227 protein-coding genes, 1 tRNA gene and 3 pseudogenes (2 of these 231 only partly in view) are annotated in these 223,209 nt (G+C 63.8%); 111 read left to right on the plus strand and 120 right to left on the minus strand.

Features of this window, described 5'->3' with window-relative positions:
* From IPF76_RS20705 to ubiM, 3 genes are all read left to right on the plus strand, one after another.
* Nucleotides 1–244 carry the 3' portion of a hypothetical protein gene (locus IPF76_RS20705; RefSeq protein WP_366499053.1) on the plus strand. Its footprint begins 215 nt before the window's first position, so only the last 244 of its 459 coding nucleotides appear in the window; its start codon lies beyond the left edge, outside the window; its stop codon occupies nt 242–244.
* A gap of 20 nt (nt 245–264) precedes the next feature.
* Nucleotides 265–1,095: a hypothetical protein gene (locus IPF76_RS20710; protein ID WP_366499055.1), complete on the plus strand. Its 831-nt coding sequence runs from the start codon at nt 265–267 to the stop codon at nt 1,093–1,095.
* Nucleotides 1,096–1,360: 265 nt separating this feature from the next.
* A complete protein-coding gene (ubiM, locus tag IPF76_RS03850) occupies nt 1,361–2,581 on the plus strand; it encodes a 5-demethoxyubiquinol-8 5-hydroxylase UbiM (RefSeq protein ID WP_293839863.1) in 1,221 nt (406 codons plus the stop codon).
* A gap of 234 nt (nt 2,582–2,815) precedes the next feature.
* On the opposite strand, the gene IPF76_RS03855 is transcribed toward ubiM, so the two are convergent.
* Nucleotides 2,816–3,124, minus strand: a complete 309-nt coding sequence (locus tag IPF76_RS03855) for an Rrf2 family transcriptional regulator (protein ID WP_293839866.1) — start codon at nt 3,122–3,124, stop codon at nt 2,816–2,818.
* Nucleotides 3,125–3,201: 77 nt separating this feature from the next.
* On the opposite strand from IPF76_RS03855, the gene IPF76_RS03860 reads away from it, so the two are divergent.
* From IPF76_RS03860 to IPF76_RS03870, 3 genes are read left to right on the plus strand one after another with little or no spacing between them, the layout of a single operon-like run.
* Nucleotides 3,202–3,684 (plus strand): group III truncated hemoglobin, encoded by a 483-nt coding sequence (locus tag IPF76_RS03860; protein WP_293839916.1) that lies wholly within the window; start codon nt 3,202–3,204, stop codon nt 3,682–3,684.
* The gene (locus IPF76_RS03865) at nt 3,677–4,135 is read left to right on the plus strand and encodes a hypothetical protein (RefSeq protein ID WP_293839919.1); all 459 of its coding nucleotides are present in this window, start codon (nt 3,677–3,679) and stop codon (nt 4,133–4,135) included. The genes IPF76_RS03860 and IPF76_RS03865 overlap by 8 nt, the downstream gene beginning before the upstream one ends.
* A gap of 2 nt (nt 4,136–4,137) precedes the next feature.
* Nucleotides 4,138–4,416 carry a DUF1971 domain-containing protein gene (locus IPF76_RS03870; RefSeq protein ID WP_293839922.1) on the plus strand — a complete coding sequence of 93 codons (279 nt, stop codon included), beginning with the start codon at nt 4,138–4,140 and terminating at the stop codon, nt 4,414–4,416.
* Between the two features lie 50 nt (nt 4,417–4,466).
* Here the strand turns inward: IPF76_RS03870 and IPF76_RS03875 are convergent, their stop codons facing one another.
* From IPF76_RS03875 to IPF76_RS03890, 4 genes are all read right to left on the minus strand, one after another.
* The gene (locus tag IPF76_RS03875; protein WP_293839924.1) at nt 4,467–5,084 is read right to left on the minus strand and encodes a carbonic anhydrase; all 618 of its coding nucleotides are present in this window, start codon (nt 5,082–5,084) and stop codon (nt 4,467–4,469) included.
* A 4-nt stretch (nt 5,085–5,088) separates the two neighbouring features.
* Nucleotides 5,089–5,814 carry an NnrS family protein gene (locus IPF76_RS03880; protein ID WP_293841908.1) on the minus strand — a complete coding sequence of 242 codons (726 nt, stop codon included), beginning with the start codon at nt 5,812–5,814 and terminating at the stop codon, nt 5,089–5,091.
* Nucleotides 5,815–5,951: 137 nt separating this feature from the next.
* The gene (locus IPF76_RS03885; RefSeq protein WP_293839926.1) at nt 5,952–6,299 is read right to left on the minus strand and encodes an NnrS family protein; all 348 of its coding nucleotides are present in this window, start codon (nt 6,297–6,299) and stop codon (nt 5,952–5,954) included.
* On the minus strand, nt 6,296–6,709 hold the full coding sequence (locus tag IPF76_RS03890) for a hypothetical protein (protein ID WP_366499059.1): 414 nt from the start codon (nt 6,707–6,709) through the stop codon (nt 6,296–6,298). The genes IPF76_RS03885 and IPF76_RS03890 overlap by 4 nt, the downstream gene beginning before the upstream one ends.
* Nucleotides 6,710–6,800: 91 nt before the next feature.
* Between IPF76_RS03890 and IPF76_RS03895 the strand changes: the two genes are divergently transcribed.
* The gene (locus IPF76_RS03895; protein ID WP_293839928.1) at nt 6,801–8,063 is read left to right on the plus strand and encodes a hypothetical protein; all 1,263 of its coding nucleotides are present in this window, start codon (nt 6,801–6,803) and stop codon (nt 8,061–8,063) included.
* Here IPF76_RS03895 and IPF76_RS03900 read toward each other — a convergent pair.
* Nucleotides 8,060–8,755, minus strand: a complete 696-nt coding sequence (locus IPF76_RS03900; protein WP_293839931.1) for a helix-turn-helix domain-containing protein — start codon at nt 8,753–8,755, stop codon at nt 8,060–8,062. The two genes, IPF76_RS03895 and IPF76_RS03900, sit on opposite strands and share 4 nt — an antisense overlap.
* Nucleotides 8,756–8,973: 218 nt before the next feature.
* On the opposite strand from IPF76_RS03900, the gene IPF76_RS03905 reads away from it, so the two are divergent.
* Genes IPF76_RS03905 through IPF76_RS03960 form a run of 12 tightly spaced genes read left to right on the plus strand, consistent with a single transcriptional unit; the run spans nt 8,974 to nt 23,409 of the window.
* The gene (locus IPF76_RS03905; RefSeq protein ID WP_293839933.1) at nt 8,974–11,721 is read left to right on the plus strand and encodes an MFS transporter; all 2,748 of its coding nucleotides are present in this window, start codon (nt 8,974–8,976) and stop codon (nt 11,719–11,721) included.
* Nucleotides 11,718–15,455, plus strand: a complete 3,738-nt coding sequence (locus IPF76_RS03910) for a nitrate reductase subunit alpha (RefSeq protein ID WP_293839936.1) — start codon at nt 11,718–11,720, stop codon at nt 15,453–15,455. The genes IPF76_RS03905 and IPF76_RS03910 overlap by 4 nt, the downstream gene beginning before the upstream one ends.
* On the plus strand, nt 15,452–16,978 hold the full coding sequence (gene narH, locus IPF76_RS03915) for a nitrate reductase subunit beta (RefSeq protein ID WP_293839939.1): 1,527 nt from the start codon (nt 15,452–15,454) through the stop codon (nt 16,976–16,978). The genes IPF76_RS03910 and narH overlap by 4 nt, the downstream gene beginning before the upstream one ends.
* Nucleotides 16,978–17,664 (plus strand): nitrate reductase molybdenum cofactor assembly chaperone, encoded by a 687-nt coding sequence (gene narJ / locus IPF76_RS03920; protein ID WP_293839941.1) that lies wholly within the window; start codon nt 16,978–16,980, stop codon nt 17,662–17,664. Before narH ends, narJ begins: the two co-directional genes overlap by 1 nt.
* Before the next feature lie 2 nt (nt 17,665–17,666).
* Nucleotides 17,667–18,422 (plus strand): respiratory nitrate reductase subunit gamma, encoded by a 756-nt coding sequence (gene narI / locus IPF76_RS03925; RefSeq protein ID WP_293839944.1) that lies wholly within the window; start codon nt 17,667–17,669, stop codon nt 18,420–18,422.
* Nucleotides 18,415–19,227, plus strand: a complete 813-nt coding sequence (locus IPF76_RS03930; RefSeq protein ID WP_293839946.1) for a peptidylprolyl isomerase — start codon at nt 18,415–18,417, stop codon at nt 19,225–19,227. Before narI ends, IPF76_RS03930 begins: the two co-directional genes overlap by 8 nt.
* Complete coding sequence (gene moaA / locus IPF76_RS03935) at nt 19,224–20,240, plus strand: GTP 3',8-cyclase MoaA (RefSeq protein WP_293839949.1); 1,017 nt, start codon at nt 19,224–19,226, stop codon at nt 20,238–20,240. The genes IPF76_RS03930 and moaA overlap by 4 nt, the downstream gene beginning before the upstream one ends.
* Before the next feature lie 3 nt (nt 20,241–20,243).
* Nucleotides 20,244–20,504: a MoaD/ThiS family protein gene (locus IPF76_RS03940; protein ID WP_293839952.1), complete on the plus strand. Its 261-nt coding sequence runs from the start codon at nt 20,244–20,246 to the stop codon at nt 20,502–20,504.
* 14 nt (nt 20,505–20,518) lie between these two features.
* On the plus strand, nt 20,519–20,989 hold the full coding sequence (locus IPF76_RS03945) for a molybdenum cofactor biosynthesis protein MoaE (RefSeq protein ID WP_293839954.1): 471 nt from the start codon (nt 20,519–20,521) through the stop codon (nt 20,987–20,989).
* Entirely contained in the window at nt 20,976–21,512 is a 537-nt protein-coding gene (gene moaB, locus IPF76_RS03950) for a molybdenum cofactor biosynthesis protein B (protein ID WP_293839956.1), read from the plus strand. The genes IPF76_RS03945 and moaB overlap by 14 nt, the downstream gene beginning before the upstream one ends.
* Nucleotides 21,464–22,693: a molybdopterin molybdotransferase MoeA gene (locus IPF76_RS03955; RefSeq protein WP_293839958.1), complete on the plus strand. Its 1,230-nt coding sequence runs from the start codon at nt 21,464–21,466 to the stop codon at nt 22,691–22,693. Before moaB ends, IPF76_RS03955 begins: the two co-directional genes overlap by 49 nt.
* 44 nt (nt 22,694–22,737) lie before the next feature.
* On the plus strand, nt 22,738–23,409 hold the full coding sequence (locus IPF76_RS03960) for an NnrU family protein (protein WP_293839961.1): 672 nt from the start codon (nt 22,738–22,740) through the stop codon (nt 23,407–23,409).
* Here IPF76_RS03960 and IPF76_RS03965 read toward each other — a convergent pair.
* The 5 genes from IPF76_RS03965 to IPF76_RS03985 form a co-directional block, all read right to left on the minus strand.
* Nucleotides 23,390–23,989 carry a molybdenum cofactor guanylyltransferase gene (locus IPF76_RS03965; RefSeq protein WP_366499293.1) on the minus strand — a complete coding sequence of 200 codons (600 nt, stop codon included), beginning with the start codon at nt 23,987–23,989 and terminating at the stop codon, nt 23,390–23,392. The two genes, IPF76_RS03960 and IPF76_RS03965, sit on opposite strands and share 20 nt — an antisense overlap.
* Entirely contained in the window at nt 23,986–24,579 is a 594-nt protein-coding gene (gene pdxH, locus IPF76_RS03970; RefSeq protein WP_293839963.1) for a pyridoxamine 5'-phosphate oxidase, read from the minus strand. Before pdxH ends, IPF76_RS03965 begins: the two co-directional genes overlap by 4 nt.
* Nucleotides 24,576–25,838 (minus strand): acyl-CoA dehydrogenase family protein, encoded by a 1,263-nt coding sequence (locus IPF76_RS03975; RefSeq protein WP_293839966.1) that lies wholly within the window; start codon nt 25,836–25,838, stop codon nt 24,576–24,578. Before IPF76_RS03975 ends, pdxH begins: the two co-directional genes overlap by 4 nt.
* 4 nt (nt 25,839–25,842) lie before the next feature.
* Entirely contained in the window at nt 25,843–26,901 is a 1,059-nt protein-coding gene (locus IPF76_RS03980; protein WP_293839969.1) for a ferritin-like domain-containing protein, read from the minus strand.
* 75 nt (nt 26,902–26,976) lie between these two features.
* On the minus strand, nt 26,977–27,297 hold the full coding sequence (locus IPF76_RS03985) for a 2Fe-2S iron-sulfur cluster-binding protein (protein WP_293839972.1): 321 nt from the start codon (nt 27,295–27,297) through the stop codon (nt 26,977–26,979).
* Between the two features lie 132 nt (nt 27,298–27,429).
* Here IPF76_RS03985 and IPF76_RS03990 point away from each other — a divergent pair, with 132 nt between their 5' ends.
* Nucleotides 27,430–28,176 carry a helix-turn-helix domain-containing protein gene (locus tag IPF76_RS03990; RefSeq protein ID WP_293839975.1) on the plus strand — a complete coding sequence of 249 codons (747 nt, stop codon included), beginning with the start codon at nt 27,430–27,432 and terminating at the stop codon, nt 28,174–28,176.
* Between the two features lie 82 nt (nt 28,177–28,258).
* Here IPF76_RS03990 and IPF76_RS03995 read toward each other — a convergent pair whose 3' ends face one another.
* Together IPF76_RS03995 and IPF76_RS04000 are read right to left on the minus strand one after the other, a co-directional pair.
* Nucleotides 28,259–29,518 (minus strand): site-specific integrase, encoded by a 1,260-nt coding sequence (locus IPF76_RS03995; RefSeq protein WP_293839977.1) that lies wholly within the window; start codon nt 29,516–29,518, stop codon nt 28,259–28,261.
* A 1,044-nt stretch (nt 29,519–30,562) separates the two neighbouring features.
* Nucleotides 30,563–31,117: a DUF983 domain-containing protein gene (locus tag IPF76_RS04000; protein WP_366499066.1), complete on the minus strand. Its 555-nt coding sequence runs from the start codon at nt 31,115–31,117 to the stop codon at nt 30,563–30,565.
* 282 nt (nt 31,118–31,399) lie between these two features.
* On the opposite strand from IPF76_RS04000, the gene IPF76_RS04005 reads away from it, so the two are divergent.
* Nucleotides 31,400–31,729 carry a helix-turn-helix transcriptional regulator gene (locus IPF76_RS04005; protein ID WP_293839980.1) on the plus strand — a complete coding sequence of 110 codons (330 nt, stop codon included), beginning with the start codon at nt 31,400–31,402 and terminating at the stop codon, nt 31,727–31,729.
* A gap of 6 nt (nt 31,730–31,735) precedes the next feature.
* Nucleotides 31,736–33,397, plus strand: coding sequence for a SulP family inorganic anion transporter (locus IPF76_RS04010; RefSeq protein WP_293839983.1), 1,662 nt, complete (start codon nt 31,736–31,738; stop codon nt 33,395–33,397).
* Nucleotides 33,398–33,673: 276 nt separating this feature from the next.
* Here IPF76_RS04010 and IPF76_RS04015 read toward each other — a convergent pair whose 3' ends face one another.
* Nucleotides 33,674–34,450 (minus strand): transglutaminase family protein, encoded by a 777-nt coding sequence (locus IPF76_RS04015; protein ID WP_293839986.1) that lies wholly within the window; start codon nt 34,448–34,450, stop codon nt 33,674–33,676.
* 131 nt (nt 34,451–34,581) lie between these two features.
* Here IPF76_RS04015 and IPF76_RS04020 point away from each other — a divergent pair, with 131 nt between their 5' ends.
* Nucleotides 34,582–35,832, plus strand: coding sequence for a TCR/Tet family MFS transporter (locus IPF76_RS04020; RefSeq protein WP_293839990.1), 1,251 nt, complete (start codon nt 34,582–34,584; stop codon nt 35,830–35,832).
* Here the strand turns inward: IPF76_RS04020 and IPF76_RS04025 are convergent.
* Complete coding sequence (locus IPF76_RS04025) at nt 35,805–36,566, minus strand: molybdopterin-binding protein (RefSeq protein WP_293839993.1); 762 nt, start codon at nt 36,564–36,566, stop codon at nt 35,805–35,807. The two genes, IPF76_RS04020 and IPF76_RS04025, sit on opposite strands and share 28 nt — an antisense overlap.
* A gap of 104 nt (nt 36,567–36,670) precedes the next feature.
* Between IPF76_RS04025 and IPF76_RS04030 the strand changes: the two genes are divergently transcribed.
* Nucleotides 36,671–37,312, plus strand: coding sequence for a glutathione S-transferase family protein (locus IPF76_RS04030; protein WP_293839997.1), 642 nt, complete (start codon nt 36,671–36,673; stop codon nt 37,310–37,312).
* Here IPF76_RS04030 and IPF76_RS04035 read toward each other — a convergent pair.
* Both IPF76_RS04035 and IPF76_RS04040 read right to left on the minus strand, forming a co-directional pair.
* Entirely contained in the window at nt 37,309–38,205 is an 897-nt protein-coding gene (locus IPF76_RS04035) for a DUF2785 domain-containing protein (RefSeq protein WP_293839999.1), read from the minus strand. The two genes, IPF76_RS04030 and IPF76_RS04035, sit on opposite strands and share 4 nt — an antisense overlap.
* Before the next feature lie 79 nt (nt 38,206–38,284).
* Nucleotides 38,285–39,016, minus strand: a complete 732-nt coding sequence (locus tag IPF76_RS04040; RefSeq protein ID WP_293840002.1) for a Bax inhibitor-1/YccA family protein — start codon at nt 39,014–39,016, stop codon at nt 38,285–38,287.
* 139 nt (nt 39,017–39,155) lie between these two features.
* Here IPF76_RS04040 and thpR point away from each other — a divergent pair, with 139 nt between their 5' ends.
* Nucleotides 39,156–39,767, plus strand: a complete 612-nt coding sequence (gene thpR / locus IPF76_RS04045; RefSeq protein WP_293840004.1) for an RNA 2',3'-cyclic phosphodiesterase — start codon at nt 39,156–39,158, stop codon at nt 39,765–39,767.
* Here the strand turns inward: thpR and IPF76_RS04050 are convergent.
* A complete protein-coding gene (locus IPF76_RS04050; RefSeq protein WP_293841914.1) occupies nt 39,680–40,174 on the minus strand; it encodes a low molecular weight protein-tyrosine-phosphatase in 495 nt (164 codons plus the stop codon). The genes thpR and IPF76_RS04050 overlap by 88 nt on opposite strands.
* A gap of 109 nt (nt 40,175–40,283) precedes the next feature.
* Between IPF76_RS04050 and IPF76_RS04055 the strand changes: the two genes are divergently transcribed.
* A complete protein-coding gene (locus tag IPF76_RS04055; protein ID WP_293840006.1) occupies nt 40,284–41,879 on the plus strand; it encodes an MFS transporter in 1,596 nt (531 codons plus the stop codon).
* An 11-nt stretch (nt 41,880–41,890) separates the two neighbouring features.
* Here the strand turns inward: IPF76_RS04055 and IPF76_RS04060 are convergent, their stop codons facing one another.
* The 5 genes from IPF76_RS04060 to IPF76_RS04080 all read right to left on the minus strand — a co-directional run bounded on the left by IPF76_RS04060 (nt 41,891) and on the right by IPF76_RS04080 (nt 45,448).
* On the minus strand, nt 41,891–42,463 hold the full coding sequence (locus tag IPF76_RS04060; protein ID WP_293840008.1) for a superoxide dismutase family protein: 573 nt from the start codon (nt 42,461–42,463) through the stop codon (nt 41,891–41,893).
* Between the two features lie 355 nt (nt 42,464–42,818).
* On the minus strand, nt 42,819–43,244 hold the full coding sequence (locus IPF76_RS04065; protein WP_293840010.1) for a biopolymer transporter ExbD: 426 nt from the start codon (nt 43,242–43,244) through the stop codon (nt 42,819–42,821).
* A 35-nt stretch (nt 43,245–43,279) separates the two neighbouring features.
* Complete coding sequence (locus tag IPF76_RS04070) at nt 43,280–43,801, minus strand: biopolymer transporter ExbD (RefSeq protein WP_293840012.1); 522 nt, start codon at nt 43,799–43,801, stop codon at nt 43,280–43,282.
* A 123-nt stretch (nt 43,802–43,924) separates the two neighbouring features.
* Nucleotides 43,925–44,731: a MotA/TolQ/ExbB proton channel family protein gene (locus IPF76_RS04075; RefSeq protein ID WP_293840014.1), complete on the minus strand. Its 807-nt coding sequence runs from the start codon at nt 44,729–44,731 to the stop codon at nt 43,925–43,927.
* A 63-nt stretch (nt 44,732–44,794) separates the two neighbouring features.
* A complete protein-coding gene (locus IPF76_RS04080) occupies nt 44,795–45,448 on the minus strand; it encodes an energy transducer TonB (RefSeq protein ID WP_293840017.1) in 654 nt (217 codons plus the stop codon).
* Between the two features lie 248 nt (nt 45,449–45,696).
* Here IPF76_RS04080 and IPF76_RS04085 point away from each other — a divergent pair, with 248 nt between their 5' ends.
* From IPF76_RS04085 to IPF76_RS04095, 3 genes are all read left to right on the plus strand, one after another.
* Complete coding sequence (locus tag IPF76_RS04085; protein ID WP_293840020.1) at nt 45,697–46,596, plus strand: hypothetical protein; 900 nt, start codon at nt 45,697–45,699, stop codon at nt 46,594–46,596.
* Nucleotides 46,597–46,713: 117 nt separating this feature from the next.
* The gene (locus IPF76_RS04090; RefSeq protein WP_293840023.1) at nt 46,714–48,033 is read left to right on the plus strand and encodes a homoserine dehydrogenase; all 1,320 of its coding nucleotides are present in this window, start codon (nt 46,714–46,716) and stop codon (nt 48,031–48,033) included.
* A 58-nt stretch (nt 48,034–48,091) separates the two neighbouring features.
* Complete coding sequence (locus IPF76_RS04095; protein ID WP_293840026.1) at nt 48,092–48,934, plus strand: hypothetical protein; 843 nt, start codon at nt 48,092–48,094, stop codon at nt 48,932–48,934.
* Here IPF76_RS04095 and IPF76_RS04100 read toward each other — a convergent pair.
* A complete protein-coding gene (locus tag IPF76_RS04100) occupies nt 48,931–49,302 on the minus strand; it encodes a hypothetical protein (protein WP_293840029.1) in 372 nt (123 codons plus the stop codon). The two genes, IPF76_RS04095 and IPF76_RS04100, sit on opposite strands and share 4 nt — an antisense overlap.
* 154 nt (nt 49,303–49,456) lie before the next feature.
* Between IPF76_RS04100 and glpX the strand changes: the two genes are divergently transcribed.
* Nucleotides 49,457–50,428, plus strand: coding sequence for a class II fructose-bisphosphatase (gene glpX / locus IPF76_RS04105; RefSeq protein WP_293840031.1), 972 nt, complete (start codon nt 49,457–49,459; stop codon nt 50,426–50,428).
* A 52-nt stretch (nt 50,429–50,480) separates the two neighbouring features.
* Here glpX and IPF76_RS04110 read toward each other — a convergent pair whose 3' ends face one another.
* Together IPF76_RS04110 and IPF76_RS04115 are read right to left on the minus strand one after the other, a co-directional pair.
* On the minus strand, nt 50,481–52,106 hold the full coding sequence (locus IPF76_RS04110) for an NAD(P)/FAD-dependent oxidoreductase (RefSeq protein ID WP_293841916.1): 1,626 nt from the start codon (nt 52,104–52,106) through the stop codon (nt 50,481–50,483).
* A 234-nt stretch (nt 52,107–52,340) separates the two neighbouring features.
* Nucleotides 52,341–52,826: an NAD(P)H-dependent oxidoreductase gene (locus tag IPF76_RS04115; RefSeq protein WP_293840034.1), complete on the minus strand. Its 486-nt coding sequence runs from the start codon at nt 52,824–52,826 to the stop codon at nt 52,341–52,343.
* A gap of 65 nt (nt 52,827–52,891) precedes the next feature.
* On the opposite strand from IPF76_RS04115, the gene IPF76_RS04120 reads away from it, so the two are divergent.
* From IPF76_RS04120 to IPF76_RS04140, 5 genes are all read left to right on the plus strand, one after another.
* Nucleotides 52,892–54,853 carry an alkyl sulfatase dimerization domain-containing protein gene (locus tag IPF76_RS04120; RefSeq protein ID WP_293840037.1) on the plus strand — a complete coding sequence of 654 codons (1,962 nt, stop codon included), beginning with the start codon at nt 52,892–52,894 and terminating at the stop codon, nt 54,851–54,853.
* A gap of 25 nt (nt 54,854–54,878) precedes the next feature.
* Nucleotides 54,879–55,406 (plus strand): PH domain-containing protein, encoded by a 528-nt coding sequence (locus IPF76_RS04125; protein WP_293840040.1) that lies wholly within the window; start codon nt 54,879–54,881, stop codon nt 55,404–55,406.
* Nucleotides 55,403–56,914 (plus strand): PH domain-containing protein, encoded by a 1,512-nt coding sequence (locus tag IPF76_RS04130; protein ID WP_293840043.1) that lies wholly within the window; start codon nt 55,403–55,405, stop codon nt 56,912–56,914. The genes IPF76_RS04125 and IPF76_RS04130 overlap by 4 nt, the downstream gene beginning before the upstream one ends.
* A complete protein-coding gene (gene recJ / locus IPF76_RS04135; RefSeq protein WP_293840045.1) occupies nt 56,911–58,680 on the plus strand; it encodes a single-stranded-DNA-specific exonuclease RecJ in 1,770 nt (589 codons plus the stop codon). Before IPF76_RS04130 ends, recJ begins: the two co-directional genes overlap by 4 nt.
* A 92-nt stretch (nt 58,681–58,772) precedes the next feature.
* A tRNA-Glu gene (locus tag IPF76_RS04140) sits at nt 58,773–58,848 on the plus strand.
* A 561-nt stretch (nt 58,849–59,409) separates the two neighbouring features.
* Here the strand turns inward: IPF76_RS04140 and IPF76_RS04150 are convergent.
* From IPF76_RS04150 to IPF76_RS04165, 4 genes and pseudogenes are all read right to left on the minus strand, one after another.
* Nucleotides 59,410–61,223: pseudogene (locus IPF76_RS04150) on the minus strand (DUF885 domain-containing protein).
* Nucleotides 61,224–61,668: 445 nt separating this feature from the next.
* On the minus strand, nt 61,669–63,234 hold the full coding sequence (locus IPF76_RS04155; protein WP_293840050.1) for an NAD(P)/FAD-dependent oxidoreductase: 1,566 nt from the start codon (nt 63,232–63,234) through the stop codon (nt 61,669–61,671).
* Nucleotides 63,235–63,636: 402 nt separating this feature from the next.
* A complete protein-coding gene (locus tag IPF76_RS04160) occupies nt 63,637–64,689 on the minus strand; it encodes an ACP S-malonyltransferase (RefSeq protein WP_293840054.1) in 1,053 nt (350 codons plus the stop codon).
* Entirely contained in the window at nt 64,686–66,989 is a 2,304-nt protein-coding gene (locus IPF76_RS04165; RefSeq protein WP_293840056.1) for an alpha-ketoacid dehydrogenase subunit alpha/beta, read from the minus strand. Before IPF76_RS04165 ends, IPF76_RS04160 begins: the two co-directional genes overlap by 4 nt.
* A 77-nt stretch (nt 66,990–67,066) precedes the next feature.
* On the opposite strand from IPF76_RS04165, the gene IPF76_RS04170 reads away from it, so the two are divergent.
* The 8 genes from IPF76_RS04170 (at nt 67,067) to IPF76_RS04205 (ending at nt 74,477) form a co-directional block, all read left to right on the plus strand.
* Nucleotides 67,067–67,771 carry a DUF4129 domain-containing protein gene (locus tag IPF76_RS04170; protein WP_293840057.1) on the plus strand — a complete coding sequence of 235 codons (705 nt, stop codon included), beginning with the start codon at nt 67,067–67,069 and terminating at the stop codon, nt 67,769–67,771.
* Entirely contained in the window at nt 67,768–68,997 is a 1,230-nt protein-coding gene (locus IPF76_RS04175; protein ID WP_293840059.1) for a DUF4350 domain-containing protein, read from the plus strand. The genes IPF76_RS04170 and IPF76_RS04175 overlap by 4 nt, the downstream gene beginning before the upstream one ends.
* Nucleotides 68,987–69,952 carry a MoxR family ATPase gene (locus IPF76_RS04180; RefSeq protein ID WP_293840061.1) on the plus strand — a complete coding sequence of 322 codons (966 nt, stop codon included), beginning with the start codon at nt 68,987–68,989 and terminating at the stop codon, nt 69,950–69,952. Before IPF76_RS04175 ends, IPF76_RS04180 begins: the two co-directional genes overlap by 11 nt.
* 127 nt (nt 69,953–70,079) lie before the next feature.
* Nucleotides 70,080–71,396, plus strand: a complete 1,317-nt coding sequence (locus IPF76_RS04185; RefSeq protein ID WP_293840063.1) for a DUF58 domain-containing protein — start codon at nt 70,080–70,082, stop codon at nt 71,394–71,396.
* Nucleotides 71,393–72,430 carry a stage II sporulation protein M gene (locus IPF76_RS04190; RefSeq protein WP_293840065.1) on the plus strand — a complete coding sequence of 346 codons (1,038 nt, stop codon included), beginning with the start codon at nt 71,393–71,395 and terminating at the stop codon, nt 72,428–72,430. The genes IPF76_RS04185 and IPF76_RS04190 overlap by 4 nt, the downstream gene beginning before the upstream one ends.
* Nucleotides 72,427–73,302 carry an RDD family protein gene (locus tag IPF76_RS04195; RefSeq protein ID WP_293840067.1) on the plus strand — a complete coding sequence of 292 codons (876 nt, stop codon included), beginning with the start codon at nt 72,427–72,429 and terminating at the stop codon, nt 73,300–73,302. Before IPF76_RS04190 ends, IPF76_RS04195 begins: the two co-directional genes overlap by 4 nt.
* Nucleotides 73,289–73,975, plus strand: a complete 687-nt coding sequence (locus tag IPF76_RS04200; RefSeq protein WP_293840070.1) for a nitroreductase — start codon at nt 73,289–73,291, stop codon at nt 73,973–73,975. Before IPF76_RS04195 ends, IPF76_RS04200 begins: the two co-directional genes overlap by 14 nt.
* A gap of 1 nt (nt 73,976) precedes the next feature.
* Nucleotides 73,977–74,477: a hypothetical protein gene (locus tag IPF76_RS04205; protein WP_293840072.1), complete on the plus strand. Its 501-nt coding sequence runs from the start codon at nt 73,977–73,979 to the stop codon at nt 74,475–74,477.
* Nucleotides 74,478–74,623: 146 nt separating this feature from the next.
* Here IPF76_RS04205 and IPF76_RS04210 read toward each other — a convergent pair whose 3' ends face one another.
* The gene (locus tag IPF76_RS04210; RefSeq protein WP_293840075.1) at nt 74,624–75,058 is read right to left on the minus strand and encodes a hypothetical protein; all 435 of its coding nucleotides are present in this window, start codon (nt 75,056–75,058) and stop codon (nt 74,624–74,626) included.
* A gap of 128 nt (nt 75,059–75,186) precedes the next feature.
* On the opposite strand from IPF76_RS04210, the gene gyrB reads away from it, so the two are divergent.
* On the plus strand, nt 75,187–77,742 hold the full coding sequence (gene gyrB, locus IPF76_RS04215) for a DNA topoisomerase (ATP-hydrolyzing) subunit B (RefSeq protein ID WP_293841918.1): 2,556 nt from the start codon (nt 75,187–75,189) through the stop codon (nt 77,740–77,742).
* Nucleotides 77,743–77,873: 131 nt separating this feature from the next.
* On the plus strand, nt 77,874–78,305 hold the full coding sequence (locus IPF76_RS04220) for a septal ring lytic transglycosylase RlpA family protein (RefSeq protein ID WP_293840078.1): 432 nt from the start codon (nt 77,874–77,876) through the stop codon (nt 78,303–78,305).
* 3 nt (nt 78,306–78,308) lie between these two features.
* Here the strand turns inward: IPF76_RS04220 and IPF76_RS04225 are convergent, their stop codons facing one another.
* Complete coding sequence (locus tag IPF76_RS04225; RefSeq protein WP_293841920.1) at nt 78,309–79,202, minus strand: glutaminase; 894 nt, start codon at nt 79,200–79,202, stop codon at nt 78,309–78,311.
* A gap of 135 nt (nt 79,203–79,337) precedes the next feature.
* Between IPF76_RS04225 and IPF76_RS04230 the strand changes: the two genes are divergently transcribed.
* From IPF76_RS04230 to IPF76_RS04265, 8 genes are all read left to right on the plus strand, one after another.
* Entirely contained in the window at nt 79,338–79,811 is a 474-nt protein-coding gene (locus IPF76_RS04230) for a VOC family protein (RefSeq protein ID WP_293840080.1), read from the plus strand.
* Complete coding sequence (locus tag IPF76_RS04235) at nt 79,808–80,134, plus strand: metalloregulator ArsR/SmtB family transcription factor (protein ID WP_293840083.1); 327 nt, start codon at nt 79,808–79,810, stop codon at nt 80,132–80,134. Before IPF76_RS04230 ends, IPF76_RS04235 begins: the two co-directional genes overlap by 4 nt.
* Nucleotides 80,135–80,144: 10 nt before the next feature.
* On the plus strand, nt 80,145–80,612 hold the full coding sequence (locus IPF76_RS04240; protein ID WP_293840087.1) for an SRPBCC domain-containing protein: 468 nt from the start codon (nt 80,145–80,147) through the stop codon (nt 80,610–80,612).
* Between the two features lie 58 nt (nt 80,613–80,670).
* Nucleotides 80,671–83,079, plus strand: a complete 2,409-nt coding sequence (locus tag IPF76_RS04245) for a ligase-associated DNA damage response DEXH box helicase (RefSeq protein WP_293840091.1) — start codon at nt 80,671–80,673, stop codon at nt 83,077–83,079.
* Nucleotides 83,080–83,170: 91 nt separating this feature from the next.
* Entirely contained in the window at nt 83,171–84,223 is a 1,053-nt protein-coding gene (locus tag IPF76_RS04250; protein WP_293840093.1) for a retroviral-like aspartic protease family protein, read from the plus strand.
* Nucleotides 84,224–84,263: 40 nt separating this feature from the next.
* Nucleotides 84,264–84,980 carry a ligase-associated DNA damage response endonuclease PdeM gene (gene pdeM, locus IPF76_RS04255; RefSeq protein ID WP_293840096.1) on the plus strand — a complete coding sequence of 239 codons (717 nt, stop codon included), beginning with the start codon at nt 84,264–84,266 and terminating at the stop codon, nt 84,978–84,980.
* 159 nt (nt 84,981–85,139) lie between these two features.
* Nucleotides 85,140–87,962 (plus strand): TonB-dependent receptor, encoded by a 2,823-nt coding sequence (locus IPF76_RS04260; protein WP_293840099.1) that lies wholly within the window; start codon nt 85,140–85,142, stop codon nt 87,960–87,962.
* Nucleotides 87,963–88,214: 252 nt separating this feature from the next.
* Complete coding sequence (locus tag IPF76_RS04265; RefSeq protein WP_293840102.1) at nt 88,215–91,022, plus strand: TonB-dependent receptor; 2,808 nt, start codon at nt 88,215–88,217, stop codon at nt 91,020–91,022.
* A gap of 224 nt (nt 91,023–91,246) precedes the next feature.
* On the opposite strand, the gene holA is transcribed toward IPF76_RS04265, so the two are convergent.
* From holA to IPF76_RS04285, 4 genes are all read right to left on the minus strand, one after another.
* Complete coding sequence (gene holA / locus IPF76_RS04270) at nt 91,247–92,278, minus strand: DNA polymerase III subunit delta (RefSeq protein WP_293840104.1); 1,032 nt, start codon at nt 92,276–92,278, stop codon at nt 91,247–91,249.
* A gap of 6 nt (nt 92,279–92,284) precedes the next feature.
* A complete protein-coding gene (gene lptE, locus IPF76_RS04275; RefSeq protein WP_293840106.1) occupies nt 92,285–92,839 on the minus strand; it encodes an LPS assembly lipoprotein LptE in 555 nt (184 codons plus the stop codon).
* A 131-nt stretch (nt 92,840–92,970) separates the two neighbouring features.
* The gene (gene leuS, locus IPF76_RS04280) at nt 92,971–95,520 is read right to left on the minus strand and encodes a leucine--tRNA ligase (protein WP_293840108.1); all 2,550 of its coding nucleotides are present in this window, start codon (nt 95,518–95,520) and stop codon (nt 92,971–92,973) included.
* 51 nt (nt 95,521–95,571) lie between these two features.
* Nucleotides 95,572–96,033, minus strand: a complete 462-nt coding sequence (locus IPF76_RS04285; protein WP_293840110.1) for a DUF3576 domain-containing protein — start codon at nt 96,031–96,033, stop codon at nt 95,572–95,574.
* 281 nt (nt 96,034–96,314) lie between these two features.
* Here IPF76_RS04285 and IPF76_RS04290 point away from each other — a divergent pair, with 281 nt between their 5' ends.
* A complete protein-coding gene (locus IPF76_RS04290) occupies nt 96,315–97,028 on the plus strand; it encodes a hypothetical protein (protein ID WP_293840112.1) in 714 nt (237 codons plus the stop codon).
* Here the strand turns inward: IPF76_RS04290 and IPF76_RS04295 are convergent.
* On the minus strand, nt 97,001–97,618 hold the full coding sequence (locus tag IPF76_RS04295) for a thiamine phosphate synthase (RefSeq protein WP_293840114.1): 618 nt from the start codon (nt 97,616–97,618) through the stop codon (nt 97,001–97,003). The genes IPF76_RS04290 and IPF76_RS04295 overlap by 28 nt on opposite strands.
* 56 nt (nt 97,619–97,674) lie before the next feature.
* Here IPF76_RS04295 and IPF76_RS04300 point away from each other — a divergent pair, with 56 nt between their 5' ends.
* Complete coding sequence (locus IPF76_RS04300; protein WP_293840117.1) at nt 97,675–98,337, plus strand: YggS family pyridoxal phosphate-dependent enzyme; 663 nt, start codon at nt 97,675–97,677, stop codon at nt 98,335–98,337.
* Between the two features lie 60 nt (nt 98,338–98,397).
* Here the strand turns inward: IPF76_RS04300 and IPF76_RS04305 are convergent, their stop codons facing one another.
* On the minus strand, nt 98,398–98,910 hold the full coding sequence (locus tag IPF76_RS04305; RefSeq protein ID WP_293840119.1) for a DUF4402 domain-containing protein: 513 nt from the start codon (nt 98,908–98,910) through the stop codon (nt 98,398–98,400).
* An 86-nt stretch (nt 98,911–98,996) separates the two neighbouring features.
* Here IPF76_RS04305 and IPF76_RS04310 point away from each other — a divergent pair, with 86 nt between their 5' ends.
* The 5 genes from IPF76_RS04310 to IPF76_RS04330 all read left to right on the plus strand — a co-directional run bounded on the left by IPF76_RS04310 (nt 98,997) and on the right by IPF76_RS04330 (nt 104,631).
* Nucleotides 98,997–100,079, plus strand: a complete 1,083-nt coding sequence (locus IPF76_RS04310) for a type III polyketide synthase (protein ID WP_293840121.1) — start codon at nt 98,997–98,999, stop codon at nt 100,077–100,079.
* Entirely contained in the window at nt 100,076–100,789 is a 714-nt protein-coding gene (locus tag IPF76_RS04315) for a methyltransferase domain-containing protein (RefSeq protein WP_293840123.1), read from the plus strand. The genes IPF76_RS04310 and IPF76_RS04315 overlap by 4 nt, the downstream gene beginning before the upstream one ends.
* Complete coding sequence (locus IPF76_RS04320; protein ID WP_293840126.1) at nt 100,786–101,883, plus strand: FAD-dependent monooxygenase; 1,098 nt, start codon at nt 100,786–100,788, stop codon at nt 101,881–101,883. Before IPF76_RS04315 ends, IPF76_RS04320 begins: the two co-directional genes overlap by 4 nt.
* Before the next feature lie 94 nt (nt 101,884–101,977).
* Nucleotides 101,978–102,385, plus strand: coding sequence for a peptide-methionine (R)-S-oxide reductase MsrB (gene msrB / locus IPF76_RS04325; protein WP_293840128.1), 408 nt, complete (start codon nt 101,978–101,980; stop codon nt 102,383–102,385).
* A gap of 176 nt (nt 102,386–102,561) precedes the next feature.
* Nucleotides 102,562–104,631 (plus strand): PBP1A family penicillin-binding protein, encoded by a 2,070-nt coding sequence (locus IPF76_RS04330; RefSeq protein WP_293840130.1) that lies wholly within the window; start codon nt 102,562–102,564, stop codon nt 104,629–104,631.
* A 3-nt stretch (nt 104,632–104,634) separates the two neighbouring features.
* Here IPF76_RS04330 and IPF76_RS04335 read toward each other — a convergent pair whose 3' ends face one another.
* The 3 genes from IPF76_RS04335 to IPF76_RS04345 are packed head-to-tail and all read right to left on the minus strand — an operon-like array spanning nt 104,635 to nt 106,434.
* Nucleotides 104,635–105,366: a M48 family metallopeptidase gene (locus IPF76_RS04335; RefSeq protein ID WP_293840133.1), complete on the minus strand. Its 732-nt coding sequence runs from the start codon at nt 105,364–105,366 to the stop codon at nt 104,635–104,637.
* On the minus strand, nt 105,347–105,793 hold the full coding sequence (locus IPF76_RS04340; protein ID WP_293840135.1) for a YcgN family cysteine cluster protein: 447 nt from the start codon (nt 105,791–105,793) through the stop codon (nt 105,347–105,349). The genes IPF76_RS04335 and IPF76_RS04340 overlap by 20 nt, the downstream gene beginning before the upstream one ends.
* A complete protein-coding gene (locus tag IPF76_RS04345; protein ID WP_293840138.1) occupies nt 105,790–106,434 on the minus strand; it encodes an SCO family protein in 645 nt (214 codons plus the stop codon). The genes IPF76_RS04340 and IPF76_RS04345 overlap by 4 nt, the downstream gene beginning before the upstream one ends.
* Nucleotides 106,435–106,520: 86 nt before the next feature.
* On the opposite strand from IPF76_RS04345, the gene IPF76_RS04350 reads away from it, so the two are divergent.
* From IPF76_RS04350 to IPF76_RS04365, 4 genes are read left to right on the plus strand one after another with little or no spacing between them, the layout of a single operon-like run.
* Complete coding sequence (locus tag IPF76_RS04350; protein WP_293840140.1) at nt 106,521–107,141, plus strand: ankyrin repeat domain-containing protein; 621 nt, start codon at nt 106,521–106,523, stop codon at nt 107,139–107,141.
* Between the two features lie 57 nt (nt 107,142–107,198).
* Nucleotides 107,199–108,476 carry a 3,4-dihydroxy-2-butanone-4-phosphate synthase gene (ribB, locus tag IPF76_RS04355; protein ID WP_293840143.1) on the plus strand — a complete coding sequence of 426 codons (1,278 nt, stop codon included), beginning with the start codon at nt 107,199–107,201 and terminating at the stop codon, nt 108,474–108,476.
* Nucleotides 108,476–108,901 carry a 6,7-dimethyl-8-ribityllumazine synthase gene (ribH, locus tag IPF76_RS04360; RefSeq protein ID WP_293840145.1) on the plus strand — a complete coding sequence of 142 codons (426 nt, stop codon included), beginning with the start codon at nt 108,476–108,478 and terminating at the stop codon, nt 108,899–108,901. The genes ribB and ribH overlap by 1 nt, the downstream gene beginning before the upstream one ends.
* A complete protein-coding gene (locus IPF76_RS04365; RefSeq protein WP_293840147.1) occupies nt 108,894–109,544 on the plus strand; it encodes a hypothetical protein in 651 nt (216 codons plus the stop codon). The genes ribH and IPF76_RS04365 overlap by 8 nt, the downstream gene beginning before the upstream one ends.
* Before the next feature lie 111 nt (nt 109,545–109,655).
* On the opposite strand, the gene IPF76_RS04370 is transcribed toward IPF76_RS04365, so the two are convergent.
* Nucleotides 109,656–110,741: an alkene reductase gene (locus IPF76_RS04370; RefSeq protein WP_293840149.1), complete on the minus strand. Its 1,086-nt coding sequence runs from the start codon at nt 110,739–110,741 to the stop codon at nt 109,656–109,658.
* Nucleotides 110,742–110,854: 113 nt separating this feature from the next.
* Here IPF76_RS04370 and IPF76_RS04375 point away from each other — a divergent pair, with 113 nt between their 5' ends.
* The 6 genes from IPF76_RS04375 (at nt 110,855) to IPF76_RS04400 (ending at nt 115,794) form a co-directional block, all read left to right on the plus strand.
* A complete protein-coding gene (locus IPF76_RS04375; protein ID WP_293840151.1) occupies nt 110,855–111,766 on the plus strand; it encodes a DMT family transporter in 912 nt (303 codons plus the stop codon).
* Nucleotides 111,767–111,771: 5 nt separating this feature from the next.
* Nucleotides 111,772–112,437 carry a COQ9 family protein gene (locus IPF76_RS04380; protein ID WP_293840153.1) on the plus strand — a complete coding sequence of 222 codons (666 nt, stop codon included), beginning with the start codon at nt 111,772–111,774 and terminating at the stop codon, nt 112,435–112,437.
* 50 nt (nt 112,438–112,487) lie between these two features.
* A complete protein-coding gene (locus IPF76_RS04385) occupies nt 112,488–112,739 on the plus strand; it encodes a FeoA family protein (protein WP_293840155.1) in 252 nt (83 codons plus the stop codon).
* Nucleotides 112,736–114,607, plus strand: coding sequence for a ferrous iron transporter B (locus IPF76_RS04390; protein WP_293840158.1), 1,872 nt, complete (start codon nt 112,736–112,738; stop codon nt 114,605–114,607). Before IPF76_RS04385 ends, IPF76_RS04390 begins: the two co-directional genes overlap by 4 nt.
* Before the next feature lie 31 nt (nt 114,608–114,638).
* A complete protein-coding gene (ssb, locus tag IPF76_RS04395; RefSeq protein WP_293840160.1) occupies nt 114,639–115,181 on the plus strand; it encodes a single-stranded DNA-binding protein in 543 nt (180 codons plus the stop codon).
* A gap of 127 nt (nt 115,182–115,308) precedes the next feature.
* Entirely contained in the window at nt 115,309–115,794 is a 486-nt protein-coding gene (locus IPF76_RS04400) for an MmcB family DNA repair protein (protein WP_293840162.1), read from the plus strand.
* Nucleotides 115,795–115,806: 12 nt separating this feature from the next.
* Here the strand turns inward: IPF76_RS04400 and IPF76_RS04405 are convergent, their stop codons facing one another.
* From IPF76_RS04405 to IPF76_RS04425, 5 genes are all read right to left on the minus strand, one after another.
* Complete coding sequence (locus IPF76_RS04405; protein ID WP_293840164.1) at nt 115,807–116,421, minus strand: riboflavin synthase; 615 nt, start codon at nt 116,419–116,421, stop codon at nt 115,807–115,809.
* Between the two features lie 9 nt (nt 116,422–116,430).
* The gene (gene ribD / locus IPF76_RS04410; RefSeq protein ID WP_293840166.1) at nt 116,431–117,405 is read right to left on the minus strand and encodes a bifunctional diaminohydroxyphosphoribosylaminopyrimidine deaminase/5-amino-6-(5-phosphoribosylamino)uracil reductase RibD; all 975 of its coding nucleotides are present in this window, start codon (nt 117,403–117,405) and stop codon (nt 116,431–116,433) included.
* A 4-nt stretch (nt 117,406–117,409) separates the two neighbouring features.
* Nucleotides 117,410–117,871, minus strand: a complete 462-nt coding sequence (locus tag IPF76_RS04415) for a hypothetical protein (protein ID WP_293840169.1) — start codon at nt 117,869–117,871, stop codon at nt 117,410–117,412.
* Nucleotides 117,872–118,141: 270 nt separating this feature from the next.
* Nucleotides 118,142–118,603 (minus strand): thioesterase family protein, encoded by a 462-nt coding sequence (locus IPF76_RS04420; RefSeq protein ID WP_293840171.1) that lies wholly within the window; start codon nt 118,601–118,603, stop codon nt 118,142–118,144.
* A gap of 7 nt (nt 118,604–118,610) precedes the next feature.
* Nucleotides 118,611–120,437 (minus strand): aminopeptidase P family protein, encoded by a 1,827-nt coding sequence (locus IPF76_RS04425; protein ID WP_293840173.1) that lies wholly within the window; start codon nt 120,435–120,437, stop codon nt 118,611–118,613.
* A gap of 68 nt (nt 120,438–120,505) precedes the next feature.
* Here IPF76_RS04425 and IPF76_RS04430 point away from each other — a divergent pair, with 68 nt between their 5' ends.
* Nucleotides 120,506–122,668 (plus strand): S9 family peptidase, encoded by a 2,163-nt coding sequence (locus IPF76_RS04430; protein WP_293840175.1) that lies wholly within the window; start codon nt 120,506–120,508, stop codon nt 122,666–122,668.
* A gap of 46 nt (nt 122,669–122,714) precedes the next feature.
* Here IPF76_RS04430 and IPF76_RS04435 read toward each other — a convergent pair whose 3' ends face one another.
* From IPF76_RS04435 to IPF76_RS04465, 7 genes are all read right to left on the minus strand, one after another.
* On the minus strand, nt 122,715–123,056 hold the full coding sequence (locus tag IPF76_RS04435; protein WP_293840177.1) for a hypothetical protein: 342 nt from the start codon (nt 123,054–123,056) through the stop codon (nt 122,715–122,717).
* Nucleotides 123,053–123,667 (minus strand): HAD family phosphatase, encoded by a 615-nt coding sequence (locus IPF76_RS04440; RefSeq protein ID WP_293840180.1) that lies wholly within the window; start codon nt 123,665–123,667, stop codon nt 123,053–123,055. Before IPF76_RS04440 ends, IPF76_RS04435 begins: the two co-directional genes overlap by 4 nt.
* Before the next feature lie 97 nt (nt 123,668–123,764).
* The gene (gene ykgO, locus IPF76_RS04445; RefSeq protein WP_003046794.1) at nt 123,765–123,890 is read right to left on the minus strand and encodes a type B 50S ribosomal protein L36; all 126 of its coding nucleotides are present in this window, start codon (nt 123,888–123,890) and stop codon (nt 123,765–123,767) included.
* 196 nt (nt 123,891–124,086) lie between these two features.
* Nucleotides 124,087–125,556: an RNA polymerase factor sigma-54 gene (gene rpoN, locus IPF76_RS04450; protein WP_293840182.1), complete on the minus strand. Its 1,470-nt coding sequence runs from the start codon at nt 125,554–125,556 to the stop codon at nt 124,087–124,089.
* 14 nt (nt 125,557–125,570) lie between these two features.
* Nucleotides 125,571–126,389: an LPS export ABC transporter ATP-binding protein gene (gene lptB, locus IPF76_RS04455; RefSeq protein ID WP_293840184.1), complete on the minus strand. Its 819-nt coding sequence runs from the start codon at nt 126,387–126,389 to the stop codon at nt 125,571–125,573.
* A 98-nt stretch (nt 126,390–126,487) separates the two neighbouring features.
* Nucleotides 126,488–127,870 carry a phosphoglucomutase/phosphomannomutase PgmG gene (gene pgmG, locus IPF76_RS04460; protein WP_293840186.1) on the minus strand — a complete coding sequence of 461 codons (1,383 nt, stop codon included), beginning with the start codon at nt 127,868–127,870 and terminating at the stop codon, nt 126,488–126,490.
* Nucleotides 127,871–127,896: 26 nt separating this feature from the next.
* The gene (locus IPF76_RS04465; protein ID WP_293840188.1) at nt 127,897–128,718 is read right to left on the minus strand and encodes a division plane positioning ATPase MipZ; all 822 of its coding nucleotides are present in this window, start codon (nt 128,716–128,718) and stop codon (nt 127,897–127,899) included.
* Between the two features lie 87 nt (nt 128,719–128,805).
* Between IPF76_RS04465 and panC the strand changes: the two genes are divergently transcribed.
* A complete protein-coding gene (panC, locus tag IPF76_RS04470) occupies nt 128,806–129,645 on the plus strand; it encodes a pantoate--beta-alanine ligase (protein WP_293840191.1) in 840 nt (279 codons plus the stop codon).
* A gap of 139 nt (nt 129,646–129,784) precedes the next feature.
* Complete coding sequence (locus tag IPF76_RS04475; protein WP_293840194.1) at nt 129,785–130,099, plus strand: hypothetical protein; 315 nt, start codon at nt 129,785–129,787, stop codon at nt 130,097–130,099.
* 104 nt (nt 130,100–130,203) lie between these two features.
* Here IPF76_RS04475 and IPF76_RS04480 read toward each other — a convergent pair whose 3' ends face one another.
* The 4 genes and pseudogenes from IPF76_RS04480 to IPF76_RS04495 all read right to left on the minus strand — a co-directional run bounded on the left by IPF76_RS04480 (nt 130,204) and on the right by IPF76_RS04495 (nt 132,603).
* A complete protein-coding gene (locus IPF76_RS04480; protein ID WP_293840197.1) occupies nt 130,204–131,352 on the minus strand; it encodes a GNAT family N-acetyltransferase in 1,149 nt (382 codons plus the stop codon).
* An 8-nt stretch (nt 131,353–131,360) separates the two neighbouring features.
* A complete protein-coding gene (locus IPF76_RS04485) occupies nt 131,361–131,825 on the minus strand; it encodes a RidA family protein (protein ID WP_293840199.1) in 465 nt (154 codons plus the stop codon).
* Nucleotides 131,826–131,837: 12 nt separating this feature from the next.
* Nucleotides 131,838–132,328: pseudogene (locus IPF76_RS04490) on the minus strand (HAD family hydrolase).
* Nucleotides 132,325–132,603 (minus strand): DUF3572 family protein, encoded by a 279-nt coding sequence (locus IPF76_RS04495; protein WP_293840201.1) that lies wholly within the window; start codon nt 132,601–132,603, stop codon nt 132,325–132,327. The pseudogene IPF76_RS04490 and the gene IPF76_RS04495 overlap by 4 nt, the downstream one beginning before the upstream one ends.
* An 89-nt stretch (nt 132,604–132,692) precedes the next feature.
* Here IPF76_RS04495 and IPF76_RS04500 point away from each other — a divergent pair, with 89 nt between their 5' ends.
* Nucleotides 132,693–133,055 (plus strand): response regulator, encoded by a 363-nt coding sequence (locus IPF76_RS04500; RefSeq protein WP_293840204.1) that lies wholly within the window; start codon nt 132,693–132,695, stop codon nt 133,053–133,055.
* 302 nt (nt 133,056–133,357) lie between these two features.
* Here the strand turns inward: IPF76_RS04500 and rpmG are convergent, their stop codons facing one another.
* The 6 genes from rpmG to IPF76_RS04530 form a co-directional block, all read right to left on the minus strand.
* Nucleotides 133,358–133,525, minus strand: coding sequence for a 50S ribosomal protein L33 (rpmG, locus tag IPF76_RS04505; RefSeq protein ID WP_058818055.1), 168 nt, complete (start codon nt 133,523–133,525; stop codon nt 133,358–133,360).
* Between the two features lie 213 nt (nt 133,526–133,738).
* Complete coding sequence (locus IPF76_RS04510; RefSeq protein WP_293840205.1) at nt 133,739–134,473, minus strand: energy transducer TonB; 735 nt, start codon at nt 134,471–134,473, stop codon at nt 133,739–133,741.
* 149 nt (nt 134,474–134,622) lie between these two features.
* Nucleotides 134,623–135,933, minus strand: coding sequence for a glutamate--tRNA ligase (locus IPF76_RS04515; RefSeq protein ID WP_293840207.1), 1,311 nt, complete (start codon nt 135,931–135,933; stop codon nt 134,623–134,625).
* A gap of 52 nt (nt 135,934–135,985) precedes the next feature.
* Nucleotides 135,986–136,405: a DoxX family protein gene (locus IPF76_RS04520; RefSeq protein ID WP_293840209.1), complete on the minus strand. Its 420-nt coding sequence runs from the start codon at nt 136,403–136,405 to the stop codon at nt 135,986–135,988.
* A gap of 100 nt (nt 136,406–136,505) precedes the next feature.
* On the minus strand, nt 136,506–138,173 hold the full coding sequence (locus IPF76_RS04525; RefSeq protein WP_293840212.1) for an NAD+ synthase: 1,668 nt from the start codon (nt 138,171–138,173) through the stop codon (nt 136,506–136,508).
* Nucleotides 138,174–138,212: 39 nt separating this feature from the next.
* Nucleotides 138,213–138,713, minus strand: a complete 501-nt coding sequence (locus tag IPF76_RS04530; protein WP_293840214.1) for a DUF2306 domain-containing protein — start codon at nt 138,711–138,713, stop codon at nt 138,213–138,215.
* 145 nt (nt 138,714–138,858) lie between these two features.
* Between IPF76_RS04530 and IPF76_RS04535 the strand changes: the two genes are divergently transcribed.
* Nucleotides 138,859–139,641, plus strand: a complete 783-nt coding sequence (locus IPF76_RS04535; RefSeq protein ID WP_293840217.1) for a LytTR family DNA-binding domain-containing protein — start codon at nt 138,859–138,861, stop codon at nt 139,639–139,641.
* Between the two features lie 73 nt (nt 139,642–139,714).
* Nucleotides 139,715–140,650 (plus strand): ribose-phosphate pyrophosphokinase, encoded by a 936-nt coding sequence (locus tag IPF76_RS04540; RefSeq protein WP_137752330.1) that lies wholly within the window; start codon nt 139,715–139,717, stop codon nt 140,648–140,650.
* A gap of 4 nt (nt 140,651–140,654) precedes the next feature.
* Here the strand turns inward: IPF76_RS04540 and IPF76_RS04545 are convergent, their stop codons facing one another.
* Complete coding sequence (locus tag IPF76_RS04545) at nt 140,655–141,197, minus strand: TetR/AcrR family transcriptional regulator (RefSeq protein WP_293840222.1); 543 nt, start codon at nt 141,195–141,197, stop codon at nt 140,655–140,657.
* Nucleotides 141,198–141,313: 116 nt separating this feature from the next.
* Between IPF76_RS04545 and hisN the strand changes: the two genes are divergently transcribed.
* A complete protein-coding gene (hisN, locus tag IPF76_RS04550) occupies nt 141,314–142,096 on the plus strand; it encodes a histidinol-phosphatase (RefSeq protein ID WP_293840225.1) in 783 nt (260 codons plus the stop codon).
* A gap of 18 nt (nt 142,097–142,114) precedes the next feature.
* Here hisN and IPF76_RS04555 read toward each other — a convergent pair whose 3' ends face one another.
* Nucleotides 142,115–144,325 (minus strand): AsmA family protein, encoded by a 2,211-nt coding sequence (locus IPF76_RS04555; protein ID WP_293840228.1) that lies wholly within the window; start codon nt 144,323–144,325, stop codon nt 142,115–142,117.
* A 159-nt stretch (nt 144,326–144,484) separates the two neighbouring features.
* On the opposite strand from IPF76_RS04555, the gene rpmI reads away from it, so the two are divergent.
* Nucleotides 144,485–144,688, plus strand: coding sequence for a 50S ribosomal protein L35 (gene rpmI, locus IPF76_RS04560; RefSeq protein WP_088439780.1), 204 nt, complete (start codon nt 144,485–144,487; stop codon nt 144,686–144,688).
* 13 nt (nt 144,689–144,701) lie between these two features.
* Nucleotides 144,702–145,067, plus strand: coding sequence for a 50S ribosomal protein L20 (gene rplT / locus IPF76_RS04565; protein ID WP_293840231.1), 366 nt, complete (start codon nt 144,702–144,704; stop codon nt 145,065–145,067).
* A gap of 63 nt (nt 145,068–145,130) precedes the next feature.
* Here the strand turns inward: rplT and IPF76_RS04570 are convergent, their stop codons facing one another.
* The gene (locus tag IPF76_RS04570) at nt 145,131–145,487 is read right to left on the minus strand and encodes a VOC family protein (protein WP_293840234.1); all 357 of its coding nucleotides are present in this window, start codon (nt 145,485–145,487) and stop codon (nt 145,131–145,133) included.
* A gap of 102 nt (nt 145,488–145,589) precedes the next feature.
* Between IPF76_RS04570 and IPF76_RS04575 the strand changes: the two genes are divergently transcribed.
* The 4 genes from IPF76_RS04575 to pheT all read left to right on the plus strand — a co-directional run bounded on the left by IPF76_RS04575 (nt 145,590) and on the right by pheT (nt 150,950).
* Nucleotides 145,590–146,180, plus strand: a complete 591-nt coding sequence (locus IPF76_RS04575; protein ID WP_293840238.1) for a TetR/AcrR family transcriptional regulator — start codon at nt 145,590–145,592, stop codon at nt 146,178–146,180.
* 306 nt (nt 146,181–146,486) lie between these two features.
* On the plus strand, nt 146,487–147,389 hold the full coding sequence (locus IPF76_RS04580) for a helix-turn-helix domain-containing protein (RefSeq protein WP_293840240.1): 903 nt from the start codon (nt 146,487–146,489) through the stop codon (nt 147,387–147,389).
* Nucleotides 147,390–147,468: 79 nt separating this feature from the next.
* The gene (gene pheS, locus IPF76_RS04585; RefSeq protein WP_293840242.1) at nt 147,469–148,566 is read left to right on the plus strand and encodes a phenylalanine--tRNA ligase subunit alpha; all 1,098 of its coding nucleotides are present in this window, start codon (nt 147,469–147,471) and stop codon (nt 148,564–148,566) included.
* Entirely contained in the window at nt 148,563–150,950 is a 2,388-nt protein-coding gene (gene pheT, locus IPF76_RS04590) for a phenylalanine--tRNA ligase subunit beta (protein ID WP_293840245.1), read from the plus strand. The genes pheS and pheT overlap by 4 nt, the downstream gene beginning before the upstream one ends.
* A 100-nt stretch (nt 150,951–151,050) precedes the next feature.
* On the opposite strand, the gene IPF76_RS04595 is transcribed toward pheT, so the two are convergent.
* Nucleotides 151,051–151,830 carry an SDR family oxidoreductase gene (locus IPF76_RS04595; RefSeq protein WP_293840248.1) on the minus strand — a complete coding sequence of 260 codons (780 nt, stop codon included), beginning with the start codon at nt 151,828–151,830 and terminating at the stop codon, nt 151,051–151,053.
* Entirely contained in the window at nt 151,827–152,150 is a 324-nt protein-coding gene (locus IPF76_RS04600) for a nuclear transport factor 2 family protein (protein WP_293840251.1), read from the minus strand. Before IPF76_RS04600 ends, IPF76_RS04595 begins: the two co-directional genes overlap by 4 nt.
* Nucleotides 152,151–152,248: 98 nt before the next feature.
* Here IPF76_RS04600 and IPF76_RS04605 point away from each other — a divergent pair, with 98 nt between their 5' ends.
* Nucleotides 152,249–153,148, plus strand: a complete 900-nt coding sequence (locus IPF76_RS04605; protein WP_293840253.1) for a LysR substrate-binding domain-containing protein — start codon at nt 152,249–152,251, stop codon at nt 153,146–153,148.
* Here the strand turns inward: IPF76_RS04605 and IPF76_RS04610 are convergent.
* Together IPF76_RS04610 and mutS are read right to left on the minus strand one after the other, a co-directional pair.
* A pseudogene (locus IPF76_RS04610) lies at nt 153,145–155,902 on the minus strand ([protein-PII] uridylyltransferase). The gene IPF76_RS04605 and the pseudogene IPF76_RS04610 sit on opposite strands and share 4 nt — an antisense overlap.
* The gene (gene mutS / locus IPF76_RS04615) at nt 155,899–158,562 is read right to left on the minus strand and encodes a DNA mismatch repair protein MutS (RefSeq protein ID WP_293840256.1); all 2,664 of its coding nucleotides are present in this window, start codon (nt 158,560–158,562) and stop codon (nt 155,899–155,901) included. The pseudogene IPF76_RS04610 and the gene mutS overlap by 4 nt, the downstream one beginning before the upstream one ends.
* A 324-nt stretch (nt 158,563–158,886) precedes the next feature.
* Between mutS and IPF76_RS04620 the strand changes: the two genes are divergently transcribed.
* On the plus strand, nt 158,887–161,151 hold the full coding sequence (locus tag IPF76_RS04620; RefSeq protein ID WP_293841922.1) for an NADP-dependent malic enzyme: 2,265 nt from the start codon (nt 158,887–158,889) through the stop codon (nt 161,149–161,151).
* A gap of 237 nt (nt 161,152–161,388) precedes the next feature.
* Here the strand turns inward: IPF76_RS04620 and bamE are convergent, their stop codons facing one another.
* Nucleotides 161,389–161,865, minus strand: a complete 477-nt coding sequence (gene bamE / locus IPF76_RS04625; protein ID WP_293840258.1) for an outer membrane protein assembly factor BamE — start codon at nt 161,863–161,865, stop codon at nt 161,389–161,391.
* A 192-nt stretch (nt 161,866–162,057) separates the two neighbouring features.
* Between bamE and IPF76_RS04630 the strand changes: the two genes are divergently transcribed.
* Nucleotides 162,058–162,588 (plus strand): ubiquinol-cytochrome C chaperone family protein, encoded by a 531-nt coding sequence (locus tag IPF76_RS04630; RefSeq protein ID WP_293840261.1) that lies wholly within the window; start codon nt 162,058–162,060, stop codon nt 162,586–162,588.
* Nucleotides 162,585–163,115 (plus strand): DUF177 domain-containing protein, encoded by a 531-nt coding sequence (locus IPF76_RS04635; RefSeq protein ID WP_293840263.1) that lies wholly within the window; start codon nt 162,585–162,587, stop codon nt 163,113–163,115. Before IPF76_RS04630 ends, IPF76_RS04635 begins: the two co-directional genes overlap by 4 nt.
* On the opposite strand, the gene IPF76_RS04640 is transcribed toward IPF76_RS04635, so the two are convergent.
* From IPF76_RS04640 to rpsL, 28 genes are all read right to left on the minus strand, one after another.
* Entirely contained in the window at nt 163,112–163,813 is a 702-nt protein-coding gene (locus IPF76_RS04640; protein ID WP_293840266.1) for a hypothetical protein, read from the minus strand. The two genes, IPF76_RS04635 and IPF76_RS04640, sit on opposite strands and share 4 nt — an antisense overlap.
* A gap of 128 nt (nt 163,814–163,941) precedes the next feature.
* Nucleotides 163,942–164,601 (minus strand): adenylate kinase, encoded by a 660-nt coding sequence (locus tag IPF76_RS04645; RefSeq protein WP_293840268.1) that lies wholly within the window; start codon nt 164,599–164,601, stop codon nt 163,942–163,944.
* 62 nt (nt 164,602–164,663) lie between these two features.
* Complete coding sequence (secY, locus tag IPF76_RS04650) at nt 164,664–166,037, minus strand: preprotein translocase subunit SecY (protein ID WP_293840271.1); 1,374 nt, start codon at nt 166,035–166,037, stop codon at nt 164,664–164,666.
* A 140-nt stretch (nt 166,038–166,177) separates the two neighbouring features.
* Nucleotides 166,178–166,705, minus strand: a complete 528-nt coding sequence (gene rplO / locus IPF76_RS04655; RefSeq protein ID WP_293840273.1) for a 50S ribosomal protein L15 — start codon at nt 166,703–166,705, stop codon at nt 166,178–166,180.
* A gap of 57 nt (nt 166,706–166,762) precedes the next feature.
* Complete coding sequence (gene rpmD, locus IPF76_RS04660) at nt 166,763–166,948, minus strand: 50S ribosomal protein L30 (RefSeq protein WP_293701256.1); 186 nt, start codon at nt 166,946–166,948, stop codon at nt 166,763–166,765.
* A gap of 4 nt (nt 166,949–166,952) precedes the next feature.
* Complete coding sequence (gene rpsE / locus IPF76_RS04665; protein WP_293840275.1) at nt 166,953–167,663, minus strand: 30S ribosomal protein S5; 711 nt, start codon at nt 167,661–167,663, stop codon at nt 166,953–166,955.
* A 2-nt stretch (nt 167,664–167,665) separates the two neighbouring features.
* Nucleotides 167,666–168,019 carry a 50S ribosomal protein L18 gene (gene rplR, locus IPF76_RS04670; RefSeq protein WP_088439820.1) on the minus strand — a complete coding sequence of 118 codons (354 nt, stop codon included), beginning with the start codon at nt 168,017–168,019 and terminating at the stop codon, nt 167,666–167,668.
* 3 nt (nt 168,020–168,022) lie between these two features.
* Nucleotides 168,023–168,556, minus strand: coding sequence for a 50S ribosomal protein L6 (gene rplF, locus IPF76_RS04675; RefSeq protein WP_293840277.1), 534 nt, complete (start codon nt 168,554–168,556; stop codon nt 168,023–168,025).
* Entirely contained in the window at nt 168,556–168,960 is a 405-nt protein-coding gene (gene rpsH, locus IPF76_RS04680) for a 30S ribosomal protein S8 (RefSeq protein WP_167920387.1), read from the minus strand. The genes rplF and rpsH overlap by 1 nt, the downstream gene beginning before the upstream one ends.
* Nucleotides 168,961–168,972: 12 nt before the next feature.
* Nucleotides 168,973–169,278 carry a 30S ribosomal protein S14 gene (gene rpsN / locus IPF76_RS04685; RefSeq protein ID WP_293840283.1) on the minus strand — a complete coding sequence of 102 codons (306 nt, stop codon included), beginning with the start codon at nt 169,276–169,278 and terminating at the stop codon, nt 168,973–168,975.
* A 51-nt stretch (nt 169,279–169,329) separates the two neighbouring features.
* A complete protein-coding gene (gene rplE / locus IPF76_RS04690; RefSeq protein ID WP_293840286.1) occupies nt 169,330–169,908 on the minus strand; it encodes a 50S ribosomal protein L5 in 579 nt (192 codons plus the stop codon).
* The gene (gene rplX, locus IPF76_RS04695) at nt 169,901–170,221 is read right to left on the minus strand and encodes a 50S ribosomal protein L24 (RefSeq protein ID WP_088439827.1); all 321 of its coding nucleotides are present in this window, start codon (nt 170,219–170,221) and stop codon (nt 169,901–169,903) included. Before rplX ends, rplE begins: the two co-directional genes overlap by 8 nt.
* A gap of 2 nt (nt 170,222–170,223) precedes the next feature.
* Nucleotides 170,224–170,592, minus strand: coding sequence for a 50S ribosomal protein L14 (gene rplN / locus IPF76_RS04700; protein WP_088439828.1), 369 nt, complete (start codon nt 170,590–170,592; stop codon nt 170,224–170,226).
* Between the two features lie 59 nt (nt 170,593–170,651).
* Nucleotides 170,652–170,945, minus strand: coding sequence for a 30S ribosomal protein S17 (gene rpsQ / locus IPF76_RS04705; protein ID WP_293840289.1), 294 nt, complete (start codon nt 170,943–170,945; stop codon nt 170,652–170,654).
* 11 nt (nt 170,946–170,956) lie between these two features.
* Nucleotides 170,957–171,160 (minus strand): 50S ribosomal protein L29, encoded by a 204-nt coding sequence (gene rpmC / locus IPF76_RS04710; protein WP_039578281.1) that lies wholly within the window; start codon nt 171,158–171,160, stop codon nt 170,957–170,959.
* 5 nt (nt 171,161–171,165) lie between these two features.
* Nucleotides 171,166–171,597 (minus strand): 50S ribosomal protein L16, encoded by a 432-nt coding sequence (gene rplP, locus IPF76_RS04715; RefSeq protein ID WP_293840292.1) that lies wholly within the window; start codon nt 171,595–171,597, stop codon nt 171,166–171,168.
* An 11-nt stretch (nt 171,598–171,608) separates the two neighbouring features.
* Nucleotides 171,609–172,316, minus strand: coding sequence for a 30S ribosomal protein S3 (gene rpsC / locus IPF76_RS04720; RefSeq protein ID WP_120217696.1), 708 nt, complete (start codon nt 172,314–172,316; stop codon nt 171,609–171,611).
* 1 nt (nt 172,317) lies between these two features.
* A complete protein-coding gene (rplV, locus tag IPF76_RS04725; protein ID WP_088439838.1) occupies nt 172,318–172,698 on the minus strand; it encodes a 50S ribosomal protein L22 in 381 nt (126 codons plus the stop codon).
* Entirely contained in the window at nt 172,698–172,973 is a 276-nt protein-coding gene (rpsS, locus tag IPF76_RS04730) for a 30S ribosomal protein S19 (protein WP_039578279.1), read from the minus strand. Before rpsS ends, rplV begins: the two co-directional genes overlap by 1 nt.
* Nucleotides 172,974–172,976: 3 nt before the next feature.
* Entirely contained in the window at nt 172,977–173,828 is an 852-nt protein-coding gene (gene rplB, locus IPF76_RS04735) for a 50S ribosomal protein L2 (protein ID WP_293840297.1), read from the minus strand.
* Between the two features lie 21 nt (nt 173,829–173,849).
* On the minus strand, nt 173,850–174,158 hold the full coding sequence (locus tag IPF76_RS04740; protein WP_293840300.1) for a 50S ribosomal protein L23: 309 nt from the start codon (nt 174,156–174,158) through the stop codon (nt 173,850–173,852).
* A complete protein-coding gene (gene rplD / locus IPF76_RS04745; protein WP_088439844.1) occupies nt 174,151–174,777 on the minus strand; it encodes a 50S ribosomal protein L4 in 627 nt (208 codons plus the stop codon). The genes IPF76_RS04740 and rplD overlap by 8 nt, the downstream gene beginning before the upstream one ends.
* A gap of 2 nt (nt 174,778–174,779) precedes the next feature.
* The gene (rplC, locus tag IPF76_RS04750) at nt 174,780–175,556 is read right to left on the minus strand and encodes a 50S ribosomal protein L3 (protein ID WP_293840302.1); all 777 of its coding nucleotides are present in this window, start codon (nt 175,554–175,556) and stop codon (nt 174,780–174,782) included.
* Nucleotides 175,557–175,854: 298 nt separating this feature from the next.
* The gene (rpsJ, locus tag IPF76_RS04755; protein ID WP_011543089.1) at nt 175,855–176,166 is read right to left on the minus strand and encodes a 30S ribosomal protein S10; all 312 of its coding nucleotides are present in this window, start codon (nt 176,164–176,166) and stop codon (nt 175,855–175,857) included.
* Between the two features lie 148 nt (nt 176,167–176,314).
* The gene (tuf, locus tag IPF76_RS04760) at nt 176,315–177,505 is read right to left on the minus strand and encodes an elongation factor Tu (RefSeq protein WP_293840305.1); all 1,191 of its coding nucleotides are present in this window, start codon (nt 177,503–177,505) and stop codon (nt 176,315–176,317) included.
* 162 nt (nt 177,506–177,667) lie between these two features.
* The gene (fusA, locus tag IPF76_RS04765; RefSeq protein ID WP_293840307.1) at nt 177,668–179,740 is read right to left on the minus strand and encodes an elongation factor G; all 2,073 of its coding nucleotides are present in this window, start codon (nt 179,738–179,740) and stop codon (nt 177,668–177,670) included.
* Between the two features lie 93 nt (nt 179,741–179,833).
* Nucleotides 179,834–180,304 (minus strand): 30S ribosomal protein S7, encoded by a 471-nt coding sequence (gene rpsG / locus IPF76_RS04770; protein WP_088439847.1) that lies wholly within the window; start codon nt 180,302–180,304, stop codon nt 179,834–179,836.
* A 71-nt stretch (nt 180,305–180,375) separates the two neighbouring features.
* The gene (gene rpsL, locus IPF76_RS04775; protein ID WP_037515637.1) at nt 180,376–180,747 is read right to left on the minus strand and encodes a 30S ribosomal protein S12; all 372 of its coding nucleotides are present in this window, start codon (nt 180,745–180,747) and stop codon (nt 180,376–180,378) included.
* Nucleotides 180,748–181,054: 307 nt separating this feature from the next.
* On the opposite strand from rpsL, the gene IPF76_RS04780 reads away from it, so the two are divergent.
* Nucleotides 181,055–181,558: a DNA-deoxyinosine glycosylase gene (locus tag IPF76_RS04780; protein WP_293840311.1), complete on the plus strand. Its 504-nt coding sequence runs from the start codon at nt 181,055–181,057 to the stop codon at nt 181,556–181,558.
* 38 nt (nt 181,559–181,596) lie between these two features.
* Here IPF76_RS04780 and IPF76_RS04785 read toward each other — a convergent pair whose 3' ends face one another.
* Nucleotides 181,597–182,898, minus strand: a complete 1,302-nt coding sequence (locus IPF76_RS04785) for an amidohydrolase family protein (RefSeq protein ID WP_293840314.1) — start codon at nt 182,896–182,898, stop codon at nt 181,597–181,599.
* Nucleotides 182,899–182,940: 42 nt separating this feature from the next.
* Nucleotides 182,941–185,274 carry a S8 family peptidase gene (locus tag IPF76_RS04790; RefSeq protein WP_293840317.1) on the minus strand — a complete coding sequence of 778 codons (2,334 nt, stop codon included), beginning with the start codon at nt 185,272–185,274 and terminating at the stop codon, nt 182,941–182,943.
* A gap of 252 nt (nt 185,275–185,526) precedes the next feature.
* Here IPF76_RS04790 and IPF76_RS04795 point away from each other — a divergent pair, with 252 nt between their 5' ends.
* From IPF76_RS04795 to IPF76_RS04805, 3 genes are all read left to right on the plus strand, one after another.
* The gene (locus IPF76_RS04795) at nt 185,527–186,204 is read left to right on the plus strand and encodes a pyrimidine 5'-nucleotidase (RefSeq protein WP_293841924.1); all 678 of its coding nucleotides are present in this window, start codon (nt 185,527–185,529) and stop codon (nt 186,202–186,204) included.
* Entirely contained in the window at nt 186,201–187,043 is an 843-nt protein-coding gene (gene dapD, locus IPF76_RS04800) for a 2,3,4,5-tetrahydropyridine-2,6-dicarboxylate N-succinyltransferase (RefSeq protein ID WP_293840320.1), read from the plus strand. Before IPF76_RS04795 ends, dapD begins: the two co-directional genes overlap by 4 nt.
* A gap of 159 nt (nt 187,044–187,202) precedes the next feature.
* Complete coding sequence (locus IPF76_RS04805; RefSeq protein ID WP_293840322.1) at nt 187,203–189,308, plus strand: TonB-dependent receptor; 2,106 nt, start codon at nt 187,203–187,205, stop codon at nt 189,306–189,308.
* A 92-nt stretch (nt 189,309–189,400) separates the two neighbouring features.
* Here the strand turns inward: IPF76_RS04805 and gpmA are convergent, their stop codons facing one another.
* On the minus strand, nt 189,401–190,087 hold the full coding sequence (gene gpmA, locus IPF76_RS04810; RefSeq protein ID WP_293840324.1) for a 2,3-diphosphoglycerate-dependent phosphoglycerate mutase: 687 nt from the start codon (nt 190,085–190,087) through the stop codon (nt 189,401–189,403).
* Between the two features lie 188 nt (nt 190,088–190,275).
* Here gpmA and IPF76_RS04815 point away from each other — a divergent pair, with 188 nt between their 5' ends.
* Nucleotides 190,276–190,737, plus strand: a complete 462-nt coding sequence (locus IPF76_RS04815; RefSeq protein ID WP_293840326.1) for an Hsp20 family protein — start codon at nt 190,276–190,278, stop codon at nt 190,735–190,737.
* 71 nt (nt 190,738–190,808) lie between these two features.
* Here IPF76_RS04815 and IPF76_RS04820 read toward each other — a convergent pair whose 3' ends face one another.
* From IPF76_RS04820 to IPF76_RS04875, 12 genes are all read right to left on the minus strand, one after another.
* Nucleotides 190,809–191,273, minus strand: a complete 465-nt coding sequence (locus IPF76_RS04820; protein WP_293840329.1) for a GNAT family N-acetyltransferase — start codon at nt 191,271–191,273, stop codon at nt 190,809–190,811.
* Nucleotides 191,273–192,382, minus strand: coding sequence for a M14-type cytosolic carboxypeptidase (locus tag IPF76_RS04825; RefSeq protein WP_293840331.1), 1,110 nt, complete (start codon nt 192,380–192,382; stop codon nt 191,273–191,275). The genes IPF76_RS04820 and IPF76_RS04825 overlap by 1 nt, the downstream gene beginning before the upstream one ends.
* Entirely contained in the window at nt 192,379–192,990 is a 612-nt protein-coding gene (locus tag IPF76_RS04830; RefSeq protein ID WP_293840333.1) for a DUF4136 domain-containing protein, read from the minus strand. Before IPF76_RS04830 ends, IPF76_RS04825 begins: the two co-directional genes overlap by 4 nt.
* Before the next feature lie 190 nt (nt 192,991–193,180).
* Nucleotides 193,181–193,807 (minus strand): cell wall hydrolase, encoded by a 627-nt coding sequence (locus IPF76_RS04835; protein WP_293840335.1) that lies wholly within the window; start codon nt 193,805–193,807, stop codon nt 193,181–193,183.
* 236 nt (nt 193,808–194,043) lie between these two features.
* A complete protein-coding gene (locus IPF76_RS04840) occupies nt 194,044–194,382 on the minus strand; it encodes a DUF1491 family protein (protein ID WP_293840338.1) in 339 nt (112 codons plus the stop codon).
* A 21-nt stretch (nt 194,383–194,403) separates the two neighbouring features.
* Nucleotides 194,404–194,868, minus strand: coding sequence for a PTS sugar transporter subunit IIA (locus IPF76_RS04845; protein ID WP_293840340.1), 465 nt, complete (start codon nt 194,866–194,868; stop codon nt 194,404–194,406).
* A gap of 161 nt (nt 194,869–195,029) precedes the next feature.
* Nucleotides 195,030–195,602, minus strand: coding sequence for a ribosome-associated translation inhibitor RaiA (gene raiA / locus IPF76_RS04850; RefSeq protein ID WP_293840343.1), 573 nt, complete (start codon nt 195,600–195,602; stop codon nt 195,030–195,032).
* Nucleotides 195,603–195,649: 47 nt separating this feature from the next.
* Complete coding sequence (gene dnaQ / locus IPF76_RS04855) at nt 195,650–196,351, minus strand: DNA polymerase III subunit epsilon (protein WP_293840346.1); 702 nt, start codon at nt 196,349–196,351, stop codon at nt 195,650–195,652.
* 19 nt (nt 196,352–196,370) lie between these two features.
* Complete coding sequence (gene coaE, locus IPF76_RS04860) at nt 196,371–196,994, minus strand: dephospho-CoA kinase (RefSeq protein WP_293840349.1); 624 nt, start codon at nt 196,992–196,994, stop codon at nt 196,371–196,373.
* Nucleotides 196,991–197,806, minus strand: a complete 816-nt coding sequence (gene aroE / locus IPF76_RS04865) for a shikimate dehydrogenase (RefSeq protein WP_293840351.1) — start codon at nt 197,804–197,806, stop codon at nt 196,991–196,993. The genes coaE and aroE overlap by 4 nt, the downstream gene beginning before the upstream one ends.
* A gap of 10 nt (nt 197,807–197,816) precedes the next feature.
* A complete protein-coding gene (locus IPF76_RS04870) occupies nt 197,817–198,413 on the minus strand; it encodes a Maf family protein (protein WP_293840354.1) in 597 nt (198 codons plus the stop codon).
* Nucleotides 198,410–199,222 carry a pyruvate, water dikinase regulatory protein gene (locus IPF76_RS04875; RefSeq protein WP_293840356.1) on the minus strand — a complete coding sequence of 271 codons (813 nt, stop codon included), beginning with the start codon at nt 199,220–199,222 and terminating at the stop codon, nt 198,410–198,412. Before IPF76_RS04875 ends, IPF76_RS04870 begins: the two co-directional genes overlap by 4 nt.
* Nucleotides 199,223–199,572: 350 nt before the next feature.
* Here IPF76_RS04875 and hemE point away from each other — a divergent pair, with 350 nt between their 5' ends.
* From hemE to IPF76_RS04910, 7 genes are all read left to right on the plus strand, one after another.
* Nucleotides 199,573–200,601 (plus strand): uroporphyrinogen decarboxylase, encoded by a 1,029-nt coding sequence (gene hemE, locus IPF76_RS04880; protein WP_293840358.1) that lies wholly within the window; start codon nt 199,573–199,575, stop codon nt 200,599–200,601.
* A 1-nt stretch (nt 200,602) separates the two neighbouring features.
* The gene (locus IPF76_RS04885; RefSeq protein WP_293840360.1) at nt 200,603–201,052 is read left to right on the plus strand and encodes a CopD family protein; all 450 of its coding nucleotides are present in this window, start codon (nt 200,603–200,605) and stop codon (nt 201,050–201,052) included.
* A gap of 194 nt (nt 201,053–201,246) precedes the next feature.
* Entirely contained in the window at nt 201,247–202,500 is a 1,254-nt protein-coding gene (gene rho, locus IPF76_RS04890; protein WP_293840363.1) for a transcription termination factor Rho, read from the plus strand.
* 16 nt (nt 202,501–202,516) lie between these two features.
* Nucleotides 202,517–202,807, plus strand: coding sequence for an antibiotic biosynthesis monooxygenase (locus IPF76_RS04895; RefSeq protein WP_293840366.1), 291 nt, complete (start codon nt 202,517–202,519; stop codon nt 202,805–202,807).
* Entirely contained in the window at nt 202,804–203,529 is a 726-nt protein-coding gene (locus IPF76_RS04900; RefSeq protein ID WP_293840368.1) for a TerC family protein, read from the plus strand. Before IPF76_RS04895 ends, IPF76_RS04900 begins: the two co-directional genes overlap by 4 nt.
* 32 nt (nt 203,530–203,561) lie before the next feature.
* Nucleotides 203,562–203,999 (plus strand): hypothetical protein, encoded by a 438-nt coding sequence (locus tag IPF76_RS04905; RefSeq protein WP_293840371.1) that lies wholly within the window; start codon nt 203,562–203,564, stop codon nt 203,997–203,999.
* A 44-nt stretch (nt 204,000–204,043) separates the two neighbouring features.
* Nucleotides 204,044–204,445 carry a DUF1489 family protein gene (locus IPF76_RS04910; RefSeq protein WP_293840374.1) on the plus strand — a complete coding sequence of 134 codons (402 nt, stop codon included), beginning with the start codon at nt 204,044–204,046 and terminating at the stop codon, nt 204,443–204,445.
* A gap of 14 nt (nt 204,446–204,459) precedes the next feature.
* On the opposite strand, the gene IPF76_RS04915 is transcribed toward IPF76_RS04910, so the two are convergent.
* Both IPF76_RS04915 and IPF76_RS04920 read right to left on the minus strand, forming a co-directional pair.
* On the minus strand, nt 204,460–204,855 hold the full coding sequence (locus IPF76_RS04915) for a nuclear transport factor 2 family protein (RefSeq protein WP_293840377.1): 396 nt from the start codon (nt 204,853–204,855) through the stop codon (nt 204,460–204,462).
* Complete coding sequence (locus IPF76_RS04920; protein WP_293840380.1) at nt 204,852–205,550, minus strand: dienelactone hydrolase family protein; 699 nt, start codon at nt 205,548–205,550, stop codon at nt 204,852–204,854. Before IPF76_RS04920 ends, IPF76_RS04915 begins: the two co-directional genes overlap by 4 nt.
* 106 nt (nt 205,551–205,656) lie before the next feature.
* On the opposite strand from IPF76_RS04920, the gene IPF76_RS04925 reads away from it, so the two are divergent.
* The 9 genes from IPF76_RS04925 (at nt 205,657) to IPF76_RS04965 (ending at nt 216,588) form a co-directional block, all read left to right on the plus strand.
* Nucleotides 205,657–205,950: a DUF6489 family protein gene (locus tag IPF76_RS04925; RefSeq protein ID WP_293840383.1), complete on the plus strand. Its 294-nt coding sequence runs from the start codon at nt 205,657–205,659 to the stop codon at nt 205,948–205,950.
* Nucleotides 205,951–205,973: 23 nt separating this feature from the next.
* Nucleotides 205,974–207,278, plus strand: a complete 1,305-nt coding sequence (gene mnmE / locus IPF76_RS04930) for a tRNA uridine-5-carboxymethylaminomethyl(34) synthesis GTPase MnmE (protein ID WP_293841927.1) — start codon at nt 205,974–205,976, stop codon at nt 207,276–207,278.
* 75 nt (nt 207,279–207,353) lie between these two features.
* A complete protein-coding gene (mnmG, locus tag IPF76_RS04935; RefSeq protein WP_293840385.1) occupies nt 207,354–209,216 on the plus strand; it encodes a tRNA uridine-5-carboxymethylaminomethyl(34) synthesis enzyme MnmG in 1,863 nt (620 codons plus the stop codon).
* Between the two features lie 311 nt (nt 209,217–209,527).
* Nucleotides 209,528–210,190: a 16S rRNA (guanine(527)-N(7))-methyltransferase RsmG gene (rsmG, locus tag IPF76_RS04940; RefSeq protein ID WP_293840388.1), complete on the plus strand. Its 663-nt coding sequence runs from the start codon at nt 209,528–209,530 to the stop codon at nt 210,188–210,190.
* Nucleotides 210,187–210,969 carry an AAA family ATPase gene (locus tag IPF76_RS04945; RefSeq protein ID WP_293840391.1) on the plus strand — a complete coding sequence of 261 codons (783 nt, stop codon included), beginning with the start codon at nt 210,187–210,189 and terminating at the stop codon, nt 210,967–210,969. The genes rsmG and IPF76_RS04945 overlap by 4 nt, the downstream gene beginning before the upstream one ends.
* Nucleotides 210,970–211,932 (plus strand): ParB/RepB/Spo0J family partition protein, encoded by a 963-nt coding sequence (locus tag IPF76_RS04950; protein ID WP_293840393.1) that lies wholly within the window; start codon nt 210,970–210,972, stop codon nt 211,930–211,932.
* Between the two features lie 329 nt (nt 211,933–212,261).
* On the plus strand, nt 212,262–212,759 hold the full coding sequence (locus tag IPF76_RS04955) for a DUF4402 domain-containing protein (RefSeq protein ID WP_293840396.1): 498 nt from the start codon (nt 212,262–212,264) through the stop codon (nt 212,757–212,759).
* A 196-nt stretch (nt 212,760–212,955) separates the two neighbouring features.
* Entirely contained in the window at nt 212,956–213,786 is an 831-nt protein-coding gene (locus IPF76_RS04960) for a molecular chaperone (protein WP_293840399.1), read from the plus strand.
* Between the two features lie 30 nt (nt 213,787–213,816).
* The gene (locus IPF76_RS04965) at nt 213,817–216,588 is read left to right on the plus strand and encodes a carboxypeptidase-like regulatory domain-containing protein (RefSeq protein WP_293840403.1); all 2,772 of its coding nucleotides are present in this window, start codon (nt 213,817–213,819) and stop codon (nt 216,586–216,588) included.
* 417 nt (nt 216,589–217,005) lie between these two features.
* On the opposite strand, the gene IPF76_RS04970 is transcribed toward IPF76_RS04965, so the two are convergent.
* Entirely contained in the window at nt 217,006–217,995 is a 990-nt protein-coding gene (locus tag IPF76_RS04970; RefSeq protein WP_293840406.1) for a patatin-like phospholipase family protein, read from the minus strand.
* 136 nt (nt 217,996–218,131) lie between these two features.
* Here IPF76_RS04970 and IPF76_RS04975 point away from each other — a divergent pair, with 136 nt between their 5' ends.
* From IPF76_RS04975 to IPF76_RS04985, 3 genes are read left to right on the plus strand one after another with little or no spacing between them, the layout of a single operon-like run.
* A complete protein-coding gene (locus IPF76_RS04975) occupies nt 218,132–219,670 on the plus strand; it encodes an NAD(P)/FAD-dependent oxidoreductase (RefSeq protein WP_293840409.1) in 1,539 nt (512 codons plus the stop codon).
* Between the two features lie 25 nt (nt 219,671–219,695).
* Nucleotides 219,696–220,127 (plus strand): GtrA family protein, encoded by a 432-nt coding sequence (locus IPF76_RS04980; RefSeq protein ID WP_293840412.1) that lies wholly within the window; start codon nt 219,696–219,698, stop codon nt 220,125–220,127.
* Nucleotides 220,124–222,004, plus strand: coding sequence for a hypothetical protein (locus IPF76_RS04985; RefSeq protein ID WP_293840415.1), 1,881 nt, complete (start codon nt 220,124–220,126; stop codon nt 222,002–222,004). Before IPF76_RS04980 ends, IPF76_RS04985 begins: the two co-directional genes overlap by 4 nt.
* Before the next feature lie 10 nt (nt 222,005–222,014).
* Here the strand turns inward: IPF76_RS04985 and msrB (IPF76_RS04990) are convergent, their stop codons facing one another.
* Together msrB (IPF76_RS04990) and IPF76_RS04995 are read right to left on the minus strand one after the other, a co-directional pair.
* Nucleotides 222,015–222,500: a peptide-methionine (R)-S-oxide reductase MsrB gene (msrB, locus tag IPF76_RS04990; RefSeq protein WP_293840418.1), complete on the minus strand. Its 486-nt coding sequence runs from the start codon at nt 222,498–222,500 to the stop codon at nt 222,015–222,017.
* A gap of 73 nt (nt 222,501–222,573) precedes the next feature.
* Nucleotides 222,574–223,209 carry the 3' portion of a cytochrome P450 gene (locus IPF76_RS04995; RefSeq protein ID WP_293840421.1) on the minus strand. The gene runs 621 nt beyond the window's last position, so only the last 636 of its 1,257 coding nucleotides appear in the window; its start codon lies off the right edge, out of view; it ends in the stop codon at nt 222,574–222,576.

Genomic DNA, 223,209 nt, shown 5'->3' on the forward strand with positions numbered 1-223,209 from the left:
GACCCAGAGACTAACCGCCTATCTGGAAGCGCTCGAAAACGAATTCGCGTTGATCGGACAATTGCTCGGTGGCCGCGGGAAGGTGCGCCGCATCGCCTTTGGCGGCGGCAGCCCGAACGCCATCACGACGGTAGATTTTGTCCGCCTTCTCGACCGGATCACAACGATATTCGTTGCCGGATCGCCGGAAATCTCGGTGGAACTTGATCCGCGCGGCTTACCCCTGAATGGGCATTGGCGTTAGCTGCATCAAATGTCAGCAGAGTGAGCCTCGGTGTTCAGACTTTTGCGCCGCATGTTCAGGAGGCCATAGGCCGAATCCAGCCGCTCGCTGATATCGAGAAATCCGTATCCGCCTTGCGCCTGCGCGGCATAAATTCGATCAATTTTGATCTGATGTATGGCCTGCCCAAGCAATCGTTGCAGGATCTCGATGATACGCTAAGCCAGGCAATAGAACTTCGGCCCAGCCGGGTCTCGTTGTTCGGCTATGCCCATATGCCCGACCTGATACCGCGGCAGAGACAGATCGATGGCGACAATCTGCCCGATCCAGAATTGCGTTTCGAACAAAGCGAGCTCGGCTATCAGCGATTGACCGAAGCCGGCTATGTCGCGATCGGTTTCGATCATTTCGCCTTGCCTGCAGACTCGCTGGCAATTGCCGCGACCGAAGGCCGGGTCCATCGCAACTTTCAGGGCTTTACCGATGACCCTAACGAGTTTTTGCTCGGCTTTGGCGCCAGCGCGATCAGCAGCTTGCCCGGACTATTGGTGCAGAATGAAAAAAATGTCGGGCGATACCGGTCCATGGTCTCGTCAGACAAGGTCGCGGCTGTCCGCGGCGTGACGCGCGACGAAGAAACAAAGAAACGGGGTGCGATAATCTCGTCTCTTCTGTGTCAGGGACAGGTTGATGCCGAGACTGCCAGTGTGCTGCCGGATGCCAATATCCTCGACAATTTTGAAGAAAAGGGCCTGGTCCGGCAGCGCGAGGGCAAGTTGGTAATTACAGATGCGGGACGGCCTTATGCGCGGCATATTGCGTGTCTCTTCGATCAGTTTCGTGCCCGGCAGGAAACAGTTGCAGCGTAGGAAGGCATTACATCTCTGCCTCCAAAGACAGAGAAGAAGAATGTCTCGACACTCTATCGCATCAGTTACATGAAGGGTGCCGGACGCTGTAGAGCCTATTCGGGCGGGCCCTTGGGCCTTCCTCCCGATACATCAGGAGCAAGAGCAATAGAATGCGCCGCCACCAACACATTAGCCACAAGAGCGCAGCCATCGACATGACATTGATCAAAGCGACGCAGGCTTTCCGGAGCTATCTCCGCCGTAGATTGATCGGAGATTTAGGGTGGAAAAACGAGTTGTTATTGTGGGTTCGGGCCCGGCTGGGCTTTGTCTGGCACGGGCCTTGTCGCCATCCGGAGCGAAGATTGCCCTGATCGATTCACAAGAAGCCGATTCGCTGGAAAATCCGGGCTTTGATGGACGTGAGATCGCGCTGACACAGCGGTCGGTCGCGGTCATGAAAGAGCTTGGCGTCTGGGACAGAATCGGCGCGGACAAGGTTTTCGCACTCAGCGAGGCGCGCGTGTTTGACGGCAAATCGCCCTTTCCGCTGCGTTATGGATCGAATCGTGAGGATGATCGGCTCGGTTGCCTCGTGTCCAATTGCGATATTCGCAAGGCGGCCTTCGAAGCTGCAAGCGAGTGTGAGAATGTGGAGCTGGTTGCCGGCACCTCGGTCGTTTCGCTCGATATTGGCGACCGGATGGCGAACGTCTCGCTGTCCGATGGACGAGAGTTGTCAGCGCCACTCCTCATCGCGGCGGATAGCCGGTTTTCCTTTGTGCGTAATCAGCTCGGCATCGGCGCGGAAATGAATCGTCTCGGCAAGGCGATGCTGGTGGGGCGTGTTCGGATCGACACACCGCATGACGACGTCGCGACTGAATGGTTCGATCACGGCCAGACACTGGCCTTGCTTCCGCTCGGCGCGGGCATGGCATCGGCGGTGCTCACGGTTTCTGAAGGGGATGCTACCAGGATCTTGGCGCTCGATCCCGATGCCCTGGGGCAGGAACTGCATCGCCGGTATCGCGGCAGGTTCGGGACTATGGAACCGATCGGACCTATGCATGCCTATCCGCTGACAACTGCCTTTGCGCGTCGATTTGTCTGCCATCGAGCAGCTCTGGTTGGCGATGCGGCGGTGGGGATGCATCCGGTCACGGCACATGGCTTCAACCTGGGGATTGCGAGCGTGCGTCACCTGACAGATGAGATCTTGCCGCTTTTGGAACGCGGCGCAGATCCAGCAAACTCTGCGGCGCTCAGGCGATACGAGAGGCGGCATCGCCGTGAAAGTCTTCCGATCTATCTGGCGACAAATTCGATCGTTGGGCTCTACACGGATGATCGCCTGATCGCGCGCGCCGCGCGCCGCTTCGGCCTCAGAGTTGCGCAGACTCCTCCTGCGCAAAAAATCGTGAATCGCATCCTGATGCGCCCGCAGGCAAAAGCGCCCCGCTTGCGGTTGCCTGGGATCGGAGGGCGGTTGCGAATGGGCTAGGGTCAGGACCGATAAATTCCGCAGAGCGTGGCTTGTGGCAATTGGCCCAGTTGCGAGGAAAGCTTGCTCGCTGTCCGCGATGGTCTGCCAAAGAGTTCATGTCTGGCGTCACGATTCTTCTGGGATCAGTTCCTTGAGAAAGCGCGGCTTTGACCCCGTGATTTGCGCAAGACTAAATTGATCGAGATGAGCCAGAAAGGCCTCCAGTGCCCCGGCCAATGCAGGCTTCAACCCTCAGACCCGTTCCACCACGCAAGTCTCCCTGCCGCCCATGCAGGCGACAAATCCTGTGGTGTTTTCCAAACTGCGCACCACGTGGCCAATATTTATATCTGACGGCGCGCGTGCCAGACGCACTCCGCCACCGCGTCCGCGCTGCGTTTCGATAAAACCTGCGGCGGCAAGGTCTTGTGCCACCTTGGCGAGGTGGTTGCGAGAGATATCATAATACTCCGCAAGCCAGTCGATCGAAACGACCTCCTCTTTTGCCGCAAGCGCCATCAGCATGCGTAAGGCGTAATCGGTTCGGAGATTCATCTGCATAAAAAAGGTATATCAGATATTGCTTTTGGCACCAAGGGTCTTTAATAGGCATATTATATACTTCTTTAAGAGATTCTATGATGCCTGCGGTTACCGAAAGATCACGCCAGGAAGTGCACGCTGCAAGAACTGCAAAACGCGCGCATGCAGAAGCGCAGGGCGTCGACGAACAATTCATCTCGCTTATGGTCGAACGTTTCTATGCCAGCATCCGCCAGGACAATCTGCTTGGCCCGATCTTCGCGGAGCGCATTTCCGATTGGCCTGCGCACATGGAGCGGATGAAGACATTCTGGCGCTCCATCCTGTTCAACAGCGGGGAGTTTTCAGGCAACCCGATGGCCAAGCACATGGCCATTCCGGGGCTTGAAGACACGCATTTCGTGCGCTGGCTCGAACTCTTCTACGGCACCTTGAAAGACCTCGGTCCCCAGCCTGAAGGCGCAGCCCTGGTTGCCCAAAGGGCGCGTGCCATCGCCGATAGTCTCCTTACCGGAATTTCCATCCGGCGAGACGGCATCTCCGGATCCAAAGCAGGAAGGAATCTCCCCCATGTTTGAACACCAATTGATAGTGGCTGATCGCGCCACTGACTTCGAGGCTGAAGTCTATGCCTTGGAACAGACCCTGCAGCCTTTGGCCGCCGCCCCCGTTCCACCGCGAAACCCGGGGTTCCAGTTTCCTCGGCGTGTATGGCTCGCCATGTTCGCGTGTTATGCGATCTTCTTCCTTGCCATTGCCGCAGCCACAGGCGGAAGCGGACATGCACGCTTCGCCATCATCATCTCGGTCCTTTATGCCGCCGTCTATTTCGGAGTGGCGAGGATCGGTGCGCGACAGGCCGGACCAGAGGACATTTCGCCGCTCGATCAGGGCAAGATGCTCGATACTTTTACCGGTTTGATGGACAAGAGAGCCGTATATGGGCAGGTCCTGATTGTGCCGCTCGCTGTCGCCCTGTTTGGCATGGCGATACTGGTCATCACACTTTCGATCGGGATCGGCAGTTAGGTATGCGGAACGTTTTGCCGGATGGTGTTGAGAAGTATGCCGAATCACCCCTCTTCAGCGAAGAGACGGTTCCCGAAAAACTCACCTCGGAACATGATCTGAAAGCCGGGGTCTGGGGCAAATTGTGCGTAATCGACGGGAGCCTCGAATATCACCTTCCGGGTGAAGCGCACCGGAGCCAACTTCTCAAAGCAGGTGAACACGCCGTCATCGAACCGCAGCAGGTGCATTTCGTCAAACCGGTCCGAAACGTCCAGTTCAGGGTTGAATTCTATCGCTGAACCAGGATGCACCCGGTGGCACATTCACGTACACCGCCGCGGATGCGCTTTCAGTCAATAGGGTCGAGAAAGTCCACCTTGCCACTGTCGAGATGATAGAAGGCTCCGACGACTTTGAGCTTCCCTGTTCGCTGGGGCTCTAGCAGAGCGGGCGACGCTTCGTCCCGCAATTCGCGAACAACGCGTCGGACATTGCTGATCGCTGCAGCGTCGACGATGTGATCGGCCCACGGATCCGTTTCAAGCACGGCGGGGAGCAGCGACTGAAGGACCTTGGAGATATTGCCGGTAAAACTCGCCTTGCCCCGCGCCAGCGAAACGGCTGCATTGAGAGCACCGCAAGCCTCGTGACCCATGACGACGATCAAGGGGACTTGCAGATTCGTCACGGCGAATTCCAGACTGCCAAGCGCGGTCGTGCAAAGGGTATTGCCAGCATTGCGAATAATGAACAGCTCACCTAGGCCGCGCTCGAACAACAGTTCCGGCGGCACCCGCGAATCCGAACAGCTCAGATAGGCGGCAAATGGTCGCTGCGCCGCTGCCAACTCAAGCCGGCGCATACGGTCCATCGTGGGCTCGTAGGTTGTATCGTCGAGAAACCGCCGATTGCCTTCCTTCAGAAGTTCCAGCGCTTCGTCGGGGTTCAGTTGGGGCGCGTCATCCATCTGCTTAGCCTGCCTTTCCATCGCTTCGCGGTGACAGGTAAATGCCCATATTGCGCAGCAGCCATGGCAGCATCCCGAGACAGAGCGCGCCCACCGATACCAGCAACGCTTCGGCCAATTCCAGTTGGAGTGCAGCCCACAACCGGGCGATAGCGGCTGCCTGAACCGCACCGAAAGCGAGCCACGCGAGAGCTGTCATCGAGAGGGGCCGGCCTGAATGCCCCTGTGTTACGCGGGTCACCATTGCGACAAGTAAACTTCCCGCAAATCCGATCATCAATGCGTGATCCGGGCCGCGACCCAATGCCAAGGTTGCGGTATCCAGCATGGCAAGCGTGAAGCCCATTGGCGCCCAGGCGAACCCCCAGATCAACACAATCAGAAGTCCTGGTGCGCTTGCCCGCGGCCACCACTTCCACAGCATGGCACCGGTTAGAGCCGCGAGTGCGCCGTTCGCCGAAATCGCCAGCCAGCCAATGTTGAGGAGCTCGCCTGCCAAGCGAGCCAGTAGTGAAATCCAAAGGGCAGCGATGAGCCAGTCAGGTCGCCAGCGGGCATAGCCCTCAACCACATTGCCGGCGAAAAACGGGACCATCCGGTGGGCCACCGTCAGGAATATCGGGAGCAGGAATCCGCCGATTCCGATGCGGTTGGCATAAACCAGATAATCCGAAGAACTGCCGCCGATAAATGCGATTGTCGTAAACAGACCGGCAAGGCCTAGCGTCAGACCGGCAAGTGCAGACCATGCGTGTCAACAGGGAGGCTTCCCTGCTTTCATCCCACGCCACAACACGCCAACCAAGCCCAGCAATGCGTTGGTCCAACCAACGGCAAGCAAAGCGAAACCCGGCAAAAGTAAAGAGGTCAAGCCCAGTGCCAAGGCGACAAGGACGAGCACAGCACCAACAAGAAGCAGGACACCGACAGAGGCAATTGGCGCAACGCAAGATCGGGGAGACCGATCCAGCGCGGGAACACCGTGAGCAGAAACCCGAAGATGAAAGGGGCAAGGCCGAGATAGATCATGGCCGGACCGTGCAGCAGGGTGGGCGGCAGATCAGTGGTCGGGATGCCGGATAGCCCTGCGTGCAGCTGCGCCAATTGCACCAGCCACCAGATTAGCAGTCCGCCGAAGGCCAACGAGCCGGTAAGAAGGGCAGGCGGCGCGGCGCTGCCAAAAGGATCAACGGATTCACGAAAGGGCCTTCTCAAATAAGTCCGTGAGCGCCAGCCATTGCGCCCAAAGTGGTTGCCAACGCAAACACCGACAGTATACGGTGCACGATCACCATCGTCCGGAAATCCCGCTCGGGTGTTGTTGAATTGGCCATCCGGCGGTGGAGGAAGAGCGGCTCGGCCACAAACAGCATCAGGAAGAACACCAGCCATAAAGCGAGCATCGCGGACATCCACCAGTAGGCGGGCTCAGCAAACCGCCACCACATGTCACCGCGCCAAGTCATCCAGAATCCAGATGCACCGGCCAGCAGAACCCAGACTTTGGCCTGAACGGAAAAGCCCTGCTCGATCTTGTGAAAGGCATGGAGCCGGTCTGCGGCGCTTCGGCTCTCGCTATCGCGGGCATGACCACAAAGGTCACGGACCAGACACCGCCGATCCAACCGACAATCGAGACGACATGGAGCACGCGGGCCAAAGTGAAATCATCGATCATCATATATCGCTCCATGGGTGAATTGCGCGTCTGCGACTTTGACAAGGATCAAATACTTTGGCTGGCAGCCTCCTATTTGGGCGATCATGAAAACCAAAATCCTCTCGCTCGCCGCCAGCTCGCTGGCCATTCTCGCGCCAGTAACCGCAATGGCACAATCAGGCGATGACCTACCCTTCGATCCCTATCTCGACCTGAGATACCGGCTGGAAGTCGTCGATCAGGAAAACCTGCCAGAAGATGCGACCGCTTCGACGCTTAGAATCAGGGGCGGGGTCGAGACCGACGAATGGAACGGGCTAAGTGCGCTGGTTGAAGGCGAGGCGGTCGTCAGGATTGGTGCCGATGACTTCAACGACACTGTCAACGGATTGACCGAGTTCCCGGTCGTGGCGGATCCATCCGATGTGCTGCTCAATCGTGCGTTAGTGCGTTGGCGGCCCCACGAATCGGTCGAGGCCGTCGTTGGGCGTCAGAAGGTAAATTTCGACAATCAGCGCTGGATCGGTTCAGTTGACTGGCGTCAGAACGACCAGACCTTCGATTTGGCGCAGATCACGGTCAAGCCGATTGAAGGAGCTAGGGTCGATTATTTCCATGCCTGGCGGGTGAATCGCATTTTCGGGCCGGATTCGCCGCAAGGCATCTGGCGGGACAACGACATCCACAACATCCATGCGAGCTATGCCATTCCGTCGATCGGCACAGTGTCTGCCTATGGCTATTTCCTCGACATGCCTGACGCGCCTGCCGCCAGTTCGCAAACGCTGGGGGTGCGCCTGACGGGAACGCAGCCGCTGAGCGGCGAGGCCACGCTCCTCTATGCGGCAGAATATGCGAACCAGCGCGATCTCGGACTCAATCCGGCCGATTTCTCGCTCGATTATCTTCTGATCGAACCCGGAATCTCGGTAAGTGGCTTCACTGCCAAAGCAGGGTTCGAGCGGCTTGAAGGCAATGGCGCCGTGGCCCTGCAAACCCCGCTTGCCACGCTCCACGCCTTTAACGGTTGGGCGGACAAGTTTCTGGCTACGCCGCCGGGAGGCCTGCGCGACTTCTATGGGGATATCAGCTACCGCTTCGGCGAGGGCTCTGGTCTGAACGGATTGACGCTGCGCGGTATCGTGCATGATTTCGGCGCGACTGCGACCGATCAGGCTTATGGTCGCGAGCTGAACCTGCTTGCGGTCTATCCAATCAGGAGCAACATCACGCTGCTTGCCAAATTTGCGCACTATGACGCAGATGGTTTCTCGGTCGATACCACCAAGGGCTGGCTTCAGCTGCAGGTTACTTTCTAGCGAGGGTCGTTTGGCACAGGGTCGGGCCGAGCGAACCGGGACAGGCGCTCACGGTCTTCGATTGTAACTTTCGCTCCATCGAGCGCCACACCGTGGCTCTTGAGCGTGCCGAAGGCGCGCGAAAGGTTTTCCGGAGTCATACCGAGTAGCGATGCAAGCAGGCGCTTTTCGCCAATAAGCTCGAATTGATCGCGATCGCCACGACGGTTGCTGTATTCCAGCAGGCAGTTGCCCAGCCGTTCGGCTGACTGGCGCACTTTCATGTCGGTGAGTGCACGGACAAGGTCGCGATATCCCAATGCGAGCTCGTGCATTGCCGCGTGCATCAAGGCGCTATCCTGCCGGATTGCTTCGCGCAATTGCGCGGCCGGGACCAGCAGAATTCGCGAAGACGCAAGCGTTCTTGCGGACATCAGATACGGCATATCCGTCACCGCAGCGGCGAGAATGTAGCTTGAGACTGGCTCGACAATACGCATCGTGGTGTCGCGCCCCGCCCCTTGGACGAACAGCTCTACCAGCCCGTCGACAAGCACGTGCAGAAAATCGGCATGCTGCCCCGCTTCGAATAGTGTGAGTTGCGGAGGAAAGACCTGCAGATACGATCCGGCAAGCACCAGGTCGCGCTGCTTCTCGGCCATGTCGCGGAATAGCGGAAGCCGGGCGATTTCAGGCTTCTCGCCGATTCTCATAAATGCCGGAGCTCCAGTGTATCGAGCTAGGATTACTAGCGCCCCGCTTGATGTTTATCAAGGAGTGGCTTGATCTCTTCTGAAGCCTGGCAGCGCACTTGTCATGCGAAGGCAATTTTCCCGCTCCTGCAATCTGCAATTTGATCGCTGTCAAAGAGCAAGAGCTCTTTGGCTCGGCAGTGAAGCTCCGTCACGCATTCTTGATGAGGCATCATTCCATGTCGGCCCAGGCAATTGCGACCAGCAGCGAACAGAACCTTGCTCTCGGTCTCAGCACATTCGCATTCACCATCTGCTTTGCCGTCTGGACGATCTTCGCGATCGCCGGGATCGAGATCAAGGCCGAGCTTGGCCTGAGCGATACGCAGTTCGGCCTGCTGGTCGGCACCCCGATCCTGACCGGGTCGCTCAGCCGTCTGTTGTTGGGCGTCTGGACCGATCAGCATGGCGGACGGATCGTGTTTCCGCTCACCATGCTGGCCTCGGCGTTGTCGACTTTCCTGCTTTCCTATGCCGACAGCTATCTGATGATGTTGCTGGCGGCACTGGGGCTGGGCCTTGCCGGTGGCGGCTTCGCAGTTGGCGTCGCCTATGTCTCCAAATTCTATCCCCTCGAAAAACAGGGCTCTGCGCTCGGCTTTTTCGGCATGGGCAATGTTGGCGCCGCGGTCACGAAATTCCTCGCCCCTTGGGTCATGGTCGCAATCGGCTGGCAGGGCGTCGCCCAGGTCTGGGCGGGTGCGCTCGCCCTGGTCGCGGTGCTGTTCTATATCTTTGCAAAGGATGATCCCGAATTCGCCGCACGAAAGGTCAGCGGCGTCAAAGCCAGGACTCTGATCGAACAGCTCGAGCCGCTGCGCAACGAGCAGGTCTGGCGCTTCTCGGTCTATTACTTCTTCGTATTCGGGGCCTTTGTGGCCCTGGCGCTGTGGCTGCCAAATTACATGGTTGGCCTGTACGGGATCGACGTGAAGCTGGCTGGTATGCTGGCGGCGACTTTCTCGCTCTCGGCCAGCGTGTTCCGCGCCTATGGCGGCGTGCTGTCGGACAAATATGGCGCGCGCAAGATTATGTATGCGACCTTTGGCGTGTCGCTGATCTGCCTGTTCATGCTGTCCTATCCGGCAACCGATTATGTGATCCACGGGATCGAAGGCGACATCGTCTTCTCGACTTCGATGAGCCTGGTGCCGTTCGTGATTACCGTGTTCGTGCTCGGCTTCTTCATGTCGCTGGGCAAGGCGGCGGTCTACAAGCATATTCCGGTCTATTATCCGCACCATGTCGGTTCGGTCGGCGGTCTCGTCGGGCTGGTCGGCGGTTTGGGCGGCTTCGTCCTGCCGATCGTGTTCGGCGCGGTCAGTGATCTTACCGGTATCTGGACCAGCTGTTTCATGGTGCTGTTCGCACTGGTTGCCGTGGCGCTGGCTTGGATGCACATCGCTATTCGCCAGATGGAACAGAAGGCCAGCGGCATGGATACCCGTTCGCTGCCCGAATTCCCCGAAATGGCGGAATTGCACGATGAGGAGAAACACGCAGCGGCCACGCCGAGCAAGGTCCTCGTCGAGTGGAAACCGGAGGACCCGGATTTCTGGCAGCGGACCGGGGAGAAGATTGCCAAGCGCAATCTCTATATCTCGATCCCGGCACTGCTGCTGGCTTTCTCGGTGTGGATGGTTTGGTCGATGGTGGTCGCGAAGCTGCCGTCCATTGGCTTCAACTACACCACCGACCAACTGTTCTGGCTGGCCGCTTTGCCGGGCCTGTCGGGTGCAACGCTGCGGATCTTCTACAGCTTCGTAGTGCCGATCTTCGGCGGACGGCTGTGGACCACCATGTCCACCGCATCGCTGCTGATCCCGGCTTTTGGCATCGGCTATGCCGTCCAGAATCCGGATACGCCTTACATCATCTTCTTGGTGCTGGCGCTGCTGTGCGGCTTTGGTGGCGGCAACTTCGCCTCCTCGATGTCGAACATCAGCTTCTTCTTCCCCAAGGCGCAGAAAGGCAACGCACTGGCGCTCAATGCCGGGCTGGGAAATCTCGGCGTCTCGGTGATGCAGTTCCTCGTCCCTATCGTCATCGTGGCCGGAGTGTTCGGTGCGCTGGGCGGCGAGCCGCAGCAGACTGCCGAAGGCGGCGAGCTGTGGTTGCAGAACGCGGGCTTCATCTGGGTGCCGTTCATCATGATCTCAACCCTGCTTGCATGGTTCGGGATGAATGACATTGCTGATGCGAAGGCGAGTTTTGCCGAGCAGTCGGTAATCTTCCAGCGCAAGCACAACTGGCTGATGTGCTGGCTTTACACCGGTACCTTCGGCAGCTTCATCGGATTTTCCGCCGGTCTGCCGTTGCTCGCCAAACAGCAATTCCCCGATATTGACGTGCTGCAATTCGTCTTCCTCGGACCATTGGTCGGCGCGCTCAGCCGTGCGGCCACAGGCTGGGTATCGGACAAGTGGGGCGGCGCACGGGTCACCTTCTGGGTGTTCGTGATGATGATGCTCGGCGTGGTGGGCGTGATGTACTTCCTTCAGGCTGCCAGCTGGTGGGGCTTCCTGGGCATGTTCATCTTCATGTTCTTCATGACGGGTGTCGGCAATGCCTCGACCTTCCAGATGATCCCCAACATCATGCGGACCGAAGTGCCCCGGCTGATGCCCGAGCTTTCGGGTGAGGCCAGCTTGCGCCAGTCGGAGAAGGAATCCGCCGCCATCGTCGGTTTCACCTCGGCCATCGCAGCCTACGGCGCATTCTTCATCCCCAAGAGCTTTGGCAGCGCCATCGCAGCGACTGGCTCTCCTATGCCAGCGCTGTGGGGCTTCCTGATCTTCTACGCCAGCTGCGCGGTGCTGACCTGGTGGGCCTACACCCGCCGCGGCGGCCTGCTGCACGATATCGAACGCAGGGCTGCACCGGCCCCAACTCCATCAACCGCCTCGCTCAAAGGAGCAACAGCATGAGCAAGCTTCTCGACCGCCTGACCTTCTTCAACCAGAAGAAAGTCGCCTTTTCCGAGGGTCACGGCGTGACCACCAATGAAAATCGCGATTGGGAAGACAGCTATCGCAAGCGCTGGCAGCACGACAAGATCGTGCGCTCCACCCACGGGGTGAACTGCACCGGATCGTGCAGCTGGAAGATCTACGTCAAGGGCGGCATCATCACCTGGGAAACCCAGCAGACCGACTACCCGCGCACGCGGCCCGATCTGCCCAACCATGAACCGCGCGGCTGTCCGCGCGGGGCCAGCTACAGCTGGTATATTTATTCGGCCCAGCGGCTAAAGTATCCGATGGTTCGCTCGCGCCTGCTCAAACTGTGGCGCGAAGCGCGCGTAGTGCGCACGCCGGTCGCCGCTTGGGCTTCGATTGTCGAGGATCCCGCCAAGCGGAAGAGCTACACCGCGATCCGCGGCCATGGCGGGTTCGTTCGCTCGACTTGGGACGAGGTGAACGAGATCATCGCCGCCGCCAACGCCTATACTGCCAAGACTTATGGCCCCGACCGGGTGATCGGCTTCAGCCCGATCCCGGCGATGTCGATGGTCAGCTATGCGGCGGGATCGCGCTATCTATCGCTGCTCGGCGGTACCTGCATGTCGTTCTACGACTGGTATTGCGATCTTCCGCCGTCCAGCCCGCAGACCTGGGGCGAGCAGACCGACGTTCCCGAAAGCGCGGACTGGTACAATTCCGGCTTCCTGATGATGTGGGGATCGAACGTGCCGCAAACGCGTACGCCAGACGCTCACTTCATGACCGAAGCGCGCTATCGAGGCACCAAAGTGGCCGTGGTCAGCCCCGACTATGCCGAAGCGACCAAGTTTGCTGACCTGTGGCTCAATCCCAAGCAGGGCACCGACGCCGCACTGGCGATGGCGATGGGCCATGTGATCTTGCGCGAATATCATCTCGACAGGCAGGCGGAGTATTTCGAGGACTATTGCCGCAAATATTCAGACATGCCGATGCTGGTGCGGCTGGTCGAGAAAGACGGCGCCTATGTGCCGGAAAACCTGCTGCGCGCCGCTGATTTCCTCGACGGCCTCAGCGAAGAAAACAATCCCGACTGGAAGACGGTCGCCATCGACGACAATACTGACGAAGTGGTAGCGCCCAACGGCTCGGCCGGCTTCCGTTGGGGCGAAGAAGGCAAGTGGAACCTTGAAGAGAAAGACGGACGCGGAAACGACACCGTCTTGCGGCTGACCAACATCCTCGAAGGCAATCACGACGAGGTAATCGAAGTTTCCTTCCCTTATTTTGGCAACCGTGAACACGATCACTTCGAAGGGACCGATCACCCGAGTGTGCTCAACCGGCGGGTGCCTGTGCGCCAGCTTCAGTTGAAGGATGGCAAGGCCTTCGTCGCCACCGTGTTCGACCTGTTCTGCGCCAATTACGGCCTCGATCGGGGTCTGGGCGGGGAGCATGTCGCTCGCGATTATGGCGAGATGGTCCCTTACACCCCGGCATGGGCGGAGAAGATCACCGGCGTGCCGGCTGACCATATTATCACGATAGCGCGCGAGTTCGCGGGCAATGCCGAGACGACGGGCGGCAAGTCGATGGTTATCCTCGGAGCCGGGATCAACCACTGGTACCACATGGACATGACGTATCGCGGCATAATCAACCTGTTGGTGATGTGCGGTTGTGTCGGCCAGTCTGGCGGCGGCTGGTCGCATTATGTCGGGCAAGAAAAACTTCGCCCGCAAACCGGTTGGGCCCCTTTGGCCTTTGCGCTCGACTGGAATCGCCCACCGCGCCACATGAATTCGACCAGCTTCTTCTACGCCCATACCGATCAGTGGCGCTATGAAACGCTGGATGTAGAAGAAATCCTTTCACCCACCGCGCCCGAAGGCGATTGGGATGCCAGCCTGATCGACTACAATGTTCGGGCTGAGCGGATGGGCTGGTTACCATCCGCTCCGCAGCTCAAGACCAACCCGCTGGAAGTGGGCAAGGCGGTCAAGGCTTCGGGCAAGGAAGCGAAAGACTATGTCGCCGATGCGCTGAAATCGGGCGAGCTGGAAATGTCCTGCTTCGATCCGGACGATCCGGCCAACTGGCCGCGAAATATGTTCGTATGGCGTTCAAATCTGCTTGGGTCCTCGGGCAAAGGCCACGAATATTTCCTCAAGCATCTGCTCGGCACCGCACACGGCGTGCAGGGCAAGGATTTGGGCGAAACCGGCGCGCAAAAGCCCAAGGACGTGAAGTGGCACGACGAAGCGCCCAAGGGTAAGCTCGATCTGCTGGTGACGCTCGATTTCCGCATGTCGACCACCTGCGTCTATTCGGACATCGTTCTGCCGACGGCGAGCTGGTACGAGAAGGACGATCTCAACACGTCCGATATGCACCCGTTCATTCACCCGCTGTCGGCGGCGGTCGATCCGGTGTGGGAATCGCGCAGCGACTGGGACATTTACAAGGGGATCGCCAAGAAGTTCTCCGAAGTGGCCCCCGAAGTGCTCGGCGTCGAGCAGGACGTGGTGATGACCCCGATCCAGCACGACAGCCCGAACGAAATCGCGCAGCCCTATGACGTCGCTGACTGGGGCAAGGGCGAAGTGGAGCCAATCCCCGGACAGACCATGGCCAATATCGCGGTGGTCGAGCGGGATTATCCGAACCTCTACAAACGCTTCACCGCGCTCGGGCCCTTGATGGACAAGCTCGGCAATGGCGGCAAGGGCATCGGCTGGAACACCGAGCATGAGGTGGAGAACCTGCGCAATCTCAATGGCCGCGTCCTCGAAGAGGGTCCGACCAAGGGTATGCCGCAAATTGAAAGCGCGATCGACGCAGCCGAGGTTATCCTGATGCTCGCGCCTGAGACCAATGGCGAGGTCGCGGTCAAAGCGTGGGGCGATCTGGGCAAGAAAACGGGCCGCGATCACAAGCATCTCGCCTTGCCCAAGGAAGAGGAGAAAATCCGCTTCCGCGACATTCAGGCGCAGCCGAGGAAGATCATTTCCTCGCCCACCTGGTCGGGGATCGAGAGTGAGCATGTCTGCTACAATGCTGGCTACACCAACGTCCATGAACTGATCCCGTGGCGCACGCTGACCGGCCGTCAGCAGCTCTACCAGGATCACAAGTGGATGCGCGCCTTTGGCGAAGGCTTCTGTGTCTATCGCCCGCCGATTGATACCAAGGCGGTGAAACCAATGCTCGATGAGGCGAAGGGCGCGCCGCACGTGATCCTCAACTTCATCACACCGCACCAGAAATGGGGCATCCACTCGACCTATACCGACAATCTGCTGATGCTGACGCTGTCGCGCGGCGGGCCGATTGTTTGGATGAGTGAGGTGGACGCGGCAAAGGCCGGGCTGGTCGACAATGACTGGGTGGAGGCGTTCAATTCCAACGGTGCGCTCGTCGCCCGCGTCGTCGTCTCGCAGCGCATGAAGGAAGGCACGCTGTTCATGTATCATGCGCAGGAAAAGCTGACCAATATGCCCGGCTCTCCGCTGACCGGGCAGCGCGGGGGCATTCACAACTCGGTGACCCGCGCGGTGCTGAAGCCAACCCACATGATCGGCGGCTATGTCCAGCTTGCCTACGGGTTCAACTATTACGGAACCGTTGGTTCAAACCGCGACGAATATGTCATCGTCCGCAAACTATCGAAGGTCGATTGGCTCGAAGAAGCCCTGCCTGAAGGGGAGACCGTAGCATGAAAATCCGCGCACAAATCGGCAAGGTTCTGAACCTCGACAAATGCATCGGCTGCCACACTTGCTCGGTGACGTGCAAGAACGTGTGGACCAGCCGTGAAGGTATGGAATACGCTTGGTTCAACAATGTCGAGACCAAGCCCGGCATCGGCTATCCTAAGGACTGGGAGAACCAAAAACGCTGGAATGGCGGCTGGGAGCGTACTCCGGGTGGTTCGATCCGGCCCAAGATGGGCGGCAAATGGCGGCTGCTGGCGAAAATTTTCGCCAATCCCGACCTGCCTGAAATCGACGACTACTACGAACCCTTCACCTTTGATTACGACCATTTGCAAAAGGCGGGCGAAAGCAAGGCCTTTCCCACCGCGCGCGCCCGCAGCCTGATCAGCGGCAAGCGGATGGAGAAGATCGAATGGGGTCCGAACTGGGAAGAAATTCTTGGCGGTGAATTCTCCAAACGTTCGGAGGATTACAATTTCGAAGGGGTCCAGAAGGAGATCTACGGCCAGTTCGAAAACACCTTCATGATGTATCTGCCAAGGCTGTGCGAGCACTGCCTCAACCCCACTTGTGTCGCCGCCTGCCCGTCTGGCGCGATCTACAAGCGCGAGGAGGACGGCATTGTCCTGATCGATCAGGAAGCGTGCCGTGGCTGGCGCATGTGCGTGTCGGGCTGCCCCTACAAGAAGATCTATTACAACTGGAAAACCGGCAAATCGGAAAAGTGCATTTTTTGCTATCCGCGTATCGAAGCCGGGCAGCCGACGGTGTGCAGTGAAACCTGCGTTGGCCGTATCCGCTATCTGGGCGTTATGCTCTATGATGCTGATCGCATCGAGGAAGCGGCCAGCGCCGAGAATGTCGAGGATCTGTATCAGGCGCAGCTCGATATCTTCCTTGATCCCAATGATCCCGAAGTGATCGAGCAGGCCCGTAAAGACGGCGTGCCGGAAAACTGGCTGGAGGCCGCACGGCATTCGCCGGTGTGGAAAATGGCGATGGAATGGAAGGTCGCCTTCCCGCTTCACCCGGAATATCGGACCTTGCCGATGGTATGGTACGTGCCGCCGCTTTCGCCGATCAGCGCAGCAGCGAATGCCGGGCAGATTTCGGTCAACAACAACATGCCCGATATCCGCTCGCTTCGCATTCCGCTCAAATACCTCGCCAACCTGCTGACTGCGGGGGACGAGGAGCCGATTGCTGTCTGCCTTGAACGCATGCTCGCCATGCGCGGCTACATGCGCTCAAAATCGATCGAGGGCGTGCAGAACGAAACCATCGCCACCGATGTCGGCCTCACTGGCGCGCAGATCGAGGAAATGTACAAGGTCATGGCGCTGGCGGATTACGAAGATCGTTTCGTCATCCCCACCGGCCACCGCGAGGATGCCGAAGACATGTTCGAAGAACGCGGTTCCTGCGGCTTCTCCTTCGGCAATGGCTGTTCGGGCGGATCGACCAAGGCCAATCTGTTCGACACCCACTCTCGCAAGAAACTCCAGACTCCATCGGAGGTGTTCTGATGCAATCGCTTCACCTGATATCATTGCTGCTGCAATATCCGACCAAGGACTTGCAATCGGTCGCAGGCGAAATCCGCCAGCGGCTGGAGGGCGACAAAGCGCTTCCCACTGCTGACGTCGCTGCGCTTTCTCCCTTGCTCAAGCGTCTCGCCACCAGCGACATTTACGACGCGCAGGAAGCCTATGTTGAACTGTTCGACCGGGGCCGGGCGCACAGCCTGCATTTGTTCGAGCATGTCCATGGTGAAAGCCGCGACCGGGGGCAGGCAATGGTCGATCTGCGCCAGCGCTATCTTGCTGCCGGGCTGGAACCCAGTGGCAACGAGCTGCCCGATTATCTCCCGCTTTTCCTCGATTATTGCTCCACTCTGCCGGAGCAGGCGGCGCGCGAGGCTCTGGCCGAACCGGGCGTGGTGATGGTGGCGATTGCGGCCCGTCTGGCCGAGCGGGAATCCGATTATGCGCCGGTGTTTGAATTGTTGTGCGCCATCGCAGGCGTCGAGATGGACGAAGAGGCCAAGAACGCCATCCCTCCAGCCGATGACCCGCGGGATCTCGAAGAACTTGATGCCCAATGGGAAGAGGAGGAGATCCGTTTCGGAGCCGAAGCTGCCCCGGACCCCAACGCCGCGTGCCCTATCGCTGCAAGCCAGCTTGCCGCGATGCGGGGCGAGAAAGGAGCCTGATCATGATTGACGCACCTCTACCCAGTGAAGCAGGGCATGAAGCCCTTGCCACGATCCCCATCGATCTGTGGATCAACACTTTCCTGTTCGGCGCGCTCCCTTACATCGCGCTGGCCGTGATGATTATTGGCAGCATTTTCCGCTATGAAAGGGAGCCTTACACCTGGCGCAGCGGATCAAGCCAGTTGCTCCGGCGCAAGCAGTTGATGTGGGGCTCCGTCCTGTTCCACATCGGCATCTTGTTCCTGTTTATGGGCCATTTTGTCGGTCTGCTTACTCCGCACAGCGTCTACAGTCTGGTGATTACGGCGGAAGCGAAGCAGATGGTTGCCATTGTGGCAGGATCGATTGCGGGTTTGATTTGCTTTGTCGGGCTGGTGCTACTGATGCATCGCCGGTTCTTCGATCCGCGCATTCGCCGCCAGTCGCCATTTGCGGATAACGCCATATTGGGGATCCTGTTTGTGCAGCTATTATTGGGGCTGGCAACCGTGCCCTTCTCGCTCGCGCATAGCGATGCCGAAGTGATGCTGCGCCTGTCGGCCTGGGCGCAGGGAATATTCACTTTTGAACCGGGAGTTGGCCGCTATGTGGCAGGCCTTGATTGGCCCTATCAGGCACACCTCGTGCTCGGCATGCTGATCTTTTTGCTGCTGCCCTTTACCCGACTGGTTCACATCTTCTCGGCTCCGGTCCGCTATCTGTGGCGCGGCGGCTATCAGATCGTCCGTTCACGCAAGGATTTGAGCCATGGATGATGTGATGGAACGCGCGCCGGTCATCGTCGGCGGGGTAGAAATTGCCGAATCCGCGATTGCGGCAGAAGTGCAGAACCATCCCGCTCCCGATGCCGAGGCGGCATGGAACGCGGCGGCAGAAGCTTTGGCTATTCGGCAATTACTGTTGGCTGAGGCAGATCGTCTGGAGATAGATCCCGGAGAGCGCTGTGATGCGGAAGGTCGTCGTCTTGCGGATGACGACGCCCGGATTGATGCCCTGCTGAGCCAGGAAGTCGCTGTCCCGGTTGCAAACGAAGGGGAAGCAAGGCGGTTCTACGATCAGCATCGCGAGCGCTTTGCCAGCGAACCGCTGGTCGAGGCGGAGCATATTCTGTTTTCTGCCAGCCCGGACGATGAATTCAATTACAGTCTGGCCGTCGGTGATGCCCGCATGGCGATCCGCGAGTTGGAGAAGGACCCCGCCTGCTTTGCCGAGTTGGCCAAGGCGAAATCAGCTTGCCCGTCCAAGGAACAGGGCGGCAATCTGGGTCAGATCGGGAAGGGGCAAACCGTGGCCGAATTCGAACGGGCGCTGTTCGCCCTGTCCGAGGGCGAATTGTGCCGTAATCCGGTGAAATCGCCATTCGGCGTTCATGTCATCCGTGCAGGGCGCAGGGTGGAAGGGCGGCAATTGCCGTTCGAAATGGTCGAGGCGTCGATCCGCGAATATCTGGAAGAAGCCAGCTACCGCAAGGCAATGGCGCAATATCTCTCGATCCTCGGTAGCCAGACCAGCATCGAAGGTGTGGAGCTGCCGATTGCGGACGGGCCGCTCGTTCAGTGAGCGACAATCGCCGCCCCGATGTCTTGCCGCTCGTCGCTCCCTTGCAGGACGGGATCGGGCGACGGTTCGAATATCTGCGCCTGTCGCTGACCGATGTGTGCAACTTCCGCTGCACCTACTGCCTTCCCGATGGCTACAAGAAGCCCTGCAACAAGCCGGCTGAACTGTCTGTCGAGGAGATCCGCAGGGCAGCAAGCGGCTTTGCCGAGCTTGGCCTGTGGAAAGTGCGTCTGACCGGGGGCGAGCCGACCTTGCGTCGTGATTTTGAGGAAGTGGCACGCGCTGTGTCAGAGGTGCCCGGCATTCGCCGTGTCGCGATGACCACCAATGGCTATCGGCTGGCTGAGAGGGCGCAAGTGTGGCGGGACTGCGGGATAAGTGCGCTCAATATAAGCGTGGATTCGCTTGATCCCGCAAAGTTTGCGCAGATCACCGGACACGACCGGCTGGAAGAGGTGTTGCGCGGGGTCGAGGCCGCTCAAGCAGCGGGTTTTGAAAGTATAAAACTCAACGCTGTTCTTATGCGCGGCGTAAATGATGACGAGCTGGCTGCAATGGTCGATTTTGTCGCTACACGCGATCTCTCCCTGCGCTTCATCGAAGTCATGCGCACCAATGACAATGCTGCGTTTTTCGGTGCGCGGCATGTTGCCGGACAGACGGTGATTAACCGGCTGGAAGCGGACGGATGGCAACGTGTTCCACGTCAGCCCGGAGCAGGGCCGGCGGTCGAGCTGGGTCATCCAGAGGCCAAGGGACGCATCGGGATTATCGCGCCGTATTCGAAGGACTTCTGCGCCAGTTGCAACCGCCTGCGTCTCTCATCCGACGGAAAGCTGCATCTGTGCCTGTTTGGCGATGGAGGCATGGATATTCGGCCGCTGCTACAAAGCGAGGACAGCGCTGCGTTGACGGACCGCATTCGCGCGCTTGTCGGTACAAAGGCACCTGCGCATCGCCTGCATGAAGGCAACAGCGGCGCCACTCCGCATTTGGCATCCATTGGAGGTTGAGACATGGCTGTTGAGACCACTCGTGTCGAATTATGCGGTCGTCTGGCCGATGCCTGCGGCCCGTTCGTTGACCTGACGCTCCCTGTCGAGGGTTTGCCAGTCCCGGAACTGATATCCATTCTGCGCGAGCGTTTTCCGGCGCTTCAAGATGGGCTGTCAAAGGGACGGATCAGGGCTTGCATCAACGAAACCATTGTTCCGAATGAAGCAATCATTCGGCCGGGTGATACTGTCGCTCTCTTCCCCCCGGTCTCTGGCGGATGAGCTGCCAAGTGGAATTGACCGAAGCCGGGTTTGATCCGGCTGCACGGCTTGCGACCTTCTCAGCCTCGCTAGGGGATGAGGGCGCCGTCGTCAGTTTCACCGGCCGTGCCCGTGGCAAGGCCAAAGATGGCAATGCGGTCGGCGCGCTCGTTCTGGAGACCTATCGCGGGGTCACTTTGGCATCCATGCAAGCGATTGCAGGCGATGCACACGAACGGTTCGCGATCACGCACAGCCATGTGGTTCACCGAGCAGGACGGATATTACCGGGTGAAGCCATCGTCTTTGTCGCGACCGCCTCACCGCACCGGCGGGCGGCATTCGAAGCGGCGGATTATCTGATGGACCGGCTCAAGACAGAAGCCGTGTTCTGGAAGCGCGAAGAGCATGGAGATGGGGCTTCCTGGATCGAGCCAACTGCTCAGGATCAAAAGGACACAGTCCGCTGGCTGCAAAGTGAAGGTGAGGAAAATGCCCGGAATTGACGAAAGCCTGAAATTCTATCCGCTCGGCATCGCGGTTCTTACCATTTCCGACACGCGCACTTTGGAAACGGACACATCTGGCGCGCTGCTCGCAGAACGGCTGCAATCCGCAGGCCACAATCTGGTGGATCGGGATATCGTGAAGGACGAGATTGATGACATCCGCGAGCAGTTGAATGCGTGGCTCGCTAACCCGTCAATCGAGATCATTCTAACCACTGGAGGCACGGGATTTTCACCGCGCGACAACACGCCAGAGGCGGTCAAACCCTTGCTTAAGCGGGAGATGGACGGGTTCTCGGTCGCGTTCCATCAGAAGAGCCTGCAAAGCGTGGGTGTCGCCACGATGCAATCGCGCGCATTCGCCGGACAGGCGGGCGATGCCTTCATCTTCTGCGTACCCGGCTCAACAGGCGCTTGCCGCGATGCATGGGACGGCTTGCTTGAGCTGGAATTCGACAGCCGTCACAAACCATGCTCGATTGCAGGTGCCTTGCCGCGCTTGCGGGACGTGTGCGCTTGATTTCTTTTGATCAAGCATTGGCCTTGGTCGAAGCCTCGGTAGCGTCGCTACCAGGGGAAGACGTGCCGCTGGCTGAGGCCGCTGGGCGAGTGCTTGCTGCACCCGTCTTCGCTCGGCGAGAGGCTCCGTTTTCTGATGTCGCTGCTATGGATGGCTATGCGGTGCATGATGGCTCGACCAAAGCAGGCATGCCAATCTTGGTTTTGGGCGAAAGCCGAGCAGGCGCTGGCTTCTCGGGAGCAGTCCAGCCGGGTCAAGCGATACGCATATTTACGGGCGCTCCCATGCCCAATGGCGCGGACCGCGTCATTATGCAGGAATACGCCACACGAGAGCAGGATACGGTGATCTTCGCCGAAGGCTATGGGCCGGGCTGGCACGTACGCGCCGCTGGTAGTGATTTTTCGGCTGGCGATCTCTTGCTGGATGTCGGAACACGGCTTGGCCCGCGCACAATTGTCACTGCCGCAGCGGCTGATCAGGCGATGCTTAAAGTCTCCGCGCAGCCCAAAGTGGCCATTATTGGCACCGGCGATGAACTCGCACCTCCGGGCGAGGCGCATTTGCGCGCCGACGCAATACCTGAGAGTGTAACCTACGGTATCGCCGCATTGGCACAGCAGGCCGGTGCGCGCGTGGTCGCAAGGATGATCGGGGAGGACAGCCTGCCAGCACTCGAACGACTGGCCGGAGAAATGCTGGACCAGGCCGATGTGGTGATCGTGACCGGCGGCGCATCCGTTGGCGAGCGCGACTTTGCCAAGCCGATGTTCGTATCTCACGGGCTGGAGTTGCTGTTTTCCAAAGTCGCCATGAAGCCAGGCAAACCTGTCTGGTTAGGCGAGGCAAAGGGGAAATGGGTTCTGGGCCTGCCGGGCAATCCGACCTCGGCCATGGTGACTGCGCGCCAATTCCTGCGCGCGCTTTTGGCGGGGCTCCAAGGTCAGAGCATCGCTCAGGTTTTGCAGTGGCGGACGTTGCCGCTCGCTTGCCAACTGCCAGCAACCGGCGGCCGCGAAACATTCGTCAGGGCAAGATGGGACGCCGATGGGTTGCGCCCGCTGGGCAATCAGGACAGCGGGGTGCAGTTGGCGTTGGCGCAGGCTGACTGGTTGATCCGAAGCTTGCCCAATTCGCCCGCTCTTGACGCAGGTGGAATGGTCACCGCGCTGGAGTTTTGAAATTGGCACTGCGCAATCCGCCGTATGCGAAAGTGACCTGAACGATGGACTGGATCGAGTTTTCTCTGGCGCTGATCGTGTTCTTCCCGTCGCACGGCACACTGATACGCCCGCCGATCAAGCCATGGTTGGTCAAACTGATTGGGACGGGAGGGTTCACCTTTGGCTATTCGGTGCTCTCAATTGGGGTTTTGGCATGGTTGATCTCGGCTGCGGGACGTGCGCCATTCGTATCGCTATGGTATTGGCAGCCTTGGCATAATCACGTTGTTTTGACGATCATGCTGGTCGTGTGTCTGATCTTTGCGCTGGCCATCGGGCGCCCCAATCCCTTTTCCTTCGGTGGATCGAAAAATGCCGCATTCGATCCGGACCGACCTGGAATTGTCGGTGTGATGCGGCATCCCTTGCTTGCCGCGCTCGCATTGTGGGCGCTGGCTCATGTCTTTGCGAACGGCGACCTTGCCCACCTGATCATGTTTGGCACCTTTGCCGTTTTTGCGATGACTGGCGGTAGTATTATCGACCGACGCAAGAAACGGACGATGGATGCCGATTGGGACGAACTTCGGCGGCGAGTGAAACAGAGCGGGTATTCCAAAGCTTTGGTATCGTTGTTGCACGAGCCATTTAGGCTACTCGCTGGAGTAGCCGGATATGCCGCCCTGATTTTCGCCCACCCATACTTGTTCGGGGTTAGTCCGATCGCGGGCTAAGCTGGCGCTCCGCCTTAGCGAGGGCAGCGGGGTCATTGATATTGGCGAAGGGATCGGGGTCGCATTCATCACCCCAATCGACGCGGGTGACACCAACCGCATCGGCAAAGCGCCAGAGCGATTGACCTCCGCCGTCAATGTAATTCGCCAAGGTTGCGCAATCCACGCGCCAAAGTGCGGCCATTGGATGATCGCGGCCATGACTAACCGGCATGGCGCAACCGTTTGTGGCAATCTCTCGAGCCAGCCGGTTCGCGAGGTCCCCAGGGAGGAAGGGCTGGTCGCAACCGATAAGCATGACGGAGTCGCGGGCTTTCTGCTCGGCATATCGGAATGCGTTGTCCAGCGCGCTGATGGGGCCGATGCCTTCGATCCGGTCGATCAACAGCGGGATCGGAAGCTCGGCAATCTGATCCTTGTCCCGCACCGCGATGGCAACATCATCGGAATGATCCATCGCCCATGTAAGAGCGTGATCAAGAAGTGTTCGATCCGCCAGAAGCTGCCTCGGCTTGTTGCCTCCCATCCGGGTTGCTTGGCCCCCGGCGGCGATCACGATGGTTGGTCTGGTCTTTGTCACGGATAAAGCAGGTAGCGCCGCCAATCGCTGCTGTCTGCCTTTTCGAAAACGATCCGGTCGTGAAGCCGGTATTCTGCGTTGGTCCAGAACTCCATCCGGTCCGGGACAATCCGAAATCCGGACCAGAATGGCGGGCGATTGACCTTACCCACGGCGAATGAGGCGGTATACCGGGCCACCCGGGCCAGCAGCTTTGCCCGGCTCTCAAGTCTGGTGGACTGTTTCGATGCCCATGCACCAACCCTGCTGGCGAGGGGGCGTGAGGCGAAATAGGCGTCGGCTTCGTTATCACCGACCCGTGCGGCCACCCCTTCGACACGGATCTGTTTGCCAAGCGGTTCCCAGTAAAAACACAGCGCCGCGTTTGGATTGCCGGCAAGCTCCGTCGCTTTTCGACTGCCCAGATTGGTATAGATTACGAAGCCTTGTGCGTCATAATCCTTGAGCAGAACCATGCGGCTCGATGGCCTGCCTTCGCCCGTTGAGGTCGCGAGATTGACCGCGCTTGCATCCGCAATCCCAGAGTGCGCGCGTGCTTCGGAATACCAAGCGGCAAACAGTTCAAAGGGGTCGCTGCCCGAGCCGGTCATTGAGCCGGTTTGCTCCTCCACTCTGCCATGCGTTCGCCGAATTTGCCGAATTCCATGCGTGCGATGGTGCGCAGATGGACTTCATCGGGGCCATCGGCAATCCGCAGGGCCCGCATTCCGGCATAGACTTCGGCGAGGCCAAAATCATCGGACAATCCGCCCGCACCATGCGCTTGCATCGCGTGATCGAGCACCCTTAGCGCAGTGCGCGGAGCCGCCACCTTGATCATGGCGATTTCCTGCCGTGCGGTCTTGTTGCCAGCCTTGTCCATCATGTCCGCTGCCTTCAGGCACAAAAGGCGGGTCATCTCGATGTCCATTCGGGCCTCGCCCAACCGCTGTTCCCAGACCGACTGATCTGCCAGTCGCTTGCCGAAGGCGACCCGCGACATCAGTCGCTCAGCCATCTTCTCGATCGCGCGTTCCGCCGCGCCGACGGCGCGCATGCAATGGTGAATCCGGCCCGGACCCAGCCTGCCTTGGGCGATCTCGAAGCCGCGCCCCTCGCCAAGGATCAGGTTCGACACCGGCACCCGCACATCGCGCAGCACAATCTCGGCATGGCCGTGCGGCGCCCCATCATAGCCGAACACCGGCAGCATTCTGACAATCTCGACGCCCGGCGCATCGAGCGGAACCAGAATCTGCGACTGCTGCTGATGCGCGGCGGCTTCAGTATCGGTCTTGCCCATCAGGATCGTGATCTTGCAACGCGGATCGCCTGCGCCCGAAGACCACCATTTGCGGCCATTGATGACATATTCATCGCCGTCGCGGCGGATCGAGGTCTGGATATTGGTCGCGTCGGATGATGCAACATCGGGTTCGGTCATCAGGAAGGCAGAGCGGATTTCGCCATCCATCAGCGGCCTGAGCCATTGGGCCTTTTGCTCACCGGTCCCATAGCGGTGCAGCACCTCCATATTGCCCGTATCGGGAGCGGAACAATTGAACGCTTCGGACGCGAAACTGACCCGGCCCATCTCCTCAGCGCATAGAGCGTATTCTAGGTTTGTGAGTCCAGCACCACGATAATCATCCGTGTCGTGCTCGGACGGTGGCAGGAACAGGTTCCACAAGCCTTCGGAATAGGCTCGCGCTTTCAGCTCTTCGATGATCGCAGGGACTTGCCACCGGTCGCTGCCGGTCTTCTTCATATGCGCGCCATACGCATCTTCGGCTGGATAGACGTGGTCCTGCATAAAAGCGCGCACGCGGTCACGCCATTCCAGCTGTCTTTCAGAAAGGGTGAAATCCATCTCTTTACGCTGCGACCGGATGGCCGCCTTCCATCGCATGAAGGATGCGCGGATCTTCCGATATGGGGATGCCCGCCTCCTCGTATCGGGCGCGAACTCTTTGCGTGAGCAAGCCCACCCTGGCCAAGGCTGGCAGCATCAGATGTTCCAGGGAGTGGATCTGACCCGGTGGCAGTTGCCGTGTAATGCCAAGCTGTTCGGCCTCGCGCAGCCCGGCGAAAAAGTCGTCCGCGTCGATTTCGCAGTTTTCCAGGACCAGCATAAAGCCGGGATCAACCCGGCTGGCGATGGTTCCGGCGGTCCCGGCAAAGGCAAGGATGCGAACCGCCTCAAAAGCAAAGTCGGCGAGGTCCTCCACTTCGTCTTCGGGTAGCCCTGCAATAACTGGAGCAAGATAGGCATGGCCAAAGGAGACATGGCGGGATTCATCGCGCATGACGTTGAAGGTCAATTGCTTGAGCAATTCGCACTGCGTTGAGCGATACATGTTGTTGAACGCGCCGAGCGCCAGCCCTTCGACGATCATGTTCATTCCGATCATGATCTTCTCGTAGCGATCGGCCTTTAGAGTGGCATCGATCAGCTGCTTGAGCCAGCCAGACATCGGGTAAACCATCGCCACTTTGTCGCAATACTTGGCGAACACCTCGACATGGCGGGCCTCGTCCATGGTCTGCGTTGCGGCATAAAGCTTGGCAGTGGCATTGGGCACCGAATGAGTGATGCAAGCCGCCGTCATCAACGCGCCCTGCTCACCATGCAAAAACTGCGACAGCATCTGGGCGGTCGAGTGGGCGGTAAAGCGTTCCTGCTGCGACTTCGACAGCTTCTTGAAGAACGGCATCCGGTGATAGATATCCTGCTCGTCATTCATCATCGGGCGCGAAGGATCGATGGTCAGATCCCACGGCAACCGTTCATCGCTGTTCCACTGGTCCTGCTTGGCGCGGCGATACAGATCCTCGATCTTGTCGCCCGACATCAGGTAATCGAACGTCCAGGCGATTTCGAGTGGGCTGCGATAGATGTCATCGGGGGTCTGGTCCCCGAGCCAGCTCGGCATACTGTGGCTCATGTTATCCTGTACGGTTACCATCACACTTTCCCATCTGTATCGTCCTCGGTAAGGAGCAATCGTTCAATACTGGCGGGCAGGAAGCCTCACCCGGATCCCGTCCATTTGTTCGGTTATCGGTATTTGACATGCCAGCCTGCTGCGCTCGGTCACATCGTACGCGAAATCGAGCGTCGCACGTTCAAGCTCGTGCATCTCAGGCAGCAATACCGCGTCCTTCTCATCGACATAACAATGGCAGGTCCCGCAGGCGCAAAAGCCACCGCAGTCTCCTTCAATGCCAGGGACGCTGTTCATCGCGGCGGCCTCCATCAGGCTGATGCCGAGACTGGCAGTAACTTTGTGGACTGCGCCATTGTGCGCAACATAAGAAATCTGAACCATGGATCGAGTCGCTCCGCTCGTTACTGACACTGGTGTAAGCAAAGGCGCGCGGGGCGACATTGATTTGGGTCAAAGACCCGGCGGTGCAGCGCGAAGTATGTGGGAGGCGACAAACGTTTCATGAGAGGTGCCATGCCGAAACTCGGCTCTTGTAATGTATTTCTGCGTGCTACCTTCGGGATTGACCCCGGAGCAGAAATCGGCCGACAACTCGGCGAACTAGCAACGCAGGTGCAAGTGATGCGAGGACAAGAAGTCCAAACCGATCCCGCCGATACTACCCTTGTTTTTCTCGCGAGTGGAGCGACCAAGTTGGGCGCACAGGCATCACGCGAACGCCATCAAATTGTTGCCTTCCATTTCGGCGGCGACATTTTCACTGTTCCGGCGGTGAGCATGCATCGATACATGTTGATCGGACTGTGCGAAAGTACGCTCACAACCTTTCCTGCACGCCAATTTTATGACCGGGCTGCGAGCAATCCATGGATCATGCGCGCACTGCTTGAGCGCTCACAGACGGCCCTGTTCCGGTGCCGCGACAAGGCGGTCAATCTGGGCCAAAAGTCCGCAGGCGAGCGGGTTGCAGGCTTTCTTCTGGCGATGTGGGAGCGGCTCGACGCGTCTGAGGGTCCCAGTCCCATGATCGATCTACCCATGTCGAGAGGAGATATAGGCGAAAGCCTCGGGCTGAAGATCGAAACCGTCAGTCGACAGTTCACCAAGTTGCGAGAGGCTGGGATAATTGACACGCATGGTCGATCAGGGGTGTCGTTGCTTGACCTGCCAAGGCTCGCCGAACAGGCCGGGTATTATGATCGAAATACCGTTCCCCCCCGCCCAGAATGGGTTGAGCGAAAACCTGAGCTCGTTCCTTGAATTTGTGGGTAGGTATTTGCGACAAGTCTGGCGCCTAGCAGCGCACATCAACAACATGCATTCGGCTGACTGACCTCGATCACTACGCGGCAATGTCGAGAATTGCCAAATCGGTTCCATCGAGCAGATTGGCGATCTTGTCCGACACCCGGTCGACTGCGAGCCGCAGCGCTTCGTCCAGGTGAACGTAGTTCTGGGTCGATCCGCGCGCCCCGTGCCCTAGCAGCGCTTTGATGGTCAGTTCCGAGAAGCTCATGTCTCCGGCCACGCTGCCGAAGGTGTGGCGCAGCACATGCGGTGTGACACTCTCGATTCCGGCAATCGTGCAGAGTGCGCGGAGTACTTCGGGAACGCCCGAGAACGGCCGGTCGACGAAGTCAGAGGCAAAGAAGAGCGGCAGCGCCCGTTTCTCTGGGGCGGACACGAGAACAGCGATTGCGGCCTTGCCAATCGGGCGGATCTGGCCGTCCGTCTTTGTATCGGGGAAATGCACATAACCCTTTTCTGAATGCAGCCAACTTCGCTGCATTCCGATGACTTCGGAGATCCTGTAGCCTGTAAGCAGGAGCACCCTGATTGCTGCAAGCCCGGTCGGGTTTTCGCCATTGCGTTCGGCAATCGTGAATGCCTTGCCGAGCGCTCGGATTTCTGCGGCGGTCAATCGCCGGGTACGCGGCTTGCCGGCAATTTTGCGGACTCCGGCAGCGGGATTGTTCTCGGCGATATCGTATCGCATCGCATGGGCCAGCAGCGCGTGAAGAGTAGAAACGGCTCGGCCCGCGACCCCTGGGCCACCGGTTGTCCGCCCACCGCGCCCTCCATTTTCCTTTGGTTTGGCGGTTCGTCCCTCCACGATATCCATCTGCATCTTTTCGATGTCCGACATGCGGAGCGAGCGGACCTGTCGATTGCCGATCAGCGGCTTGATGTGGGTTTCGATGCGGCTGCGATCCATAGCGAGTGTCGATACCTTGATCGGCCGATGCTTGCGGCCAAGCAGTTTCCCGGACTCGGCGTTTTCCAGATACCAGTCACACACTTCGCGGATGGTGATTGCGGCGCGCGACTTTGCGCGTTCTTCTGCCGGATCGTCGCCCCCGGCCACCGCGCCAAGTTTCATGATCGCCTGCTTGCGCGCATGTTCGACGGTGAGGACACCATAGCGTCCAAGAACGATTCGCCTGCTGCGCCCTTCGTCATTGCGATACTGGAGAACGAAGACCTTCAAGCCCGATGGCATCGCCCGGACACCGAAGCCTCGAAGTTCGTCATCCCAGAGAAATGCCTGTCCCTTGGCGGGGATTGCCATGCTGTCGACGCTCCGCTTTGTGAGCTTGCCCATACCGTTCGTCCTTTCGGACAATTTGCTTACACAAGCAGTTCCGGTTGGCAATGTAAGCACATTGTAAGCAAGCGAATAGAAAAACTGGCGTAGCGACGGACGGGTCTGGCGTAGGCTTCGTCCTAAAAAACTGCCATATTACAGTATGATATAGGACTTTAGCGTTATCTGGCGTAGTAACGGCGAAGCGGCTCAGACATTTTGCCAAGGTTGGGGTCGAGGGTTCGAATCCCTTCGCCCGCTCCAGTCTTCCGATGGTCTATACCGGAAGCAAAGAATTTTCGTTACCGAGAAGGCTGCGTTTCGGGAGACAGGCGGGCGCTCGAAGCCCCTTGGCTCCGTAATTCGTCGCATCAAAACCGGGCTTCCGGTGGCTCGTGGCGTGCTTTCGGCATGGCGATTCTTCTCCATCGCCTGCAAATCCCGCTGCACTGCGGCGCGCTTCTGCGGCAGCGGCAGCGAACATGCCATTCAATGCAGGCCCTGGCACTTCGCAGGTTTACCGCGATACAATGCATAGGTTCACCCGAATGACCAAGCGCCTCACCTTTCCGCTGAGGCATTGATATTCAGAGCCCTATTCGGCGCGACAGCTTCCGCCCGGATGGGCACGCACGCGTTCGGCCTGCAGCGGCGATAGCCGCGATCCTGACGCTCACCGCTCAACGTGCCCGAAATATGAGTCGGTCGGTGGCCAGGGTCGTACGCTTGGATCAGGGCTGTTCGCGCCGCGGCGACCGCGCGGCAAGATTGCGAAGCAACAGATTTCGGCGCCTTGGACGCGCGCTGTGGCGAGAGTGAGGCTGCTCAGCCGCAACCTGCTAGTCGACCGGCTGGCGTTCTGCCCTGACCAAGGTTCGCACGTCGCGGTTTTCGAATTGCAAGGCGTACCGGCTCTTTTCTCGCCACACTTCGGCGGCAAATATCAACTGATTTCGAGCTTGAGGCAGGGAGCATTTTTCGGCTTCACGCGCACACATGTCAGCCCGGGCTGCAAAAACGTCGCTATTGCGCACCACGAAATTTCCTTCGCTAATGGGAGTTTCAACTTGCGCGCCGCTCTTCAACGGTGTGCCGCTGTTCGGATTTGGTCGCTGAATCGCCCGCGTCTTGGAAAGGCTCGGGCTGAGCGAACCCATGCATACCCAACCACCACTGCATCGCGATGATCGCGCCCTTGGCGGGTTGGAGAAGCGCGATCATCGTGCCCGCCGCCAGCGTGAGGACGAGCGCCATCAGGAGCCAGGTCGGAACGTCCACATGATTGACGAGCGCGATGATCACCGGCGCCAACAAATGCCCAGTCACCAGAATGGACAGATAGGCCGGAAAATCGTCCGCTTGTTGCGGCGTCCAATCCTGCGAACATATCGAGCAACGATCGGCCGGTTTCAGGTAGCGCGCGAAAAGCGCGGTCTGGCCGCAACTCGGACAGCGATTCAAGGCGCCCCTCAAGGCTGCCTCGAAGCCGCTGCGAGGATGATTGGACTGGGCACTGGCATCGGCGTCGCCTCCGTCATGGAGATGGTCGCTGACGGGCGGGGTCGCGGGCCGCTGGCTCCGCGGCTCGTCAAAAGGACCAATGAAGCAGTCAGGCACTTATGCGGCTCCTTGTCAAAGCAGCGCAGTGTGTCGCTACATGGCTCATGATGTTGGCACGGTTCCGAGAACGCTCGTGCCGGCCAGGCGGTGTCGCACGGCGGTGGAAATTTGGTCGCAAGGCCGGCGGCGGCACGGCCATATCGGATTGCAACGATCCCTCGCTCGGGCCCGGATTGTCGTCGCTCGTCGAGTCGCCGCTCAACAAGGTATAATCACATATACATGATCATGATGAAGTGTTAATACTGATATTTGATAACTGATATATCAGGAGTTCATATGATCACGTCTCAACAAATGCGGGCTGCACGGGCACTGCTGGGGATTGATCAACGGCAGCTCGCTGAGCTGGCGGGCCTGTCGATGCCGACGATCCAGCGAATGGAGGCATCCGGCGGTCAAGTGCGGGGGGTCGTCGATACTCTCGTCAAGGTTATTCGCGCGCTCGAAAGCAATGGCATCGAGTTGATCGGCGAGAATGCGCCGAGCGAGGCTGTGGGTCGCGGGGTTCGTCTTCGTGATACAAGCAGCGGCAAATCGGCAGGTCGTGCCAACTCGATCCTGTTCGATCGCGCCGACGGGACGCGCTTTGACGAACAGCGAATTTGACGCACGATGCGGTCCTTCACGCCCAAGCTGATTAGCACGCTGCGCGAAGGCTATGACGCGAGAATGTTTCGCGCAGACGTGCTGGCCGGGCTGACAGTCGCGATTGTTGCCCTGCCGCTGGCGATGGCGCTCGGTATTGCCAGCGGCGCATCGCCGGACAAGGGATTGGTTACTGCGGTCATTGCCGGATTTCTGATTTCCGCGCTCGGTGGATCGCGTACCCAGGTTGGCGGCCCGACGGGCGCCTTCGTCGTTGTCATCTTCAATGTCATTGCGCAGCACGGATACGACGGACTGCTCATCGCAACATCGATGGCAGGTGTCATCCTGTTCGTCGCGGGCATTGCCCGCCTCGGGCAAATGATCAAATTCATTCCGCACCCGGTCGTGACGGGCTTTACCGCAGGCATCGCGGTCATCATCGCCTCGAGCCAAGTGAAGGATTTTCTCGGCCTTTCGTTGACATCCGTTCCCGCCGATTTTCTCCCCAAGTGGCAAGCCTATTTCGGTGCCTTGCCAACGGCGCAGTTCACAACCGTTTGCGTTGGATTCGGCGCATTGGTGACGATCGTCATCTTGCGCCGATTGACGCCGCGTCTGCCGGGATTTCTGATCGCCGTGCTGCTGTCATCGGTCGCCGTGGCGGTCCTCAATCTCCCCGTCGATACCGTCGGATCGCGGTTTCCCGAAATGCCTTCGGGACTTCCCATGCCCGCCTTGCCCCAATTCACTCTGGCCAAGATCCAGGAGCTGCTGCCGGCTGCATTCACCATTGCCTTCCTTGCCGGGATAGAGGCATTGCTGTCCGCGGTCGTCGCGGACGGGATGACGGGCACGCGGCACCGTTCCAATCAGGAATTGGTCGGGCAAGGCATCGCGAATTTCGCCTCGTCCCTGTTCGGCGGCTTGCCGGCGACGGGTGCGATCGCCCGTACCGCAACCAATATCAAAGCTGGCGCAAAGACCCCGGTTGCCGGCATATCGCACGCAGTTTTCCTGTTGCTCTTCATCCTGTTTGCCACCGACCTGATGGCCTATGTGCCGATGGCGGCTCTTGCCGCCATCCTGTTCATGGTCGCGTGGGGCATGAGCGAGTATGAGCGGTTCATAGCCTTGCTCTCAATGCCCAACAGCGACCGAGGAATATTGCTGCTGACCTTCGGATTGACGGTATTCGTCGATCTGACGGTCGCCATCGGCGTGGGGGTAACGGTTGCATCCTTGCTCTTCATGGCCCGAATGAGCGAAACCGTCCAAATCGAGAACGGCAAAGAATTGTCTGGCGCGCCAGACTTCGATGGCGAGGATTTACGCCAGCGTGATGCGTTACCCGATGGTGTCGAGGTCTTCCAGATTTCGGGTCCGTTCTTCTTCGGAGTTGCAGGCGAATTGCTCGACGCTTTGCGGCGTTTGGGTCAAACACCAAAGATACTCATTTTGCGTATGCTCGATGTTCCTTTACTCGATGCAAGCGGCGTTGCGGGCGTCGACGCGTTTGTGGTCCAGGCCCGACGCGCAGGAGCGCAGATCATCTTCTCAAGCGTCAGGCCGCAGCCGATGGAGATGCTCCGTCGCGGCAAACTCGATGAAGCTGGCACTGGTTTGCATTTTGTGGAAAGTTTTGATGACGCTATCCGCAAAGCCGAGATGCTCATTGGTGACGCGTGAAAGCCGTTACGGCTTTCCCTGGGGTTACGGGTGAAAGCGAACGCCTTGCATCGCAAACGGTGATGGTCGGTCTTTCAAGCTCTCGATCTGACAGTTGTCCGGCCGTTCCCAGCCACTATTTTCCAAAAGCCGCAACCACTCTATGTCCCTGCTTTCGGTAGAGGTCATCGGCGCACTTCGGGCGCTATGTTCGCGTCTCGCGTTCCCGCTGCAAATCCCAAAGCATTGCCGACCTCGCGCAGCGGGGATTGGCATGGCCATGGCGCACCGGAAGCCCTATACCGCTTGCACTGTCACTCGCTGGTTCAGCATCTCGATCTCGCCATAAGCGGTCAGGAAGCTGATGTCGGCGGCGTCGCGGCCTACCGCGATCTTGGCCATTTCACCCGCTTTCGCCATCCCAGTCGCGTCGACCAGATGCCAGGCACCGCCCAGGAACACTTCGGCCACCGCGTGAAAATCCTGCGGTTCGACACCCAGCGCATAGACGCTGACGATGCGCGCCGGGATCGCCGCGGCGCGCGCCAGGCTGACCATCACATGGGCATAGTCGCGGCAGACTCCCTGCCGTTCGACAAAACTGTCGAGCGCGCCCGTTTCGGCGTCGCTCGACCCCGATACATAGGTGAAATGCGTCTCGATCCAGTCGCGCATCCTGCCGATCTTGGCGCCGCCTTCGACATCGCCGAACTCGTCCTGAACGAAGTGGATGAATTTGTTCGCGGGGCAATAGCGCGATTCGTTGAGATATTGGACCGTCTCGCCAGGCAGCTGGTGCATCGGCACCTTACCCAGCGTCCGGTAGTCGGTGAGGTCGCGCTGGATTTCGACCATCGTGCGATAGCGGACATTCAACTCGCCGCCGCGGCGCAGCCAGATCCGGTCGCCGATCATGTCCTGCGCGGGGACGCGCGCAAAATATTCGCAATTGCCGACGTCGAGCACAGCATCGAGGATTAGCTGTTCGGGGATCGCCGCCGCTTCGATATGGAGCATCAGGTCGACCGGATCGCCGAGGCGATAGTCGAGGGCGGCGGTGATTGCGAGTTTCATCGGCTGCTAACGCTCCAAAGCGGGATCGGTGCCGCTAGGGCGAGAAAAACCGCGGCACAACCGAAAAGCATTGGCGCGATTCGGCGGCGCCGCGCTATGAGCCGCCAACCCTTTCACCGACGGGGCATTTTGTGACCGCATCGCGTACCATTCCCTTCATCGTCGCGACGATCTTTATCGACGCGGTCGGCTTCGGCATCATCATGCCGGTGCTGCCGCAGCTGGTGATGGAAGTCGGGCGAATCGATCTGCCGCACGCGATTGAGGTTGGCGCATGGATCGGGCTGGTGATGGCGGTCGCAACCTTCCTTGCTTCGCCGGTGCTCGGCAATCTGTCCGACCGGTTCGGGCGGCGGCGGGTGCTGTTGCTGTCGCTCGCGGGGCTGACGATCGATTATGCGCTGCTCACCATCGTCGGCACCCTGCCGTGGCTGTTCATCGCGCGCGCGCTGTCGGGGGTGTTCGGCGGCAGCTATGCCGCGGCGCAGGCGGCGATCGCCGACATCACCAAGCCCGAAGAACGCGCGCGCAATTTCGGCTTTGTCGGCGCGGCGTTCGGGGTCGGCTTTGTCGCTGGCCCCGCGATCGGTGGTTTTCTGGGTGAGATTGGCCCGCGCGCGCCGTTCGTCGCCGCCGCGATCCTCGCGGCCGCCAACATGCTCTATGGTGTGTTCATTTTTCCTGAAACGCTGTCGGCCGAGCGCCGCCGCGCCTTCGACTGGCGCCGCGCCAATCCGCTGGGCGCGCTGCAGACGATGCGCGGCCTGCCCGGCATGAGCGGGGTCGCAAGCGTGCTGACGCTGTGGCAGATCGCCAGCCTAGTCTATCCGATGACGTGGAGCTTTTACTGCATCGCGCAGCTCGGCTGGACCCCGGGAATGATCGGCGCCAGCCTGGCCGCGGTCGGGGTGATGATCGCGCTGGGCCAGGCCTTTGTGGTGGGACCGATCGTCGCGCGCTTTGGCGAGCGCGACGCGGCGACCATCGGCATAGCGATCGCGGTGGCCAACTATGTCGGCTTTGCCTTTGTCACGTCGACCTGGGGCGCGTTCCTCCTGCTCCTCCCGATCGCCGTGCAAGCGCCGGTGCAGCCGTCGCTAAACGCGCTGATGTCGCGGCGTGCCACCACCGATACGCAGGGCGAGGTGCAAGGGATTTCAGCGATGGCGATGGGGCTGGGCCAGCTGGTCGCGCCGATCCTGCTGACCGGCACCATGGCCTATTTCACCGCGGCCAAGGCGCCGGTGCATTTTCCGGGCGCCGCCTTCATCGTGTCGGCATGCTTCGGTCTGCTCGCGATTCTGATGCTGCGCCGCTTGCCGCGGGTGACGCGGACCAGCGGCGACGCGCCAGATCAGATGCCGCCGTCGGTCACCGCATAGCCCGCAGTCTCAAGCCCAGCCGTGAGCATCGCGACGCAGGCGGCGACATCGGCGGCCGACGTCGATCGGACGACAAAATTGGCGCCGACCTTACCGTCGCGGAAAAAGGGATAGCTGCCGATCACCACGCCCGGATGGTTCTTTTCACCCTGGCGCAACAGGTCGGCGACTTCGCTTTCGGGCGACCAGGCGCCGATCGTGCGCGCGACCAGCGGCGCGCCGCCTTCGAGCTGGCCGGTCAGCGCGTCGAGCATGCCCGCAGTGATATGCGGCACCCCCGCCATGACGAACAGCGTGCCGATGCGAATACCCGGGGCGCCCGACATGCGGTTGGGGATCAGTTCGGCGCCGTCGGGGGTGCGCGCCATGCGCAGCCGCGCCTCGGTCAGTTCGATGCCGCGCCCACCGTAATAGCGTTCAAGGATCGCGCGCGCCTCCGGGTGGATGATGACCCCGACGCCCAGCGCCTTGGCCACCGCATCGACGGTGATGTCGTCATGGGTCGGGCCGATGCCGCCAGTGGTGAACACATAATCATAGCGCGCGCGCACTGCGTTCAGCGCATCGACGATCTCATCCTCGACATCGGGGACGACGCGCACTTCGCGCAAGCGGATGCCCTGGGCATCGAGCCAGGTCGCGATCTGCGCGATATTCTTGTCCTGGGTGCGGCCCGAGAGAATCTCGTCGCCGATCACCAGCACGGCGGCTGTCCAGATGCGTTCGTCGCTCATCGCTTTGCCTTAGCCGGACGCCGTGACAAAACAAGTCCGGTGGACCGTCATCTCTGTTCTTGTTATGTTCAGTTCGACTCGCAAATGCATAAGGGAGAAGCGGCATGGCCGACGATCTGATTTTCTATACCAACCCAATGTCACGCGGACAGATTGTTCGCTGGATGCTCGAAGAGGTCGGCGCCCCCTACGAGCCACGCATCCTCGACTATGGCACGACAATGAAGGACACTGCCTATCTGGCGGTCAATCCGATGGGCAAGGTTCCGGCGATCGTCCACGACGGCAAGGTCGTGACCGAATGTGCGGCGATCTGCGCCTATCTGGCCGATGCCTTCCCCGCCGCCGGTCTGGCGCCCGACCCCGCCGATCGCGCCGATTATTATCGCTGGCTGTTTTTCACCGCGGGGCCGGTCGAACAGGCGATTACCGCCAAACATTTGGGCGTCGAGCCCGACGCCGACCAGCAGCGGTCGGCAGGCTTTGGCTCGCTACCGGCGGCGCTCGACGCGCTCGAAAGCGCAGTAGCGGGCAAGACGTTCGTCGCCGGCGACCGCTTCAGCGCCGCCGACGTCTATGTCGGCAGCCAGATCGACTGGGGCTTGCAGTTCGGCACGATCGCGTCACGCCCGGCGTTCGAGGCCTATGTGACGCCGCTGCGCGAGCGCGCGGCCTACAAGCGTGCGAAGGCCACCGACAATGCGCTGATTGCCGAGATGCAGGCGGCGGGGAGTACCTCTGTCTAGGGCAGCGCCTTGAGCAGTCCCGCGGCGAGCGGGGCGAGGCGGCGGACCTGCGGATCCTGCGATTCGCTGGCGGCGACATAGACCGCGTCGCCGAAGGCGCTGCTGTTATGCACAGCCGCCAGGCCCTCGGCGCTGGCGTAAGGCGCTTTCCAGCGGGGGGCATCGCCAGGATGCAGCCTCTGAAACCAAGCCGCCCACGCCGCATCGTCGATGTCGGGACGTTTCGCCAGAAACAGCAGCGGTCGCGCCAACCGCCGCGCTTCGCCATGGATATAAGCGTGCGACCCCATTGGCGCGACCTGCGCGGCGATGGCGCCGAGCAGCACGTCGGCGTCGGCGCGTGTAAGGCGCGGGTTGAGCGCAAGCTGCATCAGCAGGTCGGCGCCATGGGCGACGCCGTGCCTCCAGCCCTCGCCCACGACAAAGCCGCGATAGTCTGTCATGCCGCGCAGATAACTCGCGCCTGTCTCGGCGAGATTGTGCAGCTCGAGATCCGTCAAGAAAGGCTCGACCCGGTCGGCGCGTGCGACTTCGGACAGCGCAAGCGCTGCAAAAGGGCGGCGAAAACCTGGCTTGTCGTCGGGCTCGGTGATGATCGCCGTCAGCTGTTCGGCGGCATGACGCAGGCCCTCCGGCTTCAGATGCTTGCCGCGCAGTCCCTGCGTCCATAGCGTCAATGCGAAATCGTCGCGTACCGCGGGATCAGGGTCGCCCAGGCATGCGATCAGCGCGTCGATTACGGCATCGTCCGCTGCGGTAAAATAGCGCCCGGCAAAGGCTTTGAGATCGCCATCGGCGGACCGCTCGACCACGCAGCCTGCGCTGGCCTGTGCCGCCGCCGGCATCGCGGTCAGTAGTACCGCGGCCCCAAACGCACCCCACGTCCGCGTCATCGCCCCCTCCCCGTCAAAAAAGAAAGAGCCCGGCGAATCGCTCCGCCGGGCTCCCTTGTTTCGTTCGATGTCCGTCCGCTTATTCGCGGCTGCCCAGCAGATTGAGCAGGAAGGTGAACATGTTGACGAAGTCGAGGTAGAGCGTCAGCGCGCCCATCACCACCGACTTGCCGACAAAGTCGGTTCCGCGGACATAGAAATACATGCTCTTGATCTTCTGCGTGTCATAGGCCGTGAGACCGGCGAAGATCAGCACACCGATGACGCTGATCGCCATCGCCATCGCGCCAGACTGGAACACGAACGCGTTGAGCAGCATCGCAACGATCAGGCCGACAACGCCCATGATCAGGAAGGTGCCGAAGCCCGACAGATCCTTCTTGGTCGTGTACCCATAGAGGCTAAGGCCCAGAAACGCCGCCGCAGTCGCAAAGAAGGTCTGCGCGATCGACGTGCTGGTAAAGGCCAGGAAGATCGTCGACATCGACAGGCCCATCACAGCGGCATAGACCCAGAACAGGACTTGCGCGGCTGTCGTCGACAGCTTGTTGATGCCAAAGCTGAGCACCAGCACGAACGCCAGCGGCGCCAGCATCACCACCCACATCAGGGGGGTGCCGACCATGGACGCGGTAAAGCCTGACTGAAACGCCAGCATCGCGACGATGCCGGTCAGCAGCACGCCCGAACCCATATAATTGTAAACCGACAGCATGTACGACCGCAGGCCGGCATCGACGGCCTGGTCCATTGCATTCGCGCCGGCCCCAAAACCGGAAGCCGCCATATTGGGGTCGTTCCAATTCGCCATTGTCATTACTCCATCACCGGCCAGCCCATACCGGCCGTGTTTGCCAATATCGTGATTTTCTCACCGGCTTTCAAGCGAAACCGGAAATCGTGCGTCTTTCGTTGGTTACGCGGCGCGGACGCCTTATGCGGGACAAGCCATGTCGACCCACCGCCTCTTTGTCGCGCTGCGCCCGCCGCGCCCCGTTCGTGACCTACTGGGTACTGCGATGCACGGCATTTCGGCGGCGCGCTGGCAGGACGACGACCAGCTGCACCTGACCCTGCGCTTTATCGGCGAAGTCGACCGGCATCGCGCCGAAGATATTGCCGCAGCGCTCGGAGCGATCCATGCTCCGGCGATCAGCGCGCGGATCGCGGGGGTCGGGCTGTTCGACCGCCGCGGTGCGCCGCATATGGTGTGGGCGGGGGTCGAGCCGCTGGCGCCGCTCGCGGCGCTGAAGCGCAAGGTCGATCAATCGCTCGCGCGCATCGGAATTGAGGCCGAAACGCGCGCCTTCATGCCGCATATCACGCTGGCGCGGCTTAACCGATCGGCGGGGCCGGTGGCGCCCTTCTTGACGTTGCACGGCGATCTGGCGAGTTCAGCCTTCGTCTTCGATCACGTCATCCTGTACGAAAGCGAGATGGGGCACGGCGGGTCGCGCTATCATTCGGTGGCGCGCTATCCGCTCGCCGTTTCGGCGACGAGCGCCGCGGCGACCGCGCTGACATCGTCCCACGTCGCGGCGAAACCGCCCTCGTCGCCATAATAGGGGTCCGCGACGCTGGCGCCCTGCCGTCCCGGCACCAGATCGAGCATCAGCCGCACCCGCGCCGTCGCATCGGCCGGCGCCAGTGCACGCGCCTCGCGCAGGTTTTCACCATCGGCAGCGAGGATGAGGTCGAAGCGGTAGAAATCCTCGGGCGCCAACTGCCGGCCGCGCAGGTCGCCGATGTCGACGCCTCGGCGCCGCGCCTCGGCCTGCGCGCGGGGGTCGGGCGGATGGCCGATGTGCCAGTCGCCGGTCCCCGCCGAATCGAGCATGGCCACGATACCGGCATCGGCAAATGCGACGCGCGCCGCGCCTTCGGCGAGCGGGGAGCGACAGATATTGCCGAGGCAGAGAAACAGGATCGCGGGTTTCGCAATGTCACGATCGTTACGCATGTCACTCATGTCACTCATGTCTTGATCCCAAAGTTGAACCGACTTTCAACTTGCGTCGTTCCTCGGCTCTGCTAGCCACGAGCGATAACAGATAATGGGTCAGGGAGAAGGGTGCCAGATGGCCGAAACTGTCAGCCAAACCACCACAGCCGCAGTGCCGGAATTTCTCGAACCAAAGGCGACCGGCTATAGCTGGTATGTGCTGTCGGTGCTGGTGGTCGTCTATATCCTCAATTTCATCGACCGGCAGATCATGAGTATTCTCGCGGTCGACATCAAGGCCGACCTGGGGCTGACCGACGCCGATATGGGGTTTCTCGGCGGCGCCGCCTTTGCCGTCTTTTACGCGCTGTTCGGCATCCCGCTGGGACGGCTGGCCGATAATTGGAGCCGCGTGAAGCTGCTGTCGATCGGCCTCGCTCTGTGGTCGACGATGACCGCCTTGTCCGGGTTTGCGCGCGACCAGATGACGCTGACCTTTGCCCGCATGGGCGTCGGCGTCGGCGAAGCGACCGCGAGTCCGACCGCCTATTCGTTGATTTCGGACTATTTTCCCAAAAAGCAGCGCGCGACCGCACTCGCCATCTATTCGTCGGGGCTCTACCTCGGCGGCGGGGTCTCGCTGTTCATCGGGGCTTTGATCGTCAAGGCGTGGAACGGAGCTTATCCGGGGGGTGGCCCGCTCGGGCTCGTCGGCTGGCAGGCAGCGTTCCTGGCGGTTGGCGTTCCCGGTCTTCTCGTCGCGCTGTGGGTGGCGACGTTGCGCGAGCCGGCGCGTGGCGCAATGGACGGCGTGGCGAGTCCCAGTTCGGCTGCACCATTCCGTCAGTTTGCGCAGGATCTGTCGACAATCGTTCCGCCGTTCACGCTGATCGGCGCCTGGCAGCGCGGCCCCGCGGCATTGGCGATCAACATCGGCTTTGCCGCCGCAATCGCCGCCTTCGCTTGGTGGATGATCGAATTGACCGGCAATTTCCCGCAATGGTCGGCGGTCGCCCTGGGCTATTATGCCGTATTCTCATGGGCCTGCACGCTGCGCGCACGCGATACCGCGACTTTTCGGCTGATTTGGGGTACCCCGGCCTTTATCTGTACGACATTGGGTTATGGCTTGGTCTCGCTCGCCGCCTATGCGCTTGCCTTCTGGTCGGCGCCCTATGCCGAAATCGTGCTCGGGCTGCCGAAGCAGGAGCTGGCGTTCTGGCTGGGCGCCAACGGCGCGATCAGCGGTTTTGTTGGCGTGATCCTTGGCGGGCGGATCGCCGATGTCTTGCGCGCAAAGAATCCGGCAGGCCGGATCCTGATGATCATCTTTGGCGTTGTCGCACCGATCGTACCAATCTGGATCGGCTACACGACGGACAATACGACCCTGTTTTATGTCATGAACTTCCTGGCCGGCATGTTTGGCGCGACCGCACTCGGCGCCGCCGCGGCGACGACGCAGGATCTGGTGCTGCCACGGATGCGCGGGACCGCGACCGCCGCCTTCTTCCTTGGCACCACCCTGGTCGGCCTGTCGTTCGGCCCGTATATGGTGGGGCAGATTTCAGACCTCGCCGGGACGATTGTCGACGGTCAGCCGGTCGGCGATCTGCGGACCGGCATCCTGTCGCTGATCGGGGTTGCGCCGATCGCGCTGATCCTGTTGCTATATGCCTATCGCGCGGTGCCGCAGGCCGAGGCAACGCTCGTCGAGCGCGCCACCGCTTAACCCCGCGTGGCTTACCCCGCGGGCGCGGGCCTGATCACGCCGCACGCAATGCGGTCGCCGCTGTTGCCGCTGGGATCGGTTTTCATGTCATCGGGACCGGCATGGATGACGAACGCGGCGCCATCGGCATCGAGCATCGCGCCGTCACCCATCAGGCGGGTGCCGACCAGTCGCAGCGTCGCGCGGCCGATCGTGTCGGGTTCGACGACCAGATTGGGCAGATCGCCATGATGCGCGCCCATCGGGTTTTCGCGGCCGTGCTGCGCGCCGGTCGGGTTCCAGTGCGGCCCGGCGGTGGTGAATTTGGGGGCATCGCACTGGCCGACGGCATGAACGTGCATGCCATAGGTGCCGGCAGCGAAACCGCGTGCGACGAGTTCGAGCCGCAAACCGCTGCCATCCTTGAAGACATCGACGCGGCCGCGGTCGGCGCCGCGCGCGTCAACCAGGTCGGCGTAAGCATCGGGAACCGGCAGCTTGGATGTCGGCGTCTTGCCCATATTGGCGCACCCCGCCAGCGCCAGCGCGCCGATCAGCGCGGCGGCCGGAATCGACCAGGTTTTTGCATATCGTGGCTTGATCATTATCTGCTCCCCGAGTGGCGGTTCGGACTTAGAACGCCGCAGCGACGTTCGCGATCCCTTCGCACGAGAAGATGCCCGTATTCGGGGCGAGTTCCAAGCTTGTATGTCGGCTTGGGGCTGGATTTGAGACGTTCCCCTCCCTTCCAGGGGGGGATTAGCAGTGGCGCGAGCGATCGCGAGCCGAGGCAGAGCGCCGCCTTCGGCGGCCACCCACCCCCGACCCCTCCCGGAAAGGGAGGGGAGAAGCGATGTCAGCTTCTGCTCGCGAGCGGCCATCTGCGCGCTCCGAAAAGAAAAGGGCCGCGAATTGCTCCGCGGCCCCATCTGTACTCTGCCGGACGGCTTCGATCAAAGATCAGAAGACGCGAGCATATTGTTCATTTCCGACGAAGCCCAGTTTGCCGACGCCGCTCCGCTTGATCACCGCCATGACGTTGTCGACGACGATATAACGCGAATAGGGGTCGGGCTGGACCTGCAATTCGGGTTCGACCGGCAATGCCTTGGTCTGTTCCAGATACTGCGCCAGCTGGGCCAGGTCGATCGGCGTTCCGTTCCAGGTGATCGTCCCCGCGGGATCGATCATCACCTTGTTCTTTTCGGGGTCGACATTGCTCTGACTGTCGGTCGGAATCGGCAAGTCGATCTTCACCGCGTGGGTCTGGACGGGGATGGTGATAATGAACATGATGAGGAGCACGAGCATGACGTCGATAAGCGGCGTCGTGTTCATGTCCATCATCGGTTCGTTTTCGTCCCGATCTCCAACTGCCATGGACATGCGATTATTCCTTCATTCCTAAACGTCGGACGCCCTTACAGACGGCCCACCGTGCCCGAACCAGGAGCCGGTTCGGAAATGAACCCGATCTTCTGGAAGCCGGCATATTGCATCGTATAGATCACCCCGCCGATGCACTGGTACGGCGTATTGACGTCGCCGCGGATATGCACTTCGGGGAAATTTTCTTCGGTGATATTCTCGACGCCGCCAATATCGGCGATCAGGTCTTCGAGCTTTTTCTGCCCACGTTCGAGAAGCTGCTTCGAATCGACCGGGGTCTGCCCCCAATAAACTTCGCACGCCGTGCTTTCTGGATTGGGTTCACCGTCGCCGTCGGTATCGGCCGAGCGGATCGAAAGCAGCACATTCTCAGGCTTGGTCGTCGTCACCTCGAACGCCACGTCGGGCAGCTTGAGGTTCACCGTCTCCAGCACCACGGGAACCGTAATGAGGAAGATGATGAGCAACACAAGCATGATATCCACGAGCGGAGTCGTGTTGATCTCGGACATCGGGGCCTCTTCGCCCCCCTTGTCGCCTACACTCATCGACATAGGATCAGTATCCTGTCACAAAATTTCTGTCACGGACATCGGGTCGGCGCGCCACCGGCGTATCGCCCTGTCCAGCGGCCCCCGCCTGCCGCCACTGGCGACAGGCGGGATCCATGAGGCCGATCAGGCCTTTTTCGGTGCCGCGGCCGGGGCAGCCGCCTTGGCGTTCTGAATCGCCGGCTTCACCTGACCGTTCGACATGATCGAGCCGAGTACGTCGTTCGAGAAGGTCGACAGACGGCGAGCGATCGACTTGTTGCGGCTCTGGAGCCAGTTGAACGCAAGCACCGCAGGAACCGCCACGATCAGACCAATGGCGGTCATGATCAACGCTTCGCCGACCGGACCGGCAACGGTATCGATCGAGGCCTGGCCCGACGCGCCGATCTTCACCAGCGCGCGCAGAATACCGATAACGGTACCGAACAGGCCGACGAACGGTGCGGTCGAACCCACGGTCGCAAGGAAAGCGAGGCCGCTATTCAGCTTCGAGTTGATGTGGTTCTGCGACCGCTCGAGCGTACCGTGCATCCAGTCATGCGCTTCGACGGGATCGGTCAGCTTGTTATGCTCTTCATTGGCGCGCAGGCCGTCTTCGACGACCTGACGATAGGCGCTGTTCTTTTCCAGCTTTGCGGCACCATCGGCGAGCGTCGGCGCACGCCAGAAATTGGCATCGACGGCCTTGCCCTGGTTCATCACCTTGTTCTGTTCGAACAGCTTGGTGAACAGGATGTAAAGCGTGCCGACGAACATGATCAGCAGTACCAGGAAAGTGACCTGCGACACGACGCCGCCTTCGCACAATGCGGGTACGAGACCATAAGGGCTCGCGCCTTCTTCTTTGACGCACATCGCAGCGGGCATGAGGCTCAGCCCTGCATCGTGTGCCGGCGCCGCAGCAGCGGCATTTGCGATCAGATTAAACATATTGGATATTCCCTCTCAAGAAATTCGATTAAATTCGAAAACGGACGAGCCGCGCGCCAGAGTTCAGCGCGGGATCTGCCACCGGATACCATTGCTGTAGCTGCCCCCCGTGGGGTTGCCCGCACGATCCTTGCCCGGATTGAACCGGCCGCGGCGCGTGATGAGCTTGCACGTTTCGGCATCGAGGTCAGGGTGGCCGCTCGACGACGTCACGTCGCACGACGTGATGCGACCATCGGCGCCATAGGTGACGCGAAAACCGGTGGTGCCTTCACGCTCTTCGCGCATGGCGCGCGCCGGATAATCGTCGTTGGTCGCCCAACGACCCGGGTTACCGCGCGGCGTACCGGCAGCGCTGAGGTCAGGCGTCGGCGGCGCCGGCGGTGCCGGCGGCACGTACACGGGCGCGGGAGGACGCGGCGGCGCGACGGGCACCGACTGGATCGTGTTCGTCGATACCGGCGGCGGAATGGGCGACGGCGGCGTCACGACCGGCGGCGGCGGCGGCAGCTTGTTGTCCGGTGGCGGCGGCGGCGGCGGCTCTTCCGGTGGCGGCGGCTCTTCCACGTCCACCACGTCCAATTTTTCGGCGAGTTTCTTGACGATGCTAATATTCAAGCCGTTAACCAGGCCGTAGCCCAGAACTGCCGTAAGCAAACCAACCAAGACAATCGCCACTACCCTATTTTTAGGGTCGACATTATCACCATAAGCCATTCAGGGACGACGCTCCTTGCTAGATCATCCTGACACCAATTCCCTGCCGACGGGTTCGGTTGCCAAATGCCCGGATGATTTCCGATGCGTTCCACAGACCCGGCGGCGCTACGTTCGGCTTATTATGTTCTTGCCGGACGCTTCGACGCCCGTCCTATCGCGGTGGCGGCAAGTTCGCAAACCCTTTATCAGCGGTTAATGTGGCTTGCCCCATGACGGGGAGCAACTCGCTGCCACCGATGTCAACAATGATGGAAAGTCAATCGATCATGCATGCGTATCTGTCGGCGGCGATCGCCGGACTTTTGGCCTTGAGCCCCGGATTTTCTAGCGTTTCTGCGATGCAAACCCCGGCGACGGGAGCGGCGTCAAGCCCGTACAGCTATGCCGATATCGCCGATCTGGCGACCGCCGCGCCGATGGCGCTGCACGCGCGGATCCACAGCATCGTGGCGCTCAAACCCGCGCAGGCACCGGGCGTCGCGGCAGGGCATAGCCGATTCTATGTCGAGGTCGACGTGGTCAGCCTGATTCGCGGATCGGGGCCGCTGGCATCGCGCGTTTCCTATCTCGTTGACCTGCCGCTGGGTGCCAATGGCAAGCCGCAGAAGCTGAAAAAGAAGCAGCCGGTCCTGCTCTTTGCCCGCCCCGTCGCGGGCGCCGCAGCGGGCAGCAGCAGCACCGGCAGCGTCCGACTGGTCGCTCCCGATGCGCAATTGTTGTGGGACGCAGCGACCGAGGCGCGGTTGCGGGCGATCCTGACCGAAGTTGTCAAACCGGGCGCGCCGCCGGCGATCACCGGCATCGCCAACGGGTTTCACGTCCCCGGCACTTTGCCCGGCGAGGGCGAGACGCAATTGTTTCTGAACACCAGCACCGGCGAGCCGGTGTCGCTGACCATCTTGACCGCCACCGACGGCTCGCGGCGCTGGGCCGCCGCCTTCGGCGAGATCGTCGACGGATCAGCGGCGGTTCCCGCCCGCAATACGCTCGCCTGGTACCGACTCGCCTGCGGACTGCCGCGCCAGCTGCCGCTGAGCAAGCTGGCGGGAACCGCGCCCGAGGATCGCCGCAAGGCGGCGTCGGACTATGGCGTCGTGCTCGGCGCGCTCGGCGAATGTACGCGCACCCGCAAGCCGCCTGCCTAGAATGAGTAAACTTCCGCTTCGGTGTACCATAGGCGCATCGGGCTTGTTTCCATCGGCAAAGGCGATAGGGCGCTGACAATCGGCGGGCGGTCGCTCGCACTTTTGACGGAGTCCTGCATGCCGCCTCATCCTGCCCCGACCGCTCTCCGCCCGCCGCTGCGCGTGGCGCTCGCCGGAATCGGGGTTGTCGGCGGCGGCGTCGTCCGGCTGCTCGAGACCAACCGCGAGCTGATCGCGCGCCGCGCCGGGCGTGCGATCGAGATCGTCGCGGTGTCGGCGCGCGACCGGCACAAGGATCGCGGCATCGACCTGTCGCCCTATCGTTGGGAAGACGATATGGACGCGCTGGTCGCCGCGGCCGACGTCGATGTCGTCGTCGAGATGATCGGCGGCGCCGACGGATCGGCGCTGACGCTCGCGCGCCATACGCTGGGCGCGGGCAAGGCGCTGGTCACCGCGAACAAGGCGATGATCGCGCATCACGGGCTGGATCTCGCGCGCCTCGCCGAGGAAAAGGACACCCCGCTGAAATATGAAGCCGCGGTCGCGGGCGGCATCCCGGTGATCAAGGCGATCCGCGAGGGCGCGTCGGCGAACGAGATCGCACGCGTTTACGGCATCCTGAATGGCACATGCAATTATATCCTGACACAGATGGAGCGGAACGGCGCAAGTTTCGCCGATGCGCTCGCGGCGGCGCAGGCCGAGGGTTATGCCGAGGCCGACCCGAGTTTCGACGTCGACGGCATCGACGCTGCGCACAAGCTGTCGATCCTCGCCGCGCTGTGTTTCGGCACCCGGCTCGACATCGCGGCGGTGGCGGCCGACGGCATCCGCGGCCTGATCGCCGCCGACATTCGCGAGGCCGAGGCGCTGGGACATCGCGTTCGCCTGATCGGCATGGCCGAACGCAACGGCGCGGGTCTGTACCAGCATGTCCAGCCGTGCCTGGTCCCCGCGGACCATCCGCTCGCCTATGTCCCCGGGGCGCTCAACGCCGTGGTCGCCGAGGGCAATTTTGTCGGTCGGCTATTCTTTGAGGGCGCAGGCGCGGGCGCGGGACCGACGGCGTCGGCGATCGTCGCCGACATCATCGACATCGCGCGCGACGAATATGGCCCCGCCTTTGCGATGCCGGTCGATTCGCTCGACGCCGCGCCGGTCGCCGACGCCGGCGCGCGGGTCGGCAAACATTATGTCCGCCTGATCGTCGAGGACCGCATTGGCGTGCTCGCCGAAATCGCGACCGCGATGCGCGACGCGGGGGTGTCGATCGAAAGCTTTATCCAGCGCGGCACCGATGAAGAAGTCGGTGTGGTCATCGTGCTCGTCACCCATGAAGGGCCAGCGCGCGCGATCCATGCGGCGCTGACGATCCTGGCGGGGTCCGACCATGTCGTTGGGACGCCGATGCTCATGCCGATCCTGGCGCTGTAACGCGGCTTGAAATTGCTGCGCGCTTTGTTACCCCGGTGACGGGGAAGCAGGGGGCGTCATGGATATCGAGATAAGGAACGGGCTCGCCGAAGCGCGGGCGCTGGCGGTCGAACACTCGGGGGCGCTGACAGCTTATGTCGCGCTGGGCGTCGTGGTGCCGTACCTTTTGTTGTCGAGCGAGCCGATTTTTGACCTGCGCACCGTGATCGCCCTGATCGCCAGCCCCTATAGCTCGCATATCAGCGGGTCGATCGCCGGCCCCCTGTACCTGCTCGGCATCGTGGTGGTGATCGCCGCGGGGGCGATGCTCGCGGCGTGGAACGCGATCCTGCCCGAGATGCGCGAAGGCTATGTTTCCGAGATCATGTACGGAATGGTCGCGGGTGTCGCCTTTCTGATCGGCAACATCATCGTCTATTTCGGTCTCGGCCTGCTCGCCACCCTGCCCCTCTTTCTATTCGCGCAGAATATGCTGCTGGGCGGGGGCGGCCCGGCGTTTGCGATCGCCATCGAATCCTATCGCATCTTGCTGTCACTGTTGGCGACCTGGCTCGGCGCGCGGCTGTGCCTGACCGGGGCGATCATGGGCGCGAACGGCAAGCTCGAACCCTTTTCGGCCTTTGCCGAATCGTGGCGGCTGACCGGCGCGGCGCAATGGCGGTTGTTCGCCTTTTATTTTCTGTTTGGCCTGATCGTCGCCGCCGCGTTCGGCGGGCTGGTCCTGCTGCATGCGGCGGTGATCTGGGACAATGCCCAAGCCCCCGGATCGTGGCTGGAGACGGCCATGAGCTTTGGCTGGATACTGCTGTTCGCGCTCTATTTCCTCGGCCAGATCCTGATCCCCGCCGGACTTTATCGCGCCAGCGAACCGGAGACCACCGCCAGCGAGGTCTTCGCCTAATCCTCGGGTTCAGGTGGCGGCGGCTGGCCCGTCTCGGGATCGGTCGCGCGCTTCGCCATTTCATAAAGCGCATTATATTCGGGGCCGGGCGCATAACGACCGCCGATCGACACCCAATTATAGGGCAGCGTGTCGAGGCTCATCGCCTTCGCTTCGGCGCGCGGCAACTTGGGCGGCGCTTCGCGGCCTTCCTGCGCAATCGCGCGCAATTCGGGGGTCAGTCGGTGCCGTTCGGTATCGGTGCCGCACACGTTGATCGACCCGTCGTCGGCGGGTTTGCAGCGGCGGATCGGGTCGACCAGCTCCTTGGCATTGGCCGCCGCGGTTTCGGCATTGCGCGGCGGCGGCGGGGCGGGCGGACCCTGCACCTGCGCCTGTCCTGTCACAGCGATGACGCATGATAGCAGGGCAGCGGCTCCGAATCGGGCGAAGCGTCCTCGACAAGCAGTGCGACCGGCCATATGGCGCGCACCATGCCCGACCGGGGCGGCAAGGCAAGACCAAAGACGGAGATCAGCGGACATGACGACCAGCGGCAGCAACCTCGACCGGGTGCTCGTACTCGAAATGGTGCGCGTCACCGAAGCGGCGGCGATCGCCGCGGCCAAGCTGATCGGGCGCGGCGACGAAAAAGCTGCCGATGCCGCCGCGGTCGAAGCGATGCGCACCGCGTTCAACACGCTGTACATGGACGGCACCATCGTCATCGGCGAAGGCGAGCGCGACGAAGCGCCGATGCTGTATATCGGCGAAAAGGTCGGCAGCGCGCCGGGCAAGGGTCCGAAGATCGACATAGCGGTCGACCCGCTGGAAGGCACGACGATCACGGCCAAGGCTGGTCCCAATGCGCTCGCGGTGCTGGCGATCGCCGAAGAAGGCTGCCTGCTCAACGCCCCCGACGTCTATATGGACAAGCTGGCGGTCGGCCCGGGATATTCACCGAACATCGTCAATTTTGACAACAGTATCCGCCAGAATGTCGAGGCCGTTGCCAAGGAAAAGGGCTGCGGCGCCGCCGACGTCATGGTTTGCGTGCTCGACCGCCCGCGTCACGAAGCAATGATCGCCGAACTGCGCAGCCTGGGCTGCGGCGTCGCACTGATCCCCGACGGCGACGTCGCCGGCGTGATCGCAACGACCAACCCCGACACCAACGTCGACATCTATATGGGCAGCGGCGGCGCGCCCGAGGGCGTGCTGGCGGCCGCGGCGCTGCGCTGCGTCGGCGGTCAGTTCAAGGGCCGCCTGCTGTTCCGCAACGACGACGAGCGCAGGCGCGCCGCCAAATGGGGGGTCGAAGATCTCGACCGCGTTTACGACCTGGAAGACCTGGCCAAGGGCGACGTCATCTTTGCCGCCACCGGGGTCACCGACGGGTCGCTGCTGCGGGGCGTCAAGCATCGCCGCGATGGGGTGATGACCACCGAAACGGTGGTCATGCGCGCGTCGTCGGGCACGGTGCGCTGGGTGCGCGGCGAACATCGGACCGCTTAAGGCAGACGTCGCGCGCCGACTGAGGGTATCTTCGGGTTGATCAGAGTCAGCGTTACGGCTTCAAGCCGGCAACAAGGCTCCGCGCGACTGCCTCGGCGACCTTGATGCCATCGACCGCCGCCGAAAGGATGCCCCCGGCATAACCCGCGCCCTCGCCAGCGGGGAACAGTCCGGTGGTATTCAGGCTCTGAAAATCCTCGCCGCGGGTAAAGCGCACCGGCGACGACGTGCGGGTTTCGACCCCCGTCATCACCACATCGGGATGGTCGTATCCCTTGATCTGCCGCCCGAAGACCGGGATCGCCTCGCGCATCGCCTCGACCGCGAAGTCGGGCAGGCAGGCCGCAAGGTCGGTCGGGGTCACGCCGGGGCGGTACGACGGCACGACACTGCCCAGCGCGGTTGACGGACGCCCCGCGAGGAAATCGCCGACGCGCTGCGCGGGCGCCTTGTAGTTAGAACCGCCCGCGACAAAGGCGAGCGATTCCCAGTGCCGCTGCAAGGCGAGCCCCGCGAGCGGATCGCCGGGATAGTCGCGTTCGGGATCGATCGCGACGACGAATCCCGAATTGGCGTTGCGCTCGTTGCGCGAATATTGGCTCATGCCATTGGTCGCGACTCGCCCCTCTTCAGACGTCGCGGCGACGACGGTGCCGCCGGGACACATGCAAAAGCTGTAGACGGTGCGGCCATTCTTGCAGTGGTGCGAGATATGATATTCGGCGGCGCCGAGGATCGGGTTGCCCGCATCGGCGCCGAAGCGCGACGTGTCGATCCACGATTGCGGATGCTCGATCCGGACGCCGATCGAAAAGGGCTTCGCCTCGACATGCACCCCCGCCGCGTGGAGCATCGCAAAGGTGTCGCGCGCGCTGTGGCCCACCGCCAGCACGACGCGGTCGGCCTCAATATACTCACCATTGGAAAGGTGCAGCCCCTGGACGCGGCGCTCGCCCGCCCCATCGGTATCAATCTCGATCCCGTCGACCTTGTGCTGCCAGCGATATTCGCCGCCCAGCCCCTCGATCGTCTCGCGCAGGCTTTCGACCATCGTCACCAACCGGAAGGTGCCGATATGCGGGTGCGCCTCGGTCAATATCTCGGGCGGCGCGCCCGCCTTGACGAATTCGGTCAGCACCTTGCGATCAAGGTGCCGCGGGTCCTTGATCCGGCTGTAGAGCTTGCCGTCGGAAAAGGTGCCCGCGCCGCCCTCGCCGAACTGGACGTTCGATTCGGGGTGGAGCACCCCGCGCCGCCACAGATCCCATGTGTCCTTCGTGCGCTCGCGCACGACCTTGCCGCGGTCGAGGATGATCGGGCGGAACCCCATCTGCGCCAGGATCAGCCCGACAAACAGCCCGCACGGTCCCGCGCCGACGACCACCGGCCGCTTGACGCCCTTTGGCGCCTGCGTGATGAGTTTATAGCTGGTGTTCGGGGTCTGCTGGACATTGCGATCCTTGCGAAAGCGCGCGAGCACCCCGCCCTCGTCCTTCACATTGACGTCGACCGAATAGACGAGCTGGATATTGGTCTTGTCGCGCGCATCATGCGCGCGCCGTGCGACGACGTGGCGCACCAGTTCGCGTGGAGTGATGCGCAGCCGCTTGCAGATCGCGGCAGGCAGTTCCTCCTGCGCATGGTGCAGCGGCAATGTGAGTTCGGTCAGGCGAAGCATCGGGTGCCTGTAGCGGGCAATGGTCGCCGCGCCAACGGCGCGCGTTCGGTGCCAGATCATCCCATCCGACCATATTGGTTTAGCGAAATGCACCGGATGCTGGGTCGCGTTAACAGGCAATATTCTGTCGCCGTTGATGCTGAGCTTGTCGAAGCACCGTCCGTCTACTTGCGGCGCCCAACGAAGGGACAGCCCTTCGTTGGGCGGGGCGAACGGATTTGGGAAAAGCCTGTTTCAGAAAATCCCGGCTACAATTCCCTCGGCCAGCGCCGCACCGAGATCGCGCGCTTCGGTGAGGCGGGCAGCGGAAATCGTCTTGGGCGCGAGGATCGCTTCGGCGCTCTGTGCGGCGGTGTTCACGATCACGCCTTGCGCGACCCGTTTCAGCCGCCAGCCGGTCGCGATACGGTCGAGCTGGCGCTGAGCACCCTCACCGTCTGAACCGGCGCAGATAATCGTCGCATAGGGGCGGCCTTCCAGCCGGCCGAGGCAGGGGTAATAGCAGCGGTCGAACATCTCTTTCATCGCGCCCGAAAGCGCGGCCAGATTTTCGGGCGCGACGAAGAGATAGCCCGCCGCGGCCTGCAGCGCGTCGGGCGTGACGTCGGCTGCAGCGACAAGCTTCGCCGTCCCCGCCCCTTCGGCCGCAGCACGCGCAAGCGCTTCGCTGCCACCGGTGCGGCTGTGCCAGGCGATCAGCAGGGGCGGTGCGTCGGTCATGCGCCGATGCTTGCCAAGCACCGGCACGCGGCGCAAGCTGTCCCGAACTATGGGGGAGAGATGAAATGCGCCGACTGACTGCCCTGCTGCTTGCCAGCACCCTGTCCTTCGCCGCGGTGGCGCAAGACGCCGCGAGCACGGCGACGCGCACCGCGCAAGCCGAGATCGCGGGGCGCCTGCCGCTCAGCGACCCGCGAGACGAGGCCAATGTGATGCGCGGCAAGCTCGCCGAAATCCCCGGTGGGGTGATCCAGACCGCCGATGGCAAGATTGTGTGGGACCGGCGACCCTACGCGTTTCTGAGCAAGGCCGAAGCCCCCGACACGGTGAACCCGTCGCTGTGGCGGCAGGCGCGGCTGGACGCGGTGCACGGGCTGTTCGAGGTCGTGCCGGGTAAGATCTGGCAGGTCCGCGGTTACGATATTTCGGTGATGACGATCATTCGCGGCAAGAGCGGATGGATCTTAGTCGATCCGCTCTTGTCCGAGGAAGCGGCGGCGGCGAGCTGGAAATTGTTCGCCGATACTATCGAGGCCAAAGCAGGCAAGCTGCCGATCAAGGCGGTGATATTTTCGCACAGCCACAGCGATCATTTCGGCGGGGTCGGCGGCATCGTGACCCCCGAACAGGTCAAGGCGCAGAAGATCCGCATCATCGCGCCGCATGGTTTTTCGGAAGAAGCGACGTCGGAGAATGTGCTCGCTGGCGGGGCGATGGGGCGGCGCGCGCTCTATATGTTCGGTGCGATCCTGCCGCCGGGAGTGACGGGGCAGGTTGACACCGGTCTGGGGCCCAAGCTGTCGTCGGGGACCGTCGGCTATATGGAGCCGACCGAGATCGTGAGCGAAAAGGGCGGGACGCTGATGATCGACGGGCTGGCGTTCGACTTCCTCGACGCGGGCAGCACCGAGGCGCCGTCGGAGTTCGTCTTCTACATTGCGGCCTACAAGGCTTTGCACACGACCGAGGTCGTCACGCACACGCTGCACAATGTGCTGACGCTGCGCGGGGCGCAGGTGCGCGATGCGCTGCACTGGTCGAAGGTGATCGACGCGATGCTGCTGAAATGGGGCGGCACGGCGGAGGTCGCGATGGCGTCGCACCATTGGCCGACATGGGGCGCGGGCGAGGTGTCGTCGCTGCTGGCGAACCAGCGCGATGCCTATCGCTATGTCCACGACCGCACGCTGTTCCTGGCGAACCGCGGTGCGACGCTGCACGAGCTCGCCGACCAGACGCCCGAGGCGCCAGTTCAGGGCCGCGATTTTTCGACGCGCGGTTATTATGGCACGTTGAACCACGACATGAAGGCGGTGTATCAGCGTTATTTCGGCTGGTGGGACGGCAATCCGGCGAATTTCAACCCGCTGCCGCCCGAACAATCGGCGCCCAAATATGTCGCGCTGGCGGGCGGGGCGGACAAGTTGCTGGCGGCGGGCAAGGCGGCGATCGCAGCGGGCGATTATCGCTGGGCGGCCGAGCTTTTGAACAAGCTGGTGTTTGCCGAGCCGGGCAATCAGGCGGCGCGCGCGGCGCTGGCCTCGGCGTACGACCAGATGGGCTATCAGGCCGAGTCGGGGGCGTGGCGGAACTATTATCTGGCCGCTGCGGCGAGCCTGCGCGGCAATGCCGTCGAGGCGTCGATGGGGAACGGACAGAGCCGCAGCTTCGTCAGCGCGATCCCGACCGCGGTGTTTTTCGACGCGCTCGCGACGCGCTTCGACGCCGCGAAGGGGAGCGCGGTCAAGGGGATTTTCCAGTTCGTGCTGCCCGACAGCAAGGAGACGGTGGCGGTGGTCGTCGGCGGCGGGGTCGAATTCCCGCGCTATGGCGTCACCGAAGCCGCGCCGACCGCGACGGTGACGATCGATCGCAAGATTCTCGACGAGGCGATGATGGGGCGGGCGCAGTTTCCGGCGCTGATCCAGTCGGGGGCGATCAGGATCGACGGCGACCGAATGGCGTTCCTGTCGTGGTTCGCGCTTCACCCGCCCGCCGACCCGCGCTTCAATGTGGTTGTGCCTTGAGGGCCCGAACGACTAACGGAGGAATATGACCGACACGCCCGCGCGCCCGACCGATCCCTTCGACCCCGAAGCGCTTAACGCCGCCGAAGGGCTCGACCCGATCGATCCCGCCTACGCGCAGGTGCTGCGCGTTGCGACGGCGCTCAACCTGATCCCGCTGGCGATCGGAGCGAGTGTGTTCGATTACCTGCTGATTCGCCATGTCGAAGGGCCTTATGGGCTGATCACCGCGGCGGCATGGCTGATCGCGACGGTCGTGATCATAAGCTTTCCGTCGCGGCGCGTGTCGCGCTGGGGGTACAAGATCGGCGAAGGGCAGCTGCGCGTCGCGCGCGGTTGGCTGTTTCGTACCGACACGATCGTCCCGTTCGTGCGTGTCCAGCATATCGACGTCGGGCAAGGGCCGGTCGAGCGCTGGTTCGGGTTGTCGCACCTGATTGTTCACACGTCGGGGACGCATAACAGCACGGTGACGCTGCCCGGACTGCCCGCTGACCTCGCCGCCGCGATGCGCGAGACGATCCGGCGGCATATCCAGACCGATTTCGCATGAGCGACGATGCCGCGATTCCCGCCATTGAGGGGGAGCCAGATTGGCAGCGGCTGCATCCCGCGACGCTGGCGCTCGCCATCGTCAAGCTGGGACCGCGCAGCCTGAATTTCCTGCCCGCGGTCGCGGCGCTCGGCTTTACGGGCAACTGGGTCTATATCGTCCCCGCGATCCTTGCCTTCCTGCTCTTTTCGCTCGTCGCCGCCTGGCTGCACTGGTTGCGCTTTCGTTTTCTGGTCGGCGACGACGAGATCGTCATCGAAAGCGGGGTGTTGTCGCGCCAGCATCGCACGATCCCGTTCGACCGCATCCAGGACGTCAGCATCGAACAGGGGCTGGTGTCGCGCGCGCTGGGGATCGCCAAGGTCGGGTTCGAAACCGGCGCCGGCGGCAAGGAGAATGACGCAGACCTCGACGCCATCGCGCTCGACAGCGCGCAGGCGCTACGCACGACGATCCGCGCGCATCGCAGCGGCGAGGCGGCGCCGGTCGCGGCCGATCCGTCCGACACGGCGCCCGTCACCGCGGACCGCCTGCTCTTTGCGATGACGCCGCGGCAGTTGCTGACCGCAGGATTGTTCAACTTTTCGCTTGCCGCGCTCGCGGTCGTCGGCGCCGGTATGCAGTTTTTCGACGGGCTGCTGCCGTTCAAATTCAACGTCTTCAACCCGATGGACTGGGTCGATGTCGCCGAAGATTATGGACTCGACCAATGGCTACTGGCGCATCGCTGGATTGCGGGGGTCGGCGCGGCGCTATCGCTGCTGCTGATCGGTTTCGCGAGCGGCGTCGCGACGATGTTTTTCGCCAATTGGGATTTCCGCCTGACCCGCGAGCCGCGCACGCTGCGCCGCACTCGCGGCCTGACGACGCGCACCGATGTCGCGGTGCCGGTGAAGCGCGTGCAGGCGGCGATCCTCGTCACCGGTTGGTTTCGGCAGCGCTTCGGCTGGCACGAACTGCGCCTGCAGAGCCTGGCGAGCGACGGCGGAAAGGAACGCGACCATCAGGTCGTCCCCTTCGCAAAGCTGGCCGCGATCGACCCCGTGCTGGCCGAGGTCGTGATCCGGCGCCCCGATGCCGGCCAATCGTGGCAGCACAGCCACCGCATCGTCGCATTGGGGCCGATCATCGGCGCTGGGTGCGCGCTGATCGGCGGCGGCGTTGCGCTGTATCTTGGTAATGACGTCGGCTGGCTCGCGCTTGTCGCGGCGCCCCTGATTGCGCTGATCGCCTTCTGGGCGGCCCGATATCATCGCTGGGCCGATCTTGACGAGCAGATCGCGATCCGCCGGGGTTGGTGGAAACCCAAGATGACGCTGCTGCCGCATGCGTCGGTGCAGAGCGTCGACCTCAAAAGCGATTTCATCCTCCGCCCGCTCGGTCTCGCGACGCTGGTCTTCGGGGTTCCCGGGGGCAGTTCGCTCGCGGCCCACGAGATCCCCGCGATCCCCATCGCGACCGCACGCGATCTGCGCGACCGCATTCTGACCGCGCGAGCGCGCGCATGAGCGACGCCGCGCTCGGTATCGCCCGCTCGATCCTCGGCCAGCCCTGGCATTGGCGGCGCGCCAGCGCCGACATGACCGCCGAAAATCTGGCCCCTGACGATCTGGTCACCCAATTGCTGCTCGCGCGCGGGGTGACGCGGGGCGATCTCGACCGACAGCGCACCCCGACCCTGCGCGGCTTCATGCCCGACCCGTCGCTGTTTCGCGACATGGAGGCCGCCGCGGCGCGGCTCGCCGATGCGGTCGAGGGCGGTGAGGCGGTGACGATCTTTGGCGATTATGACGTCGACGGCGCCACCTCGGCCGCCCTGCTCGTGCGGCTGCTGCGCGGGCTCGGGCTGCCCGCCGGCGCCTATATTCCCGACCGCTTGATGGAGGGTTATGGCCCCTCGGGCGCGGCGCTGGTCAAGATCGGCGAGGCCGGGTCGAAGCTGATCGTCACCGTCGATTGCGGCGCGCAGGCGTTTGAAGCGATCGCCGAGGCCAATGCGGCGGGGGTCGAGGTGATCGTCGTCGATCATCACCAATGCGCGACGACGCTGCCCGCGGCCTTTGCGCTGGTGAACCCCAACCGGCTCGACGAAGCGCCCGACGCCGCGATCCACGGCAATCTCGCCGCGGTCGGCGTCGCCTTCCTGCTCGGCGCGGCGCTGCTCCGCACATTGCGCACGCGCGGCTTTTTCGCGACGCGCGACGAGCCCGCGCTGATCGACCTGCTCGACCTTGTCGCGCTCGGTACCGTCGCCGACGTTGCGCGGCTGACCGGGTTCAACCGCGCGCTGGTGACGCAGGGACTGAAGGTGATGGCGCGGCGCGGCAACACTGGTCTCGCGGCGCTGATGGATGCCGCGCGGCTGACCAAGCCGCCGACCGCGAGCGACATGGGCTTTGCGCTCGGCCCCAGGATCAACGCCGGCGGGCGCGTCGGCAAATCCGACCTCGGTGTTCGCTTGCTGACGACATCGGACCCGCAGGAAGCCGCCGACATCTCGCAGGAACTCAACCGGCTCAACGAGGAACGCCGCGCGATTGAGGCGGTCGTTCTCGACGAAGCGATGACCGCGAGCACCGCCTGCGGCAATGCGCCGGTCGCGATTGTCGCCGGACAGGGTTGGCACCCCGGGGTGATCGGCATCGTCGCCGGGCGGCTGAAAGAGCGCCTGCACCGCCCCGCAATCGTCATCGCAGTGGATGAGGCGGGCATCGGCAAGGGGTCGGGCCGCTCGATCAGCGGCGTCGATCTGGGCGCCGCGATCCTTGCGGCAAAGGAAAGCGGTCTCCTCGTCGCCGGCGGCGGCCATGCGATGGCGGCCGGGCTGACCGTGGAAGCTGGCAAGGTCGATGCGCTCGGCGCCTTCCTCAACGACCGCCTCGCCGCCGACGTCGAACGCGCGAGCGGCGACAAGGCATTGTTGATCGACGCGGTGCTGGCGCCGCGCGGAATTTCGCCGCTCTGGTGCGACGCAATCGAGAGCGCCGGACCCTATGGCGCCGGCTGGCCCGCGCCGCGCGTCGCGACGGGGCCGGTACGGATCGTCGAAGCGGGGATCGTCGGCACCGACCATGTCCGGCTGATCGTGGCGGGCGACGATGGCGGGCGGTTCAAGGCGATCGCCTTTCGCAGCGCCGAAACCGAGCTCGGTCAGACGCTGCTCCACGCCCGCGGGGCACGCAAATTATGGCTCGCGGGGCGCGCCAAACGCGACGACTGGGGCAGCCGCCCCGCGGCCGAACTCCACCTTGAGGACGCGGCCTGGGCCGATTGACCGCATGCCGCGCAATATTTTTGCGCGAGCGCAGCGCCAGCGCGCTTGACCGTATGGATATGCGAGTCTAATGCGCCGCTTCACCGAATGACGGCCCCTTCGTCTAGCGGTCTAGGACGTCGCCCTCTCACGGCGAAAACACGGGTTCGATTCCCGTAGGGGTCACCAAATCGCCTGAGAGGCGCAGAAGCCTCGGTTTTCTTTTCCATAATGATTGGGGTCGGTCCACCAAGTGCGTACACAAGGGACGAACCATCATGAAACCGAAGGGCCTCTGGCGCGATACTCGCAGCGGTATCGACTATCTTTGTCGTCGCATCCCGCGGCCTTGCAAAGCGTTTCGCTTGCAGCGAGTTCTAGAAGGTTAGCCTCGGCACCTCCGATCCGCGTAAGGTGATCTGTCCCCTTCTGAGTGGTCCAAGATTGATGATATTTTGGGTAGCAAAGGAGAGATTGAATGCCGAGCTAGAAGCCTCGCCAGCTTCCTTTCCCCGGGCTTCAGGTTGACGCGCTGAAACCCAGCCAGCCGTTGCTGCCCTCCCATGGGGCTTGCCGTCATAAGAGCTGCGCAATCGTTGCCCCTTGGCGCCCGCCAGTGTCGCGGACAGTGAAGCTGGCGGTAAGGTCCTTGATCGCACTGAGAATAGCTCAGCCTGCCGGTCATATGTGAACGGCGCTGTCGAATAATCCGAGAAACTCCCATTGGAGCGACCCGCGCTCGTCGCGTCCTCACCGCTGCCTTGCCGCTATATAGCTAATGACCTGCTCCTCGAGAATGTCGAGCGGCAGCGCGCCTTCGCTCAGCACCGCTTCGTGAAAATCGCGAATATCGAAGCGCGGGCCAAGCTCACGCTCGGCACGCTTTCGCAGTTCGGCGATCTTGAGTTGGCCGACCATGTAGCTCGTCGCCTGACCCGGCCAGTTGAAATAGCGATCAACCTCGCGCGCGATATCGGTGTCCGACACCGAGCTGTTCGCCTTGAAGTAAGCGATCGCCTGTTCGCGCGTCCAGCGCTTCGAATGGATGCCCGTGTCGAGCACCAGACGGATCGCGCGCCAAACCTGCAGCGAGAGCATGCCGAAGCGGTCATATGGGGTCTTGTAGACCCCCATCTCGTTCGCGAGCCGCTCCGAATAGAGACCCCATCCCTCCATATAGGCGCCATAGCCGCCGAACTTGCGGAACTTGGGAATGCCGGCCAGTTCCTGCTGACGCGCGATCTGGAAATGGTGGCCCGGCGCGCCTTCGTGCGCGGCGATCGCGGCGACCTGCACCTTTGCGTCTGGTTCATGTCGATTAGGTTCACATAATAGATGCCGGGGCGGGACCCGTCCGCCGAAGGCGGATTGTAGAACGCAGTCGACGCGGTTCCTTCGCGCCATTTTTCGACCGCACGCACGTCAAGCGCTGCCTGGGGCAGCACCCGAAAATAACGTGGCGCAGCGGCCATCGCCGACGCGATCACCGCGCGTGCATCGGCGAGATAGGTTTCGCGGCCGGCCTCGGTGTTCGGATATTTGAATTGCGGATCGGTACGGATATGATCGAAGAATTGTTCGAGCGTGCCCGTAAAACCGACCTCGCGCTTGATCGCCTCCATCTCCTGCCGGATCGCCGCAACCTGCGCGAGCCCGAGGTTGTGGATCTGATCGGCGGTGAGGCTGGTGGTGGTCGAACTCTTTAGCCGGTCGGCGTAATAGGCCACGCCATCGGGGAGGCTCCACGCTCCGAAATTGCCTTTTGATTGCGGCTCGATTTCGTCGATCGCGGCGATCAGCGCGCGATAGCCCTGCCGGAACGGCCCGGTGAGCGCAGCGCTCGCATCTGCCAAAAGCTTTGTCTTGGCGGCCGCGGGTGCATCGAGCGCACCCACTTTTTTACGGAAGTCGGCCATCAGCGTCGAATCGGCGGCGCTGTCGAACGGCGCGCCCGCAATGACTTTAAGCGCGTCGGCGCGCGCCGGCGCGAAATTGACCTTGTTGGGAATGATCCCCGCCGCCGCCTGATCGCGCATCGTTGCCGCAACTTCGCGCATGACGCGGTCGGTGTCGCGCAGGCGGGCGATATAGGCCTCTGCATCGGCCACATTGTCGATCTTGTGATTGTTGATCAGAAGCACCGGGATCGCACCCGCGGGGCTGCCATTGGTCGAGACCGGGAAACGCAGCTTGCGGAAACGCGACGATGCGCGGCCGCGTTCGACTTCATATTCGAACAGGCGGTAGCTGACGCGCGCGCTTCCGCCGAGCAGTTGGGGCTTGAACCGAGCGCGCATGTCCTTGAGCTGACGCTCGGCCAACTCCTGCTCGCGCACCGACGCGGCGTCGGTGTAGTCGTCGAGTTTCTCGTAATTGGTCTTGAGCCCGAGTTGGGTCTGCGACTCGGGGCTCAGGCCAAGTCGCTCTTCGAAAGCCCGATCGAGAAACTGAAGCAGCGCCAGATCCTGTGCCACAGCTTGCGGGGCGGCCTGTGCAAAGGCGGGCGCGGTAATGGGAGCGAAGGGCAGGACGGGGAGCAGCACAAGGGCGACAGCAAAGCGCATTACATTCTCCTATCGAATGATGGGGCTTGTTGCCCGACGCCTCGCCTAAAGCAATGATGTTTCATAGGCATGCCCTTCGCGTCCACAGGACTTCCGCAGGACTTCTTGAGGCGGATTTGAACGTCAAAGGACGGATTTGGAAGCCGTAGGCCGGCTTGAACCCGCCTCAGCTCCTGAGCGGCAATCGAACGCGGCATTGGGAAAAGTTCACGCGCCCGTCCCTTGTTGATCAAGATCAAAGTATCTCGGACGCCGATCGATAATATAAAAGTGCAGGCGGCGGTGATCGCGCCTGTGCCGCGGTCAGATGCGACCCATTGCTGCGGGTTTAGATCACCTCCCCCCCGACTGCCCTGTCAGCGCAAGCTGGCGGGGCGTTTTGTTTCAGGAATCGCTCGGCTGCGCTACCGGCCGAAACCGTCTCGCCAACAGCAGACGCTCAAGCCTATTCGGCGGCAATTTCATCGCTTTGTTCGGCTATAACCGCGCGCTCATCGTCGTAGAGGAACTCAGCACCCCTGAGATCGATATCCGGGAATGCATCCTTTTCGGCCCAATAATCCTGATTATGGCGCCATTCGGGCCGGTCACCGCGGCGCGGCATGGCATCGATGCCGCGCATCAAATAGCCCGGATTGAAGTTTTCGGACTCGATCCAGGGCAGGATCGCCATGTCCTTGTCCTCCGGCCTTAGCGCAACTTCGACCTTTTTCGCCCCGATATCGTCCATATGGTTCAACAGGTTACAGACAAAATCGCCCATCATGTCGACGCGCAGCGTCCAGCTGGCGCGAAAGTAACCCATGACCCACACAAGATTGGGGACACCAGTCATCATCATGCCGCGGTAGGTGACGGTCCTTGCCCAGTCGATCGGGGCGCCGTCGACTTCGAAGGGGATTCCGCCCATGACCGAGAGGTTAAAGCCCGTGGCGGCGACGATGAGATCGGCCTCGATCACCTCCCCGCTGGCCGTACGGACGCCATGTTCGGTGAATCGGTCAATCGTGTCGGTTACCACGGTCAACTTGCCCTGCGTGGCAGCGCGAAAGATGTCGCCTTCGGGACAGAATGCGAGCCGCTGCTGCCACGGGCGATATTTTGGCGTAAAGTGCGGCTCGAACTGAAAGTCGGGATCGCCCGAAAAAGCCCGGATCAATGCCTTTAGTTCCTCGAAAACCGCGTCGGGTTCGGCGATGCAGCGGCGCGTCATCAGATCCTGGTCGTGCATGATCTGTGCCCGCACGACGCGGTGGATCGTCGGTTCGTCGATGCCGACCTCGCGGAGCCGGTCGGCAAGGTCATTCTTGTTTTCCGAACAATAGAAGTAGGTCGGCGAGCGCTGGAGAAGCGTTACGTGCGCCGCTTGTTCCGCAAAGGCGGGAACGACGGTCGCCGCAGTCGCGCCCGAACCGATGACGAGGATGCGCTTGCCCGCAAAATCGGTCGCGGGATCCCACAATTGCGCGTGGACGAACTGACCCTGATAATCCGACAACCCCGGCCAGTCCGGAATGTACGGCTTTTCATGGTCGTAATAGCCTTGGCACATCCACAGGAAATTGGCGGTGAAGGTGACGACCTGACCGTCTGGCTTGCGGACCGCCTCGACGGTCCAGCAATTGTCGATGCTCGACCAACGACACCCGATGATACGGTGTCCATAACGGATATGCGGGGCGATGCCATTCTCCTCGATCACCTCCCCCATATATCGGAGAATTTCAGCGGCACTGGCAATCGGCGCGCCGACCCATGGTTTGAAGCGATAGCCGAAGGTGTAGAGATCCGAGTCCGATCGGACACCGGGATATTTATGCGTCTCCCAAGTGCCGCCAAACGTCTCCTTCATTTCAAGGATCGCGTAGCTCTTGGCCGGACATTGCTGCTGGAGGTGAAAAGCCGAGCCGATCCCCGAAATTCCGGCGCCCACGATGAGCACATCAACATGCGTGCGCTTTGCGCCGCCGGTCGCGGTGGCCGGTCGAACTGCAGGTGTCGTGGTAGCCATATCGCCTCCGCCTTTTGCCCCTGCAAAAAGGGAAGCACTATTCGCGGCTACGAGCATTGATTTCGATCAATGAGCCAAGGGCCGAATCGGTCAAATCCTGCAGCGACGCCGAATGGTTTCAATCGTCGGTTTATCAGGTCCCGACCCAGCGTGTTGCCCGATCTGCGCGGCACAGTTCATCGTCGAACAGGCGCGCGCTGTACCGGTCAATCCCTTCCGTTTCGGTGCATGATCGCGGCGCCGCGCGGCCACCGTTGCTGTATCCTGCCAATGAGGACCGTGAACGGTGTACAGCCCTTAAGTGGGTCCCCACGGGCATGCCGTTCATTGGCGACGGGTCAACCCCACCTGACCCCGCGCAACCGACAGGATTGGCAGAGGCTTTTCCTTCCTCTGCTGGTTCTATTCGGTTCCAGTCACGATCCGCCGTTGTTCCGCGCGGCCCATCGCGAGCAGGACCGGATCGACCGCCTGCCGTGCGGCAAAGTCGGCCTTGCTGGCAATCCCCTGCCAGCCGACGCCGATCAGCGACTGCGCGATCGCGCCGCCCAGCGTGTCGCCAGGGCCGGGCAGGATGACGACGTCGGGGGCATATTCCTTGACCGCGACCTGCACCGAGCACGCGAAGTCATAGGGTGCGAGGATCTGGTGGCCGAAGCTGTAATCCCAGATGGCCGCAGGGTCGCTGGCGAAGCGGCGCCAGATATGGCCGCGGCCATCCACCATCGGAATCGCCGGGGCGCCGAACAGCGCGGGAGGCAATTCGGCTTTTGCCTTGTCCGAGCTGCCGACCATCAGCGGGGTGTGGAACGGGCCGTGGCCGGCGAGGCGGAGCGGATCGCGTCCAGGGGTCGGCGGCGCCTCGGCGAGCAGCGCGGCGAGGCCTGCCTCATTGCCCGCGAACACGATCATCCCGGCAAGGTCGATCGACAGCGCGAGGGCGTGGTCGGGGCGCGCGGCGATGGCGGGGGCGAGCCTTAGCAGCGTCTCGCGAAGGCTGGGAACGGGGCGCCAATCCTCGTCGACGACCTGCAGCAATATCTGTCCGCCGGGACCGTGGGCCTGGCTGTTGAGGCCCATCGCATTGCTGATACGGAAACCGTCCTCGACCGACACCGCCCCGCCCAATGCCAGCGCGCTGTACCAGCCCATCGAATTGCCCGCGACCGCTACGATGTCATATCGCTCGCGGTCGATGCTGAGGAAATCAAGCGCGGTTGCCGAGTAGATCAGCGGCGCCGCGACATCGCCGCGCATGTGCGTTGCGACGCTGAAGCGGTCGGCGCCGTCGAGCTCGGTCACCGTCGGCTGGCCGCGGTCGCGGCGCTGGGCGTCGAAACTGGCGATCAGCTCGGCGAAGCGCGTGCCGTGGATCCGGGCGATGCTGCCGAGCTCGCCCTTGCCATAGGTGCCGCGGCCGGGGGCGACGACGAGTGCGGTCTTGCGCGCGCTCATGCGAGCAGCTCCTTCGCAGCAGCGTAGATCGAATCGCGGCTTGGCAGGGTCAGCGTCGCCGCGCGGCCCAATGGGATGAAGCTGTCGTCGGCGGCAATGCGCGCGATTTTCTTGCCCGGGGTGTGCTCGACAAACAGCGCCATCAGTGCTTCGCTCTGCGATCCGGTGATGCGGCATTCGTCGACGATCAGGATGCGCTGGGCATCGCCGACGGCCGCGACGAGCTTTTCTTCGTCGACCGGACCGAGCCAGCGCAGGTCGATCACGCGCGCCTTGACGCCGTCGGCAGCAAGCAGCCTTTCAGCCTGGCGCGACAGGTAATAGCCATTGCCATAGGTGACGATCGCAAGGTCGGTGCCGTCGCCATGAACGCCGACGTCACCGAAACGGATCGGTGCGCCGTTACCGGGCGCTTCATAGACGCTGGTCCACAGACCATCGCCGTCTTCGTGAAGGTCGCGCGTCATGTAGAGCGCGATCGGTTCGACAAAGACGACGACGCGCTGCTCCTCGCGCGCCAGCCGGACGCATTCGCGCAGCATTGCGACGGCGTCGCGCCCGTTCGACGGCACCGCAAGGATCACCCCCGGGATGTCGCGGAATACCGCGAGGCTATTGTCGTTGTGGAAATGGCCGCCGAAACCTTTTTGGTATCCGAGCCCCGCGATGCGCAGCACCATCGGGTTGGTATATTGCCCGTCCGAGAAGAAGCTCAAGGTCGCCGCCTCGCCGCGGATCTGGTCCTCGGCATTGTGGACATAGGCAAGAAACTGGATTTCTGGCATCGGCAGGAAGCCGTTGTGCGCCATGCCGATCGCGAGGCCGAGGATCGCCTGTTCGTCGAGGAGGGTGTTGACGACACGCGCCGACCCGAAACGCTGGTGGAGCTTCGCGGTGACATTATAGACGCCGCCCTTCGGCCCGACATCCTCGCCAGCAACGACAATCTCCTGGTGCGCGAGCATCAGGTCGGCGAGCGCCCAGCTCAAGAGCCGCGCCATATGCTGCGGCTTGTCCATCGCGCCCGCGTCGCTGCCGAACATGGCCTTGCGGTCCTCAGCCGACGGGGTGTTGGCGCGGGCGACGTCGCGTTTGGGCGGGACGATGCTCTGCATCACATGCGCAGACGTGGTGATCTTGGGGCGCAGGATGGCCGCTTCGGCCTGCCGCGCCAGCGTGGTGCCGATGTCGTCATAGGCATCGGCGATTTCAGCAGGGGTCATCCAGCCCTGCTGCGCCATCAGCGCCGCGCCGGCGAGCAGCGGGTCGCGCGCCTCGTCGGCCTCGATCAGCGCCTTGGGCAGATAGGCGCCCTGCACGTCGGACCCGGCGTGACCATAGAGCCGGACCGTTGCCATGTGGAGGAACACCGGCTTGCGATACCGCCGCGCATAGTCGGCGGCTTCGCACGCGCCGGCATAGGCCGACACAAGATCGCTGCCGTCGCACCGGATATAGTGCAGCCCGGCGCGGTGGCGGAACTGCGCCTCGATCCAGCCGGTCGGGGTACGCGTCGAAATGCCGATGCCATTGTCTTCACACAGAAAGATGAGCGGCATCGGCGAGCCCTGAAACGCCGCCCAGCCCGCCGTGTTGAACGCGCCCTGCGCGGTCGAATGGTTCGCCGAGGCATCGCCGAAACTGGTCAGCACGATGGCATCGTCGGGGAGCGGCAACCCGGCCATGCCGAGGCGGCGCGCGATGCCGATCGAAAAGGCCGCGCCGACCGCTTTCGGCAGATGCGAGGCGATCGTCGAGGTTTGCGGCGGAATATTGAGCGGCCTCGATCCAATGACCTTGTGCCTGCCTCCCGAAATCGGGTCTTCACTTGACGCCGCAAAGCTCAGCAGCATGTCCCATGTCGGCGTCTGCCCCGGGACCTGCCGCGCACGGTGGAGCTGGAACGCGTTCGAGCGATAATGGAGGAACGCCATGTCGGTGACGCGCAGCGCCGCGGCGACCGCGGCGTTGCCCTCGTGCCCCGACGATCCGATCGTATAGAAGCCCTCACCGCGCGCCTGCAGATGGCGCGACAGCCGGTCCATCTGGCGGCTGGTCAGCTGCGACAGGAAAATATCGGTGGCATCGGCGCGCGATAGGCCTGCCGTCGTCGGATCGGGCGCGTCGGCGCGGCCCGGCAAGCGGCCGGCCGCCAGCGCGGCGAGGAATTTTTCATGTACTGCCTGCGCCGCGTCCACCGACAACCTCCCGTTCGGCCCCGCCTGTTCTGGCAGCTGGTTACGCGCGCAACCATCGGACCCATGCGCCAGCGCGCTATAACGGGGCAGTCCGGTACGCAAGCATCTCTTGCCTTGGCGCGCCGCCTCGCGCTACGCCTTGACGCGATGACGATGCAGGGCGGAACAGTCTTTTGGGCATGATGTCGCTGTGGATCGCCCAGGCGTCAGCGGCCGCCGCCGCGCCTAGCGCTGGCGGCGGCTGGCTGATCGATCCAGAACTTGTCGATCCCGCCTTTAGCCAGACGATCGCAGGCGGCGAAATCCAGACAGTTTTCCCGCCGCCACCGCCGCCACCGCCGCCGACGCCCGAATGGCTCAGATCGCTGTTCGACATGATCAGCAGCTTTTTCCAATGGAGCGCGCCCGCCGCCAGGCCGTTGCTATGGATCGGCGTCGCGCTGCTCACGCTGTTCCTGCTCTATCATTTTGTCCCTGCCTTTGCTCGCTGGGTGGACAATCTGCCGTTCTGGCGCAAAACGCGCGAAGACGATGGCGCCGATGAGATCGGTCTGGCCGAAGCCGGTGCGGCGCGCGCGCTGCTGAGCGAAGCCGATGCGCTCGCGGCCGAGGGCCGCTTTGCCGAGGCGGTCCACCTGCTGCTCTATCGCAGTGTCGCGGATATTGAAGGTCGCCGTCCCGGACTGGTCAAGCCTGCGTTGACCTCGCGCGACCTCGCCGAGGCACGCGACTTGCCGGGGGTCGCGCGCGATGCTTTCAGCCGCATCGCCCGCGCGGTCGAGATCAGCCTGTTCGGCGGGCGGTCGCTTGATGCGGGCGCCTGGCAACAATGCCGCAGCGCCTATGCCGAGCTTACGGTGCCGAAGAATTGGGCGCGCGCATGAGTGAGCGGGCGAGCAGCGACGGCGGTTTCAACCCGCGACTGATCGCGGGTGTCGTGGTGATCGGGGTGGTCGCGTTCATTGCGCTGTGGGCCTTGATCGCACTCGGCCCGCAGCTGAGCAGCGGCAACGACGGCGGCGGCCATGCGCTGTCGAAGGCGGCGCCGGGCTATGCCGGGATCGTCGATCTGCTCGAACGCAGCGACGCCGCAGTTGACCTCCGCCGCCGCGAAGAAGCGCCCGCGCTCGCAGATCCCGAACTTTTGTTCCTGACCCCCGGCCATACGACCAAAGCCGATGATCTCGCTCGCCTGATCAGCGAACAGCGCGGCGGGGCCGTGCTAATCATATTGCCGAAATGGCGGACCGGACGCCACCCGTCGAAAGCGGGCTGGGCGGGAGACGGCTTCGCCTCTGCACCGTCGCCCAAGATGCTGCCGCCCGCCGCCGGGACCATCGACAAGATCGGCAGCGAGCCCAACGCGCGCGGCGCGCAGGCCAAGGGTTATGTTGGCGGCTATCCGATTGCGCTGACGCTGCCGAACCTGCGCACGCAGGTGGTCAACGCCCCCGATCTGGAAACGCTGATCGCCTTTCCGCACGGCGGCGCAGTGCTGGCGAAGCAGCCCGATGCGCCGATTTATATCCTGTCCGATCCCGACTTCGTCAACAATCTGGCGTTTTCAAGCCGCGATCGCGCCCGCGCGGCGGCGATGCTGGTCGATGCGGTGGCCGAAGATGCCGGGGCGTATAGCGTCGCTTTCGACGTGACGCTGAATGGTTTTGGCAGCCAGCGCTCGCTGCTGCGCTTCGCCTTTGTGCCGCCGTTTATCGGTATCACCTTGTGCCTGATCGCCGCCGGGCTGCTCGCGCTGTGGCAGGCGTGGATGCGCTTCGGTCCGGCACTGAAACCAGCGCGCGCGATTGCGGTGTCGAAGGCGGCGCTGATCGCCAACAGCGCCGACCTGATCAAGCAGGCGCGGCGCGAGCTCGACGGTGCCGAGGCCTATGTCCGCAGCCAGCGCAGCGCCATTGCGCGGCGGCTGCACGCCCCGACCGGGCTTGACGACGGCGCGACCGACCGCTGGATCGACAAGCATCTGCACGGTGGCGGCGAGCTGTTTTCGGCGCTCGCGCGGCGGCTGCCGCTCGCGCGCAACACCCATGAGTTTTTGGCAGACGCGCAGGCGCTGCACGACATCAGGAAGGATTTACTGCGTGACAGCTAACCCCATCGAAAGCGTCCAGGCGCTCGGCGCCGCGATCGAGGCCGAAGTCGCCAAGGTCGTGTTCGGGCAGGGGCCACTTACCCGTATGGTGACGATCGCACTGCTCGCGGGCGGCCATGTGCTGCTCGAAGGCCCGCCGGGGACCGCCAAGACGCTGCTCGCGCAGGCCTTTGCGCGCGCCACCGGCCTCGCTTTCGGGCGCATCCAGTTCACTCCCGACCTGATGCCCGGCGACATTTTAGGGTCGAACCTGTTCAACTTCCAGACGTCGAGCTTCACCCTGACCAAGGGACCGATCTTTACCGAGCTGCTGCTCGCCGACGAAATCAACCGCACCCCGCCCAAGACGCAAGCGGCGCTGCTCGAAGCAATGCAGGAACGCCGCGTGACGATCAATGGCGAGGCGCATGTCATGAGCCCACGCTTCACCGTGCTCGCGACGCAGAATCCGATCGAACAGCAGGGCGTCTATCCACTGCCCGAAGCGCAGCTCGACCGCTTCCTGTTCAAGCTGGTGGTCGATTATCCCGCCGCCGATGAGGAGCGGCGGATCGTCGCCGACCATGGCGGGCGCTTCAAGAGCCCCGCGGTTGGCGATTTCGGTGTGACCGAGGTCGCGAATGCCACGACGATCGACGCGGCGATTGACACGATCGCCACGGTCCGCCTCGCCGAAGAGATCGTCGATTACATCGTCCGCCTCGTCCGCGCGACGCGCGAGAGCGCCGACCTGGAGTGCGGAGCCAGCCCACGCGCCGCGACGCTGCTGGCGCGCGCCGCCTGCGCTGCGGCGGCGCTCGACGGGCGCGATTATGTAATTCCCGACGATATCCAGCGCCTCGCGTCGGGCGTGCTGCGCCACCGCGTCATCCTTTCGGCGGCGGCCGAGATCGAGGGGCGCAGCGTCGAACAGGTCGTCGCCGCGCTGCTCGACCGCGAGGAAGTGCCGCGGTGATCGAGGACGGCTATCGTTCCCATGACCTCGTCATTGCGAGTGCAGCGAAGCAATCCAGGACGGCTTGCTACGCTCTGGAGGGCTTCGCTGCGATCGCAATGAAGCATCAAATATCGGAAAGTTGGATATGATCTACCCGACCCGCCGGGCGATCTACCTGCTGCTCCTCGGCGCCCCAATGGCGCTTGGGCTGGGGCTTGTCCGGCCCGAGCTGTGGCTGGTCGCGCCCGGGTGGATCGGCGTGATCTTCGCGTGCCTGATTCTCGACACCATCGCCGGCGCCAGTCCGCGCCAGCTGAGCCTTGACGCCCGCTTTCCGCATCAGGTTGGGGTCGGTGACCCCTTCGACCTCGCGCTTGCAGCGACGGGTGCTGCGGTACCGCCGCGCGCTGAACTCGCGCTCGCGCTCGACGAGCGGTTCGTTGAGGGCGGGCGGCTGGCGGGCGACATGCGCAGGACGAACGCGGGCGGGGCATTGACCCGCACCCTTTCGCTCGCGGCGTCGCGGCGCGGACAGGCGCTGATCGAGGCGCTGTGGATCCGCTGGGCGGGGCCGCTGGGGCTGGTGTGGAAACAGCGGCGCTTTGCGATCGACGGCGCGATCAGCGTCGTCCCCAGCCTGCGCGCGGTCACCGAAGAGGGCAGCCGGTTATTCCAGCGCAACAGCTGGTTCGGACTGCGCCAGCAACGCCTGCGCGGCGAAGGCACCGAATTCGAAGCGCTCGCCGAATATCAGCCGGGGATGGACCGCCGCGCGATCGACTGGAATGCCTCGGCACGCCATGTCAAACTCCTCGCCAAGGAATATCGCGTCGAACGCGACAACCGCGTGGTTCTCGCGATCGACAGCGGACGGACTATGGCCGAACCCGTCGGCGGCATGCCGCGCGTCGACCGCGCGGTCTCGGCGGCGCTGCTGCTCGCCTATGTCGGGCTGAAACTCAACGACCGGATCAGCTTTTTCTCCTTTGCCGCCAAACCGCAGACGCTGACCCCCGCTTATATGCACACGCAAGATTTTCCGGCACTGCAGCGCGCCGCCAGCGTGATCGACTATGCCCATGTCGAAAGCAATTTCACCCTCGCGCTGACAACACTCGGCGCCCAGCTCAACCGCCGTTCGCTGATCATCCTGTTCACCGAATTTACCGACGCGACCAGCGCCGACCTGATGATCCGCGCCGCGGGGCGGCTGGTGAAGAAGCACCGGCTGCTGTTCGTCGTCATCCGCGATGAAGAGGTTGAGGGCGAGGAACGCCGCCGCCCCGAAAGCGGCGCCGATGTCACGCGGTCGAACGTCGCCGCGGCGATGCTGCGCGACCGGCAGATGGTGATCGCGCGGCTCCAGCGCCTCGGCGCCGACGTCGTGGAAGTACCCGCCGACGCGATGGGCGCCAGCGCGGTCGAGGCCTATCTCGGCATCAAGCGGGCGGGCACCTTATGATCCCCGCCGCCGCCCCGACGCGCGCGCTCGATGCACCGAGCTTTTCGACCAGCCGCTTTCGCGCCGAACGCGAAGCCGACTGGATCGCCTTCGACCTGCTGCTCACCAAGCTGGAAAAGAAAGGCGCCAAGGCGCTGACCAGCGAAGAACTGTTGCAGCTGCCTTTGCTCTATCGCGCCACCCTGTCGTCGCTGTCGATCGCACGCGCGACCAGCCTCGACAAGGCGTTGCTCGATCATCTCGAGGCGCTGTCGATTCGCGGCTATTTCCTCGTTTATGGCGTGCGCGAGAGCCGCCTCAACCGGCTGCGCCGCTTCTTCCTCTACGACTGGCCCGCCGCGGTGCGATCGGTATGGAAAGAGACGATCATCATCGCGCTGATTATCCTGCTCGGCGCGCTGACCAGCTATTCGCTCGTCGCAAGCAACCCCGAATGGTATTATAATTTTGTCGGCGAAGATATGTCGGGCGGCCGCGATCCGCGCGCGACCACCGAATTTCTCCGTTCGACGCTGGGACATGGCAAAGCGGCGAGCGGGGGCGAAAGCGGGCTGCATGTGTTTGCGACCTACCTTTTCACGCACAATAGCCAGGTATCGATCATGTCCTTCGCGCTCGGCTTCGCCTTTGGCGTACCGACGATGATGCTCGAATATTACCAGGGGATCGGGCTGGGCGCGATGATGGCGGTGTTCGCGGGCAAGGGCCTTGGCTTCGATTTCGGCGGCTGGCTGTTCATCCACGGCACCACCGAGCTGTTCGCGGCGGCGCTGTCGGGCGCTGCCGGGCTTCGCATCGGCGCTGCGGTCGTCTTTCCTGGCGCGCGCAGCCGGTTGCAGGCGGCGTCGGAGGCGGGGCGGACCGCGGGCAAGGTGATGATCGGCGTGATCCTGATGTTGCTTGCCGCCGGGCTGCTCGAAGGGTTCGGTCGCCAGCTGATCACCGACACGATGCTGCGTTACGGCATCGGCTCGCTCATGCTGCTGTTCTGGATTGCCTATTATTACATCCCGCGCCGCGAGGATGTGACATGAGCGCTGCCGCTGCCCAGGCCAACGCCAAATCGCGCAGCGCGCGGGCGAAAAAAATCCGCCAGTTTGTCACTCCCGAGGGCGTCGATCTGGAGCTCAGGATCGCGAGTTCGGGGCTGCGTTTCGGCGCGCTGCTGGTCGACCTGATCCTGATCGTGCTGGCCCTGGTTCTGTTCTCACTTGTGATGCTGTGGGTCGGCTTTGCGTCGCAATCGGACATCACCATGGTCGTCTGGATGCTCGGCGCCTTTTTGCTGCGCACCTTCTGGTTCATCGGCTTCGAGCTCGGGTCGCGCGCCGCGACGCCGGGCAAGCGGCTGATGGGCATCCGCGTCGTCGCACGCAACGGCGGCCGACTGACCGCCGACGCGGTGGTCGCGCGCAATCTGATCCGGGAGCTTGAACTGTTTTTGCCGCTGATGATGCTGAGCGTGGGCGCGGCGGAAGATATGGTGTCGGGGTGGACCATGCTCGCGGGTGTGCTGTGGTCGCTGACCCTCAGCCTGTTCCTGCTGTTCAACCGCGACCGGATGCGGATGGGCGACCTGATCGCCGGAACCTGGGTGGTGATGGCGCAGCGGGTGAAACTCGACGCCGACATTGCTATCGGCACCGCGGGCGACGCGATGATTTTCAGCGAGGCCGAGCTGGCGGTGTACGGCATTTTCGAACTGCAGGAACTCGAACGCGTCCTGCGCGGCAACGACCCGCGCGCGATGCGCGAAGTCGCCGACGCGATCCGCGCCAAGATCGGCCGTCCCGTCGCCGAAGAGGATGACGTCTTCCTGCTGAGCTACTACCGCCAGCTCAAATCCCGGCTTGAACGCAAATTGCTGTTCGGCAAACGGCGAGAGGATAAATATGCCAGCGACTGACATCAGCGTCGCCAACGCCCTGCAGTCACGGCGATCGATCCGCAAATTCACGGACCGAGCCGTCGACCCGGTGGTGCTCAAGACCATTTTCGCGGCGGCGCAGCGCGCGCCGTCGGGGGGCAACCTCCAGCCCTGGCAGGCGACGGTGCTCACCGGCGAACCCTGGCAGGCGGTGAAGGCCGCGGTCGCCGCGCGGCTGGCGATGGGGCGCGAGGGCTATCAGCCGGAATATGACATTTATCCCAAAGAGCTGACCGATCCGTGGGAAGCGCGACGCTTTGGGGTCGGCGAGGGGCTCTATGCCGCACTTGGCATCCCGCGCGAGGACAAGGCGGGCCGGCTGGCTCAGTTCGTGGAGAATTACCGGGGTTTCGGCGCACCGGTGATGCTTTTCCTCCACTGCTCGCGCATCATGGGACCGCCGCAATGGTCGGACATGGGCATGTGGCTGCAATCGGTGATGCTGCTGCTCGTCGAGGCCGGGCTCGCCAGCTGTCCGCAGGAATGCTGGGCGATGTACGGCAAGACGGTGCGGGAGACACTGGCGCTGGGCGACGGCCAGATTTTGTTCACCGGCCTCGCGATCGGCTATGCCGACGAAGGCGCCGCAGTGAACCAGTGGCCGGTACCGCGCGTGGGGCTGGATGAAGTGATCGATTGGCAGGGATTTTGATATGAAGCGGCAGCGGATGTGGACAAAATATGGCGTTGCGGTGCCGCTAATGCTGGCGGTTGCCGGATGCGCGGCGGTGCCGACACCGGCTGCGCTTCCGCCACGCCCTGCCCCCGCCGCGGCCGCGCCGGCGCCGTTGCCGACCCCGACCCGCGGCTGGGAGGATCGCGCGCTCGACAATGGTGCGTGGCGTTATGACGCGGGCAGCCGCGCCGCGGCATTCGTCCCGACCGGCAGCGCCAATCCGCTCCTCACCATGACATGCAGCGGCAACGCGATTCGTCTGACCTCAGCGTTGGCTGGCTCCGTCAGCCTGCGCACCAGCGCCGGGACCGACCAGATCCGCTTCGACGGCGGCAGCGCGACACTGTCCAACCGCGACCCGCGGCTCGACCGCATAGCGTTCAGTCGCGGACGCTTCGCGCTGGAAACACCGGGCGGCGGCGCGCTGACGTTGCCGGTGCAGTCGGAAATCGGGCGCGTAATCGAGGATTGTCGGTAACAGGATCCTCCCTGTCGCGAAGCGATGGGGAGGGGGATCGCCGCCGCAGGCGGTGGTGGAGGGGCGGCGCCCTAGCGTCATTGCCGCTCCGTCAGCGCGGCGCGCTGCCAGCTTCCCATGGCTACGCCACAGGGAGGACTTGGAGGTTACCCGCCAAGCTGCACGGTTCCGCCCCTGATCCAACCCCAGCGGCACGGCCCCTGATATTCGCGCGCATTCGCGACCGACTTTCCAACCCCGCACATATCGGGGTCGGTCCCGGGGGCGGCAAACACGATCCCAAACCAGGCGTCATTCTCGGCCGCTTCGCACAGCGACACATTGGCGCCGCCAGCCAGCTTGGCTTTGACCGCGCGCGTTTCGCCGGGTGCCCAATAGACGTCGGTGCCGCCCGCCTTGACGCGGCTGATGCTCGAACAGGCGGGTAGGCTTGGCCCTTCGGTGCCAATCATCACCGCGCGTGTCGCGAGCGGTTCGCCGCTGACGTCAGGGGCGTTTTCGGCGGGCGGGGCAGGTTGGCTGCACGCGCCAAGCGCGAAGGTCAGGAGGGCGGCGAGGGGGAGGGTGGAACGCTGTTTCATGAACGCGAAACTAGCCGCCGCGGCGCGCGCGCGCAACGCTCGTCCTGCAAGGACCAAGACCCGCATTTTCGCTTGGGTTTTGCCGCCTTCGACCCTATATAATCGGCATGACGGACACCCCTGAAAATATGGCGCCAAGCGCCAACACCAACCTTCCCAATGCCAATGCTTATGGCGCCGATTCGATCAAGGTTCTCAAGGGCCTGGACGCGGTTCGCAAACGGCCGGGGATGTATATCGGCGATACCGACGACGGGTCGGGTCTGCATCACATGGTGTTCGAGGTTTCGGATAATGCGATCGACGAGGCGCTTGCGGGGCATTGCGACCTCGTCCTGATCACCCTCAACAGCGACGGATCGGTCAGCGTCGAAGACAATGGCCGCGGCATCCCAACCGGCATCCACGCCGAAGAAGGCATTTCGGCGGCCGAGGTCATCATGACCCAGCTCCACGCGGGCGGGAAGTTTGAGAACACCAGCGACGACAATGCCTATAAGGTGTCGGGCGGCCTGCACGGCGTCGGGGTCAGCGTCGTCAACGCGCTGTCCGAATGGCTCGAACTGACGATCTGGCGCGATGGTGAAGAACATTGGATGCGCTTCGAACATGGCGATTCGGTTGGCCCACTCAAGGTTACCGGCCCTGCCCCGGCGGGCAAGAAGGGCACGCGCGTGACCTTCTCGGCATCGACCGACACGTTCAAGAATGTTCTCGAGTTCGATTTCGAAAAGCTGGAACATCGCTATCGCGAACTGGCGTTTCTCAATTCGGGGGTTCGCATCAAGCTGGTCGATGCCCGCCACGCCGAGCATCAGTTCCATGATCTTTATTATGAGGGCGGCATTGGCGCCTTCGTCAAATATCTCGACCGCAACAAAACCGCGCTGCTGCCCGATCCGATCGCGATCAGCAGCGAGCGCGACGGCATCGGCATCGAGGTCGCGCTCGAATGGAACGACAGCTATTACGAAAATGTGCTGTGTTTCACCAACAACATCCCGCAGCGCGACGGCGGCACCCATCTCGCCGCATTCCGCGCCGCGCTGACGCGCACGATCAACGGCTATGGTGACAAGTCGGGCATTCTTAAGAAAGAGAAGGTCTCACTGACTGGCGACGACATGCGCGAAGGGCTGACCGCGATCGTCTCGGTCAAGCTGCCCGATCCAAAGTTCAGTTCGCAGACCAAGGACAAGCTCGTCTCGTCCGAAGTGCGCCAGCCGCTCGAAAGCCTGATGGCCGACCGGATGACCGAGTGGCTGGAGGAAAATCCCGCTTACGCGAAGGCGGTGATCCAGAAGGTCATCGACGCCGCCGCGGCACGCGAGGCGGCGAAAAAGGCGCGCGAACTGACGCGGCGCAAGGGTGCGATGGACATCGCCTCGCTGCCCGGCAAGCTCGCCGACTGCCAGGAACGCGACCCCGCCAAATGCGAACTGTTCCTCGTCGAGGGGGATTCGGCAGGCGGATCGGCCAAGCAGGGCCGCGACCGCCATGTTCAGGCGATCCTGCCGCTGAAGGGCAAGATTTTGAACGTCGAGCGCGCGCGCTTCGACCGCATCATCTCGTCAAAGGAAGTCGGAACCTTGATTCAGGCGCTCGGTGCCGGGATACGCGACGAGTTCAATATCGAAAAGCTGCGCTATCACAAGATCGTTATCATGACCGACGCCGACGTCGATGGCGCGCATATCCGCACGCTTTTACTCACCTTCTTCTATCGCCAGATGCCCGAGATCATCGAGGGCGGCTATCTCTACATCGCGCAACCGCCGCTTTACAAAGTCGCGAAGGGGCGCAGCGAAGTCTATTTGAAGGACGATAGCGCGCTCGAAAATTACCTTGTCGACGGCGGCATCGACGCGCTGATGCTCGAGACGAGCGGCGGCGCGCGATCGGGGAATGACTTGCGCGAACTGATCGAGCACGGCCGCCGCCTGCGCGCGCTGATGCGTTATGTTCCGCGCGGGCATAATTACGAATTGGTCGAAGCGCTGGCGCTGAACGGCGCGCTCGACCCTGCACTCGACAGCGCTGGCCGCGACGCTGCGGGCGTGCGCGCCGCCGAATGGCTCAACGCCGCCGAACGCGCGCTGACCGGCGGCATCGAGGCGAAGTGGACGATTACCGCGAGCGATGGTGGTTATACGCTCGAGAAGCGCTGGCGCGGGGTCAGCGACCATCATGCGATCGATGCCGCGTTCCTGGCCAGTCAGGAGGGGCGCCGCCTGCACAAGCTAGCTGCCGAACAGGCCGAGACCTATGCGCATCCCAGCCGATTGGTGAAGGGCAGCAGCGCCGCGGCGATGGCCGCCGACGCTGCCGCGCTTGCCGCGGCCGAGGCCGCCGAAGGCGATGCCGAAGCGAGCGACAGCGATTTGCCCGCCGCGGGCGTTGGCAAGGTCACGCCGATCACCCGCCCGTCCGAACTGCTCGAGGCAATCTTTGCGCATACCCGCAAAGGACTGGCGATCAGCCGCTACAAGGGGCTGGGCGAGATGAATGCCGAACAATTGTGGGAAACCACGCTCGATCCGTCGAACCGCTCGCTGCTGCGCGTCGAAGCCGAACAGGCCGACATCGCGCACGAAATCTTTGAGCGGCTGATGGGCGACGAGGTCGAACCGCGGCGCGAATTCATCCAGATGAACGCGCTGTCGGTGGCCAATCTGGACGTATGATCCTATTTGGTTCCGGTAAAGCGGCGCGAATTCGAACCTCCGGACGCAAATAATGTTCAGTCCAGCGCGCGGCGGCTTGTCTTGGCAAGCCACCGCTGCTTTGGGCGCATCCTCGACAAGGGGATGATGTCATGCAGGCCTTTGCAGCAATGCTGATGCCGCTCCTGCTCACGGTTTCGGCCGCGGGGCAGGACGCCGAAATCACGAATTCGGAGATCTCCAACACAGAGTTCACCGACACGGCGCTCGTCGAAATCGACGAGGAAACCGAAATCGGCGGCGGCATGGCGAGCTATTACGGCAAAGAACTCGCCGGCAACCGCACCGCCAGCGGCGAGCGCTTCAACCCAAGCCAGCTAACCGCGGCGCACCGGTCGCTGCCCTTTGGCAGCCGGGTACGCGTCACCAACACCGCAAACGGCGACAGCGTAGTAGTCCGCATCAACGACCGCGGTCCCTTTTCGCACGGCCGCATTATTGACGTCAGCCAAGCGGCAGCACGCGAAATCGGCATGCACCGCAGCGGCACCGCGCGAGTAAAGCTGGCGCTGCTCGACGACTGAGCGTCAGTCGAACACCGACCATCCGGCCGCATAGGCGAAATGTTCAAGCGCCACCGCGCCGGCAAGCGACGTTCCCGCCTCGTTGAGCCCCGGTGACCACACCGCGATCGATCCCTGCCCCGGCGCAATGCACAGGATGCCGCCGCCGACCCCGCTCTTGCCCGGCAGGCCGACGCGGAAGGCGAATTCCCCTGAATTGTCATAATGGCCGCATAACATCATGATCGCGTTGATCCGCCGCGCGCGGTGCGGCTCAATCAACTGCTCCCCGGTCAGCGGATCGCGGCCCTCCATCGCGAGGAACAGCCCGGCGCGCGCGAGCTGGCGGCAACTCATCGCGATCGCGCATTGGCGAAAATAGACGCCGACGACGGTTTCTACGGGATGCTTGAGATTGCCGAAGGCGTCCATGAAATGCGCCAGGCTGCGATTGCGCGCCCCGGTTTCGGATTCGGAAAAAGCAACGTCGAAGTCGATGTCGACACCGTCGTCGCCCGCCCGCGCGCGCATGAAATCTAGGATTTCTTCGGCCACCGCATCGCCGCCCCGCCCGTCGATCAGCCGGTCGGTCGTCGCGATTGCGCCGGCATTGATCAGCGGGTTGCGCGGAATGCCGTGCTCGCTTTCGAGCTGGACGACCGAGTTGAACGCCGACCCAGAGGGTTCGCGACCGACGCTGTCCCAGAGCGAACTGCCGACGCGGCGCAACGCCAGCGCGAGCGTGAAGACCTTCGACACCGACTGGATCGAAAAGGCCTCGTCGGCGTCGCCCGCGGTGTGGACGGTGCCGTCGGGCAGCGCAAGAGCGAAGCCCAGCTTGGCCGGGTCAACCTTCGCCAGCGCCGGAATATAGTCGGCGACGCGCCCCTCGCCGAGATGCGCCGCGGCGAGCGTCATCGCTTCTTCGATATGATTGCAAAGATCAGCGGTCATCGCGCAACTTTAGCATCTTCACGCACATCGGCGAGTATTTTCATTTTTGCAGAAATATTCTATGAAATAGAAATCAAATACCGACTCGGGAGAAAAATCATGATCGACCTACCGCGCGGCAAGGGGCTTTCGAGCGCAGTGAGCTATCAGGACAGCAAGGCGGCATTCCGCTGGCTGGAGGAGGCCTTCGGGTTCGAACCCTTGTTCGTGCTGCTCGACGAAGCGGGCAACCTTGCGCATTCGGAAATGGGATTCGGCGATTCGGTGGTGATGGTCGGCAATGAATGGTCGGACGATCACAAGAGCCCAAAGTCGATCGGCGGCAAGAACACGCAGTCGGTGCATGTGCAGTTGAACGTCGGCGAAGATATCGACGCGCATTGTGAAAGGGCCCGAGCCGCAGGCGCCGCGATCATCGCCGAGCCCGAGACGCAATTCTACGGTGACCGCAGCTATCGCGCTAAGGACCCCGAAGGACATATCTGGACCTTTGGCGTGACGGTCGAGGAGAAGAGCGCCGAACAATGGGACGCCGAGGGCGGTTTTACGACCAAGACGCGGCTCGACGATTGAGCGCGGCGCTCGACCGTATGCTGGGCGCGCTTGCCGATCCAAAACGGCGGCGCGCGATCGAGCTGCTGGGCGAGCACCCGCGCAGCGCCGGCGAACTCGCGGCCGAACTCGGCCTCGCACCTCCCGCAATGAGCCGCCATTTGCGCGCGTTGAAGGAAGGCGGGCTCGTCGAGGACGGCCATCCCGACTTCGACGCGCGCGTCCGCATCTATTCGATGAAGGACGGCGCGACCGCAGAACTCAGGCAATGGCTCGCAGCGACCGAGGCGCTGTGGACGCACCAGCTCGCGGCGTTCAAGCGCCATGTCGAGAGCGGCGAATGAGCGCGCCCCAATGACCGCGGCCGTCATCGTCGCGCTGCGGGTCGGTGTATCGCCCGACCTCGCCTTCACCGCCTTCACTCGCGACATCGGCCGGTGGTGGAAGAGCCATCCCCTGTTCCAGCTCTCGCGGAGCGGAGACGGCGCGCTGCGCTTCGATCCCGAAGGGCCGGACGGACGTCTCGTCACGCGCTTCGCCGACGGCAAGCTATGGGAAATCGGCGCAGTCCGTCACTGGCTTCCCGGCGAGCGCCTGACATTCGAATGGCGCTTGCCGAGCTTCAAGCCGGATCAGGTGACCGAGGTCGATGTGTGGTTCGAAGCCGTCGGCGGCGAGACACGGGTGACGGTGGAGCATCGCGGCTGGGACGCGATCCCGCCACAGCATGTCGCGCGGCACGGATTCGAGCTGATGCTATTCCAGCGGCGGCTCGGTGAGCATTGGCGCGAATTGTTGAAGGGCATGAGCGACGGGATCTAGCGGGCGATCGCCGAGAGAAAGCCTTGCTGCTGCCCCGTCCCGGCCCCAAGTTCCACATATGGACCTCCCCGCTCCCTTTACCGACTGGTTCGCCGCGCGCGGGTGGCAGCTGCGGCGGCATCAGGCCGATATGCTATCCGCCGGGGCGCGGGGCGAAAATGCGCTGCTCGTCGCGGCGACGGGGGCGGGCAAGACTCTGTCGGGGTTCTTGCCGACGCTCGTCGATCTTGCGCGGCATCCGACCGACCGGCTGCATACCCTGTATGTGTCGCCGTTGAAGGCCCTGGCGGCGGACGTCGAGCGCAATTTGCTCGGGCCAATTGCCGACATGGAACTCGACATCAGCGTCGAGAGCCGTAGCGGCGATACGTCGTCGGACAAGAAAGCGCGTCAGCGCAGCCGGCCGCCGAACATCCTGCTGACGACCCCCGAATCCTTGTCGCTACTGATCTCCTATCCCGACAGTTTCACGATGTTTGCCGATCTTAAAACGGTGGTGATCGACGAGATCCATGCGTTCGCGCCGGGCAAGCGCGGCGACCTGCTCAGCCTGGCGCTCGCGCGGCTCCAGACGATCGCGCCGGGACTGCGCCGCGTCGGCCTGTCCGCGACGATCGCCGATACCCAGGCCTACCGCGCGTGGCTGGCGCCCGACAGCGATGCCGAGAGCGTGACGCTGGTCGAGGGCGAGGCCGGCGCCGATCCCGATATCCAGATATTGCTGCCCGAAGGCGCTGTGCCGTGGGCGGGGCATTCGGGACGTTATGCGGTGCATCAGGTGATGACGGAGGTCGCGAAGCACCGCACCACGATCATCTTTTGCAATACCCGCGGGCTCGCCGAACTGATCTTTCAGGAGCTGTGGAAGGTCAACGACCTGTCGCTGCCGATCGCGATCCACCACGGCAGCCTCGACCGCGAAGCGCGTCAGCGCGCCGAGGCGGCGATGGCCGAGGGGCGATTGCGCGCACTCGTCGCCACCTCGAGCCTTGATCTCGGGCTCGACTGGGGCGACGTCGATTGCGTGATCCAGATGGGCGCGCCGAAGGGCTCGTCGCGGCTTCTCCAGCGCATCGGCCGCGCCAATCACCGGCTCGACGAACCGAGCAAGGCGCTGATCGTCCCCGGCAACCGCTTTGAATATCTCGAAGCGCAGGCGGCACTGGATGCGGTCGAGGCGGGCGAGCGCGACGCCGATCGCTTTCGCCCCGGCGCGCTCGACGTGCTGGCGCAGCATGTGATGGCGCTCGCCTGCGCGGCGCCGTTCAAGGAGGAAGCGCTGCTCGCCGAAATCCGTTCGGCGGCGCCCTATCGCTGGGTGAATGCCGCACTCTTTACCCGCCTGCTCGGTTTCGTCCGCGACGGCGGCTACGCGCTCAAAAGCTATGATCGCTTTCGCCGCCTCGCCCCCGACGGACAGGGCGGTTGGCGCATCGCGCATCCGCGGCTGGCGGCGCAGCACCGGCTCAACGCCGGGATCATTGTCGATGCTCCGACGCTGGACGTCCGCTTCAAGAACGGCCGCCGTCTCGGCACCGTCGAGGAATATTTTGCGAGCACGCTCAGCCCCGGCGACACCTTTGCCTTTGCCGGGCTCAGTCTGGAGGTCGAGGGCATCCGCGACACCGACGTACTGGTCCGCGCGACGAGCAAACCGGCGCGGATCCCTTCCTATGTCGGGGCGCGCATGGCGCTGTCGACGCGGCTCGCCGACCGGGTGCGCGGCTTCCTCGCCGATCCGGCGAGCTGGCAGCGGTTCCCCGCCGATGTGCGGTTCTGGCTCGAAATGCAGGCGCTCCGCTCGGTGCTGCCGCGCCCCGGAGAACTGCTCGTCGAGACCTTCCCGCACGAGGGCAATCATTATCTGGTTGCCTATCCGTTCGAGGGGTGGAACGCGCACCAGTCGCTGGGCATGCTGATCACCAAACGAATGGAGCGCGCCGGGTTGCAGCCGCTGGGGTTCGTCGCGTCGGACTATGCGCTCGCGATCTGGTCGCTGCGCCCGGTTACCGACCCGGCGGCGCTGTTCGACTCCTCGATCCTCGAGGATGAATTCATCGAATGGGTCGAGGGATCGCATCTGCTCAAGCGCGCCTTTCGCGAAGTCGCGGTGATCGGCGGGCTGATCGAGCGCCAGCACCCCGGCAAGCGCAAGACGGGCAAACAGGTGACCTTTTCAACCGACCTGATCTTTGACGTGCTGCGCAAATATGAGCCTGATCATCTGCTGCTCGAGGCGGCGTGGGCCGACGCGCGCGAACGACTGACCGATGTCGCGCGCCTCGGCGACCTGCTCGACCGCGCGGCGGGAACGATGCTGCACAAGAAGCTCGAGCGGATCAGCCCGCTGGCGATCCCGGTGCTGGTGCTGATCGGCCGCGAAAGCGTCGCGGGTGCCGACATCGACGATGCGCTGCTCGGCGAACTGGCCGACAGTTTGGCCGATCAGGCGATGGGCCCGACGTAGCGATGCCCTGCGGCGTTTCGCTTGCTGCGCGCCCGGATGAGGCGTAGATTGCGCCAAAATATACAAGATGAACATGGAGGGGATGCCCGCAATGATCCACCTTTTCAGGCGGTCGATGTTCTGGACTACGCTGCTCGCAGCGCCGGTGCTGATCGGCGCCAGCCAAACACCCCCGACGCCGGCGTCCGCCCTTCCGGTCCCGGCCGTCTCCAACCCGGCCGACCCGCTCGTGGTCGAGCCGGGGACGGTGAGCGAGATCGTCCCGTTCATCCAGCCCTTTGACCTCGATGCCACGCGGCGGATGGCGGTGGAGGTGATGCTCGGCAGCGAAGGGCCGTTTTCCTTCCTGGTCGATACCGGCGCCGAACGGACGGTGATCGCGCGCGAACTCGCGACCCGGCTGGGATTGGTCGAAGGCGCCAAGCTGCGGCTCGCGACAATTGGCGGGTCGGCGATGGTGCCGAGTTTCCGCATTGCGGCGCTGCAAATGTCGAACCTGCACCTTACGGCGGTCGAGGCGCCCGCCTTTTATGGCCGCCATATCGGTGCTGCCGGGCTGATCGGCGTCGATATGCTCGAAGAACGCCGGGTGCTGATCGATTTCCGCAAGGAAACGATGCAAGTGCTGGAAACGCGGCGCCGCGCGCCGTCACTGATCAAGGACGATGACGCAATCGTCGTCACTGCGCGTAATTCGGCCGGCCGCCTGATCCTGTCCGACGCGCGGCTGAACGGCAAACGAATCGACGTGATCGTCGATACCGGCGCGCAGACCAGCGTCGGCAACATGGCGTTGCAAAGGCTGGTCGCCGACCGCCGCGCCAACCGCTTTCCCTTCGCTCCGACCGAGTTGACCGCGGTGACAGGTGAGGACGTCCCCGCCTTGCGCACCGCGATCAAGCGAATCGTCATCAGCGGGCTCGATATCAACGACCTCCCCGTCAGCTTTGCCGACAGTCAGGCTTTCCGCGCGCTGGGACTGCACGAACGCCCCGCGCTGTTGCTCGGCATGGACAGCCTGTCGCTGTTCGACCGGGTCGAAATCGATTTTCCGAACAAACGGGTCGTGTTTGATCTGCCCGATGGCGCGGAGCGCCAGACGGGGCGGCGCTTTGCCGCGAACTTGGTGATGCGGGGCAGCTAGGACGCTTGCGGGGAACCGACGGCGTTGCCATAGCGGCGCGATGTCCGCCGCAACGCCCTTTGCCTTTGCGGGTCAGTCCTTTCAGATGCTGGCCGACCGGGCGCTGTTCTGGCCGCGGCACGGCGCGCTGATCGTCGCCGACCTGCATCTGGAAAAGGCGAGCTGGTTTGCGGCGCTTGGCCAGCCGCTGCCGCCTTATGACAGTCATGATACGCTTGACCGGCTGGCGCAGCTGGCAACCGAAACCGGCGCGCGCGCAATCTGGTGCCTCGGCGACAGTTTTCACGACCGCCACGCCGCCAGCCGCATCGTTCCCGCGATCGCCGAGCGTCTGCGCGGACAGGCCGCCGCGACGCAGCTGCTGTGGATCGCGGGCAATCACGACGGGCTGACCGGCGGCGCGTGGGGCGGCGAGATCGCCGAAGAGCATATCGTCGATGACATCGTCTTTCGGCACCAGAGCCTGGCCGTCGAAACCCGGGCTGAAATATCAGGGCATTTCCACCCCAAGCTGCGGTTGAACGTCCGCGGCCGCCATGTCTCGCGCCCCTGTTTTGCGGGCGACGCGCAGCGGTTGATTCTGCCCGCCTTCGGCAGCCTGACCGGCGGACTCGCCGCCGACCACCCGGTGATCGCCGCAAATTTTTCCGGACCCTATCAGGCGATGCTGGTCGCGCGCGACCGCCGACTTTGCTTCCCGTGCCCGAGCGGCGCGCGCGATGACGCTACGGCAAGCCGCGTCCTCCGCGCAAACTAGCTGCTAAGCATCACCGAACGGGCGCTTTTTTGGCTGTGGCTGAAATGCATCACCCCGCCAAAAACGACGCAAATACGGGCCTTCCGCTGGATCAGGCACGCAATTGAGTTATGTTCTGAGGGCAACAAAAATAATGAAATGTTGAGAGGAGTGCCCGACATGAAATCATCTACCCTTTGTGCTGCGCGATTTATGCGCACTACTGCGCTCGGTGTGTCGATCGCAATGGCCGTGGTCGCTGCGCCCGCCTTTGCGCAGGACGCCCCGGCCGACGAGACCGTCGACGACAGCGACAACACCCCGATCATCGTCACCGCACAGGGCCGTTCGCAGCTCTTGTCCGACGTGCCGGTCGCAATCTCGGCGGTGAACGCCGAAACGCTGCAGAACAGCGGCGCCAATGACATCCGGCAACTCAACCAGCTCGCCCCCTCGCTGCTCGTTTCGTCGACCGGTTCGGAAGCCAATGGCTCGGCGCGCATCCGCGGCATCGGCACCGTCGGCGACAATCCCGGTCTCGAAAGCTCGGTTCCCGTATTTATCGACGGCGTTTATCGCTCGCGTTCGGGCATCGGCCTCAACGAACTTGGCGAAATCGACCGTATCGAAGTGCAGCGCGGGCCGCAGGGCACACTGGGCGGCCGCAACTCGTCGGCCGGGTTGATCAGCATCTATTCGAAAAAGCCCGCTTTCAGTTTCGGCGCTACGGGTGAGGTCACCTATGGCAATTACGACTATTGGCGCCTCGGCGGCAGCGTCACGGGTCCAATCAGCGACACGCTCGCCGCGCGTATCGACGGCGTGTGGGTGAAGCGGGACGGCTTTCTGCGCGATGCGAACAACAACCGCGACGTCAACAACCGCGACCGTTATTTCCTGCGCGGCCAGTTGCTGTTCGAACCGACCGACGCGCTTTCAATCCGCCTGATCGCCGATTATACCTCGCGCGACGAAGAGTGCTGCGGCGCGACCTATGTCGGCCCGACGGTCAACCCCTATATCGGCAATCTCAATACGCCGAGCAGCCCAGGGGCAGCAGCGACGCCGACGAGCAACAACATCATCAATGTTCTGCGCGACCTTGGCCAGCCGCTGGCGGCGTTCAACCAGGGCTATAGCCGCGACATCTCGGTCACCCCGGGCCGCAGCTTTGCTGGCGAGACCACCGATTACGGCTTCTCAGGCCAGATCGACTATGACTTCGGCGGCGCTACGCTGACCTCGATCACCGGCTACCGCGAATATCGGTCGAGCCAGGCGGGCGACGTCGATTATGGCACGGTCGATATCCTCTATCGCGCCCCGAGCGACGATGCCTACCGTCAGTTCCACACCTTTACCCAGGAACTGCGCCTGCAGGGCGAAGCCTTTGACGGCAAGCTCGACTGGCTGGTTGGCGGCTTTTACGCCAATGAAAAGCTGACCGTTCGCGACAATCTGCGCTTCGGCACGCAATATGGCCGTTTCGCAGCTTGCCGCCTTATAACAGGCACAGCGCTCGCGGGCCTTTATTCGCCGACCAACCCATCGTGCGTCATTCCCGGCGTAGGGCAGGCGACGCTCGCGGGTGCAACCGGCGCGTCGGGTCCGGATATCGTCGCAGCCTTAGCGGCGCTCGACGGCCTTAGCGATCGCGGCAGCATCAACGACCGTTACTTCCAGGAAGACAACAACTGGGCGCTGTTCACCCACAATATCTTCCACATCACCGACAAGCTCGATTTCACCTTTGGCCTGCGTTACACGAACGACAAGAAGAAGTTCGCGGCAACCTTTACCAACGACAACACGGTCTGCACTACCGTGCAGGGGCTGGTTCTCAACGATCTGACGACCACCACGGCCGGGACACCCACCCAGAGCGCCACCGCGCGCGCGCTGGCCGGCGCCCTCATCGGCCTCAGCTGTCAGGGCAATTCGACCGCCGAGCTCAACAATGTGTCGATCAACGACAAGCGCAGCGAGGATGAATTTACCGGCACGGCGATCCTCTCGTACAAGCCGATCGACGATCTGATGGTCTATGCGAGCTATTCGCGCGGCTACAAGGCGGGCGGTTTCAACCTCGACCGTTCGGCGCTCAAATCTCCGATTCTGCCGTTCGCGTCCTCGGGCGGAGCGCAGGCGCTGGTCAGTAACCTCCAATTCGACCCGGAAACGGTGCACAGCTATGAACTGGGCGCCAAATATTCGACCGGTCCGTTCGGCATGGGGCTGACCTTCTTCCGGTCGGACTTCTCGAGCTTCCAGCTGAACACGTTCAACGGCACCGTCTTCCTCGTGCAGAACGTCAACGGCTGCGATACCAGTCTGAACGGCGGCGACCGCGACCAGAGCAAGTTCGCCGGCGCGCCGAACTTCAACGCCGCGGCGGCGACCACCGGCGCCTGCGCGGCCGATGACGTCAGCTATGGCGTGCGGACCGAAGGTTTCGAACTCGAAGCTTCGCTCGTTCCGGCGCAGAGCTTCCGCATGACCGCGGGCCTGACCTATGCGAAGACGAAATATCGCAACGATCTGGTCGGCAATGACTCGGGCGCGCCGCTCGATCAGGCGCTCCGCCTGCTCCCGGGAAACAATCTGTCGAACGCGCCCGAACTGGTCGCCACCGGCAGCGTCGCCTGGACCCCTGACATCGGCAGCAGCGGCCTGACCGGCCTTGTCTATATCGATGGCCGCATGACCAGCGATTACAACACCGGTTCGGACCTGTTCCCCCAAAAGGCGCAGGACGGTTATGCCCTGTTCAACGCCCGCATCGGCATTCGCGGCCCCGACGAGAAATGGGGCATCGAATTCTGGGGCCAGAATATCTTCAACAAACAATATGCGCAGGTCGCGTTCAACTCACCGTTCCAGGAAGGCGCCACGTCGGCAACGACCGCTTTTGCCGACCCGCAGTACCCGGGCGGCCGCCAGATCTTCTCGCAGTTCCTGGCCGAGCCGCGGACCTATGGCGTGACGCTGCGCGGCAAGTTCTGACCGCTCATCATCTTGAAAACATTGAGGGCGGGACCATTGGTCCCGCCCTCTTTTTTTGCCCGCAGTGCGGCCGCGCAAGTGAACTCGTTGCTTCTGACAGCTGTGGCCAAAAAGCCGCGCTCGGCGCACAATGACGTTACGGCGCGGGCAGGTACTGGCCACCAACCGCGATGTCGTGATACGCTCGCGTTCAAATAAGAAATCGTGCTGCTCTCCCACCAAAAATTGTGCCGTGTGAGGAGGGCCAGATCCATGAAAAACACATCCAGATGTACCGCCAACCTGCTGCGCGCCAGCGCCGCGGGCCTGTCGCTGTCATTCGCCATGCTGGCGATGCCCGCCATGGCGCAGGACGCCGGCGCGGAGACCAGCGACGAAACGATCATCGTCACCGCCACGCGGCGCAGTGAGGCGCTGTCCGACGTGCCGATCGCCGTCTCGGCGGTCACCGGCGAAACCCTGGAAAAGACCGGCGCGACCGATGTGCGCGCGCTGGGGCAGGTGGCGCCGTCACTGCTGGTGTCCGGGGCCACGAGTGAGGTCAATTTTTCGGCACGCATCCGCGGCATCGGCACGGTGGGTGAAAATCCCGGGCTGGAATCGTCGGTCGGCCTGTTCATCGACGGCGTCTATCGCAGCCGCACCGGGGTCGGCCTGTCCGAACTCGGTGACATCGAACGCGTCGAAGTGCTCCGCGGGCCGCAGGGTACCTTGTTCGGTCGCAACTCGACCGCCGGGCTGATCAACATCGTCACCAAAGGCCCCGACCTCAGCGGTTTTGGCGCCAAGGGGTCGATCAGCTACGGCAATTATGACTATTGGCGCGTCGACGGCATGGTCAACGCGCCGCTGGGCGAAAAGGCCGCGGTGCGCGTCGACGGCGTCTGGCAACAGCGCGATGGTTTTATCAAGAATGCGACCGCGGGCGAGCCCGACATCAACGACCGCGATCGTTGGCTGGCGCGCGGCCAGTTGCTGCTCAAACCCAGCGAGACCATGAAGCTTCGCCTGATCGCCGATTATAGCGAGCGCAAGGAAAACTGCTGCGGCGGGGTCTTGCTCAATCCGGTGCGCAACCTGGCGCGCGGCGCCGACGGCTTTCCCGTCGCGTCGACGAACACGCTGCTCCCGGTGCTGCAGGCGCTCGGTGCCAACCATCAGGTGCCGCCGACGGGGACGAGCTACGTGCGCAGCCAGGCGACGACGCCGGGAGTCACCTATCGGTCGGACACCAAGGATTGGGGCGTGTCGGGCGAGGTCAGCTGGGAGCTGGGAACAGCATCGCTGACGTCGATCACCGCCTATCGCGACTACAAGAATGCGCAGGGCCAGGACGCCGATTTCAGCGCGCTCGACGTGCTGCGCCGCACCGACCTCGACCGCCGGTTCCGCCTGTTCACGCAGGAACTGCGGTTGCAGGGTGAGGCGTTCGACGGGCGGCTCGACTGGCTGGTCGGCGGCTATTACGCGAACGAGAAACTCAACGTCGACGACGACATCGTCTATGGCAATAATTACGAGCAATTCGCCAACTGCCTGCTCTTCGCCAGCGCGCTACCCACTGCCGTGCTGCCGTCGAACCCGCAATGCGTGAATGTCCCGGTGGTGCAAGGCACGATCACCGCGCTGTCGGGGCTTCCCGTCGGCGACCCGCGCCGCGCGTCGATCCCGCTTTTGTCAGCGTTGATCGCCAATCCGGCGCGCCCCGGCTTCGGGTCGCTCGCCGCCGCGCTCGGCCAGCCGACGCTGGCGATCAACGGCACCGGCAACCAAGGATCGACCTTTGCGCAGCAGAGCCGCAATTTTGCGGTCTTCACCCACAACAGCTTTGACATCATCGAGGATGCGCTGACCCTGACGGTCGGCGCGCGTTACACCAGCGAGCGCAAGACTCTGGATGCCGACGCCAATTTCAACAATTCCATCTGCTCGCTGGTGGTCAATTCGCCCTTCCAGTCGCTCGCGACCTTGCCGTGCGTCATCAATGGCACCGCGCCCGACCTGCCGCGCGGGAGCGCCGGGACGGTGTTCAAAGACAATGAGTGGACCGGCACTGCGGTGCTGAGCTGGAAACCGACCCCCGACGTGCTCGTCTATGGGTCGGCGTCGAAGGGCTATAAGGCCGGCGGGTTCAATCTCGATTTTTCGGCGCTCGACCGCACCTGCAACGTCACCTTTGACACCGCTTGCGCGGCGCGGCTGGCGCTGCCCGCCAATACGAGCGGCAACGGGCGCCCCGAGGCGAGCGACCTGCAATTCGCGAGCGAAAAGGTCGATGCGTATGAACTGGGCATCAAATATGACGGCCCCGGCTTCGATCTCAACATTGCCGCCTTTTATCAGGAATATAGCAATTACCAGCTCAATACCTTCAACGGTGTCAATTTCGAAGTCACCAATATCCAGGCGTGCAAGGACGATCTGGGTGGCACCGATGCCGACGGATCGGCGGCGACCGGCGGCTGTGCGGCCGATCGACTGAAACCTGGGGTACGGTCAAAGGGAGTCGAGATCGAAACCTTTATCCGCCCCGCCCGCTACCTGTCCGTCAACATGGGGCTGACCTATGTCGACACCCTCTATCGCCGCAATCTGGTCGGGACCGGCGGACGGCCGCTGTCGCCGGTGTTGTTCCAGCTGCCCGGCCGCGGCGTGTCAAACGCGCCGCGCTATGTCGCGACCGCAGGCGTCAGCTGGACTCCGCCGATCGGCAATTCGGGAATGAGCGCGCTCATCTATGTCGACACACGCCTGCAGAGCGACACCAACACCGGCTCGGATCTTGATGTCGAAAAGATTCAGGACGGCTTTGCGGTCTTTAACGGACGACTAGGCCTCTACGGCCCCGACCGCCGCTGGGGCATCGAGCTGTGGGGTCAGAATCTGTTCAACAAGAAATATTACCAGATCGGCGCCGACATGCCGCTGCAGGGTGGCGGCACCTTCCGCGCCGTGGCGGCGCCCGCGGCGAGCGGGCTCAGCGGCACCGCCAACCAGCTGTTCGTTGGCTTCCCCGGCGAACCGCGCACCTATGGCGTAACGCTACGCGGCCAATTCTGATCCGACCTCTCCCACTCCCCCATGCGGGGAGGACGAGGGAGGGCCTGTCGCAGCCGGGCACTGTTGCGTCAGGCCCTTTCCTTTGGGCAAAATCCTCCTGTCGCTTTCGTGATCCCGGGCTTGGCTCGGAATCCCGCGTTTCACCGCCTCGTCGCCAGAGCGACGCCCCGGATCAAGTCCGGAGTGACGATGAAAGAAGTGGCTCCTGTTGAGAGAATGCCGCGCTACCGCGCCCGCGCCGCCTGATGCGCGATGTCGGTCATCAGCTTGCGGAACAGTACCCCGCCAGGCGTCCCGGATGATTTGAGCGCGCGTTCGCAATCGATGAGCCGGCTCATCAACCGCGCGACGCGCACCGAATCCCAGATGTGCAGCTGCGCGGTCACTGCATCGCGTTCTTTCCAGAAAATGCCGCTGGTTCGCGCCGCGACGACGGTCGCCGGATGCGCCCCGGCATCGACTTCGGCGCGCAGCCGCGCCAGCGCCATGGCGCGGATCGCCAGCGCGCGGATGATGCGGATTTCGGCGACGCCGACCGCGGTCGCTTTCGCCAGCATCGCGGGCAGGTCGCGCACCTTGCCGCCCAGCGCGACATTGATGCACTCGCTGACGTCTTCCTCATGCGTCGCAGCGCCCAGCACGGCGATGTCGGCGGCGGTGACCTGCCGCTGGCGATCCGCCGCAGCGTCCAGATACAACGCCATCTTTTCGATCTCGCGCCGCATCAGCGCCTGATCGCTCGAGACCAGATCGATGAGCAGTTGCGCCTCGGCATTGGCAAGCCGCAACCCCTGTTCCTCGGCCGCCGCCATCGCGATGCCGACAAGCGCGCGGCGGTCGGGCTGGTAGCAGATCGCGGCGACGGCGTGGTTCGAGCCTTCGACCAACTTGACCAGTTTCGACTTGGCGGTGACCGACGCGCCGGTCGCGATCACCGGGTTGATGACCGTGTCGGCGGCGAGCAGCGCCTCGACTGCGGCGACGCTGTCGTCGCCGCTGCCGGTGAGTTCGAGGCGGATGATCCGCGCCGATGAAAACAGCGACATCGACGCAGCTTCGGCGGCGAGCAGTGAAGGATCCTGCGCGAGCTGCGATCCCGACAGGTCGACGCGTTCGGCATCCCTGCCCGCAAGCCCGACCAGATGGCCCGCCACCGCAGCCATCGTCGCCTCGTCGGGACCGGTCAGCAGCGTGAAACGAAGCGCGGGATCGAGGCGCGACTGGCGTTCGAGGTCGGCAGGCTTGACCGTCTTCATCGACGGTTACGGGGTCGGCGTCGGCGTCGCCGCTGGCGCCTCGGTCGCTGTCCGGCCGCCGCCGCGATCGGCGAACACCGCTAGTCGCGTGACGATCTGGTCCGAAATTCCCGACGCGAGCCGTTCGAGCGCCGACGATTCGGCAGCGATCGTCGCATATTCGCTGCCAACGACGTCGATCCCGGCGTCCTGCGCGGCGGTCGCGTCGAGCAGCACTTCGCCGCTCGCGGCATCGACGAGCTGGTAGCGCGCACGCAAGGTGCGGCGTTCGCGCGTCACCGCGTCGTCGGCGCGGACGCCGAAACCGGTGATCGAGTCTTCGAGCCGGACGTCGAGGCGCAGGCGTTTGCCGGCACCTTGCCCGCCCTGCGTCGCCTGCAAGCGGTCGCGCAGTGCGTTGCGGACGAGCCAGCCACTATGCCCCTCGATCGGTGCGACATCGACATCGGCGAGCACCGTCGCCACCGCACCGCGGCTGCCGTTCGCGTAAAGCGGACGCAACCCGCAGCCGCTGACCAGCAGCGAGGCGGCGACGAGCGAAGAGGTGAGGAGGTTACGCATCGCCGACACTATTGACCCTTATCCCCGTTCGTGTCGAGCAAAGTCGAGACACCCCGAAGGCGCGCACGAACGATGGGCATATCGATTTCGCTCGATGCGAACGGACGTGGAGATGCGATAGAATTCATTTTCTAAGGTACGATATTCACCAAACGGTCGGGGACCACAATCACCTTCTTCGGCGTCGCGCCGCCGAGCAGTTCGGCGATGCGCGGACGCGCGAGCGCCGCAGCTTCGACCGTGTCCTTGTCGAGGCCTTTGGCGAGCGTCATCGTATCACGCAGCTTGCCCGCCATCTGGATCGCGATCGTCACTTCGTCATCAACGAGCAGCGCCGGATCGGCGGTCGGCCATGCGGCGTCGGCAATCAGCGTCGTCACGCGCTGCTGCGCCGGGAGCGCGGCCCATGCTTCCTCGGCGAGATGCGGCATCATCGGCGCAACGAGGCGAATCAGCGTCAGGCACGCCTCGGCGCGGGTTGCCGAGGGTTTCGCCTTTTCGATGTCGTTGGCGAGCGCATGGATTTTGGCGACGGCCTTGTTAAAGCCAAGCGCTTCGATGTCGGTCCCGACCCCGGCAATCGCCTGATGCAGCTTGCGCGCCAGTGCTTTGTCTTCGCCGCCGTCGCCGATATTTTCGGTGTCGCCGAACAGCCGCCACAGCCGCTGGACGAAACGCCACGCGCCCTCGATCCCCGCCTCGCTCCACGGCAGGTCGCGCTCGGGCGGGCTATCGGACAGCATGAACCAGCGCGCTGCGTCGGCGCCATATTGATCGAGGATCGCGTCGGGATCGACAACATTCTTCTTCGACTTCGACATCTTGATGACGCGGCCGACCTGCACTGCGGCCGCATCGGCGGTCAACGTCGCACCGTCGGCGGTGCGAGTGATCTCGTCGGGGGTGAAATAGAGCGGCGGCAGGCCTTCACCTTGCTCGCGGCTGTAGGTCTCGTGCGTCACCATGCCCTGCGTGAACAGGCTGGCAAAAGGTTCGACGATGTCGATCATCCCCATCTTGTGGAGCGCGCGGGTCCAGAAGCGCGCGTAGAGCAGGTGGAGGATCGCATGTTCGACGCCGCCGATATACTGATCGACGGGCAGCCAGCGGCGAACGACGTCGGGATCGAACGGCCGGTCGCTCGGCGAACTCGCAAAGCGCAGGAAATACCACGACGAATCGACAAAGGTGTCGAGCGTATCGGTTTCGCGCACGGCATCGCCGCCGCACGACGGACAGCGGACATGCTTCCACGTCGGATGGCGATCGAGCGGATTGCCGGAGATCGAGAAATCGACATCCTCGGGCAGCACGACGGGGAGCTGATCCTTGGGTACCGGCACCGTGCCGCAGCTGTGGCAGTGGATGAACGGGATCGGGGTGCCCCAGTAACGCTGGCGCGACACGCCCCAGTCGCGCAGACGCCACACCGTGGTACCCTTGCCCCAACCCTCATGCTCGGCGCGAGAAACGATCGCGGCCTTCGCCTCGTCGATCGTCATGCCGTCGAGGAAGTGGCTGTTCACCAGCTTGCCGGGACCGGTATAGGCTTCGTCACCGGTGAAGTGGTGCGCGGTCTCGTCGCTGTCGGCGATCACACGATAGACGGGCAATTCATATTTGCGCGCGAAATCGAGATCGCGCTGATCGTGCGCAGGGCAGCCGAAGATCGCGCCGGTGCCATAGTCCATGAGCACATAGTTCACGACCCAGACGGGCAGGTGCAACGCCGGGTCGAGCGGATGCTCGACCGTCAGGCCGGTGTCGAAGCCAAGCTTCTCTCCGGTTTCGAGCTGTTCGGCCGAGGTCCCCTGACGGCGGCATTCGGCGATGAATTCGGCGAGTTCGGGCGCGTCCTGCGCCATTCTTTCGGCCATCGGATGATCGGGCGAGATCGCGGCAAAGCTCGCCCCGAACAGGGTGTCGGGCCGCGTCGTGAAGACGTCGAAACCCGCAGCGCCGCCGACAAGCTTGAAGGAAAATTCCAACCCCTGCGACTTGCCGATCCAGTTTTCCTGCATCAGCCGGACCTTGTCGGGCCAGCTGTCGAGGCCGCCCAATCCTTCGAGCAGATCGTCAGCAAAGTCGGTGATCTTGAGGAACCACTGCGACAGTTTTTTCTTCTCGACCAGCGCGCCCGAACGCCAGCCGCGGCCGTCGATCACCTGTTCATTGGCGAGCACGGTCATGTCGACCGGGTCCCAGTTCACGTAGCTTTCCTTGCGCGTCACCAGTCCCGCGGCGAACAGGTCGAGGAACAACGCCTGTTCCTGGCCATAATAATCGGGATCGCACGTCGCGAGCTCGCGGCTCCAGTCGATCGCGAGGCCGAGGCGTTTGAGCTGGCCGCGCATCGAAGCGATATTGTCGCGTGTCCAGCCGCCGGGGTGGACGCCCTTTTCCATCGCGGCATTTTCGGCGGGCATCCCGAAGGCGTCCCAGCCCATCGGATGCAGCACGTCGTGGCCGGTCATCCGTTTGAAACGCGCGAGGACGTCGCCCATCGCATAGTTGCGGACATGCCCCATATGGATGCGTCCCGAGGGATAAGGGAACATCTCGAGGATATAAGCCTTGGGCTTGTCCGCCGTATCGGTGGTGGCAAAGCTGTTCGCCGCCTCCCACGCCGCTTGCCAGCGGGCGTCGGCGGCGAGGGCGCCAAAGCGCGGTTCGCGGGTCATTCGTCGGTTACCCCGTTTGTCTGTTTGTCGGCGCGAACCCGCGCCGCCGGATTAGCCCTCGATGGCGGAGCGCCGCAAATCGCGCGCGCGCGTGAGGATGATTTCCTCGAGCTTCTGGACCGTCGCCGCTTGCACCGGCGCATCGACCCAGGTGCCGCCCTGCGCGACCTGGCGCGAAGCGGCGACGCGCAGCGCGTCGGCACGCAGATCGCGGTCGAGGATCGACACCGTCACCTTCATTCGCTCGCCGGGGTTGCCCGGGTTCGCATACCAATCGGTGATGATCACCCCCCCCGACGAATCGGCCTGGAGCAGCGGCATGAACGACAAGGCGTCGAGCGAGGCGCGCCACAAATAGCTGTTGACGCCGATCGTCGTCACCTGGCTGGCGGCGAGGTCGGCGCGCGGCCGATCCTTGCTGGCGCACGCCGAAAGTCCGAGCGCGGCAAGCCCGATCAGCGCGAACGCGATCGGACGGCGACCGCGCGAAGCAAGGACGGAAAGCTGGGACATGCCGAAAACACCTTATCTTTTTGGGCGCTGCCGGATCGAAAGACCCGCGCGGCGCAGAACGGAATTGCCAGCGTCTCTATCGCCCTTGCCGCCGGCCCGCAAGCGCGGCAATTTCGCCCGTGTCGCGGTTCAGAGTCTGGTCAGATTTGCAGCCGACTGTGGTGATCGCGCAACAATTTCACCCAAAAGCGGTTCTGCTGTAAGAATTTGCTGGGATTCACTGGCAAAATCGTCACAGGGGGCCTATCTCCTGAATCACTTGGGGTTGGAGTCGCAGGGTTATGACGCGGAAACCGCGGCATTTTTGGAAAGGCAGTCTCACCGCTTTGGCGGTCGTTTCGCTTGCCTTGCCGCCTGCGCTCGCCGCGATGTCGCGCTCTGAGCGGATTCGCGACACCGCTTTGTCCGAAACGCTGCTCGGCCAGTTCACCCCGGCATCGGGCGATCCGCGCCTGATCGCGCGTTACGCCAAAATGTCGGCCGAACAGCGCCGCAGCTTCAGCTTCACCCCCGCGCTGACTGATGACAGCCGCAAGAACCGCGCGATCACCGTCGTGATTCGCGCCCGGGACGATGCATCGAGCGCCGCGCGCACCTCGGCGCTGGCCGCGGGGCGCACCGCGCCGATCGCGATTACCCCGGTAGCCTATAATCTGGGCGCGTCGGTCGGGTTCGAGAAATTCGTTACGCCATCGCTGCCGCGCGGCACCGATCTGCGCAACCTGCCGGTCGCCAAGGCACCCGAACAGACCGAGAAGAAGTCGCGTTTTGCGACGCGGATGATCAACCGGCCCGCCGACCCGAGCGGCGCGACCGACCGCATCACCGCGCCGGGCGAGGCGGCCGCGGTCGATGTCGTCAGCAGCTATCGCCTGACCAAGAATATCGATGTCACCGCCGGTGTCCGCTATCGCAGCGACGACCGTGTCGAACCGCTGACCGATGCCCGCCGCGACAGTCAGGCGGTCTATGTCGGAACCGCGTTCCGCTTCTGACGCATTCGGCGCTTCGTCGCCGCTTTTTCCCATGCATCGATCGCCGCCCAGCCGGGGTTGATGCCGCTTGTTTGGCGCTTATGCTGTCGCGCCCGTTCGGCGGTCATTCCGCCCAAGGCGATGGATTGCATTCCAGACAAGCGCGCCAGCCGCAACCACGCTGCCGAGCCGAGCGACGCGCCCCCAGGATGCGAGCGCGTCGCATTGAGCGGCGAAATGAAAGCGCCGTCGGCGTTCGCACGGCGCGCGCGGCGAGCCTCTTGCGCGTCGTGCACCGGCATTGTCATCACCAGGCCGAGCCGGATCGCCTGCGCCGCCCGGCGCGCATCATGCTGGCGAAGGTGGACGCCATCGGCGCCCCAGCGTCGCGCGATTTCCGGCGTACCTGCCAACAGCACGGTCAGGCCCCGCGTCCGCGCCACGCGCATCAGCCGCCGCAACAGGCGCCAGCGCGCTCCGGGACCAAGACTGTCGTGGCGCAGGACGATCCCGCTGCCGGGCGGCAGCATTGCCGCGAGCCCAACGACTCCGACCGTCAGCCGTTCGTCGCTGAACAGCCATTGCGGCGGCAGGGGGTGGCGTCGGACCATCGCCCTTCCTATAGGCGCGTCGCAGGCGCACGCAACGCGCCGGGATGGGACGACCGATGAGCGACGCGGCGGACAGACTGACCGATGTACAGGCAAAGATCACCGACGCGGCAACGCGCGCGCAACGGCGCGCCGACGACATCTGCCTGATCGCTGTCACGAAAACGCACGATGCCGCCGCGATTCGCCCGCTGATCGCCGCGGGCCAGCGCCATTTCGGCGAGAACCGGGTGCAGGAAGCCGCGGCGAAATGGCCCGACTTGCGCGCCGGAACCCCCGACATCAAGCTCCACCTGATCGGCCAGCTGCAATCGAACAAGGCCGAGGAAGCCGTGGCGCTGTTCGATGCGATCCATTCGGTCGATCGCAGCTCGCTGGTGCAGGCGATTGCAAAAGCCTGTGAAAGGGCGGGCAAGCAGCCGCAGCTGTTCGTGCAGGTCAATGTCGGCGACGAGGAGCAGAAGGGTGGCTGCAAGGTTGCCGACCTTCCCGCGTTGCTGGCGGAAGCCATGGCGGCAGGTCTTAAGATCGACGGCCTCATGGCAATCCCCCCCGCGGACATCGAACCCGCACCCTTCTTTGCTCTGCTCGATGAATTGGCGCAGCGGAACGGCCTTGCGGGGCGGTCGATGGGGATGAGCGGCGATTATGAAACCGCAGTGATGCTGGGTGCGACGCATGTTCGCGTCGGTACGGCGTTGTTCGGGGTGCGCGGATAGGCCAATGGCTTGCGCCGGGGAACGTAATGGCGGCTCCGCACCCTAAAGCAGGCGCTGGCCCTACTGATACTCGACCGTCACCGGAATCCGCCCGCGATAGTCGCCGTCGTCAGCGCCCGCGATCTGCAACCGACCGCCGAAGCGGAATTGCAGGCGGCCGTCGGGGCCGAGTCGCGGTGCTGCGGACAGGTCGGTGGTCAGGTCGGTGACGCGCGCGGTGCGGCCGTGGCCACCTTCCAGATCGACGCTGGTCGGCAGGATGACGCGCACTTCGGCGCCGGGAGCGCCGCGCACGGTGACAGTGCCGGTCAGCGCGAAGCCGCCGAGATCGACGACGTCGCCGCTGAGGCGGCGCGCCCCCGATACCGGATCGACCGCGACCTCGCCGCCCATCGCGCCGACCGCGATGCGGCCCATGTCGAGCCGGGTTTCGACCTCGACGCGCAGCGGCTCCTGCGCCTCGCGCGCCGCCGCGCTGCCCGCCTTGTCCGGCGCGCACAGCAGGCACTGCGCCGACGCCGCGGGCGCGCTGGCGACAGCCAACGCAAAGACAAGGAAAAGGCGCAGTTTCACAGCTCTACACATAGCCGCACGATGGTTAACCCGGCGTAAAACGCCAGCGCCGCTAATCGCTGGATAGTTTTGCGCTTTTCGGCCACATGTGCGCGATGACCACACCCCTGCCGTCCCCCCGGCTGAACGCGCTCGCCACCGCTGTGCCGGGCCACGACATCCATCAGGCCTTTATCGATTGGGCGACCCCGCGGCTCGCCGACGAGCGCGTGCGCGCAGTCTTTTCCCGGATGACCGCGCGGTCGGGGATCGGCCATCGCTGGTCGGTGCTGCCCCCCACGGCGGCGGGCGGATCGCCGGTGGCGGCGGGCGGGTTTTACGATGTTGCCGGGCTGCCGCCAACTTCGGCGCGGATGCGCGCCTATGCCGAACATGCGCCCGACCTTGCCATGCAGGCGATTGCCGCGCTCGGCGATGCGTTCGATGCGGCGCGGATCACCCATATTGTCGTTGCGAGCTGCACCGGCTTTGTCGCTCCGGGGATCGACCAGATCCTCGCGCGGCGGCTGGGGCTGGCGACGACAGTAGAGCGGGTGCTGATCGGTTTCATGGGCTGTTACGCCGGGGTCACCGCGCTGCGCACCGCGCGGCATATCGTGCGTTCAGAGCCGCAATCGGTCGTTCTGGTCGTCAGCGTCGAGCTGTCGACGTTGCACCTGCAACTCGCAGACGCCCCCGAACCTTTGCTCGCGATGCTGCAATTCAGCGACGGCGCTGCAGCGGCGATCGTCTCGGCCGACCCCATCGGGTTCGAACTGGGCGAAGGCGCGAGTCTGGCGCTGGAGGACAGCGCCGAGCTGATCCGCTGGGACATCGGAGACACCGGCTTTGCGATGCAATTGTCGGGCGAAGTGCCGGGACGGCTCCGCGACGCCTTAGCCGCCCCAGCAGTGCGCCATCAGCTGTTCGGTGCGGGCGATCCGCCGCCGCTGCTCGCGGTCCATGCCGGCGGACGTTCGGTGCTCGACGCGGTCGAACATGCGGTAGGCGTCCCCACCGAGGCGCTCGCCGACAGCCGCGATGTGCTCGCGCGCTTCGGCAATATGTCGTCGGCGACCATCCTGTTCGTGCTCGCCGAAATGATGGCGCGCGATGCTAAGGGCGAAGGGCTGGCGATCGCTTTCGGCCCGGGACTCGCCGCTGAAGCGATCCGCTTCTCCGCGGCATGAACCTCTTCACCAGTCTTCGGGCGCCGATCGACGCCGAGGAAGAGATGGACGCGGTCGAGCTGGCTCCGGCACGCTACGCCACGGTGCTTGCCGACCTGTCGCGAATCAATGCGCTGACGTTGGCAGCGCGCCCGACGCTCGGTTTTCTGGACCGCGTCGCCGCGCGCGCGATTGACGACCAGCCCTGGCGTATCCTCGACGTCGGCTTTGGCAGTGGCGATATGCTGGCGCAGATCGACCGTTGGGGGACAAAGCGCGGCGTCGCGCTCGACCTGGTCGGGATCGATCTCAACCCGAAAAGCGCCCCGGTTGCCGACGCACGGCTGGGTGGGCGGGCGCAGCTGGTTACCGGTGATTACCGCGATCTGGCGGGGCATGGGTGGGACATCATCCTCTCCAGCCTCGTCACCCATCATATGACGCCTGTCCAGCGCACCGAATTCCTGCGCTTCATGGATGCCGAGAGCGCGCGCGGCTGGCTGGTCAACGACCTCCACCGTCAGCGCCTGCCCTTTGCCGGTTATCCGCTGCTCGCGACGCTGGCGCTCGTCGATCCTATCGTCCGCCGCGATGGGCAATTGTCGATCGGGCGCAGCTTCCGCCGCGCCGAATGGCGGGCGATGCTTGCTGAAGCGCTGCCCGAAACGTCGGACCACGCGCGCATCTTCAGGAGCTTCCCCTATCGCCTTTGCGTCGAGCGGATAAGGTGACCGACGCAATCGTCGTCGGCGCCGGACCGGCCGGGACTGCCGCAGCGATCGGGCTGGCGCGTGCCGATGCCAAGGTGCTGCTGCTCGAGCGGACGCGCGCGACCGGCGACGCGCTGTGCGGCGGGTTTTTAAGCTGGCAGTCGCTCGCGCGGCTCGACGCGCTTGGGATCGACCGCGCCGCGCTGGGCGGGCAGCAGGTGGGACGGGTGCGACTATTTGCCGGGTCACGCCATAGCGAGACCATCCTGCCGCACGCCGCGATGGGCGTATCGCGCCGCCGTCTCGATACGGTCTTGCAGGCAGCGGCGGTCGCGGCGGGGGCTGATCTGCAGCGCGGGGTCCATGCGACGACGATCGACGGCGCCACGGTCCAGACGCGCGATGGCGCGACGCTCGCCGCGCATGCGCTCTTCCTCGCCGCGGGCAAGCATGGCTTTCGCGGCCAGCCGCGCGAGCCCGCGTCCTGGCAAATACACGATCCGGTCATGGGCTTGCGGCTGCGGCTGCCGCCCCATGCCGCGCTCGACCGACTGATCGGCGACGCCGTCGAGCTGCACCTGTTCGACCGCGGCTATGCCGGGCTGGTGCGGCAGGAGGACGGCAGCGCGAACCTGTGCCTCGCGACCCACAAATCGCGGCTCGATGAGACCGGTGGGGATCCCGCCAGCTTGCTCCGCGCGCTGGGCGAAACACATCCGGTGCTCGGCGAGCGATTGGCCTATGCCGACTGGTCGTGCGGGATCGATGCGATCGGGCACGTCCCCTATGGCTGGCGCACCGCCGACACCGCGCCAGGTCTGTTTCGTCTCGGCGACCAGGCGGGGGTGATCCCCAGCCTTGCCGGCGAGGGCATGGGGCTCGCGCTCGCCAGCGGCGACGCGGCAGCGGCGGCATGGCGTCACGGCGGGGCGGACGCCGCGCCCGCGTTCCAGCGCCGGCTGGCAGCGCGTATGGCGCGACCTTTTGCCATCGCCAACGCCGTCTGGCGCGCCGGGGAGAATCCCCGCATTGCGGGCGTATTGACGTCGCTGGCTTCCTCCTTCCCGTCGCTCGTTCGCTGGGCCTCTCAAGCAACGCGGATTGCGGACGGTTGAGCACGCCCCCCTTGCAGCGGCATGATTTCGATCCGATATTGGCGCCAACAACGGCGCCGCCGCACATCGGCCTGCCCTCTGGGAGACATCCATCATGACCGATCCGAAACCCGACGCCGCGCTCGACCCGATGGCGCATCATGTGCTGCGCGAAGGTGGCACCGAGCGCGCCTTCACCGGAAAATATACCGATCATAAGGGCGACGGGCTGTACCGCTGCGCCGGATGCGGTGAGCCCCTGTTCGACAGCCGCACCAAATATGACAGCGGGTCGGGCTGGCCCAGCTATACCGCGCCCGCCGAAGGTGGTGCGGTCAAGGAACTGACCGACACGAGCCACGGCATGGTCCGCACCGAAGTGCGCTGCGCCAAATGCGAGGGCCACCTCGGCCATGTCTTCCCCGACGGCCCCGGCCCGACCGGGCTGCGTTATTGCATCAACAGCGCGGCGCTTGACTTCGCGGGTCGCGGGCAGGATGACGCCAAGACCGACGCAGGCTGAACCACCTGTCGCCGGGGGGCTGACGTCGAACGGGCTGTCGCGACAGGGCGCAGCGATGGAAGGAATACACCGCTTTGCGCCGCGAACGACAGCCGTCATCGTCAGGAAAATCATCATCTTCGGGCAAAGGCCCTCGCACCTCCGACACCGGCGAGCCATCGCGCTTTCGGGTCTGGGTGCGGCGGCTGTTTCGCTGGGGATTGGGCCTCGCGGTCGTCGGCCTTGTCGCGCTGGCGGTGGCGGTTGGCATCGCCACGCAGCGGATGCCAAGCTTTGAGGAGCTCAAGAAATCACCCGCCGGCCAGACGATCCGCGTCCGCGCCGCCGACGGCACCGTCTTTCTGTCGATCGGCCCCAATTACGGCCGCTGGCTGTCGCTGCGCGAAACGCCGCAGGTGATGCAGGACGCGATGGTCGCGGTCGAGGACAGGCGCTTTCGCTACCACCCCGGACTCGACCCGGTCGGCATGGCGCGCGCCGCGGTCGTTGCGGTGCAGAACCGCGGCAGCGGACGGCGGTTGCAAGGCGCCTCGACGATCACCCAGCAGCTGGCGCGCAACGTCTTTCTGTCGAACAGCTATGATTTCCGCCGCAAGGCGCGCGAAATGATCCTTTCGCTCGCGCTCGAATGGAAATTTTCGAAGGACGAAATCCTCGAACTCTATCTGAACAAGGTCTATTTCGGCGGCGGCAGTTACGGCATCGACGCCGCCTCGCGCCGCTTTTTCGGGCATAGCGCGACCGAAATGTCGCTCTCCGAGGCGGCAGTGGTCGCGGGGCTGGTCAAGGCACCGTCGCGCTATTCGCCCACCGCCGATGCGTCCGCCGCGCTGGGCCGCGCCGGAGTCGTGCTGAGCGTGATGGTCGATGCCGGGGTGATCACCCAGAGCCAGGCCGACAGCGCCGAACCCGCCGACGTCAAACTGGCGCAGGAAACTGGCCAGAACAGCGCGCGCTATTTCAGCGACTGGGCCTTGCCGCAGCTCGACATGCTGATCGATGAGGGCAGCGAAGCGCTCGACGTGTACACGACGATCGACCTCAATATGCAACGCGCCGCAACCGCATCGATCCAGGCGAACACCCCGCGCGGGGTGCAGGGCGCGCTCGTGTCGATCGACCGCGACGGCGCCGTGCGCGCCATGGTCGGCGGCATCGACTATGTCACCTCCAACTATAATCGCGCGACGCAGGCGCTGCGCCAGCCGGGGTCGGCGTGGAAATTGTTCGTCTATATGGCGGCGCTCGAAGCGGGCTATAAGGTCGACGATCCTGTCGTGGATGAACCGGTGACAATCAACGGCTGGTCACCCCGCAACTCGTCAGGACGGTTTGCCGGCACGATGGATCTGCGCAGCGCCTTTGCCTATTCGGTCAACACTGTCGCGGCCAAGCTGGGCGACGAGGTCGGTTTCTCGGCCGTCGCCAATATGGCGCGGCGGTTCGGCATCACCACCCCGGTGAACACCCATCCGTCGATGGTGCTGGGCAGCGCCGAAGTGCGCGTGATCGACATGGCCGCCGCCTTTGCCGCGGTGTCGCGCGGCGGCATTTCGGTCGAACCCTATGGGATCACCAAGGTGACGACCGCCGACGGTCGCTTGCTCTATCAGCGCCCCGCCGAACGCGGCCAGGTGCTCGTTGACAATTGGGTCGCCGCCGGGATCACCGACCTGCTGCAGACCGCGGTCAATACCGGCACCGGCCGCGCTGCCCAGATCGGTCGCCCCGTCGCGGGAAAGACCGGGACGACGACGAGCAACAAGGATGGCTGGTTCCTTGGTTTTTCGAGCGGGCTGACCACCGGGGTGTGGATGGGCCGCGATGATGCGAAGGCGGTCGGCGGGCTGCAAGGTGGCCGCGCCCCGGCGCAGGCCTTTGCCGATTATATGCGCGTCGCGGTGGCGCGGCGCCCGGTCGAAGCGTTCGACACCGAGGTGGTGCTGCCCGAATGGCAGCTCGAAGACGAAGGCGAGGCCTATCTTGGCGAGCCCGGCGAAGGCGCCCTCGTCGACGAAAATGGCATGCCGATTGAGCTGCCATATGACATGCGCCCGCCCGAAGAAGCCGCCCCGCCACCGCCCGAAGACGGCCCGGTGCTCGACCAGCAATGGATCGAGGAGCAGACCGGCAGGCGCGGGCCTGGCGATACAAGTTCTGCGCCCAGAAATGGCGCACCACCGAAAACGCCGCCACCGGTGGCAAAAGCGCCAGCGCAGCGACCGCCACCCGCTGAGTTCAACTAGGGCCTAGGCAGCGAAGCGGTAGCGGTGGAGGCTGCGCCCTTCGCGGCGCAGCCAGCTGCGCGCCGCAGCGACATCGCCGTCGTGCAGATGGTCGACTAGCGCGTGGAAGGCGGGGCCATGATCCATATGTTCGAGATGTGCGACCTCGTGCGCCACCGTTGCGCGGCGGACATGATCCGGCGCCATCACCAGCCGCCAACTGTAGCGCAGATCGCCGTCATGGGTGCAGCTGCCCCATCGGCTCCGCGGATCGCCGACGCCAATGCGACCGACGGCGAGACCAGCCCGCGCGGCAATCTCACGGCTCTCGAGCTCCAGCAACGCCAGCGCCTGGCTCTTTAACCAGCGTTCGACCCGGCGTCCGACCGTTTCGGCGGGGCCGCCGACGCGCAGCGCGTCAGGATCGAGACCGATCGCGCGCGGTGCCGTCGGCATCCAGTCGATCTGGCGATCGATACCCAGAAACGGTATCGATGTGCCGGGGCCGACGATCACAGGCAACGCTGCCTTCCCGACCTGTTCGGCCAACCACGCCTGTTGTTCGCTCGCCCATTTGAGCGCCGCGCGGACATTGGTGCGGCGCGGCACCGTCAGTCGCAGCTGGCCACGCGCCGCGTCAAAGACAAGCCGGTAGCGCCGCGACTGGGCATGCTGGACGACGCGCACCGGCCAGGCATCGTCGCCGACCCGGATGTGCGGGCCCTCGGCGTGCGAATCAAACAATGCGTTCGACAAGATGATTTTCCAGCGAGCCCGCGACATCTTCGCTGACCGTCCAGCCGGCGATCGACTGGCCCGCGCGGTGGACCGCATCGCGATCGCCGCACACGAGATAATGCCATGCGGGCAAGGGCTCACTCCCCGCGCGCAGGCGATAGGCACAGCTTCGCGGCAACCACTCGATGTCGGCGACCTTCGCTTTGGTCAGCGTGAGGCAGTCGGGGACATGGCGGCGGCGGTGCTTGTAATCACCGCAACGCGCGGTGGTGAGGTCGAGCAGACGGCACGCCACGTTCGTCGGATAGATCCGCCCGGTATCCTCGTCCTCGACCTTGTGAAGGCAGCATTTGCCGCACCCGTCGCACAAGGCTTCCCATTGCCCCGCATCAAGGCTCGCGAGCGGCGCTTCCCAAAAGGGGCGTGGCGCCGCGCCCCCGGTCACCGGACCCATTTCGCCAGATCGACGGCCACCGCAGCAGGCGCCCCCTCGTCGGCATCGGTCGACGGATCGTCGAGCGGCAGCAGCGCGAGCGGCTTGCCCGCCGGGTCCATCAGGAAGGCGAGCTGGCTGTGCGCCATCAGATAGCGGTCGGGGGCGGAGCCATCGACTTTGTTATAGGTGACGACATAAGCTTTGGCGACCGCGGCAATCTGTTCGGGGGTGCCGGTCAGCCCGAGCAGACGCGGATGATAGCGCGCCACAAAGGGCTTGAGCGCCGCGGGCGTATCGCGCGCCGGATCGACGGTGATGAACAGCGGCGCGATCTTGGCCCCGCGCGCCGGGTCGGCCTTTTCGTACTGCGCCAGCCCGCGCATCAGTTTTTGCAAATCGACCGGGCAGATATCGGGGCAGAAGCTGTAGCCAAAATAGACGAGGCGGTATTTGCCGGCAAAATCCGTGTCGCGGACGGTCTTGCCATTCTGGTCGGTGAGCGTGAACGGCCCGCCGATGCGCGCGCCTTCGAGCGGCGGGGTCGCCGGCGGCGCGTCGGCCGGAGCGTTGCATCCCGCCAGCATCGTGCCAAAAGCAACGATCAGGCTTGCACGTACGAGCTTTTGTCCCATATTCGCGATATTCATCATGGGGCCAGCCTTGGTCGGCTAGCCCGTGAAAATCAACCATTGTCGTCGCGGCGTTGCGACGGTCTTTGCCAGGGGTCCCCCAAATCATGTTCCGACGCGCGGAGTTCCGCCTCGCCGCCTTCCTGTTGGCCCTCGTCGCTACGGCGGCCCTAATCCACGGCCCCGTTCAGGCGCAGTTCCGCGGCGGCTATGCTTTTTTACAAGCGGTCGAGAGCCGCGACGGAACCAAAGCGACCGAGGCGCTGAACAACGATAACACCCTGATCAACACCCGGCATCCCGAATCGGGCGAGACCGCACTTGCTATCGTCGCGAAGCGCCGCGATGCCACTTGGCTGCGTTTTCTGCTCGCGAAAGACGCCGACCCGGCGATCGCCGACCGCCAGGGCATGACCCCGCTGATGCACGCCGCGCTGCTCAACTTCACTGACGGCGCGCAGGAATTGCTCGATGCCAAGGCGCCGGTCGATCAGACCAACCGTCGCGGCGAAACCGCGCTCATTCTCGCCGTTCAGACCAAGAATGTCGCGATGGTCCGCCTGTTGATGCGCAGCGGCGCCAACCCCGACAAAGCCGACCATACCACGGGCATGAGCGCGCGCGCCTATGCCAAGCGCGACGACCGCACCGGGCAGCTTATCACAATCCTCGACGCGAAAGTCGATGGGCCGGGACGTGACCTGGGGCCGAGCATCGGACCAAATTGATCTCGCAAATGTGATATCGTGGTTGACAATCACACTGCAGTGTGAAACATTGCTTGCATGTCCACACAACTCATCGAGCGCATCCGCGCTATCGTCGACGACGGATCCATGTCGCGCTCGGGCCTCGCGCGCGCCTCGGGTCTGCACGCGAACAGCCTGCGTGACCTCGATTCGCCCGGCTGGAACCCCACCGCAGAAACCTTGCGAAAGCTGGAAAACTGGCTTGCGCACGGCAGCGATCTGTCGCCGATGGCAACCCCCGAAGAGATTATTGCCGAGGCGCGCAACGGTCGGATGTTCATCCTGGTCGACGACGAGGACCGCGAAAATGAGGGCGATCTGGTCATTCCGGCGCAGATGGCGACCCCCGATGCGGTCAATTTTATGGCGACGCATGGCCGCGGGCTGATCTGCCTGACGCTGACCAAGGCGCGCGTCGATCAGCTCGGGCTGGAGCTGATGAGCCGACAGAACGGCACCCGCCACGAAACCGCCTTCACCACTTCGGTCGAGGCGCGCGAGGGGGTGACCACCGGCATTTCCGCCGCCGACCGCGCCCGTACCGTTTCAGTGGCAATTGACGCATCCAAGGGCCGCGACGACATCGTCACCCCCGGCCATGTCTTCCCGCTGATCGCGCGCGACGGCGGCGTGCTGGTGCGCGCCGGGCATACCGAGGCGTCGGTCGACATCGCGCGCCTCGCCGGGCTCAACCCGTCGGGGGTGATCTGCGAGATCATGAACGACGACGGGTCGATGGCGCGGCTCGACGACCTGGTCCCGTTTGCGCGGCGCCACGGGCTGAAGATCGGGACGATCGCCGACCTGATCGCCTATCGCCACCGCAACGACCGGCTGATCGAATGCGTTTCCGACGATCCATTCGAATCGGATTATGGCGGCGACTGGCGGCTGAAATCCTATCGCAACAAGATCGACGGCAGCGTCAATCTGGTGTTGCAAAAGGGCGCGGTCGATCCCGCCGGGGTGACGCTGGTCCGCATGCATCCAGTGTCGATCTTTGACGACATCATGGGGCGCCCGGGGCCGAAGAAGCGCCGCCTGCAACGCTCGATGGAGGCGGTGGGCGAAGCCGGGTCGGGCGTCATCGTCATGTTGATGCGGCCATTGCCCGGATCAGCCGCAGCCGAAGAGATTCCGCCGCCGACCGGCGGCATGGACCTGCGCACCTATGGCATCGGCGCCCAGATTCTGGCCGACCTGGGCGTCCACGAAATGGAATTGTTGACGCCGTCGCACAATAATCTTGTCGGGTTGGAGGGCTATGGCCTGTCGGTCGTAGGCGAACGCTCGATCCCGGGGGAGGCCGCATAATGGCGCATATACTCATTGTCGAAGCCCGTTTTTATTCAGAGCTCAACGACATGCTGCTCGACGGCGTGCGCAGCGCGCTCGACGCCGGGGGCCACAGCCATGAAACGGTGACCGTCCCCGGCGCGCTCGAAGTTCCCGCGGCGATTTCGCTCGCCGCCGATACCGGCCGCTACGACGCCTATGTCGCGCTCGGCGTTGTGATTCGCGGCGAGACCTATCATTTCGAAGTCGTGTCGAACGAGAGCGCGCGCGGCATCATGGCGCTGACGCTGGACGGCTTGGCGATCGGAAATGGCATCCTCACGGTCGAGAATGACGAACAGGCGCTTGCGCGCGCCGACAAGACGCGCAAGGATAAGGGCGGCGAAGCGGCAAAGGCCGCGCTCGCCATGCTGGCCCTGAAGGAACAATTCGGCATTGGTTGATCGCCCGCCCCCCAGCCGTTTTTCCGTCGTCGAGCGCGGCGGACGGCTGGTGGTTATCGACAAGGAAACCGGCCAGACCCCGCTGAGCGCCGCCGAGCGCATGGAAATTCATGATCGTAATTTGGGCATCGAACCGGTTCGCTCCGAACGACGCGCCAGTGCGCCCGACCTGTCGGCCGCGGCCCGCGCCGAATCGGGGCTAAGTGCCCGTCCGGCGCCGAACCATCCCCAAGCACCAACCCCCGTCTCCGCCAAGCCGCGCGCTGTCACCGCGGCGGCCGAGCGCGGCAAGCGACCTTGGTCGCCAGCACCGGGCGATCGGCCTGCGCTGAAGGCCAACACGCCCGCCCGCATCCCGAGCCGCCCGGCCCCGCAAAGCGGCAGCCGCAAAACGATTGTCACCGGTAAATGGTGGGACGCCAAAGGTCCGCGAACCATCGAACTGAGTGCGAAGGGTCAGCAGACGCTAAGCGGAGGTTTTTTGACGCTGTTCGTCATTATGGTGATGGCAGCGATCGTCGTGCTGTTCATCCAGCCTTTGCTGCTGTTCGTCGGCGCCTTCCTGCTGTTCCGTTTCGGCAGCAACATCCTCGGCCCGCTCGGCGCCGGGATCGTCGACAAGGCGATAGCGGAACAGGGTTAGCCCGACTTCCACCAACCAGTTTCCGTCATTGCGAGGAGCCGAAGGCGACGCGGCACTCCAGAGTGACTTAAACCGCTCTGGAGTGCTTCGCTTCCTTGCAATGACGAATGTTTACGCGTTCACCAGCGCGGGATAGTCGATGTAGCCTTCAGCGCCCGGCGAATACCAGGTCTGCGGATTGTCGGCGGACCATGGGGCGCCGCTCCGGATGCGTTCGACCAGATCAGGGTTGCTGATATAGGGGCGGCCAAAGGCGATCGCGTCCGCCACGCCGCTCGCCAGCGCGGCTTCGGCCTTCGCGACGTCATAGTCGCTGTTGAGGATCAGCGGGCCTTTGAACACCTTGCGGATTGCGGGTGACTGTTTGGGCACTTCGGTGTTGCCAAAAGTGCCGTCGGGACCGGGTTCGCGCAGTTCGAGGAAGCCGATACCGAGCGTATCGAGCGCCGCGGCCGCAGCGGTGAACAAGGGTTCGGGATTGCTGTCATCGACACCCTGCGAATTGCCATTGGGCGACAGGCGGACCGAGACGCGGTCGGCGCCCCAGACGCCGATCAATGCTTCGGTGACTTCGCGCAACAGGCGGATACGGTTTTTGACCGGGCCCCCATAATCATCATCGCGAAAATTGCTGTTGTCGCGCAGGAACTGGTCGATCAGATAGCCATTGGCGCCGTGGAGCTGGACCCCGTCGAAGCCCGCACGCTTGGCGTTCTCGGCGGCTTTGGCGTAATCGGCGATCAGCCGCGGAATCTCGGCCAATTCGAGCGGGCGCGCGACCTCAAGGTCGCGGCGGCCGACGGGGGTGTGCGCCCGGCCCTCGCCTTGCGTCGCCGAGGCCGACACCGGCAGTTTGCCATCGTTGAACACCGAATGGACCAGGCGGCCCATGTGCCACAGCTGCGCGACGATGCGGCCGCCCGCTTTGTGGACGGCGTCGGTCACCGGCTTCCAGCCTTCGACCTGTGCGTCGGTCCACAGGCCCGGGGCCAACGGCCAGCCAAAACCTTCCTGCGAAATCCCGATCGCTTCCGAAATGATCAGACCTGACGACGCGCGCTGGCGATAATATTCGACCGCAAGCTCGGTCGGGACAAAGCCGGGACCGGCGCGGCCGCGGGTCAGCGGCGCCATGATGATGCGGTTCGGCGCCGCGATGGCGCCCAGCTTGATCGGGTCGAAAAGCGATACAGCCATAAATCCTCCACGTTCCAAATTCCGCGCGACGACCGATCGGGGCGCCGCTATGGCCCGCAAAGCTATGGTCGCCGCGGGGCCTGCACAATGGTCAGTATCAAAAGAAAATCTAAATGACAGCCAAGATCGAAAGCCTCGACGAGAAAGACGGCGCGTCGCTGACAGTCGGGCGCTGGGCGTTTCTGGCGCTGCTCGCGGGCAATATCGCGCTGTCGATCGGCGCGCTGCTTGTCCGCCTCGCCGATACCGGACCGACCGCGTCGGCATTCTGGCGCATGGCGATCGCGCTGCCCTTCCTGCTGGCGCTGGCGTGGCGCGAGAGCGGTGGGCGGTTGCCGCCGAAAAACGCCATTGTCGTGGCCAGTACGGCGGGCTTCTTCTTCGCACTCGATCTGGTCGCCTGGCATATCGGTATCCTGCAGACGAAGGTCGCCAATGCGACGCTGTTCGGCAATTGCGCCAGCCTGTTACTCGTCATCTGGAGCATTTTGTTGGCACGCCGCCTGCCGCGCGGGTGGCAGGCGGTGGCGATCCTCCTCGCCTTCGCTGGGTCGGCGCTGCTCATGGGGCAAAGTTACGAGCTATCGCCCGCTTATCTGGTCGGCGACCTGCTCAGCCTGTTCGCGGGCGTGCTCTATACAGCCTATGTCCTGTTGATGCAGCGGGTGCGCGGGACGCTCGAACCCTGGACCGCACTCGCTATTTCGTCGGTCGTCTGCGTCCCCATCCTGCTGGCTACCGCGCTCGGGCTGGGCGAGGCGATCATGCCGCACGACTGGACCCCGCTGATCCTGCTCGCGCTGACCAGCCAGCTCGTCGGGCAAGGGCTGATGATCTGGTCGCTGCCGCGCTTCTCGCCGCTGGTCATCGGGCTGACCCTGCTCGTCCAGCCCGCGGTCTCCGCGCTCGCCGGATGGTTGTCGTTTGGCGAGATGCTCGGTCCGCTCGATATTTTCGGCGGCATGCTGGTTGGCGCCGCGCTGGTATTGATACGGTTGCCGAGCCGCCGCGCGGCGCCTATCTGAAATCCATGGCCTCAATCCTTCCTGCCGACCCAACCCTCGACGAAATCCGCGCTGCACTCGCGCCGCTGATCGCGTCGTCCGCCGCGTTCGACGGCTTCGGCGGCGCGGCGCTCGCCGATGCCGCGCGCCGGGCCGCGGTCGATCCCGATGTCGCCCGCCTCGCATTTCCCGGTGGTGGGCGCGATATGGTCGATGCCTGGTTCGCCGACATCGACGATCGCATGGCATCGAAATGGCCAGCCGAAAAGCTGGCGGCGTTCAAAATCCGCGAACGCATTACCACCCTCGTCGAAACACGCATCGATCTGCTCGCGCCCGACCGCGAATCGCTGCGCCGCGCGCTCGCGCTGCTGGCGCTGCCGACCAATATGCCGTTTGCGGCCAAACTCGGCTGGCGCAGCGCCGATGTGATGTGGCGGCTCGCGGGCGACACCGCGACCGATTACAATCATTACAGCAAGCGCGCGATCCTTGGCGCCGTCTACGCGTCGACGATGGCGGTATTGCTGAACGACGAGAGCGACGATTGCGCCGACACCCGCGCCTTTCTGGCGCGCCGGATCGATCAGGTCATGCGCTTCGAAAGCTGGAAATATGGCCGCGCTTCGCGCAGCATCGAACGTCCCAGCCTCGCCCGCTTTGTCGGTCGGCTGCGCTATCCGGGACGTTAGATCAACCAAGGGGCTGGCGTCGTCGCCCTGTTATTGATAATCGCTAGCAAATGAACCCAAAGCTCGATTCCGCTAAGCTTGGCGTAGCCGTCCGTATCTCCCGTATTGATTGGGATCAGATGTCGCACGATGAAGGGCGGCGGCTGCGCGAGTTCGGCTTGATGGAGGGGATCGAAGTCACCCCGTTGCACCGCGGCAGCCTGTTTTCGCGCGATCCGCTGGCGCTGGCGATCGGGCGGATGCAGGTGATCATTCGCGCGCGCCAGGCGGCGATGATCGAAGTGGCGCCGACCGCGCCATGACCGCTGCTATTCCGATGATTGCGCTGGTCGGCAATCCCAACGCCGGCAAATCGAGCCTGTTCAACGCGCTGACCGGCGCGCGGCAAAAGATCGCCAATTATCCGGGCGTCACCGTGGAACGCAAGGCGGGCCACGCCAGCTTCGCCGACGGGCGGCCGATGTCGCTGGTCGACCTGCCCGGCAGTTACAGCCTGACCCCCGCCAGCCCCGACGAGGCGGTGACGCGCGATGTCGTGCTGGGCCAGCAGGCAGGCGAGCGCCGCCCCGATGCACTGATTGTCGTCGTCGACGCCGCCAACCTTGACAATCATCTGTGTTTTGCGCTCGAACTGATCGCGCTCGGGCTGCCGACGGTGGTCGCGCTCAACATGCTCGACCTGGCCGAACGCGACGGGCTGACGCTCGACCCGGCAATTGTGTCACGCGAGCTGGGCGTGCCGGTCGTGCCGACGGTTGCCGTCCGCAAGCGCGGGCTGACCGACCTGCTCGCCGCGGTCGACGGCGCGATCCTGTCACACCAGACGCAAGCCACGGCGCAGTCCGCCCCGCCTCCCTCCGACGTCGCGCTGCACCAGCGCGCGCGCGCAATCGCCCGCGCCGCGACCCTGTCCGAAGCCCCCGTGCGCCGCTGGACTCAGCGCGTCGATGCCGTGCTGCTCCATCCCGCCCTCGGCTTTCTGATCCTGCTCGGGCTGATGTTCGTGATGTTTCAGGGCGTCTATGCCTGGTCCGAAGCGCCGATCGGCTGGATCGAGGGCGGCATCGCCGCCTTGCAGGGCGCGGTCGATGCCGCGCTGCCCGACGGCTTCCTGCGTGGGCTGATCATTGAGGGCATCCTCGGCGGGGTCGGGTCGGTGATCGTTTTCCTGCCGCAGATTCTGATCCTGTTCCTCTTCATTCTGCTGCTCGAAGCATCGGGCTATATGACCCGCGCCGCGTTCCTGATGGACGGGGTCATGGCGAAGGTCGGACTGTCGGGCCGCGGTTTCATCCCTCTGCTATCGAGCTTCGCCTGCGCGGTCCCCGGGATCATGGCGACACGCGCGATTCCGGATGCGAAGGATCGGCTGACGACGATCCTGATCGCGCCGCTGATGACCTGTTCGGCGCGGCTGCCCGTTTATACGCTGATCATCGGCGCCTTCATCCCGAACACCACCGTCGGCGGCTCGCCGGTCGGGCTGCAGGGGCTGGTGCTGTTCGGCCTCTATCTGTCGGGCATCGTCGGGGCGCTGGTCGTCGCGCTGGTGCTGCGCCGCACGGTGGCGAAAGGCAATGCCGCGGGCTTCATGATGGAAATGCCGCGCTACCAATGGCCGCGGCTGCGTGACGTCGCGATCGCGCTTTGGCAACGCACGTGGATCTTCCTGCGCCGCGCCGGGACGATCATTTTTGTCACCACCATCGCCCTGTGGCTGTTACTGAGCTATCCCAAAGTGCCGACCGGCAGCGCCGAGAGCCAGGTCGACTACAGCGTCGCGGGGCGTATCGCGAGCGGCCTGGAAGTCGTCGTCGCGCCGATCGGGTTCAATCACGACATTGCGCTCGCGCTGATCCCGGCGATGGCGGCGCGCGAAGTCGCGGTCTCGGCGCTCGCGACCGCCAACGCGATCGAAGCGGGGGACGATGAAGAGGCGATGGCGCAATCGCTGAGCGAACGCTTGCAGGGCCGCTGGAGCATTGCCACCGCACTCGCCTTCCTCGCCTGGTTCGTATTCGCGCCGCAGTGCATTTCGACGATCGCGATCACCAAGCGCGAGACCAATGGGTGGAAATGGCCGCTGTTCATGGTTGGCTATTTGTTCGCGCTCGCCTATGCCGCGGCAGGCATCACATACTGGACAGCCGTTGCCTTTGGACTAGGCTGATCCTTCCAACATTCAAGCGGAGCGGAGCGGCATGGCTGGCAGCGTCAACAAGGTAATATTGATCGGCAACCTCGGCGCCGATCCCGAAATCAAATCCTTTCAGAACGGCGGCAAGATCGCCAACATCCGCATCGCGACCTCCGAACAATGGAAGGACCGGATGACCGGCGAGCGCAAGGAACGCACCGAGTGGCATAATGTCGTCATCAACGGCGAAGGGCTGGTCGGGGTGGTCGAGCGCTATCTGAAAAAAGGGTCGAAGGTCTATATTGAGGGCAGCCTGCGCACCCGCAAATGGCAAGACCGCGACGGCAACGACAAATATACCACCGAAGTGGTGATCGCGGGCATGGGCGGCACGTTGACCATGCTCGACGGCGCGCCGGGTGGCGGCGGCGGTGGTTCGCGCGCGGGCGGTGGCGAGGACAGCTGGGGCAGCGGTGGCGGTGCGGGCGGTGGCTCGGGCGGCGGCTGGAACCAGGGCGGCGGCAGCGCCGGTGGTTCGTCGGGCGGTGGCAGCGGTGGCGGGCGTCCGCCCTTCGACGACGATCTGGACGACGACGTTCCATTTTGAGGGCCGAAACCCAGCCCCGTTCGTGCTGAACTTGTCGAACCACTGTTCTTTTCTCTGCCGGGTCGGAAGCGAGGACGGCACTTCGACAAGCTCAGGGCGAGCGGAATAAGGGGATGCGGAAACCGCGATGTCAGGCTTGAGTCTTGAACCCGCCATCACCGCCGCGGATGTCGCGCGCGGGGTGTGCCGCCTGTTCGCGCAGGCGGGGCTGGTCGCGATTCCCGAAGTGCCGTTGCCCAACGGACGGCGCACCGACCTCACGGCGATCGACGCCAAAGGCAACATCACCATCGTCGAGATCAAGGTCAGTCGCGCCGACCTGCACGGCGACGGCAAATGGCCCGACTATTGCGACTGGTGCGACCGTTTCTACTGGGCGCTGGCGTCGGGGCTCGACCCCGCGATCCTCGACACCGAGGGGTATCGCCCCGAAACCTCAGGACTGATCATCGCCGACCGCTATGGCGCCGCGGTGGTGCGCGAGGCGGCGAACTGCAACCTCGCCCCGGCGCGGCGCAAGGCGGAACTGTTGCGAGTCGGGCGGATCGCGATGCGGCGTTCGATGGTCGCGGCGGATCCTGAGCTGGCGGCGGGATGGGCCGAGGGATTATAAAGGGCTCGCAGCTTATCCGCGCGCCTGCATCCGCGCCAGATAGCGCGCCAGAATGTCGATCTCAAGATTCACCGATCGCCCCGCTGCGGCTTCGTCGAGCGTCGTCATCGCCTGCGTGTGCGGAATGATGTTCAGGGTGAAATGCGCGCTGCCGTCGGGCTGGTCGGTCACTTCGTTGACCGTCAGCGACACACCATCGACGGTGATCGATCCCTTCGGCGCGATATGCGGGGCGAGCGCAGCGGGCGCCGCGACCGTGACCGTTACGCTGTCGCCGACCGGGATCGCCGACACGATCGCCCCCACCGCGTCGACATGACCGGTGACGATATGCCCGCCCAGCTCGTCGCCGACCTTGAGCGCGCGTTCGAGGTTCAAGCGGCGCCCCTCATCCCACATCCCCGGGGCGGTGCAGGCGATGGTTTCGGCGCTCGCGTCAATCGCGAACCACTCGCCATCGGCGTCCTGCCCCTTGTCGACCACGGTCAGGCACGCCCCCGAACAGGCGATCGACGCCCCCAGATCGACGGTGCCAGTGTCATAGCTGGTGCCGATAATCAGGCGCGTATCGCCGCGATCCTCGCGCGAACGAACGGTACCGATGTCGGTGATGATGCCGGTGAACATGGGGAGCGCTTATCCTTCTCTGACCCGCTCGTAAACGTCGAGTCGATCGCTGCCAAGCAGGCGGCTGTCGGTCAGGCGCCAACGACCATGCGCCTGCGATAGGTCGGTCAGCCCGATGTCGCCGAGCGCGGGTCTGCCGCCGCCAATCAGGATCGGGGCCCGATAAAGCAACAGCCGGTCGACGCGATCGGTGGCGAGGAACGCCGACGCGGCCCCGGCGCCGCCCTCGACCAGCACCGAATCGACATCGTCGATCGATTCGGGCGAAGCAATGGCAGTCCAGCCGTCAGGCGCTTTGCCCGAAGTCAGCAGCAGTTTCGTCGGGCTGCGATCCTCCAGCCCCGCCAACCGCACATCAAGGCTGGGATCGTCAGCCACCAACGTACCGCGCCCCACGAGGATTGCCTGATGGTTCGCGCGTTCGAGATGCCCGTGGGCGCGCGCGTGGGCGCCGGTGATCCAGCGGCTCGACCCGTCGCCCATCGCGATGCACCCGTCGAGTGACGTCGCCAGCTTAAGTGTGACGAACGGACGTCCGGCAAGCTGCCGCGTCCACCAGGGCGCCATTGCGGTGCTCGCTTCTGCCGCCAGCACGCCCGTGACGACCTCGATCCCCGCCGCCCGCAATCTTGCGATGCCCTCGCCGTCGGTGCGCGGGTCGGGATCCTGCGCGGCGATCGCAATGCGCGCGATACCCGCGGCGATCAGCGCATCGGCGCAGCAGGGGCCACGCGGACTGGCATGCGCGCAAGGTTCAAGGCTGACATAGGCGGCAGCACCGTGCGCCGCCTCGCCCGCCCCGGCGAGCGCCATCGCCTCGGCATGCGGGCGGCCGCGCGGCTGGGTCCATCCGCGCCCAACCACTCGGCCGTCCTTGACGATCAGGCAACCCACATTGGGATTGGGCGCCGAAAGCGGCCGACCGCGCCGCGATAGTGCGATGGCGACCGCCATCCAATCGGCATCAGCGGGCGGGCGCTGCATGCGGTCAGTCGGCGGCTTGCGATTGCGGTCCGCGCGCCGCGCGCTCCGCGAGCGTCGAGCGCTGGACGGCCACCGGCTTTTTCAGTTTCGCCGCCGCCGCCGCTTCGTCGCCCAGCGTCTCGCGCGTCACCTTGTCGGCCTCGGCCGAATCATATTCGACCCCCATCATGTCGGCGAGCCGCTGATATTCGGCGCGCTTTTCGGCGTTGGCGCGTGTGGTTTCCTTGGCGCGCGCGACCCATTCGGCGCGGATCTGGGCATCGCTGCGGTTTGCCGACCAGTTTTCGAAATAGATGATCTGGACCTTAGGCTCTTCGGAGCGAATCAGATGTTCGGAAAAGCCATAAAGAATGACGATCGGCATCACGATCGCGACGCCCCAGCTCGCCCAGCGGTGCGGGCGCGGTTCGCGGACATAAGCCCAGAAATCGGACAGGCCGCCCCCGACATCGACGTTGTTGAACATTCCCATGACTGCAATTTAGGCGATGTCGCGACAATTTGCGAGGGGGTGGAGGATTGCGCCAAATGATCGTTGAAGCCGTCGACGATTGCAAAAAATGCAATAGCAGATGCTTATTTCGCAGTTGCACAATTTTTTGTGCGCTGCAATATGAGCATGCCTTTTAGGCATCCTCTCCCAAAACTTTCATGGGCCACCCTCGGGTGGCCCTTTTTTTTCGACCTTTTTAGTTGAGAGATCGGGGTTTTTCACGGTCGCCCGGTGATTCGCGACTCACTCTTGCAGCGGTGTCCGCTTTTCGAATCGGCGCACTTCGGCGATAAAACTCCCCGGCAGCGGCGTCGTGCCGCCGCTATCCAGGTCGATATGCGCATAGCTGATTGCGATATCGGTCAGCCGCTCGGCTTCGCGAAAGATCGCGCAATGGACGGTGAAACTCGTCCGCTCGAAACGGCTCACCCGCGCCGCGATGGTAATCAGTTCGTCGAGCCGCGCCGGAGCATGATATTCAATTTCGCACCGCGTCTCGCGAATGTCGGTACCATATTGGTGAAAATAGGGACCGGGCTGGCCTTCGCCGAGCGCGCGGAAATATTCGGTCACCCCGATATCGGCATAAACCAGATAATTGCCGTTGAAGACGATGTTCTGCCCGTCGATCTCGTTGAAGCGCACACGCACCGTCTCATGGACGCAAAAATCGTCCAGCGGCACATCCCAGTTGCTGCGGTCCATCGCCGCGTCAGGCCGCGAGCGCGGCGGGGGTGCGGTCGAGCGGCGCGCACGCGGCTTCGAGCCAGGCGCGATCACCGTCACTCATCCCCGGGGCGAGCTTTTGGAGCACTGCAGCATGATAGGTGTCGAGCCAGTCAGCCTCAGCCGGCGACAGCAGCGCGGTCTCGACCAGATTTTGCGCGATCGGGGCGAAGGTAATCGTCTCGAACCCCAGCATATCCTCTTCGGCGCCATCGATACGGACCGGCACGACGATGACCAGATTTTCGATGCGGATGCCGAACGCGCCGGCCTTGTAATAGCCCGGCTCGTTAGAGAGGATCATGCCGGCGTGCAGCGGCTCCTCGGTCCCCGCCTGCCCGCCTGCCGGCTTGGCGATGCGCTGCGGTCCTTCGTGCACCGCCAGATAGGTGCCGACGCCGTGGCCGGTACCATGCGCATAATCGACCCCGTCAGCCCACAGATATTGGCGCGCGAGGATGTCGAGCTGGCTGCCACGCGTGCCCTTGGGAAAGCGCGCGGTGGCGAGCGCGATATGCCCCTTGAGCACCTGCGTAAAGCGGCGTCGCATTTCGGTGGTCGGCGCGCCGATCGCGATCGTGCGCGTGATGTCGGTGGTGCCGTCGGCGTACTGCCCGCCCGAATCGACCAGATATAGCGTGCCGGTCTCGATCGCGCGGTTGGTCGTCGCGTCGACCTTGTAATGCGGCAGCGCGCCGTTCGGACCTGCGGCCGATATGGTGTCGAAGCTCAGATCGACGAGTGCGCCATTTTCATCGCGGAATTCGCGTAGCTTCGCCGCCGCGCTAAGTTCGTCGAGCCCGCCCTGCGGCGCGACCTCCTCCATCCACAGCAGGAAGCGCGCAACTGCGACGCCGTCGCGGACGTGCGCCGCACGTGTGCCGTCGAGCTCGGTGGCGTTCTTGATCGCCTTGGGCAGCACCGCCGGGTCGCGGTGGCGTTCGATCTTGGCCCCTGCCGCTTCGAGCGCAGTAAAGATCGCGGCGACGGCGCGGTCGGGATCGACCGCGACCTTACTGTCCTTGAGGTCGGCGAGCGCGGCCTCGAACGCATCGCGATCATGGATACGAACGCTGTTGCCAAGATGCGCGCGCACCGCGTCGGTGACTTTTTCAGGCGCGATGAAAAGGTCGGCGGTGGCGTCAGCATGAAGCAACGCAAAGGCCAGCCCGACCGGGGTGTGGCTGACGTCTGTCCCGCGAATATTGAAGGTCCAGGCGATCGAATCGAGTGCGGTCATGACAGTGGTGTCGAGGCCGTTCGCTTTCAGCCAGTCAGCGATCACTTCGCGCTTGTCGACGGCGCTCTGCCCCGCGAGCGCCACATCATGGACCGCGACCGGCGCCGCGCTCGGCGCCGGCTGGTCGTCCCACGCCGCGTCGAGCGGGTTCGCATCGACCGCCACCAGCATTGCGCCCTTGGCCTTCAGCGCATTGCCGAGACCCCGCGCCCAGTCGATACCGTGCAGCCAGGGGTCGAAGCCGATCCTCTGCCCAGCGCTCACGTTTGTCCCCAGCCATTCGGCAACGCTCGACTGCGGCACGCCGACATAGTCGAACAACGACCCGTCGACCTGGTCGCGCACCTGCACCGTGTAACGCCCGTCAATGAACACCGCGGCTTTTTCGGGCAACACCGCCGCCGTCCCTGCCGAACCGCCAAATCCGGTCAGCCACGCCATCCGCTGCGCATAGTCGCCGACATATTCGCTCATATGTTCGTCACTGATCGGCACGACAAAGCCGTCGAGGCCGCGCGCGGCCAGTTCGGCTCGGACGCGGGCGAGACGTTCTGCATGGATGGCGCTGGACATGGGACGTTCCTTGTTTCTAAATCGCGGCGATCCCGCCCCTATCGGGCGCCACCACAGGGTATTTATCGATGCGCGCTATTTGGATGGTTCTGGCGGCAATTGCCACCCCGCTTGTCGCATCACCGCCCCTGCTCGCCCAACAGAAAGACCCCGCATTGACCAGCCAGACTCCTGCCCTGCCCGCCGCCCCGGTCGCCGCCAAGCGCCCGCATGAGACGGTCTTGCACGGCAAAACGCTCTCCGATCCCTATCATTGGCTGAAGGACGAAAGCTATCCGACGATCGATGACAAGGATGTGCTCAACTATGTGAAGGCCGAGAACGCCTATTTCGATGCGGCAATGAAGCCGCATGCAGAGCTGGTCGAAACCTTGTTTCAGGAGATGAAGGGCCGCATCAAGGAAGCCGATTCGAGCGTGCCACAAAAGGACGGCGGCTGGATTTACTGGGTCGAATATGAAGAGGGCGCCGAGTATAAGAAATGGTACCGCAAGCCCGTCGCAGGCGGCGAAGCGGTCCTGATCCTCGACGAGGTCGCGATGGCCAAGGACAAGGACTATTTCCGCCTGTCCGACGTGTCGATCAGCCCGAACGGCAAGCTGATGGCCTATGCGGTCGACGACAATGGCTCCGAACGGTTTGAAGTCCGCTTCACTGATCTGACGAGCGGCAAAGCGCTGCCCGATGTCATCCCCGGCACCTTGTCGTCGCTGGTGTGGACGGCAAACAGCGACGCTTTGCTCTATGGTCTCGCGAACGAAAACTGGCGCACCGACAATGTCCGGCTGCACAAGCTCGGCACCCCGCTGAGCACCGACAAACTGCTCTACAAGGAGGCCGACATCGGTTTCGGCGTCGGCATCGGCAAGACCGCGGCGGACAATTATATCGTCATCGCCACGGGCGATAACGAAACAAGCGAGGTATATCTGCTCCCCGCCGACAATCCCGAGGCAAAACCTTTGCTCGTGTCGGCGCGTCAGAAGGGCCGCGAATATAGCGTCGATGAGCGCGAGGGCACGCTGTACGTCTATACCAACGATGAACATGCGAACTTCCGCGTCGCCACCGCCAGCTTGGCCAAGCCCGGCGAATGGAAAACACTGATCGCCGGGTCGGACGAAAGCTACATCACCGGGCTCGCAATCTTCCGCGACTATTTCGTCCTCGAATCGCGCGAGCAGGGGGTCGATCAGGTCGATATCCGCCTATATGACACGCCGCTGACCCCCGGCCGCATCAAATTTCCCGAGGCGACCTATGTCGCGGGATTGGGCGACAATCCCGAATATCATCAGGACAAGCTGCGGCTCGACTATGAGTCGATGGTCACCCCCGACACGGTGTTCGATTTCGACGTCACGAACAAGAAGCTCGAAACGCTGAAGGTGCAGGAAATTCCATCCGGTTATAATCATGATGATTACATAACCGAATTGGTAAACATGCCATCGCGCGACGGAACTCAGGTCCCGGTGTCACTCGTCTACAAAAAAGGCACCCCGCGCGACGGCAGCGCGCCAATGCATCTCTATGTCTATGGCTCATATGGTTACCGCGTCCCGCCGGGCTTCTCGACGACGCGCCTGAGCCTTGTGGACCGCGGGATGATCTATGCCATCGCGCATGTCCGCGGTGGCGACGATCTGGGGCGGGCCTGGTATCTTGCGGGCAAGACGACCGAACGTCGAAATACCTTCAATGATTTCATCGACGTGGCCAAAGGCCTGATCGCAGCGAATTATACTAGCGCGGGCAAGATTTCGATCGAGGGCCGCTCGGCCGGCGGACAGGTGATGGGGGTCGTGTATAACGAGGCACCCGAATTGTGGGGCGCCGTGCTTGCAGGCGTACCCTTCGTCGACATCATCAACACGATGGTCGACGAAACGCTGCCACTCACCCCCGGCGAATGGCCCGAATGGGGCAATCCAATCACCGACAAGGCCGCGTTCGACTTCATGCTGAGCTACAGCCCCTACGATAATGTTACCGCCAAAGCCTATCCGCCGATGCTGGTGTCGGCGGGGCTCAACGACCCGCGTGTGACCTATTGGGAGCCCGCCAAATGGGTCGCGAAGCTGCGCGCGACACGCACCAACGACGCGACGCTGCTGCTGCGCACCAACATGGGTGCAGGTCATGCAGGCAAGTCGGGCCGCTGGGGCGCCTTGCGCGAAGACGCCGAGGAGTTCGCCTTCGTGCTGACGCAGCTGGGGGTGGAGAAATAGCCCCCGGCTTTCGGCATTGAATGAAGCTTGGGCCGCCCGGGTCGGTCTAGACGTCCTCGCCCAGTCGCTTCAGCCACGCCTTGGCCTGCTTGGGCTCGCCCGGCGCGTTCGATGCCACCGATCCGCGCGACGCCTCGAAATCACTGTGCAACGCAAAGGGCGCGAGGCCGAGCTGGTCGCGCAGCTGGTCGATTTCTTCGCCCCGGTCGCACAAATCGGTCACGACGGGCGACCATTTGGCGCGCATCGCACGGTCCTGCGTGTGTCCGAACAGCCCCCATGACCCGGCCGCCGTCTGGCGCAGCGCATCGAGCAGAACGTCCCGATATCCGGCTTCCAGCTCGACACGACGCGTATCGAGACGTTCAAGCCGATCGGCCCTGCTCATCGGTCCCCCAGATAGCCGCGCGCCATCAAATCGCTTTCTAGCGTCGCTGCATCGCTGAACCGATGGCCCGCAATTCCGACCGATTCGGCGCCCGCAACATTCGCCGCCACATCATCGACGAACAGCGCACCGGCGGGGTCGATGCCGAAGCGATCGAGCGCGAGGCGGTAGATCGCGGGATCGGGCTTCATCAGCTTTTCGGTGCCGGAGACGATGATGTCGTGAAAGCGGTCAAAGATTGGCTGGGTGGGACGGAAGCCTTCCCAGAATTCATGGCCGAAATTCGTGATCGCGAACAGCGCCACGCCCGCGGCGTCGAGGCGTTCGACCAGCTCAAGGCTGCCTGGCATCGGCGCCGGGATTGTTTCATTGAACCGCGTCGCATAGGCGTCGATCAACGCGGCATGGTCTGGAAATTCGGCTTTCCGCTCGGGCAACATGTCGGCTAGCGGGCGGCCCGCATCGTGCTGGAAATGCCACTGCGGCGTCACGACATTGGCGACGAACCATTCGAGTTCGTCACGGTCGACGATCAGCTTTGCGAAGAGATAGCGCAGGTCCCAGTCGAACAGGACGCGGCCGACGTCGAAGATCACGCTTTGGCGAATCATATAAGCGCCAGACACGCGAAAGCGCCGCCGGAAACATCCGACGGCGTAACGCTGTTCAGCAAAAGCAAACGGGGCAATATTGCCCCGCGCTGGGGCATCAGCCCTGGCGCGCCTTGAAGCGGCGGTTGGTCTTGTTGATCACATAGGTGCGGCCACGACGGCGAATGACGCGGTTATCGCGGTGGCGGTCCTTCAGCGACTTCAGGCTGTTGCGAATCTTCATGGTTCTTGTCCGTAAATCTTGGCGTTGTGACGCGAAGCGGCGCAACTATGGGGACAGGGGTAAAAAGTCAACCGTTCCCCGGCACAAAATCCCCCTTTTTCCCGTTCGCATCGAGCGAAGTCGAGATGCCGATCGGTTGCGCACAGGTGAGGGGTGTCTCGACTGCGCAAGACACCAACGAGATCGGGAAGGCGAGCTACCCCGCCAGCGCCTTTTGCCGCCGCCTTTGCACCGACGATCCAAACCCCATCGCCTCGCGATACTTCACCACCGTGCGGCGCGCGATGTCGTGCCCTTCGGCCGACAATTTCTGCGCGATCGTCTCGTCGGACAGGATCGCCTTGGCATCCTCGGCCTCGATCATCGCCTTGATCCGGCTCTTGATCGATTCGGACGACACCGCACCGTCGCCGTCGGTCGCCGAAATGCCGCTCGAAAAGAAATATTTGAGTTCGAACAGTCCGCGCGAACAGCTGAGATATTTGTTGCTCGTAACCCGGCTGACGGTCGATTCGTGCATGCCGATTTCTTCGGCGACCTGACGCAGCGTCAGCGGGCGCATGTGCGCGACGCCATGGAGGAAAAAGCCCTCCTGCTGCTTGACGATCGCGCTCGCGACCTTGACGATCGTGCGCTGCCGCTGGTCAAGCGCGCGGACCAGCCAGTTGGCGCTCGCCAGCTGCTCGGACAGCCACGCCTTGCTCTTCGCCGCCGCCCCCGTCGCCAGCTCGGTATAATAGCGGCGATTGACGAGCAGCCGCGGCAGGGTGCGGCTGTTGATCTCGACCGCCCAGCCCTTGGCGGTCTGGCGGATGAACAGGTCGGGGACAACTGCCTGCGACAGATCGCCGCCGAATTTCAACCCGGGTTTGGGGTCATAGTTGCGCAATTCGCGGATCATGTCGGCCAGATCCTCGTCATCGACCCCGCAGATGCGCTTCAATTGCGGAAAGGCGCCCTTGGCGACGAGGTCGAGATGCGCGATCATGCACGCCATCGCCGGGTCGTAACGATCAGCCTCGCGCGCCTGGATCGCGATACATTCGGCGAGGTCGCGCCCAGCCACCCCCGACGGGTCGAAACATTGGACGCCCGCGAGCACATTCTCGACGAGCGCGAGTGGCACGCCGAGCCGCTGCGCGACCTCGGTCAGATCGGCGCGCAGATAGCCGGTCTCGTCGATCAGCGCGACAAGCTGCTCGGCGATCATCGCTTCCAGCCCGCTGAACCGCTCGCCGACCTGCGCCAGCAGATGGCCGTGCAGCGTCTCGTCCTCGCCCGCGAAGCTGTCGAAATCGATACCTTCGCTGTCGCTGCCCGACAGGCCAACGCTGTCGCTGACGCTGTCGTGATGAAAGCTGTCGGCGCTCAGATCGACGTCGAGGTCGTTGGCGGTGCCGCTATCCGATGCCAGCGCCTGATCGGCGTCGAGCGCTGCCGCCTCGGTTACGGGCGCGTCGTCCCCTGGACTGTCATTGGCGTCGCTTGCGCTGCCGTCGCTATCGGCCGACGCCGTATCAAGCAGCGGATTACCCTCGAGCGCCTCGGCCAGATAGGTTTCGAGTTCAAGGTTCGACAGCGCCAGCAGCTTGATCGCTTGCTGCAGCTGCGGCGTCATCACCAGCGATTGCGACTGGCGGAGATCGAGACGCGGACCCAACGCCATGGATCGTTATGACCTCACAGGGAAAAGCCTTCGCCGAGGTAGAGGCGGCGCACTTCGGGGTCGGCGACCAGCTCTTCGGGCGAACCCGCGAGCAACACCTTGCCGTCGTAAATGATGCAGGCGCGGTCGACGAGGTCTAGCGTCTCTCGGACATTATGGTCGGTGATCAGCACCCCGATGCCGCGCGTCTTCAGATCGACGACGAGGTCGCGAATATCGCTGATCGACAAGGGATCGATCCCGGCAAAAGGTTCGTCGAGCAGCATGATCGACGGATTGGCGGCGAGCGCGCGGGCGATTTCGGCGCGCCGCCGTTCGCCGCCAGACAGCGCCATCGCCGCCGCGTCGCGCAGCTTGGTGAGGCCGAATTCGTTGAGCAATTCCTCGAGCCGCCGTTCGCGCGACACCTTATCGGGTTCGGCGAGTTCGAGCACCGCGGCGATATTCTGCTCGACCGTCATGCCGCGAAAGATCGAGGTTTCCTGCGGCAGATAGCCGAGTCCCAAAATCGCGCGACGGTACATCGGCAGCGCGGTGATATCCGATCCGTCGAGCATGATGCGCCCCGCGTCTGGCTTGACCAGCCCCATGATCGAATAGAAGCAGGTGGTCTTGCCTGCGCCGTTCGGGCCGAGCAGGCCGACGACCTCGCCCTTGCCGACCGATAGCGACACGTCCGACAGCACGACGCGCTTGTCATAGCTTTTGGCGATCGAAATGACCGCCAGACCGTTGCCCGCGGCGGCATCGTCGCGCGCGTGGGCGCGGTGTTCGGCGACGCCATAATCGGCGTCGGCGGTCATCGTGGCCGGGGTCGCTTCGTCGTCGGTCATTTCCACATCGCTTCCAGAGGAGACATGTGCGGGCGTTACCCGAGGAGCGCGGCCAACGTCAATCTGGCAAGATTTTTGCAGGGCGTGCCACGGGTGACTTAATGCCCCGCCTGCGGCCCGCGTTCGATCCCCGACAGGGCGAGCTGTTCGTCGATCGCGGCGAGCAGCCGCGTCAATGCGGCCTCATCCTTTGCCTCGGCACGCGCGACCAGCACATCCTGCGTGTTCGACGCGCGGAGCAGCCACCAACCGTCGTCGGTCAGCACGCGAGCGCCGTCGGTGCGATCGACCTCTGCCCCCGCGGCGGTCAGCCGCTCCAGAACTTCGTCCACAATGGCGAATTTGCGCACCTCGTCGACCTGGAAGCGCAGCTCGGGGGTGTTCACCATTGGTGCCATATTTCCGCGCAGCTCGGTGACGCTCTGCCCCAGCTTCGTCGCCGCCTCGATCAGCCGCACCGCGGCATAGGGCGCGTCGTCATAGCCATAATAGCGGTCGGCAAAAAACACATGACCGCTCATCTCGCCCGCGAGCGGGCTACCGGTTTCCTTCATCTTCGCCTTGATCAGGCTATGGCCGGTTTTCCACATCAGTGGCCGGCCGCCAAGCTCCGTGACGCGATCGAACAGTGCTTGGCTGGCTTTCACATCGGCAATGATCGTTGCACCGGGCAGGTCCTGCAGCAGCGCCGCGGCATAGATTTGCAACAGCTGATCGCCCCAGATCACGCGGCCTTCGCCATCGATCGCGCCGATCCTGTCGCCATCCCCATCAAAAGCGACGCCGAAATCGAGGCGTTTCTCCGCGACCAGCTGGCGCAGATCCGCCAGATTCTTCTCTTCGGTGGGATCGGGATGATGGTTCGGGAAATGGCCGTCGATGTCGGTGAACAGCAAATGATGCTCGCCTGGCAACTTCGCAGTCAGCTTTTCGATGACGGTTCCTGCCGCGCCATTACCCGCGTCCCAGCCGACCCGATAGGCGCCGCCGGCGAAACCCTCGACCAACCGGTCGACATAGGCGTCGATGATGTCGATGCTCTGCGTGGCACCTTCGCCAACTTCCCAATCGCCCGCGGCAGCCATTTGGCCGATCCGCTGAATGTCGGCGCCATAGAAAGGCCGTCCCAGCATCACAAATTTGAAGCCGTTATAATCGGGGGGATTGTGGCTGCCGGTTATCTGGATGCCGCCGTCCACATCCTCGGTTGAGGCAGCATAATAGAGCATCGGGGTCGGGCCGAGCCCGACATTGAGCGCGTCGATACCCGCGGCGTTGATCCCTTCGATCAGTGCATCGCACAGCATCGGCGACGACAGGCGCCCGTCATAGCCGACCGCGACGCGCTTGCCGCCGGCGCGTGCGACCAGCGTCGCAAAACTGCGCCCGATCGCATAGGCGTCAGCGGTCGACAGCGTGTCGCCAACGACGCCGCGAATGTCATATTCACGCAGCAGCGTCGGGTGGAAGACATGGGTCATGGGTGGTCCTTTGGGGAGATGGAACGTCAGGCGGCAGCGAAGAGGTCGCCGTCGGGATGAAACCGTTCACGCGCCGGAAGGTTCAGTCCGCCCATCGCTTCGCGCAATTCCTGCCGCGCAACGACATGGCCAATGCCCATGCCGCCCAGGTGCGCCTTATCGAGGAGGGTGAGGCCCGCCGGGAACAGTTCGCGATAGATGACGCGCTCGCCGAGTCCGGGAATGACGCGAAAACCGACGCGGCGCGACAGCTGGCTCAATGCTTCTCCGACGCGCCGCATATTATGCGCATCGACATGCTGGAGCCGGTTGCGCAGGATGATCCAGTCGATCGTCCGCCCGTCGGTCTTGGCCCTTGCCTTGCGCGTGTCCCAGATCAGTTCGGAATAAAAGCTGGGGCGGGTGACCTGAAAGGTTTCGGGATCGACCTGTCCGATCAGGTCGAAATCGATGAAGCTGTCGTTGATCGGGGTGACCAGCGTGTCGGCGGTCATCGCCAGATGGCGCGCAAAGACATCGTCGCGCCCGGGGGTGTCGGCAACGAAATAGTCGCAATCCTGGGTCATTCGCGCGACCTGCGCGTCAAGTTCCTCGACCGTCGTCCCCTCGAACACTTCGAAGCGTGGCATCGGCAGATCGATATCGCGGCGCTTCGCGGTGTTCGTCCGATTCTCAAGATAGCGGTGAAAGGTGCGCTGGCGCGGGTCGAGATCGAGCCCGGCAACGCGCCAACCCTGGCTCGCCAGCGCAACCGCAAAATGCACGGCGCAGGTCGATTTGCCGGTTCCGCCCTTTTCATTGGCAAAGATAATACGGTGCGGGGCGGGCTTCGTCGCGTTTGTCGTCATGGGCCGTTGCGATTTTCCTGTTGGCGCGGCATGGGCGGCCAGCGCGCGAAGTGATAGTGTCGCGCCAATATCGGAGGCAGGCCAGCCGTGCAAATCATCCGTGACATCGCCACACTCCATCGTGCCGTCGCCGCGCTGAAGCAGGATGGCAAAAGCGTCGCGCTGGTCCCGACGATGGGAGCCCTGCACGACGGCCACCTTTCGCTCGTCCGCATGGGGCGGCGCGTTGCCGATCATGTCATCGTCTCAATCTTCGTCAACCCGACCCAGTTCGGCCCCAATGAAGATTTCGCCGCCTATCCGCGCGACGAAGCGCGCGACGCGGCGTTGCTGGTCGAGGAAGGCGTGGGGCTGCTCTGGGCGCCCGATGTCGGGATGATGTATCCGGGGGGCCATAGCACCCATATCGAGGTCGCCGAACTCGGCGCCGATTATTGTGGCGCCGCGCGGCCCGGTCACTTCGACGGGGTCGCCACCATCGTCGCCAAATTGTTCAACCAGGTCCGCCCCGACATCGCGATCTTCGGCGAAAAGGACTGGCAGCAGCTCGCGATCATCCGCCGCATGGCACGCGATCTCGATTTTGGGCTCGACATTTTGGGCGCGCCGATCGCGCGCGATACCGACGGCCTCGCGCTGTCGTCGCGCAACGCCTATCTGTCACCCGAACAGCGCAGCGCGGCCATCGCCTTTCCGAACGCGCTCAAAACCGCCGTCGCTGCGCTGGTGAACGGCGGCGAAATGTACGAAACGCTCGCCAAAGCCGAAGCGGCGATCGTCGCCGGCGGGTTCGACAGCGTCGATTATATCGCGCTCGCCGACGCCGACAGCTTGGAAAGGCTGGACATTTTTCGCGCGCCGGCACGGCTGCTGGCGGCCGCGCGGCTCGGTAAAACGCGGCTGATCGACAATTATCCGGTGGGTTGATATCTAACGGAAACGGCTGAATTGCGCTGTTTCAGCGGCATATCCACAAGAAATTGCCCGATGCGTTAACGCTTTGTTGACCATAAGCCGCAAGGGTGGATCCCGAAGCTTCCTGTGGGGGGAAGCACAGGGGGTTTTTATGGCCAACAGTCTGAAGTCCGCGCAATATCTGATCGAAAGCCGCTTGCTCGATGCGGCACGTGGCGATGCCACCGCTTATTTCGATCTCGGGATCGCTTTTTCGACCGGCACCGGCGGGGTCGATGTCGACCTGATCCAGGCGCATAAATGGTTCAACCTCGCCGCGCTCGGCGGCAACAAGGAAGGCCAGCAATGCCGCGCCGACCTGTCCGACGAAATGAGCCGCGACGAAATCGCCGAAGCGCAGCGCCAGGCGCGCGCATGGCTCGACGAAACAGCACGCCGGCCGGCGGCGCGGCGGTTTGCGGCGTAATCCTGACCAATATTATTCTCGTTATGTCGGACGTGATCCGGCATCCATCCGAGCGATGATTCATGGCCGCCGGATCGAGTCCGGCGTGACGAAATAGCGAAAGGCTAATCCGCCCGCCGAAACGGCATATGCCCTTCCAGCCAGTCCATCTCGGCCTCTTCGGCGCGGCGTTCCTGTTCCAGAAAATCGGCGACCGCGCGGCGGAATCCCGCATCGGCGATGAAGTGCGCCGACCAGGTTGCGACCGGACCGTAACCGCGCGCCAGCTTGTGGCCACCCTGCGCCCCTGCTTCGACGCGCGCCAGCCTGCGCGCAATCGCAATGTCGATTGCGCGGTAATAGCAGAGTTCAAAATGCAGATAGGGGATGTCGATCAGGCACCCCCAATAGCGCCCGTAGAGCGTGTCCGCGCCAAGGAAGTGCAACGCCCCCGCCACGGGTTGTTCGCCATCAAAAGCGAGCAGCAGGATGATCTTTTCCGCCATCCGTTCGCCGATCAGGTCGAACGCCGCACGGGTGAGATAGGGTTGACCCCATTTGCGCGCGCCGGTGTTCTGATAGAAAAGCCACATCGCGTCCCAATGTTCGGACCCGATTGCGTCGCCGGTCAATTCCTCGATCCGTAGCCCTTCGATCGCCCGCGCGCGCTCCTTGCGCAGCTGTTTGCGCTTCGCCGAGGTCAAGGTGGCGAGAAAATCGTCGAAGCTGGCATAGCCTGCGTTGGCGAAATGGAACTGAATGTCGCGGCGCACCAGCCACCCTGCGCCTTCGAATAGCGGCATCTGATCGGGCGCGACAAAGGTCGCATGCGCCGACGACAGCCCGTTCTGGCGCACCACCGCTTCGGCGGCGCGGATCAGTAGCCGCGCGTCTTCACTGTCCGGCGCCAGCAATCGAGGCCCCGGCACCGGAGTAAAGGGCGCCGCGATCTGGAGCTTGGGATAATAATCGCCGCCCGCGCGCGTCCACGCGTCGGCCCAGCCCTGGTCAAACACATATTCGCCCTGGCTATGCGATTTCAGATAGGCGGGGGCGGCGGCGAGCAACTTCCCCGCCTCGTCCTCGACCAGCAACGGGGCGGCCTGCCAGCCGGTCCCCGGCCCGACGCTGCCCGATTCCTCGAGCAGAGACAGGAAGGCGTGGCCTACGAACGGATTGCCACCATCGTGCAACGCATCCCACGCAGCGGCATCAACCGCAGCGACGCCTGTGCCGAGCGCAATCGTCCTTGTCGGCGGGTCGGCTTCGGCCATGATGGCTGTTACGCGGGCTTCACCGCGACGATCGCGTCGGCCTCGACCGCGGCGCCGAGCGGCAGCACCGCGACGCCGACCGCGGCGCGCGCATGGCGGCCGGCCTCACCGAACAAGGTTTCGAACAGCTCCGACGCGCCATTGGCGACCTTCGCCTGATCGGTGAAGCTGGGGGCACTGTTGACGAACACGCCCAGCTTGATGACGCGCTCGACGCGCGACAGATCGCCGCCCAGCGCCTGCCCGATCTGCGCGACGAGCATCAGCGCGACGCGCTGCGCCGCATCCTGGCCGCCCGCGACGTCCATGTCGTCGCCCAGGCGCCCGGTCACGACCTGCCCGTCGCGGAACGGCAACTGGCCGCTGACATAGAGCAGCCCGCCATGCTCGACGACGGGGACATAGGCGGCGACCGGAGCGGCAGCCTTGGGCAGTTCGAGCCCGAGTTCGGTGAGCTTTGCGGTGATATCCATGGTCGTTCCTTCTTATACGGGTTCGGGGGCCGGAGCGGGGACGTTTTCGGCGAGCCGCGCCAAGATCCAGTTCTGCGCCGCCGCCCAATCGTCGATGCGCGCATGGGCATGTTTGGCGGGGGCGATCTTGTCGGCAATCGCAGGTTCGCCGACCAGATGAAGCCTCCACACGTCGGGCGCCTCTTGCGCGACCGAATGATGATGCCCCGCCTATTGGTCAGGACGACGATATCCGCCTGCTCGGCAATCGCCGCCATCGCGGCGAGCGCACCGGGAATAGGATATTGCCGGGTCATTTCAGACCGAAAGAAGCTGTCAAGCAGCGGCCAGACCTCGGCGGCCTCGAGCGGCGTCCCGCATTCCTTTCGCTTCAGCGCTCCGGCAAAGCTGGCATCCTCGATGCGGAAAAGCACGCCATGCTCCGCATCGACCCATTCGGCAAAGGGGACGACCATGTGCATCAGCACCTCGTCGCAATCAGTGATGACGAGCGGGCGGGTCATGCGGGTGTTCCTTCGGATGCCTGGCCTTCGAGGCGTGCTGCCGCGGCGGCGAGGGTGGGCGGCGGCACCTGCAACGCATCGGCGCAGGCGACAAGGTCATTTTCATGCGCGGTCAGAAATGACAGGATCGCCGCCAAGGTCGCGCGTTCGCCCAGCGAGGCGCGCAGCTCCGCTGGTGCCAGTCCGGTCAGCGCCAGTAGCCGCTCGGCGCGCGGTTCTTCGCTCACTATCCAGCCGAGCGCCTGAAGTGCCAAAGCTGCGTCATCGTCGTGCAAGGCATTTTTCCCTTCAAAGGGAGGCAATTGTGTCATGCGGCCGATTCGCCTAAACGAACCGCGAACGCAAGGTGGGGAAGCGAAATATCATGGGCAAGACCATATTGGTCGTCGAGGATAATGAGCTGAACCTGCGCCTGTTCTGCGACCTGCTCAACGCCCATGGCTATATCGCCCACCCAGTGCGCGACGGGCGCGATGCACTGGCAAAAGCGCGCGAGGTCGCGCCCGACCTGATCATCATGGACATCCAGCTGCCGCATGTCAGCGGGCTCGAGCTGATCGGCCAGATGAAGGCCGACCTGACGCTGCGCGAGGTGCCGATCATGGCAGTCACCGCTTATGCGGGGAAAGGCTACGAGGAACAGATCCGTGCGGCGGGCGCCGAAGCCTATGTGTCGAAACCGATTTCGGTGATCAAGTTCATCGAGAGCGTTGGGGCGTTTGCCTGAAGCGCCTTTCGCAGCGGTGGTTTCTGGCGACCGGTTGCGGGACATCCCTTCACTTGTCACCCTGAACGTGTTTCAGGGTCTAGGGCCCGCCGTTTCCTTCGGCACTGCACGGGATTAACGCCGAGGCCATGGATGCTTAAACACGTTCGGCATGACGAAATGGGATGACAGTGATCCATCCCAAAGCAGCCGATCTGACCGGCGCACGAAAAAGGGCGGCGCAAATGGCCGCCCCATGGTTCCGGCTTTCACCGGGATGACGCATCGTCGTTCCGTTCAGCGTCGCCGAACGGATTGATGCCTCACTTGATCTTCGATTCCTTGAACTCGACGTGCTTGCGCACGCGCGGGTCGTATTTGCGTACCGACATTTTTTCGGTCATCGTGCGCGGGTTTTTTTTCGTCACATAGAAAAAGCCCGTGTCGGCGGTGCTCACCAGCTTGATCTTGACGGTCGTCGGCTTGGCCATGGCCCTGTTCCTCGAAATATCTGCACATCCGCCGGAGGTCCGAAGGATGCGGCGGGACTATGGCCCCGACGTTGGTGTGAAAAACTTAGGGGCAGCGCACGAGGCGCCGCCCCCAATATCCGCGCGCCTCTGACCGGATTCGGCTCTTCTGTCAAGCAAAAGAGCGGGCGGACGGCGCTGTGCCGTCAGCCCGCGAGCGGTGAGGTTGGACGGTCAGACAGACCTTATCTCGAAGCGGACCGTCATCGTCTTCCAGCTTTCCTCGGCCACACCGCCGCGCGTCGCGGGGGTAAAGCGCCATTTGGCGAGTGCCCGGCGCTTGGTTTCGGCAAAAAAGCCGGGACTATCGGTGCTCACCAGTTCGACCGCCTTCACCCGTCCGTCGGTGCCGATAAGGACGCGGACTTTGGCAACCCCCTCGATCTCGCGGCGCTGCTCACTCGCCGGATAGTCGGGCTGGAACGCCCCGGCGTAGCGCGGATCGAGTTCGGCGAACACGAGCTTGGGTAGCGGCGGATCGGCTGGCCGTGCCGGAGGGCCGGGATCGAGCGGACGAGGATCGACAATGACCGGCCCCTCGAACACGCGATTGTCCGCAAGCGGAACGGTTTCGACGGCGGATTTCAGGGTATCGGTCGCCGACGCGGACTTTTCGGTCGGCTGCACCTTGTCGGTCTGCTGGGGGGGCGGCGGATCGATCGGTTTGTCCAGATCGATCAACGTGCCTAGCATCGGCTCGGACTTCGGCGGCGTCACGACGATCATCGGCGACAACGCCACCGCAATAACCAGCGCAGCGGGCAGGCCGACGGCGAAAAGCGCCGCGACCGGGTGGCGGCTGCGATCGCTGCCATAACTATTGCGGGATAAGGCCGTCGGCGCTCCCGCTGGAGCGGTCATCGCTTCGGGCGCAGTCATGATGGCCGAAATCAAGGGTATCAGGGTCATGGCATCTCTCCTTGCCTGTCAGACTCGGCCCTGCCGTGTTTCGACCACCGCTACCGGCCAAGTCAGTAATGTGTGATAATATATCATCACTCATTTTGTCAAGCATCCAGGTAGGCAAGAGCAGCGACGCGTTTGGGGTGTGGGCGGCTTTAGCCGGCAGCCAGCCGCGCGACCGCCTGATCTTTCGCAATCAGCGGCAGCAGTTCGGCCATGTCGGGACCATGATCGCGCGCCGTGAGCGCGCGGCGCAGCGGCAGGAACAACGGGCGGCCCTTTGCGCCTGTCGCCTCCTTCACCGCGGCGGTCAGCGCGTGCCAGGGGTCGGCGCCCCAGTCGATGGCGGGCGCGGCAGCAGCAGCAGCAGTGAGCACCGGCCGGTCGGCATCATCGACCGGCGGCGGCGCCAGCGGACCATCGAACACCGCGACCCAATCGGCCGCCTCAGCGACGGTCATCAGATTCGGGCGAATCGCAAGCCAGCGCGCTGCGGTGATCGTAGCGGGCAGGCGATCCGCGACCGCTTCATGTTCGGTATGATGCAGGATTTTCTGATTGAGCAACGCCAACTCGGCCTCGTCGAACCGCGCCGGAGCGCGGCCAAAGCGCGCGAAGTCGATGTGCTCGATCAACGGTACCAGGCTGGTGACCGGCTCGACGGGATCGCTGGTGCCGAGCCGCGCGAGCAGCGCCGCGAGCGCGATCGGCTCGATCCCCGCGTCGCGCAGGCTGGCCATGCCGAGCGAGCCAAGCCGCTTCGACAATTTGCCCTCGGTGCCGACGAGCAACGCCTCGTGCGCGAAGCGCGGCGGGGCGGCGCCCAGCGCGGCAAACATCTGGATCTGCGTCGCAGTGTTCGACACATGGTCCTCGCCGCGCACGACATGGGTAATGCCCATCGCAATGTCGTCGATCACGCTGGGCAGTAAATAAAGCCAGCTGCCGTCGGCCCGGCGGACCACCGGATCGGACATGGTTTTTGGCTCGAAATGCTGCACACCGCGAACCAAATCAGTCCATTCGATGGGGTCGCCATGATCGAGCCGGAAGCGCCAGTGCGGCGCCACGCCCTCAGGAACCGGCGCATCGGCAGGCTTGCGTTCATACACCGGCGGCAGTCCGCGCGAGAGCAGGATCTTGCGGCGGATGTCGAGCTCTTCGGAGGTTTCGTGACAGGCATAGACGCGCCCTGCCGCCTTGAGTTTGTCGAATTCGGCCTCGTACAGCGCGAACCGCGCCGACTGACGTTCTTCGCCATCGATGTCAAAGCCGAGCCACGCGAGGTCGGCGCGAATCGCCTCGACATAGTCCTCTTTCGACCGCTCAAGATCGGTGTCATCGATGCGCAGCAGGAAGCGCCCGCCATATTTGCGCGCCCACAGCCAATTGTGGAGCGCGGTGCGGACATTGCCGACGTGCAGGATGCCGGTCGGCGAGGGGGCGAAGCGGGTCACAACGGTCATGCCGCGCGCCTATAACCGGTTCGCTCCTCGCGCGCGACCCTATCGTACCGCGTCAGGCAGCGCTGCGCCGCATCGGCCAATAGGCCCAGGCGATCGTCAGCAATGACACGATCAGGATGACGCTATATTCTATCCCGTTGCGTCCCGCGCCGACGACGAACCAGCCGAAGGGCAAATGGACGAGGATCATTCCGAGCGTCAGGATCGCGGCATGGCCAAGCGCGGCGAAGCTCGTCCAGCGGCGCGCAAGCATCAGCACCGGGCCAACCAGTTCGAACAGCGTTACCGCCAGCGCCCAGCCGAAACCCAATGGAAAGCCCTGACTTTCCAGCCAGACCCCGAACGGCGTAATGCCGCCAGCGACAAGCCGAAAAAGCCCGTGGATCAGAATCAGCAGCGCGACGGTCACGCGCAAAACGTCTAGCGCCCGCTCGGCTCTTTCCGGCGGCGCTTTGGCTCCAAGCAATCCCATATACCGCTTCCTCTGTTGCTGCACCCCGATACACGCGATCCCAACCTCGGCCGACGGGGCGACGAAACCGCATCGACGTACCGGTGCCCACGATGCACGGTCAGCCGGTGCGGAAACCGTGCGTGATCGGATAGCGCCGGTCGCGGCCGAAGTTGCGCGTCGACAGCTTGACCCCCGGCGGTGCCTGACGCCGCTTATATTCGGCGAGCATCAGCAGTCGTTCGATCCGCACCACCGCGTCGCGATCGAAGCCATGTCGCGCCACGACATCGTCAACGCTCGCTTCCTCCTCGACGAGCATGTGGAGCATGCGGTCGAGATCGGCATAAGGCGGCAAGCTGTCCTCATCTTTTTGATCGGGGCGCAGTTCGGCGCTTGGCGGTTTAGTGATGATCGCCGCAGGCATCACCGGGGTCACGGGGTTGCGTGACAGCCGCGGCACATTCTCGTTGCGCCATTTCGCGACGGCGAACACCGTCATCTTATACGCATCCTTCAGCGGATTATAGCCGCCCGCCATGTCGCCGTAGATCGTCGCATAGCCAACGCTCATCTCGCTCTTGTTGCCGGTGGTCAGCAGCATCGGCCCGAACTTGTTCGACAGCGCCATCAAGGTCACTCCGCGAATGCGCGACTGGACATTCTCTTCGGTGATATCGACCTCAACATCGGCAAAGCTGCCCGCCAGCATCGTATCGAACGCCTCGACCGCCGGGACGATCGAAATCGTGTCGAGCTTGCACCCGATCAGCTCGGCGCAGACCGCCGCATCGTCGAGGCTCGCCTGGCTGGTAAAGCGGCTGGGCATCATCACGCACCACACCCGATCTGGGCCTAGCGCGTCGGCGGCGATCGCCGCACAGATCGCCGAATCTATACCGCCCGACAGCCCGAGCACGACGCCGGGAAAGCGGTTGCGTGTCACATAGTCGCGCAAGCTGACGATCATCGCGCTGTAGATGTCGGCGGGGTGCGCCTCCCATTCGGTGATTGCACCGGTTTCGCAAACCCAGCCGTCCGCACCCTTTGTCCACCGCGTGACGCGCTCCTCTTCATCCCAATCCTTGAGCCGGTGCGCTGTGGCGCCATCGCGGTTGAGCACGAACGAGCAGCCGTCGAACACCAGTTCATCCTGCCCGCCGACGCGGTTGAGGAAAATCAGCGGCAACCCGGTTTCGGTTACGCGGCCCGCGAACACCTCGCTCAGCCGCCGTTCGTCCTTGTCGATTTCAAACGGGCTGCCATTGACCGAGATCAGCAGCTCGGCGCCCTGATCGGCCAGATGCCGCGATACTTTGGGCAGCCAGCCATCCTCGCAGATCGGCAGCCCGAGCCTGATCGCGCGCCATTCGACGATGTCAGGCAGCGGCCCGGGGGTAAACACCCGCTTCTCGTCGAAGGTGCCGTAGTTGGGCAGTTCGTGCTTGCGCCGCGTGGCGACGATCCGGCCGCCATCGAGCAGCGCGATGATATTGTAGAGAGCATCGCCGTCCCGCTCGACCGATCCGACGAGCATCGCCGGACCGCCGTCGGCGGTATCAGCGGCGAGTTCGGCGAGCAGTATTGCGGCGCGATCGGCGAGCGCAGGTTTCAGCACCAGATCCTCGGGCGGATAACCGATCAGTTGCAGCTCGGGGTAAAGGATCAGGTCCGCGTCGGAGTGCCGCGCCCGCACGGTGCGCATCGCATCGGCATTGGCGGCAAGGTCGCCGACCGCCTGCGTCATCTGGGCCAGCACGATAGTGAGCGTTTGGGCGGCTTCGGTCATGCCGCCGAGCCTTACCCCGGGTCGCCACGATTGCAATCCTCAGCCGAACAGCAAGTGGGCAAGGAAGCGCCCCGGCATCATCGCAAAAGCGCCTGCGACGATCAGTCCGATATAAACTCCCCGCATCGCGCGTTGGTGCGCGACGATATTGCCGCGCCAGGCGTGCCAGATTCCCATCGGGATCGAATAAAGCGTGATCACCGAAAAGATGTGAATCGGGCCAATGCCGCCGGTCAGCCCGCGCAGCCAGAAGCTGTCCAGCGCGGTCACCAGCATCAGCAGCGCCCACACGCGCCCCGCCATCTTGTGGCCGCGCGTCCCCTTGCGCGCCCACAGGACGAAGGCACCGAGCGGTACCGCGGGGATCACTGTACCCAAATGAATCCACAGCGCCCAAGCGGGGGTACGATATTCGCCCTGCCCGCGCATCAGATAGCCGAGCGCCAGCACCGCGGCAGTAGCGGCGGCGGTCTGGATTATGGCGCGCACAAGGGGTGCGTGACGGTGGATCGGCGACGTGGCTTCGGCTTGGACAATCATCAGACATTTCCTTGCTGGTCGATACGCCGCAAATGCCGCAGCGCGGTTCACGGGCAATCGGCACTTCGCAGATCCGGCCAGAAACTTCGCGAATCCGGCCTGCCTGCCAATTGACGAAGCGCGAATCGACAGCCAGACCGGCGCCATGGCGCGAAAAATTGCGATCGAAAGCTTCCTGATGATCGTTGCAGGGATTGTCCTCGCGCTGATCGGCCCGTTCGGTAGTTACGAACTGCCGCTGGTGCAGCGGCTGATCCTGTGGCCGCTGATGATCCTGTGCGGCTATCCGATCTTCAGCGGCCTCGGCGCGGTCGCGCGCTGGCTCGCCGAGACGGTGCGTATCCCCTATGCGGTAACCATAGCGATGGGGCTGATTGTCGGGGCGATGCCGATGACGATGCTCGTCATGCTGTTGTGGTTCCGGGCTCCGTTGGGTCAGGCGCTGCAATCGCCGATGCTCGGCCCGCTCTATCTGCAGGTGCTGGTTATCGGGGTGATCATCTACGCGGCAATGTATCTGCTGTTCCGCCCCGCGGCCGATCCCGCGCCCGCGGCGGTGCCGGTTGCTCGGCCGACACCACAGCCCATCTCAGTAGAGGCTGAACGCGGTGCCGCTGGACCTGCCGCGTCGACCCTGCCGCTCCCGCCCGGTTTTGGTCCGGTCCGCGCTCTCAAGGGCGAGGACCATTATGTTCGTGTCATCGGCGAAGGCCGTGAAGAGCTGGTCCTGATGCGCATGGGCGACGCAATCGAACGGCTGGGCAGCGCCGACGGGCTGCGCGTCCATCGCAGCTGGTGGGTCGCCCGCGCGGGCATTTCCGCTGTACGCCGCGACGGGCGTTCCGCGACCATCACGCTAGTGAACGGGCAGGAAGCGCCGGTCGCGCGCGACATGATGCCAGCCTTGCGCGCAGCAGGATGGCTTTAAGCTCTTCCCCTATCGCGCCCCGCTGGCTAAGGGGCGCGCAATCCTATTCCGCCGCGAAAGGGCCGCGCACCCCATGAAACTGATCTCCGGCAACAGCAATCTTCCCCTCGCCCGCGCGATCGCGGACTATCTGGAACTGCCGCTGACCGATACCAGCGTGCGCCGCTTTGCCGATGAGGAAGTGTTCGTCGAAATCCACGAAAATGTCCGTGGTCAGGATGTCTTCATCGTCCAGCCGACCAACTTCCCCGCCAACGACAATCTCATGGAATTGCTGATCATCACCGACGCACTGCGCCGCGCCTCGGCGAAACGCATCACCGCCGTCGTGCCCTATTTCGGCTATGCCCGCCAGGACCGCAAACCCGGCCCGCGCACGCCCATTTCCGCCAAGCTGGTCGCCAATCTGATTACCACCTCGGGCGCCGACCGGGTGCTCGCGATCGACCTGCACGCCGGGCAGATCCAGGGCTTTTTCGACATCCCGACCGACAATCTTTACGCCGCACCGGTGATGAGCGCCGACATCCAGGCACGCTTTGCCGGCAAGAATTTGATGGTCGTGTCGCCCGACGTCGGCGGCGTGGTCCGCGCCCGCGCGCTCGCCAAGCGGCTCGACAATGCGCCGCTGGCGATCGTCGACAAGCGCCGCGAACGCGCCGGCGAATCGGAAGTCATGAACATCATCGGCGACGTGAAGGGGCGCTTTTGTATCCTGATCGATGACATCGTCGATTCAGCGGGAACGCTGTGCAACGCCGCCGCGGCGCTGAAAGCTGCGGGAGCCGAAGGGGTAGTCGCTTATTGCACGCACGGCGTGTTGTCGGGCGGCGCGGTCGCGCGCGTCGAGGCGAGCGAGCTGACCGAACTGGTCATCACCGATTCGATCCAGCCGACCGACGCGGTCAATGACAGCGCCAAGGTCCGCGCGCTCACTGTCGCGCCGCTGCTCGGCGAAGCGATCAAACGCATCGCCGACGAATCGAGCGTCTCCTCGCTGTTCGACTGATCGGTTACCGCGCCAGCACGGCGCCGACGATCGATTCCAGTTCGCGGCGAAAAGCCGCATGATCGGGCGCCGCGTGGGCCAGTCCCTTCGCAGTCCAGCACAGCGCCTGCGCCAGGCTGCCGGCGCGCGCGACCGCGGTGCCGGGACCGCCACGCCGGATCGCGTTTGCCATCGCCGCCACGAGTCTGCGTTCGACCGCGCGCACCGCTTCACCGGGGTCGGCCGCCGCCATTGGGGCAACTTCGATTCCATGCGGCGAAGCGCGCAGAATAACCATGTGCTGGCCGACCCAAGCGTCGAGTGCGGTCAGCAACCGCGCGACGAGGGCAGCGGCGGGATTTTCCAGAGCGCGCAACGCCTCCGCCAGCGACCGGTCGATCAGCGATTGGATGGCCCAGTCGAGCAGCGCGCGCTTCGACCCAAATCGATTGTAGAGCGACTGACGCGACACCCCGGTTGCCTGCGCCAGATCCTCCATCGACGCCTTGCGAAACCCGGTGCGCGCGACAACAGTCAAAAGAACATCGGCGGAAATTCGGTCGGGCATAAGCAAAATGTTACAGATTATATGCTGTTTGTAAAATTGATATATTCGGTTCTCACGATGCCGTCACGGCCGTCTGGGGCTGGCGGGATCTGTCGTGCTGCGCTAGCGCCGGTGGCATGACGATGTCCTCCGACCTCACGCTTGCCCATCGCCTCGCCGACACTGCGGGTGATGTGATCCGCCCGCTGTTTCGCGCCGCCTTTGCTCATGAAGCCAAAGCCGATGCGTCGCCGGTCACCGAGGCCGATCGCGCTGCCGAAGCGGCGATGCGCCGTCTGCTCGATGCCGAGGCGCCGCGCGACGGGATCATCGGCGAGGAATTTGGCGCCGAACGCCCCGACGCGGCGCGCCAATGGGTGCTCGACCCGATCGACGGCACGGTGAGCTTCATGGCGGGCCGGCCGATATTCGGCACCCTGATCGCGCTGCTCCAGGACGGCTGGCCGGTACTCGGCATCATCGACCAGCCGATCAGCGGCGAACGCTGGGCTGGCGCGCTGGGACAGCCAACCTTGTTCAACGGCAAGCTCGCGCGCACCCGAACCTGCCGCGATCTCGCCGACGCCGCGCTTGCCACCACCGGCCCGCAATATTTCGCCGATCATGACGCTGAACATTTCATGGCGCTCGCGGCCAAGACCGCACACAAAAGGCTGATCTTCGGCGGTGACTGTTACAATTACGGCCTGCTCGCCAGCGGCCATGTCGATCTGGTTGTCGAAGCGGGCCTGAAGCTCCACGATTTTGCAGCGCTCGTCCCCATCGTCGAAGGCGCGGGCGGGACGATGTGCGACTGGAACGGCGATCCGCTCAACGCCGACAGTGCAGGCCATGTCATTGCACTCGGCGACCCGGCGCGGCTCGAGGATGTAATCGAGGGACTCGCCTGCTCGCACTGACGCGCGGCAACATCGGCGTCAGAAAATTCCGAGGAACTTCTTGCGCTGCTTGCCGCCTTCGTCCTTCGATTGCTTGCCGTCCTCCGACTTAGCCGTCGTGCCTTTGCCGACATCATCGCGCGCTTCGCCCTTCGTCGTGCGCTGCGCACTGGCGCGAGCGCCGGCGAGAATCGGACCGCATTGCGCCGATTTGGCATCACCCGGATCGATGAAGGGAATGATCGCAGCGACCGGAGTGGCGACGATCGCGAGGCCGAGCCCTGCGCCCGCACGGCCCATCAGCTGGTCGCTAATCGGGTCGATGCGCGGCGCGGCAAAATAGCCGCCGACGCTGACCGGCGATTGGCCTGAAAACAGGCTGAATTTCTTGCCGTCGGCGCGCACCGCCATATCGATCGCCTCGGTGCGGAAGGAAAAGCCGCCGCGCCCGACCATCACATTCTTTTGCGTGTCGATCAGGATCGGATCGGCAGCGCCGACGCCATTGCGAACGGTGAAGGCGATCACCCCGCAATTGATCTCGACCGGCTTCTTCAATTTGTCCTCGAACAATTTCTGCACAAAGGTGCCGACATCGAGCTCGGCGAGCTGGATGTTGCGCGTCCAGAAACTGCCCTGCGGCAGGACGAAAGCCATGCGGCCGTTCGAACTGGCAAGCGATTGGCGCAGGCTGTCGCCATGACCGACCATCTGGATGCGGCCGCTGACGGTACCGGTCGTCCCCGATTCGGCTACCCCGAACCGCGCCAGCAAGGTGCCAAGCCGCGTCGGTGACAGGCGGATATCATAGGCGGTACGCACGACCGCGGGGCGTGAATCGATCGAAACGGCGCTCGCCACTTTGCCGCCCGCAAGCAGGAAGGTCAGCGGCTTCATTTCCATCAGCCCGCGCTTGAGCGATAGCGTCATATCGACGTTGCTGACCGGGAAGCTTTCGGCGCGTACCTGCGCGACCTTGTAGCGCAGGTCAGCGTCGAAGGCCTTGAGCGCGTCGGCACGGAGCGGCGAGTCAGGAAGAACGCGCGGGCGTCCGCGAACGGTCTTGATCACGCCGCCCGTTCCCATCCGGTCGAGCCGGTCGACCTCGTAACCGATGAACGGCCCGGCATCGATGATGTTGAGCGACCGCGTGGTAAGGTCGGCGTTCAGATAGACACGCCCGTTGGGCATACTGACCGCGAATGTCCCCGCGAGGTCGCTGTCGCCGAAAACGCCTTTCAGGCTGGTGAACTTCCAGACGGTGCCGTCGTAACCGAGCTTCGACGTCGCGCGGTAGCGGCGCGTATCGGGGATCGCGACCCCTAAGAAATCGAACAAGCGCGACAAGTTGGCGCCGCGCGCTGTCAGCGCCAGATCGGCGCCGACCAGTTCGGTCGGGCCGGGCAGCGTGCCGACCAGATCAACGGTATTGCCGAGTCCGATCGCGCGCATCGTCAGCCGATTCTTGCCGCCCGCAACGGTCTGGTTGGGCGACGACAACCGCCCCGTCAGCGTGAAAGGCTGCGCCCGCATCGTCCCGCGCCCGTTGAACCCGATCGCCTCGTCGATCCGGCTGCCGGTCGAACGCACGGTGTCGATATCGATATCGGCGAACAGGCGCAGTCGCGGGTCGCGGTAGGTCAGCCCGCTCTTGGTGATCGCAGCGCGCTCGATCGTCGGCAGGTTCAGCGGCTCGGGTGGCCGATTGGGATCGCCAAAGGTCCAGCTATTATGCTTGTTCTGCGCATCCCATTCGAGTGCCACCTGCGCCTGGTCGATATCGGCAAAGGTCATCACGCGCCTGCCAAAGATCAGCGATATGGTGGCGAGCCGCGTGTCAACGCGGCGGGCGGTAAAAAACTGTTTCGCCTGCGCCCATTCGGGGTTCGCGATGCGGACATCTTCGGCGAGGAACTTGACGTTGAACGGCGCGAAATAGAGCTGGAAGTCGCCGCCGATCGCGACCTGCCGTTCCAGCTGCGACGACGCGATGCTCTCGAACGTGCCTTTCAGAAAGCGTCCCTTGGTAATGAACAGCACCAGCCAGATCGTCACCAGCAGCAGCAAAATGATCGCCGCTGTTCGCACCGCGATACGCACTGCGCGCGGGCGCTTCTCCAACCAGTGCGGGGTCCAGATGCGGCGCGCGACGGTCGATGGGACGCTGAAACCGCGCGATTGGGGCAGCCCGCCGCCGGGATCGGCAGTCGCGGCGGGCGGACGGCCCATCTGTCCGGTAGGCAGGGTCATGCGCTGTGAACGGCTGCAAACCCCCTTGGTTCCGGTGGCTCGCGCCCGAATCGCTTGCATTTCAGCTACCGGCTCGCTAAGCGCCCCGCTTCCGATTGTGTCGGCTGGCTGAAAGGGCTGCCAGGCCGATACGCAAACGGACTTCCAAAGGAGACCAAAATGCCCAAAATGAAGACCAAGAGCGGTGTGAAGAAACGCTTCAAATTCACCGCGTCGGGCAAAGTGAAGCACGGCGTTGCCGGCAAGCGTCACCGCCTGATTTCGCACAATTCCAAATATATCCGCACCAACCGCGGCACCAGCGTGCTGAGCGATTCGGATGTGGCCCATGTGCGCCTCTGGGCGCCCTACGGTCTGAAGTAAGGAGCGCTGAGGAATGTCACGCATCAAACGCGGCGTCACCACGCGCGCCAAGCACAAACGCGTATTGGAACAGGCGAAGGGCTTTTACGGCCGTCGCAAGAACACCATTCGTATCGCCAAGCAGGCGGTCGAAAAGGCCGGCCAATACGCCTATCGCGACCGCAAGGTTAAGAAGCGCAACTTCCGCGGCCTGTGGATCCAGCGCATCAACGCCGCGGTTCGCGCCGAAGGCCTGACCTATTCGCAGTTCATGCACGGCGTGAAGCTGGCCGGGATCGATCTCGACCGGAAAATCATGGCTGATCTGGCGATGAACGAGGGGGCGGTCTTCACCACGATCATCGCCCAGGCGAAAGCGGCGCTGCCCAAGGCAGCCTGACGCTTTTTAGCTACGCGCCAAGAAACAAGGGCGGTCCCGACGGGGCCGCCCTTTTTCGTTGGGCTAGGCGATGACCCTGCCAACGCGCACCAGCAGACCGCTAGGGTCGCTCACGGCGAACTCATAGGTTCCCCATGGCTTGGCGTTCGGACTGCCTTCCTCGATGATCAACTCGCGCACCGCATCGGCGACCGCATCGACATCATCGACATAGAGGTACAAGCCGAACGGATTATCCTCGACATGCCTGGGCCAGCCGGGCGACAACGTCAGATGCAAATGCCATCCCCTGCCATCCGTCAGGATACGGTAGTGACCATAGTCGCTCGTCACGTCGAAACCGAGCCGTCGGTAAAAGGCTTCGCTCGCGTCGAGATCGCTGCTGGGAACGATGGCAACCGCGTAATGATCTTCGGCCATATAAACTCCAACCTGATGTTCATGTCTGGATTTCGCGCAGTTTCAGTCGGCTGACGAGTCCGAATTGCCCGTCGAGCCGAGATGTCGGACGCTGGCGGCCAAATGTCCGGGACCGCCAGGAAACCGGGTGTCGCGCGATCGGCGTCGGCGGCGTATATCGGGTCGATGCGCCAAACCCCCTCCACTGACCAGCGAGCCTTGCGGACAAGGCAGTCCCTTCTCGACGCGTTCGTCGGGCTGATATTGGGTCGCCGATACGAGACTATTCGCGTCACCCACCTTGTCGCCGCGGCGGGTGTCGGGCGTGCAACCTTCTATGAGCATTTTCGCAGCAAGGACGACATCCTGTTGTCCGCAATGGAACCCGTCCTGCTGGCGCTGGCAACCGCGGCTTCAGGCCGCGCCGCGCGGTCTTACGTCCGCAGCACGATCAGCCATTTATGGGAGCGGAGATCGCTGGGGCGGACGATACTGAATTCCGCCACTGGCCCGATCGTGCAGCGCCGTCTGGCGGCGATGATTCTGACGCATATCGCGCGAGCGGCGCCCGCTGATATCGCCCCGTCGATCCGGGCGACCGGCATCGCCGCGGCGCAGCTTTCCATGTTGCGAAGCTGGCTGATCGGTGAGGCAAGTTGTACCGCAGAAGAGATGACCGATCGCATGATCGACTGCGCGAAACTCATCGCCTAGCCCACTTTCGGGCATCGCCGGAAAAATCGTCGGCATGAAACGAAGAAGCGGCGCGAGGCTTACGCTTCGCGCCGCTTCGACAATGGTTCCAGTGGAAACCATCGCCCCCCCGCCCGTTCCGAAAAGCCGTGGGTCGCAGAAAGCTGCCGGCCGGGTGAAGTCCTTAAAGTGGTGCCCGCTCAAAGACACCCCGAACCATGATCGGCGCAACTATGCAGAAGTTGGTGCGCAGAAAATTGTACAAACCCGACATGGAATGACGTCAAAATATTGTTTTTCGTCATTAATGCTCGTTAGAGGAGCGTGATGCCCGAACGCAGCGTACCCGAGCCTGCACCGTCCGACGTCCGAATCGCCACCCGTTTTTTTGCGGTGGCGCCGGCGCTGCGTCCCTATCTCAGCACAATCTATTTGACCGAAGTGTCGGTTCCAACCGGCACCCGCGTCGATGATTATCTGCACCCCGAATGGGCCAATCTGCGCTTTATTGACGGTGACAGGCCACTGGCATCGATTGGCGGCGGCCCGGTGGTCGCGACGTCGCGCTTTGTCGCCACTGGCCCCACGAGCACCGCGAGCTATTTTGCCGCGGGCAATATGCGCTTGTGGGGAATTGGTATCATTCCCATGGGCTGGGCGAAGTTCATCCCGCTGCCCGCCGACGATCTGGCCGACCGGTCCTGCGACGGCGCCGCGCACCCCGCCTTTGCTGCCTTCGTCCCGCTCGACGAAAAATTGCGCCGGGTGAATGACGTCGATGCGGCCGCCGCGATGATCGACGCCCACTTCTGCGCGATGCTTGACCGCGCTCCGCCCGACGATCCCGCGATCCTGGCGGCGCACCGCGCCCTGGTCGACGACGATCTGGCAACCGTCGCTGATCTTTCGGCGAAGCTGGGGTTATCCGAACGCTCGATCGAACGGCTCAGCCACCGCGCCTTCGGCTTTTCACCCAAGCTGCTGCTCCGACGGCAGCGCTTCTTGCGCTCGCTGGCGCGCTTCATGCTCGACCCGTCGATGGCGTGGATCGATACGATGGATCATCATTATTACGACCAGGCGCAGTTTACCCGCGACTTTGCCAAATTCATGGGCATGAGCCCGCGCGAATATGCCGCGCGGCCCAAGCCGATCCTGGGCGCCGCCGCCAAAGCCCGCGCCGTCGCCGCCGGCGCCGCCGTGCAAGGTCTGCACACCCCCGGGGGTTGAGCCCAGGGCTTGACCCACGCATCGCCTTCGGTGCAAGCGGCGGCGCGGGCGAAGCACGGCCGCTGCAGGACGATTGACGATGAGCGATATTCAGGCGACCCAGACCCGGTTGGTGGACGACATAACGGCGGCAAGCGATCTCGACACGCTCGAAGCGCTGCGCGTCGCGGCGCTGGGCAAGGCGGGCAGCATCACCGCGCTGCTCAAATCGCTGGGTGGCATGTCCCCGGACGAACGTCAGGCGCAGGGGCCGCAGATCCACGCACTGCGCGAGGCCATCACTGCCGCGCTCGCCGAGCGCAAGGCGGCGCTCGACGCCGCCGCGCTCGACGTCAAGCTTGCCGCCGAGGCGATCGATATGTCGCTGCCTGCCGATACCGCGCCCAAGGGGAGCGTGCATCCGGTCAGTCAGGTGATGGACGAACTCGCCGAGATCTTCGCCGACATGGGTTTTGCCGTCGCCACCGGTCCCGAGATCGAGGATGATTGGCGCAATTTCACCGCGCTCAACATTCCCGAGACGCATCCGGCGCGGGCGATGCACGATACGTTTTATTTCCCGGATGTTGGCGAAGGCACCGCGCAGCGGATGTTGCTGCGGACGCATACGTCGCCGGTGCAGATCCGCACGATGATGGAAAAAGCGCCTCCGATCAGGATCATAGCCCCCGGCCGTGTCTATCGCAGCGACAGCGACGCGACGCACACGCCGATGTTTCATCAGGTGGAAGGTCTCGTCATCGACCGCGGCATCCATATGGGGCATCTGAAGTGGACGCTCGAGACGTTCCTGAAGGCCTATTTCGAGCGCGACGACATCGTGCTGCGGTTGCGCCCGAGCTATTTCCCGTTCACCGAACCATCGGCCGAAGTCGATGTCGGTTACCGCCACGAAAAGGGGCGGCGGATCGTCGGCGGGCATGGCGATGATGATGGCCATGCGTGGATGGAGCTGCTCGGCAGCGGGATGGTCAACCGGCGCGTCATCGCGAACTGCGGGCTCGATCCCGACGAGTGGCAGGGCTTTGCCTTCGGGGTTGGGGTCGACCGGCTGGCGATGCTGAAATATGGCATGGACGACCTGCGCGCCTTCTTCGACGGCGACCTGCGCTGGCTGGCGCATTACGGGTTCGGCGCGCTGAATGTCCCGACGCTGAGCGGAGGGATTTCGGCATGAAGATCACCCTCGATTGGCTCAAAGAGCATCTGGAAACATCGGCGAGCGTCGACGTCGTTGTCGCGACGCTCAACCGCATTGGCCACGAGGTCGAAGGCGTCGAGAATCCCGCCGACAATCTGCAGGGCTTCCGCGTCGCGCGCGTCCTGACCGCCGAGAAGCATCCGCAGGCCGACAAGTTGCAGGTGCTCACCGTCGATACGGGGGACGGCGGCGCGCCGCTGACCGTCGTGTGCGGCGCGCCCAATGCGCGTGCGGGGCTGGTCGGCGTGCTCGGCCTGCCCGGCGCAGTGGTGCCCGCGAATGGCATGGAGCTGAAGGTCGCGGCGGTGCGCGGGGTCGAATCGAACGGCATGATGTGCTCGACGCGCGAGCTCGAGCTAGGCGACGACCATGACGGGATCATCGAGCTCCCCGCAGACGCCCCGATCGGTACCAGCTTTGCCGAGTACAGCGGCGCGGGCGATCCGGTGATCGACATTTCGATCACCCCGAACCGGCAGGATTGCATGGGGGTCCGCGGCATCGCGCGCGACCTGGCCGCCGCGGGGCTCGGCACGCTGAAGCCGCTCGCCGTCCCGACGATCACCGGCGAGGACGCGCCCGCGACCGAAATCCGCACCGACGATCCCGAAGGCTGCCCCGCCTTTTATGGCCGCACGATCGGCGGCGTCACCAACGGCACCGCCCCCGAATGGATGCGCCTCCGCCTCGAAGCGGTCGGACAGCGCTCGATCTCGGCACTTGTCGACATCAGCAACTATGTGATGTTCGATCTCGGCCGTCCGAGCCATATCTATGACCGCGCGAAACTGACGGGTCCGCTGGTCGCGCGCCGCGCCCGCGCGGGCGAGACGGTCACCGCATTGAACGGCAAGGGCTATACGCTCACCGACACGATGACGGTGATCGCCGACGACCGCGGCGTCCACGACATCGCCGGCATCATGGGCGGCGAGCATTCGGGGTGCAGCGAGACGACCACCGATGTGCTGATCGAGGTCGCGTATTTCACCCCCGAACGCATCGCGCTGACCGGACAGGCGCTGGCGCTGACCAGCGACGCGCGCAGCCGCTTCGAGCGCGGGGTCGATCCGGCGTTCCTCGACGACGCAACTGCGATCGTCACCGCGCATGTGCTGGCGATCTGCGGCGGCACCCCTTCGGCGGTGACCCGCGCTGGAACGCCGCCCGCCGAAGTGAAGACGGTCGAGTACGACCCCACGCTGTCGGCGACGCTGGGCGGCATCGCGATCGCGCCCGAACGGCAGCAGGAAATCCTCGCCGCACTCGGCTTTTCGGTCATCGAACAGGGCGGCCGCTGGCAGGTCGCCGTACCGAGCTGGCGCCGCGACATCGACGGCGCCCCCGACCTCGTCGAGGAAGTCACGCGCATCACCGGCTTCGACGCAATCGCGTCGGTGCCGCTGCTGCGCAGCGACGGGGTCGCCAAACCGACCGCGACCGCTGACCAGATGCTCGAACGCCGGGTGCGCCGCGCTGCGGCATCGTCAGGCTTCCACGAAGCGGTGACCTGGTCGTTCATCAGCGATCGTGACGCGGCGCCGTTCGGCGGCGGCGACTGGTCGCTCGCCAATCCGATCAGCGAAGATCTGAAGGTCATGCGCCCTTCGCTGCTCCCCGGCTTGCTCGCCGCAGCGCAGCGCAACCAGAACCGCGGCGCGACCAGCATCCGCCTGTTCGAAATCGGGCGGCGCTATCTGGCCGACGCCGAGCATCCGACGCTGGCCGTGCTGATGGCGGGCGAAAAGCGCGCGCGCGGCTGGCAGGCAGGCAAGGCGGCAGCGTTCGACGCATTCGACGCCAAGGCCGCGGCGCTGGCGCTGCTCGACGCCGCGGGCGCCCCCGCCGACCGCTTGCAGGTGATGGAGGCGGTGAGCGAAGGCAGCATCTGGCACCCCGGCCAGTCGGCTACCCTGCGGCTCGGCCCCAAGGCGGTGCTTGCCGAATTCGGCGCGATCCACCCGCTGCTGACCCGCCATTTCGACGTCGATGGCCCGGTGATGGCGGTGCAGATCTTCCTCGATGCCATTCCCGCAAAGCGCGCGAGCGGCCCCGCGCGCGCGGCGTTCACGCCGCCCGCGCTGCAATCGGTCCGCCGCGACTTCGCGTTCCTGGCTCCGACCAGCCTAACCGCCGCCGAGCTGGTGCGCGCGATCCGCGGCGCCGAAAAGGCGAGCATCGCCGACGCCCGCCTGTTCGACCGCTTCACCGGCCAGGGCGTGCCCGAGGGTCAGGTGAGCCTGGCGGTCGAGGTCGAATTGCAGCCGGGGGTGAAAAGCTTCACCGACGCCGAGCTGAAGGCGATTGCGGATAAGGTGGTAGCCGCTGCGGCGAAAGTTGGGGCGGTGCTGCGGGGGTGAGATGTCGTCCCAGCGCATATGGCAACGTGTCGCTGGCGGGCCGTTAGCGGCCCACCAGCCCTTGAGGACAACCTTGCCAGAGCAGACTTTCTATCACTGATCAGACCGTCGGGATCGTCCCGCCGTCGATCACATATTCGGTCCCCGTAATCGATGCAGCGCGCTCCGAAACGAGGAAGGCGATCAGGTTGGCGACGTCGTCAGGCTTTGCGGGGCGGCCCAGCGGAATGCCGCCGAGCGAGTTCATGATGATCGCCTTGCCCCCTTCATAATCGGTCCCTGCCTCGCGCGCGAGGCGTGCGGCGAGTTGCTCCGATGCTTCGGTCTCGATCCATCCCGGGGCGACGCGGACGACGCGGACGCCCTTTGGCGCGACCTCTTTCGACAAGGCTTTGCTGTAGGTGGAAAGCGCCGCCTTGGCCGCGGCATAGCCGGTCGTCGCTTCGGGAAGCGGCAGCTGGCGCTGGATCGAAGAGACATGGACGACGACGCCCGACCCCTGCGCGGTCATCACCGGGGTGAGCGCCCGGTCGAGTCGGATGGCGGGAAACAGATTGAGCGCGAGTTCGCGTTCCCAATGCGCGTCGGTCAGCGCGGCAAAACCGCCGCCCGGTGCCGAGGAGCCGCCGAGCATGTGGACAAGAATGTCGATGCCGCCCAGCCGTTCGTGAACTGCCGCCGCCACGCGCTCGCACCCTTCGGCCGTCGTCAGATCAGAGGCGATGAACATATCATCGGGTCCGGCATCGGGCGCGTTCCGGGCGACGGTGAGCACCGTCGCGCCAAGGTCGCGGAGCAGCGCCGCGGTCGCCTTTCCGGCGCCCTTCGTGCCCGAGGTGACGAGCGCGCGCTTTCCGGCGAGCGACAGAAAGCCGATCATGGCAGAATCTCCAGCTCGGCGATGCCATCTTCAGCCAGTAGGAAATGATAGGCGAGGGTCACGGGGCTGCTGGGGAAATTGCCCCTCACCATTGCTCGAACGCTGATCCTCCCGCCTTCGGTTTTCATCTCGAAGGGCGCCGCCTGATGCGCATATTGCTGTTTGGCGTCGCGCCACCAGGCACCGATCTTTGCATGACCAAGGTACGAGTGACGTTCGTCTTTCACAAGCGCATCGGGGGCGAAGGCTGTCATCAGGGCGGCGCCGTCGCCGCGCTGGTCGGCGTCGAAATAGGTTTGAACGGGGGCAGGCATTTCCATGGCGAGTCTCCTTGGTTTGGCTTGCTTCCCATGTAAGGCCAAGTCATAATCCGGATAAGCAGGCCAATATTTGATGATATGATGAAAATTTCGGGATAATGACGCGACTTGCGCTGCGCGATTTCGACGCCGTGGTGGCGGTTGCCCGGCGCGGATCGTTCCGGCAGGCAGCGATCGACCTCGGCCTGTCGACGACCGCGCTCAGCCACATGATCGCGCGGATCGAGGGCGAGCTGGGCGTGCGCTTGTTCAACCGGACGACCCGCAGCGTCGCGCTGACGGATGCGGGACACATCTTCGTCGATCGAATCGGGCCGTCGCTGCTCGACGTCCGCGAGGCGATCGAGATTGTGCGGGCCCGCGGCCAAACGCCATCGGGCACGCTGCGCATCAATGCGCCGCCATTCGCCGCGCGCTCGGCGCTGGCGGCGCTGATCCTGGAATATGTGCGGCGCTATCCTGAGGTGCATGTCGATGTCGTGACCGATGGGCGGCTGATCGACATTGTCGCCGAAGGTTTCGATCTGGGCGTCCGGGTCGCGTCACTGGTCCCCACCGACATGATCGCGCTGTCGCTGGGCGAAGCGCAGCGTTTTGCCGTCGTCGCGTCGCCCGACTATCTTGCCGCGCATGCGCCGCCGCGCGTTCCCACCGACCTAGCCGGCCATGCCTGCATCCGCGTGCGCCTCCCCGATGGTTCGCTCTACCGCTGGTATTTCGAGCAAGGCGCCGAGACGGCGCAGATCGACGTCCGCGGCCCGATGACGATTGACGATGTGACGATCGCGCGGGCCGCGGTGGTTGCGGGGATCGGGATCGGGTTCTTCTTCGAACAGGACGTCATCGCCGACATCGAGACGGGACGGCTCGTCCGGCTGCTCGACGACTGGACCCCGGCGTTTGCAGGACTCGCGCTCTATTATCCGGGCCGCCGTCACCCGTCGGCGGGGGTGGCGGCGTTTCTGGCGCTCGCGCGCGAACTGGGGCGCAAGGCCTAAGCCGCGACCGCTTCCTCGCTCTGGCTCGTCGCCGCTTCAAGCAGGCGTTTCTCGAGCGACTTCACGCGTGCCGCGCTGTCGATCTTGTCGCCGATCAGGTCGGTGACATAGAAGGTGTCGACCGCGCGTTCGCCATAGGTCGCGACGTGGGCGCTGTGGACCGTCACCTTTGACTGAAACAGCGCATAGGCGAGCTGGTTGAGCAGCGCCGGGCGGTCCTGCGCGTTGACTTCGATCACGGTGAAGCGGTTCGATGCCTTGTTGTCGACGAAGACGTTGGGGGCGATGCGGAAGGCTTCGGCGCGGGTGCGCGGGAGGGCGCGGGCTTCGAGTTTGGGGAGCAATTTATGGCGGTTAGCGAGTGCATCCTCGATCGCGCGGGTCAGGCGGCCGATCTGCCCCGGCTCGTCGAACGGGCGACCGATGGGGTCCTGGACGAGGAAATTGTCGAGCGCGAGACCGTCGCGGGTGGTGTGGATGCGCGCATCGATGATGTTGCCGCCGGCGAGGTGAATGCCGCCGGCAATGCGATAGAACAGCCCCGGGTGATCGGCGGCTAGCACCATCACCAAGGTGGCGCCGCGATCGTCGTCGGGGACCGCGGCGATGTGCAGCGGCGAATCGCCCGCCTGCCGGATATGGACGAGGTTGGCGGCGATGACCTCGACCGGTTCGGCGATCCAGTAGCTTTCGGGCAGCCGCTTGGCGACCTTGTCGAAGGTTTTCTGGTCGAAGCCGAATTGCGCCGCGACCGCCTCTTTCTTGCTGGCGATGCGTTGTTCGCGACCCTTTTGCTTGTGGCCGAGGCGCAGCACTTCTTCGGCGGCGTCATACAGCTCGGTGAGCAGCTGGCGCTTCCAGCTGTTCCATACCCCGGGACCGACGGCGCGGATATCGACGACGGTGAGGACGAGCAGCAGGCGGAGGCGCTCGGGGCTTTGCACTTCCCCCGCGAAATCGAGGATCGTCTTGAAATCGGCAAGGTCGCGTTTGAACGCGGTCGCCGACATCAGCAGGTGATAGCGCACGAGCCACGAGACGGTTTCGGTCTCGGCATCGCTGAGTCCCAGCCGCGGGCAGACGCGCAAGGCGAGCTCGGCGCCGAGCACGCTATGGTCGCCGCCGCGCCCCTTGGCGATGTCGTGGAGCAGCACCGCGACATAGACGACACGGCGCGAATGGATCTGGTCCATGATCGCGGTCGACAGCGGATGATCGTCCTTGAGCCGCCCCTGTTCGATGTCGGAGAGCAGGCCGATGGCGCGGATCGTATGCTCGTCGACGGTGTAGTGATGATACATGTCGAACTGCATCTGCGCGACGACGCGACCGAAATCGGGCACAAATCGCCCGAACACCCCCGCCTCGTTCATCCAGCGCAGCACGGTTTCGGGATCGCGCGGCGAGGTCAGCACGTCCAGGAACAGCGCGTTGGCGCGCGCGTTGCGGCGCACCCCCTGCGTCTCGATCAGCTTAGCGTCGTGCCGCGCCTGGCGCATCGCCTGCGGGTGGATTTCGAGCCCGTGTTTGTCCGCGAGCGCGAAGATTTCGATCAGCCGCACCGGATCGGCCTGAAAGAAATCATCCGCAGGCAGCGCGAGTCGACCGCGGTCGAGGACGAAGCCGTTCAGTTTGCCCGGCCGCCGCCGGATCGTCGGCAGGAAGCGCCGCCCGCGCGCCGCCATCTGATCGTCGAGATGGGCAAGGAAAGTGCCGGTGACATCGCCGACGCTTTTGGCGTGGAGGAAATAGAGCTGCATGAAGCGCTCGACCGCGCTTTTGCCCGGGCGGTCGGCGAATTGCATCCGCGCGGCGATCTCACGCTGGAAATCGAACGTCAGCCGGTCCTCTGCGCGCCCCGACAGCGTGTGGAGATGGCAGCGCACCGCGAGGAGGAAATTTTCGGCGCGCTCAAATTGGCGCAACTCGCGCGCGCTGAGCAATCCGGCGTCAACCAGCTCGGGAACGGTGCGGACGCGGTGGATGAACTTGCCGATCCAGAAGAGCGTGTGCAGGTCGCGCAAGCCCCCCTTCCCTTCCTTGATATTGGGTTCGACGACGTAACGCGAATCGCCCATCCGCTTGTGGCGCTCGTCGCGCTCGGCGAGCTTGTCGGCGACAAAGGCGCGCGTTGCCCGCGACGACTTCGGCATCGAAACGCGCCGACGCCTGATCATAGAGCGCGCGGTCGCCCCAGACGAAGCGCCCTTCGAGCAAGGCGGTGCGGATGGTCAGATCATCTTTCGCAGCGCGCACCATTTCGTCGAGCGAGCGCGATGAATGTCCGACCTTCAGCCCCAGATCCCACAGCGTATAAAGCTGCGCCTCGATCACCTGTTCGGTCCAGCTCGTCTGTTTGAACGGGGTCAGGAAGCCGATGTCGATGTCGCTGTGCGGCGCCATTTCGCCGCGGCCATAACCCCCGACCGCGATCAGCGTCAGCCGTTCGCCTGCCGAACGGTTGCCCGAGGGGTAGAGATGATCGACGGTGAAGTCGTGGCTGAGCCGGACGATCTGGTCGATCAGGAAGGCGGTGGCGTTCGCCGCAACCCGGCCCGCCGAAGGGCGTGCGAGCAGGCAGCGGTCGATCTCGGCGCGCCCGTCGTCGAGCGCTGTCTTGAGCAGCGCGACCATCGCGCGGCGGCGCATCGCGGTATCGGCATTCTCCGCGGCAATCTCGTCGAGCTGCCCCGACAGCACGCGGCGATCGATGATCGCGCGGCGCTGTTCGAGCTTGTCGAACAGGTCGCTCATGCCTCGTCCGCCAGCAGCCGTTTGAGCGCATAGAGCGCGTCGAGCGCCTCGCGCGGCGCGAGCGCGTCGGGGTCGATTGCTGCGAGCGCGTCGCGCAGCGCATCCCTGGTCGCGGCGGGCGCGGCGGCGAGGGTGGCGGCGAACAGCGGCAGGTCGTCGAGCCCGGCGGCGAGGCCACCGGTTTTCTCGCGCCCGGCTTCGAGCTTCGCCAGCACCGCTTCGGCGCGCTTGACGACCCCCGCGGGAACCCCGGCGAGGCGCGCGACGGCGAGGCCATAGCTGCGGTCGGCGGGACCGTCGGCGAGTTCGTGAAGGAGGACGAGGTCGCCCTGCCACTCCCGCGCGCGGACATGATGAAGCGAGAGCGCGTTCAGCGTCTCGGCGAGCCGCGTGAGTTCGTGATAATGCGTTGCGAAGAGGCAGCGGCACTTGTTCACTTCGTGGACGGCCTCGACCACTGACCAGGCGAGCGCGAGCCCGTCGTAAGTCGATGTGCCGCGCCCGACCTCGTCGAGGATGACGAAACTTTGCGGGGTCGCCTGCGCGAGGATCGCGGCGGTTTCGACCATCTCGACCATGAAGGTCGAGCGCCCGCGCGCGAGATTGTCGCTGGCCCCGACGCGGCTGAACAATTTGTCGACGAGGCCGAGCTTCGCCGATGCCGCGGGGACGAAGCTGCCGGCCTGCGCAAGAACGACGATCAGCGCATTCTGGCGCAGAAAGGTCGATTTGCCGCCCATGTTGGGGCCGGTGACGAGCCACAGCCGGTCGGTTTCGGACAGCGACAGATCATTGGGGACAAAACGTTCCCCCGCTTTCGCAAGTGCTGCTTCGACCACCGGGTGGCGGCCGCCAACGACGTCGAGGCACGGATCGTCAGCGAGATCGGGGCGACACCAATTGTGGCTCATCGCATGGTCGGCGAGCGCCGCGGCGACGTCGATCCGGGCGAGGACGTCGCAGCTCGCGGCGATCGCTTCGCGCCGCGCGGTCGCGGCTTCGGCAAGCGATCCGAGATGCGCGGCTTCGGCGGCGACGGCGTGAACCCCCGCTTGCGTCACCCGGCTCGCCGCCTCGTGGAGATCGGCCGAGTTGAAGCGCACGACGCCCGCGAGCGTCTGACGGTGGGTGAAGCCCGATTCGGGGAGCATCAGCGCGTCGGCGTGCTTCGCCGGCACCTCGACATGATAGCCGAGGACGCCATTGTGGCGGATCTTGAGCGAGGCGATGCCGGTGCGGTCGCGATAGCCCGCCTCGAGCAGCGCGATCGCTTTCCGCCCGTCGCGCGCGGTTTCGCGCAGTGCGTCGAGGGCGTGATCATAGCCCTCGGCGATATAACCGCCCTGCGCGGCGTCGACCGGGGGCGTCTCGATGAGCGCGCGGCTGAGCTCGTCGACCAACGCACCGTGGCCGTCGAGGGCAGGAAGCAGGCGCGCGAGTAAGGGCGGGAGATCGGGGCGGCGCGTGAGGCGTTCACGCAGCTGCCGCGCGCCGCCGAGCGCATCGCGCAGTTGCGCCAGATCGCGCGGACCGCCGCGGCCTGCGACGAGACGCCCGAGCGCGCGTCCAGCGTCGGGCAAAGCCCGAAGCGCCCCACGCAGTTCGCCGCGCCACAAGGCATCGCGTGCGAGGCCATCGACAAGGTCGAGCCGGTCGAGGATCGCGGCCGTGTCGGTGAGCGGGCTGGCGAGATCGTCGGCGAGCAGCCGCGCACCCGCCGCGGTGACGGTGCGGTCGACGGTGGCAAGCAGGCTGCCGTCGCGCGCGCCCGCCATCGTGCGGACAAGCTCAAGGCTTTCGCGCGTCGCGGCGTCGATTGCCATGCGGCCCGACGCGAGATGGCGTACCGGCGGCTGGAGGAAGGTCGGCTGGCCGGTTCCGACATGGTCGAGATAGACGACGAGCGCCCCCATCGCGGCAATCTCGCCGCGCGAGAAAACCCCGAAGCCGTCGAGGGTCTGGACGCCGAAGAAGCTTTCGAGGCGCTTTTGCGCCGCGGTGCTCGAGAAATCGCCCGGGGGCCGCCGCACGAGCTGGCGCGCGGTCCATGATGGGGCGTCACCCACCGTCTCGCTGACCAGCAGCTCCGAAGGCGCGAGCCGCGCCAGTTCGGCGTCGACCGCTTCGGGGCGTACCGCGACAACCTCGAACCGTCCGGTGGAAATATCAGCGGCGGCAATCGCGACCTCACCCTCGCTGCCGACCTCGGCGAGCGCGGCGAGGCGGTTGGCGCTGCGCCCTTCGAGCAGGCTTTCCTCGGTCAGCGTCCCTGCGGTGACGAAGCGGACGATAGCGCGCGCCACCAGCGCCTTCGACCCGCCGCGCGCCTTCGCCTCGGCGGGGGTTTCGACCTGTTCGGCGATGGCAACGCGGTGCCCGGCGCGGATCAGCCGTGCAAGATAGGATTCGGCGGCGTGGACGGGCACCCCGCACATCGCCACCGGCTGGCCCTCATGCTCGCCGCGCGAGGTCAACGCGATGTCGAGCGTTGCCGCCGCGGCCTTGGCATCGTCGAAGAACAATTCGAAAAAGTCGCCCATGCGATAGAACAGCAGGCAATCGCCCGCCTGCGCCTTCAGCGCCCAATATTGCGCCATCATCGGCGTTGCGGCGGGGGCGGCGCTGTTGCTGTTGGCGGGTTGGGGCGCGGCGGCGGGCATCGGACCCTGCTTAGTGATTGGGGGCAGCATGGCAAGGTCGAGAGGGGGCGATGGCGCCTTTGAGGTGGGCGCGGACGTAGGAAATTAGGCGACGACGATGCCCTCGCCGACAAAAAAGCCGCGTCGTCGTCGGGAATCCCGGATCAAGTCCGGGGTGGGAGAGAGAGAGAGAGAGAGAGAGAGAGAGAGAGAGAGTATCTGTGTGTTTGTCTGTCCGTCCTTGCGTGCCACCACCTCGCAACATTGCCGGGGTTACAATCGCCGCCGGTGACGTTAGGGAATGGGTTCGGGCGCGCGTCGGAAAATTTGGATAGGGGATTGATGATGGACGGCGGCAGCAAGGTGCAGTTTTCGGATCGTGAGGCTCTGCTCTACCACGAACATGGCCGGCCCGGAAAAATCGAGATCGTCGCGTCGAAACCGATGGCGACCCAGCGCGACCTGAGCCTTGCCTATTCACCCGGCGTCGCCGTGCCGGTGCTGGCGATCGCCGAAGATCCCGCCAAGGCCTATGATTACACGATCAAGGGCAATCTGGTCGCGGTCATCTCGAACGGCACCGCGATCCTCGGCCTCGGCAACCTTGGCGCGCTCGCCTCGAAGCCGGTGATGGAAGGCAAGGCGGTGCTGTTCAAGCGCTTTGCCGACGTCGATTCGATTGACCTCGAGGTCGATACCGAAGACCCGCAGCGCTTCATCGAAGCGGTCGAGCTGCTTGAACCGAGCTTTGGCGGCATCAACCTGGAAGATATTGCGGCGCCCAACTGCTTCATCATCGAACAGGCGCTGAAGGAAAAAATGAACATCCCGGTGTTCCATGACGATCAGCATGGCACCGCGATCATCACCGCGGCGGGGCTGATCAACGCCTGTTACCTGACCGGGCGCGACCTCGCGACGGTCAAGGTCGTCGTCAACGGCGCCGGCGCCGCTGCAATCGCTTGCACTTCACTGATCAAATCGATGGGCGTGCGGCACGAAAATGTCATCATGTGCGACCGCAAGGGCGTGATCTATCAGGGCCGAACCGAAGGCATGGACCAGTGGAAGTCGGCGCATGCGGTGCCGACCGAGACGCGCGACCTGACCGAGGCGCTGGTCGGCGCTGACGTGTTCCTGGGCCTGTCGGCGGCGGGCGCGCTCAAGCCCGAGATGGTCAAGGACATGGCGCCCGCACCGATCATTTTTGCGATGGCAAACCCCGATCCCGAAATCTCGCCCCCCGATGCGCGCGCGGCGCGGCCCGACGCTATCATCGCGACCGGACGCTCGGATTTTCCGAACCAGGTCAACAATGTCTTGTGCTTCCCGTTCATTTTCCGCGGCGCGCTCGACGTTCGCGCGACCGCAATCAACGAAGAGATGAAAATTGCCGCCGCCTATGCGATCGCCGATCTGGCGCGCCAGCAGGTGCCCGAAGAGGTCGCCGCGGCCTATGGCGGCCGCGCTTCGAGCTTTGGCCCCGAATATATCATCCCCTCGCCCTTCGATCCGCGCCTGATGGAAATCGTTCCCGCCGCGGTCGCCAAGGCGGCGATGGAAACCGGCGTCGCACAGAAACCGATCGCCGACCTCGACGCCTATCGCACGTCGCTCCGCGCGCGGCTGAACCCGACGACGTCGGTGCTGACGCTCGCTTATGAAGCGGCGCGCGCCAACCCCAAGCGGGTGGTGTTTGCCGAGGGCGAGGAAGAGGTGGTGCTGCGCGCCGCGATCCAGTTCCGCGACGGCGGTTATGGCACCCCGGTGCTGGTCGGGCGCGAGGGGCTGCGCGACACGCTGAAAGAAATGGGGGTCGCCGACCCCGAAAGCTACGAAGTCCACAACAGCGTCAATTCGCCGCATGTGCCGCAGATGGTCGAGATTCTGTACGAGCGGCTGCAACGGCGCGGCTATCTGCGCCGCGACGTTGAACGGATGGTCAACCGCGACCGCAACATCTTTGGCTCGCTGCTGCTCAAGCTCGGGCTCGGCGATGCGATGATCACCGGGGTCACACGCACCTATTCGCAGACGATGCGCGAAGTGCGGCGGGTGATCGACCACGCCGAGGGCAAGACGCCGTTCGGCATTCATGTTCTGGTCGGGCAGCATCAGACGATCTTCATGTCCGACACGACGGTCAACGAACGGCCGAGCGCCGAAATGCTGGCCGATATCGCCGAGCGCACCGCGCAGGTCGCGCGGCGGATGGGGCATGAACCGCGCGTCGCGTTCCTGTCCTATTCGACCTTTGGCAATCCGCCGGGCAGCTGGCTCGACAATATTCGCGATGCGGTGGCAATCCTCGATCAGCGCAAGCCGGGTTTCGAATATGAAGGCGAAATGGCGCCCGACGTCGCGCTCAATGAAAAGGTGATGGCGAAATATCCGTTCTGCCGCCTGTCGGGACCGGCGAACGTACTGGTGATGCCGGGGCTGCAATCGGCGAACCTGTCGGCCAAGCTGATGCGCGAATTGGGCGGCGGAGCGGTGATCGGCCCGATGCTGGTCGGGATGGAACATCCGGTGCAGGTCGCAACGATGGCGTCGCCGGCGTCGGATCTGGTGACCCTGGCGGTGCTGGCGGCGGGCGGGATCGCGCAGTAGCTTCTGGAGCGCACAAAGACACGAAGACGCAAAGAAGCGGATTATCCTGTCTCCGTTCATGCTGAGCATGTCGAAGGACTGTTCGTCTTTGGCGCCGCAAGACGAAAGAACCGCCCTTCGACAGGCTCAGGGCAAACAGATTTGGGACAGTCTTTGGGGATTCACCGCTTCGTGCGAACCAAATGCCGCAACCGCTCCTCCCCATCGCTTCGCGACAGGGAGGATTAAAGCATAAGCTTACTGCCCGGTGGGTGCGCCCGCACCCGGGGCGCCGACCGCGCCGATGTTGCCGAAGATATCTTCGAAGAAGCTGCGCTCGCGACCGAGCGTCGGGGTCTTGTCGCCTTCAGGGCTGATCCGGCTCACCAGTTCGAGCCCGGTGCGGTCAACCGCCGCGACGTTGCCCGCGGCATCGAAGCGAACGCGCAGCACCTGCTGATCGACCGGGCGCGGCTTGGCGAAAGCGAGCTGGCGCGTTTCACGCGAGACATAATAATATTCATTGTCGCTGAACTGGCCGACGAAGGTCGGGCGGCCCAGCGTCTTCTCGACCGATTCGCGGTTATCAACGCCGGGGGTGATCGCGCTGGTCAACAGCGGATCGACGACATAGCCCTGGCGACCCTTGAGCTGCGAACAACCGCTGGCGGTGAGCGCGACGACAAGGCCCAGAATGATCAGACGCGCGCGCGGAGCGGCAGACGAAAACTTCATATTCGGCATCTATAATCTCCGTTGCGCCTGTCGCGACATCTGCCAGCGGTCGGCGCTCGCTCTCGCGCCTCTTAACCGCAAGCGGACGCGGCGCACAAGCTGCTTGTGGCGCGGCGAAGCTTGCCAGAAGCTGACCGGCGGCCAGTGCCAGCGCCCCTTTTCGGCGGCGCCAATTGCGCCTAAGCGGTGGGCATGTTCTCGCTCCGTAATCTTTTCCGCTCGCAGCCCGACCCGCGCGAGGCGCGCCGCCCGCTGTGGAACGCCGTCGTCGCAACCGCGCGCGCGCCGCACTGGTATGCCACGGGCAGTGTCCCTGACACGCTCGACGGCCGGTTCGACATGGTCAGCCTGGTGCTGGCGCTTGTCCTCCACCGCATCGACGAAGACCCGGCAGCGGTGCGCGCCGGGGTCGAGCTGACCGAATTGTTCGTGACCGACATGGACGGCCAGATGCGCCAGATCGGCTTTGGCGACATGGTCGTCGGCAAACAGATCGGGCGGATGGTCGGCGCGCTCGGCGGGCGGCTCGGCGTCTATCGCGCCGCCGACGGGTCGGAGGAATTGCGCGCCGCGCTGGTCCGCAACCTGTGGCGGGGCAACGAACCCGACGCGGCGGGGCTGGCGCATGTCATGGCCGAGGTTGCGAAACTGCGGACGGCATTGGCGGCGACACCAGTGTCCGAACTGATTGTCGCCGACCGGCTCGGCGGAGGAGCGGCGTGAGCGCGGCGCCCGAATTTTCGTTGATCCTGACGCTGGCCGACGCCGCGCAAGGGCGCTCTGTGGCCGTCGAGGCGGATGCCGAGGGGCGCGCGCGGATTGCGCAGCGGCTGGCGCTGATCGCGGTCGATCGCTTTGCCATTGCCGCTGAGGTCCGCGGCGTCGCAGGCGGCATCGGCGCCAAGGGCGCGGTCGAAGCAAGCGTCGTTCAGCCGTGCGCCGCGACCGGGCTGCCGGTTCCGGCGACGCTGAGCGAGCCGTTCGACCTGCGCTTCCTGCGCGACATCGACGCGCCGGTCGATGCCGACGAGGAGATCGAGATCAGCAGCGAGGATTGCGACCTGTTGCCGCTGGAAGGCGACCGGGTCGATCTGGGCGAAGCGGCGGTGCAGACACTGTCGCTGGCGCTCGATCCCTTTCCGCGCCATCCCGAGGCCGACCGCGTGCTGGCAGAAAAGGGCGTGCTGAGCGAAGAGGCGACGGGGCCGTTTGCGGCGCTGGCGAAGCTGCGCGGGACGCCCGACGCTTAGCGTTCGTCGGGCGCGTCCTTTGGCGCGTCCTCGACCAGATCGGCAACTGCAGCGTCGAGTCCCGGCTCATCTTTCTCCGGTGGCATTTCGGCGGCAGGCTTGGCGGCTTGCTCAGCGGCAGCGGCAGCCTTTTCCTCGCGGCTCGGCGGTAGGGCGCCGCCCAGCGCATTGGCAAGACCGAGCAGTTGTTCGCCAATCACCTTGTCGACTGCGGGGGCGATCTCGGCAACCTTGAAGCGCATATAGCCGCCGACGACATAGTCGAAGCGCAGCGCGCTGCCGGTCGGGGTTTCCTTGATCTGGATTGTCAGCGTGCCGGTCAGCGCTTCGCCCTGAAGCGGGCCGAACGCGCCCGACAGGCGGAGCAGCTGGCCGGGTTTCGAGAACAGGACACGCGCGTGCTGGACGCTTCCGACCCCTGCGCCGGTGTCGGGAAATTTTTCGCAGAAACAGCCGCCTGCCTGCGAATCGAGCCAGAAGTTCGCGGCGTCGCCCGACCAGCTATGGTCCTTCGACCACCAGTTTTGCGGCATGCGGAGCATTTTCCACACATCAGCGGGGGTCGCGGTCACTTGCGCGGTGTGCGCGACGGTGAAACCCGCCTCGCTCTGGTCGACGACCTTGGCGGCCGCGACAGGCGCGAGAGTCAAACCTGCCGTTGCCGAAATTGCCGCCGCCACTAACGCTTTGAAATTCATCACCCGCTCCCCCGCTTGCCGCAACCGGGCTTCGTCATTGCGAGCGAAGCAAACTATCCAGGGCGGCCCTGCACCGCTCTGGATTGCCACGGGCCTGCGGCCCTCGCAATGACGATTAAGCGCGGTTGCTAGCCAGCAGGCGTGAGGACGGCTTCGATCGCGTCGTTGACTTCATCGATCGGCGCCATGCCATCGACGCGCGTCACGATGCCGCGCGCATCGTAGATCGGCAGGATCGGCGCGGTCTTGGCCCGATATTCGGCCATCCGTGTGCGCACCGTTTCCTCATTGTCGTCGGGACGGCGCTTGAAGTCATGGCTACCGCACTGGTCGCAGGTGTCGGCGACCTTCGGTAGCTTGTAGCGGTCGTGATAGCCCGCGCCGCAATTGGCGCACGAGAAACGCCCGGTGATGCGATCGACGAGGGCGTCCTCCTCGACCAGCAGTTCGATGACATGGTCGAGCTTGCGGCCGCGGTCGCTGAGGATCGTATCGAGCGCATCGGCCTGAGCCGCGGTACGCGGATAGCCGTCGAAGATCACCGAAACATCGGCGCCGAGCTGGTCGAGCCGTTCGCCGATCAAGCCCGAAACGATGTCGTCCGACACCAGCTCGCCCGCGTCCATCACCGCCTTGGCCTGGACCCCGATCGGGGTTCCCGCCTTGACCGCAGCGCGGAGCATGTCGCCAGTCGACAGCTGGACCATGCCATGCTCGTCCTCGAGCCGCACCGCCTGCGTTCCCTTGCCCGCCCCCGGCGGACCGAGCAAAATGATATTCAGCGTCATGAAAGGCCCCTGTTCCTGCCCGTTGCCCTGATCTTCTGGCGCGAATGGCCGTAGCGGGCGCTTTAGCGCCGCGCAACGCCGCCTTTCAATTTCGCCTTTTTGATCAGGTCGCCATATTGATGCGCGAGCATGTGGCTCTGGATCTGGCTGATCGTATCGATCGTCACGTTCACGATGATCAGCAGGCTGGTGCCGCCGAGCGCGAAGGGCAGGCCCGACTGGGCGATGAAATATTCGGGGACCAGACAGATCGCCGCAAGATAGGCCGCACCGAGCACGGTGATGCGCGTCAGCACATGGTCGAGATAGGCGGCAGTGTTCTTGCCGGGGCGGATGCCGGGGATAAAGCCGTTCTGGCGCTTCAGATTGTCGGCGGTTTCTTCGGGATTGAAAACGACGGCGACGTAAAAGAAGCAGAAGAAGATGATGCCCGCAGCATAGAGCGCCATGTACAGCGGCTGGCCGTGCGCCAGATACTGGTTCAGCGTGATCAGGAAATCGCTGGTCGCGGTATCGCCCTGGACATTGTTGCCCATCATCTGGGTGATCGTCAGCGGCATCAGCAGCAGCGATGAGGCGAAGATCGGCGGGATGACACCCGCGGTGTTGACCTTGAGCGGCAGATGGCTGCGGTCGGCCTGCATCCCGCCGCGCTGCGTCGCGCGCTTGGGATATTGTACGAGCACGCGGCGCTGGGCGCGTTCCATGAAGGCGATGAAGGCGATGACGATGATCGCACCCGCAAACACCGCGAGCACAGTGCCGCCGCCCATCGACCCTTCGCGGACCTGGGTGAACATCTGCGCAAAGCTGCGTGGCAACTGGGCGAGGATGCCCGCCATGATGATCAGCGACACGCCGTTGCCAATCCCGCGGGCGGTGATCTGTTCGCCGAGCCACATGAGGAACAGCGTACCCCCGACGATGCTGATCACGGCGCCGATGCGGAACATCATGCCGGGATCGACGACTGCGGCAATACCCTGGCTCGCGCCGAGCGTTTCAAGCCCGACGGCGATGAAATAGCCCTGGATTGCGGTCAGGAAGACGGTGCCATAGCGGGTATATTGGTTGAGCTTCTTGCGCCCGCTTTCGCCTTCCTTCTTGAGCGCGGCGAGGCTGGGCGACAACGCAGCGGCCAGCTGCACGACGATCGAGGCGGTGATATAGGGCATGACGCCGAGCGCGATGATGCTCATGCGCTCCAGGCTGCCACCCGAGAAGGTGTTGAAAATGTCGAGGACGCCGCCCGAGGCAGCCTGGCTGTAGAGCGTCGACAGCGCGACCGGATCGACGCCGGGAAGCGGGACGAACGACAGGAAGCGAAAAACGATCAGCGCGCCGATCGTGAACCAGATGCGGTTCTTGAGTTCGGTCGCCTTGCCGAATTTCGAAAAGTTCAGGTTGGAAGCAAGCTGATCGGCGCGAGAGGCCATGGGTATTTTCCTCGGGTTCCGGACCGCGCCCCCCGCGACCCGGCGCCTATGTGCGTTCGCAGGTCACGAAGCGCAAGGGGAAAGGCCCGATTCAAATGCGTCAGGAGCGGAGCGGCCCAACGCCGTCCGCCCCCGATACATTAGTTCTTCTTGGCGGCTGCCGTAGCCTTGCGCGTGGCCTTTTTGCCTTCGCCAGCAGGCTTGGCTTCGGGTAACTCGACCTTGCCACCAGCCTTTTCGACCGCTTCGATCGCGCCCTTTGACGCGCCGGCAACGGCGAAATTGAGCTTGGCGGTGAAGTCACCCTTGGCAAGGAGGCGGACGCCGTCCTTGCCGCCGCGAGCAACGCCCGCAGCCTTGAGCGCGGCGTGATCGATCACAGCCTTGGCATCGAGCTTCTTCGCGTCGATCAGCTTCTGGATCATGCCCAGATTGACGATCGCGAAATCCTTGCCGAAGATGTTGTTGAAGCCGCGCTTCGGGATGCGCATGTGGAGCGGCATCTGGCCGCCTTCGAAGCCGTTGATCGCGACGCCGCTGCGGGCCTTTTGGCCCTTCTGGCCGCGGCCGGCGGTCTTGCCCTTGCCCGAGCCGATGCCGCGTCCGACGCGCATGCGGCCCTTGCGGGCGCCGTTGTTGTCACGAAGTTCGTTAAGTTTGATCGTCATTGTGCACTCGCTTTCGCTTTTGTCGCGCGGATAGAAATTCAGGGAGTCGCGAGGCGTTTAGCCCTCGACGACTTCCACCATGTGCGGCAGCTTGCGGATCATTCCGCGCACTTCCGGGGTGTCGATCAGCTCGACCTCGCGGTGCATCTTGCCCAGGCCGAGGCCGGTCAGGATGGCACGCTGGCTGCTCGGCCGACGGATCGGCGAGCCGATCTGGCGAATCTTGATCTTCTTGTCAGCCATGATCTTACTCCGTCACCGCGGCGGCTTCGGCTTCGGCTGCCCGGTCGGAAGCACCGCCGCGCTTGATCAGATCCGACACCTTCTTGCCGCGACGCTGCGCGACCGACTTGGGGCTGGTCTGTTCGCCGAGCGCCTCAAAGGTCGCGCGGATCATGTTATAGGGGTTCGAGGTGCCGTTCGACTTGGTCACAACGTCAGCCACGCCGAGCGATTCGAACACGGCGCGCATCGGACCACCGGCGATGATGCCGGTACCGGCAGGTGCCGAGCGAACCGTCACCAGGCCAGCGCCGAAATGCCCGAGGCCATCATGGTGCAGCGTGCGGCCATCGCGCAGCGGAACGCGGATCATCGACTTTTTGGCAGCAGCGGTCGCCTTCGAAATGGCTTCGGGCACTTCGCGTGCCTTGCCATGTCCGAAGCCGGCGCGGCCCTTGCCATCGCCAACGACGACGAGCGCAGCGAAACCAAAGCGCTTGCCGCCCTTCACCGTTTTCGACACGCGGTTGATGTGGACGAGCTTTTCGATCAGCTCTTCGCCGCCGTCATCGTCACGCGGACGACGATCGTCACGGCGACCACGGCCACCGTCACGGCCGCCACGGTTGCCGTCGCGGCCGCCAGCGCCGCCACCACGGCCGCGGCGCGGAGCCTGACCCTCGGGGGTGGGGGCTGCTTCGGGAGCGCCTTCGACGTTCTGTACTTCGTCTGCCATGATTAGAACTCCAATCCGCCTTCGCGAGCCGCGTCGGCCAGCGCCTTGATGCGCCCGTGGAACAGGAAACCGCCGCGGTCGAACACGACCTGCGTCACACCCGCCTTTTTGGCGGCAGCGGCGAGGCGCTTGCCAACGTCGGCAGCCGCCGCGGTGGTTGCGCCGGTCTTGCCGCGGACATCCTTGTCCAGCGTCGAAGCCGCAGCCAGCGTCTGGCCGGCGGCATCATCGATAAGCTGGGCATAGATATGCCGGCCCGAACGGTGCACCGACAGGCGCGCGCGCCCACCGGCCCGCTTGCGGAGGGCGGTACGAACGCGCTGACGGCGTTTTTCGAATTGGGTAAGATGTGCCATGGCTTACTTCTTCTTGCCTTCTTTGCGGAAGATGTACTCGCCGCGATATTTGATGCCTTTGCCCTTGTAGGGTTCGGGCTTGCGCCAGCGGCGGATTTCCGCTGCAACCTGACCAACCTGCTGCTTGTCGATGCCGCTGATCTCGATCGTCGTGTTGTCGGGCGTCTTGATCTCAATGCCTTCGGGCACTGCGAAATCGACATCATGGCTGTAGCCGAGCTGCAGCTTCAGATTCTTGCCCTGCGAGTTGGCACGATAGCCGACACCGGTGATTTCGAGCACCTTGGTGAAGCCCTCGGTCACACCCGTGATCAGGTTCTGCACCAGCGTGCGCTGCATGCCCCAGAAAGCGCGAGCTTCGCGGGTGCCGTTTGCGGGCTGAACCGAAATGCTGCCGTCGCCAACTTCATATTTGATGTTGTCGGACAGCGGCATCGCGAGCGTGCCCTTCGGACCCTTGACCGACAGCTGACCGCCATCGATCGCGGCAGTAACGCCGCTAGGGATCGCGACTGCTTTTTTACCAATGCGTGACATCAGAACACCTCCGCCAGCACTTCGCCGCCGACATTATGCTCGCGAGCCTCGGCATCCGACAGGACGCCGCGCGGGGTCGACACGATGGTGATGCCCAGGCCGTTGCGCACGATCGGCAGCTCTTTCGAACCCGAATAGATGCGGCGGCCCGGCTTCGAAACGCGCGCCACATGGCGGATCGCCGGCTGCCCTTCGAAATATTTCAGCTCGATGCGGATGCCCTTGTGCTGGCCCTTGGCACCCAGCGCTTCTTCGCTGTAGCCGCGGATATAGCCTTCACGCTGGAGCACATCGAGAACGCGGACACGCAGGGTCGAAGCCGGCGTCAGGACGCTGTCCTTCTTCGCCGTCTGGCCGTTGCGGATGCGGGTGAGCATATCACCCAAAGGATCGGTCATTGCCATCTTGTCTGTCCCTTACCAGCTCGACTTAACAACACCGGGGATCAGGCCCTTGTTGGCCAGATCGCGGAGCTGAATACGGCACAGCCGGAATTTGCGATAATAAGCGCGCGGGCGCCCCGTCAGCTCGCACCGATTACGGATACGGGTCGGGTTACCATTGCGCGGGATTTCCGCCATCTTGAGGCGCGCGATCAGACGCTCGCCTTCGTCGAGCGAGGTGTCCGCCGCCATCGCCTTCAGCTTCGCGTAACGGCCGGCATATTTCTTCACCAGCTGCTTGCGACGCTCATTTTTGTTCGTCGAACTCAGTTTCGCCATGGACTTAAGCTCTCTTTCCTTTTGAGAGAGAGCCAGCCTGATCCCGAAGGATCAAGCGGCTGCCTTTTCTTCGGCTGCGATCGGGAAGGGGAAGCCGAACAGCTTTAGCAGTTCGCGGGCTTCGTCATCCGTGCGCGCCGTGGTGGTCACGATCACATCCATGCCGCGCACCTGGTCGATGCGGTCATAGTTGATTTCGGGGAAGATGATCTGCTCTTTCAGGCCCATGGCATAATTGCCACGACCGTCGAAGCTCGTCGCCGACACGCCGCGAAAATCGCGGATGCGCGGCATGGCGATGGTGATCAAGCGGTCAAGAAACTCGTACATGCGCTCGCGGCGCAAGGTGACCTTGCAACCGATCGGCATGCCTTCGCGCAGCTTGAACTGGGCGATCGACTTCTTGGCCTTGGTCACGACAGGCTTCTGGCCAGCGATCAGCTCCATTTCAGCAGCTGCCGATTCGACCTTCTTCTTGTCCTGCGTGGCTTCACCGACGCCCATGTTGAGCACGATCTTTTCGATCTTCGGCACTTCCATCGCATTCTTGTACCCGAACTTCTCGGTCATCGCCTTGACGATCACTTCGTCATAGCGGGTCCGCATGCGGGGGGTATAATTATCAGCCACTGATGGTCTCCCCGGACTTCACGGCGACACGCACCTTTTTGCCGTCCTTGGTTTCGAAACGCACGCGCGTCGGCTTGCCGCTCTTGGGATCGGCAATCGCGACCTTGCTCGCGTGCAGCGGCGCTTCCTTGCGTTCCAGACCGCCCTGCGGGTTGGTCTGGCTCGGCTTGCGGTGCCGCGTGATGACATTGACGCCCGCGACCACAACCTTGCCGTCTTTCGGCAGGCTCTGCGTCACTTCGCCGGTCTTGCCCTTGTCCTTGCCGGACAGGATGACAACCGTGTCGCCCTTCTTGATCTTCGCCATACCCATGGTCAGAGAACCTCCGGAGCGAGCGAGATGATCTTCATATAGCCACGACCGCGCAGCTCGCGGACGACGGGGCCAAAGATACGGGTGCCGATCGGCTCCTCGTTCTTGTTGACGAGCACGGCGGCGTTCGTGTCGAAGCGGATCACCGAGCCATCGGCGCGGCGCACATCCTTGCGGGTGCGGACGATGACGGCGCGATGGACGTCACCCTTCTTCACCTTGCCGCGCGGCTGAGCTTCCTTGATCGACACGACGATGACATCGCCGACGCCAGCAACACGGCGCTTCGACCCGCCCAGCACCTTGATGCACTGGACGCGCTTGGCACCGCTGTTGTCAGCGACTTCCAATTGTGACTGCATCTGAATCATCGATGCGGTTCCTTCTATTTTGGCCTACCGGGCAACCCCGGCGGTTCCGTGAACTTGTGTCAGCCTTCGGCCGCGGCGGGAGCAGCCGGAGCACTGGCGCTCTGGGGCTTGCTGTGGGTGTCGACCTTGTCGAGCACCTTCCACGTCTTGAGCTTCGAAATCGGCTTCGTTTCCTCGATGCGAACGGTTTCACCAGCCTTGATGCTGTTGTCCTCATCATGGGCGTGGTATTTTTTCGAACGACGGATGATCTTGCCGTACAGCGGGTGCTTCACCTTCCGCTCGACCTTCACCACAACGGTCTTGTCGCCCTTGTCGGACACCACCGTACCGGTCAGAATGCGCTTCGGCATCGATAGTCTCCTTACTTCGCGGCCGAGCGCGTGCGCTCGGTCTGCTGCGTCTTGATGCGGGCGATCGAACGCCGGACTTCCTTGACGCGCGATGCTTTTTCAAGCTGGCCGGTGGCCGCCTGGAAGCGGAGGTTGAACGCCTCGCGCTTCAGTTCGCCAAGCTGTTCGGCGAGCTGGTCGTCGGTCTTGGCCTTGAAATCTTCGGTCTTGGACATGGCCCTTAACCCTCCAGATGCGAGGTGTCGCCGAGACGGGCAATCACCTTGGTCTTGATCGGCAACTTCATCGCTGCACGTTCGAATGCCAGCGCGGCCACGGGGCCGGGAACGCCATCGAGTTCGAACAGGATGCGGCCCGGCTTGACGCGTGCGGCCCAATATTCAGGCGCGCCCTTGCCCTTACCCATGCGGACTTCGGCCGGCTTCGACGACACCGGGACGTCGGGGAAGATGCGGATCCACAAACGGCCCTGACGCTTGATCGCGCGGCTGATCGCACGACGCGCCGCTTCGATCTGGCGCGCGGTGATCCGCTCGGGTTCCAGTGCCTTCAGCCCGTAGGAGCCGAAGTTTAGGCTGGTCCCACCCTTGGCATTGCCATGGATGCGGCCTTTGAAGGCCTTGCGAAACTTGGTTTTCTTCGGTTGCAACATGTCAGTTGTCCTTAGCGGCGATCTTCACGAGCCGGACGGACGCCCGTCGTCTGTGCATCGAGCATCAAACGGTCGGTCGCCATCGGGTCGTGGCCGAGAATCTCGCCCTTGAAGATCCACACCTTGATCCCGCACACGCCATAAGCGGTGTGCGCGGTCGATTCGGCATAGTCGACATTGGCGCGCAGCGTGTGCAGCGGCACGCGGCCCTCGCGGTACCATTCGGTACGCGCGATTTCCGCGCCGCCGAGACGGCCGGCGCAGTTGATGCGGATGCCTTCGGCGCCCAGACGCATCGCCGACTGCACCGCACGCTTCATGGCACGGCGGAACGCGACGCGGCGTTCGAGCTGGTCGGCAATACCCTGACCGACGAGCTTGGCGTCGACTTCGGGCTTGCGGATTTCGACGATGTTCAGCGACACGTCGCTGCCCGTCAGTTCGCCGAGCTTCTTGCGAAGCTTTTCGATGTCAGCGCCCTTCTTGCCGATGATGACACCCGGACGGGCGGCATAGATCGACACGCGGCACAATTTGGCGGGACGCTCGATCACGACCTTCGAGATCGCGGCCTGCGGCAGGGTCTTGAACACATACTGACGGATCTTCAGATCCTCGACCAGCATGCGGCCATAGTCCTGACCTTCGGCGAACCAGCGGCTGTCCCAGGTGCGGTTGACCTGCAGGCGCAGGCCGATCGGATTGCTCTTCTGGCCCATATTACGCCTCTTCTTCCTGTTCGCGCACAACGATGCGGATGCGGCTGAACGGCTTGACGATCCGGGTCGACTTGCCGCGGCCACGAGCGTGCCAGCGCTTCATCGAGATCGACTTGCCGACGCTTGCTTCCTGGATGACCAGCGCATCAACGTCGAGGTTGTGGTTGTTTTCCGCGTTGGCGACGGCGCTGGCGAGAACCTTGCGCACGTCGACAGCCATCGCCTTCTTCGAGAAGGTGAGGATGTTCATCGCGTCTTCGACCTTGCGGCCGCGGATCAGCGCGGCGACGAGGTTGAGCTTCTGCGCCGAACCGCGAATCTGCGTGCCGACCGAAAGCGCCTCGTTATCCGCAACGCGGCGGGGGGACTTTTCCTTGCCCATTAGCGTTTGCCCTTCTTGTCGGCAGCGTGACCGGGGAAGAAGCGCGTCGGCGCAAATTCACCCAGCTTCATGCCGACCATGTCTTCGTTGACCGATACCGGCACGAACTTGCGGCCGTTATAGACGTTGAAGGTCAGCCCCACGAACTGCGGCAGGATGGTGGACCGGCGCGACCAGGTTTTGATAGGCGCATTGCTGCTGCCTTCCTGGGCCGTTTCGGCTTTCTTGAGCAGATGAAGGTCCACGAAAGGACCCTTCCAGACCGAGCGAGCCATGGCTTACCTCTTCTTCTTCGCGTGACGCGACCGGATGATCATCTTGTCGGTCGATTTGTTGTGGCGCGTGCGAGCACCCTTGGTCGGTTTGCCCCACGGGGTAACCGGATGACGGCCGCCCGAGGTGCGGCCTTCGCCGCCGCCATGCGGGTGATCGACCGGGTTCTTCGCAACGCCGCGGGTCAGCGGACGCTTGCCGAGCCAGCGGCTGCGACCGGCCTTGCCGAGGTTGGTGTTCTGGTTGTCGGGGTTCGACACCGCGCCCACCGTGCCCATGCAATCGCCGCGGATGTAACGCTGTTCGCCCGAACCGAGACGCACGATGACAAGACCGCGGTCACGACCGACGACCTGCGCATAGGTGCCAGCCGAACGGGCGATCTGGCCGCCCTTGCCCGGCTTCATTTCGATGTTGTGGACGATCGTGCCGACCGGCATCTGCGACAATTCCATCGCATTACCCGGCTTCACGTCGGTCTTTTTGCCGGCGATCACCTTGTCGCCAACCGCCAGACGCTGCGGCGCCAGGATGTAAGCGACGCGGTCCTTGCCGGCATCGTCCGCGCCATAGTTGACCAGCGCGATGAAGGCGGTGCGGTTAGGATCATATTCCAGCCGCTCGACGGTGCCTTCGACATCCCACAGGCGGCGCTTGAAATCGACGATGCGATAACGCTGCTTGTGACCGCCGGCGATGCCGCGCGAGGTGACATGGCCCTTGTTGTTGCGGCCACCGGTCTTGCTCTTGCCTTCGGTCAGCGCCTTGACAGGCTTGCCCTTCCACAGCGACGACTTGTCGACGAGGATCAGGCCGCGCTGTGCGGGGCTGGTCGGATTATAGGACTTAAGTGCCATTTTCTTTGCCTCTTCCTACAATCAGATGCCGCTGGTGACGTCGATCGACTGGCCTTCGGCCAGACGAACGACCGCCTTCTTCACGTCGCTGCGGGTGTAGGGCTTGCCCTTCCAGCGCTTGGTCTTGCCCTTGGTGATGAGCGTGTTCACGCCGATCACCTTGACATCGAACAGCGCCTCGACGGCGGCCTTGATGGCGGGTTTGGTCGCATCGCCTGCGACCTTGAACACCACCGCGTTGTTTTCGCTGAGCATCGTCGATTTTTCGGTGATCACTGGAGCCAGGATCACGTCATAGTGACGAGCGTCGACCGTTTTTGCCTTAGCCATTGAAGCGTGCCTCCAGCTTTTCGAGGCCGGCGCGGGTCAGGACCAGCGTATCGGCGCGCAAAATGTCATAGACGTTGGCGCCCATCGCCGGCATCGAATTGATGCCGATCAGGTTGGCCGACGCCATGGCGAAGCTTTCGTGCACCGCATCGCCATCGATGAAGAGTGCGCGATTGCCGAGTTCGAGCTTGCCGAGCTGGCCGGCGAGCGCCTTGGTCTTGGCGTCCTTGAGCTCGAGGGTATCGAGAACGAGGATCTTGCCGCCCTTCGCCTTGTCGCTCAGCGCCATTTTCAGGCCGAGCGTGCGGATCTTCTTGTTCAGCGAGTGACCGAAGGTGCGGGCACGCGGGCCGTGTGCCTTGCCGCCGCCGATGAAGATCGGGGCTGCGCGATCGCCGTGACGCGCGGTACCGCCGCCCTTCTGGTTGCCGAACTTCTTGCCGGTGCGCGACACATCGCTGCGTTCGCGCGCGGCGCGAGCCGGGCCACGTCGCTTTTCGAGCTGCCAGCTGACAACGCGGTGAAGGATGTCGGCCCGCGGGTCGACGCCGAACACATCGTCGTTGAGATCGATGTCTGCGCCGGCCTTGCCGTCAATGGTGTGAACCTTGACCTTCATGATCAGGACTCCTGTGCGCCGTCGGTGGTGGCAGTGTCGACCACGGTGTCTTCGACCGGGGTGTCCACAGGCGCATCAGCCGGGGCTTCGTGATTGGCGTTCGCCGCGCTCTTGATGCCCGCCGGATAGGGGGCTTCGGGATGACGCGGCAGCTTGACGGCGTCGCGGACCATCAGCCAGCCACCCTTCGAGCCCGGGACCGAGCCCTTGACGAAGAGAAGGCCGCGCTCGACGTCGGTGCGGACGATTTCGAGATTCTGCTGGGTGCGCTGACGGTCGCCCATGTGGCCGGCCATCTTCTTGTTCTTGAAGACGCGGCCCGGATCCTGGCGGTTACCGGTCGAACCATGCGCACGGTGGCTGATCGAAACGCCGTGGGTGGCGCGCATACCGCCGAAGCCCCAACGCTTCATCGCACCGGCAAAGCCCTTGCCCTGGGTTACGCCCTGGATATCGACGATCTGGCCAGCGACGAAATGGTCGGCCGACAGTTCGGCGCCGACGTCGAGCGTCGCGTCGTCAGCGACGCGGAATTCAACGACCTTTGCCTTCGGCTCGACTTCGGCCTTGCCGAAGGCGCCGCGCTGCGGCTTGGCGACGTTCTTCGCCTTGGCCGATCCGGCACCGAGTTGGACGGCGACATAGCCGTCGCGTTCTTGTTCGCGCACAGAGATAACCTGACAGCCTTCGAGGCTCAGGACGGTGACGGGCACGTGGCGGCCGTCGTCCTGAAACAGGCGGGTCATCCCCATTTTCTTCGCGATCACGCCAGTCCGCATGATCATACTCCTCAACAGAGGCCGGGCGGACCATTCCGCACGGCGTGCGGGATCCCGTCAGGCCAAAACCCGACGAGAACCCTCCCAGCCCAGAATTTCGATGGTCGCCCCGTCCGGGCTGAGGTGCCGCCTTCCCGAAGGAGAAGCGGCGAGACGGGGGACGCAGCCCGGTCGATATGCCTTCCGAAGAAGGCGACCGGCGGTATCCACCCTATCGTCGGTCCGGATTTCTCCGGACAATGCAGCCACCAAAGTGCCTGCCGATAGAGACCCTCGCTATTGCGAGGGCGTCGCTGGCCTAGGCCAGCTTGATTTCGACGTTCACGCCCGCGGCAAGGTCGAGCTTCATCAGAGCATCTACCGTCTGCGGGGTGGGCTGCACGATATCGAGCAGCCGCTTGTGGGTACGCACCTCGAACTGCTCGCGCGACTTCTTGTCGATGTGCGGGCCGCGGTTCACGGTGAATTTTTCAATGCGCGTCGGCAGCGGGATCGGGCCGCGAATAAGCGCTCCGGTACGACGCGCCGTATCGGCGATGTCGGTGGTGGCCTGATCGAGCACGCGGTGATCAAAGGCCTTGAGGCGAATGCGAATATTCTGCGTTTCCATGACTGTTCCAGTCGAATCCCGTCTGACGATGCGAAAGAGCCGAAATGGCCTGTTCCGGCCCCCTAGTGGAAGCCGGCTCGGCCATTAAAAATCTTTAAGCTACGAGCCGCCCGAATCGCTTCCGAATCAGGCGGCTCGCGGCCCTATATTACTTTGTGATCGTCGCCACAACCCCTGCGCCGACGGTACGACCGCCTTCGCGGATTGCGAAGCGCAGACCCGGGTCCATGGCGATCGGAGCAATCAGCTTGACCGCCAGCTGGACGTTGTCGCCCGGCATGACCATCTCGGTGCCCTCGGGGAGGATGACCTCGCCGGTGACGTCCGTGGTGCGGAAGTAGAACTGCGGACGATAGTTGGCAAAGAACGGCGTGTGACGGCCGCCTTCGTCCTTCGACAGCACATAGACTTCCGAGGTGAACTCGGTGTGCGGCTTGATCGAACCGGGCTTGCAGAGCACCTGGCCACGCTCGACTTCTTCACGGCCGACACCGCGGATCAGCGCACCGACGTTATCGCCAGCCTGGCCCTGGTCGAGCAGCTTGCGGAACATTTCGACGCCGGTCACGACGGTCTTCTTGGTGTCCTTGATGCCGACGATTTCGACTTCTTCACCGACCTTGACGATGCCGGTTTCGATACGGCCGGTGACGACGGTACCACGACCCGAGATCGAGAACACGTCTTCGATCGGCATCAGGAAGGGCTTGTCGAGCGGGCGGTCGGGCTGCGGGATCCATGCGTCGACGGCTTCCATCAGCTTGAGGATGGCGTCCTTGCCGATGTTGTCGTCGCGGCTTTCGAGCGCAGCAAGCGCCGAACCGGTGACGATCGGAATATTGTCGCCGTCAAAGCCACGCTTCGAAAGCTCTTCGCGGATTTCCATCTCGACGAGTTCGAGCAGCTCGGGATCGTCCAGCTGATCGACCTTGTTGAGGAAGACGACCATGGTCGGAACGCCAACCTGCTTGGCGAGCAGGATGTGCTCCTTGGTCTGCGGCATCGGGCCGTCAGCGGCCGACACCACCAGGATTGCGCCGTCCATCTGGGCAGCACCGGTGATCATGTTCTTCACATAGTCAGCGTGGCCCGGGCAATCGACGTGCGCATAGTGGCGGGCAGCCGTTTCATATTCGACGTGTGCGGTCGAAATGGTGATACCACGCTCGCGCTCTTCGGGAGCTTTGTCGATGTTCGCGAAATCGACGGCGGTGCCGCCGGTCGTTTCGGCGAGCACCTTGGTGATCGCTGCGGTCAGCGAGGTCTTGCCATGGTCGACGTGACCGATGGTGCCGATGTTGCAGTGCGGCTTGTTCCGCTCGAATTTTGCCTTGGCCATGATTTTACCCTTGTCCTTCGTCTGGCGTGTCTAAATGCTCAGAAAATTGTTCGTTCGGCGGAACCGCCTGTTGAAACAGGCGCCGCCATTAGTCGGCTTTGCAGAAGAGGGCAAGCCCTGCGGGGTGAAAGCGGCCCGAAAGCCGTTCACCCCGCAAAAAGCTTACGCCATTTTGGCTTTCACCTCTTCGGCAACATTCGTCGGCACTTCTTCATAATGCGAGAATTGCATCGAATAGTTGGCGCGTCCCTGGCTGAAGCTGCGCAGCTGGTTCACGTAGCCGAACATGTTCGCCAGCGGCACCATCGCCTCGACAACCTGGGCGTTGCCGCGGCTGTCGGTGCCCTGAATCTGACCACGGCGGCTGTTGAGATCGCCGATCACGTCGCCCATGAAATCCTCAGGCGTCGTCACCTCGACCTTCATCACCGGCTCGAGCAGCTTGATGCCGGCCTTCGCCGCCACTTCGCGCATCGCTGCACGGCCCGCGATTTCGAACGCCAACGCCGACGAATCGACATCGTGGTACGCGCCGTCGGTCAGCTTGATTTCGAAGTCGATGATCGGGAAGCCGATCATGTGGCCGTTCTCGGCCGACTCGCGCATTCCCTTTTCGACCGACGGGATATATTCGCGCGGAATGTTGCCGCCCTTGATCTCGTCGCTGAACACAATGCCCGAACCGCGTTCGCCTGGGACAACCGTCACCTTGACACGGCCGAACTGCCCCGAGCCACCCGACTGCTTCTTGTGGGTGTAATCGACGTCGACCGACTTCGCGAGTGATTCGCGGTACGCCACCTGCGGCGCGCCGACGTTCGCTTCGACCTTGAATTCGCGACGCATGCGATCGACGAGGATGTCGAGGTGAAGCTCGCCCATACCCTTGATGACCGTCTGGCCCGATTCATGATCGGTCGAGACGCGGAACGAGGGATCCTCGGCGGCCAGACGGTTGAGCGCGATGCCCATGCGTTCCTGGTCGGCCTTGGTCTTCGGTTCCACCGACAGTTCGATGACGGGATCGGGGAAGACCATGCGTTCGAGGATGATCGGCGCGTTGGTGGCGCAGAGCGTGTCCCCGGTCGTGGTTTCCTTGAGGCCGGCGAGCGCAATGATGTCACCAGCAAAGGCTTCATCAACGTCTTCGCGGCTGTTCGCATGCATCAACAGCATGCGGCCGACCTTTTCCTTCTTGTCCTTGACCGAGTTCAGATAGGTGCCCTTGGTCAGGGTGCCCGAATAGATGCGGGCGAAGGTGAGGGTACCGACAAACGGATCGTTCATGATCTTGAACGCCAGCAGCGACAGCGGCGCGTCGTCTTCCGGTGGGCGCGAATCAGGGGTCTCGCCGTCGAGCTTGAGGCCCTGGACGTCGGGAATGTCGAGCGGGCTCGGCATATAATCGACCACCGCGTCGAGCAAAGGCTGGACGCCCTTGTTCTTGAACGCCGAGCCGCAGCAGACGGGGACGAACGACTGGTTGAGCGTGCCCTTGCGGATCAGGCGCTTCAGCGTGTCGACGTCGGGCTCATCGCCGCCCAGATAGGCTTCCATGACATCGTCGTCTTGCTCGACGGCCATTTCGATGAGGTTGGTGCGATATTCGGCCGCACTGGCGGCAAGGTCGGCCGGGATCTCTTCATAGAAGAATTCGGCGCCCAGCGCTTCGTCCTTCCAGATGATCGCACGGTTGTGGACGAGATCCACCAGACCCTTGAGGTCGGCTTCGATCCCGATCGGGATATAGAGAACGGCCGGCCGCGCACCAAGGCGATCGATGATCGACTGGACGCAATATTCGAAGTTTGCCCCGGTGCGGTCGAGCTTGTTAATGAAGCACATACGCGGCACGCCGTAACGGTCGGCCTGGCGCCACACGGTTTCCGACTGCGGCTCGACGCCGGCAACGCCATCGAAGCACGCCACAGCACCGTCGAGCACGCGCAGCGAGCGTTCGACTTCGATCGTGAAGTCGACGTGCCCGGGGGTGTCGATGATGTTGATGCGGTGGTCGTTCCAGAAACAGGTCGTCGCAGCCGACGTGATCGTGATCCCGCGCTCCTGCTCCTGCTCCATCCAGTCCATCGTCGCGGCGCCGTCATGGACTTCGCCGATCTTGTAGGACTTGCCGGTGTAATAGAGGATACGCTCGGTCGTCGTGGTCTTGCCGGCGTCGATGTGCGCCATGATCCCAATGTTGCGATATTTGTCGAGCGGATGGCTGCGTGCCATGGTCTTTTCCTTGGATGTGGGGGGCGGTCTTGCGAGCCGCCCCCGATATAGGAAGAATTGTTGCGATTGCGAGACGCCGGAGCGTCCCGGCAATTACCAGCGGTAGTGCGAGAAGGCGCGGTTCGCTTCCGCCATACGGTGCGTGTCTTCGCGCTTCTTGACCGCGTTGCCGCGGTTGTTCGACGCGTCGAGCAGTTCGCCCGACAGGCGCGCGGCCATCGTCGTTTCGCTGCGGTTGCGCGCGGCGGTGATCAGCCAACGGATCGCCAGCGCCTGCGCGCGGTCGGGACGGACTTCGACCGGAACCTGATAGGTCGCACCGCCGACGCGGCGGCTGCGGACTTCGATGTTCGGGCGGATGTTCGCCAGCGCTTCGTGGAACACGCCGATCGGTTCCTTCTTGGCACGGGCTTCGACCGATTCGAGCGCACCGTAAACGATGTTTTCGGCGACCGATTTTTTCCCGTCCAGCATGACGCTGTTCATAAATTTCGACAGCACCGTATCACCGAAACGGGGATCGGGCAGGATTTCGCGGCGTTCAGGACGACGACGACGAGCCATAGGGTATTCCTTTACAACAGCATCCCGGCGCAAGGCGCTCTGGGATGATCAAATAGCCGAAAAAGCGGTCCTTACTTCGGACGCTTCGCACCGTATTTCGAACGGCTCTGCTTGCGGTCCTTCACACCCTGCGTATCGAGCACGCCGCGCAGGACGTGGTAACGCACACCGGGAAGATCGCGGACACGACCGCCGCGGATCAGCACAACGCTGTGTTCCTGGAGGTTGTGGCCTTCGCCGGGGATGTAGGTGATGACTTCGCGCTGGTTGGTCAGGCGGACCTTGGCAACCTTACGGAGCGCCGAGTTCGGCTTTTTCGGGGTGGTCGTATAGACTCGGGTGCAAACGCCGCGCTTTTGCGGGTTCGCGTCCATCGCCGGGACCTTGGACTTCACCTTCTGGGGAGTCCGGCCCTTGCGGACCAGCTGGTTGATCGTGGGCATGAATGCTTCACCTTTAAATGTCCGCCCATCAAAGCGAACGGTTACTGTGCCGCGGTGGATGAAGCATCGGTCCGAAGCCCCGCAGAAATCCGCGGAAAACGGGCAACCTTGTAACAGCAAAAGACCCCGGCCAATCGCGATTGATCGTCCGGAGGCTCCATCCGCGCCAGCAATGTTCAGCGCTGTTGTAACCGAATGCGGCGGTTAAGCGCCGCTTTCGATCGACGCGGCCCCTAGCGGCGATTCCCTTGAGGGTCAAGGGGCCAGCAAGATTGTTGCGCCGGGTGGGACAGGCTAACGCAGGGCGATGCCCGCGCCTCGCCACGCCAGTTTTGCTCCCCAAGTCGATCCGGACGCCCGGCTGCTGATCCTAGGCAGCCTGCCTGGCGCGCGCTCACTGGCGGACCAGCAATATTACGCACATCCCACGAACCAGTTCTGGCGCCTGGTCGGCGCGGTGATCGGGCAGCCGCTCGCCGAAGGCGATTATCCCGCGCGATTGGCGATGCTGCGCGCCGCCAAGATCGGCATTTGGGACGTGATCCGCACCGCCGAGCGGCGCGCAAGTAGCGATAGCGAGATACGGCAGATTGAAGCGCACGATCTTGCCGCTCTGATTGCGAAGTTGCCCGAACTGCGGATGGTCGCCTTCAACGGTGGAACGGCCGCAGCGATCGGTCGGCAACAATTGCCACCGCTTGACGGCATCGCCGTCATCGATCTGCCATCAAGTAGCGCCGCCAACACCCGCAGTTTTTCGGCCAAGAAAGAACAATGGCAACAGATGCGCCAGGCGCTGGTCAACGAATAACCCTCTTCGTCGCGAGCGATGGGGAGGATTAAGAACGGTCAGTCGACGACCTCGCCCCGCGCCATCACAAAATCGACCTTTTTCAGCACCCGGACATCGGCGATGGGGTCGCTGGCCACCGCGATGATGTCGGCGCTCTTGCCCGGCGCGATGGTGCCGATCTCGTTCGCCAGGCCGAGCAGGTCGGCGGCGTTCACCGTCGCCGCTTTCAGCGCCGCGACCGGGGTCATGCCGTGCTGGACCATCAGTTCGAACTCGTCGCCGTTGCGGCCGTGCTTCGACACGCCGGCGTCGGTCCCGAACGCGATGCGCACGCCGCGCGGGACGAGCTGTTCGAGGCTTTTGCCGGTGATTTCGATGCGCCATTTGATCTTCGCCAGCACGTCGGGTTCATAGGCATTGGCGTTCGCTGCGATACGTTCCTTATATCCATTCACCGTCGACAGCGTCGGGATATAATAGGTTTTCGATTTCGCCCACGCCGCGATCGTCGCCTCATCCAGTATCGTACCATGTTCGATCGAATCGGCCCCGGCATCGATCGCCAAACGGATGCCGTCGGCGCCGTGCGCGTGAACCGCGACCTTCTTGCCGAACAGATGCGCGGTTTCGACGATCGCCTGCGCCTCATCGTCGAACATCTGCTTGCCGAGCCCGGCGCCGATGCGGCTGTTGACCCCGCCGGTCGAAGCGAATTTGATCACGTCGGCGCCGCGCCCGACCTGCAGCCGCACCGCGCGGCGGCAATCGTCGGCGCCATTGCAGGTATTGCCCGCTCCCGCGAAGAAGGGCCGCAGCTCGTCGCGATAGCCAAGCGATCCGTCCATATGCCCCGCGCTGCCCGAGATAGCGTTGCCGGCATCGACGATGCGCGGCCCCCCCACCTTGCCCGCGAGGATCGCATCGCGGAGCGCCAGCGTCGCACCGTCGCCATCGCCGAGGTTGCGGACGGTGGTGAAGCCGGCGCGGAGCGTTTTCATGCCGTTGACCTCGGCATTGAACGCCTGCGCCGCCGGGCTGAGGGTGATTTCTTCGAGCTGCCCCGCAATCCCGCCAGCGTCACTGGTCAGATGGACGTGGCTGTCGATCAGGCCGGGAAGGACATATTTGTCCTTGAGGTCGATCAGCGTCGCACCCGGTTCGGCAGGCTGATAGCCGTCGGCGACGGCGACGATCCGACCGTTCTCGACGATGATCGTCGACGCGCCGCGCACCGGCTTGCCGGGTTCGGCGAGCAATTGCCCGGCGTGGATCACCGTGCGCGCGGGCGCCTGCGCGGCGAGCGGCGTGACCAACGCGGCGCCGAGTAAGGCGAGCGGAAGGCAATGGATCGGTTTCATTCTGGCATCCCCTGATTTGTTGTTGGGGGCCGTTAAAGCCGATCAGAAGCCCAGCGTAAAGCGGACTGCCGCGCCCTTGTCATGGGGCATCGCCGCAATATGGCCCGGATCCTGCCGCCACCATGTGTTGGCGATCAAATCGCCGCCGAACAGCGACAGAGCGTAGCTTGCCTCGACCACCAGTTCGCGCCCGGACGGCGCGAGATTATAGCTGCGGCGGCCAAAATCGGTGCGGCCGCTGGCATAGTCGTGCGCCACCGGCAACAACAGGTCGATGCCGCCGTGTGCAACGCGCAGCGGCTGGGCAAAACGGAGCGCGGCACGGTCGCCGGGGCGTACCAGCCCCTCCTTGGCAATGTCGAACGAGAAAGCCGAAGACCACAGCGCCCCACCCGCGACCAGCCCGCCTCGATCGGGGCGCGTCCACATTTGCCGCCACGCGCCTGACAGACTCCACCCGCGTGACAGCTCGACGCCCAAGCTCGCGTCGCCGACCAGGCTGGTTGCGCCCCCGGCGCCAAAAACCGGTCCAAGCCGCGCGCCGAGCAGGCTGTCCGATTCGCGCAGCCAGCTGCCACCGAGCGCGGCGCGTGCCGGCCCGAAGCGCGCGTCCCAAGCGGCGCCGACACGCTGGTAACGGCTGTCGCGGCCCGATCGGTAACGCAGCAGCGGGTCATCCTGCCACCGCGATCCCGCCACCCAGCCATCTTCCAAAACGATGCTGACATATTGATGGGTCGTCATGTTGTGGCGCAGCACCGCTCCGACACCGGGGCTCGCGGCAAAGCCCAGCCCGTCATGCGCGCCGTCGCCGATCAGCATCGCAAGGCCGCTGTCACCGCGCTCGCCCGCAAGCAGGCCCGAGGTTCCACGCCCCGCCGCGAAGCCGATCCGCGTCCGCGCATCGAGACGCGTCACCATCGATGCCGCTAGGGTGCGTGCCCGCTGTGCGTCATAGAACGACAGCCCCGCCAGGGCGTCGCCCCCGCTCGCCCCCGGCGCGGTGATGAGCGACAGCGCGGTTGTATGGCTGGCGGCGCTTTGCTGGCGCACGAGCCCGCCGATCGCGCCCGAGAGTTTGAAATCGGGACGGCGCGGCGCGAGCGACTGGCCGAAATCGACGCTGAAAGCACGGCCGAAACCGTCGGCAACCAGCCCGATCGTCGACCCCGAGCGGCCCGTGCCCGCATCGCCCATCGCCCCGCCGAGCATCCCGAGCGCGCTGCCGAGATGGACCGCGGTCGCGGTACCGGCGAGCGTCGTCGCTCCCATCGGCTGGAACGCGCGCGCGATGTCGAGCACCCCCTGCCCATACACGCCATCGTCGCCGACCACCCCCGCATCGCGCGCCGACTGATAGAGCAATTGCACGATCTGTTGGCTCGACAGGTTGGGAAACGCCTGCGCGAGCAGCGCCACTGCGCCGGCGATCTGCGGCGCCGCAAAGCTGGTGCCACTGATGACGAAGACGAAACTGCCCTGGGTCTCGATCACGCCGTCCTTATAGGCGCAGCAAACATCCTCGCCGAGTGCCGCCAGATAAGATCCGGCATAGATACCCGCGCGATTGCTGAAACCCGAACTGACGCCATTTTCATCGACCGAACCCGCGATGATGACCAGTCCGCCGCCGGCATCGCGCATCCCTTGCGCAAAGGGTTCGGGGTTGTTGGGATCGTTGCCGCCCGCGGTGGTGTCGCCTTCGTTCCCGGCCGACAGGATGACGATGATCCCCGCCGCGGTAGCGCGCGCGACTGCTCCGCGCAGCGTGGCGCCCGGGGGATCGCCGCCGCCGAGCGAAATGTTGACGACGCGTGCGCCCGCCGTCACCGCGCGGTCGAGCCCCGCGGCGATTGCATTCTCGGGAAACAGGCACCCGCTTTCGTCGTTGCTCGGATCCTCGGTCGCGCAGCTTCCCGGCTGGTCGGCGCGCAGCACCAGCAGATTGGCGTTGAAGGCGATGCCCATCGTGCCGGCATCATTCTTTGCCCCGAGCAGAATCTGGGCAACATTCGTACCGTGGCTGCCTTCGCCGTTGATGCCGCGCGATCCGGCGACATCGGCCGAGGCGGACGAAATGCGTCCGGCAAATTCAGGACTGTCCTGATCGATCCCATCGTCGATCACCCCTGCCAAAATCCCCTGCCCCGTCGCGCCAGCCTGGTAAGCGGTGATTGCGCCGTGGAAATTGACCCCGTCGGATCGCCGCGTTTCGGCAGTGTTGAAATTACCCGTTGGCGGCGGGGTCGGTGCTGGCGTTGGCGTTGGCGTTGGCGTTGGCGCGGGTGCCGCGGGCGGCGCCGGAGTCGGTAAAGGTCCCGCTCCGCCGCCGCCGCCGCAGCCCGCGAGCGACAGCGCCGCGATGCTGATCAACATCGGCAAAGGCTCAATAGCCAAGCGCCGGATGCGTCTGCGTCGGTTCGGATACGCCATCGCCGTTTCCCCTTGCCCTGATCGCCGCGATCCTAGCCGAGCGAATAGCGAAGGGGTAGCAAAGAGCGGTTAACTGGGGGTTCCGATCGGCCATATGTGCTTGATCCGTCGCCCCCCGCGCGGGGGCTACGGTCAGAGGGGACGATCTTGTCGCTCTTGCTCGCTGGGAAGCCAGCCCTTATGCGCCGCTTCGTCATGTCCGTTCCGCTCGACCATATCGACAGTTGGATCTTCGATCTCGACAACACGCTCTATTCGCCGTCGGCAAAGCTGTTCGACCTGATCGATGCGCGCATGGGCGCGTTTATCATGCGACTGCTCGATTGCGACGCGGTCGAAGCGCGGCGGGTGCAGAAGCAATATTTTCACGATCATGGCACGACGATGGCAGGGCTGATGCACCACCACGGCGTCGATGCCGAACACTTCCTGGTCGATGTCCATGATATCGCCCTCGACCGCATTGCGCCCGACGCGCGGCTGCGCGCCGGATTGGCGCGGCTGCCGGGGCGCAAACTGGTGTTCACCAATGCCGATGCCGATTATGCGGCGCGGGTGCTCGATGCCCGCGGCATCGCCGACCTGTTCGGCGGCATCTGCGACATTCGCGCCACTGCCTATACGCCCAAACCCGATCCCGCCGCTTATGCGACGATGATCACCCATCTTGCCATCGACCCGAAACGCAGCCTGTTCGTCGAGGATATGGCGCGCAACCTGACCCCGGCCAAGGCGCTGGGGATGACCACCGTCTGGCTGGACAATGGCAGCGAAAGCGGCCATCGCGACCACCTGCCGGACCAGGTCGATTTTCATGTCAGCGACCTTGCCGACTGGCTTGATAGCTTGCCTGCACCCTGGGGGATTTCATGACGACCGACCTGCAATCGACGATCGACACCGCGTGGGAAGCGCGCGACACTTTGGGGCTGACGACGCAGGGCGCGGTGCGCGATGCCGTCGAAACCGCGCTCGCCGGGCTAGACGACGGCAGCTTGCGCGTGGCGGAACGCAATGCCGGCGGCACCTGGCAAGTCAATCAGTGGCTCAAAAAAGCGGTGCTGCTGTCCTTTCGGCTCAACGATATGGAATTGATCGAAGGCGGCCCCGGGGGCGCGCGCTGGTGGGACAAGGTGCCATCGAAATTTGTCGGCTGGGGCGAGAATCGGTTCCGCGATGCGGGTTTTCGCGCGGTGCCCGGTTCAATCGTCCGCCGCGGCGCCTTTATCAGCAAGGGCGCGGTGCTGATGCCGAGCTTCGTCAATATCGGTGCTTATGTCGGTGAGGGGTCGATGGTCGATGCCTGGGCCACCGTCGGCAGCTGCGCGCAGATTGGCGCCAACGTCCATCTGTCGGGCGGTGCCGGGATCGGCGGCGTGCTCGAACCGCTGCAGGCGGGGCCGGTCGTGATCGAGGACGGGGCCTTTATCGGCGCGCGCGCCGAGGTTGCCGAAGGCGTCATCGTGCGCGAGGGCGCGGTGCTGTCGATGGGGGTTTACCTGGGCGCATCGACCAAGATCGTCGACCGCGCGACGGGCGAAATCTTCATCGGCGAAGTGCCGGCCTATTCGGTTGTCGTGCCGGGCGCGCTGCCCGGCAAGCCGCTACCCGACGGGTCGCCCGGTCCGTCGCTGTACTGCGCCGTGATCGTCAAGCGCGTCGATGCGAAAACTCGCGCCAAGACCGGGATCAACGAGCTGCTGCGCGACTAAGTTCGCGCGCCGCCGCCAGGTGCGCCACGCTCATAAATGTCCCGGTGCGGTGTGCTCGTCGATATCCGCCCAGCGTTGGTGGATAAGCTTTTGACTTGCCGCCCCTGAAAACGATCGACCCGGGTGCTGTTTCGATGGGACAGCGCCGAGGGAGAGATTATGATGCGGATGACCGCGAGGACATCAACGCTGGCGGTCGCTATGGGGATGTTCGTACCTGAATTTGCGCTTGCACAGAGCGCCGAGTTGGCGCCGGGCGACGCCCCTGCCGCAGTCCCGCAAGCCAGCAACGGCGGCCAGCGCTACGCGCAGGTAGACTTTGCGCGATTCGCGCCGCGCACGGCGCTCGACATGGTCGAAAAAATACCGGGGTTCCTGATCGTCACCGGCACCAATGGCGGCAATCGCGGCTTGGGCGCGGCGACCGAAAATGTCCTGATCAACGGCGAGCGCATCGCGAATAAATCGACCGATGCGCGCAGCGCGCTGCAACGCATCGCCGCCGCGCAAGTCGCCTATGTCGATATCGTCGACGGTGCGAGCCTGAATGTCCCCGGCCTCACCGGTCAGGTCGCCAATGTCGTTCTGATTGCGGGCGCGGGCGGCGGCGGGTTCAAGACGACACTGCGCTGGCAGCCCGAATGGCGGTCGCGGTTGCCCGATAACTGGTTGAACGGCGAGGTATCGACGACCGGCACGATCGGCGGGCTCGGCCTGACGCTCAGCCTGAAGAACGAAGCGAACCGGCAGGGCCATTGGGGGCCCGAGCGGGTGTTCGACGGCACTGGCGCGCCGCTGTTCACGCGCAACGAATTCGGCCGCTATTACGGCGACAGGCCGCGCCTCTCGGCGGCGCTGTCGCGCACGACGGCGAACGGCAACAAGTGGAATTTCAATCTGGGCAGCCAATTGATCGACATTCGCGAGCGTGTCGACAGCGTATCGGTGCGGCCGACCAGCGGAGCTGTCAGCGAAGCCTTTGTGTTCGAAGAGAACGAGCATAATTACGATATCGGCGGCGACTACGAGTTCGGGCTGGGCACGGGCCGCTTAAAACTGATCGGACTGCACCGGTTCGAACATAGCCCGACGGTGAGCACCTTCATCGTCGACCGCGATATCGGCGGGCGCAGCGGCGAACGGTTCACGCAGGCCGCCGACGAAAGCGAATCGATCCTGCGCAGCGAATATAGCTGGCGCACCGCAGGCGGCACCGACTGGCAGGTCGCGCTGGAGGGCGCATATAACACGCTCGACGTCGATGCCGAATTCGCCACGCTACAGCCCGACGGCAGCTTCGTGCCGGTCATATTTGGCGGCGAGACGACCAAGGTCGAGGAAAAGCGCGGCGAAGCATCGGCGACCTGGGGCCGCGCCCTCGCGAGCAATCTGACCGCCCAGATCAACCTCGGCGCCGAATATAGCGAGCTGACGTCATCGGGCCCCGGCGGGCTGACCCGCCGCTTTGTCCGACCGAAGGGCAAGCTGGCGCTGGCGTGGAAGGTCGGTGCCAAGACGACGATCAACTGGTTCCTCCAGCGCCGCGTCGACCAGCTCAACTTCTTCGATTTCGCCAGCTCGGTCGATGTCGCCAACGGGCAGGGCAATGGCGGCAACAGCCTGCTTGTGCCGCCGGTGGTCAACCGCTCCGAACTGGAACTCGTCCAGGACATGGGTGGATGGGGCAATGCCTCGGTTGCCTTCGCTTATGCCTATGCGCAGGATCTGGTCGATCAGATTCCGCTGTCGCTGACCACGGAAGGGCGCGGCAATCTGCCGCCCGCGCATCTCTATCGGGTCAGTTCGAAGGCGACGCTACTGCTCGACCGGCTGGGATGGAAAGGCGCCCGCATCAATGGCGACCTGACCTGGCGTCGCAATCGGGTGCGCGATCCGCTGACCGGGATGTGGCGCGACCAGAGCTTTGGCCAGGAATATGTCGTCGACCTGAGCCTGCGCCACGACATCCCCGGCACCAAGCTGGCGTGGGGCAGCGGCTATTTCGACGAGCGCTTCAGCCCTGGACTGCGGCTCGACGCGATCGACAAGGAACATACGGTCGGCCCCTTCGTCACCGCCTTTGTCGAGCACAAGGATGTCGCCGGGTTCACCGTCAAGCTGTCGTACCGCAACCTGGCGAACATGAAGGACGCGGTCGACCGTACCGTGTTCGTCGACCGGCGCGGCGGCCCAATCGCCTTCAGCGAATCGCGGCGACGCGAGTTCGGGCAATATTTCCAGCTGACAGTGACCGGGACGCTATAACTCCTCCGTCATTGCGCGCGAAGCGATGCAATGCTGAGCGGTTTATGCACATTCTCGATTGCCGCCTCGCTCATCGCAAGGACGAAGAACGCTTACCTCTCGCTCAGATAATAACGCTCACGTGCCGTCAGATCGCCGTTCAGGTCATAGACGATCGGCTGGCCGGTCGGAATTTCAAGGCTCGTGATGTCGGCGTCCGAAATGCCCGACAGATGCTTGACCAGCGCGCGCAGGCTGTTGCCATGCGCCGAGATCAGGACCGTCTTGCCGGCGGCGAGCTCGGGCACGATCGCGCTGTCATAATAGGGCAGCACGCGTTCGATGGTATCCTTGAGGCTCTCGGCCGAGGGGATCGCGATGCCGGCGTAGCGCGGGTCGCTGGCAAGATCCCACGGCGAGCCCGCTTCGAGCGGCGGCGGCGGAATGTCGAAGCTGCGGCGCCAGATCTTGACCTGTTCGTCGCCATGCTTCGCCGCGGTTTCGGCCTTGTCGAGCCCGGTGAGGCCGCCATAATGGCGCTCGTTCAAACGCCAGTCCTTGGTCACCGGCAGCCACAAGCGCCCCATCGCCTCGAGCGCGAGGTTGAGGGTCTTGATCGCGCGCGACTGGACCGAGGTGAAAGAGGTATCGGGAGCGATGCCCTTGGCTTTCATCAACTCGCCTGCCGACCACGCCTCGGCCGCGCCTTTTTCGGTGACATCGACATCCCACCAGCCGGTGAAGCGGTTTTCAAGATTCCACTGCGACTGGCCGTGACGGATGAGGATGAGCTGGGGCATTTCGGGTCCTTGCGCTGGTGGGTTTCGCTGCCCCTTAGCGTGGCTTTCCCATGAACGCCAATCGCCCTCTTGAAATGGTTTCAAGCGCACCCAGATTTGCAGCATCCGGTCGCCGATACGGGGCCGGATGGCGATCGCGGCGCGCCGCCGCGGTCCCTGACTTCGCTTTTGAAAAAGGAAGAAAGACCATGCGTAACAGTTTTGACTGGACCCCCTATCGCCGTTCGACCGTCGGTTTCGACCGCCTGTTCGATTTCCTCGAAACCGGCGCGTCGGGCGCGGAAAATTATCCGCCGTTCGACATCGAAAAGATCGCCGACGACCATTTCCGCATCACCGTCGCGGTCGCCGGGTTCAAGAGCGACGAAATCGACATCGTCGCGCAGCAGAATATGCTGACCGTCAGCGGCCGCAAGGCGCCGGCTGCCGAAGGCGAAGGTCGCCAGCTGCTGTACAGCGGCATCGCGACGCGCGCCTTCGAGCGCCGCTTCCAGCTCGCCGATTTCGTGCGGGTCAGCGCCGCCGACCTCGCCGACGGGCTGCTGATCATCGACCTCGTACGCGAAGTGCCCGAGGCGATGAAACCGCACAAGATCGCGATCGGCGGCAATGCGACCCCGACGCTCGTCGAGGATCAGCAGGCGGCGTAAGCGCCTGCAAACCCATGCCCGCGCGGCATCTTAGCGGGGTCCGGAGTCCCTTCCGGACCCCGTTTTCGTATCTAGATTGCGCGCGTCATGAAGCGGCTGAACGGGTCGGGCTTATAGTCGGCAAAGGGTTCGCAATCGGCGAAGCCATAGCGGCGATAGAGCGCGATCGCCGGTGCGAACGCGGCGCCCGACCCGGTTTCGAGACTCAGCCGTTTGAGGCCGCGGTTGTGCGCCTCAGCCATGATATGGTCGAGCATGCGTGCCGCGACGCCGCGGCGCAGGAACGCGTCGGCGGTACGCATCGACTTGATCTCGCCGTGCGCGGCTTCGAGCATCCTGAGCGCCCCGCACCCCGCCAGCACGTCGCCTTCATGGATCGACCAGAAGGTCACATCGGCGGCGTTCAGACCGGCGAAGTCGAGGAAGTGGCAGCTGCCTGTGGGCGAGTTCGCCAGCATGCCCGCGAAATGCTGTTCGAGCAGGGCGCGGATCGCGGCGCCTGACAGATCGTCTTCGACGATCCGCCAGTCGCCCATCACAGCATCTGATCGAGTGTCGCGAGACACGCGTGCGCCAGCAGCTTCGAGCGTTCCGGCGACCAGCCGGCGACCGGGTCGGGCAAGTCGTCATTGTCCTTGAATGGCATTTCGATCGTCATCGACACCGCGCCGAAGCGTTCGGCGAGCTGGGTCGTCGACATCGACAGATTCGCCTTGCCGGGCGCCGACTCGCTGTAGCCGAGGGCGACCTGGAAATCGGGGGTGTTCGCGGCGAGTGCGGTCTGAAACGCCTTGTATTTTTCCAACTGCCCGGGTTTCAGCGACGGAATGCCTTCAAAGCCGGCAAGGAACACCGCCGGGATCGCCTCGTCACCATGGACGTCCATCGCCCAGTCGACGCCGCTTTCGTCCATCGCCCCCCGCACGCACAGCACTTCGGGACTGCGCTCGGCGGTCGGCGTGTGCCATTCGCGATTGAGGTTCACGCCAGCGAAATTGGTGCGCAAGTGGCCGCAGCGCGAGCCGTCGGGGTTCATGTTCGGCACTATGTGGAAGCGGCATTTCTTGAGCAGCGAGCGCGCGTGCGGATCGGCAGGATCGGTGAGCTTTTCGAGCGCGCCCTCGACCCACCATTCGGCCATGCTCTCGCCCGGATGCTGGCGCGCATAGAGCCACACCTGCGTGTCGCCGCTGCCCATTTCGAGGCAGTCGATCGGCTGGCCTTCGAGGCTGGTGCCAAGGCAACGATAGGTCACGCCTTCACACTCGGCGACGCTGGCGACGAGGTCGTGGTGACGCTCCATCGAATAGGGCGCGAAATAGGCGAGGTAGAGGATCGGGCTTTCGGCGGTGTGGCGAATCGTCAGCGTGCCGGGATCGTAACTGGTGTCGAGGCGGAACCAACAGTCGCGGTCATAGCTCGCGCAGGCTGCATAACCCGGCCAGCCGTCGGGATAGGCCGACGTATCGAGCCCGGTAATCGCCAGTTCGAGCGCATCGCCGACCGAACACGACACGCGGAAGTGGAACCACTGAAAGAAATCGGATTCGCGGTCCTTGCGGATCGACAGGCGCGCCGCAGTGCCGTCGATCGAATCCACGACGATATTGCCGCTGTCGAAAGCGGCGTTGATGGTGATGCTCATGGGATGCTGATAGTGCGTCCCGATTCGCCGGGGAAGTCCTTGAATAAAGCTTCCGCCAATTTTGCCGCGGCAAGCGATGGTTGCGCTGCCGGCGCCTTAACCGGGATTGCGGTGAGTGCACGGCCTTCCCACAACGCCTGTCCGCTCGCGGCATCGTCGATACGGACCGAGAGTTGCATATCGGCCATTGCCTTCGGTCCGCCGCCAAGGTTGATGCCCAGGCCGACGCCAACCCCTGAACCATAACTGCCGGTCGATCCGCCGACGCCGACGGTAACCGGCGAACGGCGCGCTGCGGCGCGCTGTTCACTGCGGTCGAAGGCAATCCGGACCAGCAAGGGTGCGCGTTCGTTGGCACCCGCGGCGACCAGGCCCAGACGTTGTAACTGCTGATCCACCGCGGCGCGGTAGCTGTTCCATTCGAGCGACGGCATCCCCGCGCCCGGCCCATCGAGCGGCGCGGTCGCGATGGCGTAGCGCGTCCCCGGCGCCCAGCTGGGCGCGGCATTATGAAAGCGGGTGACCTCGACCGGCGGCACCGCGGTGGCACAGCCGCCGAACGAAAGCGCCGCTGCACACAGCAGGGCGACAGAAATTTGACGCGTCATCTGGGCATCATGCGCCACCAAATATGGCTTGGCAATGAATGGGATGTCGCGCGATCTTCCCTGCAGCGAAGCCATAGGCCGGGGGATCACCGCGCAGCGGTGGTGGAGGGCGTCAACGGTGCGTCATGACCCCTCTCAGTAGCGACGCCGCTGCCACCTCCCGATCGCTTCGCCACAGGAGGGAACAGATTCAGCGATAAAAGATGTGATTGTCGATCTGCGCGATGCGCGTCTTGCGCCAGCCCGGTGAGACATAGCGGGCGTGGAAGAAGAGCGCGCCCGGTGCGTGATTCTTCCAGCGGCCGTCGCGGGCGATCTGTGCGATCGCGATCGCGTTGTTCCACTGCGCGCCTTCGCGGATCGCGGGCATTTTGCCGCCGCGCACAAAACTGAACTGGCTGCGCTGATGGACGACACCGCACAGGCTTTTGGGGAAGCGACCCGACTGGGCGCGATTGAGCACGACATGCGCGACCGCGAGCTGACCGACGAGCGATTCGCCGCGCGACTCGAAATAGACGGTGCCGGCAAGGCAGCGCAATTCGGGGTCGAGATCGGCGGGACGAGGGGTCGCGGCGACCAGTGCAGCGAGCGATTCGGCGGTAACCGGTGCCGGCTTCGATTCGGGAGCCGGCATTTCGTCGGTTTTTTCGGTAATGCTTTCGACCGGCGCATCGGCCTTGATCGACAGATCCGCCTGTTCGGCCACCACCGGCGCATCGGCACCGGGGGCGATCAAGGCGGGAAGATTGGCGTCGGCAGCAAGGTCACTTGCAAAGCCCGGTTCCGCCAAAAGCAGCATGGTGGCGGCAGTCATGCCGACGGCAGCCACGCTGGCCACGTTCAAAATACGACTCATAGTGTCCGTCAAAAGTGCGGCCGATGAACCGAACCTCTCAAAACAGGCGGGGGACTATGGTCCAAGTATCGCCTGCGGTCATCGTCCGACTGCGTGTCCAAACCGTTTTCCCGGGGCGTCGCCAAGACGATGCAACCCACGATACGACCTACGCGTTATCGAATGCGCGCCACTTATTGTGCGCTGCAACAGAGTCAAGTTAACGCGGCCCACTCCGCGACGAGTTGTGTCGCATCTGCGATATCCAGTTCAACGATCCACAGATCGGGATCCGCCTTTTGCCGCCGCTCCTGGTAGTTGGCGCGCGATTCACCATCTTTGGGATCTTCGGGGCCAACGGCCTCCCAGATATAGTGGCCGGCGGGCGCAAAACGCCGTTCGAGCAGCGGGCCAGGCACGCCGCGCTCGCTGCACTGGACCAATATCGTCCCTGAATGTTCGTCGCCTTTGGCGAGCACTGTCGCGAACCCGCCGGCCGACTCGGTCCGGCGCAGCAGCAGGTCGACCAGAAAGCGGCTGGTCAGCCGCGTCATGGGAAAACTTGCGCCGCGGTGTTACGCCGCGTCACGTGTTTCGGTGTCGGCGAGCAGCGCGTACAACGCTTCGTCGCTCTTTGCGCCGCGCAGCCGTTCGGCGATCGTCTCATTGCGCAGCATGCGCGACACACCCGCCAGCGCTTTGAGATGATCAGCGCCGGCATCGAGCGGCGACAGCAGTACGAACAGCAGGTCGACGGGCAGACCATCGACCGCGTTGAAGTCGATCGGCCGCGACAGCTGCAGGAACAGGCCGCGCACCCCGGTGAGATCGGCCAACTTGGCGTGCGGCAGCGCGATGCCGCGGCCGAAGCCGGTCGAGCCGAGCCGCTCGCGCTCGAGCAAGGCCTCGCTGACTTCGCCAGCGTCGAGGCCAAGCGAACGGCTGGCGAGATCCCCGACAAAGGGGAAGAGCGCCTTTTTCGAATCGAGTTGCACATGCGCGCGCACGGTGGCGGGATAGAGGAGGGAAGAAAGGATCATGGGTCTGGTCAAATCTGTGTAGCCGTCGAACAAAGAGGCCGGCCGTTGCTCGGCAATCCTTTGCGGAGCGGTCGTACCGGCGCCCCGCCATTCCAGCAGAGGACGTGTATGGGGACGTGTTGGGCGCGGCCCTTATGCCGGTTGGCGGAGAAAATCCAGCCTTATCGTGGTTCGACCCAGCCGATCGTCCCGTCGTCGCGGCGATAGACCATATTGTGCGCGCCGGTCTTGCTGTTGACGAACAGCAGCGCATTGGTGTTGCGCAGGTCGAGCATCATCACCGCGTCGGACACGCTGCTGCTAGGAATATCGACGCGCGTTTCGGCGATGATTGCGGGCGCATCCCCGGCATCTTCATCATTGCCGCCGTCGAAGACGATGTAGCTCGCGTTATCCTCGATCTCATCAACCGTCGGTGACGGCTCTGCCGGGCCGCTGTTGCGGTCCTTCAGGCGTCGCATGTAACGGCGCAGCTGCTTTTCGATGCGTTCGGCGGCACCTTCGAAGGCGACATGCGCGTCCTGCGCCTGACCATGCCCCTTGAGCACGAGTCCCTGCATCACATGCGCAACAATGTCGCACTGGAAGCTGTCGTGCGGCCCTTTGCCAAAGGTCGCGTGCGCGCCGATCGCCCGGGAGAAATATTTGTCGGCAATCGCGTTCATCCGGTCCGACACATGCGCCTGCAGCGCTTCGCCGGTTTCAATCTGGTGGCCAGAGACGCGGATTTCCATTGTTCTTCTCCTGCTATGTCCGATGCGATGACATCAAGGGAGAGTCATCACACCGTATCGAGCCACAGCGGCTGGTTCAGCCCTGCGACAAATTCGGCATGGCGCGCCAGATCGGCGGCCGATGCCATATGGGGTCGGGGTTCGCGAAACGGACGGTCGTGACCGCGCGGCGCAGCGGAGGTGGCCCGAGCCAAGGAGGCGCTGCCCGCGGCCGACGATGCCAGCCCCAGGCCGATCTGCCGTCCGCCGGTCATTTCGATATAAAGATGCGCGAGCAATTCGGCGTCGAGCAGCGCGCCATGCTTGATGCGGTGGCTGCGGTCGATGCCATAACGGGTGCAGAGCGCGTCGAGGCTGTGCTTGGCGCCTGGATGAAGTTTGCGGGCCATCTGCACCGTGCAGCACATCCGGCCCATGTCGAGCGCGGGGCGCCCTGCGCGCGCCAATTCGGCGTTGACGAAGCCAAAGTCGAAGACGGCATTATGCGCAATCAGCGGCGCATCGCCGAGAAATTCCATCAGCTCATCGACGCGCGTCGCGAACAGCGGCTTGTCCGACAAAAACTGGATCGACAGACCGTGCACCGCTTCGGCAGCGGCGGGCATGTCGCGTTCGGGATTGAAATAGCCGTGGAAGGTGACGCCGGTCTCGCGGCGATCGACCAGTTCGATGCACCCGATTTCGACCAGCCTGTCTCCGGTCTTGGGATCGAATCCCGTGGTTTCCGTATCGAAGATGATCTCTCGCATTGAGCGATCAATCTGGACCCTATCGGGCGCGGAAACAAGAGGCGATGGCGCGAATCTGCCGATGCGTCTCGCTTTTAGGTCCACCCGTTTCGATAATGAAATCGGCGCGCGCGCGCTTGACGCGGTCGGGAACCTGCAGGCGGCGGATCGCCTTCAACCGGCCGTAGGTCATGCCTGGGCGGCGCATCACGCGCTTGGTCTGCATCCACGTCGGCGCCGACACCACGGCAATCGCCCCGACGCGCCGCCAGCCGCCCTTCTCGAACAGAAGCGGGATATCGAGGACGACGACCGACCGCGCGCGGTGCCGCGCCAGAAACCGTTTCTGCGCCAGAAACACGGCAGGGTGGACGATCGCTTCGAGCGCGGCGAGTTCGTGGCGATTGCCGAGGACCAGCGCGCCGAGCTTTTGCCGATCCACGCCGCCGGGTCCGGTCGTACCCGGAAAGCGCGCCGCGATCGCCGCGACGAGCGCGCCGCCCGGGCCTTGCAACCGGTGGACTTCGGCATCGGCGTCGAACACCGGCACCCCTTCGCGCTCGAACATCGCAGCCGCAGTCGATTTGCCCATTCCGATCGAGCCAGTGAGGCCGAGGATGAACGGCCGCCGCAGCCGCGAGCCCGGGCGCGGCCGATGCCTCATGCCACCAGCCGCGCGCGCAGTTCCTCGTCGCGGCCCTCGGGCGGCGCGGCGCCAAAGAACAGTTCGAAGGCAAGCGCGGCCTGGCCGATCAACATGTCGAGCCCGTCAACCGAACCGAGCCCGCGCGCCTCGGCAGCTTTGAGAAGCCCGGTTTGAAGCGGCGCATAAACCAGGTCATAGACGATCGCGTCGCCGGGCAGCGGCGACAGGTCGAGGTCGAGCGGCGGCTGGCCCGTCATGCCGAGGCTGCTCGAATTGACGAGCAGCGCGGCGGGCGGCAGCTGCGCATCAAGACCAAGGACCTCACCCTTCAGACCGAAGGTCGCAAGCAACCCCATCGCTTTCAAAGGGCTGCGGTTCAGGATCGTCACATGCCCCACACCGGCGCGCGCGAGTGCGAACAGCACCGCTCGCGCCGCGCCGCCCGCGCCGATGACGACGACGGGCGCGCCTGTGAGGTCGGTTTCGGCAAGCGGCGCGTAGAATCCCGCGGCATCGGTATTGGTACCGATCACCGATCCATCGGGTTGCCGAACAATCGTGTTCATTGCCCCAATCGTCCCGCGGACATTGCCGGGGTCGTCGACCAGATCCATCACCGCGACCTTGTGCGGGATCGTGACGTTGCAACCGCGCCAGTCGGGATCAGTGCGGCGCTCGGTGAGGTGGGCGGCGAGATCCTCGGGCTTGATCTGGGCGCGGCGATAGTCACCCGCCATGCCCAACGCATCAAGCCAGAATTTGTGGATCAGCGGCGATTTCGATTGCGCGATCGGATCGCCGATCACCTCGGCATAGGGGACGCCGCTCATGACGTTTCTCTCATTCTTGGGCCAGCCCGGTGGTGCGCAGCCATGCGAGCAAGGGCAGCATCGGCATGCCGATGATGGTCCAGGGGTCGCCTTCGACCCGTTCGAACAACTGCACGCCCGCCCCCTCGATTTCATAACAGCCCACCGACCAGCGGATGCTGTCCCAATGCTGCGCGACATAGGCGGCGATGAAGGCCTCGGACAAGGGCCGCATCCACAGTTTCGCTTCGCCGATGGCGCGCCAGACCGGTGCGCCATCGCGCGCCGCGACCGCGGCGCTGAACAGGCGGTGGCGCGCGCCCGCCATGCGGCGAAGATGATCGGCGGCCTCAGCAGGAGTTTCAGGCTTCGAGAGCATCGCGCCGTCGTCGAGCGCGAGCGTCGAGTCGGCCCCGATGACGGTGATCCCGGGCATGCGCGACGAGATCTTGATCGCCTTCGCCTCGGCCAGCGCATCGGCGATGTTGCGCGGGGTCTGGCCCGCGGCGAGGAGCGATGCGGTCAATGCCTCCTCATCGACATGCGCGGCAGTCGTCTCGAATTCGAGTCCGGCGGCGCGAAACATCGCCGCGCGGCCACTGCTTTGCGAGGCGAGCAGCAGCGTCATGCGGCACCGCGGTCTTCGACCAGCTTGATCACCGCCGCGGCGGTTTCCTCGATCGAGCGGCGGGTGACATCGATCACTGGCCAGCCATTGTCAGCGAACATCCGCCGCGCATAAGCCAGCTCGGCCTTGACCCGCTCGTCGTCGACATAGGCGGTCTCGGGCGCCTGGTTGAGCGACAGGAGGCGGTTGCGGCGCACTTGTACCAGCCGGTCGAGCCCGGTGGTCAGCCCGACGACCATCGGACGTTTCAGGCGGTACAAGGCATCGGGCGGCGGTGATTCGGGGACAATCGGAATGTTCGCGGTCTTGAAGCCGCGATTGGCAAGATAGATGCTCGTCGGCGTCTTTGACGTGCGCGATACACCGGCGAGGACGATATCGGCCTGTTCCCAATTTTCCCAGCCGATGCCGTCGTCGTGGGCAACGGTGAACTGGATCGCGTCGACCCGCGCAAAATAAGCAGCATCGAGCTGATGCTGGCGACCCGGGCGCGCCTTGGCTTCTTGGCCGAGCATGCGCGATAGCGCATCGGTTACGGCGTCGAGCGCCGGAACCAACGGCAGATTAAGCGCTCCGGCGCGGCGTTCGAGGCTGACGCGCAGGTCGCCATTGACCAGCGTGAACAAGATCATGCCCGGACTGGCCTGTACTTCGGCCATAATGCGATCGAGATGGGACTCGGAGCGCACCATTGGCCAGAAATGCCGCACCACCTCGACATCGTCGAACTGCGCAATCGCCGCCTTGGCGATATTTTCGAGTGTCTCGCCCGTGGAGTCGGATATGAGATGAAGGTGGAGCCGGCCCATCGCAGCACCATGGCGGGAAGCCGCGGAAAAAGGCAATCCCGGATCAGGCCTGTGGCGTCGAAAAGCGGCCTGTGGATAAGTTTTGGACAAGCGCGGGGAGTAAATGGGGACGGGGGATTCGTCCCCGACGCTGCCGATTTCGCTCGATCACTTGTCCCCAGGAGATGAAAACTATCCACAGGCTGTGAATTAGGCGCACAGCCGGTCGCGACTCTGCGGCGAGCGGTGGCGTGGTGAGAGTCAAGCTGTTGGCAAAAACGACGCTCCCGCCTAAAGCCGCGTTGTCCGCCGACCAACAAACCACCACAATATTATCTAATCTATATATTGAAGAGAGAAAGAGGGCCCGCGTGAAGGCGTCACCGAAGAGCTTGCTGGCCGTGCTGCGCGGGGTGCGGCAAACGCGCCCGCCGTTGTGGCTGATGCGCCAGGCGGGACGCTATCTTCCCGAATATCGCGCGCTGCGTGAGACCAAGGGCGGTTTCCTCGAGCTGTGCTATGATCCCGAAGCTGCCGCCGAGGTGACCTTGCAGCCGATCCGGCGGTTCGGGTTCGACGGTTCGATCCTGTTTTCGGACATTTTGATCGTCCCTCACGCGCTGGGGCAGAAATTATGGTTCGAGGCAGGCGAGGGGCCGCGGCTGGCCCCGCCGCTGGTCGACAGCGCGCTTACGGCGCTCGAAGCAGCGCCAGAGCGCCTCGACCCCATTTACGCGACCGTGGCACGCGTCGCGGCCTCGCTCCCCGCCGACACGACCTTTCTGGGCTTTGCCGGTAGCCCCTGGACGGTCGCGACCTATATGGTGGCGGGGCAGGGGTCGAAGGATCAGGCGGCCGCGCGCCGGCTGGCGTTCGGCGACCCCGCGGCGTTCCAGGCGATCATCGATGCGATCATCGATGTTACGGTAATTTACCTGTCGGGGCAGATCGAGCATGGCGTCGAGGCGGTGCAGTTGTTCGACAGCTGGGCCGGCAGCCTGAGTCCGGCGCAATTCGAACGCTGGGTCATCGCGCCAAACGCCGAGATCATTCGCCGTCTGAAGGCTATCCATCCTGACACTCCGATCATTGGCTTTCCCAAGGGAGCGGGCGGCAAGCTGCGCGCCTATGCCGACGAAACCGGGATCGATGCGATTGGCCTCGACGAGACGGTCGATCCCGACTGGGCCGACCGGGTTCTGCCGCAGCATTTGCCGGTGCAAGGCAATCTCGATCCGCTGGCGCTGGTGGCGGGCGGCACCGCGCTTGATACCGCGATCGACCGCATCCTTGCCGCGTTCCCGGCGCGTCCCCATATCTTCAATCTCGGCCATGGCATCGTTCCCGACACGCCGATCGCCCATGTCGAACATCTGATCAGACGCGTTCGCGGCGGGTAATATGGCAGACTGGGCAGGATTTTTGGGGGCGACGATGCTTTGGGTCAAAGCGGCGCATATTATTTTTGTGATCTTCCTGATGGCCGGTCTGTTCATGATGCCGCGCTTTTTTGTCTATCATCATCAATGTCCGGTCGGATCGGACGAGGACAAAAAGTGGATTGAGCGCGAAGACCGCTTGCGCCGCATCATCCTGAACCCGTCCTTGACGATCGTCTGGCTTCTCGGGCTGCTGCTGGCGTTCAATGGCAATTATTGGGCCGAGACCTGGTTTATCGCCAAATTTGCTCTCGTTGTTGCGCTGTCGGGCTACCACGGCTGGATGATCGGCTATTTCAAGAAGCTCCAGCAAGGATTGCGGCCGCTCACCGAAAAGCAGATCCGGCTGCTCAACGAAGTCCCCGGCGTTGCTGCGGCGATCATCGTCATTCTGGCGGTCGTTCGGCCCTGATATCCGGTGTTCCTGGCGCAGGTCCGATTGACTTGCTGCCGTGGCGGTTATAGGGGCCGTGTCAATCCCGCCAGCCGGGCGGTGCTTCCCAGCGCCGAAGCTATCGCAAACGGTCGTCCCACGGCCGGATAGGCACCTGCGGTGCAATGAAAATCGACTGCCATTTTTCCTGAAATTCACCTTGGAATCCATCCATGCATCTTAAAGAACTCAAAACGAAATCGCCCGCCCAGCTGGTCGAAATGGCTGAAGAGCTGGGGGTCGAGGGCGCCTCGACGCTGCGCAAGCAGGATCTGATGTTCTCGATCCTCAAGGAAGTCGCCGAGGACGAAGAAATCATCGGCTCGGGCACGATCGAAGTGCTGCCCGACTCATTCGGTTTCCTGCGCTCGTCCGAAGCCAATTATCTCGCCGGCCCCGACGACATCTATGTCTCGCCGAACCAGGTCCGCAAACATGGCCTGCGCACCGGCGACACCGTCGAGGGCGAAATCCGCGCCCCGCGCGATGGCGAACGCTATTTTGCGCTGACCAAGCTGATCAGCGTCAACTTCGACGATCCCGACGTTGTCCGCCACCGCGTCAATTTCGATAACCTGACCCCGCTCTACCCGAACCAGAAACTGTCGCTCGACACCGTCGATCCGACCGTCAAGGACAAGTCGGCGCGCGTGATCGACCTGATCAGCCCGCAGGGCAAGGGTCAGCGCGCATTGATCGTCGCGCCGCCGCGCACGGGTAAAACCGTGCTGCTGCAGAATATCGCCAAGGCGATCACCGACAATCATCCCGAGGTCTATCTGATCGTCCTGCTGGTCGATGAACGCCCCGAGGAAGTCACCGACATGCAGCGCAGCGTGAAGGGCGAAGTCGTCTCCTCGACCTTCGACGAACCCGCGACGCGCCACGTCCAGGTCGCCGAAATGGTGATCGAAAAGGCCAAGCGCCTTGTTGAGCACAAAAAGGACGTCGTCATCCTGCTCGACTCGATCACGCGCCTTGGCCGCGCCTACAACACCGTGGTCCCATCATCGGGCAAGGTGCTGACCGGCGGCGTCGATGCCAATGCGCTGCAGCGCCCGAAGCGCTTTTTCGGCGCCGCGCGCAACATCGAGGAAGGCGGATCGCTGTCGATCATCGCCACCGCGCTGATCGATACCGGCAGCCGCATGGACGAAGTGATCTTCGAAGAGTTCAAGGGCACGGGTAACTCCGAAATCGTCCTCGACCGCAAGGTTTCCGACAAGCGCATCTTCCCGGCGCTCGATGTCGGCAAGTCGGGCACGCGCAAGGAAGAGCTGCTGCTCGACAAGGGCGTGCTGTCGAAGATGTGGGTGCTGCGCCGCATCCTGATGCCGATGGGCACCATCGATGCGATGGAGTTCCTGCTCGACAAGATCAAGGATTCCAAGACCAACGAGGATTTCTTCGATTCGATGAACCAATAGGGCGGATCGGCGCGGGATGATCGTCGAGCACGCGCTGTTGCAGGTTCGTGCCGGCGAAGGCGCCGCGTTCGAACGTGCCCTGGCCAAAGCCCGCCCGCTGATCGCCGCCTCGCCCGGATCTCTGGGCATGGAAGTGCGGCGCGGATGCGAAGCGGTGGAAACCTACTTGCTGATCGTGCATTGGGATCGCATGGAAGACCATCGCGATGGTTTCCGCCGCTCGGATCGATATGAGCAGTGGCGGGTGCTGTTGCATCCTTTCTATGACCCCATGCCTGTCGTGCATTATTTCGGAGAGCCTGTGTGATTGACCTTTTGTTGACCGCCGCCACCACGGCTGCGCAGGGACTGGGTGGCCCGTCAGAAATCTGGGGCCATATTGTCAGCGATTTTTCGAACATCACCGAACCCGCCGCAATGGCGGCGTTTTTGCAAGTATTGCTGATCGATCTTGTGCTTGCGGGGGACAATGCGATTGTCGTCGGCGCGCTGGCTGCGGGTCTGCCGCCCGAACAGCGCCGCAAGGTGATCCTGATCGGCGTCCTCGCGGCGCTGGTGCTGCGTATCGCCTTTGCGCTCGTCGTCACCCAGCTGCTCCAGATTGTTGGACTGATCTTCGTCGGTGGGCTGCTGCTCGCCTGGGTCGCGTGGAAGATGTGGCGCGAACTGCGTGAAGGTGCACACTCGGCCGGATCACCCGAAGTTGAAGGTGACGAACATTCGGGGCTGAAGCCCGCCAAGAGCTTTGCCGGCGCCGCCTGGGCGGTCGCAATCGCCGACGTCAGTATGAGCCTCGACAATGTCCTCGCCGTCGCGGGTGCGGCGCGCGATCACCCGGGGATCATGATCGTCGGCCTGATCGTCGCGGTCGCGCTCATGGGTCTCGCGGCGAACATCATCGCCAAATATATCGAGCGTTATCGCTGGATTGCCTACATCGGGCTTGCGGTCATCGTCTATGTCGCGGTCAAGATGATCTACGACGGCTGGGTCGATCCGTCGGTCGGCCTGGGGACGTTGCTGGGCTAGACAGCGCTGAGGGATAATCGCATCGTCGGTGAATGTCCGACGATGCGATGGTTCCGATTGCTATCCTGCTTGGGCGCGGTGAGGCGCTGACCGTTGCTGCCATGCTTGATGCCGCTGGTATCATCGTCCATGTTGGCGGCGAATATTATGCCAGCGTCTCGGCCGAGGTCGTGGCGATCGGCGGTTTTCGACTGACGGTTCCCGTCTGGCAGCAAGGCGACGCTTCGGCGGTGATTGCCGCGATGCTGAGCGAGCCAGCGCCGGCAGTCTCCATGCAGTCTCGCCGCGCGATTGGCCGTTTGGTGACGGCGATAACCGCCAGCGTCACGGTGCTGAGCTTGCCCTATGTCATGGCGCTCGGTTTCAAGGCGATGCTGGCCGTCCTGCTTGCGCCAACCTTTATGCTCGGCATTCCGGTCAACGTGCAAGGGCGCGGCGACTATTATCTCGCAACCACTGGTTCTGACTAACATTTGCTTCTTGGCATTTGGGTCAGGCTGCCCACTTAGGATTTATGCCCCCTCTCCATCTCACCAAGGTCGCGGTCGGCTGCGCGCATGTCGAGACGTTCGCGCGGCGGGTGGCGACGCGCGTACGCGATGGCGAGTTGCGCGTGCCGACGCGGATGCGGCCAAAGCGGATGGACGAGCTCGTCGGCGGCTATCTGCACTGGATCATCAAGCACCGCATCGTCGCGCGGCAGCAGATTTTGCGCTTCGACGACCGCAAGGATGGGCGCGTCGATATCGTCTGTTCGCAAGATCTTGAGATCCTGCCGCCGCTGTCAAAGCGCGCGCATCAGGGGTGGCGCTATCTGGCCGATGACGATGCGCCCAAGGCTATGGCCGTGCACGACGGCATCGCCGATCTGCCGCCGCACCTGTACCGCGAGCTTGCGGCGCTGATGCTGATCTAGCGCACACCTGTAAGCTATCCTTGCGCGGCCAGCATCTCGCCCATCTTCTCCCAGACCTTGTTAATCGCTTTGAGCGGGCGGACCATCACCTTGAAATCTATGATTTTTCCGTCTTCGTTCCAGCGGATGATATCGACACCGTTGATGTGGATCCCATCAAGCGTCGTCGCGAATTCGAGCATCGCCTGGTCGCCGTCGATGATCTCGCGCTCGTAACGGAAATCGTCGCCGCCGAGCACATGGCTCGCGGCATGGAGATAGGCGAAGACCTTGTCGCGGCCAGCCTGCGGCGAATGGACGACGGGCGAGTGGAAGACGGCATCCTTGGCCAGCATGTTGCGGAGCGCCTGCGGATCGCCGCCGCCGTCCATATAAGCGTGCCAAGCGGCAACGCCTGCCACCGCCGTCATGCCAGATGCTCGGCGAAAAAGGCTTTTGTGCGGCCATCGGCAAGCTGAGCGCCCGCGTCGTCGCGGCGATTGCCGCCAGTTGCGGCAAAGCCGTGGTCGAGACCCTCATAATCGTGGAGCGTAACCTTCGGATGCGGATCAAGGCCTTCGTGCATCTTGGCCTGCGCTTCCGATCCGACCAGATGATCCGCCGTTGGAATATGCAGCATCAATGGGTGCGCGATCGCGTGGCTTTCATTCAGCATCTGATCAATCATCACGCCATAATAGCCAACCGACGCGTTCACGTCGGTGCGTGCCGCGGCCATATAGGCCAGCCGCCCGCCAAGGCAGAAGCCGACGCAGCCAACCTTGGTGGCGCCCTGCGCGTGGAGCCAGCGGATCGCGGCCTCGATATCCTTGACCCCGTCGTCGGCGTCATAGCGGCCGAAATAGCCGAAGGCTTCCTGCAGTTCGGCTTCCACATCGGGGTCGAGTTCGACCCCGGGGGCGAAACGCCAGAACAGGTCGGGGGCAATCGCCAGATAGCCTTGCGCCGCCCAGTCGTCGCACTTCTCGCGAATCCCGGCGTTCACCCCGAATATTTCGGGAATGACGATGATCGCGCGCGACGAATCGGCATCGGGGCGCGCCACATAGGCTGGAATTTCGCTGGTCGCGTCGAGCGCGGGGATTGTGATGTTCGTCGCGGACATGGGGGGGTTCCTGACTCTTGCTAAATGGCGTTGAAAGCGCGAAGCTAGCGGGGCGATGGGCGCGGCTCAAGCGGCTAACCGGCATTTTTCGGGGCGGAGACAGGCGATGAAGTTCAATATCGAGATCGATTGCACCCCGCAGGAGGCGCGTCAGCTGTTCGGCCTGCCCGATCTTGAGCCGCTGCACGATGTCTATCTCGACCGCGTCAAGGAATTGATGGCGAAGGGGATTACCCCCGACATGGTGCAGGCGATGGTCAAGACCTGGGTGCCGATGGGCGAGAGCGGGCTGGGGTTGGTTCAGTCGCTGCTCGGCCAGTTTGGCGGCGGGTTGATGGGCGGAGCGAGCAAAGCGTCCGCGACGGACGACGACAAGCCGGCGCGAGGGCGCAAGAGCTGAATCAAGAAAGTTTAAACGACACGATCTTTGCGCTGTCGAGCGGGATGCCGCCGGCGGCGATCGCGGTGGTGCGGATCAGCGGGGCGCGGGCAGGTGAGGCGCTGCGGGCGCTCGCGGGGCGACTGCCCGAACCGCGACACGCATCCTTGGCAGAGCTGCGCGATCGCGGCGGAGCGCCGCTCGACCGCGCGTTGATCCTGTGGTTCCCCGGACCGCTGACAGCGACGGGCGAGGATCTGGCGGAACTGCAGCTGCACGGCGGCCGTGCGGTGGTTGCGGCGGTCGAGGCGGCACTGGCGGCGATCCCGGGGCTGCGGCGCGCCGCGGCGGGGGAGTTTACCCGGCGTGCGTTCCTCAACGGGCGGATCGATCTGGCCGAGGCCGAAGGGTTGGCCGATCTGCTCGCGGCAGAGACCGAGAGCCAGCGGGCGCAGGCGCTGGGCATGGCGAGCGGACATGTGTCGCGCGCGGTCGCGGCGTGGCAGGATCGATTGCTGACGCTGATGGCGGGGGCCGAGGCAGAGCTGAATTTTGCCGATGAGGATGATGTCGAAGTTGGCGAAGGCGTCGCGCAGCGGTTGATTTTGGGAATGGCAACGCTGGCGGGCGAGCTGGGGGAGTGGCTGTTGCGGCCGGCGGCGGAAGTGATTTCCGAGGGCTTGTCGGTCGTCATTGCGGGGCCGCCCAACGCAGGAAAATCCACGTTAATCAATGCTTTGGCTCAACGCGAACTGGCGATTGTGTCGCCGGTGGCGGGGACCACCCGCGATGTGATCGAGACGGCGCTGGCGCTCGACGGGATCGCGTTGCGCTTTTCGGATACGGCGGGACTGCGCGCGGAAAGTTCCGACGCTATCGAGATGATCGGGATCGATCGGGCCAAGGCGGCGGTCGTGGCGGCGGATATCCTGTTGTGGCTGGGGCCGCCGCGCGATGCGCCGGACCATCCGCGCGCGATTCTGATCGCCGCGCAGGCTGACCGGTGGCGCGGCGATGCGGCGACCGAAGCCGAGGCGGCGCGGTGCGATCTCACCCTATCGGCGGCGACGGGTGAGGGAATGGACAGGCTCCATCGCATGATCGTCGCGCTGGCGCGGACGTTGTTGCCGCGCGAGGGCGAGGCGGCGCTGCGCCAGCGCCAGCGTGCGGCGCTCGACGACGCGCGCGACTGGCTGCAGATTGCAGCGGGCTCGCGCGAGGCTTCCGACCTGGTCCTGATTGCCGAGCGACTGCGGCTCGCGAGCGGCGCGCTCGACCGGATCACCGGGCGCGCGGGCGTAGAAGATATGCTCGACACCTTGTTCGGACGTTTTTGCATCGGGAAATGATGTTCCACGTGAAACATCGCGGTGGTCGCACGACAGTGGATTTGGTGCCAGATTTGGGCTAAGGGCGCCGCAATCATGCACAGCAGCATATCCTATGATGTCATCGTCGTTGGCGGTGGCCACGCCGGAACTGAAGCCGCGGCGGCGGCGGCGCGGCTTGGCGCGCGGGTGGCGCTGGTCAGTTTCGATCCGGCGCTGATCGGGACGATGTCGTGCAACCCGGCCATCGGGGGGCTGGGCAAAGGACATCTGATGCGCGAGGTCGACGCGCTCGATGGGTGGATGGCGCGCGCCGCCGACAGCGCAGCGATCCATTACCGGATGCTCAATGCGTCGAAGGGCGCCGCGGTGCACGGGCCGCGCATTCAGGCTGACCGGACGCGTTATCGCGATGCGATCCAAAGTCTGCTGGCGGCTGAGGATGACATCACGGTGATCGCCGGTGAAGCGGCGGCACTGCGACTGTCGAACGACGGCGGGATCGTCGAGGGGCTGGTTCTTGGCGACGGGGCTGCGTTGACCGCGCCCGCCGTCATACTCGCAACCGGCACCTTCCTGGGCGGACGGATGTTTCGCGGCGAGGAGCGGATGGTTGGGGGGCGCATCGGTGAGGATGGCGCGCATCGGCTTGCCGAGCAGCTGCGCGCCGCCGATCTGCCGATGGCGCGGCTCAAGACCGGCACACCGCCGCGACTCGATGGGCGAACGATCGATTGGGCTCGGCTGGAGGCACAGCCGTCGGATGGGGCAACATGGACCTGTTCCACGTGGAACAACGCGCGCACGGTTCCGCAGATTTTCTGCGCGATTACGCGCACCAACACCGCGTCGCACACGATCATCGCCGACAATCTGCACCGTTCACCGTTGTTCACGGGGGCGATTGGCGCGGCGGGGCCGCGCTATTGCCCTTCGATCGAGGACAAGATTCATCGCTTTGCCGATCGCGACGGACATCAGGTGTTTCTGGAGCCCGAGGGGCTCGACACGCATCTGGTCTATCCCAATGGCATTTCGACGTCGCTGCCCGCCGATGTCCAGCTGGCGATGCTGCGTACGATGGAAGGGCTGGAGGCGGTCGAGATGGTCGTGCCGGGCTATGCGGTCGAATATGACCATATCGATCCGCGTGCGCTCGACCGCACGTTGCAGGTGCGCGCGATGCCCGGCCTCTATTGCGCGGGACAGATCAACGGTACGACCGGATATGAAGAAGCCGCGGCACAGGGGCTGATTGCCGGCGCCAATGCCGCACTGGCGGGGCGCGGCCGTGCGCCGCTGATCCTCGATCGATCCGAATCCTATATCGGGGTGATGATCGACGATCTGGTGTTGCAGGGGGTGACCGAGCCATACCGGATGCTCACCGCGCGCGCCGAATATCGCCTGAGGCTCCGTGCCGACAATGCCGCGACGCGACTCACGCCGATCGGGATCGAACTGGGGCTGGTGCGTCCGGCGACGGCCGAGCTGTTCGCGGCGCGGCAGGCAGCGCGCGCCGAGGCCGAAGCCTTGCTGGCGGTCCCGGTGACGAGCGCTGATTATGGCGTGATCGGGATGACGATCCCCGGCGACGGAATTGCGCGGACGCGCATCGAGCTGCTGCGCTTTCCCGATGTGACGATTGCGACGCTGGCACGGCTGGCGCCCGAGCTTGACGCTATCGATCCGACGATCATGGCCGAGCTGGTCGAGGACGCGCATTATGCCCCCTATATCGCGCGGCAGGATGCCGAGTTGCGCTCGCTCGCGGCGAACGAGGCAATCAGCCTTGACGCGGCGCTCGACTATGCGGCGATCGGCGGACTGTCGCGCGAGATGGTCGAACGCCTCGGCAAGGCGCGCCCGGAAACGCTGGGGCAGGCGGCGCGGATCGATGGCGTTACGCCGGCGGCGCTGACTGCGATAATGGTGCATAGTCGGCGGCGGGCGGCTTGACCTGCTCGAGCGGCTTTATGGAAACGCACCCAAAGACACAAAGATGGCGATTGGGCTCGCCGCGGTAGTCGGCGGGAATACCGTGAGGCCTGTTCAGATGAGATGACCGCGTCAGGGTTTGTCGCCGAGTGATCGAGGGTGCAGCAAGATCTTTGTGTCGTTGTGTGAGATTTGTCCTGGTCCGTGTGATGCGCCATTTCGCCGCGGCTTGGCGTGGTATGTCTATTGGCTCTCACAAGGGCGCAAAGGCACGAAGAAGAATAGGCGGGATTCCGCTTTCGCGGGAATGACGAAATTGGGGTTGTGAGTTGATGGATAGCGGTCAAGCGATACTGGGCAGCGAAGAAGCGGCTCGCGGATGGATCTGCGCGACCTTTGCTCCGTCGGCCGTTCGATGGGCGCAGCTTGAGCGGTTTGCGGCGATGCTGGTGGCCGAGAGTGCGCAGCAGAATCTGATCGCGGCGTCGACGATCCCGATCCTGTGGGTTCGGCATATCGCCGACAGCGCGCAATTGCTGGCGCTTGATCGTGATCGCGGCGGGATGTGGCTCGACCTCGGGAGCGGGCCGGGGTTGCCGGGGCTCGTCATCGCGATGCTGAGCGGGCGGCCGATGGTGCTGGTCGAATCGCGCCGACGGCGGTGCGATTTTCTTCGTGCCGTGGTTGCCGAACTGGCGCTTTCGCACGTCGAGGTGATCGAAGCACCGCTTGAACGCATCGAAACGCGCGCCGCGGCGACGATCAGTGCGCGCGCCTTTGCACCGCTCGACAGGTTGATCGACTTATCCGCCCGTTTTTCCACCGAATCGACGCGCTGGCTGCTGCCAAAGGGCCGAAATGCGGTTAAGGAACTGGCGTTGTTGTCGCAGCCGTGGCAGAATCTGTTTCACGTGGAACAAAGCCTCACCGACGCCGACAGCCAGATTCTGGTCGGAACGGGGCAAGTCACGGGTAAGAAACGAGGAAAAGCATGATCCGCATTTGCGTGGCGAACCAGAAGGGCGGGGTTGGCAAAACGACGACCGCGATCAACCTGGCGACCGCACTCGCGGCAACCGGCTGGCGGACGCTGATCATCGACCTCGATCCGCAGGGCAATGCGTCGACAGGGCTGGGGATCAAGCAGGCTCAGCGCGAATTTTCGAGTTACGAGCTGCTGCGCGGCGACGCGACGCTGCGCGAATGCGCGATTGCCACTGCGGTGCCGCGGCTCGACATCGTGCCGGCGACGGTCGACCTGTCGGGGGCCGAGATCGAGCTGATCGAGTTTCAGGACCGTCTGCACCGCATGCAACAGGCGCTGTCGGGGCCTGACGCGGCGCAGTGGGACATTTGCCTGATCGATTGCCCGCCGTCGCTGGGGATGCTGACGTTGAACGCGCTGATCGCCGCCGAATCGCTCATCGTGCCGCTGCAATGTGAGTTCTTCGCACTCGAAGGGCTCAGCCAGCTGCTCACCACGGTCGAGCGCGTACGTGAGCGTTTCAACCAGAAATTGTCGATCCTGGGCGTCGCGCTGACGATGTTCGACCGCCGCAACCGGTTGACCGACCAGGTGTCCGACGATGTTCGCGACGTGCTCGGCCCGGTGGTGTTCGAAACGGTGATCCCGCGCAACGTCCGTTTGTCCGAAGCGCCGAGTCACGGCCTGCCGGCGTTGATTTACGATCATCGCTGCGCCGGGTCGGCGGCGTATATCGCGCTGGCGCGCGAGTTGATCGATCGCCTGCCCAACGTCCGCAAGGCTGCCTAAATGACTGACACTAAAGACGAAAGTGGACCGACACCGGCGCGCAAGCGGCCCTCTGGGCTCGGGCGCGGGCTGAACGCGCTGTTCGGCGACGTTGCTGCGGAGGCGCCCGTGCTGGCAACGCCCGGAAGCGCCGCAAAAACCGCCCCGACGGGGTCGAGCGATTCGGTGCAGCATGTGCCGCTGGGGTCGATTCGGCCCTTGCCCGGTCAGCCGCGGCGCCATTTCGACGACAACGCCATATCCGAACTTGCCGATTCGATCGGGCTACGCGGGCTGTTGCAGCCGATCATCGTCCGCCGTGCGCCCGATGGCGACGGCTATCAGCTCGTTGCCGGCGAACGGCGCTGGCGCGCGGCGCAGCGCGCCGGACTGCATCAGATTCCGGCGCTGGTGCGCGAACTCGACGATGCCGCAACCTATGAAATCGCGCTGGTCGAGAATATTCAGCGGCAAGACCTCAACGCGATCGAAGAAGCGGGCGCCTATCGCCGCCTGATCGACGATTTCGGGCATAATCAGGACGCCTTGGCGAAGCTCGTCGGCAAATCGCGCAGCCATGTCGCGAATCTGATGCGGTTGCTCGACCTGCCCGCGCCGGTGCAGGCCCTGGTCGGCGATGGATCGCTCGCGATGGGACATGCGCGCGCGCTGATCGGCGCCGCCGACGCCGAGGCGATCGCGCGGCGGGTGGTCAAGGAAGGTCTGTCGGTGCGTGCGGTCGAGGCGCTGGTGCGCGGTGCCAAGGGCGGCGGGCGGCAGACGCCACTGGAATATAAGAGCATGGACGGTGGTGGCGGGCGCGATCCCGACATCATCGCGGTCGAGCGCCATTTGTCCGAGCTGCTCGGCATTGGCGTCGCGATTCAATATGCCGGGGGCGGCAAGGGCAATTTGACGCTGAAGTTCGCTTCGCTCGACCAGCTTGATATGATTTGTCAGCGACTGAGCGGCGAGGCGATCTGAGCCCTCCGGCTCCTCATCCCGGACATAGGATGCGAATCGTTCAGGCTCCGCTTTCTGCGGGCAACTCAATTCCTTCCTGCCGGCGCGCTTAATTTGTGCCAGTCCGGGCCGTTAAAGAAGGACGGGCGGTCTCCACGACCGCGCCATCATCAGGCTAAAGTCCTGATTTATCTCGCTGACCATGGGTAGAGCGGGCCAATTCCTACTGCGCTGTTAACCAAGCTTGCTGGCAAAAGCTGAACCTGTCGCCCGCTAAAGAGGTCGACGAATGGGGTGGGATATCCATTCGCATTTCGACAATCAGTTTTCGGATTCAAGGGACCAAACATATGCGCAAATTTGGAATGAAGCGCGCCATCGTCGGCGCCGCGATTGCTGCTCTCGCCCTGAACGCCCCGGCGGCGCATGCGGCTTCGGCAAATGGTACGGCCACGGCCAAGATCCTGCGTCAGATCACGCTGACTAACACCAGCGCTCTGCAATATGCCACGATCATCAGCGGTGCGACGGCCTCGACCGTGGCGGTTTCGACCAGCGGCGCGGCGACGTGCGGCGCGGGCCTGACCTGCACCGGCACGACGACGGCGGCGAACTTCGACGTTCAGGGCACCAATGGTGCAGTCGTGCTCGTCGGCGGCGATGCGAGCGTCACGCTCAACGGTTCGCTGGGCGGCACGATGGCCTCGACGCTTAGCTATTCGGCGGCGAACATCACGCTGGGTGCCACGGGCGGCAGCTTTCAGGTCGGCGGTACGCTGAGCGTCGGCGCCAACCAGACGGCGGGCGATTATACCGGGACGTTCAACGTCACCGCAAACTACCAATAAGGTGGGGGAACTGGCGGGCCGACGGCCCGTCAGCCAATCAGGGGTCGCCCGGCGCAGGTCTGGCGGCCCCTTTTTTGTGCGCGGCACGCAAGTCGCGGACATGGTTAGCGAAATATCAACCATGTTGGCGCAGGCAGGGTGTGACCAGCGGAGCGGCGCCAGCCATTCCGGACCAACGATTGTGGGGATCGTATCCATGTTGCGCTTTTTCAAAGGCTTCGGCCTGTTCTCCTTCTTTTTGCTCGGGGCCGTGGCGGTACCGGCACAGGCGGCGGGCGACCTGCTCGTCGCGCCGACCCGCGTCGTGCTCGACGGTTCGCGTGGGACCGAGGTGGTGCTCAACAACATCGGCGCCGAACCGGCAACCTATCGCATCAGCCTGGAAATCAAGCGGATGACCGCCGTCGGCGGACTCGACGAGATTGCCGAGGAAAACGCCAGTCCCAACGAACGCACGGCGCTCGACATGATCGCGTTCAGCCCGCGCCGTGTCACGCTGCCGCCGAACCAGCCGCAAGTGATCCGGGTCGGGGTGCGTATTCCCGAAGGCACGCCGCCGGGTGAGTATCGCGCGCATATGTTGTTTCGCGCCGTGCCCGACGCCGCGCCGGCGGTTGCTGCCGATGCGGCCAAGCCGGCGAGCACCGGCGTGTCAATCGCGCTGACCCCGATTTACGGCATCACCATTCCGGTGATCGTGCGCGTTGGCGATCTCGGCGCCGAGGCGGTGATCGGCGACGCATGGGTCGCCGACACCGCCGACGGTCCGGCGTTCAACTTTGGGCTGACGCGGACGGGCAATCGGTCGGTTTACGGCGACATCGAGGTAACGCGGCCGGGGATCAGCGAACCCTTGCTCGTCGCGCGCGGCATCGCGGTCTATCCCGAAGTGAGCGCGCGCGAGGTTTCGCTGCGCGTCCCGCCGGAACTTGCCGCAAAGCTCAAGGGGCCGGTGCGCATCCGTTATACCGAAGACCGCGAAATCGGTGGCGGCACGATCGATCAGGCCGACCGAGTGGTGAAGTGACGGCGTAGGGACGCGGCGAAAGCCAAAGCCGTGATTCGCGCGGCGCTGACCCGATGGAAACCGGCGATCCTTGCCGGGCTGGCGCTGGTGGGGCTTGTCCCTGCTGGCGCCGGAGCCGTGGATACAGCGCCGGTTTCGCTGGCGACCGACAGCTGGGCGCCGAACGAGGACGACAGCTGGCTGTTCGATATGCGGTCGGGGCAGTATCGGCTGGGCGACGGAGTGCGCGGGTACCAGACGCCGCAGGGGATCTGCGTCGACCTCGCCGATGTCGTGCTCGCGCTCGACCTCGCGGTGCGTGTCGACAAGAAGTTGCGCCGCGCAACCGGCTGGGTGTTCGACGAACGGCGCAGCCTGGTGATCGACCGCGAGGTCGGCGAAGTGCGCGCTGGGAGCCAGAGCTACCGGCTTTCGGCGACGATGATCCGCGACACGCCCGCGGGCTGGTGCGTCGATCTCGACAGCCTCAACGCCTGGCTAGGGGTACCGATTGCTGCCGATCTGTCGAACGCGGTGCTGCGGATCGAATCGAAGGACAAGCTCCCCTTCCAGCTCGCCGCCGAGCGGCGCGCGCGCGCGGCGGGGATCCGCCCGACGGCACAATTCGACCTCGCCAGCCTGCCGCAGGCGTCGCGGCCCTATCAGGCGTGGGCGATGCCGTCGGTCGATGTCGTTGCCTCGGCGGGGTTCGTGTCGGACAAGCGCGGCGGTTCCTATGTCCAGGGGCGCTACGAGATTTTTGCCGCGGGCGAGGTGCTGGGGCAGAGTTTCGACGCGCGGCTGTCATCGGACAATGAAGGCGTCCCCGACAGCCTGCGCATGCGGCTGTATCGCACCGATCCCGAAGGCCGGCTGCTCGGGCCGCTGAAAGCGACGCATTATGCGGTGGGCGATGTCAGCCTGTTGTCGACCGGCGCGGTGGCGTCGTCGGCGCCGGGGCGCGGCGCGGTGGTCACCAACCGCCCGATCGAGCGCCCCGACAGCTTCGACAAAACGACCTTTCGCGGCGATCTGCCGGCTGGCTGGGACGCCGAACTCTACCGAAACGGGCAGTTGCTGGCGTTTACCAGCCCGAATCGCGATGGCCGCTACGAATTTCTCGACGTCCCGCTGCAATATGGATCGAACCGCTTCGAGATCGTCCTTTATGGCCCGCAGGGGCAAATCAGGCGCGAAATCAAGCAGGTGCAGGTCGGGATGGATTCGATCCCGCCGCAGCAGACCTGGTATTGGGCGGGGTTTGCGCAGGAAAACGCCGACCTGATCGAATTCGGCGGGCGGCGGCGCGGTCCGTTCCGGCGCGGCTGGCGCGGGACGCTGGGGATCGAGCGCGGGCTCGACACGCGGACGTCGGTCGCCGCTTATGCGCATAGCCTGATGATCGAGGATGTTCGGCGCAATTACGCCGAGGTGGCGCTGCGCCGCTCGCTCGGGCCGACCCTGCTCGAGGTTGGTGCCGCGCAAGCCGACGACGGTGGCGGCGCGGTGCGCGCGAGCTGGTTGGCGGCATTTGGTGAAACCTATGTCCGTGCCGATGCGATGCGAGGTTGGAACGGCTTTGTGTCGGACCGCCTTATCAGCAATATCAACGGCCTCTATTCGATCTCGGTCGATCAGTCGCTCAAGCTGGGGCAGACCGTGCTGCCGCTGCATTTTGACGTTCGTCACATCGAACGGCGATCGGGCATCGACAGCATCGAGGCCAGCGCGCGCGCGTCGGCGAGTTTCCGGGCGCTTACCTTTACCGGTCAGCTCGACTGGAGCCGTACCAAAGCCCCGGTCGGGCCCGATCCGCCCGATAATCTGACCGCCAGCCTGCTCGCCAATGCCCGGATCGGGCGCGTCCGCCTGCGCGGCGAGGCGCGCTTTGCGCTGTCCGGGGACAGCAGCGACACGCGCGTGGCGCTGATCGGCGAATGGGCGGGGAAGGGCGATGCCGAATGGCGCGCCGAACTCGGTTATGACCGCGGGCTCGGGCGGGCGCGGGTCGGTGCCGGATATACACGCCGTTTCAATCGGTTGCAGCTGAGCGGGTTCGGCGAGGTGGCGAGCGACGGCTCGCTCGCGGCGTCGTTGTCGCTTGCCTTCAGCCTGGGGCCAAAGCCGAACGGCGGCTGGCGCGTGTCGAGCGAAAAGCTTGCCAGCCGCGGCCAGGTGATCGCCGACGTGTGGATGGACGACAATGGGGATGGCGTTCGCCAGTCGGGCGAGGCAGCGCTGGCGGGGGTGCCGCTGACCGCGGGCCATGCCTATATCGAGCAAGCGACCAGCACAGATGGTCAGGGCACGATCGATGGTCTCGAACCCTTCCGCCCGGTGCTGATCGGCATCGACGCTGGCAGCCTGCCCGATCCCTATGTCCAGCCGGCGCTGCCGGGCGTGGTGGTCACGCCGCGGCCCGGCGTCGCGACGCGGGTTGCGCTGCCGATGGTTGCGGCGGGCGAAATCGAGGGGACGCTGCGCCGTGACGGCGGTAATCCGATCGAGGGGCTGAGCCTCGAGCTGGTTGATGCCGAAGGACGCGTGCGTGCGACAACGCTGACCGAGTTCGACGGCTATTTCCTGTTCGAAAGCGTGGCTTATGGGCGCTACACGGTGCGGCTGGGCAAGGCGTCGGCGGCGGCGCTACGCCTCGATAGCGGTTTTGCGATAGGTGCGGTGCCGGGCAAGGCAACACCGCGGGTGTGTCTGGGCACGTTGCTGCTAAAGCCGTTGGGTCGCAACGTCGCGTTGCACGAAGCAGCCCCGCCGGACGGAAATAGCGCGCGGGGGCCGCCGGGCGAGGGCAGTGGGGGATTGTAGCCCCCTCCGCAAAGCCGACACTATATGTGTCGCAGCGCGCGGCGAAACAGGTGAAGCATCGCGGCGATTAGCGCGGAAATATCGGTCCGTGGAAGGCATGGTGTGAAAAAGGCGGCTTGGATTGTTGGAACGCTGGCTCTCATGTTCGCGGCCGTAGGCCTGCTTGCGGTGCTGATAACCGCCGTGCCATCGCCGCGCGATGAAAGCAGCAGGCCGCCGCCGATCGGCCGCAATCCGCAGGCAGCGCAAACCAGACAGGTCTATTCGCCGATCATCGCTAATGATCCTTATGTCGCCGACCAATGGGAAAATTCGATCCAAGCATTGGAGGCGGCGTGCGCCAAACGCGGCGAATTTTGCGATGAAGCCCGACAAGCGCGCCGATCGGTAAACAGATAGCGGACGCTCCGCCGGGCTTCAGCTCAGCAGCGGTTCGAGCGCGTCCCATTCGCGATCGACTGCGCGGCGGCCGGCGTCGATCGCGGCGCGGATTTTCGCCGGATCGAACTCAAGCGTTTCGGCAACGTCTTCTTCGGGTTCGATGATGCGGATCGGCGCGAAGCGGTAGCGCGATATCTGGACATCCAGCGGGCGGAGGATGCGCGCCGCCTGCGCGCCGCCGATGCCTTCGCTTTGCAGCGCGCGCAGCTGGGCCTCGCGCGCGGCGATCAGGTCGTTGATCAGCGCGGCGCCTGCCAGGTCGTTGGCCGAAACTTCGGATTGCAGAATGTCGACCGCGCGCAGCCCGATCTTGATGAGGTTGGGGAAGGTGCGGATCGGGCCGGGCTGGGGCGCGGGTGACGCGCGCACCGCGATGACGCCGCGCGGGTTCAATTCGAGCGCCGCGCTGAGCGGAGTCACGTCGCGCACCCCGCCATCGACCCATTGTTCCTCGGTCCCGTTGCTCGCGCGCGTCTTGAGCGGGTCGAAGAACAGGGGCATTGCGCAGCTGGCATAGACCCAATTGTGGATGCCGGGCACATTCTCGTCGATGCTGCGATAGGTTCCCGTGCCGAGATTGACGACGCCGAGCAATAATTTTCGCCCGCTTGCGCGTAGCTTAGCGTCATCGGCAAAATTTTTGAGCAGGCGCTTGAGCGGTGCGGTGTCGTAGATCGCATCCTCGCCAAGCAATCCCCCGACGACGCCGAGCGGGCGCGACTTGTAGATCGAGCTGTTGCCGCGAATACCGAGCCAGGCGTCGAGCAGCCCCGGCACATCGTCCTGCGCGACGCCGAGCGCCTGGATCGCGCCGGTCGATACGCCCGCGACAATATCGAGGCGAACGCCCCGGTTCACCACCAGTTCGTGGACGACGCCGACCTGAAAGGCGCCCTTGGCGCCGCCGCCACTCAAAACGATTGCCAGCCCGCCTGCCATGCCGTGCGCCTCCTTGGCTGGGAGCATTTTAACGCATTACGGGTCGCTTCCCAAGGCGCGAAGTCGCTGCCTGGCATAAATCCCGACGCCAAATTAACCACTTTTTATCCATGATTAGCCACAGCGGAGGGGAGCATGAATTTGCCTGTGGGGAAGCCAGTCAATGTCCGATCTATCCGGTTCGCTGAAAAACCGCCCGACGAGCGTCGATGTTGCCATCGTCGGCGCCGGCCCGGCAGGGCTGACCGCGGCCTATCAGCTGACCCAGCAGGGTTACCGCGTGACGGTGATCGAAAAGGATCCGGTCTATGTCGGCGGGATCAGCCGCACCGTCGAGCATGAGGGTTTTCGCTTTGACATCGGCGGCCACCGCTTCTTTTCGAAGAGTCGCGAAGTCGTCGATCTGTGGAACGAGATTCTGCCCGACGATTTCATCGAGCGGCCGCGGATGAGTCGCATCTATTATGAGGGTAAATTCTATTCCTATCCGCTGCGTGCGTTCGAAGCGCTGTGGAACCTGGGTGTCATGCGTTCGACGCTGTGCATGGTGAGCTATGCCAAGGCGAAACTGCTGCCGAACAAGACCGTGCGCAGCTTTGAGGACTGGACGATCAACCAGTTCGGGCGGAAGCTCTATTCAATCTTCTTCAAGACCTATACCGAAAAGGTGTGGGGCATGCCGTGCGACGAAATGTCGGCTGACTGGGCGGCGCAGCGCATCAAGGGGCTTTCGCTCGGCGGCGCGGTGATCGACGGGCTGAAGCGCAGCCTCGGGCTGAACAAGCGCCCGAATGACGGCATGGCGACCAAGACCCTGCTCGAAACCTTTCGCTATCCGCGGCTTGGCCCCGGCATGATGTGGGATGCGGCGCGCGACAAGGTGATTGCGGGCGGCAACCATGTGTTGATGGCGCACAGCTTCAAGCAGCTGACGCAGGATCAGGTGAGCGGCCGCTGGCGGTTGACCGCGAACGGTCCCGACGGCGACGTCGTGATCGATGCGGCGCATGTGATCAGCTCGGCGCCGATGCGCGAGTTGGCGGCGCGTATCCATCCGCTGCCCGCCTGCGCGCTGAATGCGGCGCCGAAGCTGAAATATCGCGACTTCTTGACCGTTGCGCTGAAAATCCGGTCGGAGGATCTGTTCCCCGACAACTGGATCTATATCCACGACAGCAAGGTGCAGGTCGGCCGGGTGCAGAATTTCCGCAGCTGGTCGCCCGAAATGGTGCCCGATCCCGACCTCGCGTGCGTCGGCCTTGAATATTTCTGTTTCGAGGGCGACGGATTGTGGGCGTCGAGCGACGAGGATCTGATTGCGCTGGCGACGAAGGAAATGGCGATCCTTGGCCTCTGCGATCCCGCGGATGTCGTTGGCGGCGCGGTGGTGCGCCAGGAAAAGGCTTATCCGGTCTATGACGACGACTATGCCGCGCACGTCGAGGCGATGCGCAGCGAGCTTGAGGCGCGCTATCCGACGCTGCACATGGTCGGGCGCAACGGCATGCACCGCTATAACAACCAGGATCACGCGATGATGACCGCAATGCTGACGGTGCGCAACATCGCCGCAGGCGAGCGTGTCTATGACATTTGGGGGGTCAACGAGGACGCCGAATATCACGAGAGCGGGACCGAGGGAGAGCAGGCCGCGCTTGCGTCGGTCCGCGAGGTTCCCGCACGCGTGACGAAGGCCGCCTGAGGCCTTGGCCAGGGGCGTTCTTGCCATGCTGCCCGTCACCAAATTGATCGGATCGATCCGCCGCGGCGAGATGCGCTGGCTGAACTATCTGCTCGCGAGCGGGCTTGCGCTGGGCAGCGACGCCGGACTCTTCCTGCTGCTGCTCGATGCGGGACTGTCGCCGATGGCGGCATCGGCGGTCGGTTATTGCTCGGGAATATTGGTCCATTGGCTGGTGTCGAGCCGCCTCGTCTTTGCCGACGGTGTCGCGACGCGCGGCACGGGTGAACGGCATCGCCAGAAAATGCTGTTTGTCGGGTCGGCGCTGATCGGCCTTGCCGTCACGACGGCGATCGTTGGTACCGGCAGCGCGCTTGGGCTCGATCCACGCCTTGCCAAACTGGCGGCGATCGTCGTCAGTTTCCAGACCACCTATCTGCTCCGCCGCCATATCGTTTTCCGGGCCGCCGCGGCGTGACCGACGTCACCGCGCCTGTTGTGGGCGGCGCGCTGGCGCAGCCGTCAGCGCCAATTTCGGATGGCGCCCCGCTCAACCGCTGGCTGACGCCGGTACGGATTGCGCTGATGTTGTGGGCGGCGATGAGCCTGGTCGCGATTATCGTGAACTGGCAGGCCATCGGCGCGCTGGATCTGTCAGACACCGACGATGCGATGCGGATGGCGCAGGTGCGCGATCTGCTGGCCGGGCAAAGCTGGTGGGATCTCAAGCAATATCGGGTCAATCCGGCGGGTGGCGGGGTGCTGATGCACTGGTCGCGGATCGTCGATGCGCCGCTGGCGCTCGGCATCCTCATCCTCGAACCGCTGTTCGGGCAAGCGCTGGCCGAACGGATCGTGATGATGTTGTGGCCGCCAATGCTGGGCGCGGCGCTGAGCGCTGCCTGCGCGCTGGGCTATCGCAACCTGTCCGACTGGCGGATCGCCTATGTCGCGCCGCTGTTCCTGATCATGGCGGGTTTCATCGTGATCCAGTTCCGCCCGCTGCGTGTCGATCATCATGGCTGGCAGATCCTGCTGGCGATGCTGATCATGGCGCAGGCGCTGCGGCCCGCGACATGGCGCGCGGGGTTATGGGGCGGGTTTTTCGCGGCTGGCTTGCTGGCGGTGTCGATCGAAGGACTGCCAATCGTCGCGCTGTTCGCGGGACTGGCGGCGCTGCGCTGGGCCTTGCACGGCCGCGCCGCTGATCGCGACCGTCTTTGCGGCTTGATGGGCGCGCTCGCGGGCGGGGCGATCCTGCTTCAGTTCGCCACGCGCGGTCCGGTCGGGCTGGTGGGCACATGGTGCGATTCGTTGTCGGCGCCCTATATGGCGGCGTTCGTCGCTGCCGCGGCGCTGACCTTTGGCGCGGCGCGGGCGAACCCGGCGGCGGCTTGGGCGCGGTTTGGCCTGCTGGGCGCGGCCGGTTTAGCGGCGGCGGGCGCGCTGGTGTGGACCGAGCCGGCATGCGCCAAGGGGCCTTTCGCATCGCTCGACCCGATTGTGGTCGAATTTTGGTATCGGCATGTGCTCGAAGGCCAGCCCTTGTGGGCATCGAAGTGGCAGGACGCCATCCACGTCCTGGTGCCGTCGCTGATCGGGCTCGCCGGATCGGTTCTGGCGTGGCGGGGATCCAGCGCCGCCGTCGATCGCCGCAATTGGGCGACGGTGATCGCTGCGCTGCTCGGCGCGGCGGCGCTATCGCTGCTCGTGCTGCGCAGCACGGCCACCGCGCACCTGTTCGCGCTGCCCGGCTGCGCGTGGCTTGGGCTGCGGCTGTGGACGTGGGCGCGGACGATTTCGTCAGTTGTCCCGCGCATCATCGGTTCGGCCGCCGCCGCGCTCACGCTGCCGTTGATCGGCAGTACAGCGTTTGCGGCGGTGCTCACCGCGATTGTGCCGTCGCTGCAAGCCGAGGAAGCCCGGGTTGCGGCGGAGATGGCGACGGAAAGTCGCTATCAAAAAACGTGCCTCGACCCCGCCGCAATCGCGGCGCTCGATCACCTGCCGGTGACGACGATCCTCACCCCGATCGACCTGGGGGCCCCGGTGATATTCTGGAGCAAGCATGATCTGGTCGCGACGCCGCACCACCGCAACAAGGATGCGATGGCGGACAGCATCCGCGTCTTTGCGGGTGATCCCGCGCAGGCCGAGGCACTCGTCCGCAAACATGGCGCGACGCTGATCGTGTTTTGCCGGACGGCCAACGACCTCACCAAATATCGCCGCGCGCGCCCGGACGCGCTGGCGGCGCAGCTTTACGCCGGCAAACCGCCGGCGTGGCTCGCAGCGGTGCCGATAGCATCGCGTGCCGGGCTGTCGGTGTGGCGGGTGAAGCCCGCGGCAAGGTGAGGCCGCGGCGTCAGGCGGCGCGGAAGGTCAGCGCCGCGCCGTTCATGCAATAGCGCTTGCCGGTCGGCTTCGGCCCGTCGTTGAAAACATGGCCGAGATGGCCGCCGCAGCGTTTGCAATGCACTTCGACGCGCGCATAGCCGAGATCATAGTCGGTCGACGTCGCGATCCCGCCCTTGAGCGGGGCCCAGAAGCTCGGCCAGCCGGTCTTGCTGTCATATTTGGTCTTGCTCGAATAGAGCGGCAGCGCGCAGCCCGCGCAGACGAAGGTGCCCGCGCGCTTTTCCTTGTCGAGCGGATGGCTGAATGGGCGTTCGGTCCCCGCTTCGCGCAGCACATAAAATTGCGGCGCGGTCAGGCGCTTTTTCCATTCGGCTTCGGAGAGGCGCCAGCCGGGTGCCGCCTGCGGACGCGACGATTTGGCGAAAAGCATCGGGGCGGCGATGACGCCGCCGCCAAGGGCGAGTCCAGCGAGCAGGTAACGGCGGTCGATCATGGCGGACTCCTGACCCGTTGGCCGGGCCTTCACGCTAGATACGCTGTCTTGTGGCGCCAGGTTTCACGCCGCGTCAATATTTCTCCAGCTCGACCTGCATATGGCGGTAGCCGTGGACGAAGCTGGCGTTCACGCGCTCGGGTTCGGCGAGCACGTTGACCCGCAGGCGGCGCTTCTGCATTTCGGAGATCAAAGTGGTGAGCTGCAGTTCGGCGACGCGTGCCCCGACGCAGCGATGAATGCCATAGCCAAAGGCGAGGTGACGGCGCGCATTTTCGCGGTCGACGATGATCCGGTCGCCGTCGGGAAAAACGCTCTCGTCGCGGTTGGCCGAGGCGTACCAGAGCGCGATCTTGTCGCGCTTTTTGATCTGATGGCCGAACAGCTCGGTATCCTCCATCGCGGTGCGGCGCATGTGCGCGAGCGGGGTCTGCCAGCGGATGATCTCGTGCATCGCGTTGACCGCGAGTTCGGGATCATGGTTCGTCTCGAGCTTGGCGCGTTCCTCCGGAAAACTGTGCAGGCCATAGGCATAGGCCGACATCGAGTTGCGCGTCGTGTCGTTGCCGCCGACGATGAGCAGGATCAGATTGCCCATGAATTCATGCTCGCTCATATGCTTCATCGCGTCGGACTGGAGCATGATCGAGATGAGGTCGTGCTGGCCGGGGTTCAGCGCCTTGCGGTCCCACAATTCCTTGAACGCCGC

The sequence above is a fragment of the Sphingopyxis sp. genome (genome assembly GCF_016704835.1).
Lineage (GTDB): Bacteria > Pseudomonadota > Alphaproteobacteria > Sphingomonadales > Sphingomonadaceae > Sphingopyxis.

What these genes read in the sequence shown, in the direction of transcription:
- IPF76_RS03855 (WP_293839866.1), bottom strand. Translation starts at nt 3,124, where the DNA reads ATGCAGATGAATCTCCGAACCGATTACGCCTTACGCATGCTGATGGCG.
- IPF76_RS03860 (WP_293839916.1), top strand. Translation starts at nt 3,202, where the DNA reads ATGATGCCTGCGGTTACCGAAAGATCACGCCAGGAAGTGCACGCTGCA.
- IPF76_RS03865 (WP_293839919.1), top strand. Translation starts at nt 3,677, where the DNA reads ATGTTTGAACACCAATTGATAGTGGCTGATCGCGCCACTGACTTCGAG.
- IPF76_RS03870 (WP_293839922.1), top strand. Translation starts at nt 4,138, where the DNA reads ATGCGGAACGTTTTGCCGGATGGTGTTGAGAAGTATGCCGAATCACCC.
- IPF76_RS03875 (WP_293839924.1), bottom strand. Translation starts at nt 5,084, where the DNA reads ATGGATGACGCGCCCCAACTGAACCCCGACGAAGCGCTGGAACTTCTG.
- IPF76_RS03900 (WP_293839931.1), bottom strand. Translation starts at nt 8,755, where the DNA reads ATGAGAATCGGCGAGAAGCCTGAAATCGCCCGGCTTCCGCTATTCCGC.
- IPF76_RS03905 (WP_293839933.1), top strand. Translation starts at nt 8,974, where the DNA reads ATGTCGGCCCAGGCAATTGCGACCAGCAGCGAACAGAACCTTGCTCTC.
- IPF76_RS03910 (WP_293839936.1), top strand. Translation starts at nt 11,718, where the DNA reads ATGAGCAAGCTTCTCGACCGCCTGACCTTCTTCAACCAGAAGAAAGTC.
- narH (WP_293839939.1), top strand. Translation starts at nt 15,452, where the DNA reads ATGAAAATCCGCGCACAAATCGGCAAGGTTCTGAACCTCGACAAATGC.
- narJ (WP_293839941.1), top strand. Translation starts at nt 16,978, where the DNA reads ATGCAATCGCTTCACCTGATATCATTGCTGCTGCAATATCCGACCAAG.
- narI (WP_293839944.1), top strand. Translation starts at nt 17,667, where the DNA reads ATGATTGACGCACCTCTACCCAGTGAAGCAGGGCATGAAGCCCTTGCC.
- IPF76_RS03930 (WP_293839946.1), top strand. Translation starts at nt 18,415, where the DNA reads ATGGATGATGTGATGGAACGCGCGCCGGTCATCGTCGGCGGGGTAGAA.
- IPF76_RS03940 (WP_293839952.1), top strand. Translation starts at nt 20,244, where the DNA reads ATGGCTGTTGAGACCACTCGTGTCGAATTATGCGGTCGTCTGGCCGAT.
- moaB (WP_293839956.1), top strand. Translation starts at nt 20,976, where the DNA reads ATGCCCGGAATTGACGAAAGCCTGAAATTCTATCCGCTCGGCATCGCG.
- IPF76_RS03955 (WP_293839958.1), top strand. Translation starts at nt 21,464, where the DNA reads ATGCTCGATTGCAGGTGCCTTGCCGCGCTTGCGGGACGTGTGCGCTTG.
- IPF76_RS03960 (WP_293839961.1), top strand. Translation starts at nt 22,738, where the DNA reads ATGGACTGGATCGAGTTTTCTCTGGCGCTGATCGTGTTCTTCCCGTCG.
- pdxH (WP_293839963.1), bottom strand. Translation starts at nt 24,579, where the DNA reads ATGACCGGCTCGGGCAGCGACCCCTTTGAACTGTTTGCCGCTTGGTAT.
- IPF76_RS03975 (WP_293839966.1), bottom strand. Translation starts at nt 25,838, where the DNA reads ATGGATTTCACCCTTTCTGAAAGACAGCTGGAATGGCGTGACCGCGTG.
- IPF76_RS03980 (WP_293839969.1), bottom strand. Translation starts at nt 26,901, where the DNA reads ATGCCGAGCTGGCTCGGGGACCAGACCCCCGATGACATCTATCGCAGC.
- IPF76_RS03985 (WP_293839972.1), bottom strand. Translation starts at nt 27,297, where the DNA reads ATGGTTCAGATTTCTTATGTTGCGCACAATGGCGCAGTCCACAAAGTT.
- IPF76_RS03990 (WP_293839975.1), top strand. Translation starts at nt 27,430, where the DNA reads ATGCCGAAACTCGGCTCTTGTAATGTATTTCTGCGTGCTACCTTCGGG.
- IPF76_RS03995 (WP_293839977.1), bottom strand. Translation starts at nt 29,518, where the DNA reads ATGGGCAAGCTCACAAAGCGGAGCGTCGACAGCATGGCAATCCCCGCC.
- IPF76_RS04005 (WP_293839980.1), top strand. Translation starts at nt 31,400, where the DNA reads ATGATCACGTCTCAACAAATGCGGGCTGCACGGGCACTGCTGGGGATT.
- IPF76_RS04010 (WP_293839983.1), top strand. Translation starts at nt 31,736, where the DNA reads ATGCGGTCCTTCACGCCCAAGCTGATTAGCACGCTGCGCGAAGGCTAT.
- IPF76_RS04015 (WP_293839986.1), bottom strand. Translation starts at nt 34,450, where the DNA reads ATGAAACTCGCAATCACCGCCGCCCTCGACTATCGCCTCGGCGATCCG.
- IPF76_RS04025 (WP_293839993.1), bottom strand. Translation starts at nt 36,566, where the DNA reads ATGAGCGACGAACGCATCTGGACAGCCGCCGTGCTGGTGATCGGCGAC.
- IPF76_RS04030 (WP_293839997.1), top strand. Translation starts at nt 36,671, where the DNA reads ATGGCCGACGATCTGATTTTCTATACCAACCCAATGTCACGCGGACAG.
- IPF76_RS04035 (WP_293839999.1), bottom strand. Translation starts at nt 38,205, where the DNA reads ATGACGCGGACGTGGGGTGCGTTTGGGGCCGCGGTACTACTGACCGCG.
- IPF76_RS04040 (WP_293840002.1), bottom strand. Translation starts at nt 39,016, where the DNA reads ATGGCGAATTGGAACGACCCCAATATGGCGGCTTCCGGTTTTGGGGCC.
- thpR (WP_293840004.1), top strand. Translation starts at nt 39,156, where the DNA reads ATGTCGACCCACCGCCTCTTTGTCGCGCTGCGCCCGCCGCGCCCCGTT.
- IPF76_RS04050 (WP_293841914.1), bottom strand. Translation starts at nt 40,174, where the DNA reads ATGAGTGACATGCGTAACGATCGTGACATTGCGAAACCCGCGATCCTG.
- IPF76_RS04055 (WP_293840006.1), top strand. Translation starts at nt 40,284, where the DNA reads ATGGCCGAAACTGTCAGCCAAACCACCACAGCCGCAGTGCCGGAATTT.
- IPF76_RS04060 (WP_293840008.1), bottom strand. Translation starts at nt 42,463, where the DNA reads ATGATCAAGCCACGATATGCAAAAACCTGGTCGATTCCGGCCGCCGCG.
- IPF76_RS04065 (WP_293840010.1), bottom strand. Translation starts at nt 43,244, where the DNA reads ATGTCCATGGCAGTTGGAGATCGGGACGAAAACGAACCGATGATGGAC.
- IPF76_RS04070 (WP_293840012.1), bottom strand. Translation starts at nt 43,801, where the DNA reads ATGTCGATGAGTGTAGGCGACAAGGGGGGCGAAGAGGCCCCGATGTCC.
- IPF76_RS04075 (WP_293840014.1), bottom strand. Translation starts at nt 44,731, where the DNA reads ATGTTTAATCTGATCGCAAATGCCGCTGCTGCGGCGCCGGCACACGAT.
- IPF76_RS04080 (WP_293840017.1), bottom strand. Translation starts at nt 45,448, where the DNA reads ATGGCTTATGGTGATAATGTCGACCCTAAAAATAGGGTAGTGGCGATT.
- IPF76_RS04085 (WP_293840020.1), top strand. Translation starts at nt 45,697, where the DNA reads ATGATGGAAAGTCAATCGATCATGCATGCGTATCTGTCGGCGGCGATC.
- IPF76_RS04090 (WP_293840023.1), top strand. Translation starts at nt 46,714, where the DNA reads ATGCCGCCTCATCCTGCCCCGACCGCTCTCCGCCCGCCGCTGCGCGTG.
- IPF76_RS04095 (WP_293840026.1), top strand. Translation starts at nt 48,092, where the DNA reads ATGGATATCGAGATAAGGAACGGGCTCGCCGAAGCGCGGGCGCTGGCG.
- glpX (WP_293840031.1), top strand. Translation starts at nt 49,457, where the DNA reads ATGACGACCAGCGGCAGCAACCTCGACCGGGTGCTCGTACTCGAAATG.
- IPF76_RS04110 (WP_293841916.1), bottom strand. Translation starts at nt 52,106, where the DNA reads ATGCTTCGCCTGACCGAACTCACATTGCCGCTGCACCATGCGCAGGAG.
- IPF76_RS04115 (WP_293840034.1), bottom strand. Translation starts at nt 52,826, where the DNA reads ATGACCGACGCACCGCCCCTGCTGATCGCCTGGCACAGCCGCACCGGT.
- IPF76_RS04120 (WP_293840037.1), top strand. Translation starts at nt 52,892, where the DNA reads ATGCGCCGACTGACTGCCCTGCTGCTTGCCAGCACCCTGTCCTTCGCC.
- IPF76_RS04125 (WP_293840040.1), top strand. Translation starts at nt 54,879, where the DNA reads ATGACCGACACGCCCGCGCGCCCGACCGATCCCTTCGACCCCGAAGCG.
- IPF76_RS04130 (WP_293840043.1), top strand. Translation starts at nt 55,403, where the DNA reads ATGAGCGACGATGCCGCGATTCCCGCCATTGAGGGGGAGCCAGATTGG.
- recJ (WP_293840045.1), top strand. Translation starts at nt 56,911, where the DNA reads ATGAGCGACGCCGCGCTCGGTATCGCCCGCTCGATCCTCGGCCAGCCC.
- IPF76_RS04155 (WP_293840050.1), bottom strand. Translation starts at nt 63,234, where the DNA reads ATGGCTACCACGACACCTGCAGTTCGACCGGCCACCGCGACCGGCGGC.
- IPF76_RS04160 (WP_293840054.1), bottom strand. Translation starts at nt 64,689, where the DNA reads ATGAGCGCGCGCAAGACCGCACTCGTCGTCGCCCCCGGCCGCGGCACC.
- IPF76_RS04170 (WP_293840057.1), top strand. Translation starts at nt 67,067, where the DNA reads ATGATGTCGCTGTGGATCGCCCAGGCGTCAGCGGCCGCCGCCGCGCCT.
- IPF76_RS04175 (WP_293840059.1), top strand. Translation starts at nt 67,768, where the DNA reads ATGAGTGAGCGGGCGAGCAGCGACGGCGGTTTCAACCCGCGACTGATC.
- IPF76_RS04185 (WP_293840063.1), top strand. Translation starts at nt 70,080, where the DNA reads ATGATCTACCCGACCCGCCGGGCGATCTACCTGCTGCTCCTCGGCGCC.
- IPF76_RS04190 (WP_293840065.1), top strand. Translation starts at nt 71,393, where the DNA reads ATGATCCCCGCCGCCGCCCCGACGCGCGCGCTCGATGCACCGAGCTTT.
- IPF76_RS04195 (WP_293840067.1), top strand. Translation starts at nt 72,427, where the DNA reads ATGAGCGCTGCCGCTGCCCAGGCCAACGCCAAATCGCGCAGCGCGCGG.
- IPF76_RS04200 (WP_293840070.1), top strand. Translation starts at nt 73,289, where the DNA reads ATGCCAGCGACTGACATCAGCGTCGCCAACGCCCTGCAGTCACGGCGA.
- IPF76_RS04205 (WP_293840072.1), top strand. Translation starts at nt 73,977, where the DNA reads ATGAAGCGGCAGCGGATGTGGACAAAATATGGCGTTGCGGTGCCGCTA.
- IPF76_RS04210 (WP_293840075.1), bottom strand. Translation starts at nt 75,058, where the DNA reads ATGAAACAGCGTTCCACCCTCCCCCTCGCCGCCCTCCTGACCTTCGCG.
- gyrB (WP_293841918.1), top strand. Translation starts at nt 75,187, where the DNA reads ATGGCGCCAAGCGCCAACACCAACCTTCCCAATGCCAATGCTTATGGC.
- IPF76_RS04220 (WP_293840078.1), top strand. Translation starts at nt 77,874, where the DNA reads ATGCAGGCCTTTGCAGCAATGCTGATGCCGCTCCTGCTCACGGTTTCG.
- IPF76_RS04225 (WP_293841920.1), bottom strand. Translation starts at nt 79,202, where the DNA reads ATGACGCTCGCCGCGGCGCATCTCGGCGAGGGGCGCGTCGCCGACTAT.
- IPF76_RS04230 (WP_293840080.1), top strand. Translation starts at nt 79,338, where the DNA reads ATGATCGACCTACCGCGCGGCAAGGGGCTTTCGAGCGCAGTGAGCTAT.
- IPF76_RS04240 (WP_293840087.1), top strand. Translation starts at nt 80,145, where the DNA reads ATGACCGCGGCCGTCATCGTCGCGCTGCGGGTCGGTGTATCGCCCGAC.
- IPF76_RS04245 (WP_293840091.1), top strand. Translation starts at nt 80,671, where the DNA reads ATGGACCTCCCCGCTCCCTTTACCGACTGGTTCGCCGCGCGCGGGTGG.
- IPF76_RS04250 (WP_293840093.1), top strand. Translation starts at nt 83,171, where the DNA reads ATGATCCACCTTTTCAGGCGGTCGATGTTCTGGACTACGCTGCTCGCA.
- pdeM (WP_293840096.1), top strand. Translation starts at nt 84,264, where the DNA reads ATGTCCGCCGCAACGCCCTTTGCCTTTGCGGGTCAGTCCTTTCAGATG.
- IPF76_RS04260 (WP_293840099.1), top strand. Translation starts at nt 85,140, where the DNA reads ATGAAATCATCTACCCTTTGTGCTGCGCGATTTATGCGCACTACTGCG.
- IPF76_RS04265 (WP_293840102.1), top strand. Translation starts at nt 88,215, where the DNA reads ATGAAAAACACATCCAGATGTACCGCCAACCTGCTGCGCGCCAGCGCC.
- holA (WP_293840104.1), bottom strand. Translation starts at nt 92,278, where the DNA reads ATGAAGACGGTCAAGCCTGCCGACCTCGAACGCCAGTCGCGCCTCGAT.
- lptE (WP_293840106.1), bottom strand. Translation starts at nt 92,839, where the DNA reads ATGCGTAACCTCCTCACCTCTTCGCTCGTCGCCGCCTCGCTGCTGGTC.
- leuS (WP_293840108.1), bottom strand. Translation starts at nt 95,520, where the DNA reads ATGACCCGCGAACCGCGCTTTGGCGCCCTCGCCGCCGACGCCCGCTGG.
- IPF76_RS04285 (WP_293840110.1), bottom strand. Translation starts at nt 96,033, where the DNA reads ATGTCCCAGCTTTCCGTCCTTGCTTCGCGCGGTCGCCGTCCGATCGCG.
- IPF76_RS04290 (WP_293840112.1), top strand. Translation starts at nt 96,315, where the DNA reads ATGACGCGGAAACCGCGGCATTTTTGGAAAGGCAGTCTCACCGCTTTG.
- IPF76_RS04295 (WP_293840114.1), bottom strand. Translation starts at nt 97,618, where the DNA reads ATGGTCCGACGCCACCCCCTGCCGCCGCAATGGCTGTTCAGCGACGAA.
- IPF76_RS04300 (WP_293840117.1), top strand. Translation starts at nt 97,675, where the DNA reads ATGAGCGACGCGGCGGACAGACTGACCGATGTACAGGCAAAGATCACC.
- IPF76_RS04310 (WP_293840121.1), top strand. Translation starts at nt 98,997, where the DNA reads ATGTGCGCGATGACCACACCCCTGCCGTCCCCCCGGCTGAACGCGCTC.
- IPF76_RS04315 (WP_293840123.1), top strand. Translation starts at nt 100,076, where the DNA reads ATGAACCTCTTCACCAGTCTTCGGGCGCCGATCGACGCCGAGGAAGAG.
- msrB (WP_293840128.1), top strand. Translation starts at nt 101,978, where the DNA reads ATGACCGATCCGAAACCCGACGCCGCGCTCGACCCGATGGCGCATCAT.
- IPF76_RS04345 (WP_293840138.1), bottom strand. Translation starts at nt 106,434, where the DNA reads ATGATGAATATCGCGAATATGGGACAAAAGCTCGTACGTGCAAGCCTG.
- IPF76_RS04350 (WP_293840140.1), top strand. Translation starts at nt 106,521, where the DNA reads ATGTTCCGACGCGCGGAGTTCCGCCTCGCCGCCTTCCTGTTGGCCCTC.
- ribB (WP_293840143.1), top strand. Translation starts at nt 107,199, where the DNA reads ATGTCCACACAACTCATCGAGCGCATCCGCGCTATCGTCGACGACGGA.
- ribH (WP_293840145.1), top strand. Translation starts at nt 108,476, where the DNA reads ATGGCGCATATACTCATTGTCGAAGCCCGTTTTTATTCAGAGCTCAAC.
- IPF76_RS04370 (WP_293840149.1), bottom strand. Translation starts at nt 110,741, where the DNA reads ATGGCTGTATCGCTTTTCGACCCGATCAAGCTGGGCGCCATCGCGGCG.
- IPF76_RS04375 (WP_293840151.1), top strand. Translation starts at nt 110,855, where the DNA reads ATGACAGCCAAGATCGAAAGCCTCGACGAGAAAGACGGCGCGTCGCTG.
- IPF76_RS04380 (WP_293840153.1), top strand. Translation starts at nt 111,772, where the DNA reads ATGGCCTCAATCCTTCCTGCCGACCCAACCCTCGACGAAATCCGCGCT.
- IPF76_RS04385 (WP_293840155.1), top strand. Translation starts at nt 112,488, where the DNA reads ATGAACCCAAAGCTCGATTCCGCTAAGCTTGGCGTAGCCGTCCGTATC.
- IPF76_RS04390 (WP_293840158.1), top strand. Translation starts at nt 112,736, where the DNA reads ATGACCGCTGCTATTCCGATGATTGCGCTGGTCGGCAATCCCAACGCC.
- ssb (WP_293840160.1), top strand. Translation starts at nt 114,639, where the DNA reads ATGGCTGGCAGCGTCAACAAGGTAATATTGATCGGCAACCTCGGCGCC.
- IPF76_RS04400 (WP_293840162.1), top strand. Translation starts at nt 115,309, where the DNA reads ATGTCAGGCTTGAGTCTTGAACCCGCCATCACCGCCGCGGATGTCGCG.
- IPF76_RS04405 (WP_293840164.1), bottom strand. Translation starts at nt 116,421, where the DNA reads ATGTTCACCGGCATCATCACCGACATCGGTACCGTTCGTTCGCGCGAG.
- ribD (WP_293840166.1), bottom strand. Translation starts at nt 117,405, where the DNA reads ATGCAGCGCCCGCCCGCTGATGCCGATTGGATGGCGGTCGCCATCGCA.
- IPF76_RS04415 (WP_293840169.1), bottom strand. Translation starts at nt 117,871, where the DNA reads ATGTTCAACAACGTCGATGTCGGGGGCGGCCTGTCCGATTTCTGGGCT.
- IPF76_RS04420 (WP_293840171.1), bottom strand. Translation starts at nt 118,603, where the DNA reads ATGGACCGCAGCAACTGGGATGTGCCGCTGGACGATTTTTGCGTCCAT.
- IPF76_RS04425 (WP_293840173.1), bottom strand. Translation starts at nt 120,437, where the DNA reads ATGTCCAGCGCCATCCATGCAGAACGTCTCGCCCGCGTCCGAGCCGAA.
- IPF76_RS04430 (WP_293840175.1), top strand. Translation starts at nt 120,506, where the DNA reads ATGCGCGCTATTTGGATGGTTCTGGCGGCAATTGCCACCCCGCTTGTC.
- IPF76_RS04435 (WP_293840177.1), bottom strand. Translation starts at nt 123,056, where the DNA reads ATGAGCAGGGCCGATCGGCTTGAACGTCTCGATACGCGTCGTGTCGAG.
- IPF76_RS04440 (WP_293840180.1), bottom strand. Translation starts at nt 123,667, where the DNA reads ATGATTCGCCAAAGCGTGATCTTCGACGTCGGCCGCGTCCTGTTCGAC.
- ykgO (WP_003046794.1), bottom strand. Translation starts at nt 123,890, where the DNA reads ATGAAGATTCGCAACAGCCTGAAGTCGCTGAAGGACCGCCACCGCGAT.
- rpoN (WP_293840182.1), bottom strand. Translation starts at nt 125,556, where the DNA reads ATGGCGTTGGGTCCGCGTCTCGATCTCCGCCAGTCGCAATCGCTGGTG.
- lptB (WP_293840184.1), bottom strand. Translation starts at nt 126,389, where the DNA reads ATGACCGACGACGAAGCGACCCCGGCCACGATGACCGCCGACGCCGAT.
- pgmG (WP_293840186.1), bottom strand. Translation starts at nt 127,870, where the DNA reads ATGACCCATGTCTTCCACCCGACGCTGCTGCGTGAATATGACATTCGC.
- IPF76_RS04465 (WP_293840188.1), bottom strand. Translation starts at nt 128,718, where the DNA reads ATGACGACAAACGCGACGAAGCCCGCCCCGCACCGTATTATCTTTGCC.
- IPF76_RS04475 (WP_293840194.1), top strand. Translation starts at nt 129,785, where the DNA reads ATGGCCAACAGTCTGAAGTCCGCGCAATATCTGATCGAAAGCCGCTTG.
- IPF76_RS04480 (WP_293840197.1), bottom strand. Translation starts at nt 131,352, where the DNA reads ATGGCCGAAGCCGACCCGCCGACAAGGACGATTGCGCTCGGCACAGGC.
- IPF76_RS04485 (WP_293840199.1), bottom strand. Translation starts at nt 131,825, where the DNA reads ATGGATATCACCGCAAAGCTCACCGAACTCGGGCTCGAACTGCCCAAG.
- IPF76_RS04500 (WP_293840204.1), top strand. Translation starts at nt 132,693, where the DNA reads ATGGGCAAGACCATATTGGTCGTCGAGGATAATGAGCTGAACCTGCGC.
- rpmG (WP_058818055.1), bottom strand. Translation starts at nt 133,525, where the DNA reads ATGGCCAAGCCGACGACCGTCAAGATCAAGCTGGTGAGCACCGCCGAC.
- IPF76_RS04510 (WP_293840205.1), bottom strand. Translation starts at nt 134,473, where the DNA reads ATGACCCTGATACCCTTGATTTCGGCCATCATGACTGCGCCCGAAGCG.
- IPF76_RS04515 (WP_293840207.1), bottom strand. Translation starts at nt 135,933, where the DNA reads ATGACCGTTGTGACCCGCTTCGCCCCCTCGCCGACCGGCATCCTGCAC.
- IPF76_RS04520 (WP_293840209.1), bottom strand. Translation starts at nt 136,405, where the DNA reads ATGGGATTGCTTGGAGCCAAAGCGCCGCCGGAAAGAGCCGAGCGGGCG.
- IPF76_RS04525 (WP_293840212.1), bottom strand. Translation starts at nt 138,173, where the DNA reads ATGACCGAAGCCGCCCAAACGCTCACTATCGTGCTGGCCCAGATGACG.
- IPF76_RS04530 (WP_293840214.1), bottom strand. Translation starts at nt 138,713, where the DNA reads ATGATTGTCCAAGCCGAAGCCACGTCGCCGATCCACCGTCACGCACCC.
- IPF76_RS04535 (WP_293840217.1), top strand. Translation starts at nt 138,859, where the DNA reads ATGGCGCGAAAAATTGCGATCGAAAGCTTCCTGATGATCGTTGCAGGG.
- IPF76_RS04540 (WP_137752330.1), top strand. Translation starts at nt 139,715, where the DNA reads ATGAAACTGATCTCCGGCAACAGCAATCTTCCCCTCGCCCGCGCGATC.
- IPF76_RS04545 (WP_293840222.1), bottom strand. Translation starts at nt 141,197, where the DNA reads ATGCCCGACCGAATTTCCGCCGATGTTCTTTTGACTGTTGTCGCGCGC.
- hisN (WP_293840225.1), top strand. Translation starts at nt 141,314, where the DNA reads ATGACGATGTCCTCCGACCTCACGCTTGCCCATCGCCTCGCCGACACT.
- IPF76_RS04555 (WP_293840228.1), bottom strand. Translation starts at nt 144,325, where the DNA reads ATGACCCTGCCTACCGGACAGATGGGCCGTCCGCCCGCCGCGACTGCC.
- rpmI (WP_088439780.1), top strand. Translation starts at nt 144,485, where the DNA reads ATGCCCAAAATGAAGACCAAGAGCGGTGTGAAGAAACGCTTCAAATTC.
- rplT (WP_293840231.1), top strand. Translation starts at nt 144,702, where the DNA reads ATGTCACGCATCAAACGCGGCGTCACCACGCGCGCCAAGCACAAACGC.
- IPF76_RS04570 (WP_293840234.1), bottom strand. Translation starts at nt 145,487, where the DNA reads ATGGCCGAAGATCATTACGCGGTTGCCATCGTTCCCAGCAGCGATCTC.
- IPF76_RS04575 (WP_293840238.1), top strand. Translation starts at nt 145,590, where the DNA reads ATGTCCGGGACCGCCAGGAAACCGGGTGTCGCGCGATCGGCGTCGGCG.
- IPF76_RS04580 (WP_293840240.1), top strand. Translation starts at nt 146,487, where the DNA reads ATGCCCGAACGCAGCGTACCCGAGCCTGCACCGTCCGACGTCCGAATC.
- pheS (WP_293840242.1), top strand. Translation starts at nt 147,469, where the DNA reads ATGAGCGATATTCAGGCGACCCAGACCCGGTTGGTGGACGACATAACG.
- pheT (WP_293840245.1), top strand. Translation starts at nt 148,563, where the DNA reads ATGAAGATCACCCTCGATTGGCTCAAAGAGCATCTGGAAACATCGGCG.
- IPF76_RS04595 (WP_293840248.1), bottom strand. Translation starts at nt 151,830, where the DNA reads ATGATCGGCTTTCTGTCGCTCGCCGGAAAGCGCGCGCTCGTCACCTCG.
- IPF76_RS04600 (WP_293840251.1), bottom strand. Translation starts at nt 152,150, where the DNA reads ATGGAAATGCCTGCCCCCGTTCAAACCTATTTCGACGCCGACCAGCGC.
- IPF76_RS04605 (WP_293840253.1), top strand. Translation starts at nt 152,249, where the DNA reads ATGACGCGACTTGCGCTGCGCGATTTCGACGCCGTGGTGGCGGTTGCC.
- mutS (WP_293840256.1), bottom strand. Translation starts at nt 158,562, where the DNA reads ATGCCCGCCGCCGCGCCCCAACCCGCCAACAGCAACAGCGCCGCCCCC.
- IPF76_RS04620 (WP_293841922.1), top strand. Translation starts at nt 158,887, where the DNA reads ATGGACGGCGGCAGCAAGGTGCAGTTTTCGGATCGTGAGGCTCTGCTC.
- bamE (WP_293840258.1), bottom strand. Translation starts at nt 161,865, where the DNA reads ATGAAGTTTTCGTCTGCCGCTCCGCGCGCGCGTCTGATCATTCTGGGC.
- IPF76_RS04630 (WP_293840261.1), top strand. Translation starts at nt 162,058, where the DNA reads ATGTTCTCGCTCCGTAATCTTTTCCGCTCGCAGCCCGACCCGCGCGAG.
- IPF76_RS04640 (WP_293840266.1), bottom strand. Translation starts at nt 163,813, where the DNA reads ATGAATTTCAAAGCGTTAGTGGCGGCGGCAATTTCGGCAACGGCAGGT.
- IPF76_RS04645 (WP_293840268.1), bottom strand. Translation starts at nt 164,601, where the DNA reads ATGACGCTGAATATCATTTTGCTCGGTCCGCCGGGGGCGGGCAAGGGA.
- secY (WP_293840271.1), bottom strand. Translation starts at nt 166,037, where the DNA reads ATGGCCTCTCGCGCCGATCAGCTTGCTTCCAACCTGAACTTTTCGAAA.
- rplO (WP_293840273.1), bottom strand. Translation starts at nt 166,705, where the DNA reads ATGACGATCAAACTTAACGAACTTCGTGACAACAACGGCGCCCGCAAG.
- rpmD (WP_293701256.1), bottom strand. Translation starts at nt 166,948, where the DNA reads ATGGCTGACAAGAAGATCAAGATTCGCCAGATCGGCTCGCCGATCCGT.
- rpsE (WP_293840275.1), bottom strand. Translation starts at nt 167,663, where the DNA reads ATGGCAGACGAAGTACAGAACGTCGAAGGCGCTCCCGAAGCAGCCCCC.
- rplR (WP_088439820.1), bottom strand. Translation starts at nt 168,019, where the DNA reads ATGGCACATCTTACCCAATTCGAAAAACGCCGTCAGCGCGTTCGTACC.
- rplF (WP_293840277.1), bottom strand. Translation starts at nt 168,556, where the DNA reads ATGTCACGCATTGGTAAAAAAGCAGTCGCGATCCCTAGCGGCGTTACT.
- rpsH (WP_167920387.1), bottom strand. Translation starts at nt 168,960, where the DNA reads ATGGCAATGACCGATCCTTTGGGTGATATGCTCACCCGCATCCGCAAC.
- rpsN (WP_293840283.1), bottom strand. Translation starts at nt 169,278, where the DNA reads ATGGCGAAACTGAGTTCGACGAACAAAAATGAGCGTCGCAAGCAGCTG.
- rplX (WP_088439827.1), bottom strand. Translation starts at nt 170,221, where the DNA reads ATGGGTATGGCGAAGATCAAGAAGGGCGACACGGTTGTCATCCTGTCC.
- rplN (WP_088439828.1), bottom strand. Translation starts at nt 170,592, where the DNA reads ATGATTCAGATGCAGTCACAATTGGAAGTCGCTGACAACAGCGGTGCC.
- rpsQ (WP_293840289.1), bottom strand. Translation starts at nt 170,945, where the DNA reads ATGCCGAAGCGCATTCTGACCGGTACGGTGGTGTCCGACAAGGGCGAC.
- rpmC (WP_039578281.1), bottom strand. Translation starts at nt 171,160, where the DNA reads ATGTCCAAGACCGAAGATTTCAAGGCCAAGACCGACGACCAGCTCGCC.
- rplP (WP_293840292.1), bottom strand. Translation starts at nt 171,597, where the DNA reads ATGTTGCAACCGAAGAAAACCAAGTTTCGCAAGGCCTTCAAAGGCCGC.
- rpsC (WP_120217696.1), bottom strand. Translation starts at nt 172,316, where the DNA reads ATGGGCCAGAAGAGCAATCCGATCGGCCTGCGCCTGCAGGTCAACCGC.
- rplV (WP_088439838.1), bottom strand. Translation starts at nt 172,698, where the DNA reads ATGGGCAAGGAAAAGTCCCCCCGCCGCGTTGCGGATAACGAGGCGCTT.
- rpsS (WP_039578279.1), bottom strand. Translation starts at nt 172,973, where the DNA reads ATGGCTCGCTCGGTCTGGAAGGGTCCTTTCGTGGACCTTCATCTGCTC.
- rplB (WP_293840297.1), bottom strand. Translation starts at nt 173,828, where the DNA reads ATGGCACTTAAGTCCTATAATCCGACCAGCCCCGCACAGCGCGGCCTG.
- IPF76_RS04740 (WP_293840300.1), bottom strand. Translation starts at nt 174,158, where the DNA reads ATGGCTAAGGCAAAAACGGTCGACGCTCGTCACTATGACGTGATCCTG.
- rplD (WP_088439844.1), bottom strand. Translation starts at nt 174,777, where the DNA reads ATGAAGGTCAAGGTTCACACCATTGACGGCAAGGCCGGCGCAGACATC.
- rplC (WP_293840302.1), bottom strand. Translation starts at nt 175,556, where the DNA reads ATGCGGACTGGCGTGATCGCGAAGAAAATGGGGATGACCCGCCTGTTT.
- rpsJ (WP_011543089.1), bottom strand. Translation starts at nt 176,166, where the DNA reads ATGGAAACGCAGAATATTCGCATTCGCCTCAAGGCCTTTGATCACCGC.
- tuf (WP_293840305.1), bottom strand. Translation starts at nt 177,505, where the DNA reads ATGGCCAAGGCAAAATTCGAGCGGAACAAGCCGCACTGCAACATCGGC.
- fusA (WP_293840307.1), bottom strand. Translation starts at nt 179,740, where the DNA reads ATGGCACGCAGCCATCCGCTCGACAAATATCGCAACATTGGGATCATG.
- rpsG (WP_088439847.1), bottom strand. Translation starts at nt 180,304, where the DNA reads ATGGCTCGTCGTCGTCGTCCTGAACGCCGCGAAATCCTGCCCGATCCC.
- rpsL (WP_037515637.1), bottom strand. Translation starts at nt 180,747, where the DNA reads ATGCCCACGATCAACCAGCTGGTCCGCAAGGGCCGGACTCCCCAGAAG.
- IPF76_RS04780 (WP_293840311.1), top strand. Translation starts at nt 181,055, where the DNA reads ATGCCCGCGCCTCGCCACGCCAGTTTTGCTCCCCAAGTCGATCCGGAC.
- IPF76_RS04785 (WP_293840314.1), bottom strand. Translation starts at nt 182,898, where the DNA reads ATGAAACCGATCCATTGCCTTCCGCTCGCCTTACTCGGCGCCGCGTTG.
- IPF76_RS04790 (WP_293840317.1), bottom strand. Translation starts at nt 185,274, where the DNA reads ATGTTGATCAGCATCGCGGCGCTGTCGCTCGCGGGCTGCGGCGGCGGC.
- IPF76_RS04795 (WP_293841924.1), top strand. Translation starts at nt 185,527, where the DNA reads ATGTCCGTTCCGCTCGACCATATCGACAGTTGGATCTTCGATCTCGAC.
- dapD (WP_293840320.1), top strand. Translation starts at nt 186,201, where the DNA reads ATGACGACCGACCTGCAATCGACGATCGACACCGCGTGGGAAGCGCGC.
- IPF76_RS04805 (WP_293840322.1), top strand. Translation starts at nt 187,203, where the DNA reads ATGATGCGGATGACCGCGAGGACATCAACGCTGGCGGTCGCTATGGGG.
- gpmA (WP_293840324.1), bottom strand. Translation starts at nt 190,087, where the DNA reads ATGCCCCAGCTCATCCTCATCCGTCACGGCCAGTCGCAGTGGAATCTT.
- IPF76_RS04815 (WP_293840326.1), top strand. Translation starts at nt 190,276, where the DNA reads ATGCGTAACAGTTTTGACTGGACCCCCTATCGCCGTTCGACCGTCGGT.
- IPF76_RS04820 (WP_293840329.1), bottom strand. Translation starts at nt 191,273, where the DNA reads ATGGGCGACTGGCGGATCGTCGAAGACGATCTGTCAGGCGCCGCGATC.
- IPF76_RS04825 (WP_293840331.1), bottom strand. Translation starts at nt 192,382, where the DNA reads ATGAGCATCACCATCAACGCCGCTTTCGACAGCGGCAATATCGTCGTG.
- IPF76_RS04830 (WP_293840333.1), bottom strand. Translation starts at nt 192,990, where the DNA reads ATGACGCGTCAAATTTCTGTCGCCCTGCTGTGTGCAGCGGCGCTTTCG.
- IPF76_RS04835 (WP_293840335.1), bottom strand. Translation starts at nt 193,807, where the DNA reads ATGACTGCCGCCACCATGCTGCTTTTGGCGGAACCGGGCTTTGCAAGT.
- IPF76_RS04840 (WP_293840338.1), bottom strand. Translation starts at nt 194,382, where the DNA reads ATGACGCGGCTGACCAGCCGCTTTCTGGTCGACCTGCTGCTGCGCCGG.
- IPF76_RS04845 (WP_293840340.1), bottom strand. Translation starts at nt 194,868, where the DNA reads ATGATCCTTTCTTCCCTCCTCTATCCCGCCACCGTGCGCGCGCATGTG.
- raiA (WP_293840343.1), bottom strand. Translation starts at nt 195,602, where the DNA reads ATGGAAATCCGCGTCTCTGGCCACCAGATTGAAACCGGCGAAGCGCTG.
- dnaQ (WP_293840346.1), bottom strand. Translation starts at nt 196,351, where the DNA reads ATGCGAGAGATCATCTTCGATACGGAAACCACGGGATTCGATCCCAAG.
- coaE (WP_293840349.1), bottom strand. Translation starts at nt 196,994, where the DNA reads ATGAGGCATCGGCCGCGCCCGGGCTCGCGGCTGCGGCGGCCGTTCATC.
- aroE (WP_293840351.1), bottom strand. Translation starts at nt 197,806, where the DNA reads ATGAGCGGCGTCCCCTATGCCGAGGTGATCGGCGATCCGATCGCGCAA.
- IPF76_RS04870 (WP_293840354.1), bottom strand. Translation starts at nt 198,413, where the DNA reads ATGACGCTGCTGCTCGCCTCGCAAAGCAGTGGCCGCGCGGCGATGTTT.
- IPF76_RS04875 (WP_293840356.1), bottom strand. Translation starts at nt 199,222, where the DNA reads ATGGGCCGGCTCCACCTTCATCTCATATCCGACTCCACGGGCGAGACA.
- IPF76_RS04885 (WP_293840360.1), top strand. Translation starts at nt 200,603, where the DNA reads ATGGCAGACTGGGCAGGATTTTTGGGGGCGACGATGCTTTGGGTCAAA.
- rho (WP_293840363.1), top strand. Translation starts at nt 201,247, where the DNA reads ATGCATCTTAAAGAACTCAAAACGAAATCGCCCGCCCAGCTGGTCGAA.
- IPF76_RS04895 (WP_293840366.1), top strand. Translation starts at nt 202,517, where the DNA reads ATGATCGTCGAGCACGCGCTGTTGCAGGTTCGTGCCGGCGAAGGCGCC.
- IPF76_RS04905 (WP_293840371.1), top strand. Translation starts at nt 203,562, where the DNA reads ATGTCCGACGATGCGATGGTTCCGATTGCTATCCTGCTTGGGCGCGGT.
- IPF76_RS04910 (WP_293840374.1), top strand. Translation starts at nt 204,044, where the DNA reads ATGCCCCCTCTCCATCTCACCAAGGTCGCGGTCGGCTGCGCGCATGTC.
- IPF76_RS04915 (WP_293840377.1), bottom strand. Translation starts at nt 204,855, where the DNA reads ATGACGGCGGTGGCAGGCGTTGCCGCTTGGCACGCTTATATGGACGGC.
- IPF76_RS04920 (WP_293840380.1), bottom strand. Translation starts at nt 205,550, where the DNA reads ATGTCCGCGACGAACATCACAATCCCCGCGCTCGACGCGACCAGCGAA.
- IPF76_RS04925 (WP_293840383.1), top strand. Translation starts at nt 205,657, where the DNA reads ATGAAGTTCAATATCGAGATCGATTGCACCCCGCAGGAGGCGCGTCAG.
- mnmG (WP_293840385.1), top strand. Translation starts at nt 207,354, where the DNA reads ATGCACAGCAGCATATCCTATGATGTCATCGTCGTTGGCGGTGGCCAC.
- rsmG (WP_293840388.1), top strand. Translation starts at nt 209,528, where the DNA reads ATGGATAGCGGTCAAGCGATACTGGGCAGCGAAGAAGCGGCTCGCGGA.
- IPF76_RS04945 (WP_293840391.1), top strand. Translation starts at nt 210,187, where the DNA reads ATGATCCGCATTTGCGTGGCGAACCAGAAGGGCGGGGTTGGCAAAACG.
- IPF76_RS04950 (WP_293840393.1), top strand. Translation starts at nt 210,970, where the DNA reads ATGACTGACACTAAAGACGAAAGTGGACCGACACCGGCGCGCAAGCGG.
- IPF76_RS04955 (WP_293840396.1), top strand. Translation starts at nt 212,262, where the DNA reads ATGCGCAAATTTGGAATGAAGCGCGCCATCGTCGGCGCCGCGATTGCT.
- IPF76_RS04960 (WP_293840399.1), top strand. Translation starts at nt 212,956, where the DNA reads ATGTTGCGCTTTTTCAAAGGCTTCGGCCTGTTCTCCTTCTTTTTGCTC.
- IPF76_RS04970 (WP_293840406.1), bottom strand. Translation starts at nt 217,995, where the DNA reads ATGCTCCCAGCCAAGGAGGCGCACGGCATGGCAGGCGGGCTGGCAATC.
- IPF76_RS04975 (WP_293840409.1), top strand. Translation starts at nt 218,132, where the DNA reads ATGTCCGATCTATCCGGTTCGCTGAAAAACCGCCCGACGAGCGTCGAT.
- IPF76_RS04980 (WP_293840412.1), top strand. Translation starts at nt 219,696, where the DNA reads ATGCTGCCCGTCACCAAATTGATCGGATCGATCCGCCGCGGCGAGATG.
- msrB (WP_293840418.1), bottom strand. Translation starts at nt 222,500, where the DNA reads ATGATCGACCGCCGTTACCTGCTCGCTGGACTCGCCCTTGGCGGCGGC.